This is a genomic window from Arthrobacter sp. TE12232, from assembly GCF_054062615.1.
In genome coordinates this window covers 2290088-2516116 of the sequence record NZ_JBSSFK010000001.1, presented here as the reverse complement: position 1 = coordinate 2516116, position 226029 = coordinate 2290088, and the positions used below count along the sequence as shown (strand labels likewise).

Genomic DNA, 226029 nt, shown 5'->3' with positions numbered 1-226029 from the left:
CAGCCGGTAGGCCCGGGAGTCTCCGATGTGGGCGAAATGAAGCTTGCCCTCAGCGAGCAACAGGGCGGTGACTGTGGTGCCCATCCCGGCGAGCTTCGGATTGATATGGACCAGTTCGGACAGCAGGGAGTTTGCGGTCTGGATTTCGTCGGCCAGGACAGTGCCGGCGTCGCTGTCGTAGTCATCATGATCCAGGTGGATCATGTCCAGGACGGTCGCTGCCGAGGCGACATCGCCGCCGGCGTGGCCGCCCATGCCGTCGGCGACGACGGCGAGGTGCCGGCCCGCGTAGGCAGAGTCGTCGTTCTTGGCGCGCACACGGCCGACGTCCGAACGCGCGGCGTAGCGCATGATGAGTGGCCGCTTCGGGGCAGTTGCCTTGCCTTCGGCCCTGTCTGCGGGAAGATCCGGGGCAGCCATGGCTACGGCCTCAATTCAATGACCGTCTTGCCGATTCTCACGGGGACGCCCAGCTCCACCGGGAGGGCCCGGGTCAGCTGCTGGTCTGCCAGATACGTGCCATTCGTGGAGCCGAGGTCCTCGATGAACCAGCGGCTGCCCTGCGGGAACAGGCGGGCGTGGCGGCCCGAGGCATAGTCATCCTCCAGGACAAGGGTGGCTTCCTGCGCCCGGCCCAAGAGGATGGGGCTCGCCGCCAGCGGGAGCGTGGTGCCCTTGAGCGGACCCTCTGTCACCACGAGCTGGCGTGCCTGCTGCTTGACGGGTGCGGGCGGGGGCTCGGCCAGGGATGGGTTCTTGCGCACCTGCCGTGCCGTGGGGGCTCCGGCCGCTGCCTTGCGGCCGATCATCAGATCCCGGCGCATGGCCGAGACGATGCCGAAGATCAGCACCCACAGGAGGATAAGAAACCCGAAACGCAGGGCCGTAATGGTCAGTTCGCTCATGCGCGTCCGCCTGTTGTGGCGGGCAGTAGGCGGAAAATGATTTTGGTCCGTCCCATCGTGATTGTGGCGCCGTCAGTAAGTTCCGAACTGCCCACGATCTTTTGGCCGTTGACATAGCTGCCGTTCGTGGAGCCGAGATCGATCGCCTGGGCCGAACCCGGCCCCGTCCGGATTTCCAGGTGGCGGCGCGAAACACCGGTGTCGTCAATGAGGATGTCTGCGTCCGAGGACCGTCCGAGGACGATCGACGGCGCGTTGAGAGAATAGCGCTGCCCGTCGATGTCAAGCACGGGTTGAAGCTGCGCGGGCTGGCGGGTTGGAGCGGCCGGCACATTGCCGTGAACTCCCGGATGGGCCGGGACGGAAGGTGCAGTGGCCTTTTCGGTCCGCGAGGTGATGTCGAAATTTCCGGCGCGCTGCTCCTCATCGCGGCGGAAACTGATCCGGACCGGTCCCTGGAGGGTATAGCCCTGGCTGCGGACGTGGTTGATGACGACGTCGCACAGTTCTTCCGCAAGCGGGGTGCCCCATTCCTGGGCGCGCTGGAAATCGTCGGGGCTGAGGAGAACATCAAAAACGTTGGGGGCCAGCGTGCGTCCCGCGGCAATGGTGATGGCCTTGTTGTCCACTTCGCCACGGAGCCGGCTTGCGATTTCGACAGGCTCAACCTGGGCGCGAGAGCCGGTGGAGAAGACGCCGCGGACGGCCTTTTCGATGCCGCGCTCGACTTTGTCCAGCAATCCCATGGTCCTTCTCCTTTCCTGATGGCTGCCGGGCAGCGTTCGTTCCGGAACTCGGTTTCCAACTTTTGCGAGCCCGCTGTCCGCGGACACTCCTACATCAGATACTACTGGGCGTGTCTGGGAATGGCCTCAATGGACGCCCCCGGTGCGACGCCGAAAACAGCCCCGGCCACGCCCTGAAGTGCGGGGACATCCCCGGTGCGGCCGTCCCGGCGGTACCCGCCGCGGGCCAGGCAGCAGGGCGCCCGGACCTCGGAATACACCCGGAACGGCCACCCATCCGGCCCGATTGGTGTTTTCCCGCAATTGTCCGTTATGCTTGATCTCGCTGCTTTTACGAGGTTGGCGGTCCGGGAAACCGGCCCTATCCGAGTGGAAGAAGTTGCGCGCGAGTGGCGGAACGGCAGACGCGCTGGCTTCAGGTGCCAGTGTCCGAAAGGGCGTGGGGGTTCAAATCCCCCCTCGCGCACGCAATCGTAAGAACCCCGGTCTTCGGACCGGGGTTCTTTCGTTTAACCCACGCGGCCGGAATCACCGATCCACGAAGCTGGACGGGCCAATGGCGTCGGGGCTTCCCCACCTTCAGAGGCTTGGGGCCGCGTGTTGCGCCGAACCGCCGGCGTTTGGCGGTCCCCTGGCGTTGAAGGTGGGGAAACTCTAACCCGCTACGCGGTCCGCAGCGCCCCGAGTCCGGCCAGGAGTGCCTCGAGTCCCAGGCTGAAAGCGACGTCGGCCGGTTTTTCATGGCTGTCCTCGGCCAGGCGCTGGACGGCGGAGGTGAAATTCGGCGTCGAGGACGCCATGCTGCCGGAATCGAAGATGTCCGCCGGCGCCGTGGCGTCGTAGGCCGAGCCAAAGATGAAGGACTCGAGCGCCACGATGGCCGGAATGATGCGCTCTTGCGGGAAGCCCGCGCGGCTGAAGCCGGCGCTGACGGCCTCATACATGGCAAGCGTCCTGGGCGCATCGGCGACGGGCAGTACGGCGATGACAGGGATCAGGGGCGTGTGCTTGGAGAACACGTCGCGGTAGCTCCAGGCCCAGTCCCGCACGGCCTGCTCCCAGGGCCCGGACTCGAACGCGGCGACGTCCACGAACGAGGTCAGGTGGTCCTGGACCAGGACCAGGACGTCCCGCTTGGAGGAGACATGGTTGTACAGCGCAGACGGCGCAACGTTGAGGGTTCTCGCCAGAGCCGCCATGGTGAAGCCGTCGTAGCCGCTCTTGCCGATCAGCTGCAGGGCTGCCAACGTGATGCCCGCCTGGTCCAGCACGGCCGCGGCCGGCCGGCCCACGCGGCGGCGCGGATTGGTAGCGGAGCTGTGCGGATCCGCGGGGGCGCTGGTTGCTGCCGTCATTCCGGGCCTTTCTGCTCAGCTTGGCTGGCGGTTTCGGATGTTCCCATTCTGCTCCCACTTTACGGGCGAAATTTTCTTTAGCCGGGGGGTCTTCCCCAATCCGGCAGAAAGTCCTATCATCATAAATGAACGTCATTCATTTAGTGGTCCGCATCACCTAAGCGGCCACGGGGAGGAATCATCATGCTGGAACTTGACCGCGACGTCGTCATCGTCGGAGCAGGCCCGTCCGGGCTGACCGCCGCACGCCAACTGAAGAAGGCCGGACTGAGCGTCGCAGTGCTCGAGGCGCGGGACCGCGTCGGCGGCCGGACCTGGACCGACACCATCGACGGCGCCATGCTCGAAATCGGCGGCCAGTGGGTTTCGCCGGATCAGACGGCGCTTCTGGCGCTGATCGAAGATCTTGGACTGCAGACGTACTCCCGCTACCGCGACGGCAAGTCCGTCTACATCGGCGCGGACGGCAAGCGCACCCTCTACACCGGTGAGACCTTCCCGGTCAGCGAAACCACGGCCGCCGAAATGGACAAGCTCACGGCCCTGCTGGACTCCCTGGCCGCGGAAATCGGTCCCGAGGAGCCGTGGGCACACCCCAAGGCCCGCGAGCTGGACACCATTTCCTTCCACCACTGGCTGCGGGAGAATTCCTCAGATGAGGAAGCCTGCAACAACATCGGCCTGTTCATCGCCGGCGGCATGCTGACCAAGCCCGCCCACGCCTTCTCCGCCCTGCAGGCCGTCCTGATGGCAGCCTCCGCCGGGTCCTTCACCAATCTCACGGATGAGGACTTCATCCTGGACAAGCGGGTTGTCGGCGGGATGCAGCAGGTTTCGCTGCTGCAGGCGGCGGAACTGGGGGACGACGTCGTCCTGGACAGCCCGGTCCGCACCATCAACTGGGCCGAAGACGCGAGCGGCGCACACCGTGTCACGGCCGTTTCCGAACGGGCCATCGTGAACGCCCGCTTCGTCATCATGGCCGTGCCGCCGAACCTCTACTCCCGGGTGTCCTTCAACCCGCCGCTGCCCCGCCGCCAGCACCAGATGCACCAGCACCAGTCGCTGGGCCTGGTCATCAAGGTTCACGCCGTCTACAGCACGCCGTTCTGGCGTGAAGACGGCCTCTCCGGCACCGCGTTCGGCGCCGGCGCCCTGGTGCAGGAGGTCTACGACAACACGAACCACGAGGACCCCCGCGGCACGCTGGTGGGCTTCGTCTCGGACGAGAAAGCCGACGCCATGTTCGAGCTCAGCGCAGAGGACCGCCGCCGTGCCATCCTCGAATCGATCGCGTCCTTCCTCGGCGAGAAGGCCCTGGATCCCGAGGTCTACTACGAGTCCGACTGGGGCTCGGAGGAATGGACCCGCGGTGCCTACGCCGCGAGCTACGACCTCGGCGGCCTGCACCGTTACGGCAAGGACCAGCTCAAGCCGGTCGGTCCGATCTACTGGTCCTCCTCCGACCTCGCGGCCGAGGGCTACCAGCATGTCGACGGCGCCGTGCGGATGGGGCAGATCACGGCGGCACGGATCGTCGCCGCCGCGGACCGCGCGTCCGTCACCTCTTAAAAATCGCCCAACAGTCCTGTTCAGTTCAGTAAGGAGAGCGGCCGGATGCGTTACGTAGTGGGGTACTCAGCCAATGCCAGAGGCCACGATGCGGTCAATCTGGCCGTTTCCCTGGCTCTCGGGCGCGGAGCGAGCCTGGAACTTGTGCTGGTTGTTCCCGAAGTTCAGCAGTTCGGGGCCGCCCACGCACCCAGGGTCGGATTCGAGCACCTGCTCAATGAGCAGGCGCAGGAGTGGCTGGACCAGGCGCTGGCACTGGTTCCGGCCGGTGTCCCGGCCCGGGCCCACGTCCGCAGCGGCGATTCCGACGCCCACGCGCTCATCGCGGCCGCCGAGGAGTTCGGGGCGGACCTGCTCATCATCGGTGCCACCAGCAGCGGGATCTTCAAGCGGTTCTCGATCGGGTCGGTGGCCAGCGCCCTCCTCCACGCATCCACCGTTCCGGTGGCCCTGGCACCGCATGGCTACCACCGGCAGGAGGCCCTGACCCGGATCAGCTGCGGGCTCGGCACCCGGGCGGGCGCCGAGAAGCTGCTCGATTTCGCCCTCGGCATGGCCACGAACCGGGACGTCCCGCTGCGCGTGGTGTCTCTTCTGGCGCTCGACGGCGGCGATGCTGCCGGTGCCGCCAGCGCCGCCGAAGCGGCCCGGGAGTACGCGACGAAGCACCTTGCCGCCGCCCTGCCCGGTGGCGAGCAGGACGTCCGGGAGGAACCGAAGACGGAAGTCGTCGTCGCGCAGGGCCGCAGCATCGAGGAAGCGGTGGACCGACTGGACTGGGAAGACGGCGAGGTCCTGTTGATCGGATCGAGCAGGCTTGCCACGAGCCGGTCCATCTTCCTCGGCAGCACGGCCAACCGCATTCTGCGCGCCCTGCCGGTGCCGATGATTGTGGTCCCGAGTGACTATGAACTCAAGCAGATGAACCATTCAGCGTCGAATGACGTCCCCCGAGAGGCACAAAAATGAGCGCCGACCACGCGATGTCCAATACGTCGCAAACCGGACAGCACCCCGGACAGAACCCCGAAGACCAGCACGGACTCAGCGAGAAGGGCCTGAAAGCAGGCTCGGTGGGCCTGATTGGCGCCGTTGTGATCGGCGTTTCCTGCATCGCCCCGGCGTATACCTTGACGGCGGCCCTGGGCCCCACCGTCGCCGAGGTCGGCGTGCACCTGCCGGCGATCTTCCTGGTGGGCTTCGTCCCGATGCTGCTCGTGGCGTTCGGCTACCGCGAGCTGAACAACGCCATGCCCGACGCCGGCACCTCCTTCACGTGGGCCTCGCGGGCCTTTGGCCCGTGGCTTGGCTGGATGGGCGGCTGGGGGCTCGTTGCGGCGACCATCATCGTGCTCTCGAATCTGGCCGCCGTCGCGGTGGACTTCTTCTACCTGATGCTGGGGCAGATCTTCGGCAATCCGGACCTCGCCGATCTCACCAAGAACCTGCCGCTGAATATCGCCACCACGCTGGTGTTCATTACGCTCGCGTGCTGGATCTCGTACCGCGGCATGGAAACCACCAAGACGGTCCAGTACGTGCTCGTGGGATTCCAGCTACTGGTGCTCGGCTGGTTCGCCGTGGCTGCGTTCAGCCACGTCGCCAACGGAACCGCTTTTGACGCCACGGCCATCGCGCCGGACTGGTTCAACCCCTTCGCGGTCGAATCCTTTTCCGCCTTTGCCGCCGGCGTTTCGCTGTCCATCTTCATTTACTGGGGCTGGGACGTCACGCTGACCATGAATGAGGAGACCAAGAACCCGGAAAAGACCCCGGGCCGCGCCGCTACCGTCACCGTGCTGGTCATCGTGATCATCTACATGACCGTTGCCCTGGCCACGCTGTCGTACGCCGGAATCGGTACGGAAGGCCTGGGCGCCGGCAACCCGGAGAACCAGGGCAGCATCTTCGCCGTCCTCGCGGGACCCGTGATGGGCCCCTTCGCCATCCTGATGTCCCTGGCCATCCTCAGCAGCTCGGCCGCGTCACTGCAGTCCACCTTCGTCTCGCCCGCGCGGACCCTGCTGTCGATGGGCCACTACAAGGCCCTTCCGAAGAAGTTCAGCAGGATCAGCCCCACGCACAAGTCGCCGAGCTATGCCACGATCGCCTCGGCCGTGGCGGCCGCCGCGTTTTACGTCATTACCCGCACGACGTCGGAGAACGCGCTGTGGGACACCATCACGGCCCTGGGCATGATGATCTGCTTCTACTACGGCATCACCGCGCTGGCCTGTGTCTGGTTCTTCCGCGCCGAGGCGTTCAGCGGAGCGCATGCGTTCTTCTTCAAGTTCCTCGCGCCCCTCCTGGGCGGCGTCATCCTGCTGGTCATGTTCTTTAAGACCGCCTACGACTCCATGGATCCGGCATACGGTTCAGGCTCCTCGATCGGCGGTCTGGGACTGGTCTTCATCCTTGGCATGGGCGTCATCCTGCTGGGCGTGGTGCTCATGCTGGTCATGGCCAAGGTGCGGCCCGAGTTCTTCAAGGGCGAGGTCCTGTCCCGGGGAAATTGAGTCCGCGGCCTGTTCCGGTCAGAGAGGTCCCCATCCGGCAGCCCTTGGAAAGTAAGCACACTTACCAATAAGCTGTCCGGAGGGGGACCTTCCTCCGTGGAACGAGAACGAGGTGAGAGCATGTCGGATGCCGCCAGCATCAGTAAAGTCACGGACATCATCAACGATTCGCACATCGGAATGTTCACCACCATCAGCGAAGAAGGCGCGCTCGTCAGCCGGCCGCTGGCCGTCCAGGAGGTCAAGGACGACGGCGACATGTGGTTCTTCACGTCGGCGACCACCTCGCAGGTGGCCCACATCCGGGCGAACCCGGCCGTGAACGTTTCCTTCGGCAAGCGCACCGAATGGGTCTCCGTTGCCGGGACCGCCGAAGTCGTGACCGACCTGCAGCTGATCCATGACATGTGGAACCAGGTGGTGGAGGCCTGGTTCCCGGACGGACCGGACACCCCGGAGGTGGTTCTGCTGCACGTCGACTCGGACTCCGCCGAGTACTGGACCAGCCCGGGCGGCACAGCGGCCACCGCGCTGCAGTGGATCAAGTCCAAGGTCACCAACGGCCGCATGAGCGTCGGCGAGAGCGCAACCGTAGAGCTGTAGCGTGCCGGACCGGGCCGGCGGGGAATCCGGGCTGCTGCCGGCCGATTCCTAGTCGATGATTTTCAGGCCGGTGCCCCAGTTGAAGTCGGGATACGCGGGGTTGGCCTGCAGCGCCATGATCAGCAGCTGGAAGCCTTCGAGCTCGCGGGCGTGGCGCAGTCCGCCGACCTGGAGCGGACGCAGCCCTGCGGCCTCGGCGAAGGCTGCGACCTCGTTGCGGGCCTGTTCCGAGTCCGAGGCGATGAAGACATCCAGCGGCATGCCGCCGGTGGTCCCGGCGCCGAGCGTGCCGGCGAAGGTGGTGTTGAACGCTTTCACCACCCGTGCGCCTGGTAGCAGCGCGGCAATTTCTTCGGCCGCTGACGTCCCCGGGCCGACCACCAGGGAATCAAAAGTTTCGGTGTCGATCGGATTGCTGATCTCCACGACCGTCTTGCCGCTGAGCGTGTCGCCGAAATGCGTGGCAACTTCCTTCGCGGGGCCGAAGTAGAGCGCCAGGACGACGATGTCGCCCTCGGGAACCTCGCTCAGGCCGCCGGAGGTGGTGGTGCCGCCAAGTTCAGCAGCGAGCTTGGCGGCATTCTCCGGCGTCCGGTCCAGAACCTGGACGGAGCGGCCGGCGGCGACGGCCCGGGTTCCGATCGCCCGTGCCATATTTCCGCTGCCGATGATCGTGATGTCAGTCATGGTGGTTCCTTCCGAGGTTGGGCGGGAACTGCGGAATCAGCAATTCCGGAGGTCAGCTGTGGGCGCGGTCCGGTCCGTGGAGCCCCGCGGGGTTGACGCCGGCCGCGCGTTCAGCGGCAGCCAGGGCACGTTCCAGCTGGTCCACTGCCGGAGCGTACGCCGTGTCAGCCGAGCCGCGGTCCGTGCGGCCGCCGGGACGGCCGGCGGCCTTGATGGCCCGGATCAGGGCGGCCGTTTCCGGCTGCCGGGGATCGCTCATCGCCGGGTAGTCAATCGAGTACCCGGGATCGAGCTCGTAGCGTTGCCACCGGGCGAGGGCGTTCTTGTGCCGCTCAGCAGCGGCCTCATTCATGAGCCGAGTCTTCCGGCCTGCCCGGCGCGATTCCTGCCGGCGGAGCAGCCGGGGAGCGGCCGCAAAAGCCGCCAGGGCCGTCACGGCGGCCAGCATGCCGAGCGCCAGGCCTGCCCAGGGCCACGTGAAGCAGGCGATCAGGACGGCGGGAACCACAACGGCGAGTCCGGCGAAAACGTCCCAAAATGCGCCGTCTGCGCCCTCTGAGCGTCCCTCGCCGGCTGCCAGGTGCTTGCGGGCCAGGTACATCGAGACGGATGCCGCCCCGGCAACCACGAGCGCAAGGGCCAGGAACTGCCCGGCCGCGAGGGCACCGGATTGTGAGAGCGACGTCATTGCACACCTCCGGCGGAACCGTCCCGGACGGGCGCTATTCCGCTAGTTCCATTGGAATCCCTCGCGGCGGGGCCGTCAATGGCCGTTCGACCCTGCCGGACAGCCGGCAGGACCCCCGCCGGCGAGCCGGGGACGGCCGCCGCTGAGGCAGTCACGGAGGCCGCGCCACGGTTCCTTCAGGGGTACTCCCGGCGTACCCTAGGGGCCATGCGACTGAAAATGTGCAGTATCCACGTCAAGGACCCGGCCTCGGCCCATGAGTTCTACACCGGCATCCTGGGCTTTGAAACGCTGATGGCCATGCCGGAGCACAACCTCTTCATCGTTAAGGATCCGGACGGGGCCGGCGGCGCCGGACTGCTGCTGGAGCCCAGTGACAACCCGATCGGGGCCGCCTACATGAACGGCCTGCACGACGCCGGAATTCCGGCGATCGTCTTTGGCGTGCCCGACGTGCGCGCCGAATATGCCCGGCTGGCGGCCAAGGGCGTGATGTTCCAGGCGGAGCCGTCCGAGGGCCCCGGCGGGACCACCGCAGTGTTGGATGACGGCTGCGGCAACTACGTGCAGCTGCACCAGGACTAGCCACCCCAGGACCGGCCGCATTAGGTTCGGCGGGAGGGCCCAGGATCAGCCCCACTCAAGTCATATCAGCGGCTCACTTTGTCCTTGTCCGGGTGCTCGTCGCCGATATGGCCGGGCGCGGTGGCGGCCAGGACCCGCTCCACGAAGGAGGCATACTCCTCCATGTAGTGGCGCAGCAGCTTGGCCGTGGCCTCGTCTTTGACCTCGCCGTCCTCGCCGTAGACCTCCGGAGCGAGGCCTGCATCACGGCCGTGCCGATGCCGCCGGGGGAGGCGCCGATGATCCCGGTCGGCTTGCGGGAGAAGGAGTTGGTGCCCGAGGGCCGGGATCCCCAGTCGATGGCGTTCTTGAGCGCCCCGGGAATGGACCGGTTGTATTCGGGCGAGACAAACAGGATGCCGTCGGACGCGGCGATTGCCATGGCCTGTTTGCTTCCCGATGCTCCGCTGGTGGCTGGTGGCTGGTGGCTGGTGGATGGGAAGCGAACATGGGGATCGGACCGGCGGTCCCGACTCACCCCGCGAGCATAGTCCTGCGTCCGCGCGATGAAGATAGAAACCGGGATGAGCCCTCCGCCGCTATTCGGCCTTGGCGCGGGCCTTTTTGGCGTCCTTCTTGGCGGCCTCGTCCTTGACCCGCTGGGCCTCGGCGCGGACGGCGGCGTGGGTGGAGCGTTCGGCGACCAGCCACGCGGGGGGAGCCTGCAGCAGCGCGGTGATTTCCGCCGTCGTCAGCGCTTCCTCAACGCCGCCGCGGGCCAGGCCGCTGATGGAGACGTTGAGCTTTTGCGCGACCACCGGGCGGGGGTGCGGGCCGTTGCGGCGCAGTTCCGCGAGCCACTCCGGCGGGTTGGCCTGGAGCTCGGCGAAATCGGCGCGGGTGATGACCGAATCCTGGAACTCCTGGGGTGTTGCGGGCAGGTAGATGCCAAGCTTCTTGGCAACGGTGGCCGGCTTCATGGACTGGGAGTTTGCAGAGGTCATGCTTCAAGGGTATCCGGCCAGAGGCTGACCGGGCACCGGCACTGAGGCCTGCACGAGCCCGGGCGGTACTGTGAACATGTGTCCGCAGCCGATGAAACACCCCAGACCCCCGACGAAACCGCCGTCCCGGCCGAAGCAGCAGCGCGGGAGCTGCGCTTCGCGTACGTCGCCGGCGTCACGCCCGGAAAATGGATCCGGCGCTGGGAGGAACGGATGCCCGATGTTCCGTTGCACTCCTTTATGTCCGACGACGGCGCCCAGCTCGCCGTGCTCCGCGACGGTTCCGCGGACCTGAGCTTCGTCCGGTTGCCGGTGGAACGCGACGGCCTCAGTGTGATCCCGCTGTACGAGGAACAGCCGGTGGTGGTGGCACCCAAGGGACACGAGATCTCGGTGTTCGAGGAAGTGGACCTGGCGGACCTCTCCAAGGAGACCTTCCTTGACGTGCAGGAACTTGGCGGCGCCGCGATGGCCCTGCAGGTGGTGGCGACCGGTGCCGGGCTGGTGATCCTGCCGATGTCCGTGGCCCGGCACTTCAATGTTAAAGACACCGTGGCCCGGAAACTCACCGGTGCGCCCGTCACGGAGATCGCCCTGGCGTGGCCCAGCGACTCCACGGATGAGGTGATCGAGGAATTCATCGGGATTGTCCGCGGGCGAACCGCGGCGAGCTCCCGCCAGCCCTCGGCGCAGCAGGAAAAGCCCAAGCGGGAGCCCAAGCCGGACCGGCGCGGCCCCGCGGTCAAGAAACCCAAGGTGGCCCAGCGGTACGCGCCGAACCCGGACAAGGGCCGCGGCAAGGGATCCCGGAAAAAGGGCAAACGCTAGGGCGTAGCCGAGTGAGGGCCGGCACGCATAGGCTCGGTCCGTGGACATCGTCGAATTCCTGACCGCACGGATAAGAGAAGACGAAGCTGCCGCCCTGAAGCTGCTCGGCGACCCCACCCTGGCCGTTTCCGGCGAGTGGTACGAACGCCGCCTGCTTCGCGAGTGCGAGGCCAAACGCCGGCTGATCGACATCATTGAATCCGCCCGGCAGTCCGTCCTGGCGGCGCTGGTCAGCCAGGAACTGGCCGACGCCGGATGGGTGCCGGACGTGATCGAATGGACCACCCTGTCCTTGAACACCCTGGCCCTGCCGTACGCCGACCACCCCGAATTCCAGGCCCGCTGGCGGACCCCCGGGTAGGGATGCGGAATCCGTGCCGGACGCCGGCGCATGTGACGCCGGAAACACGCGGGAAATCTTCCCGGCCTACGCTGGTCACACCGCAGCATCCGCGGTCCGCCAGCCGGCCGGTTCTTGAAGGGATTCCGTCATGCACTTATTGCCCCGTGAGCAGGAAAAACTCATGATCGTGGTCGCGGCGGACCTCGCCCGGCGCCGCCAGGCACGCGGCCTGAAGCTGAACTTCCCCGAGGCCGTCGCCGTCATTAGCTATGAACTGATCGAGGGCGCCCGGGACGGCCGGACCGTGGCAGAGCTCATGAGTTACGGAACCACCCTCCTGGGTCGCGACGACGTCATGGAGGGCGTGCCGGAAATGATCCACGACGTCCAGATCGAGGCCACCTTCCCGGACGGCACCAAGCTCGTCACCGTCCACGATCCCATCCGCTAGGAGAGCCCTGATGATTCCCGGAGAATACGTTCTCGGCACCGCGCCGCTGACGATCAATGCCGGCCGCGAGGCGGTTGACGTCGCCGTGACCAACACCGGTGACCGGCCCGTCCAGGTGGGCTCGCACTACCACTTTGCCGAAGCGAACGCCGCGCTGCAGTTCGACCGGCAGGCCGCCTACGGCCGCCGCCTGGACATTCCGGCCGGCACCGCCGCACGGTTCGAACCGGGGGACAGCAGGACCGTCCGGCTGATCGAACTCGCGGGCCGCCGTGAGGTGTACGGCCTCAGCAACGCCGTCAATGGCAGACTCCGCGAGACAGGACTCCACGTTTCCGAGGGGACAGGTGACGCACAGTGAGTTTCGAATTGTCCCGCAGGCAGTACGCGGACCTCTACGGCCCGACGACTGGCGACTCCATCCGCCTGGCCGACACCGATCTGTTCCTTGAGATCGAGAATGACCTCACCGTCTACGGCGAGGAAGTGGTGTTCGGCGGCGGCAAGGTGATCCGCGACGGCATGGGCCAGAACGGCCAACTGACCCGGGACGGGGACGACAGTACTGGTTTCGGCAGTGTTGGTTCCAGCGGCGGAGTTCCGGACACCGTGATCACGAACGTCGTGGTGCTGGACTACACCGGCATCTACAAGGCCGACGTCGCGCTCCGGGACGGCCACATCTTCCGGATCGGCAAGGCAGGCAACCCGCAGATCACTGACGGCGTGGACATCGTGATCGGTGCCAGCACCGAGATCATTGCCGGCGAACGGAAGATCCTGACCGCCGGCGGCGTGGACTCCCACATCCACTTCATCTCCCCGGACCAGGTCCCCGCCGCCCTGTGCAGCGGGGTGACCACGATGGTGGGCGGCGGCACCGGCCCCGCCGAAGGCACCAAGGCCACCACGGTCACGCCCGGGAAATGGCACATCCAGCGGATGCTGCAGGCCGCCGAAGGGCTGCCGATCAACATCGGCCTGTTCGGCAAGGGGCACGCGTCCGCCGTCGAACCCCTGGCCGAACAAATCCGCGCCGGCGCGATCGGGCTGAAAGTCCATGAGGACTGGGGCTCCACCACCTCCTCGATCGACACCTCGCTGCAGGTCGCGGACCAGTACGACGTCCAGGTGGCCATCCACACCGACACCCTGAACGAGTGCGGCTTCGTGGAGGACACCATCCGGGCCATCGACGGCCGCGTGATCCACACCTTCCACACCGAGGGCGCCGGCGGTGGCCACGCCCCGGACATCATCAAGATCGCCGGGCTGCCCAACGTGCTGCCGGCCTCCACGAACCCCACGCTGCCGTACACGCGCAACACGATCGAAGAGCACCTGGACATGCTCATGGTGTGCCACCACCTGAACCCGGACATCCCGGAGGACGTGGCGTTCGCGGACTCCCGCATCCGCGCCGAAACCATCGCCGCCGAGGACGTCCTGCAGGACCTGGGTATCTTCGCGATCACGTCCTCGGACTCCCAGGCCATGGGCCGGGTGGGTGAGGTCATCATCCGCACCTGGCAAGTGGCGGACAAGATGAAGAAGCAGCGCGGCGTGTTGAAGGATCCTGACGGTGGCGTGCACGGTGCGGCGTCCGGTCTGGGCGCGGAGAGCGACAACTTCCGGTTGAAGCGGTACGTGGCGAAATACACCATCAACCCGGCCATCGCGCAGGGCATGGCCGATTCCATCGGCTCCGTGGAGGTCGGCAAGTTCGCGGACCTCGTGCTGTGGGATCCTGCGTTCTTCGGAGTCAAACCGGAGCTGGTTCTCAAGGGCGGCCAGATCGCCTACGCCCTCATGGGGGACGCCAACGCCTCCATCCCCACCCCGCAGCCGCGCACCATGCGGCCGATGTTTGCCGCCAACGGCAAGGCACTCCAGCAGTCCTCCATCACCTTCCTGTCCCAGGCAGCCATAGAGGCCGGGGTCCCGGAAGAACTCGGACTGGAGAAGGTCATCCGGCCGGTGTCCGGCATCCGCAGCCTGACCAAGGCGGACCTGAAGTACAACGGCGCCACCCCGGAGATCGAGGTGGACCCGGAAACGTACAAGGTGACGGTCGACGGCGAGGACGTCACGTGCGAACCGTCGGACGTCCTGCCCATGGCGCAGCGCTACTTCCTTTTCTAGGCTTCCAGAGGAGACGAACATGATCATCGAAAAGATCCTCGGCAACACACACGACCTTCCTCCCGGGCCGGACCCGTACGCCGGGCTGCACCAGGAAAAGGTCATCCTGCCCAGCGCCCAACTGGTCAAGCGCATCCAACGCGTCACCACCGACCACGGCAAAGAGTTGGGCCTGCGCCTCCCCTCCGGTTCCGGGGACCTGCGCGACGGCGACATCCTGCACGTGGCCGAGACCAACATGATCGTTGTCTCGGTGCTGCCCACCGACGTCCTGGTGATCGCCCCGCGCTCCATCCACGAGATGGGCGTGGTGGCGCACTCCCTGGGCAACCGGCACCTGCAGGCCCAGTTCTTCGATGCGTCCTCGGACTATGGGGCAGAGGTAATGGTGTGCCAGTACGACCACACCGTGGAGGACTATCTCAAACACGTCGGAGCGCCCTACGACCGACAGGAACGCGTGATGCCCGTCCCCTTCCGCCATGCCGAACATTCGCACTAGTTCCGCAGTTAAGCGGGTGGCGATTGGGTGCGCCACCCCGTATTGGGGGCCGTGCCCGTCCCCAGCCGCTCCCAACTCTCGCAAGCTCGAGTCGGGGCCCTCGCGGCAGTGGGCCCATCGCGGTGCCCGCCACGCCGCGGCCCCCTTCCCAGCTTCGCGCCTTCGGAGGCTGCCATGACGCGGTACCGGTTGGCATTGCAGCAGCTGACGGATTCTGCGTTGCCTACCGGGGCGTTTGCTCACTCTTTGGGGTTTGAGACGTATGTGGAGCGCGGGCTGGTGCACGATGAGGAGTCGTTTGGGGTGTGGCTGGCTGCGTTTGTGGGGCAGCAGCTGACCTATTCGGACGCATTGGCCATTCGGTTCCTCTATGAGGGCGTTGCTCTGGCTGAACTGGACGCGTTGTTGACCGCCCAGCTGTTGCCGCGGCAGATGCGCGAGGCCAGCACCAAGATGGGAACCCGGCTACTCGAGATTGGCGCGGAGGTCTTTCCTTCCCCTGAACTGGCGGAATACCGGGCGTGGGTGACTTCGGGCCGGGGCGCCGGCCACCAGCCGCTGGCGTTCGCGGTGATTGCCCGTTCCCTGGGAGTCCCGCTGCCCGAGGCCCTCGCCGCCTACCTGTTCGCCACGGTCACGTCGCTGACGCAAAACGCCGTCCGGGCGATCCCCCTGGGGCAGAACGCCGGCCAGCGGCTCCTGCGGAAGGCGGCCGACGACGTCGCTGCCGCGGCCGAGCGGGCCGTCCACCTCACGCCTGACGACTTCGGGGCCGTCAGCCCCGGATTGGAAATTTCGCAGATGCGGCACGAACGCCAGCGCGCCCGAATGTTCATGAGCTGAGCTGACCGAGCAGTACAAGTTGGTCCAATACAGGAAATATGTCTGGAGAAGAATATGTCTGAGCCCATCAAAATCGGCATCGGCGGCCCGGTGGGTGCCGGCAAGACCCAGCTCGTGGAGCGCCTCACCCGTCACATGAGCGGGGAAATCTCCATGGCGGCCATCACCAACGACATCTACACAATCGAGGACGCCAAGATCCTTGCCGCCAACGGGATCCTCCCGCTGGACCGGATCATCGGCGTCGAAACCGGCGGCTGCCCGCACACCGCCATCCGCGAGGACACCTCCATGAACACGGCGGCCATCGAGGAACTGAAGAAACGGCACCCGGACCTGCAGGTGATCTTTGTCGAATCCGGCGGCGACAACCTCTCCGCCACCTTCAGCCCGGAACTCGTGGACTTCTCGATCTACATCATCGACGTCGCCCAGGGCGAGAAGATCCCGCGCAAGGCCGGCCAGGGCATGATCAAGTCCGATCTCTTCATCATCAACAAGACCGACCTCGCACCCCACGTGGGCGCGGACCTCTCCGTCATGGAACGGGACTCCAAGGAATTCCGGGGCGAGAAACCGTTCTGCTTCACGAACCTCAAGACCGACGAAGGGCTGGAGCGCGTCATCGACTGGGTGCGGCGGGACGTCCTGATGCTCGACCTGGCGCCATGAGCGTTCTCGGGGTCAGTCCTGGCGACCTAACAGCTGAGGCGGCGAGGCCGGATTTTGGGGCCGCGGCGTGGCGGGCACCGCGGGGGGCCCACCGCCGCGAGGGCCCCGACTCGAGCTTGCGAGAGTTGGGAGCGGCTGGGGACGGGCACGGCCCCAAATCCGGTGAAGCCGCCGGAGCCGGCCAGAGCGCCCAAGAAAACATGGGAGAGCTCGAACTCGTCGTCACCAACCGTGCAGGACGTTCTGTGGCCACGCATCAGTACCATCGGGGGGCCTTGAGGGTTTTGCGGCCGCATTACTTGGATGGGTCCGGGCAGGTTTGTTATGTGCTCGTCAATCCCGGCGGGGCGTATTTGGGGGCTGACCTGTACGTGATTGACGTGGAGGTGGCGGACGGGGCGAAGCTGCTGCTCGCCACGCAGTCGGCCACCAAGATCTACCGGACTCCGGGGTCCTTTGCGGAGCAGCGGATGCGGCTGCGCCTGGGCGAGGGGGCGCGGCTGGAGTTCGCCCCGGACCAGGTGATTGCCTACCGGGAGGCCAGCTACCGGCAGAACACGCACGTGACGGTACGGCCGTCGTCGAGCCTCATCATGGCCGAAATCGTCACTCCCGGGTGGTCGCCGGACGGGGCCTCGTTCCGGTACGAGGAGCTGCGGCTGCGGACGGAGATCCGGGTTGAATCCGGGGATTCTGGTGGGGGCGAGAGCCGTGTGATGGTCCTGGACAACGTGCTCATCCGGCCGACCCTGAAGGATGTCACCGGTATGGCGTTCATGGAGGGCTTCAGCCATCTGGGATCGCTGATCGTGGTGGATCCGCGGGTGGACCAGGCCCTTGCCGACGAGCTGTACGAGATCACTGCGGGTTACGGGGCCCACACCGGCATTTCGCTCACGGCCACGGTGCTGGGAACGGCCGGGCTGGTGCTGAGGTCGCTCTCCAACAGCACGGAGGAACTGCGGCGCGTGACGGGAGCCGCCACTTCCTTGTTGCGGAAACGCTGGTACGGGCAGGATCCCCTGGACCTGAGGAAGTACTGATGGCCACGACCGCGCAGATGACGGCGTTGCATCGGCTTTACCGGGACCGGGCGAGCCTGCCGGTGAGGACCCGGCTGCTGGTGACCTTCGGTGCGGTGGCCGCACTTCACGCAGCCGCCGTCGTGCTCCTGGTGGCAGGAGCCGCCGGAGGCGGTCAGCCGCTGGGGATCGGGCTGGTCCTGACGGCCTACCTGGCCGGGGTGAAGCACAGCTACGACTGGGACCACCTCGCGGCGATCGATAACTCCACCCGGAAGTTCGCGGCCGAACACCGCGATCCGGTCAGCGTGGGCTTTGCGTTCAGCCTGGGCCACAGCTCCGTGGTGGTCCTCGCCGGGGTGCTCGTGGTGGCCGGTGCATCCCTGGTGGGGAGCTTCATGGCCGAGGGGAGCCCCGGGAACCTGCTGCTGGGGCTGATCGGCAGCGGGGTGTCGGGGCTGTTCCTGCTGGCGATGGGTGCCTTCAACGGCTCGGCGTTCCTCCGGACGCTCAAGGTTTACCGCGGCGCCCGGAATGGTGCACCGATCTCGCCTGAGGACCTGGCTGCGAAGGGCTTCGTGGCACGGCTGCTCGCCCGTCCGCTGGCCCGGGTCCGGCATCCCCGGAACATCTACGTGATCGGCTTCCTCTTCGGGCTGGGGTTCGATACCGCCACCACGATCGGGCTGCTGGTCATGGCGACGGCGGCCTCGCTGGCCGGCGTGTCCCCTTTCGCCCTACTGGCGCTCCCGCTGGCGTTTGCGGCAGCCATGACGCTGTGCGACACCGTCAACGGCGTGGCCATGATGCGGATGTACCGCTCGGCCCTGACGGACCCGCGCCGCAAACTCGGCTTCAATGCCGTCATCACGGGCATTTCAGCGGTGTCAGCCCTCTTCATCGCGGTGATCACCCTGGGCGGGGCCGTTCATGAGGCCTTCGGACTCGGGGACCCGCTGACCAGCTGGCTCGGGTCGGTGGACCTGGGCGACGCCGGGCTGCTGCTGGTGGCGCTGTTGATGTCCGTCTGGGCCGTAGCGTCGTTGCGCCGGCGGGCTCCCGGTGAGTGAGGCGCGGGGCTGACTGCAACCGCCGTGCCCCTCGGCCGGCAGCCCGCCGGTGCTCAGACGGCCTGGACGTGCAGGAGCAGGGCATGCTCCGGATTCAGGACCGGCAGGGGCAGGCCGACGTGCTGGAGGAAGGCGCCGGAGGCAACGGCCCCGTCTTCCAGCCATGCGGGCGGGCTGATCTGCGTGAAGGTGTGCGCGTAGTCGCCGTCAAGGGGGGTGGGCAGTTCGGCCCGGACACGATAGGTCCGCTTCGGATCAAGGCCCGGCAGTGAGGCCTGCCCGGGGACCTCTGCCGGGGCGGACGCCAGCGACACGGCCGCGAACAGGGCCTCGCCGGCGTCGTGCGCGACCACACCGTGGACGCTCAGGGTGGGCTCGCCGGTGTCCGCGTTCACGCGCTTGCCGGAGTGGATCAGTGCCCGGTGGCGCTTGTAGAGCGCAATCGCGCGGCGCAGCGTGGCCCGCTCGTCATCCGTGGCCGCGCGGATGTCCCACTCCATGCCGAAGTGGCCAAAGAGGGCCGTGATGGCGCGGAACGAGATGTCGTGGGTGCGTGCCGTGGTGTGCGAGGTGGTGGGGCCGATATGCGCTCCGACTAGTTCCGGCGGGAGGACCGCCTGGGTCCACCGCTGGATAGTCTGGCGCTCCAGGGCGTCGTTGCAGTCCGATGCCCACACGCGGTCGGTGCGCTGCAGGATGCCGAGGTCCACGCGTGCCCCGCCGGAGGAGCAGCTCTCGATCTCCACGTCCGGATGTGCTGCCTTGAGCGCGTCGAAGAGGCGGTAGGCAGCCAGCGTCTGCTCATGGACGGACGGGCGTCCGCCGCTCCCGTGCTCGGTGAGGTCGCGGTTCTGGTCCCATTTGAGGTAGGCGATGTCGTTCTCGCGCAGGAGGGCGTCGAGGCGGCCGTAGATGTACTGCCAGGCCTCCGGATTGGCGAGGTCCAGGACATGCTGGTGGCGCCAGGGCTGCGGGAGGCGGCCGCCGTCCTTGTGGGAAAGCGCCGACGGGCCCACGATCCAGTCCGGGTGTTCGCGGGCGACGTCGGAGTCCAGGTTGACCATCTCTGGCTCCACCCAGAGTCCAAACTCCATGCCGTGGGCGGTCACGGCGTCGATCAGCGGGGTCAGGCCCTTGGGCCACAGACCCTCGTCGACGTACCAGTCGCCCAGTCCTGCGTGGTCGTCGCGGCGGCCGCGGAACCAGCCGTCGTCGAGGACGAAGCGTTCCACGCCGAGCCCGGCGGCGGAGTCGGCGAGTTCCAGCAGGGGTTCGAGGCGGTGGTCGAAGTACACCGCCTCCCAGGTGTTGAGGACCACGGGGCGGAGCCGCCCGGACGTGGTGTCCACGTGTTGGGCCCGGGCGCGGAACCAGTCGTAGAAGGCCTCGGTGATGCCGTCCAGGCCGTGGCCGGAGTAGGCGGCGAAGAGCGACGGCGTCCGGTAGCTGGCGCCGGGGTGAAGCAGCACTTCGCCGGAGCCGAGCAGTTCCGCGGCGCCGAGCATCCGCCGGCCGTCGGCGAGGCTGTCGAGGTACTGCTCGTGGTTGCCGCTCCAGCCGAAGTGTGTGGCCCAGACCTGGCCTCGCCGGTTGGAGAAGCCGGCGGTGCCGGCGGCGACCAGGAGTGAGGAATCGTGGCCGGTGCGGCCGTGCCGGCCGGTGCGGACCCAGGTGCCCTGCTGGACGGCGTGCCGCTGCGGGTGGTTTTCCCGGCACCAGCGCCCGGTGAGGTCAAGCAGTTCCGTGGCATTCCGCGGTACCGGCAGTACTGCGGCGAGTTCCTCGAGCTGGTAGGCGGCCGTGCCGCTGTTGCTCAGGGTGTGCGCCAGCTCCAGGAGGCCGCCGGGGTGCAGGGTGAGCTCGGTGCTGACCTCCAGTCCGGCGTCGGAATCCCGCTGAATGATGAGGACGCCGCGGCCGCCGTCGCGCACGTCGGTTGAAACCACCCGCAGGGCCGGCGAGAAGTCCCGGCCGGGGACCCCGTCGGCGCTCCGGTACCCGCGGAGGCCGGGCCGACCGGCCCAGCCGGAGGAGGCCTGCGGCAGCAGTCCGGCGGTGACGGTGATGTCGAGGGCGGAGTGGGGGACGGGCCCGCGGAGGATCGCCAGATCGGGGAGGTGCTCCCCGAGGTCGGCACCCCAGTGGACGATCTCGGCCTCGCCGGAGTCGAAGGCCAGCAGGAGGCTGGTGCCGGCAGAACGCAGGTGCACGGGGTGCATGGGATTCGCTTTCAGTAGTGCGGAAGTCAGGTGCTGGTGCGCGGGATCCCGGACAGGGACCCCGCGCACCGGGCGCCGCCGTGGCGGGCGGCTGTGGCTTCAGAGGCTCACTTGTTGAACGGCTTACTTGTTGAACGGCTTACTTGTTGAACTGCCTACTTGTTGAACAGCGAGTTGACCTGGTCGTTGGCCTGCGAGAGGGAACTGGCTGGCTGCTTCCCGGAGACCACGGCGTCCATGGCCGGCTTCATGATGCCGTCCACCTTGGCCGCCTTGTCGGCGATCGGGAACAGGAAGGTGGTGCTCTCCTTGACCTGCTGGGTGAAGGGCGTCACGTCCACGCCCTTGGCCTTGAAGGCGGCTTCTGCCTTGTCCGAGGAGGACTTGATCGCGGGGAACACCACGGCCTTGGAGGCTACGACGTCCTGGCAGGCGGCGGAGCCCAGGTACTCGGCGAACTTCACGGCGGCAGCGGGCTTCTTCGTGCCGGCCCACACGGAGTCGGCCAGGCCGTTGAACATGGAGGACCGCTTGCCGTCGGGGCCGGTGGGGGTCGGGGCGATTCCGACGTCGACGCCCTTGTAGCCGGTGTACTGGCCGATCATCCACGACCCGTGGGCGTTGATGACAGACTTCCCGGCGGCGAAGGTGTCCGCCATGCTCGCACCGACGGTGGTTTCCAGTTTGGGCATGTAGCCCTTCTCCGCCAGCCCGGCGAACCAGGCGATGGATTCCTGGAACTTGGGGTCGTCGTAGTTGAAGTGGGTGCCCCACGGGTTCTTGTCCGTGTGGGTCCACCCGGTGGTGCCGGTAAGGTAGCTCCACTCGGTCTGGCCCTGGCCGGAGCCGGAGCTGTTCAGGCCGAGGCCGTAGACCTCAACCTTCGTCTTGTCGAAGCCGGGCTCGTCTCCGCGCTTGCCGTTCTTGTCCACGGTCAGGTGCGCGATCGCCTTTTCATAGGTGCCCCCGTCCTGCGGGTTCCAGGTCAGGGTTTTCATCTGTTCATCGCTGATTCCGGCGCCGGCGGCGAGCTTTTTGTTGTAGAAAAGCGAGATCGTGTCCCAGTCCTTGGGCAGGCCGTAGCGCTTGCCGTCCTCGCCGACCCAGAGATCGGCGAGACCCTTGTTGTACTGGGTGAGGTCGACGTGATCGTTCGCGACGGCGTCGTCCAGGGCCAGCAGCTGGCCGGTCTTGGCGAATTCGGGGTACTTGGCCAGGTGGTCGGTGAAGACGTCCGGGGCGGTGCCGGCGACAAAGCCGTTGGTCAGGGTGCTCCAGTAGTCGTCCCAGCCGCGCTGGGTGATCTTGACGGTGATGTCCGGGTTGGCCGTGTGGAAGTCATCGGCGCACTGCTGGTAGGCCGGGAGCTGGTTGGAGTCCCAGAGCCAGTAGCTGATCTCGCCCTTGGCTTGATCGCCGGAGGCACCTGAGGCCTCTCCGCCGCTTCCGCAGGCGGAGAGGGCGAGGACAGCGGCGGCCGCGGCGGCGAGGGCGCCGACTGCTTTCTTGTTCATGGGGGTCCTTTCGGGACGGTATTTTCGGGAAGGCGCTTTAGGGACGGGCTTTTGGGATGCGGGTGCGGGTGGAACGTCCAGCACAGGTTGGGGCGGGTTACTTGATTCCGGAGAATCCGATGGAGTTGACGATCTTCTTGCCGAAGGCGATGAAGAGCAGCAGGACAGGCAGGGCAGAGATGAGGGTCGCGGCCATGAGACCGGACCAGTCCGGCGCACCCTGCGGTGACTGGGATTTGAAGACGCCCAGGCCGACCGTGAGAACGCGGACGTTTTCCTGGTTTCCGACCAGCAGCGGCCAGAAGTACTCGTTCCACTGCCCGATGAAGGTCAGCAGCGCCAGGGTGGCGATCGGGGCGGCGGCGTTGGGCAGCACAATCTGGAAGAAGATGCGCAGGTGCTTGGCGCCGTCGAGCATGGCGGCCTCCTCCACTTCACGGGACATGTTCAGGAAGAACTGCCGCAGGAAGAAGATCGCGAACGGGGTCATGAAGAGGTAGGGCAGCACCATGCCGAGCATCGTGTTCAGCAGGCCGAGGTTCTTGATCAGCAGGAAGTTGGGCAGTGCGGTGAAGATCGGCGGGACCATCATGGTGGCCAGGAAGAGGCTGAACACGGCGTTCCGGCCCCGCCAGCGCAGGCGGGAGAAGGCGTAGGCGGCCATGGCGCTGAAGAAGACGGCGCCGGCGGTGGTGATCCCGGCGAAGAGGACGGTGTTGCGCAGGTAGATCCAGAAGTCGATCTTGGCTCCGGAGCCTCCCTCCGCCATGGCTTCCTGGGCGGTCTGGAGGCCGAAGACCCGCTTGTACGCGCCGAGGTTGAAGTCGGCCGGCAGCAGGTTGGACGCGTTGCTGGCCAGTGCGCTGTTGGAGGACAGCGACGTGCGCAGGACCCAGTAGAAGGGCAGTACCGAGACGGCGACGGCAAGGACCACAAGGGTCCAGGCTCCGGCGCGGCGCCAGTTGAAGCGGCGGCGGCGCCGGGCGGGGATGGCTGACGTGGCAGTAGTCATGCTGGGACTCCTTAGTCCAGGTCCGACTCGTTGCCCTTGAGGAACTTCATCTGGATGAAGGCGACCAGGGCGAGGATGACGAAGAGGATGACAGCGAGGGCCGAGCCGTAACCGAAGTCAGACTCCGTGAACGCCCGCTGGTAGATGTAGTACTGCAGGACGCGGCTGGCGTTGATCGGGCCGCCCTGGGTGGTGACGGCGACGGTGTCGAACACCTGGAACGAGCCGATGACGGTGACGACCAGGACCAGCACGACGACGGGCCGGAGCAGCGGCATGGTGATTTTCCAGAAGGTCTGGAAGGGCGAAGCGCCGTCCAGGTTGGCGACCTCATACAGGTGCTGGGGGATGGCCTGGAGACCGGCAAAGATCAGCAGGGCCGTGTAGCCCATGTGCCGCCAGGTGTTGATCAGGGCTTGGGTGGGGATGGCCCATTCCTCGCTGCCGAAGAAGGCGATGCGGGGCAGGCCGATGGCGTCGATGACGTTGTTCACGATGCCGATCTGGTAGTCCAGCAGCCAGAACCACAGGAGGGCGGCGATGACGTTCGCCATCAGGTAGGGCAGCAGCAGGCTGCCGCGGATAAAGGTCGACTTGGCGACCCGGTGCATCAGGAGGGCCAGGCCCAGGGCCAGGACGGTCTGCAGGACGATGTTGATCAGGACGTACTGGGTGGTGACGCCCAGCGCGTTCCAGAACAGCGGGTCCTTGGCGATTGCGGCGTAGTTGGCGCCGCCGATCCACTTCGGCGTTCCGAGGATGTTGTATTCGGTGAAGCTCAGGTAGAGGCCCCGGATGCTCGGCACAAGGTAGAACACCACGAAGCCGAGCATGGCCGGGGCGATGAAGAGAAGGGCGACCCTCAGGTCGCTCCGGGGTCGACGCCGGCGGCGGGGGGCGGCATCGCCTGTTCCCGTGCCGGTCGCCTTGCGGGCCGGGGCGGCTCCGCGGGCAGTTGTGGTGGTCATTTGAGGTTCCTCCGCTGTGAGGTGGATTACAACTGAGGCTTGAATCTACACGAGTAACTTTTGAATGCGCAACAGTTTCTTTCATGTTTCCGGGGTGAAACTTTCCGCTCATCATCAGGTATTGACTCGAGTAGAAACTGATGTGAAACTTGCGTGCATGACGTTCTCACTAGGCATCGTCGGCGCCGGGCAGTTCGCAGGTGCCTTCGCCAAACTCTTCGACGCCCACCCCGCAATTTCAGAAGTCCACGTCACCGACGTCCTGCCGGAACGGGCCGCGGCCCTCCGGGAGCGGCTCGGCCTCGCGGGCACTTATCCCAGTTTCGAGGCCATGCTCGACAGCGGCCTGGACGCCGTGGCGATCTTCACCCAGCGCTGGACGCACGGGCCGCTGGTCCTGCAGGCGCTCCGCGCCGGCAAGCACGTCTATTCGGCCGTGCCGATGGCTGTCAGCGAGGACGAGATCGCCCGGATCATCGAAGCCGTCCGCGAGACGGGCCTAACCTACATGATGGGAGAGACAAGCTACTACAACCCCGCCACGGTGTACGCCCGCAAGCGCCGGGCCGAGGGCGCGTTCGGCGGCATTTTCTATGCCGAGGGCGACTACGTGCACGACATGGATCTGGGCTTCTATGAGGCCTACCAGTACAGCGGCGGGGAGGACTGGAAGCGCACCGCCAGCTACCCGCCCATGTTGTACCCCACCCACTCCACCGGCGGGGTGCTGGGCGCGATCGGCGGCCACGCCGTCAGCGTCAGCTGCATTGGCGTCCCCGACGAGCGCGGCGACGGCGTCTTCGACAAAGACGTCAGCATGTTCGGCAACGATTTCTCCAACGCGACCGCACTGTTCGAACTCTCCACCGGCGGGTCCATGCGCATCAACGAGATGCGCCGCGTCGGCTACCCCTCCCACCTGCGCGAAAGCCGCTTCCGCTACTTCGGCACCGACGCCAGCTTCGAGCAGCTGGCCCTAGTCAGCGTGTGGCAGGACAAGGAATCCGTGACCGACGTCAGTGCGGAACTGGCCACACACGCCACGCTCGACGCCGACGATCCGGCGCTGGCCGGCGTCGCACCCGCCCTGCGGGACGCCTTCACCTCCGGAATGGCCGCCGTGCACGACGCCGGCCGGCTGCCCGCCGAATTCCGCGGGCTGCACAACGGGCACGAGGGCAGCCACCACTTCCTGGTGGACGACTTCGCCACCGCCGTCGATACCGGGACGCTCCCGCCTGTCAACGCCTGGGAGGCAGCCCGCTACACCCTCCCGGGGATAGTGGCGCACGAGTCCGCCCTCCGCGGCGGGGAGCGGCTGCCCGTGCCGGACCACGGCGACGCCCCGGCCCGGCTGCCCACGCACGGACCTGTTGGAGAGGCGTCTGACGGGGAAGGCATTGCCGGGGAAGCCCGGCGGTAGCATGGTCACTGTGCCACACTCGCCAGCTTCCGCCAGGCCCACGATCACCCGCAAAGACGTGGCCAGGCTGGCCGGCGTCAGCACCGCCGTCGTAAGCTATGTGGTTAACGGCGGACCCAAGCGGGTCTCCCCGGTGACTGCCGCCAAGGTGCGCGAGGCCATCAGCGCCCTCGGATACCGGCCGAACGCCGCGGCGCGGGCACTCAAATTGGGCTCCAGCGAGATGCTCGGCATGGTGGTCCCGGATACGACCAACCCCTTCTTCGCCACTCTGGCCCGCGCCGTGGAGGAAGCCGCGGCGGCGCGCGGCTACGCCCTGCTGCTGGCCAACTCGGGCGGATCGGCGGCCAACGAGCGCCGCCAGGTCAGGAACCTCGCCAGCCGCCGCGTGGACGGGGTCTTCCTCTCCAGCGTGCTGTTCGAACCAGACCTGACCGAACTCGAGCATTCCGAGATCCCCGCCGTGCTGCTCAACCACAGCAGCGAGGTGCCGGGCTTCAACTCGGTGGGAGTGGAGCTGCTTGAAGGCTCCCGGCGTGCCGTCGAGCACCTGGTGGGCCACGGCCACCGCAACATCGCGCTGGTCATGGGTATGAACTCCGGCAACGATCTGGATGCCCGCGAGGTCGGGTGGCAGCAGGGCCTCGCGGAAGCCGGACTCCCGGAAGGGCCCATTCTGCGCTGCGACTTCGACCGGCAGGGCGGCTACCGGGCCGGGCAGCGGCTGCTCGCCTCCCCGGACCGGCCCACCGCCGTTTTTGTCAGCTCCGACCTCCAAGCGGTCGGGCTGCTGCGCGCCGTGTCCGAGGCCGGCCTGCGGGTCCCAGAGGACCTGGCGGTCTTCTCCTTCGACGGCTCGGCCGAGGCGGAGTACAGCTGGCCGCCGCTGAGCACGGTCGTGCAGCCAGTCCAGGCCATGGCCGAGGCCGCCGTCGAAGCGCTCATCGACTTCGACGGCGTGTCTCCAACCCGGAACAGGATCTTCCCCGTGGACCTGGTCCTCCGGGCCTCCTGCGGCTGCGTGCCCGTGCCCGCGGCGGCCGCTCCGGGTCTGCCTGCCAGGCCTGCCAGCTAAGGTTCCCGCCCGCACGTCCTCCCGTTCTCCGTACCGTTCCCCGTTCCACATGCCGGGCGCGTTGATGAGCCGCGCCCTGCCGAACCCCAGAGGTCCACATGAATGTCCCCCCATCTGCTGTTGTTTCTGCTGTGCCGGAAGCGGCCGCGTCCCTGCCGCTATCCTCCGACCCGTTCCGGCCCGAGTGGCACTACTCCGCCGGCAAGAACTGGCTCAACGATCCCAACGGGCTGATCCACCTGAACGGCACGTACCACCTCTTCTACCAGCACAACCCCTCCGGAGACGCCTGGGGGAACATGTCCTGGGGTCACGCGACATCGGCGGATCTCCTGCACTGGGAAGAACAGCCGGTCGCCATTTCCTGCGACGGGAACGAGGCGATATTCTCGGGCTCCGTGGTGCTCGACCCGGACAACACCAGCGGCTTCGGCACCCCCGGGAAGCCGCCGCTGGTGGCGGTCTACACCAGCGCATACACCGACGCTTCGCCGCTGCGCGGGCGGCAGGCCCAGTCTTTGGCCTACAGCCTGGACCGGGGGCAGACCTGGACCAAGTACGTCGGCAACCCCGTCCTGGACCGCACTTCCGCCAACTTCCGCGACCCCAAGGTGTTCCGCTACGACGGCCCCGCGGGAAGCTACTGGGTGATGGCCGCGGTGGAGGCCACGGACTGTGTGGTGGTCCTCTACCGGTCGGCGAACCTGAAGGACTGGGAATACTTGAGCAGCTTTGGCCCCGCGAACGCCACCTGCGGCGACTGGGAATGCCCCGATCTCTTTCCCCTCGCGGTGGACGGCGACCCGGCCGACACCAAATGGGTCCTGGTGGTCAACCTCAATCCGGGCGGCATTGCCGGCGGCTCGGGCGCCCAGTACTTTGTGGGCACGTTCGACGGCGTGCACTTCCGTTCGGAGACCACGGTCACCGAGGGCCTCCAGCCGGACGGAAGCCGGATGCCGGACTATGCCTGGCTCGACCGGGGACGGGACTACTACGCGGCCGTTTCGTTCAATGACGCCCCCGGCGGCCGCCGGATCATGATCGGCTGGATGAACAACTGGGACTACGCGGGCAAGACACCAACCAAGGGCTGGCGCGGCGCCATGTCCCTGGCGCGGGAAGTCACCCTGACACGGCTGCCCTCCGGCGGTGTCGTCCTGCGGCAGGCGGCAGTCGATCCCTTCGACGGACTGGACGGCGCCCCGGACGTCCACCGGATCTCCCTGGGTTCCCGGGAACTGCACCCCGGAACCGTGGACCTACTAGCGCCGGATTCGGACGCCGCCGTCGGGGACGCTGTATCGACCGCCGCTTCAGCCGCCGCGCGCATCGACGTCGAGATTGAGCCCGGAACCGCCGCCAGAGTGGGTCTCCTGCTCCGGACGGGCGGCGCCGAGCGGACCGTACTGGCCTACGACACCGCCACGTCCAGGCTGTCCCTGGACCGTCGGGAGTCCGGCGCCGTGGAATTCCACGAGGACTTCGCGTCGGTAGAAGACGCTCACGTGCCTCTCGACGCCGGGCGGCTGCGCCTTCAGGTGCACCTGGACGCCTGCTCGGTGGAGGTCTTCGCCCAAGACGGCCTGGCCGTCCTCACGGACCTCGTCTTCCCGGCGGAATCCAGCACCGGAATGGCGCTGTTCGCGGAGGGCCACGGGGCGAGGGTACGGACGCTGGACATCCGGCGCCGCTAGGCTCGCGTGCCGTTGAACTCTCCGGGGACCGCCGCGGAGATTCCCCACCTTCAACGGCGCGACGCCGCCAAGTGCCGGCGGTTCGGCGCAACACGCCGGCCGGATCCCGCAAACATGGGGAAACCCCGACGCCGTTTGCCCGACACTAAGGCCACAGCCGCCACCGGCATTTTCTGGTAGCCGATTTTCCTCCTGCTCCGGGGTCCGCCGCGATTACGGAAAGGTCAACCGGAGGGAATCCCGCGGGCGTAACCTGTGCGAATCTGCAAGACCGTATTTAATGGAGGTGCGGCACAATGATGGACAAGCAGCCCTTGGAAAATCGGCCCTGGCACAAGGCTCCGGCGGTGGGGGTCGGCGTAGAAGACCGGCAAAGCGCGGTGGCCCGGGAAACTGAGCGCATCATGCGGGAGGCCAAAGGTGACCGGCTGGCGGCCACAAAATCATCCTCGACAAGCTCCTGGAAATGGGCCTGATCACCGAATCCGAACTGCCGGTACCGGCCGGGATCTGTGACGAAGGATTCGCTGCCACATCCGGGAAGAAGGACGCATCTGCCGCGTACCACGAGGTCCGGAAAACCTACGACGAAATGCTCCTGAAGCCCGGCGCCAGCCCCGTAGCGCTGGCGTTCGCGTCGGCGTCGGCCGGCTCCTACGTGGCCACGGACGGCACCGACAGCGGCGGCGGAACCACCGTGGTCTACAAGAAGTCCGGGGGCAACTGGCAGGAGACACTCGCGGGGGCCGGAGCCGCGATCGGCGGCATCCTCGGCGGGCCGGCCGGGGCCGGACTGGGTACGGTCATCGGCGGCGTTGCCGGCAAGATCGTGGACGAGTGCCTGTCCTGACCGCGGGCGTGAGGCTAACCGGCGCCACCGACTGAATGCCCTGACCGGGTCCATGACGCGGAGATTTTCCGACGACACCCAAAGTTTCCACCGATGCCGGAATCCAGGTGTCGGTAGGAATATTGCGCGTCGCAGGGCCGACTGAGCGTCGCCGGGCTGTCCTGACCGGCCGCTCAGTCCCCGTGGACGGCGGCCTGGCGCTCCTCGGAACGGTCCAGGTAGGCCAGCAACAGGTCCCCGGCACGGTCCAGGTCGCCGGCTTCCAGGGCCGCGCAAATTTCCTCGTTGTCCGGTAGGTAACCCCGGTAGAAGTGCGCATCCAGAGTGGCCTTGTGGAAGAAGAGCCGCATCTCGGCCAGGACCTGGGCCATGATCGTGTCCAGCCGGCGGCTCTCTGCCAGGGCCACGATCGCGCCGTGGAAGTGCTGGTTGGCGTTGCCCAAGGCCTCTTCGTCGCCGGCAGCGGCCGCGGCTTTGCCCTCCTCGACGGCCGCGCGGATCGCTGCCACGCGCTCGGGGCTGCCCCCGCCGCGGATTGCGCTCACCTCGACGGCGCGGCGCACCGTGTAGACGTCGTGGATGTCCCCGGCCTCCAGGCTGGCCACGAAGACGCCCCGGTTCGGGTGGCGGACCACCAAGCGCTCGGCCGCCAGTTCAGCGAAAGCCTCGCGGACGGTGTTACGGGAGACGCCCAGATCCTCCGCGATGGTCGATTCCGTGAGCCGGGCTCCCGGCAGAAGCAGCCCCTCCGCCAGTTGCAGGCGGAGTTCAGCCGCTACGCGGTCCGCCACGGACGGCACCGCCACGCGCAGCCGTGCCGCCGCACCCAGGGCAGCCCCTGCCGCGGCCTCGCGCTTCTTATCCGCCGCGGCGCCGGCGCCCGCCCCGCTTCGAGGCGTGGCGGGAAGGACTCGGGATCCTGCTTCGGAGCTGGTCATACTCCAGAATTTACACGATCGTCACATCGTTGGATTGAAGAATCGTTGAACAATCCGAACTTTTGGTGCATCCTAGATAGGGGCCCAATCATGAGATGAGGATCACAATGGGAACGATCGACCTGAACAGCGACGTCGGCGAGTCGTACGGGCGGTGGACGCTGGGGGACGATATGGCGATGTTTCGCTCCGTCTCCAGCGCCAACGTGGCGTGCGGATTCCACGCCGGCGACCCCAGCGTGATCCGCCTGACCTGCCGCGAGGCCGTTGCTGCAGGCGTCATGATCGGAGCGCACGTCGGCTACCGCGACCTCGCAGGTTTCGGCCGCCGATTCCTGGACATCGATCCCGGCGAACTGGCGGACGACGTCGTCTACCAGATCGGCGCGCTGCAGGCCCTGGCAGCGGCAGAAGGCGGCAAGGTGGCCTACGTGAAGCCGCACGGCGGCCTCTACAACGCGATCGTGGCGCACACCGCGCAGGCGCGCGCCGTCGTCGAGGCCGTGAAATCGGTGGACCCGAACCTGCCGATCTTGGGCCTCCCGGGCTCGGAGGTGCTGCGCCTGGCCGAGGCCGCCGGTCTCCGGGCCGTCACTGAAGCCTTCGCCGACCGGGCTTACAACCCGGACGGCACGCTCGTCTCCCGCACGCTCCCCGGTGCGGTCCTGCACGACCACACGGAGGTCACGGAGCATGTCCTCCGGATGGCCACCGATTCCGCCGTCCGCACGATTGACGGCTCCATCCTGAAGATCCGTGCGGAGAGCATCTGCGTGCACGGAGACTCCCCGGGAGCCGTCACCATGGCCGCGGCCGTCCGCGAGGCGCTCAACGCCGCCGGAATCACCACCGCCGCATTCGTCTAGGACAGCTCCCGGAAGGCAAGGCACCCGTCCGGGACGACGCTCACAGCATCGCAGCACCTCAGCATCACACCGGATCCACCCGGTTCCCCCCGACCCCACACCACGCAACAGGCAGCACCCCGCACACCTGGAGGAAAAATCATGACCACACCGCAGCAGGCCACCCCGGCCGCCAGCAAGAGGAAGCTGCCGCCCGGCGCCATCAAGGCCTACATCGCGAGCCTCACCGGCACGTCGCTGGAATACTACGACTTCGCGATCTACTCGGTGGCGTCGGCACTGATCTTCCCGAAGATCTTCTTTCCCGTGGGCGATGAGCTGGTCGGCCTGCTGCTGTCCTTCTCCACGTTCGCGGTCGGCTACCTCGCCCGCCCCATCGGCGGCGTGATCTTCGGCCGGCTCGGCGACAAGATCGGCCGCAAGCATGTCCTGGTGGTCACCCTCATGCTGATCGGCGTCGCCACCGTACTCATCGGCGTGCTGCCCGGCTACGCGGCCATCGGCGTCGCTGCCCCGGCGATCCTGGTCCTGTTGCGCCTGGCGCAGGGTATCGGCGTCGGCGGCGAATGGGGCGGGGCCGTCCTGCTCTCCAGCGAATTCGGCAATGCCAGGAAGCGCGGCTTCTGGTCCTCGGCCGCCCAGATCGGGCCGCCCGCCGGCAACCTGATGGCCAACGGCGTCCTGGCCCTCCTCGCGGCAACCCTCAGCACCGAGGCCTTCCTCTCCTGGGGCTGGCGCGTGGCCTTCCTCGCCTCCGCCCTCCTAGTGGTCTTCGGCCTCCTGATCCGGCTCAAGCTCGAGGAAACTCCCGTCTTCAAGGCCATCCAGGCCCACGGCGAGGCACCCAAGGCCCCCATCAAGGAGGTCTTCACCAAAGAACCCCGCGCCCTCGTGGCCGCCGCCCTGTCCCGGATCTGCCCCGACGTGCTCTACTCCCTGTTCACGGTGTTCGTGGCCCTCTACGCCACCAAACAGCTGGGCATGACCACCGGCAACGTCCTCGGCGCCATCCTGATCGGCTCCGCCTTCCAGCTGTTCCTGATCCCCGCCGCCGGTGCCCTCACGGACCGCTTCAACCGCCGCCTCGTCTACGGCATCGCGACGGTCGCAACCGCCCTGTACATCCCGCTGTTCTTCCTCATGATCCAGGGCAAGTCCGTGCTCATGCTGACCATCGGCGTCGTGATCGGGCTGGCGCTTCACGCCTTCATGTACGGCCCGCAGGCCGCCTTCATCACCGAGCAGTTCCCGGCCCGCCTGCGCTACGCCGGCAGCTCGCTGGCCTACACCCTTGCCGGTGTGATCGGCGGCGCCGTGGCGCCCCTGATCTTCACCGCACTCTTCGCCGCGACCGGCAACTGGTACCTGATCGCCGGCTACCTGGCCGTTGCCGCCGTTGTAACCGTGATCGGCCTGGCCATCGGCCGGAACCCGCAGACCCAGGAGGAAGAGCGGCTCCTGCAGGTAGCCCACGCCTGAGCGGCGCGGATCCTTTCAGGAAAACGGTGGCGATGATGGAGACAGCAATGGAAACCCTGGCAGTTCAGAACGACGCAGTTCAGCAGGGCACGGTTCACAAGGTCCGCTCCGTGCGGGCGGTGGGCACCCGTGCCGTCCTGGCCGAGCTCTCCGGCACCCAGGACGTCCTTGCCCTGCAGGCACTCCTCCTCGAGACGCCGCTGCCGGGCCAGCAGGACATCCTGGCCGCCGCCGAGACCGTCCTGGTCAAAGCCGATTCCCCGGCCTCGGCCCGGCGGATCGCCGCCCGGCTGCTGCAGCTCGACCTCACCGCCACCGCGCAGCGCGGCGGCGAGCTGGTGGTCATCGACACCGTGTACGACGGCGAGGACCTCGCCGAAGTCGGCCGGCTCACCGGTCTGGGAGCCGAGGGCGTGATCGCCGCCCATTCCGGCCAGGTCTGGACCGTCGCTTTCGCCGGCTTCGCACCCGGCTTCGGCTACATGGTGGGGGAGAACGGGCAGCTGGAAGTGCCCCGCCGCAGCTCGCCCCGCACCGCTGTCCCTGCGGGCTCCGTGGCGCTGGCCGGCAACTATTCGGCTGTGTACCCGCGCCGCTCCCCGGGCGGCTGGCAGCTGATCGGCCGCACCAACGCCCGGATGTGGGACCTGGACCGGGAGCAGCCCGCCCTGGCCGCCCCCGGCCACCGGGTGCAGTTCCGCCCCGTCCGGGATGCAGTCGCGCTTGCAGCAGAGCCGGACGCTGAGCCAGTCGCGGAGCCAGCCGCCGAGTCCGCCGCCGAGTCCGCCGCCGGGCCGGCCCCGGAGCCCGCCATGGAAATTTCCGGATCCGTGCCGGAACCCGCCGTTATGCAGGGCATCACCGCCGGACTCCGGATCGTGTCGCCGGGCCTGCAGAGCCTCGTCCAGGACCTCGGCCGGCACGGCCACTCGGGCCTCGGCGTCTCCGCCGCCGGAGCGCTGGACCGGGCCTCGCTGCGCCGGGCCAACCGCCTCGTCGGGAACGCGCCGTCGGCCGCCGCCATCGAGACCGTCGCCGGCGGCCTCAAAGTCCAGGCCGCCGGGGACCAGGTCCTCGCCGTCACCGGGGCGCCAGCGGAACTGAGCATCGAGTCGGCGCCGGACAGCGCCGGGGAGACCTGGCACCGCACCGCGCCGATGGCCACCCCCTTCGCGCTGCTCGACGGCGAAACGCTCAGCCTCGGTGCCCCGCAGAGCGGATTCCGCAGCTACCTCGCTGTCCGCGGCGGAGTGGGCGTCTCCCCGGTGCTGGGCAGCCGCTCCACGGACACCATGTCCGGAATCGGCCCCGCACCCCTGACCGCGGGGCAGCTCCTTGCCGCCGGCGGCGAGGCCGAGTCCGGCGTCGTCGGGCACCCCGAGCTGCAGCCGGACTACCCGGGCACCGGGGTGACCGTCCTCGACGTCGTCCCCGGCCCGCGCGCCGACTGGTTCGGCCAGGCCGCTCTGGACTCTTTCACCGGCCAGGAGTGGGAGGTGAAGCCGCAGTCCAACCGCGTCGGCATGCGGCTGGACGGGACGCCGCTGCAGCGCACCCGTCAAGGCGAGCTGCCCAGCGAAGGCACCGTGGCGGGCGCCCTCCAGATCCCGCCGGAGGGGCTGCCCGTTCTGTTCCTCGCCGACCACCCGATCACTGGCGGCTACCCGGTGATCGCCGTGGTGGTCGACTCCCAGTTGGACCTCGCCGCGCAGGTCCCCATCGGCGGGAAGATCCGCTTCCGCTGGGCCGAATCCAGCACCCTCGAACACAACACCACCGAAAAAGAAGTGAGTAACTGATGCGCAAGGTCCTGATCGCCAACCGTGGAGAAATCGCGGTCCGCATAGCCCGGGCCTGCGATGACGCGCAGCTGGCGTCCGTCGCCGTGTACGCCGACATCGACGCCGATGCCCTGCACGTCTCCGCCGCGGATGAGGCCTTCAGCCTGAACGGCAACTCGCCCGCGGACACCTACCTGAACATCCCCAAGCTCCTCGCCGTGGCCGCCGAGTCCGGAGCGGACGCCGTCCACCCCGGCTACGGCTTCCTCTCCGAGAACGCCGACTTCGCCCAGGCCGTCCTGGACGGCGGGCTGACCTGGATCGGCCCCAGCCCGGAGGCGATCCGGCTGCTCGGCAACAAGATCACGGCCCGCGACGCCGCGGTCCGGGCCGGCGCGCCGCTGGTCGCCGGCAGCGACGGTCCCGTGGACACGGCCGCCGAGGCCCGCGCCTTCGCCGAACAGCACGGCCTGCCGATCGCCATCAAGGCCGCCTTCGGCGGCGGCGGACGCGGCATGAAGGTGGTCCGGGTCCTCGACGAGGTCGAGGAAGCCTTCGACTCCGCCGTCCGTGAGGCGATCGCCGCGTTCGGCCGCGGAGAGTGCTTCGTCGAGCGCTACTTGGACCGCCCCCGCCACGTCGAGGCGCAGGTCCTGGCGGACGCGCACGGCAACGTGGTCGTTGTCGGAACCCGCGACTGCTCCCTCCAGCGCCGGCACCAGAAGCTCCTCGAGGAGGCTCCCGCACCGTTCCTCAGCGCGGAGCAGACCACGCTGATCTACGACGCCGCCAAGGCCGTCTGCCGGGAGGCTGGCTACTCCGGCGCCGGCACGGTGGAATTCCTGGTCGCGGCCGACGGAACGGTGGCGTTCCTCGAGGTCAACACGCGCCTTCAGGTGGAGCACCCCATCACCGAGGAAACCACCGGAATCGACCTCGTCCAGGAACAGTTCCGGATCGCCGCGGGGGAGCCGCTGCGCCTGACCGAGGACCCGGCACCGCGCGGCCACGCCTTCGAATTCCGGCTCAACGCCGAGGACGTGGGCCGCGGCTTCCTGCCCTCGCCCGGCACCATCGGCGAGTTCGCCGGCCCCACCGGCCCGGGCATCCGGCTGGACACCGGGGTCCGCTCCGGCTCCTTCGTGGCGCCGCAGTTCGACTCCCTGCTCGCAAAGCTGATCGTCACGGGAGCGGACCGCCAGCAGGCTCTGCGCCGCGCCCGCCGCGCCCTCGCCGAGATGCGCATCACCGGCGTCGCCACCGTGCTGCCCTTTCACCGGGCCGTGCTCGCGTCCCCGGACTTCACCTCCGAGGACGAGCTGGGCATCCACACCCGCTGGATCGAAACCGACTTCGCGGACAGTGTCTCCATCTCGGCCGATCCCGATTACAACACCACCGCGCCCGACGGCGAACGCCGCACCATCACCGTCGAGGTGGACGGCCGCCGTCTGGCCGTCGGGCTTCCGGCCGACCTCTTGGACGGCTGGGCACGCTCCGGAGGCCCGGCACCTGCCGGTTTGGCGGTAGTGTCCGACGGCGGTACGGCCGCCGCTGCCGACCCGGGGGAACTGCGTGCCGACATGGCCGGCACCGTGGTGAAGTGGCTGGTCGAACCGGGCGGCGAGGTTGCGACCGGGGACCCGGTGGTTGTCCTTGAAGCCATGAAGATGGAAACCCAGGTTTCCGCGCACCGGGACGGGACCGTCACCGACGTCCGCACCGAAGCCGGTGGAGTGGTCACGGCCGGAGCGGTCCTGGCGCTGATCGGCTAGTTCGTTTCTTGGAGTACAGGGGCCGTTTCCGCCCAGCGGAAACGGCCCCTTGCCCTGCGTGCCGCGGGCGGGCACGCTGGCTGGATGACCAAACTGCAGCCTGCTGCCAACATGTCCGGCCTTGACGTCTCGGCGGGGATCGAGGCGCAGCCGGACGGCGTGATCGCCCTGGATCCGGAGTTGTCGGCCCTTTGGGAGCTAGCGGCGCCGTTCCTGACGGTGCGCGACAACGACGCCCATACGCTCTACGCGGTGGGGCTGGCCCGCGCGCTGCTGGATGGGCACCCGGAAGCGGATGCCGCCGTCGTCCTTCCCGCGATCATGCTGCACGATATCGGCTGGTCGCAGGTGCCGCCGGCGGAAGTCCTCCAGGCGATCGCGCCCGGAGGCGGGAGACCGGACCTGGTGCTGCTGCACGAAAAGGAGGGTGCCCGGCTCGCCGCCGGGATCCTCGCCGCGGCCGGGTACGATGCCGGTAAAGTGCCGGCCATCCTGGACATCATCGACGGCCACGACTCCCGGCGCGAGGCGCTCTCGATCGAGGACGCGATCGTCAAGGACGCGGACAAGACCTGGCGGCTCAGCCCGCACGGCATCGACACCGTGATGGACTGGTTCGGACTCGACCGCGGCCAGGCCATGCGCCTGTGCAGCCAGCGCGTCCACGGACACCTGTTCACGGCAGAGGCGCAGGGCATGGCCCGGGCGTTGTCGGCGCTGGAATCGGTGACGCTGTGGCCGCAGCGTCAGGCGCTGCTAACGGCGCAGCGCGGGCCGGAGGAGGCGAAGATCATCGAGGGTAATCCCGGTGAGGGTCTCCCGGGTTGACCGGAACGGGCCGTCGGGGACAGGCGCAAGATGTGGGATGACCAGGACTGTCATGCCGGCGGCCACGGCGCTGGCCGCCCCGGTGTCCGTGTCCTCGATGGCGAGGCAGTCTCGGGGGCGGATTCCCAAGGATGCCGCGGCCGTGAGGTATGCCTCGGGGTGCGGTTTGCCGTGGGTGACGTCATCACCGGCCACGACCTTGAGGAAGGCGTCGGGACCGGCGCTTTGGGCGATGTATCCGGCGACCGGCCGGAACGCCTGGGTGACCAGTGCGCAGGGGATCCGGGCCTGAGCGAGGCGTGCGAGGAGCTCCTGCGCTCCGGGCCGCCAGGGGATCCGGTCGCGGATGGTGTCCAGGACCTGGTGGACGAGCCGGTCGATGAGCTCCGGTCCAGCCAGGGGGACTCCGCGGTTGCGCATCTCGGCCGCGGACACCGGCAGGGGTTTGCCCACGAAGAAGGCGGCATCGGCGTCGCTCCAGGGCACGTGGTATTCGGCGGCGAGATCGGCGCGGGCCTGGATCCAGAACGGCTCCGTGTCCACGAGCGTGCCGTCCATGTCCCAGAGCACCGCTGCGGGGTATCCGGTTCTGTTGTCCTGGATCTCAGGCACTGCTGTCCTTCCGTGGGTGGGTCGCGGTGGGGCTGGCTGGTGGCCCTGTCGGCGCCGGCGCGGTGGTCTAGGGACCGGTGCGCCGGCGCCGACCGGGCGGCGCGGCTAAACGCCTAGCCCGAGCGCCCGCCTGCCGATGGGGTTGAGGTCGTTCTCGGGGAACCGGTTATCCCAGTCGGTTTCGTAGTGCTCCTCGGGAAAGTCCCGCGGTGAGCGTCCGGCTTTGAAGTCCTCTGCCACGACGGCGGCGTACCGGGTGTTCTTCTCGCACTGGGGGGCTGCCGGGATGTACATGACGTTGCCCCATCCTTGTTGGTCCTGCACGGGGGCGACGGCGTGGATCACGTCGCAATGCCACCACACCGAGTCGCCGGCCTGTACGTCGGGGATGGACGAGAGCGCGCGCATCAGCAGAGGGTGCCACTGCTCGCTGATCGGCAGGACGCGCCGTGGGCTGACGCCGCACAACTCGTCCTCCGGCACATCATCCAGCAGCGGACGAAGCAGGATGTAGGCCATCGCTTCGGGGATAGGGACCGTCTGCAGCACGCCCTGATCGTTGTTCATGTCGGACAACGCCGTCCAGCCCTGGAAGGTGCGGAAGGCCGAGCACATCGTGGATCCGCCCTCGTACTCGTCGACTTCGGTGCGGTAGGCGGCATCCCAGGGGTCGTACTTCTCCGGTTCGCCGTCGAACACGAGCCGGAACACCCGCTGGTAGGCCGGCAGGAGCCACCGTTCCAGGGCGCCGGAGTCGGTATGCGGGCCCAGGCCGCTCGAATCGGCGCCCGGCGGGCGGCGGCGGATCCGGTCCGGGTACATCGAGTCCTGGTCAGGGTCGAACCAGGACCGCCCCTCCGATTCGAAAGTCCAGCGGCGGTTCAGGAATGACTGCACGGCCGCCATCCGCGGGTCCTGCCGCGCCTCCATCTGGGGGCGGGACCAATAGATCGGGTAGATCTCCGGGCGGGAGGCGGACAGGGTGCCGAAGAAGTCGTCGCCCGGGCCGCGGTACTTGGCATCGAAGTCATTGCTCTCCACGTAGTCCACGAGCTGCCGGTCCCATCCCAGCGCGGTCTCGCGCGGGAAGTGACCGCGCACGACGGCGCAGCCGCGCCGCTTCAGCGCGGCCAGCTGGGCCTCGCTGACCTGACCGGATTCGATGTCCCTAAAGCTGATAACCGGCCAGACCTCCTCGCCGCGGGCCCGGATGGCCTCGATTTCCTCGACCTGTACCCGGATGCGGTCCTCGAGCCGGCGGAAGACTCCTTCGACATCGCCGATCCGGTCGCGCAGTTCGCGTTTGAGGGCGCGGATCTGGCCCGGGACATCAGCGGGGACCTGAGGGGCTTGGTGGACTGTGTCCTGTTCGCTCATTTTCATCGTTCCTTCTGTCGTCATTCCTAGACTGCGGTTTCTTGCATCGGGCACTTCGATGTAAGGGGGAAGCCTGCCGTCCGAGGGCACTGTCCGTGACACATCCCTGGGAGCTCGTGACCCCGGACTTCGCGAAGGCCTAGCTCGCGGCGGCGGTCACCGGCGCCGGGGAGATCGGCCGGGATCTGAGGGGTGGCGGGCGTCGGTTCCACAGCAATTCCTCCTATAGTAAAGAATCCTAACTAATTCCTTTTTCCAGTGTAGGGCACTCCGTTACGATGGGGAAGACCCCTATCGGAGGACCCCTGCCTTGACCCGTTCCCCGCACTCCCTGGCCCCGGCTGCATCGACGCCGCAGGCATTGGCCACGGTCACTGACCGGCGATTCTTCGAACATCTCCGCCGCAACGGGCCCAGCTCCCGGGCGGCCATCGCAGCGGCCGCCGGATTGTCTAAGCCCACCGCCTCCGAGGCGGCCACCCGGCTGACGGAAGCCGGGCTGATAAGTGAGACGGGCCAGTCGGCCGGGCCGCGCGGCCGCACCGCGGCGATCTACGACATCGCCCCCGGCTACGGACATGCTCTCGCCGTCGCGGTGGCCACCGGCCGCGCCCAGCTCCGCGCCACTGATCTGCGCGGCAGCGTCGTGGGTGATTACCAGGTCTCGTCGGGAACGCCGCAGACCCGGGATCAGCTCGAGTCCGCCCTCTCCGGCCTGTTCGCCGAGTACCGGCGCGATGTTTCCACACCGTGCCTGGCCGCCGGCATCTCCCAGGCCAACCCCGTCGAGGCCGCCGGACAGGCCGTGCTGAGCCTGCCGAACGCGCCCTTCCCCGAAGGGCAGTGGAACCTGAGCGAACGTTTTCTCGGCGACTGCCGGGGGCCGGTCCGGGTTGACAACGACGTCAACTGGGCGGCCCTGGCGGAGCGCGAGTCCGGAGCGATGCGCGGCGTCGAGGACTTCCTGATGGTCTATGTCGGTGCCGGCATCGGTGCGTCCCTCGTCATGGGCGGCGACGTGCGCCGCGGCTCACACGGCATCGCGGGAGAGATCGCCTATCTGCGGCAGAATGGACGGACGCTGATGGAGCGTCTGCTCGATCTCGGGATCACCACGGCCGGCGGGCTTTCCCTGGACATGGACCGTTACCGCGGCCTCTTTACGGAACAGCCTGACTCCCCGGCGGCCGACGACTTCCTCGAACTGCTGGGCGAAGCCATCGGCAACACGGCCACCCTAAGCGACCCCGCGGCCGTCGTGCTGAGCGGGCCGCTGGTGGACTGCCCGGCGTTTGTGGACCGTTTGCGCGTCATCCTGGTGCCGCACCTGCTGGATCCCTCAACACTGGTGACCGTCAGCGATCTCGGCACAGAAGGGCCCCTGGCCGGGGCCTCGTTGCATGCCCGTGACGCGGCCGTGGAAGGAATCTGGGCCGAATACCGCCGGTGATCCGCCGGTCCGAATCGCGGCACGGTGCCCCGTCCCGGATGGCTGACAGATGAACGGATACCGGCGTTGAGTTCACGCGAAATAGACTATTGGTCGATGACCAGCTGGATCTGCCTCGCTTCAGGAAAAGTAGGAGGAAACAGCTGCTCGGGCGTTCGGTGTTCACTGTCGCGCTCCGAGTACGCTTCCTTCATCTTCTCGAAGAGCCGTTGGGCCTCCGCTCGCAGGCCCGGGATATCGATGCCCGGGATGACGCCGTCGCTCATGATCAGGCGCCCTGCGACGACGGAATGGGTGGCCTGCCGGGCTGTTCCGTTGAGCAGGAGGGTTCGAACCGGGTCGTCCAGGACTCCGTCCCTGATGTCGTCAAGGGAGAACGCAACGAGGTCGGCCTGGGCTCCCGCTTCCAGTTTCCCCAGGTCCGGGCGGTCCAGGGCGCGGGCGCCGCCAAGGGTTGCCGCTTCAAAGTAGTGCTCCGCCGGAGCTGCGTCGGGCCTGTGGTCAAGAAGCTTGGCCAGGTGCACGCCCGTGTCCATGCCCCGGATGAGGTCCGGTGGGAAGGAGTCCGTTCCGAGACACAGGTTGACGCCGGCCTCCCGGAAGGCGGCGAACGAGTCGAGGGCCATGCCGTATCTGAAGGACGTGAGCGGACAATGGATGATGGAGATGTTGGCCTCCGCCAGAGTCTGAAGATCACCCAGGTCGGTGCCATCCACGAGCGGGTTGCGGTCCACGAAGATCCCGTGCGGGATGAGAAGGCGCTCAGCCAGCAGCCCTGTCTGCTTCAGGAGCTGGAGGGGGGTCAGCCCGTGCCAGCGCTGCAGCAGCTCCCGCTCCAGGGCCCCCTGAAGGCAGTGCAACCGCACAAGCGCGTGCCGTTCGCGAGCGATTTCAGCCGTTGCGCGCAGAAGTTCCGCGGTAAGCGTTTCAATCCTGCACGGCAACAGAACACCGTTGATCAGGGGGTCCGCCAGGTCCTCCGCGTAGTCCAGGAACCGGACGGCATCGGCAAGCCCGGCACGCCCCTGCTCCTCATCGAATGCGACGTCGCGCTCCTCATCAGCACGGAGAACATTGACACCGGAACGGTAGGCAGGGCCAAGGTATCCCCGCAGCCCGATCTGGCGGGAGGCATCGGCCATACCGGCAAGCTCTTCGAAGCTTTCCGCCCAGGCGGAATGGATCTCGGATGCTATGGGCATATACGTCGTAACGCCGTGCAGGGCCAGCTGCACCAAAGCATATTTCCGGATGGTCTGGCGTTCCTGCGCTGTAAAGACGTCCGCGCGGCGGTTGTGGAAGTAATCTTCGGACCATTGCAGGCCGTTGGCCCGGTCCGTGGAAGCCCACGAATCGATCAGCAGGTGATCGATGTCGGTGAGGGCATCGAGATCGATCAGGCCCGGTGTGATGAGGGACCGGCCAAGTTCGAATGACTGGTCCGTCGGACCCTCGTAGTTCGGTCCGACATAGACGATGCGAGTGTCCTCAAAGACGACGTCGCCGTCGCGGATGAGTACGTGCTGACCGGATTCATGCCCGAGCACGAATTCCGCGCTGAATTTGGTGCGCAAACCAACCTCCGATTCGATGATGGGGGCGGCCACTCAGCGGACCGCACAAATCAAACCATACTCATTTTGGTATACCACCGCCAAGGGCCATCGAGGTTTTCGGGAGACCGCCCTTCCTCAGAACCTCTAAAAACTAGTCTTTGAAAGTGATTTACATCTCGCCGGCCCTGACCTATTCTATTTTGGTATACAAACCGGTTTGTGAGCTTGACACGACACGTTCCCCTGACCCAGCGACCGCCTAGTACGGGTGGCAGGTCTTTCCCCAAAGGACAGTTACTCCCATGGCCTCAGAAGCCCAGCTCATCAACCAATCCGCCCCGGTCTCGGATCAACAGATCACGCGCCGACACTGGTGGACGGTGGTAACCGTGTCACTGCTTGTTTCGGTGGCGGCCGTCCTGATTGGCACGTACAAGTTCCAGCTGGGGCCCGCGCCAGTGGTCCTCTTCCCCATCATCTGGGCCGTGGTCCTCGGCGGGATCCTCGGCACGCAGCGAATCCGTCGTGTCTCCGGGGCAAGCCGGGCCGTTGCAACGCTGCTCCTGGAGATTGGGATCATTCTCTTCCTTGCCCGGCTCGGCACGCAGATCGGACCCTCGCTCGCCAAAGTCACTGAGACTGGTCCAGCCATCCTTCTTCAGGAAGTAGGGCACATCTTCGGCACCGTCATACTGGCGCTGCCGATTGCCGTGGCCATGGGGTTGGGCCGGGTGGCGGTCGGAGCCACGTGGTCAATCGACCGCGAATCCTTCCTCGCCTTCGCCATACAGCGCTTCGGAGTCCGTTCCGGAGAGTACCGGGGCGTCTTCTCCGTGTGGTTGCTCGGCAGCCTCTTTGGTGCTGTGTTCATCTCCCTGCTCGCTGGATTCCTCGGCGGACTGAACATCTTCGATCCCCGCGCACTGGCCCTGGGGCTGGGACTCGGCTCGGCGTCGATGATGCTCGGGGGCGTCGGGGCGCTGTCTCTGCTCTATCCGGATCAGGCCGGCGAAATCATGGCGCTGGCCGCGTTGTCCAACCTCGTCACGAACATCGTTGGCTTCTATGCGGGGGTCTTCCTGTCCCTGCCGCTGTGCCGGCGGCTCTACACCTTCTGGAGCCGGCTCTTCGGAAAGGACGACGACGGCAGGTCCACCCGCGGGGCACGCAGCAAGCCGGAGCTGCCTGGCGCAACGCAGCCTGCCGCCCCGGTCGCAGTGGAGGTGGATCCCACGCTCAAGGTGACGCCGCGGATCACCATTCTCGCCTTTGCCATCGCCGGTGCCTCGGCCCTGGTCATGAACGTCGTCGGGACAAAGAACTTCGCCTGGAATGACGCGGCGGGCGTGATCGTCCTGCTGCTGCTGACGGGCCTGTCATTCCGTCTGGCCCGGTTGCTGCCGTCGGTGCCGTCAAGCGTGTGGGTGCTGACCATCACAACGGTGCTTTCGGCGCCGTCCCTGCCCACTTCGGGGCTCATCGCCGGGCTGACCCAACATCTGGACGTGATTCTCATCGGGCTGCCTGCGCTGACGCTGATCGGGCTCACCGTCGGGCGGGACATCAAAGCGCTGAAGTCCCTGAGCTGGAAGATCATCGTGGTCGCCCTCGTGACGTACAGTGCATCCTTCATTGCGGCGGCCGCCTTGGGACAGATGGCTCTCGGGCGGTAACGGATCCGGCGCGGAACCTCCGGAAAACAGGAAACAGTGTGGCGTGGAAGGGGCGACGGCGGAAACCGCCGTCGCCCCTGGCGCGCCTTCCGCAGGGGCTCGATGGTATTCCAAAAGGCCTTTTCGGGCGCAGGCAGTGCCACGAGAATCCGTATCCCGGCGCACGAACCTTAATCCCAAGGTATTCTTGGTATACCAAATACTTGTCAGGAGACGACTGTGGAAGAAACCCCCCAAGCGCCCTGGGAGCGGCCCCGGACGCCTGCGGCTTCAAAGATCGCATGGACCCTCATTGCCTTGAGCCTCGTTTCCATCAACCTTCGGCCGGCGATTACGACCGTCGCCGGATCCATGGGCCAGCTGGAACAGGGGCTCGGGATAGCTCCCCAGACGATTCCGCTCCTGGCGGCGCTTCCGGTGCTTGCTTTTGGGATTTCCGCCCCGTGCGGGCCATGGCTCGCACGGCGCGTGGGTGCAGGGAGGGCTGTCGCTCTTGCGATGCTGATGCTGGCCGTTGCACTGGCGGCCCGCGTGCTGCTGCCGGCCCTTATGCTCCCCGGAACCTTCCTTGCGGGGATGGCCATCATGACGGCGAGCGTGCTGTTGCCCCAGATCGTCAAGGCCAATCAGGGAACCGGCTGGTGGACGGGGCTGTGCAGCATGGGCTTCGGTCTCGGAGCGGCACTGGGAGCAGGGCTGGTCCAGCCGCTGCAGCACGTATTGGGCGGAAGCCTGCCGGGGGCTCTGGCCCTGTGGGCTGTTCCTGCTGTGCTGGGGGCAGTACTGATCCTCCGGCACGGCGGCATGCGGACAGGACCCGTGGCGCCGGGGTCCTGTCCGCCTGCCCGTGCCGTCGAGCCCGGCAGCTCGACTGCTGACCCGGAGGCGCGGCCCCGTGCCGCCCGCGCATTGCGGCAGCAGGCAACTGCCTGGGCGGTGACCGCATTCTTTGGTCTCCAGGCGCTGCTGTATTTCGCGGTTACTTCGTGGCTGACGGTCTTCCTCGTGTCGAAGGGCCTCACGGCTGGCGATGCTGCGGCGCTCCTTGCCTGGTTCAGCGTGGCCGGCCTTCCGGCCAGCCTGCTGGCACCCGTGCTGGCCAGCCGGCCGGCGGTTCTCAAGATCATGGCGCCCGGCTTGGGGGTGCTCGTGGCGGCCGCGTTGCTCGGGGTGCTGGCGGGCCCGGCCGAGCTGCAGTTCCTGCTGGTGGGTGTCCTGGGGGTTGTCCAGAGCGCGGGATTCGGGCTTGCCATTGCGCTCGTGGTGCTCCGATCGACAGGGCCCCAAACCGCCGGGAAACTCTCGGCGATGAGCCAGGGCCTGGGTTTCGCCCTCGCCTCGCTGGGGCCTTTGGGGGTGGCCCTGCTTCACGATGTGACCGGCGGCTGGGGGGCTGCGTTCTGGGCCTTGGCAGGAGTTGCCATGCTGCTGGCGCTGGCGGGATACTTCGCGGTGAACGGACGCATCGCGTCCGTCGAGGAGGGAACTGTGCCCGCCGGAGAGGTGCGGCCGGCCGGCGTCGGAAGCTGACCAAGATGTACGGCCGGCAATAGGAAAAGTGGCAGGTCCCTCAAACGAGGGGCCCTGCCACTTCTTGTTGCGGGGCTAAGGAACCAACTGCAGCTGGTCCGCCACGACGCGGCCACGGTGGATCACGGTGCGGTCGGTGCCCCTGTCCATGACGGCGGAGGCCACCGTTTCGCCGTCGACCAGCAGCAGCTCGGCGGGATCGCCGGCCTCGAGGCCCGGCCGGTGCGCGGTGCCTTTCAGCCGGGTGGCGGCCGGATTCAGAACGCTGGCGCCGCCTACGGTGGCGATCGCCAGGCAGTGTTCGATCAGCTCGTCCCGGCGGAATCCGTGCGTGAACGCGAGCTGCCAGGTGCGGTCCAGCATGTCGGTATTGCCGTAGGGGGACCAGTAGTCGCGCTGGCCGTCCTCGCCGAGACCGACGCGGACGCCGGCCTCGGCCAGCAGCGGGAGCGGGAGCTGGCCGGATACCGCCGGGGCCACCGAGGCCATCGAAACGTCCAGCTCCGCGAACTCCTCGATGAGCCGGTGCGTGGTGGCGTCGGAGACGCTGCCCAGCTGGTAGGCGTGGGACATGGTGACCTTGCCCTGCATCCCCAGGGCGCGGGTGCGCTCAAGGACCAGGTCCGTGCTGAAGACGCCGAGTTCGCCCGGTTCGTGGAGGTGGATGTCGATAGGGACCTGGTACTTCTCGGCCAGGCCGAAAACGATGTCCAGATGCCGGGCGGGGTCCCGGTCCAGGCTGCACGGATCAATGCCGCCCATGACATTGGCCCCCGCCCTGAGGGCCTCCTCCATGAGGGGTACGGTGCCGTCCTCGAGCAGGAGGCCTGCCTGCGGGAAGGCGATGATGTCGACGTCGGCCTGGTCCTTGAACTGTTCCTTGGCCGCCAGGACGGCTTCGAACCGTTCCAGCCGGCAGTCCACGTCGACTTGGGCGTAGGAGCGGACCCGGGTGGTGCCGCGCGCGATCATTCGGCCGAGTGTGTTGTTGACACGGTCCTGAAGAGGGACCTCGGCGAGGCGCCAGTTCTCCCGGTCGTTCATCATCATGGTCCAGACGCCGGGACCGCCGGTGTGTTCGCGGAACGGCAGTCCGATGCGGGTCGAGTCCAGATGCACGTGGACATCCGAGAAGGACGGGAGCAGCAACCGGCCGCGGCCCTCCACGACCGTGACAGCCTCGCCCAGGGTGCCGGTCGAGTCCGACGGCGTTCGAGCCGGGTTATGCGGTTCAATGCCGGCGATCTTGCCGTCCTTGAGCAGGACGTCGCTCAGCGCCTGTCCCCAGGGACGGACGGCGCGGATCAGGGTAGTCAATGTAATGCTCCTTTGTGTTGGGACTATTGGACACCGGCGGGGGAGGCTGCTGCCAGACCCTCGTGGTGGCAGGCCGGGGCGGCGAGGCCGGCCGGCGAGGGAATGTCGCTGATACAGAGCTGCTGCCGGCTTTCGGGCAGCGTGCCGAACAGCGGGCAGCGCGTGCGAAAGACACAACCGCTGGGTGGGTTGGCCGGTGACGGGAGATCTCCACGGAGCCGGATCTTCACCTGTCGCCGAGCTGCGCGAGGATCGGGCAGCGGCACCGCGGACAGGAGCGCCTGCGTGTAGGGGTGCCGGGGAAGGCGGAACAGTTCCTCGCGGGGACCCTGTTCGACAACCTTGCCGAGATACATGACGGCCACTTGGTGGGAGATGTGCCGGACGACGGAGAGATCGTGGGCGATGAAGATATAGGCGACGCCGGTGTCGCGCTGGATCTCCTGGAGCAGGTTTACTACCTGCGCCTGGACGGAGACGTCCAGGGCGGACACCGGTTCATCACACACGATTACCGAGGGGTTCAACGAAATGGCCCGGGCGATGCCCACCCGCTGGCGCTGGCCGCCGGAGAACTCATGCGGAAAGCGGTTGTAGTGTTCGGGCTTGAGGCCCACCTGTTCCATGAGTTCTTTGACGCGGTTCTTCAGTCCTGCGGGCGGATTGATCTTCTGCGCCACCATCGGCGCGGCGATCGCGGTGCCGACCGTCTGCCTCGGGTTGAGTGACGCGAACGGGTCCTGGAAGATCATCTGGACCTTGCGTCGGAAGTTGTACAGATCCGCACCGCGCAGCTGGCTGATGTCCACGCCGTCGACGACGATCCGCCCGCCGGTGGGATCCAGCAGGCGGGCGACCATGCGGCCCGTCGTGGACTTACCGCATCCGGACTCACCTACAAGTCCGAGCGTCTGGCCTCGGTCGAGACTGAACGAGACGCCGTCGACGGCCTTGACGGTTTTGGCTGTGCGGCCGCCGCTGGGGGAGAAGAGCCCGCCCTTGACGGGGAAATGCTTTTGAAGGTTCTCCACCTGGAGAATTGGCTGCCTGTCCATGGCGGGTCCTAACGCGAAGTCCGGATAGTGATGAGCTGGCGGCTGCTCAGATGGCAGCGCTTGCCGTGGCCGACCTCCACCAGGAGCTCGGGCCTCTGCTCCCGGCAGACGTCGGCCCCGGCCAGGGCGGCGTAGTCGCACCGGGAGCTGAAGATGCAGCCTGACGGCAGGTCAAGCAGCGACGGCGGCTGGCCGGGGATCGGGTTGAGGAGGCCGGAGGTGCCGGTGAGCGTCGGCATGGAATTGAGAAGGCCCAGGGTGTACGGATGCCGGGTGTCGTAGAAGATCTCGTCCACCGGTCCGGACTCGACGCATTGGCCGCCGTACATGACAAGCACGGAATCGCAGACCTCGGCCACGACGCCCAGATCGTGGGTGATGAGGATCAGCGCAGAGTTGGTTTCCGCCTGGAGTTCGGCCATGAGGTCCAGGATCTGCGCCTGGACCGTCACGTCCAGGGCCGTGGTGGGCTCGTCCGCGATGAGCAGTTCCGGTTCGCAGATGAGGGCCATGGCGATCATGGCCCGCTGCCGCATGCCGCCGGAGAAATGGTGCGGGTACTCGTCGTAGCGCTGCTCGGGGCTGGGAATCCCCACCCGGCCGAGCATGTTGATGGCCGCAGCCCGGGCCTGCTTTTTGCTCGCCTGGTGATGGACGAGGTAGGCCTCCTCAATTTGGTGCCCGACGGTATAGAACGGGTGCAGTGCCGACAGCGGGTCCTGGAAGATCATGCCGATGTTCCGGCCACGCAGCTGGCGCATCCCTGACTCGGACATCGTGATGAGGTCCTTACCTTGGAACAGGGCCTGGCCGGAGACCCGGGCCGAGGTGCCTTTGAGCAGGCCCATCAGTGCCTGGCTCGTCACTGATTTTCCGGATCCGGATTCGCCTACGATGCCAAGCGTCTGCCCGCGCTCAAGGGTGAAGTCCATGCCGTTGACGGCCGAGACCAGGCCGTCGTCGGTGGGAAATGCGACTGACAGGTTCTGGACGTCCAGGAAGGCGCGAGCCCCGCCGTCGTCCGCTGCAGGGTTTGGCGCGGGGGACGGGAAAGCGGCGGGCGCGCCGGGATAGGTCTGGGTCATTGGAGCCTCACTCGGGGATCGATGGCGGCATAGGCGAGGTCGACGGCGACATTGGCGACGATCACGAAGAAAGCGGCCAGCATGGTGATGGCCATGGTGACGGGCAGGTCGCCGGAGATGGCGGCCCGGACGGCGGTGAATCCGAGCCCCGGCACGGAGAAGATCTGTTCTGTGAGGACGGCGCCGCCGAGCAGCAGGCCGATGTCCATGCCGAGCATGGTCACGATCGGGGTGATGCCGGCCCGGACACCGTGCTTGAACGTCACGGTCCGCGGGGCCAGTCCCTTGGCCCGCGCCGTGCGGATGAAGTCCTCGCCGAACGTTTCAATCATGTTGGTGCGGGTGACCCGGATGTAGGAGGCGCTGAACAGCACGGCGAGGGCAATCCATGGCAGCAGATAGTTGAGTACCCAGGCCCACGGCCCCTGGGCGCCGAACGGGCTGTTGATCTCGTTGGTGGTGAACGGCAGGAGATGCAGCTGATTGACGAACACCAGCAGCAGGAACAGGCCCGTGACGGGGATCGGCAGCGAGACGCCCACGGACGCGGCGCCGACGATGAACTTGTCTGTAGCGCTGCCTTTCCTGAGGGCTGCGAGCAGGCCAAGGCCCACGCCGGAAACCGTCCAAAGGACCAGGGCGCCGACTGCCATCGAGAGCGTGTAGGGCAGCGACCGGCTGATGATGTCCGAGACGTTCTCATTCGTCTGGAACGATTTGCCGAGGCAGGGCCATTGGCAGACGGACTCGGCGCCGGGGGCCCCAATCATGCGCGGCGACACCAGCCCGCGCATGTAGTCGGCGTACTGAAGGAAGAACGGCTGGTCCATGCCCAGGGCGACGCGCGCCTCGGCGACACGTTCCGGCGTGCATTCCTGGCCGCACGCGGCCGAGGCCGGATCGGATGGGCCCAGCTGGAAGAGAGTGAAGGTGATGAAGCTGACGGCTATGAGTAGCAGGACCAAGGAGCCTGTCCGGCGAAGTATGAATCTGATCATTGTGGTTGCGGGCCGCCCGCCTGAATCCGGGCGGCCCGCGTCTCCTTCTGTGAGGACCGGTTAGTGCTCGACGCCGACAATCGACAGGTCGATGCCGCCGAAGAAGTAGCCCACTTGGGCGTTGCGGATGTTGGAGCCGACGACGCTGTTCGTGTGGCTGCGGACGAGCGGAATGATCGGGTAGGTCTTCAGTGCCTTTCCGAATTCCTCGGACCACTTCTTGCCCAGCTCCTCCGAGGTCCCCGCGGTGTCCCGCAGCTCAAACATGGCCTTGGACACCTCCGGGTCGAAGTAGCGGGACGTGTTGGAGAATCCGTAACTGGTGCCATCGTTGTTCGGGCCGAGGATGGGGTCCGCCGAGGTCCGGATCGAAGACGGATCGGCGCCACCGCACCAGCCTGACCGTCCGATGTCCGGCAGTTGCTCACTGGCCATGACGGAGTAATAGTTCGGGGCCGGGATCGGCACCAGTTGGACGTCGATGCCCAGGGCCTTGAGGTTCTCCTGGACCACGGTGCCTGTGTTCTTGTAAGCGTCCCGGTTGTTGGCGTAGCCAAAGGTGAGAGTCTTGGGGTAGGTCTTGCCTTCGAGGAGCTTCTTGGCCTCGTCCAGCTTGGGCTTTCCGCTGGGATCGATCTCCAACTCCTGGGCCACGTACCCGCGCATCTTGTCGTTCAGCGGCGTCTGGGTGAGCTCGCCGAAACGGCGGCCCCCGTACTGGACCAGGATCGACTGGCGGTCCAGGGCAAGCGCAATTGCCTTGCGGACATCCGGGTCCGTGATCTTCTGCGTGTTCAGGCTCAGCACGTCGTTGCAGCCCAGCAGCCCTGAGGCGACCCGGTCCTTGACTTGGGCGTCGGCCAGCTTGGCCGAATCCGAGGTCTGGAGGGCGCCGTTCGAGTCCAGGGTGATGGCGTTGGTGTCGGCGTTGGCCAGCAACTGCTGGCTGATGGTGGCCTGCGACGTGGACAGGGAGAAGTTGAAGGTGTCCGGGAGTGCCGTGCGGTTGGGGTCCGTCGCGGGATCCCAGTGCGGGTTGCGGACGAGTTTGAGCGACTTGCCGCGGTTGTACGATTCCACCATGTAGGGGCCGGATGAGACCGGATGGTTCGTGTAGTCCAACTTGGTGTCCTTGTCCTGGGGCACAGGAGCGGTGTTGGACCGTGAGGCCAGCGCAGGAAATTCAGCGAACGGCTTCTTCAGGTGGAAGACGACAGTGCGCTGGTCCGGGGTCTCGACTGCCTCGAGTACGGCGGAAGGATCCTTGTAGGGTCCCTTGTAGCCGCCGGCGTCGAGCGCGGAATTGAGCTCCTGGGGCGCCTGGGTGTAGACATCCTGGGCGAAGGTGCGTTCGATGCCGTACTTGACGTCGGCTGATGTGATCGGGCGGCCATCCTCGAACTTGACACCGTCCCGGAGCGTGAATGTCCAGGTGAGGCCGTCGGCAGAAACCTTCCCGGTATCCGTGGCGAGGTCCGGGACGATGGTGGGCGGCTGGCCTGCCGTCTCTTTGGCCATGGTGAGTGTCCGGTAATACAGCTGTCCGACATTGGCCGTCTGGACGTAGTTGCTGTTTCCAGGGTCAAGTGTCTGGAAGTCGGAGGACATCAGGATGTTGATGTTGCCTCCCTTGGTGGTGAAGCCGGGCTTGACCACCGACGCGGCCGAATCCGTCGCTGAACCGCTGGCTTTGCTGGCGGCCGACTGGCCCTGGGCCGCGGAACAACCGGTGGCGGCCACGGAGATCAGCACGGCAAGTGCCAGCACTCTGGATGGATATTTCATGGTTCTCCTCATACGGGTGGGTGATGGTGATGGGTGCTAGTGGCGGGAGGCCTTGGGGTCCAAGGCGTCGCGAACGGCGTCGCCGAGCAGGTTGAACGCCAGTACGGTGACGATGAGCATGGCGCCGGGGACGGCCAGGAACCATGGATCGCTGAGGTACCAGTTGCCGGACTGGGCGGCGTTGAGCATCTGGCCCCACGACGGAGTCGGGTCTTTGACGCCGACGCCGAGGAAGGACAGCGCGGCTTCCGCGGAGATGTTGGTGGGGATGAGCATGGTCGCGTATACCAGCACGACGCCCATCACGTTGGGGATAATCTGCCGAAACAGCACGCTGAGGTGGGAGGCGCCGAACGAGCGGGCCGCCTCAACAAATTCACGCTCCCGGAGGCTGAGGACCTGGCCCCGGACGATCCGGGCAAGATACGCCCAGCCGAAGAATCCTAGGATGATGACCAGCGAGGCCATGGGCAGGAAGCTGCCCTGGCCCAGAGGCGTGCCGCGCAGCCTGGACTGAAGGATGGGCGTCAGCGACAGCACCAACAGGAGGTGCGGGAAGGCGAGGAAGAGATCCATGACGCGGCTGATGATCGCGTCCGTCTTGCCACCGAAGTAGCCGGCCGCCGCCCCGAGCACGGTGCCAAGGACGACGGAGACGGCGGTTGAAAGGAGGGCGATGGTGAGGGAGACCTGACCGCCAAAGGCAAGCCGGGCGAACAGATCCCGCCCGAGCCCGGGCTCGACCCCCAGCCAGTGCTGCTCAGAGGGATACATGTAGCCGGGGAGAGGCAGGCCCGGGGTTTCGAAGTCATCAAGGACGTCCGGGCTGGTGTTGGAGGTGAAGGGATCATTTCCGGACCACGCACTGAGGACAGGCGCGAGGACGGCAAAGAGCACGATTGCGACCACGACACAGAGGCTCAGCAGGGCGATCTTGCTCCTGCGGATCCTGAGCCAGGCAGTGGCCAGCAGCGACCGTGCCTGGGCGGGACCCGTGCTGGCGGTCGTTTGGTCGACGGGGGACATGGGGCGGCTGACGCCGCTGCTGCCATCGTCGCTGGCGCCGGGCAAAGGACTCGCAGCAGTTGGTGTGGCACCGGACTGAAGCTGGGTCATCGGGAACGCTCGATTCAGGGTCCAAGGAGCAAGCTCCAACATTTTGTATACCAAACAAAGATTAGGGCACGATTTGTGCGATGTAAATCACAACTTAGCATCATCTGGAATACCAGAGAGAGGTGTGGCTTGGACGGTGTCGTGACTTGGCCGGCCCGCCGATCGCGGTGGAAACGCACTTGGGGGTTAGTTGCGCGGGAGCCTTTGCATGTGGCCGGAACCGGCAGTTGAGCGCGTGTATGCTCAGTTGGAACGCTGAGCGGCACCGTCCGCCAGGGCCACGGGGTGAGTGACGAACGGCGGTGTGAGTGTGGTTGAACCGAAAGGTGATGCGCTGAACGGGCGGGATGACGAAGTCCGGGCCGAACACGTGTATCAACTGGTCCTTGAAGGGATCGTGACCGGCAAATACGAGCAGGGCATGCGGTTGCGCGAACGGGAACTGTCGGAACTGCACAACGTGTCCAGGATTCCCGTACGGGAGGCCATCCAACGTCTGGAGCAGGACGGCTTCGTTGAAACTTTCCCCCGCAGGGGTGCGGCGGTGCGTCGGCTAACGCTCACGGACGTCAACGAACTCTTCGATGTCCGGCTTTGCCTCGAGACGTTCGCCGCGCGGACCGCGGCGGTCCGGGTTGCTGAGGGTCAAAGCGGCGCAAGGCTGCAGGAACTCGTGGACGAAACGCGGTTGGCCATCGACGAAGGTCCTGAGGTGAAGGTTGCGAGTCTCAGCGCGGAATTTCACGCCGAGATAGTGCGGCTCTCCGGCAACCGTTTGCTTGTCGAATCGGTTAAGCCGCTTTTTGGCCGCATGCGCTGGATCTTCGGCCTGGCCCACAACCGCAGCAATGAGCTCCAGCGCGACGAGCATGTCGAGCTCTGCAATGCCATCCTCAAGGGCCGCCCCGATCTCGCCTATTCGCTGGCATATTCGCACATTGAGCTGGGCCGTGAACCGGTTCTTGCCGGGCTCGCCCACACGCTCGCACCTTAGCCGGCTGATTTATTGGCCCTCCGGGTCTCCGGTTGTCGCCAAGCGTCCAAAAACGCCCGCCCGGGTTAATCCCGGGCGGGCGTTGCTGTCGCCTGCAGATGAATCCCGCCGCCAGGAGGCCTGTCTCGATGTCCTTCCCGGCGTGGCGGAGCAGGGCGTGCAGGACCAGATCATGGGGTCCCGGCCCCTGCCCCGGATTGGATAGCGGCGAGCAGGGCCGTTCCGTCGGGGCTGCCGAAGCCGGTGCAGGGGTCCCAGCCTGGCGCGGCCTTATAGGAGCCGTTGTCGCCGACGACAATGTCGTGGAAGCCCGTGTTGGAGGATGCCATGTGGCCGTAAATGATGGCCTGCATAAGACCAAACCGGCGGTTGCTCGCCTGCGCCAAACGCGCGACCAGGGCTGCCCAGAGCGGTGCCACGGCGCTGGTGCCTCCAATGACCATGTTTGTGCCGTTGACCCTTACCTTGTATCCGGTCTGCGGGTCCGCGACCCCACTGACATCCGGCACGCCACGGCCCAGAAATTTCTTGACGGGCTTGCCAGGCTTATGATGCTTGGCGTGGGCGACCTGTCCGTTCTGCCAGGTAGGAACAGGGAAAGCGTCGCTGAAGCCGCCGCCGGTTGCCGAGTTTGGTCCGTCATTCCAGACCGTTTCACGGACAATGTTTCCGGTAACCGGATCGGCCTCGAGCCGGGTGCCGCCGCAAGCGAGAACATACGGGCTTGAAGCGGGGAAATCGGCATGGTCCTTTCCGTCACTGGCTCCGTCGGCGCTGCCGTTGTCGCCGGCCGCGGCGGTGACGGTGACGCCGAGGGCTGAGGCATCGGCGAAGGCCTGGTCGAACGCCGTGCGCGCCTGCGCGGTCCAGCCGTCCTCGCTCTGGCCCCAGCTGATGCTGATCGCCGCAGGCGTCGGGTTCGCGTGCGAGGCGGTGATGATCGCATCGAGGAAGCCGGCGTCGTTGTTCGGAGCGAAATAGACCAAGATGTCCGCTTTCGGTGCGAGGGCGCCGACGACCTCGACGTCGAGCATCACTTCGCCGTCCGCCCCGTTCGGATCCATCCCTGGCTGGTTGGCCGCACCGTCGACCCCGACAGCCGTGACGTTTGGCGGCGTGATCCCAAGGCCGTTGAAGTAGACGTTCAGGTCCGACGTCGAGTAGCCCCCGCCGAGTTCGATGATGGCAATGGTCTCCCCGGCGCCATCGGTGCCGGCCGGGAACTTGTAGATCTTTCCCAGCTCCGGCGGGGTGTAGCTGGTGCCCGCCGTGGCCAGGGGGATCGCGCGGAACTGGGCCCGGGCCTGCGGCCGGTCGTCAAGGCCGAGGACAGCGGTGACGATGCCATCCAGCGCCGCTGGGATTCTTAGTCCTCCGGTGCGGTGGCGGTGGATGACCTCGGCGCCATGGGGTCCGGCGCTCGTCACTTCATTCAGGCTGGTGCCGAAGATATCGCTGAGCGTCTCAACAGTTCCTGCCAGGCGCAGCCGGCGCGAGGCCGGATCAGCTTCCAGGACTTCCGCCCCGAGCCTCGTGAAAGTGTCCGTGGCGAGTTGCATGTCATCCTGGCCGGCGCCGTGGGTTGCTGCCAGATTTTCGACCGACATGGGTTCCTTGACCGTCTCCGGCATCGGGGCCTTCCGGCGCAGGATCACCGTGACCTCGATCCTGCGGGCCGGATCAACTGGTCCGTGTTCGGCCCGGACTTCGGGTACCCCGTGGCGCTCCGAACCGGGCAGCGGGACGCTGTCCTCAGCGAAAGATGGACGGGTAGCTGGCTTGTCGCTCATGGTGTTCTCCAATCACGTGGACATTCATTCGTAAGGGAGTAGGCAGAATGTTCCTGGACCCGGAGGATCCGAGGTCTTGATCGGCCATAGATACGATCATTCCTACGGCTGTCAGTCACTGGTGGGACAGCCTTCAGCTTTGTCGGGATATTCACTTAGTGGTGTAGCCGGTACGGCCTCAGACTTCAAGACCTCTCTGCTTGGCCGGCCGCTACTTGGGGCGGGCAGCCAGGGCGGACGCCAGCGCCGTGGCGGAAGCGGTGCTGCTGTCGATCCGCCAGTCTGTTTCTTTGTTGAAATCGAACCAGACCACCGCGGTGACGTCGGACTGGGACGCCAGATAGCTGATCAGTGCCGTGTTCCAGTCGGCTTTGGACCCGCCTTGTTCTGCCGACGACGTTTCTGCCACGAGCACTTGTTTCCCCGGCGCGAGGCGACGTAGTTCGGACAGGCCCGGGCCGAAGAGCTCCGAGGGCGAGATCCAGCTGCTCCAGGCCGCCGACGTGCCCCAGTTGTATCCGTCGAGCGCCACCGCGTCCACGTACACGGGACCCGGATAGAGGCCGTCGAGCGCTGTCGACCCCCAGTACGGGACGTTGGGGTTCCACACCCAGGTGATGTTGGAGGCGCCCGTGGCGGAGACGACGTCGTGAACGTGCCGCCACGCGGCAACGTAATCACCGGGGCCGTTGCCGTTGATTTCCTCCGACCAGGGGTACCAGTTGCCGTTCATCTCGTGCCCGAAGCGCAGCATCACCGGGTGCCCCCAGGACGCCAAGGCCACGCCCCACTGCCGCAGGTAGGGATCGAAGTTTCCGGCCGTTATGCGGTCCAAGGGCATAGGCCGGCTGTTCGGTTCCGCCGCCCCAGGCCCATGGCTCCCAGGTCAGGAGGGTCACGGCGCCGCGGCTGCGGACGGCATCCAACTCCGCGATGGGCGGAGCCTGATTGAAGTCCTTATAGGACAAAATGACGGACGGTGCCTCGCCGGCGAGGGACGCGGCCTGGTCCAGTTCTGCCGAGGCCAGCGGCCCGCCCGGGGTGCCGACGCCGAAACGCAGCGGCGCGCTGCTGCTGGCCGGCGGCGATGGTTGTGTTACCGGCGTGGCGACGATGGTGAAGGCCGCGGAAGCCTTGACGGTGCCGGATACGGCCTGAATATCAAGGACCGGCTGGGACGTTGGCGGGATCACGACGTCGGCCGTGAAGTATCCCGAGGCACTGACCTTGAAGGCGACGGAATTGACGCCTGCGCTGAGTGTTCCGGCGTTCTTCTTGGGGAAACCGGTGCCGGTGACGGTGACGATGGTTCCGGGTGGCCCCTTGGTCGGGCTGAGGCTAAGGGACGCGGATGCGTCCTGCGCGGGTACCTCCACGAGTGTCAGGCTAAGGCCAGCAGGGCAAGGATGCAGGCCAGGGTTCTTAGTGGCTTCATCGGGACTCCTTGACCGGGCCCCGGTAGTGCGGGGCGTCGTGGCGGGACGAGGCTTGCCTACCGGAAGCCGTAACGTCCAGTGTCCGTCAGGAACGTACCGCACCGGGAGCCATCAGGGGCAGCAGATCCCAAGGATTGGCCAAGGATTCCTCTATCGGAGACCCGCCGGATCGAGGACAGTCTTTGGACGAGTTACGAACGCCCGTCCGGGTACCCCGGGCGGGCGTTGCCTCTCCTGCGTATGGAGACCGCCTATAGAAGGCTTGCTCCGATGTCTCGTCCGATCCTGCGGAGCAGGGTGGCGGACAGTTTGGGGTCCTTGGCAGAGTCCTGATTGGTGTAATCGGCCAGCGCGTAGACCCGTGTCACGGCCATTTCGGGCCACCGCGCCTTCGGGAGCAGGGAGCGGCCGGCGACCGCGATGATCGGACGGGCGCCCGACCGCCGGGCGACGGCGGCGGGCAGTTTCCCGGCGAGGGTTTGTTGGTCGATGCTGCCTTCGCCGGTGATGACGACGTCGCAGCTGTCCTTGCGGGTGTTGAAGTCCAGCAGGTCCAGGAAGTAGTCGGCGCCTGAGACCTGCTTGGCACCGAGCAGCAGGCACGCGTAGCCGAGCCCTCCAGCGCTGCCGGCGCCGTCGTGCCCGACCAGGACGGCCGCATCCGCGAACCCGGCTTCGGCCAGCTTGGCCACGAAGTGCTCCAGACCCTGCTCGAGGATCGCGATGTCCTGTGGTGACGCGCCCTTTTGGGGTCCGAAGACGGCCGGTGCCCCCTGGGTGCCGAGCAGAGGGTTGTGCACGTCGCTGGCGACGATGAGTTCGGTGTCGGCCAGTTCGGGGAGCGCGGTCCGGTGGACGGTGTGGATCTGTGCCAGCGCCCGGCCGTTGCCGTAGAGCTGTCCGCCGTCGGCGTCGCGGAAGCTGTAGCCCAGGGCGGTGAGCATGCCCATGCCGCCGTCGGTGCTGGCGCTGCCGCCCAGGGCCAGGACGATCCTGGCCGGCTTCAGGCTGAGGGCGAACAGAACCGCCTCACCGAAACCGCGGCTGGAGGCACCCAGAGGATCCAGTGTTCCGTCCGGCAGGAGTCCCAGGCCGCAGGTGTTGGCCACCTCGACAACGGCGGTGAAGCCGTCGAACGCGATGCTGGACCGAATGGGCTGGCCGGTGGGCCCCGCGACGGTGTAGCTGCGCCGGGTGAAGCCGGAGGCGACGGCGGCGTCCACGCTGCCGTCACCCCCGTCCGCCAGGGGAAGCAGTCCACAGTGGACGGACCCGGATCCGGATCCTGCGGACCGAAGGCCCGCTGCCAGGGCATCGGCCACCTCGGCGGCGGTGAGGCTGCCTTTGAATTTGTCCGGGGCGATGAGCGCCCGCACGGTTGTCGGAGCGGTTGGTGTGAGCATGTCAGATGCTTTTCGAGTAGGCGGGGCTGCGGCCGTTCCCGTAGGGCAGGTCGACGTCGTCGCCCGGTTCCGCGTGCGGGTCGGTTAGGTCTGCAGCGATGTCCGTGAACTCATCGGGTGTCGGGTCCTCGCTGGGCATTGGCTCAACGGTGTCCCCGTTGAAGACCCGGCGCACCCGGTCCGCGTCCAGCGTCCGGTCCCACCAGGCGATGAACAAGGTGGCGACGGCGTTGCCGGTGAAGTTCACCAGGGCCCGGCATTCTGACATGAACTTGTCGATGCCGAAGATGAGCATGATGCCGGCGGCCGGGATGGTTCCAAGGGTGGCGAGGGTGGCGGTCAGGGCGATGAACCCGCCCCCGGCGACCCCGGCTGCCCCCTTGGACGTGAGCAGCATGACCGCGATGAGGCCCAGTTGCTGGCCGATGGTCAGGTTCGTGTTGGTGGCCTGTGCGATGTACACGGCGGCCAGCGAAAGGTAGATGGCGGCGCCGTCGAGGTTGAAGCTGTACCCGGTGGGGACCACGAGCCCGACCGTTTCCTTCTTGACCCCGGCGTGCTCGAGTTTGCGCATCAGGCCCGGCAGCGCCGGTTCGGCGGTGGAGGTGCCGAGGATGAGCAGGTATTCCTCTTTGAGATGGCGGATCATCTTGAAGATGTTCAGCTTCAGGAAGGCCATAACGGATCCGAGGACCACGACGACGAAGAGGATGGAGGTGGCGTAGAACAGGACGATCAGCCCGCCCATGCTGGAGAGGGAGGAGACGCCGTACTTGCCGACGGCGAAGGCCATCGCGCCGAATGCGCCCAAGGGAGCGGCCTTCATGATGAAGCCCAGGATCTTGAACATGACGCCGGTGAGGCGCTGGACCCCGTCCAGGACAGGGGCGCCGACTTTGCCCATGGCGTTCAGGGCGATGCCGAAGATCACGGCGATGAAGATGATCTGGAGGATGTCGCCCTCCACGAAGGGCGCGACGATGCTGGTAGGGATGATGTGGGTCAGGAACTGCCACCATTCCTGGTGGGCGCCGGCGTCGATCAGCTTGGCCGCGGAGTCCGTCGTCTTGATCGCGCTGGCGTTGGCGTTGACGCCGTCGCCGAGGCGGAAGACGTTGATGGCGACCAGGCCGAAGAGCAGGGCGAAGATGGTGCCAATCTGGAAGTACGTCAGGGCCTTCAGGCCGGTCATGCCGACCTTTTTCAGGTCCGCGACGCTGGCGATGCCGCCGACGATGGTCAGGAACACGATCGGGCCGATCAGCATTCTCATAGCGTTGACGAACGTGGTGCCGATCGGTTCCAGGGCGATGCCCGCGGCCGGGGCGAGCCAGCCGACCAGGATGCCGAGGACGATGCCGGTCAGTACCCAGAAGTACAGCTGCCTGTACCAGCGTGTCTTGGGGGCCGCTTTTTTGGATGCCGCGGCTCTGCCCGCGGTGGTGATGTGTCCCATGATTCCTACCTCATTGTGGAATGTGAGTGGCGTGGTGCTTGAAGAATGAAAAAAGTAGGTCGGGGCGGGCGGCGGCAGTGCGCGGCGCCGCCCGCCCCGGGTCAGGCAAGGCTAGACGGCAGCCAGGGTGTGGGTGAGGGTCTTGATGATGGCGTCGGTGACGTCATCGGTGTTCGCGTCGCCGCCGACGTCGCGCGTCAGGTAACCGGCGGCGGTGGCCTGCTCGATGGCGGCCTCGACCTGGCGGGCTTCCTCGTGCAGGCCGAAGTGGTCCAGCATCAGGGCGGCGCTGGCGATCGCGCCGATCGGGTTGCTGATGCCCTTGCCGGCGATGTCCGGGGCGGAGCCGTGGACGGGTTCGAACATGGACGGGAAGCGGCGTTCCGGGTTCAGGTTGGCGCTGGCTGCCAGGCCGAGGCTTCCGGCCAGGGCCGAGCCGAGGTCCGAGAGGATGTCCGCGTTCAGGTTCGAGGCGACGACGACGGACAGGTCTTCCGGGTGCAGGATGAACTTGGCGCTCATGGCGTCGACCAGGACGCTTTCGGTGGCCACGTCCGGGTAGTCCAGGGCCACGCGCTGGAAGGTTTCGTCCCAGAGGACCATGCCGTACTGCTGGGCGTTGGACTTGGTGACGGAGGAGACTTTTTTCACGGTGCGTGTGCGGGCGAGGTCGAAGGCGAAGCGCATGATCCGCTCGCAGCCCTTTTCGGTGAACAGAGCGGTCTGGAGGGCGACCTCGTTGCCGGGGCCGCGGCCGCTGAGGTTCCGTCCGCCGAGCCCGGCGTATTCGCCTTCGCTGTTTTCGCGGACCACAATCCAGTCGAGTTCGGTGTGGTCGGCCTTGCGCAACGGGGACTGGATGCCGGGGAGGAACTTTACCGGGCGGATGTTGGCCCACTGGTCGAAGTTCTGTGTGATGTTCAGGCGCAGGCCCCAGAGGCTGATGTGGTCCGGGACGTTTTCCCAGCCGACGGCGCCGAAGTAGATAGCGTCGAAGTTCTTCAGGGCCTCAAGGCCCTTCGGGTCCATCATCTGGCCGGTCTTTTCGTAGTAGCCGCAGCCCCACGGGAATTCCGTCCATTCGAAGGCGAACTTCCCGCCGGAATTCTGGGCCAGGGCGTCCAGGACACGGCGGCCGGCGGAGACAACTTCCTTGCCGACGCCATCGGCAGGGATGGAAGCGATGCTGAATATCTGGGTGGCGCTCACGGGCCTACCTCCTTGTTGAGTGTGTTAGCAGCGTCACACTGCCTGTCCTCTTCAAGTAGACGGTCAGGCGACACCCGCCGTCCAAGACCAAGATCCGATCCGGTAGATAGGCGCAGCCTATTGGTCTGTTCCATCGACTGCCGAGAGGTCGCCCTTTTGGACGCGCAAAAGGGCGTTATCGGAGCAATCGACGGGCGGGTTACTTGGTGTGGAGGGCTGCGACGTCCAGGAATGCCCTGGCGGCGGGCGTCAGGCCTTCTTTACGGCTCAGAATGGCCACGTCAAGATGGGACACGGGTTCAATCAGGAGGGTCCGCAACCCTGACTTGTGCGCCAGCGGGGCCCACGATGAGGGCATCACGGCGTGGCCCACGCCTGCCAGGACCAGCGGCAGGATCGAGGTCCGGTGGGCAACCTCGACGACGATTTCGGCGTCGACCCCGCGCGCCAGCGCATCGTCGACGAGCCAGCGCATGAGGGAACCGCGCTGGCTGGCGATCAGCCGGTGTCCGCCCAGGTCATCACGCTGGATGGCCGTCCCCGGGGCGAAAGTGTCGGCCTCCGGATTGACGATGAGAATCAGCGGCTGGCGTTCCAGTTCCAGGACTTGGACGCCCGGGACCCGGATGGGCGTGGGCGAGCCGGCAAGGCCGATCTCCGTACTGCCGCTGCGGACGGATTCGATGACTTCTTCCGGCGTAAACGCGGCACTGACGTTGAGCCGGACCGACGGATACGCGCGGGTGAACCCGGCGATCATGGACGTCAGCGGCTCGATGCCGGGCGACGGCATGGTGATAATGTCCAGCCGTCCGCTCCGCACGCCCCGCAGCGCCTGGACCGCGGACTGCGCCGCATCAAGGTCCCGCATCACCAGACGTGCCGGCCCGACGAGTTCCTTGCCCGCCTCACTCAGAACTGCCCGGCGGCCGATCCGGTGGAAAAGCGGCACGCCCAGTTCCTTCTCTAAGGCGGCGATGGTCTGGGAAAGAGACGGCTGGGCGATGAGCAGATGCTCTGCGGCGCGGTTGAATCCGTCGTGGTCAACGACGGCCAAGAAATACTTCAGCTTTCGTGTGTCCACACCAGCTCCTTCACTCGGCCAGAGGTTTTGAGCAGGTTACACCCGAACCCTCATGGGGCCCTACGGCCCTGTAAGGCGGGACAAGGCCACAACGGCGTAGCGGTCAGTGTCGCCGTGTCCACTTTGGCCGCTGCTGGCGCAAACGGTGTACGGCCTGTACGTGCTGTCTGTGTGCAGGAGGCGCACTGTCGCGCGGATGGCGGGCTGAGCCTTTTCAACGGTGTCCCTAAAGGCGCGGTAATCGTCCGGATGGATGACGTGGGGGAGGTAGCCGAATCTCGGTGACTGGATGCCGAACCGCTGCCAAGAGCCGGACGTCATGAAGGTCTGCCAGCAGGCGGTGTCGACGGCCATCAGCACCCGCTCCTCGGCGAGTTCGAAGACGGCGCGTAGCAGGCTGCTGGACTGGAAGTCCCCGAAACCAGGCGTGATCGGGGACGGGGTGGCCTCCTGAACCTCACGTGTGATGGCACGCAGCCACTTGCCCTGCCGTTGTTCGTCAGGGATGACCCGACCGGACACCTCGAGGTTCTTGATCCCGGGCAAAGCAGACGAGAATCTGGTGATGATCTTGTACGGCACCAGGTAGCGTTGTGCGTTCATCGAAGTGATGGCCGCGTCGATGGTCACCTTCATCCGGGTTCTGTCCTCAGGGGAGATCAGTTCGCTGACCCATTGGTTCATGTCCCCGGTGGGGCTCTCCCCGGAACGATCGATCTCGTAGATGGCGAAGAGGTCATCATTCCAGGACGTTTCAATGTGCCCGGTGGAGGAGATCGTCCACTCCAGGGCGCCGATCGGCGGGCGCGGTGGCGGGTTGTCTCCCGCCGCAGTGTAGACGGCCAGAACTGCAAGAACCGTGTTCGTCATCGGAGAGCTAATCGGCACTGCGAGAACACGGTAATTGATGCCCCGATGATGGACTGGGTCGTGGATTTGCCGTCCGGTCTCAGCGACGGCTTTGATCCGGTCCATCAGCAGTTCGCGGCCCAGCGGATCGAGGTTCTTGCGGACACTGGACCCTGAGTAGTTCACCGCACCGATGCTCAGGAGACCGGGCTGCTCCTTGTTGAGATAGTCCACCAGGACCCATCGGCCTCGCGTGTCGCCTAACGTGTTCATGACTCCTGCGCCCGTCGCTCATATAGGGTCGTTGCCGCCGCCCATTATGACGCAACCAATTGGCATGACCAGGGGGCCATCTTCCACCATTTGGGGCTTATGTCATATTTTTTGTCAAAACCGTGCCGCCAAGGGTCAAGGATCACGACTTGTGGATTTGAGTTTGCCTGAACCGATTGGCATCATATGTCTACCAAGCCCATCTGGCGGATGCCCGGCAGGCTGTACAAAGCGTCATCTGATCACCATCTTCAGGAGTACAGTCCTTTGCCCGACCCTTTTGCGCATTCCGGCCACACCGCATGGCAGCCCTCATCGCAGGTTTCCGAACCGGCTCCCGGCTTCTTCTTTGTCGAAGGCCCGGCATCCAACTGGATCATCGTCCGGGACGAGTCCGGTTTCATCCTCGTTGACAGCGGCTACCCCGGCGACACGGACTTCGTCCTGAAATCCATCGATTACGCCGGGCTGAAGCCGGCCAAGGCCCGCGCCATCCTCATCACGCATGGTCACGTCGACCACACCGGGTCGGCGGCCCTGTTTTCCCGAACGTTCGGGACCCCGATCCTGTGCAGTCCCGAAGAGCTGGCACACGTCCAGGGACACGAAAAGCACCAGGTCGGCCTGGGACAGGTTGTCCTCCGCGCCTGGCGTCCGCGCGTCCTGCGCTGGATGAGTCACGCGATCCGCGCCGGCGCGCTGAACGCCGATCCAGCCACCGAGGCCCGGGCCTGGACGGCGGAGCAGCTCCGGGAACTCCCGGGCAGCCCTGAGGCGATTCTGGTTGCCGGCCACACGCCGGGCAACGCCTCCATCTATTTCCGCGGCGCCGGGGTGATCGCCACCGGCGACTCCTTGATCACTGGGCACCCCCTGACGCGGCAAAGAGGCCCGCAGATGCTCCATCCGATGTTCCATACCGAGCCGGGCACCGTGCTGTCCGCGACCCATGTCCTCGACGGCGTAGAAGCGTCGGTCATTCTTCCGGGCCACGGTCCCGCGTTAGCCATGCCCCTCTCCCACGCCTTGGCATCCCTCCGCGCCTGACGCCTCAGTCCGGGCTCGTCCCCGCTGTCGGCCGCGTTCGGCATCGGCTTCACTGCACCACGGCAATCGCGAAGCCACCCCAGGCGCGCTTCTTCGTGGTCTCACGACCGAGCACATGCTGTTCGAAGATCGCCAACCCGCAGGATCGGAGAAGTTCGGACAGGCGCTCCCGCGACGGCGGTGTGCTGTCCACACCGAACTTCAACGGCTCGCCCACTGCTTTGGCCGCCGCCCTCCCGTACCGCCAGTACAGCATGGTTGATTCGAGAGTCTCGGTCGTGAAGTAGTCGAAGGCGAGCAGGCTGCCCCGGGCGCAGCCCGCGACCTTGCTCAGCGTGTCCTCGATCGCTGCCTGCTCGAGGTACATTGTCACGCCTTCCCAGAGGAACAGCACCGGGCGCCCGGGGTCGAACCCAGCGTCGGCAAGTTTGGCGAGCCAGTCATCCTTCTCGAAGTCAGCAGGTACGAACGTGACCTTGCGTGCGTCGATCCCTGCCTTGTCCAGCATGGCGCGTTTGACCGCCTGTGTCTTCGGGGCATCGACCTCGAAGGAGCTGACGGGCGTGTCCTGCGGGAGTCGGTACGGACGCGTGTCGAAACCGGCGCCGAGGATGACCAGCTGGTCGATCGCGGGAAGGAAGCGGTCCACGGCGCTGTCGAAGAACGTGACCCTGGCCGACGCCTCGGCCTGGGGAGGGACATTGCCCTCGAAGGGGTAACGGAAGGTCTTCGGGACGTATCCGGTGACGCGGTGCGCCAAGACCGTCGGCCAGAATGCCAGCCGCATGCCCAGCCAGGGCACGCCGGGCAGGACGGGCAACAGCCGGTTCGCGGCCTGGTCTTCGCGCACGCCGAAATTGTGCATCGCCCACCTGGCCGAGAGCGGGGCTTGCGCACTGGTCGACACACCGGACGGTTTCGCGGCCCGGAGCTTGACCACCCAGATCGCATAGCCGAGTAGCGAGACCGGTAGCAGCACAATACTGAGCGCATAGAAGGCGATGGCGGCACCTGTCTGGCGCATTTCCCGTTCCTTTCGACTCATGGTGCTACCGGAGATCATGGAGACTGCGTAGTCGCTTCTGAGCAGGTCCCGGCGCTGGGCGGATTCATTCCCTCATACTGCTCCCACTCCACTGCGGGCGCCATGCCCGTCCGGCTCCTTTCCAGGGCGCGACCACGCCCGGAGACGCGTTCACGGGGCGGCGAAGATTTCCTTGGCCACCGTGATGGCGGACATCGCCTTGGGCCAGCCGGCGTAGAAGGCCAGATGGATGATGGCCTCTTTGAGTTCGGTCTCGGTCAGGCCGTTGGACTTGGCCCGGACGAGGTGTCCGCGGAGCTGTTCGGTGCTGCCGCTGGTGATGAGGCTGGCGACCGTGACGAGGCTGCGGTCCCGCGGGGAGAGTTCGATTCGTTCCCAGATATCGCCGAAGAGCACACGGTCTGTGAGGTCAACGAGTTTGGGGGCGAAGTCGCCGATGAGTTGCTGGGCCCGGGTCTGGTTTGAATCGCTCATAATGGAGTCCTTTCGGGAGATGTGAAGAGCAGGTTGGTAGCCGCCGAGCGGAGATGAAGCTGGCGGGCTTGTCCGCTCTGAAGGAGCAGGGTCAGTCGATCCTGCGGCCTCCCAGCCAGCTCACCATGGCGGGGTCGCGGTGGTCGAAGAAGAGGCTGGCGCCGGTGTCCAGGGTGGCGATCTGGCTCATCTGCTCCTCCGTGAGTTCGAAGTTGAACACGTCGAGGTTTTCGGCCATCCGATCGGGACGGACGGATTTGGGGATGACGACGACCTCGCGCTGGATGAGCCAGCGGAGCACGACCCGGGCGACGGACTTGCCGTGTGCCTCGGCGATGGCGCTGAGGACCGGATTGGTGAAGAGGTTGTTCTTGCCTTCTGCGAAGGGGCCCCAGGATTCGATCTGGACGCCGCGTTCGCGCATCAGCGCCTGATCGGCGGCGCGCTGGTGGAAGGGGTGGGTCTCGATCTGGTTGACGGCCGGGACGATCTCGTTGTGGTCGATGAGATCAACCAGCCGGTCCGGGTGGAAGTTGGACACGCCGATAGCACGGGCCAGGCCTTCCTTGTTGATGTCCTGCATGGCCCGCCACTCGCTGTAGTAGTCCCCGAGCGGCTGGTGGATCAGGTACAGGTCGAGGTAGTCCAGGCCGAGCCGGCGGAGTGAGTTTCCGAAGGCCCGCTTCGTGTCCTCTTGAACGTTGCCGGTCGGGGCGTGCTGGATCCAGAGCTTGGTGGTGACGAAGAGTTCCTCGCGCGCGATTCCGCTTGCCTTGATCGCTGCGCCCACGGCTTCCTCGTTGCCGTAGGAGGCCGCCGTGTCCAGGTGGCGGTAACCGGCCGCGAGGGCGGCTTCGACGGCGGCCTGGGTTTCGCCGTCGGGGATCTGGAAGACTCCGAAGCCCAGGATCGGCATCTGGACGCCGTTGTTGAGGGTCACGGTTTTCATGGGGTTTCCTTTGTTTGGGTGTGGGCTGTTTCGTAGTCCTGGTCGGTGACGGGTTCAAGCCAGGTGGCGCTCTGCCTGTCGTGATGCTCGACCATGGCCAGGTGGCACATCATGTTGTCCCTGGTGGCGCCGTGCCAGTGTTCCTCGCCGGGCGGGGTGTGGACCGTGTCCCCGGGGCGCATGGCGATGACTGTGCCGTCGCGGGTGCCGACGAGCCCGGTCCCGTCGGTGCAGTGCAGGGTCTGGCCGAGGGGGTGGGAGTGCCAGTTTGTGCGGGCGCCCGGGGTAAACCGGACCATTGCAGCCACGAGTCTGGAGGGGGCCTCGCCGTTGTGCAGCGCGTTGACGAAGACGTCTCCGGTAAACCTCGACGTCGGGCCCTTGGCCGCGGGGGTGGGAGGTGTGAGCTTCATCCGGGATTCCTGTATTCCTGTGGTCATGTGTCGTTTGCTTGGGGATCTTCGCTGCCGCATTTGCTGTAGTTGCTCTGCCCGGCGAGAACGGCGCCGAAGACGGCGAGGCAGAAACGGAACTGATTCAAGGGAACCAGCCCTCGCGTGCACGCGGGAGTGTCTGTTGTGCGGTGTACTGTCAGTTCCTGTTAGAGCCACAAAGGGCCTCGTAACGTAGTAGCCATGGACAACAGCAAGGACGTCCGCGAGTTCCTGACGAGCCGGCGGTCACGCATCACGCCGGCCCAGGCCGGGATACCCGCCTACGGCGGGGCCAGAAGGGTGCCCGGGCTCAAACGCGAGGAAGTCGCGATGCTTGCCGGCGTCAGCACGGAGTACTACGCCCGCCTCGAACGGGGAAACCTTCGAGGCGTGTCCGACTCCGTCCTCGAATCCCTCGCACGCACCCTCCAGCTCGACGAGGCTGAGCGAACCCACCTGCTGGACCTGGCCAGGGCCTCCGCGCCATCGGAGGCCCCGGCCGCGCGCCGGCTGCGGACAGAAGTGCGCCCGAGTGTGGAACGGATCCTGGCTGGGATGACGGGGACGCCGGCCTACGTCCGCAACGCCAGGATGGATATCGTGGCCGCGAACAGCCTGTGCTTCACCCTGTACACGGACATCCTTAGCCCTGCGACGCTGCCGCTGAACCTCGCACGGTTCATGTTCCTCGACCCGCGGTCGCAGGACTTCTTCGTTGAATGGGCCACCCTTGCGGATGATCTTGCCGCCGCCCTCCGCACCGAATCCGGACGCAACCCACACGACAGAGCCTTGAGTAACCTCATCGGGGACCTCGCCACTGGAAGCACGGAATTCTCGACACGATGGGCACGGCACAACGTCCGCTTCCACCGCTCAGCCCGCAAGACCCTTCACAACCCGCTCGTTGGAGACATCGAACTCACCGGCGACGCACTCGAGCTCCCCGGCGAGGGCCTGACCCTCATCGCCTACACCGCCGAACCCGGAAGCCATGCCCAGGAGCAGCTCGACTTCCTCACCCGCTGGAGTGCAACCGGAAAACGCCCGATCGAACCGGCCCCAGCCAATCCGCACACCGCAATGACCAGGCCGTCCGAAGGGGACTCGCGGGACTGAGCAGGGTCGCCACGTATCGCGCGGACAAGGCCCAGTTGCTGGTCCTGGAGTCCTGACCGGCAATGCCCGGGCACTCAGGAGGGCCGATGTCTTGCCGCGGCAGGCCCGTCCCTTCGAGCGCGAAGGACGAGCAGCATGGCCAGTCCTGCCAGAGTGACGGCGCCGAATCCGATGATGGCGGACGAGATGCCGAAGGCTTCCGCGCCCAGCCCCAGCAGGGCCGAACCGAACGGGGTGGTGCCGGCCAGCAGCAGCACGAACAGGCTCATGACCCGGCCGCGGAGCCGGTCCGGCGTGAGTCCTTGGAGACGGGTGTTGACAGTGGTCGTGAACACCGTGCCGCTGAGGCCGGCCAGGGCCATGAGCCCCAGACTCACCGGGTAGGACTGTGAGATGCCCAGGAGGATCAAAATCACTGCAAGGACAGCGCCCGAGACGATCATCCGGCGATCGTTGCTGCCGCCTACAACGACCAAGCCGATGCCGGCTACCAGGGAACCGGCACCGAACGCCGACATGAGCGCGCCGAAGCCGACGGACGCCACGTTCAGCACGTCGCGGGCCAGCAACGGCGCTGCCACCGGCCAGTTGTAGCCGAATGTCCCCACCACGGCCAAAGCCCCAAGGACAAAGAGGACGGCGGGGGTGTGGAGGACATACTGCAGGCCCTCGCGCAGGGCGCCGTGACGGGCCGGTTTGCTCCGGGAGAGGCGAAGCTCGCCGGTGCGCAGGACCAGCAACGCGGTCAGTGCCGCGGCAAAGCTGGCCGCATTCATGAAAAAGACCGCCGCGGCCGAAAGCTGGGCCACCGCCAGCCCGCCAAGGGCGAAGCCGATCATCCGGCTGGAATTGAACTGCACACTGTTCATGGCCACGGCATCCGGCACCAGCGTGAGGCCCACCATCTCGGGGACAAACGCCTGCTGTGCGGGATTGTTGAACGCGTTGGAGACTCCAAGGATGAACGCCAGGAGGGCCAGTTGCCAGATTTGCGGGGACCCGGTCAGGGCGAGAAAGCCAAGGACAAGCGCCTGCACCGTGGCGAGGGCCTGGGCTGCCAGCATTATTGTGCGCTTCGGGAAGCGATCGGCCAGGACTCCCGCCGGCAGCACGAACAGCAGCAGCGGCAGGAACTGCAACGTGGTCACCAGACCCAGCACTGCCGGTGACCCGCTGATGTCCAGCACAAGCCAGGCCATCGCCACCATCTGCATCCAAGTGCCCGTGCCGGAGATGAGCTGCCCCGTCCAAAAGAGCGCAAAGTTCCGCACCCGCAGCGCCCGCAATAGGTCAACCGCACGCCGCGGAGGCGGAGCCCCGGGCGCCATTCCGGGCACCGGCGGGCCCGTGCTGTCAGGGCCCGCGCTGTCCGGACTCAGGCTCTCAGGCGGCATCGCCGATCTGCCTCTCCATGGGTTCCCCGCGGCATGAGCTCTTCGCGCCGGTTCCTCCCGACGAAGGCTCCGGAATGGGTCTAGTCGGCGAGGATGTGGTACAGCGCGCGGCGGGTTTCGTCGATTTTCTCCATCGCGGCATTGCGCTGTTCCTCGGTGGCCGAGAAGCGGAACTGGTGGATGACGCCCATGAGCTTTCCTACGCTCTGGTGAAATGCCGGTCCGGATCCCTGGGAATCGGTGCTCCACGCATTGTCCAGCTCCTCGGCGTGGTCGGCTACATAGGCCTTGCCCGCATCGGTGAGAGTGAATTCCGTGCGCCGGCCTTCACTGACGGGCGCGATGAGTTCTTCATCAACGAGCTGCTGCAGCGTCGGGTAGACGGAGCCCGGGCTTGGACGCCAGGCCCCGGACGTCCTCTCCGCGATTGTCTTGATCAGGCCGTAGCCGTTGGATGGTGATTCGGCCAGGAGGGAGAGAATCGCCGAACGAACATCGCCCTTGTTGGCCCGACGTGAACCGCCGGGGCCAAAGCCGGGTCCAAAGCCCGGCCCGGGACCGGGTCCGAATCCTGGCCCAAACCCGCGGCCCGGCCCGAAACCGCCGTGTCCGTGGGGTCCGCGGCGGCTTCTGCCGCGCCCGAAGCGTCCCTGGGCGGGTCCGCCGTCCGTGAATTTGTCGTCGTGAATGCCTTTCATACCGGCATCGTCCTTCCGTTTGAGGTGCGTTCCTCAGATGATCGCCGATCCTTCGGCGATAGTTAACGATATATCGGAGACTGTCGCCGGTCAACGGCCAATTTAGCTGGATGATCGTCTGCTCAGCCCTTCCGCGGGCTCTCCTGTGTCCCCGACTTGTCGCCGGGGACCTGCCAGGTGGTGCCGAGGACGGCGGTCAAGGCCATGGCGACCAGCGCCGCCTTGAGTCCGGTGCCGCCGGCCGTCAGCGGCGGGATGGGGCGGTAGACGATCATCGGGGTCCTCCTTGGAGCGGTGTTCCTGTAACCACTTTCCTGCCACGGAATTGTCGGGGGCTGAGGGGAACCTTTGCCCTGGCTGTGCAGCGGCCTGTCAGTCGTCGCCGGCGAAAAGGCTCACAGTCTGTTCACAGCGGCGCGACAGACGGTCGACAGTCCCGGGTTTGAGGATGGGGACACAGCTTGACCGGGACTCCGGGGGCGGACGCAGCATCGGGGGTGCGTCCGCCCCAAGCCCACGAATGCCAGCCGGCGTCCCCTGGCGGCCCCGGCCGGCAGTGGACGTTCACAGAAGACATGAGCACACGTTCGCCCGCAGGTCAGGCGGGAGGTCGACACAGGCAATAACGACGAGATCAGGATGACCCATGAGCGAGCACGACCATCTCACGCACAGCGACAACGCACGAGCCGGTGCAGACCCGGCACGGCCGGAGGCGCCCCGGGCAGGAGCAGTCGCGGCAACCGGCCGGAAACCCGGGAGGCGGGTTGGCACCGGCGTGTTCGTTGCCTGCCTGGTGGCCGCGGGTGCCTTGGGCGGGGGTGTGGCTGCAGCGGCGACGTCGATCTGGAACACCGCAGCCCCGGCCGCCGGCACCACCCAATCGACCCAATACACGCCGGTGATTGTCAACAATCCCGAGAGCGTCAACGCCGTGACAGCGGCCGCGCAGAAGGCCTCGCCCAGTGTGGTGACTATCAGCGCCAGCTCCGGCACTTCCGGCGGTACCGGATCGGGCATCATTCTGGACACGTCCGGCAATATTCTGACCAATACCCACGTGGTCACCCTGGACGGACAGGCCGCGAACGCGGCCATCGAGGTTCGGACGAACGACGGCAAGGTCTACCCCGGGACCATTGTCGGAACGGATCCGCTCTCGGACCTGGCCATCGTCCACATCACTGCCCCGGGGCTGGTGGCGGCATCCCTGGGCGACTCCGGCAAGGTCAAGGTCGGTGACACCGCCATTGCTATCGGAGCACCCCTGGGGCTGAGCGGAACGGTGACGGACGGCGTCGTTTCGGCAGCAAACCGCACCATCGAGACCGCTTCCTCGGCCGCGCCCGGCTCGCAGAGCGGGTCCTCCGGTGCCGCGCAGGATTCCATCAGCATCAACGTCATCCAAACGGATGCGGCCATCAACCCGGGAAACTCCGGCGGCGCCTTGGTGAACACCAGCGGCGAGATCATCGGAGTCAACGTGGCCATCGCCTCGGCCGGATCCACGTCCTCCTTCTCAGCCCAGTCGGGGAACATCGGCGTCGGCTTCTCCATCCCGGTCAACAACGCGAAACGCGTCGCCCAGGAGATCATCGGCACGGGCACGGCCACGCACGGCCAGCTCGGCCTCTCGGTGCAGGACAAGGCCGCGGGAACCTCGTCGGGATTCACGACCGGGGCAGAGGTGGCTGCCGTGACCCCGGGCTCCGCGGCGGACAAGGCCGGCTTGAAAGCCGGCGACGTGATCACCGAGCTGGGCGGCCGGACTGTGACTGATGCTTCCGAGCTCACGGCGGCAGCGCGGGAACAGGCCGCCGGGGCCACCGTCAAGGCCACTTTCGACCGCGACGGCGGGCAGCACAGCACTGACGTCACCCTCGGCGCGGCCACCGGGGGCTGACGCCGCGGCCCGCCGGGCCCACATCGGAGTCCCGGCGTTAGGGTGGGGCATGATCGATAAGCGAAAGACTTGGCACGAAACCCATAAGGAATCCTTGACGCGGGGCCAACGGGCTGCGGATGTCATGCGGAACGGGATGGGCAGCTGGCCGTTCGTCGGCGGTTTCATCGGCTTCATGATCGTGTGGGCGGCAGTCAACAGCTGGGCGCTGGCGAACAACGCCTGGGATCCGTATCCGTATATTCTGTTGAATCTCTTTCTTTCGATGCTGGCGGGGCTGCAGGGAGCGATTCTTCTGATCGCGGCCAAGCGGCAGGACGCGATTGCCGCAGCGATGGCCCAGCACGACCGCGACACCAACGTGAAGTCCAAGGAGGAGATCGACCTGCTGATGGCCATCAACAGTCAACAGCTGGAGATCCTTCGCGAGCTGCGGGCCCTTGCGGGCGCCGGAAACGTCAGGATTGATGCCGGCGCCGGCGCTTAGGGTTTCTCGACCGTCAGAGTTTGGCCGGAGCTTCCGGCAGCGAGAGGCGCGCGGCCAGGCCTGAGAGCAGGATGGTGATTCCTTCATCCAGTTCAGCCATCCCGTCGTAGTCGGCGAGGACCGGGGCGAGGGCGCGGAGGTGAGGGAAGTCCTTCGGTGGCAGGCGGTGTAGGCCCAGGCGGAGAAGCGCTTCGTTTTCGTCGGGGTCAACGATGAATTCCTGCAGTTCGTTGAGGATGTGCCCGTAAAGGAATCCGTAGTAGGCGCGGTAGACGTGCAGTGCATCGGCGGGCGCGAATCCGGCGTCGATCAGCAGGGACAGGATCTGCTCCAGCGGCCGCAGTGTCCCAAGTGGCCTGAGGCCCAAGGGCGTTGATAGGGGCCGGGTCACGAGGAGGGGCACAACATTGGGGTGCCGGAGCGCCAGGAGCCGCAGGTCGTGGGCGATGCGGCGGAGCTGCGCCTGCCAGTCGGGATCATCGGGAAAGATGGCCAGTTCATTCAGGACGAGTTCTGAGACTCCGTCCAGCAGTGCTGCGCGGTTTTCGGCGTAGCGGTACAGGCCCATGGGATCCCGTCCCAGTTCCTGGCCGAGCCTGCGCATGGTGAGGGCGTCGAGTCCTTCAGCGTCCACCAGGGCCAGCGCCGCGGACAGAACAATCTCACGACTGAGCCGCTTCTTCTTGCCGGTTGCCGCTGGGGGCGCCGGGTTCGCTTCGGGCGACATGGTGGTCCGTTCGGGTCGGGGACAAGTCACACTGCCAGGAAAATAGACAGGTTGCTTAATATGTAGTCTACGCATACAGTCTACATTGTAGAAAAGTTGCTTGGCTGACCTCCGCGGCACGTGGATTTCCGGCCCGATAACCTTCTATCCCCGGATCTGCGGCTACGCAGCAGCCCGGGATCATGCTTCGACGCCGCGTGCACGGCCTTGAAGTCCAGCTGCTGTAGCCACACGGCGGCACAGACTGCACCGCGAGGAATCGAGCCACATATGGCAACTTCTCACTATGACCAATTCCTGCAGGAAGCCACCACCCGTGACCCTGCATCCGATCGCGCCCTGGGCCGGGACCCGCTCTACGGGCTGTACACCAGCTGGTGCTTCCTGAGCCAGGCCGCGCCCCGCTCCGAAGACGCATTCTGGGCGGCCATGAAGAAGAAACAGGTCCACCCCAAGGGCACCGGCCTCCGCATGAAAGGCCCGGCCGCGGCGGACTACATCCTGGCCAGCTACCCGGTCCTGGTCTGAGCCGGATGTCAATCACATCCAGCACTTACCTGCCCCGGGACGCCCATCAGCCCCGGGGCCGCCGGCCCTGGTGCGCGAGCTGCGACACCGACCGGCACCTGACCGCGGACTCCGTCACCATGATGAATCCGCGGCAGGAGACCCTTGCCGCCGCCATCAGCTGCACCCAGTGCGGCAACTCGCATGTGGTGGCTACGACTGCGGCCTTCCTCGCAGCCATCCCGGGATGGGACGGGGACAGTGGCGGCTCCGTACGCCGCGACGACGCCTACCGCCACTGCCAGGAGCCGATGTCCGCGGTGGAGCTGGCCAGCGCCCTGCCCAAAATGCCATCCGCGACCTCTGGCGTGGCTTAGGCTTTACGGCATGGGACTAATAATCACACTACTTATCATTTGGCTCCTTCTTTCGATCCTTGGCTTCGCCGTGAAGGGCCTGCTTTGGCTGGCCATCATCGGCTTGGTGCTGCTCGTGGCCACGGCTGTTTGGGGCTGGGTGAAGCGGAAGGCCAAGGCCTGAGGCTCAACTGATCTCCTTCGGCGGCGGCCGGTCCAACACACACGGGACCGGCCGCCGCTTTCGTGTATGCCCTGACCTTGCGGGGCGCTGTCGGCGTCGCTGTTGCCCATGGCCGGAAGCCAGCGGCCGCCGGTGCGCACGGAGCGGGCCAGCATGGAATCCCACGTGTTGATGGCGTACTCGTCGTCGGCGGTCCACGGACCGGTCCACACTTCGACTGCGTCGGCCTCGTCGTATCCGAACTTCCAGCGGCAGGCGAGCCAGGCTACGGCTGGTGCTTCGTGTGGGCTTCCGGTGTCCAGGTAGCTGGGGTGATTCTGCCGCCATAGATGGGGAGCTCGATGGGAGGGTCATCGGTCCGGAACTGCGACCACATCCGGTTCAATCCTGCAGTACCTTCTGAACGGACCCGCCCCGGGTGCCCCATGTCCAGCGCTGCGGAGAGCACGCAGGGGGAGTCGTCCGGAGCTTCGGACAGGACGGCGCCCTCGGGGTCCACGATGATGCTGCGTCCCTGGCCGGTGGGCCCGGCGCAGTTGACGCTGATCATGAACACCTGGTTGACGATTGCGTTGGCGCGGGCGAGGATCAGCTCCTGGGCCCGGTCCGGGGTGGTGGTCTTGACGACATTGATGATGACGTCGGCTCCCATCCAGGCCAGCTGGCGGGTGACCTCGGGGAACCAGGCGTCGTAGCAGATGGACAGGCCGGCCCTGCCGAATCCGGGTAGATCGACCGTCACAAAAGTGTCTCCGGGGTCGTAGGGTTCGAACGGGCGCCAGGGGAAGATCTTCCGGTAGCTTGCCGCCAGGGCACCCTCGGGGGAGAGCACCAGGGACGTGTTGAACAGCTGTCCATGCGGCCCGCGTTCGCAGATGCTCCCGGGGACCAGCCAGAGCTTGAGGTCTCCGGCGAGTTGCCTCAACTCATTAACGAGCGGCCCGTCGAGCGGCTGCGCGGCCTCCTGGAGCGCTTCGGTTCGTTGCCTGTCCGGGACTCCGTCGCTGAAGAGGTGGAGTTCGGGGAAAACCATCAGCTGCGTTTCGGGGTATTCCGCCAGAACGCGCGCGGCTTCATCGGCGAAGCCGCGGAAGGGCCCGCCAATCGGGCGCCCCGGGGCCTGGACGGCTGCAACAGCAAGGTTCGACATCGGCGGTTACCTTTGAACGGACGGCTATGGGGGACGGCCGACGGCGGGATCGGCTCGCATCGCCCGATCCGCTTCCGGCCGCCCGCCGGTCTGTGGGGCAAGAGACCCGACGATGCCTGCCGTTGAGCCCAATAGTGCCCTCCGACAGCTCTTGACATTCGCACGATATGGCGACCACGATTCTGTCATCCCTACCAGGGGAACGACACGATTCGAGTTTACTCTTGCCCGCGATCTGCACGTGATTCTCTTCATACCCTTAGGGCGGCCCCGCAGGTTCCGGCCGCAGCCTTCGATCCCGCACCGATGCTGACGGCATCGCACCATCCAGGAGACATGTCATGAGTACAGCCACAGGTCAGGCGGCGGGCGGAGGACTCGAGGTCCGGTCGATTGACTATGTTCCGCTCAACGAGAGGCATGGAAAGGTCTCGCACATTGGGCCGCTCTGGTTCATGAGCAACGCCCAGATCGCCACGCTCGCGGTGGGTCTGATCAGCATCACGACCGGAGGGAACCTGATCTGGTCATTGATCGCCATCGCCATCGGCGTGCTGGTGGGCACCTTGTTCATGGCGGCGCACTCCTCTCAGGGTCCGCAGCTCGGGTTGCCCCAGATGATCCAGTCCCGTCCACAGTTCGGGTACGTGGGGGCCCTGCTGGTGTGGCTCTTCGCCTACCTGCAGTACGCGGGATTCAATGTCTTCAACACCGTCCTGGCCGGCGAGGCCGTGACCGGGTCCCTTCACATCGGAAACGCAACCCTCTGGTTCTGGGTCATCACGATTATCGCCGCCGCCGTCGCACTGTTCGGCTATGACCTGATCCACGGCTTCGAACGCTATCTGACCTACCTGACCATCATCATGCTGGCGCTGCTGACGGTGGCTGTCCTCACCCACCTTGACCTGCCCGGCGGCGCGTTCAATCTGGCCGATTTCCATCTCGTCCCCTTCCTGGGACAACTGGGCGTGGCGGCCGGCTACCAAATTTCCTGGGCCATTTACGTCTCGGACTATTCCCGCTACCTGCCCCCGGAATCCGGGCGCGGGACGTTCCAGTGGACGTTCTGGGGGAGTGCCCTGGGCGGTATCTGGGTCATGTTCCTGGGATCATTCATTGCCGCGGCAGCCGGCACGGAGTTCGATACCATCACCTCGATCCAGGACACTGCCAACAAGTTGTTCCCGGGGTTCGGGGCGATCGCATTGTTCATCGCTTCCCTTGGGCTCCTGTCGGTCACGGCATTGAACATGTATGGCGGGTCCCTGACCCTGATCTCGTCCATCGACAGCCTGCGCCGCATCCGGCCCACCGTCAAAATCCGCGTCGTCACGATCGTGATCACCGCGGCCATCTCACTCGTCTTCGCCAACTTCGCATCCGCGGACTTCCTCGCCAACTTCAACGACTTCCTGCTGCTGGTGCTGTACTTCTTCATCCCGTGGACAGCGGTGAACCTTACGGACTACTTCGTCGTCCGCAAGGGCCACTATGCCATCGCGGAGATCTTCCATCCTCACGGCATTTACGGACGCTGGGGCTGGCCCGGAATCACGTCTTACCTCGTGGGCTTCTTGGTCATGATTCCCTTCTTCTCCGCCGGAAAACTCTTCGTCGGACCCGCGGCCGAGGCAATGGGTGGCGCTGACATCTCCCTGTTCATTGGCCTGCCGGTCTCGGCCGTCCTCTACTGGGCACTCACCCGCCGCATCGACACTGCTGCGGAATGGCGCCTGGCAAAGACCCAGGCAACCGAACTTGAGGAAGCCGCGAAGATGCACGTCGAGCCCTAATCCGGCGTCGAGCCCCAGTCCGGCGCAGGAACAGACGGGTGGGTGCGGCGGCCCACCCGGCGGCCATCAGCCGACGTGGATGCCCGGGCGGAGGGCCGGGTCGTGTTCGACCTCGCGGAGGATCTCACGCACCAGCGGGGCCGTGTCGCCCTGGCCCAGGAACAGGTACCGCATCAGGTGACTGATCGGGTTCCCTTCCGACCACTCGAAATAGCATTGGGGCTTGGTGGCGGTCGAGTCGCGCATGGCCAGAAGGACCGCTGCGATCGCGTTCGGCACCGCCGGCGACTTCACCCGCAATACCCGGTAGCCGCCCACTTCGATACCTTCGACCCGGAGCGTGTGGCTGAACGCCGACGGGTCGGAGATCTCCACCTCCAGGAAGATGACGTCCGCCGGACCCGGGACCGGGTTCAGGCCGCGCTGCTCGTACTCCTTGTCGGCGTACTCGGCCTTGTCGCCTGCCTGGCGCTTGTTGGCAATGACGTTCAGCTGGCCGTCGAAGGCGATCGAGTCGGTGATGAACTGCCGGGCTGCCTCGTCGAACTCGATGGTTTCCAGGCGCAGTTCGGTGGTGCGCTTCACCCGCGAGATCAGCGAGACGATGATGATGCCGGCGATGAAGAATGCCGAAATCGCAATGCCGTCGGGCTTTTCGATGACGTTGGCGACCAGTGCGTACAGCAGGACCAGGGTCAGCGCGCCGAATCCCAGGGTCCCGGCACGGCTGTGCCGGCGGACCGCTGAGACTGTCACGGCGACCGCACCGGAGACCATCATGGCCAGGATGCCGGTGGCGTAGGCGCCGGCCTGGGCGTTGACGTCGGCGTTGAAGGCGATGGTGATGCCGACGCTCAGCACGGTGTAGACGATCACGACCGGGCGGACGGCCCGGCCCCATTCCGGTGCCATGCCGTACGCGGGGAGGTAGCGGGGCACGATGTTGATGAGCCCGGCCATGGCGGAAGCGCCGGCGAACCAGAGAATCAGGGCGCTGGAAATATCGTAGACGGTGCCGAATCCGGCGCCGAACAGGTCGTGGGCGAGGAACGCCAAGGCGCGGCCGTTGGCCTGTCCGCCGTCCTGGAATTCCTTGGCCGGGATCATGACCGTGGTGAGGAAGCTGGTGGACATCAGATAGACGCTCATGATGGCCGCCGCCGTGGTGAGGAGTTTGCGGGTGTTCTTGACCCTGGAGGCCATGACGTCCTCCGGGGTGTTCCCGGTGGCTTTGATCAGCGGCATCATGGACACGCCGGTCTCGAAGCCGGAGAGCCCCAAAACCAGCAACGGGAAGGCGATGACTGCCGGACCAATGAGGCTCATCGGCCCGCCGCCGGCACTGGAGAGCAGCCGGTCCTGCCAGCCGGCGATCAGGGAGGGGTCCGAGAAGACGTGCGCGAACCCGGCGGCGACGACGGCGGCGTTCAGGAGGAGGTAGACAGCCACTAGCGGGATGGCGACGCCGACGGCCTCATTGAAGCCAAGAAGGAATACCCCGCCCAGGATCAGCAGCAGGATCACCGTGATGACGACGGCACTGCCCTTCAGGCCTTGCGGGATCATCGGATTCTCCAGCAGGTGCACTGTGGCGTCGGCGCCCGACAGGGTGATGGTGATGATCCACGAGGTCGCGACGAACCCGAGCAACAGCAGGACGAAGAACTTGCCGCGCCAGAACGGCAGTAGCTTCTCCAGCATGGCAACGGACCCCTGCCCGTGCGGGCTCTCCTGCGCGACGCGGCGGTACATGGGCAGCATGCCCAGCAGGGTCAGTGCCACGATCAGCAGGGTCGCCAGCGGGGACAGGGCGCCGGCGGCCAGGGCCGCGATGCCTGGTAGGTAGGACAGGGTGGAGAAGTAGTCGACGCCGGTCAGGCACATGACCTTCCACCAGGCGTTGGGCTTGTGATCTTCCTCTGCTTCGGGGCCGGCCGGTGCGACCTGGTTGGCGAGCAGCCAGCGGACCAGGGGTTTGCGGTCCGGGGCTGCGGCCTGCTTAAGGTCAACCTGGGCCGGTACGGCGTGGTCAGAAGTGGTCGTCATGGGGTCTTTCCGTCGGTGGCCGGGCGTCTGCAGGGCCGGAACAAAGCACAGGGACCGGCCAATTCTAGTGGCCGTCCCTCCGGCCGGCTGCCAGCTGGAGGAGGTACCGGAAACGCCACCCGGCTGCCGGCCGGATGGCGTTTCCTGGAGTGATGTTTTCCTGGCGGCCACGGACCGGTCCGCTGCGGGCAGTTACTCCCCGGAGTTGCTGCCGCGGTTGTTGCCGCCGTCGTCGTGGCCGGAGTTGTTGCCGTCCTCTGTCTTGGTGATGGAGGCGACGGCGCCGGTTTGTTCGTTGAGCAGGACTTTGTCGGTGCGCTGCCTGTCGAAGTTGAACATGGCGTTCACCGAGCCGGCTGTCGCGTCCGCGGAGGCGTCGCCGATTTGGCCGGTGTGCCAGTTGTCTTCGATGAAGCGAAGGATCGAGGCCTGGTCCGTCTGGGTGTGGTCCACATAGTTCTTCTTCGCATACGGTGAAATGACCACGAGCGGCTGGCGGGGGCCGGGGCCGCAGCGGTCAGCGTAACCGCTGGCCATCGGGATCCCGCTGGCCGCAGCGGTCTGGCACCAGGCGGCGTCGTCGGCGGAGTTTGAGGAGTTCTTCACCTTGGCGACGGCGTGGTCGTACCAGCCGTCCGAGTCGTCGTAGGCGAGTACGACGGCCGTGTTCTCCCAGTTCTTGGAGTTCTGGATCTGGTTCACGGTGTTGGTGATGAAGTTCTGCTCGTCGACCGGGTCAGAATAGGCGGCGTGGCCGTCCTGGTACATTCCCGCCTTCAGGAAGGACACGGCGGGCATGTTGTCGGTGTTGACCACCTTGTTGAAAGCGGTGAGGTCGTACTGGTGGTTCGCCTGGCCGTTGTGGCCGATTTCCGCGTCCGACGCCGGCGCCAGGTGGTGCGGGTTGGCGGTCGAGGCGTAGTACTGGAACGGCTGGTGGTGCGGGGAGTAGTCAACGACGCTGGCTCCGGCGGCGTTCGTGTGGCTGGACAGGCACGACGCCGGCGTGGTCCCTGTAGCGGCAGTGGTCGGTGTGAAGCCGCCCTGGAACCAGCCCCAGGATGTGCCCTTGGCGCTGAGAAGGTCCCCGATGTTCCTGCCGGTCATGCCGGCCAGGTTGTTGGTTTTGGCGTGGCTATTGTTCGAGCAGTCGTCGTAGACCGGGTCCGGATCGTTGATGACAGTCCCGACGCCGTTCGCGTCAGGCTGGCGGACAGTGCTGCTTCCGGCTGCCGGTGTGGCCACGGGTTGCCCGGCGGCGGTGTATTCCGTGGCCCCGTGGGTCTGGCCCGAGACCAGGTTCAGCGCGCCCGGAGTGGATGGCCCGAAGACGGTGCTGAAGTGGTTGTCGCTCATGGCGTAGTTCTGGGCGTAGTTCCAAATGCCGGTGACGGTGTTGCCGTCGTAGTAGTCCATGGTCAGCCCGGGGCGGCCGTACTGGTTGGTGCCGCAGGAGTCCCGGCTGGTGAACTGGACAAACTGGTCCATCGCGCCGCCGTTGTACGCCTTCTGCTCGGCAGTGTACCCATGGTCCTGGTCGCAGGTGACGGCCTGCATCGGCGAGAGCCGGGCCGGCTGCACCGCGTTGGGATTGTTCGGTGCCAGGAGGCCCGCTGTAGCCAAAGTGTTGATGTCCTTGGGCGTGTTCTTCGCGGCGGTGAAGGAAGCTGCTGCGGTGCCCGTGCCTTGCTGGGCTTCACCCGGGGTGTTGGCGGCTTGGGGGTAGGTGGCGAAGTAGTGGTCGAACGAGACGTTCTCCTGGAAGATCACCACCACGTGCTTGATCGGCGTCGCGGTGCCGCTGTGATTTTCGCCGGCAGAAGCCGGCCCTGCGCCGAAGCCGATCGCTCCGGCTGTCAGCGCCGTGGCCGCCAGGGCTGCAGCGCCCGTGGCGGCGGCGACGCGCTTTCGGGTAAAACGTTGTGCTGGATGAGGCATGGGTTATCCAATCGTTCCGGTTCAGGGGTACCGGCCGTCAAAGGCCGGCTTCGCATTCATCGCCGACGGTAGGGGCTCGTCATGAATCCGCGGTAAACGGCACGAGGCCAAAGAAAGCCTGCTTAGTGTCGGTCGCCACGGATGGGCCGGGATCCGCGGTGTCGCGGTCCGGCCGCCGCCGGATTGCCCTATTTGGCGGGGGTAACGGCGGCTTCGCAGGTGAGGATTTTGGCGCCGTCGCCTTCGTCGCCGTTATCGGTTGCCACCTTCATCGTGAGGTGATTCCCATTGGGCGTTGCCCTCGTGCTGGTCAGTGTTGCCTGCCGCCTGGGCGGCCGCGGTGGCGCAGATCGTCGATGCGGGCGGGGTGGGTGAACGGCAGGTTGCGCCGCGGCCCGGGCGCCGGTGTCGAATCTCGGACATGATGCGGCCCGAAGCCACGCGAGGGTGGCGGCGGGATGTGAGCGGGCGGAGCAGTTGCGCAGGGCTTAGGCGGATCCACCGTCCGCTGGGCGAGGCCCCCGCTCGATCGTGACAGTGCCGGCATCGCCGTCGACCCGGATCCGCTGGCCGCTGGTCAGCCTCTGGGTGGCCACGCCGGTGCCGAGCACGGCCGGGATGCCGTACTCCCGGGCGACGATCGAACTGTGGCTCAACGGGCCGCCGACGTCGGTGACCACGGCGGAGGCCATCGCGAACAGCGAGGTCCACGCGGGAGTGGTGATGCGGGCGACCAGGACGTCGCCGGGAACCATCGTCGCGAAATCCTCGGGTCCTCGCAGGACGCGGGCGGGAGCACTGACCCGGCCCGAGCTGGCGCCGGTGCCTTTGATGACGTCGCCCGGCTGCTGTTGTGAGGCTGCCGGCATCATGGACCCGAAGGCCCGCTCCATCCACCGGCTCTCGGGCAGCAGTTGCGGGGCGGAGGCCTTGGCCTGGCCCCGCCAGAGCATCCTGCGCTCCTCGATGGCGGCCGCCCGGACGGGCCGGTCTGCCCCGGTAATGGCCACGGCCGCCGGTGCGCCCGGCGCGGCGAGGCCGAACTCGACGGCGCTTCGCAGCTCCCGGTGGCGGAGCCAGAAGACGTCGCCGGGCTCGGCGATGACGGTGGAGCCAACCAGCCGTTGGCCGAGTTCGAGCAGCATCCGCCGCAGCAGCGGCCAGGCCAGTCCGACGTCGGCCAGGGCGTCCTCGCGGATCGGGGCGGCATTCTGCGCCCACCGGAGCAGCCGGAGGAACGCGGCCCGGCGCCGCGGCCCAAGCCGGGCGGCCGTTTGGCCGGTTTCCTCTTCCCGGCGGGCGGCCAACAACCGCTGGCGCTCATGCGGGTCCGTGCCCTGTCCCCGCAGGTAGAACTTCACCGTCTCCAGCAGCGGCGAGGGATCATCTGCGGGCACCGGGCAGACGAAGTCCAGATTGTAGACTGCATGGCCGTACCGGCCGAGGTGGTCCTGGAAGCGGGGACGCCATTGCCCCCAGAGTGCCTGGTCCATGGCGGCCGGCGGCACCCCGGTGCGCTGCGACTCGACCAGGGCCGGCGTCGGTGCGTTGAGGATCGCCGGGGCGAGGCCCGGAACACCCCGGACCCAGGCTGCGAGGTCGTACAGCGACTTCTCGGCCCGGATGGGTTCGCTGTCGTAGCCGAGGAGGAACGTCTGGGCCGGGGCGTCTCCGTTGCGCCGAACTAACTTGTCGTAGTAGGCCCGGAAGGAGATTTCGCTTGTCGCGGCGACCGGAATGATTGACTGCACCGCCGTGTAGTAGACGGTGCCGGCGTCCAGCAACGTCTGCACACCCTCCAACAATTCCTCCCCGGAGAGCCCCCCGAGGGGCTTCGCCGACCAGTCCTTGATCACCCGTTCGTAGCGGGGATGCGAATACTCCCGCCAGCCGGCCACTCCCATGTGCGCCGTGCCGCGGATCAGCGCGCGCATCGCAGCCAGCGACATGGCCGTCACGCGCAACATTGCCGAGGTGCGGTAGTAGTAATAGGCGTAGCCATTAATAGTGGGCAGTCCGACGTCGTCCTCCCCAATGACGTTCTTGCCGATGGCGCCGGCCATCAAGGCCCTCAGCGACCGGGACACCGAGCCGTCAATGAGATCGGCGAACAGCGGTGAGAGCGGGTCAGGCAGCTGTTCCACGATGCTCGCCCGGAAGTAGAGCCCCTTCGGATAGGGCACCGGCCACGTGTCCGGAGCATCAGCTGCCGGTTCCGGCAGTGCGGTGATCGGGCGGGATTGCAGGAGGAAGAACTCGCCACCGGCCCGTGCCCACTCGATGTCCTGCGGGGCCCCGAAATGATCCGCGATCCGGGTTCCGTAGCCGGCCAGCTCGGCCGCGGCCTGGTCGTCGAGTACGGGCTGACGACGGCGGCCCGCCGGCACAGGCTGCTCCCGGGTGCCGTGGTCCGCGACGACGGTCATGACTTCCTTGTCGGCGGTCCGGCGCGAGAGCACACGGCCAGAGCCCGCTTCGACGACGACGTCATCGGTGGTGACCGTGCCGCTGACCACGGATTCGCCCAGGCCCCACGCGGCGCTGATCAAGATCTGGTCGCGGCGCCCGTTGGCCGGATTGGCGGTGAACATCACCCCGGCGGCGTCGGCCTCGACCATCCGCTGGACCACGACGGCGAGGCGCACCGCGTCCGGTCCGATGCCTTCGCGGGCCCGGTAGGCCATGGCGCGCGCCGTCCACAGGGAGGCCCAACAATCGGTCACGGCCGCGGCCAGGGCTTCCGCCCCGACGACGTTGAGGTAGGTTTCCTGTTGCCCCGCGAAGCTGGCGGAGGGGAGGTCCTCGGCCGTGGCGGAGGAGCGCACCGCCACGGCTGCATCCCCGTCGCCGATCAGCCGGTAGGCGGCACCGAGCTCAGTTGCGATAGCGGCCGGCATGGTTCCGCCGGCGAACAGGGCGCGGATCCGGTTCGAGGCATCCTCGTAATCCTGTGGCGATGCCAGCGGTGACAGCGAGTCGAGCTCACGGATGCCGGCCTGAAGGCGATTGGCTTCCACAAAATCCGCGTAGGCTGCGGTGTTCAGCACGAACCCCGGGGGAACCGGCAGCCCGGCCTGAACGAGGCCGCCCAAGCCGACGCCTTTGCCGCCGGCCATGGCGACGTCGCCTTGTCCCACATCGCCGAGGTTGTTGATGTAGGTCATGACCGAGCACCTTTCTGCCGGGAGCCGGGGCGCCATCATTGAGCGTGACTCTCAACATACTGGCACTGCCGCAGGCCGGGGGCCATAGCTGCAGCCGTTGCCAAAGCCCCATGCTGCGCGGCCGGGGACCGCCTCACGCGGGCCGTTCGCATGGTCAGCGACCGGCGTCGCGCCCGTCGGTCCATACGTCAGCCCCGAATCCGGCGAGCCCGGGAGTTCCTGCATAGCCGAGGTAGGGCAGCGCGAACAGGTCTTCGATGCTTTTCAGGAGCGAGTAGTGGTTATACGGTGTGGAGCTCGTCGTCCCGGGACGGACGAAGGGCGAGAGCACCAGCGCGCCGATGCGTCCGCCGCCCTTGCCGTTGCCGGGCCCGGCCGCAAACGTGCCATCCTTCGCGGCCGACGGCGGCAGGCCGGGCGCGGCAACGTTGGGGCCGGAGGGCTCGTTACAGCAGGCGCTGGTGTCGCCGTCGGCCTCATCGTTGACGATGATGATGGCACCGCTTTCCTGAAAGGCGGGAGATGCCGAGATCAGGGACACCCAGGTGCGCAGCCAGGCATCCTCCGCCGCGGGACCGGCAGGCTGGCCGTCGCAGTTCTGGTTATGTCCGTCATTGCACAGGCTGGGGGAGATGAACGACAGGTTGGGGGTGGTTGAGACGGCCGTCAGATCCTGGGGCAGCCGGGCCAGGGACCCGACATTCGCGGCGCACGCCGCGGTTCCTGCCACTGACGCGAAATACAGGAACGGGTTGTGACGGGCCGTGTAGGCATCCCCGGCCGTGGCTTCCTGCGTCAGGTCCGTGGATCCGGGACCCAGGGAGGGCTTCCCGCAGACGGCTTCTTCCCGCCCCGGGACGTTGCCCATGTCCTCCATGTAGCCCTTCCAGGTCAGGTTCCGTGCCGCGAGCTGGCCCGCCAGGGTGGGCACCGACGCCGGAAAGATGCAGCCGGCGTCGGACTTGACCTGCCCGAAGCGTTCCGCGGACGGGTGCACCATGTCCGTGTAGGCCGTGCAGTCCATCTGGATGTCGGGGCTCGGAGCGACACCGCCCAGCATGGCCAGGTAATTTCCCAGGCTGTAGTGCGCGGTCCCGTAGTACTGGTCCAGCAAAACGCCCTGGCCGCGAAGCGTTTGGGCCAGATACGGAAGGCGCGAATTCGGCCCGAACGACTGCGCGTAGGAAGCGTTCTCAAGCACAATCACAAACACGTGGCGGACAGGCGAAAGACGGCCGGCCGGCCCGTCCGGTTGGCTGACGCCGGCCCCAAGGATCACAAGCAGGACCACGGCGATGCAAAGGAACGCTCGTCTTCGGTTCATCAGACCCGGATTCCCTTCCCGGCGAACACATACTCCCGCGCCGGATCCGGCGTGCCTCCGGTGCCCGTTCCTGCGGACGGTATGTCACGCCGGTCCATAAACAGAATAGACACCGGCCCCACTCCCCGGACAGGCCCGGGCGCGCTGAGCCGGCGTGTTTACGACGTTGAGGATGTTCGGAGGCAGCTCCCGTAGCATGACGCGGATGGTATTCATACGGCTGTACCGCGAAGGAAAACTTGAACGCGACGACGTCAGCGCCCACGAGATCGAGGCCCTGGCGCACCAGGACGACGTGGTGCTGTGGATCGATTTCACGGACCCGACGGCGGATGACCTTCTGGGTGTCGAGACGGTGTACGGGTTTCACCGCCTCGCCGTTGAGGATGCCGTCCATGATTTCCAGCGGCCCAAGCTGGATCGCTACGCCAACCACCTGTTCCTCTCGGCCTATCAGGCGGGGCTGCGGCCCGGCAGCGGGGAAGTGGACATTGCCGAGGTCTCGGCATTCGTGACCCGGAACGCCCTCGCGACCGTGCACGGGCCAGGGTTTGATACGGACAAACTGATGGCGCACTGGGATGCCGAGACGGACCTGGCCGCACACGGGGTGCCTTTCCTGTTCTGGGGCCTCCTGGACATGATCGTCGACGGGCACTTCGACGCCGTGCAGGAACTGGACGGCTACATCGACGCCCTTGAAGAATCGCTCTTCGATGACCACTCACCCGACCACGACCTGCAGCGAAAGACCTTCGAGCTGCGCAAGAACCTGGTCCGGCTCCGCCGGGTGGTCCTGCCCATGCGCGAAGTCCTCAACACCCTCCTCCGGCGGGACGACCTCGTCGGCTGCAGCCCCGCCATGCAGCCGTTCCTGCAGGACGTCTACGACCACGTACTGCGGGCCACGGAATGGACGGAGTCGCTCCGTGACTTGGTCACGACCATTCTGGAGACCCACATCAGTATTCAGGGGAACCAGATGAACCTGGTCATGAAAAAGGTCACCAGTTGGGCTGCGATCATCGCCGTACCCACCGCGGTCACGGGGTTCTTCGGGCAGAACGTGCCGTTTTTCGGCTTCCAGAGCGATTACGGTCTCTGGTTGTCCACCGCATTGATGGTCGCCGGATCAGTGTTCCTGTATCTGGGGTTCAAGAGGCGGGACTGGATCTAGATCAGCCAGTGTTATGCCTGGCGCGCAGCGTTGCCGGCGGGGGTGTTCGCGTTGCGGGTGCGGTGGGCCCTGTATTCGCGCCAGGTGAGCCAGACGATGAAGATATCGAAGGCTGTCAGGAGGGCTAGCCCCCAGGAGAAGGCAACCAGGAGTTCATAACTTTGGTAGAGGATGAAGGCCATCAGGAAGGCAATCATCCACGGGTAAGCCCACATTTTATCCTTGAGCACCGCCCAGACCAGGACCACCTTCACCGCTCCGTGCAACAGCAGGTAGATGGCGCCGAAGAGGGTCGCCGAGACGGTCATGGTCCCGGCCCAGTGCACCAAGGTGGTGGCAACCAGATCATGCGGATCTTCGGAGAGTTCGTGCTGTGTCAGTAACCGGACCCAGGCGCCGATCTGCGCGGGGGAGACCAGCAGCAGAAGAATTCCTCCCACGAGTTCCAAGAGTCCGTCAAGGCCTTTGAGAATCAGGCTGACCCTGAAGGTCTTGTCCAGCAACGTCCTGTCGGTACTGCCTTTAGCCAACGTCACCTCAAACCCCCGGCACGCACTTCCGGCACGGCTACGAGCTGGCGCTGGATGCCAGCACGCCCAGGCCGAGCGCGGCGATGATGCCGCTGCTGCCGCGTTCGAGCCAACTGCTCACCCGGGGGCGCTGCAGCCAGGCCATGGCCTTCGCCGCCGCGATGGATACGGCCGCCAGATAGAGGAACCCGATGGCGCTTTCGATGGCACCCAACACCATGGCGGTGTCCAGCGTGTTGCCGCCGTGCGGAATGAACTGCGGCACGACGGCGAGGTAGAACAGGCCCACCTTCGGGTTGAGCAGCGTGGAGAGGCCGCCGGCGCCGAACCCTGCCCGCCGGCTGTAGCTTCGGCGGGGAGTGCGGCCGGCCGTCGCGGAGGACTTTGTGCGGCGGGCCCGGATCAGCGAAGAAATTCCCAAGTACAGCAGGTACAGCCCGCCCGCGATCTTCAGCCAGCGGAACACTTCCGCGGATTCCTCCAGGACGGCGGCGAGCCCCACGCCCACCAGCGCGGCCCAGACCATGGATGCCACGGCCGAGCCGAGCGCGGCGGCAAGGCCGGCCCCGGCACTCTGCAGCGAGATCCGCAGCACCAGGAACGTATCCGGGCCGGGGGTGACGGAGAGCAGGAGGCACAGCCCGCCAAAGGCCAGCAGGGTCACGAGGGTCATGAGCACCATTGTCCGGGTGCCGGCCGTCCGGGCGCAACGGCGGCAACGCCCGGCCCGGATGAGAGGCCCGGGAAGGCAGTATGCGTTCCGGCGTTCCGAATATGTGTGGGGCGGGTGACGCTCACTGCGTCATATTCGGCGCCTGCGACGCCGGTCCCGGGTAGGTGACTGCGTCGGCGGCGTCCAGGACCTCCAGTGCCGTGAGGTGTGCGGCGGCGGCCACGTCCCTTATGGACTTGCCGTGTGTGACTGCCGCGGCGACGGCGGACTGCAGGTTGGCCGCGTTCTCCTCGCTGGTTCTGGACGTCTCAAGCCGGGCGGCAGCCGCTTCCACAGCCAGGATTTCACTATCGATCACCGGTTGTCCTCCAGTCCCGTCTCTGCCTCATTGCAGTTGAGCCGGGAAGCGATTCGTGCCCGATGACGGGCCGCACCCGGCGGTCAGGAAAGGATATCGAACGTTGGACCAGTCTGTCTCGCGTCTGTGTCGAAACCGCGGAGCGGCCGCTCGTCTCGGCACGCCGGTATCTACAGGATCGCGTCGTCCGTTGAGGTTTCGCCGTGAGGGAGGCTCAACCGGGCGGTGCGAAGGAGGGTTCCGAGCAAGGAGCGGGCGTCGCCCAGCAAGGTGTTCACTTCGGGGCAGGCAAGCTCATAAAACAGCCGCCCGTCCCGCCGGGTCGGGAGAATCAGGTGCTGGCGGCGCAGCACACCGAGATGCTGGGACAGATTGGAGGGTTCGAGGCCGGTGTTGTGGCGCAGCGTGCTGACGGCCACTGGGCCGTCAGCAAGCATTTCCAGGAGCTGGACCCGTGCAGGGTGCCCCATCGCCTTGAAGAGGTCGGCCTTCACATCGGACAGGACAAGGCTTGCAGGCAATCCGTCCGCCATGGGGGCCTTCTCCTTCGCATCCAATACTCACGGCCCAAGGCCCGTGCCGGACCTGGTCCGAGGAAATTAGCACACGCGAGACAGAAAAGTCTGTCTCCCACTCGTTCTGGCGGGCCCGCTCGCACATACATCGTAGCGTCGGAGTACCGTCGTGTCGCCGCCGGCGGCAGGTGTGTGGGCGCCCCTTGCGCAGACGGCGGGGGTAGTTCAGACTTTCATGAATTCATCAATCCGATCCGGCCCTCTGCTAGCGGCCGGCGTCCTACAGGTGGATTCAGGCTGCCTCCGGTGACAACGGCGTCACCGGAGCAGAATGATCCCAACTTTCAGGAGGGTTCAATGGCAGGAATGTTCGAACTGTTTACCGGCTCCGATGCTTCCTATCGATTTCGTTTGACTGCCCCGGACGGGACGGTGATGGCGCTCTCCAGATCATTCCCCGACAAGCCGTCCGCAGTGGCAGGAATCGCCGCCGTACGTGAGTACGCCGGAATGGGGCTGGTTTGTGAAATCCCGGCACCGGGAGACGACGGCGTAAAGGAACCCGCGGCGGTCCAGGTTCCTTCGGGGGCAGCTGCACAGAACCGAGTCCGGCAGGAGGGCCCGGCCGCTGATGGAGCATCCGGGGCCCGTGCCCGGCTGCCACGCATCCGTATCCCTTCCGCCGCACATTTTCTTGGCGGGCGGGCCGTTGCCCGGAATCACCAGATGATGATGCGGTGGCGCCGAGCCCCGGGAGCGGGAGCCACCCCGGCCGGGCTGAGCCCTTGCTGAACCCCGGATTCTCCCGTGCCGTCCACGGGAGGGACGTCCGGGTATTTACCCGGCCTTGTACCGCATGAGGCCGGGGGTCGACTCTTTGGACGATGGAAGCCCGACTTACGACACACAAGTCCGCTCCGCGGGTCCGGTGTAAAATTTCTTCCACAATGACCGCCAACGAAGCTGCCAGTCCCACGTTGTTGCCCGCCGCGGCGATGGCCGGTCGCGATGATCCAGTGGACCGCATTCTCTCCACCGCCTACGAACTGTTCTCCCGCCGCGGCATCCGCGACGTCGGGGTTAACGAGCTGATCGACAGCTCAGGCGTCTCCAAAGCAACGTTCTACCGGCACTTTCCATCCAAGGACGCTCTGGTGCTTGCCTTCCTGGAGCTGCGCGACCAGGTGTGGACCGTGGACCTCATCGTGGCCGAGGCCAGGCGCCGCGGCACCACTGCCGAGGAACGGCTACTGGCCGTCTTTGACGTATTCGGGGACTGGTTCAAGCGGGAAGACTTCGAGGCGTGCACGTTTATCAACGTCCTGTTGGAGATGGGACCGGGGCACCCCTTGGGGATGGCAAGCATCGGATACCTCAGCAGGATCAGGGACCACATCCAGGCTCTGGCCGAGGAAGCCGGGCTGAACCGCCCCGAGGAATTTGCCCGTTCCTGGCACATCCTGATGAAGGGCGCCATCATCTCGGCGACCGAAGGCGACATTCTGGCTTCCAAGCGGGCGCAGCAAATGGCCCGCTGGCTGATCGAACACCACCGGAGCCTGTAACCGGCGATCCGCTCGTTGCCAAGCCTCGCACTACGAGCGCCCTCCATGTGTGGTCGTGTTTCAGGAGCAGTGGCAGCAGGGCCTCGGGGGAGGCAGCGACGGCGGCCGCTTGTGATGCTTCCCCGGCCTCCCCATACCCCCAGAGTGCGAATATCGTGGGGATGCCGTGTTTGGCTGCCCCCGCGACGTCGTAGCTTCGGTCTCCGACCATTGCGGGACGGGAGATGTCCACGCCTTCGCGTTGGAGCCGGAGCAGCAATTCGGCGATGACCTCAGCCTTGCTCGCTCTTCCATCGGAGTCTGACGCCCCGCATACGTTGATGAAGTGGCGCTCAATCCCAAACCGTCGTGCAAGTCGTACTGCTTGGTCTTCCACCTTGGAAGTGGCTACGGCCATAGGAATACCGGCCGTGTGCAGGTGCTCAAGCAAGTCTTTGATCCCGTCGTATGGACTGGACTGTTCAGCGCCATGAGCGGCATACGCTTTGCGGTAATGTTGGAGGGCCTTTTGGGCGGTTTCTTCGTCCAACTGTGAGACTGTTCTGAAGGACTCGATCATCGGCGGGCCGACGAACCGGCGCAGAGTGTCCATCGCCGGGATTGGCGCACCTACAGCTGCCAGGGCCTGGGCAGCACTTGCTGTCACGCCGGGAGCTGAATCCAGGAGCGTGCCGTCCATGTCGAACAAGATGCAGCTAACGCCAGTGAGAGAGGGACGGGCCTGGTGCAGAGGTGTCATTTTTTCGCGGGCTTTCGGTCTTGATATTGGTTCCGTTCCGGTAGTGCCCGGGGGATTGTTGCGGTGAAGGGTAGGCGTGGATCGAGTGAGTCTTGATCAGATTGATCAGAGGATTCTTGCGGAGCTCACTAAGAACGCCCGCATGAGCCATGCGGAGCTGGCGACCAAGGTCCTCCTGTCGAGGAATGCCGTTCGCCAGCGGATCGAACGGATGGAGCGGCAGGGGTATATCCAGGGGTACACGATTGTTGCCGGGCCGCCGGGCCAGGGTCCGGTGTCCGCCTTCCTGATGGTTTACAGGAAGGACCGGGTGCGGGGGTCGGACGTCATCACCGTCCTGCGGTCGATTCCGGAGGTGGTTCTGTGTGATGTCGTGAGCGGTGACTTTGACCTGTTGGTCCGGGTCGAGGCCCGGTCGCTGGAAAGGGTTCAGGAGATCTGGGAGCAGATCGCGGCAATTCCCGGCGTGACGGACACGGTGACGGCCATGACGCTTTCGAGTTTCATCAGGCGCGGGACCGGAGGGGTCCGCGCCAGCGAGTGAAGTGATCAGACGCCGGACATGTCCGCAGTTCTGACAGGCAGCACGGCGGATTCAAGCAGTAACTGAGCTGCGTCCCGGTCCATGAGGTTCCTGCTGGTGACGATGTCCAGGATGGCGGACCCGTCCTGGAGGGCTTCCTTGGCCACCGCTGCAGCGGCGGCATACCCGATGGCCGGTATCAAAGCTGTTGCGAGGCCTACTGAGGCGGCCGCCTGGCGGGCGAGGCGTCCGGTGTTCGCTTCAATGCCTTCCATGCAGTACCGACGGAGAACGCGTGATCCTTGTTCGAGCCACGAAATGCTCTGAAGAAGGACATGGGCAATGACAGGTTCGAAGGCATTGAGCTGGAGCTGGCCGTTGTCTGCAGCCATCGTCACGGTGGTGTCAGCTCCGGCCACTGCGAAGGCAATCTGGTTCATGGTCTCCGGGATGACAGGGTTGACCTTTCCCGGCATGATTGATGACCCGGCCTGGCGCGGAGGCAGGATAATTTCGCCGAAGCCGTTCTGTGGACCGCTCGACAGCAGCCGGAGGTCGCTGCTGATTTTGGAGAGCTTGATGGCCGTGCGTTTCAGCATGCCTGACATGTGCATGAAAACGCCGACGTCGGACGTGGCTTCGATGAGATCAGCAGCGGGAAAGACCGGGACGCCGGACACTTCGGACAGTGCCCGAAGGACGAGTTGTTGATATCCAGGTTCGGCGGTGATGCCCGTCCCGATGGCGGTGGCACCGAGGCTGCACTCGAGCATCAGCGCTGTGGATTCCATTAGCCTGCAGCGGTCTTCTTCCAGCGTCGCGGCGAAGGCATTGAACTCCTGCCCAAGGGTCATCGGGACGGCGTCCTGGAGCTGTGTTCTGCCCATCTTCACGACGTCGGCGAATTCGGCGCCCTTGTTGCGGGCGGATTCGGCAAGTTTCCCCAACTCCCGGTTGAGTTCTGCAGTAGCGAAACTCAGTGCCAGCTTGATCGCCGTGGGATAGGTGTCATTTGTGGATTGGCACCGGTTGACGTGGTCAATGGGGTGCAGGTGCTGGTATTCACCGCGGCGGTGGCCCAGTTTTTCCAGCGCAAGGTTCGCGATCACCTCGTTGGCATTCATGTTCGTGCTGGTGCCTGCACCGCCCTGGATGACGTCCACGCAGAATTGTTCGTGGTGATGTCCCTCCTGGATTTCCTGGCATGCTTCGCGGATCGCTGTCGCTTCACGCGGGTTGAGGATGCCGAGTTCGCAGTTGGCCTGCGCCGCAGCGTTCTTGATCATCGCCAGGGCACGCACCAGATGGGGGTGGCGGGAGACGGGAATGCCGCTGATGGTGAAGTTCTCCAAGGCGCGGGCAGTGTGTGCCCCCCAATAGGCTGTGGCCGGCACGGGAACGTTCCCGAGCGAATCCGTCTCGATGCGGGTGGTCATGGGTTTCGATCCTCTGCGTGAAAGTGTGGGTGGTGGCGTAGTTGGGTGCTGCTTACTCGGAGGAAGTGGAGGGGCGCAAGGGCCGGCCGCGCCCCTCCGCTTCGATCATTTCTTGATGCAGATGACCTTTGGCTGGGTCATCTCCTCATACGCGAAATGGACGCCCTCCCTGCCCATGCTCCCGTACTTCGCGCCGCCGAACGGCATGCCGTCGAACCGGTAGTCCGAGGAATCGTTGATCATGACGCCGCCCGCTTCGAGGCGGTGGGCTGCCTCCATGGCCCTGGCCAGGGAGTCGGTGAATATGCCGGCGTGGAGACTGAAATCGATGGCGTTGGCGACGCCGATGGCCTCTTCGAAGGTGTTGAATTTTCGAAGCATGACCACCGGCCCGAAAACTTCCTCCGTCCACAACCGGCTGTCTTCCGGGACGGCTTCCAGAACGGTCGGGTGAAGCACATTGCCGTCCGTGACATTGCCTGCGAGAAGGACAGCGCCGGCGTCGAGGGCCTCGTCAAGCTTGGACTGCAACCCGTGCACGGCAGCGGGGCTGATCATCGGCCCGACATCCGTCAGTTCATCCAGTGGATCTCCGGTAACCAACTGTGCCGTTGCCTCCAGGAAGCGCTGGCGGAACGCGCTGTACACCGGGGCGGCTACCAGGATCCGCTGCACTCCCACACAGTTCTGCCCGGCGGCCCAAAACGCTCCGGAGACGCAGGATTCCACTGCGTTCTCGATGTGGGCGTCGTCCAGGACGATCACGGGAGCGTTTCCGCCAAGGTCCATGGAAAGCTTCTTCAGGCCCGCGGTGCGGGCGATACTCTCACCCGTGGAGAACCCCCCGGTGAAGGACACCATTCTTACGTCCCGGGACCTGATGATTGTTTCGGCCACTTCCCGGTCGCCATGAACAATCGTGAGGGCTTCCGTCGGGAGCCCGGAGTTCACGAGGGCGTCCGTGAGCATCTGGGCCGATAGTGGCGTCAGGGCCGAGGGTTTGAGGATCACGGCGTTTCCTCCCGCGATTGCGGGCCCGACTTTGTGCGCCACCAGGTTGAGGGGGTCGTTGAACGGAGTGATCGCGGCAATGATGCCCAAGGGCTCGCGCGAGTACCACCCGGTGCGGTCCTCCGAGCCCTCGTACGAGTCAAAAGGGATGACTTCGCCTGCGTTCCGGCGTGCTTCGGCAGCGGAGAGGCGGAGCGTGTTGACTGCGCGCAGGACTTCCTTCCGGGCCTGACGGATTGTTTTACCGGCTTCGGACACAATGGTTTGCGCGAACTCCTCGTTGCGCCTCTCAATCTCCGTTGCGGCGCCGTCCAGTATCTTCCCGCGTGCGTTGCGGGACAGTGCCCGTGCTTTCCGGGCGCCGATGCGAGCCGTTTCGATCACGGCTTTGCCGGCAGAGGATTCGGTCAGCGAAACCGCGCCGACCACTCTGCCGTCAAAGGGGCTCGTCACATCGCGGAACTGCGGCAGCGCGGTTTCCGTCGAACACAGTGTGGATTCAGGCATTTGCAACTACTCCCGTCCTGGCTGCGTGCATGGCGATGATGTCAGAGAGCAGAGCGTAGGCGGTCTCCACACGGCCGGCCCCCGGTCCTGAGACCGTCACCGCGCCCAGAAGGTCGGTGTCGAACGACACGGCATTGGTCGCGCCGGAAACCCCAGCCAGCCCATGGTCGAGGGGGAGTGCTACGGGGGATACGCCTGCCGTCACTGACCCGTCCGGGTTCCGCCGCGCTGCACCGACGAGCTTCCACCGGCGTCCCTCGCTGGCTGCCTTCCGGATATTCTCCGGCGTCACGGCCGAAATCCCCTGTCGCTGGACGTCTTTGAGTTCTATGCCTGCATCGAGCAGCTCATTGGCAAGGATGAGGACCTTGAGCTGAACGTCGTACCCCTCGATGTCTGCTGCGGGGTTTGCCTCGGCGTAGCCGAGGTCCTGTGCCTCACCGATGGCAGCGTCGAGGTCCAGTCCGGCCTCCATCCGTCCGAGCACATAGTTGCTGGTGCCGTTGAGGATGCCTTCGAAGCCGTTCAGCTTCAGCCCCTCGAACATCTTCTTGGCGAGGCGGATGACGGGGGTGCCGCTCATGACGGCACCCTCGAACTCGAAGTGCACGCCGTTCTGTTCGGCCAGGGCGGTCAGCTCGGCGCCGCGGAGGGCAACGGGGCCCTTGTTCGTCGTGCAGACGCTCTTGCCGGATTCGAGTGCCCACCGCACGTGCGAAACTGCTGGCTCACCGTCGTCGGGATTCGTGAACGTGGCCTCGCAGATGATGTCAGCGGTGCAGCTGCGGATAACTGATTCGTTATTGGTGTCCGTGGATCCGCCGTACTTGGCGAAGGTTTCGCTGCCGCCGTCCAATTTGAGGGCGATGGAGAGGTCGATGCCCTCGGGCTGGACCAGGGAGCCCAGGCGCAGGTCGGTGATGGCCACGACCCGCAGGCCGAAGCCCAGATCGGTGTGAAGTGTCTCGCCGCGTGTTGCGATCAGTTCGGCCAGCGTCCTGTTAACGCCGCCAAAGCCGATCAGCGCAATGTCGTAGGTGGTCATGGTGCTCCTTCAATCAGTTACATCGGTCCTCCAATGCTGTCTGCATTCCATGTCCGTCAGTGCATGTGATTGTGACCGAAAAACAGGGCGAATTGACCATCTGACTGCCGATTCGGCATCTACACCTCGAGGTAATCTGCGTGCAACATAGGCATGTTTAAATGTTTTTAATGACCAAAAAGTGGTTTTCGTGTTACTTTCATCACTATCGGTGCTGCGCAGCTCGAGGCGGCCTGTCCCGCACGCCGGGGCGTCGGGCGCACCCTTCGCATCAGACCTGTCCACTCATCCGGGAGAAACCATGGAACCCTCATCGTCCGTCCAGCTAGAACCACAGCCCACGATTCCACCGTCGACCGACTCCGGGCTCCGGCGGTCCATGGGGGCGCGGCATCTGGTCATGATCGCCATGGGCGGGGTGATCGGCTCCGGGCTGTTCCTGAGCTCGGGCTACACCATTTCCCAGGCCGGGCCCCTCGGGGCTGTCATCGCCTATCTCATCGGCGCCTTTGTTGTGTACCTGGTGATGGCGTGCCTCGGCGAACTGGCCATCGCTTATCCTGTCTCAGGCGCCTTCCATATCTACGCGGCGAGGTCGATCGGGCCGGCCACCGGTTTCACCACCGCCTGGCTCTACTGGCTGTGCTGGGCAGTGGCCATCGGATCGGAGTTCACGGCCTCCGGTCTCCTCATGCAGCGGTGGTTCCCGGGTGTTGACGTCTGGGTCTGGTGCGTCATCTTCGCCGCGGTCCTCTTCGGCTTCAACGCAGTTTCGTCGAAGTTCTTTGGCGAGTCCGAGTTCTGGTTCGCCATCGTGAAGGTGGGCGCCATCCTGGTCCTCATCGTTTTCGGCGGCGCGGCGCTGCTCGGCTTCCACCCGCTCAGCGAGGGGGCAAACCACCCTTTCCTGTTTGAGAACTTCAACACCTCCGGCGGTCTCTTCCCCAATGGTTTCGCCGGTGTCCTGGTCACTGCGCTGGCAGTTTTCTACGCCTTCTCCGGCTCTGAACTCATCGGCGTGGCAGCGGGCGAAACGGCCGATCCCGCCACCAGCATCCCCAAAGCGATGCGCAGCACAGTGATCCGTCTGCTGATCTTCTTCGTCGGGGCAATCGCTGTCATCGCCGCCACCATCCCTTTCGCGGAGGTGGGACTGGATGAGAGCCCGTTCGTGACGGTCTTCTCATCCATCGGCATTCCCTTTGCCGCCGACATCATGAACTTCGTCATCATCACTGCACTCCTTTCGGCCGGAAACAGCGGGCTCTTCTCCTGCGCGCGGATGCTCTACTCCCTTGCCGACGAGGGGCACGCCCCCCGGGCGCTGAAGAAGCTGACGCGGCGGGGGATCCCCATGACCGCGCTATCGGTGAGCATGCTCGGCGGCCTGGCGTCACTGATCAGCAGCGTCGTGGCGCCCGAAACGGTATATCTGGCTCTCGTCTCTGTGGCGGGTTTCGCCGTCGTCGGGGTCTGGATGTCCATCACCGCCTCGCACTTTTTCCACAGGAGGTCCTTCGTCAAGAACGGCGGCGATGTGGCTGCCCTTCCGTACAAGGCCCCGCTGTTCCCGCTGGTGCCGATCCTGGCCTTCTCGCTTTGCCTCATTTCCCTCGTCGGCATCGCCTTTGACCCGAACCAGGTAGCAGCCCTCTATTTCGGTGTTGCATTTGTTGGCGCCTGCTACGCCTTCTTCTACTTCAAATACGGACGCAAGACGCGCACCGACCAGCTGTCCTGACGCCATCATCAACCAACGCCTACTCAGCTTCGCGGCCGGGGACTCTCGTCCCCGGCCGTGAAGCTGTTCAACGGATAAACCATGACTTCACAAGACCTGATGCACCACATGCGCAGTTCGGGCCAGGACGCCGGCAGCTGGCTGGAGATTGACGCCGCCGCTTTCGAGTCAAACGTCCGGAACCTCCTGACCATGATCGATGACACTGCGCTCCTGTGTGCAGTGGTCAAGTCCAATGCCTACGGGCACGGAGCTGGGCTATTGCTGCCGTCCCTTGTTCGTCTGGGCGTTCCCTTCGTGGGAGTGGGAAGCAACGAAGAGGCTGCCATCGCACGCCGCTGCGGTTTTACGGGACGGATCCTGCGTGTCCGGGCCGCGGCGCCGCAAGAGATCAAGGCCGGTCTGCGGCACGACATCGAAGAACTCGTTGCCGACCCGCAGAGCGCGTGGGAGATGCATAAGATCGCTGCCGAAGCCGGGAAGCTGGTCCGCATCCACCTCGATATCAACTCTTCCGGCATCAGCAGGCACAGCCTCGATGTCTCGTCCGCACTTGGGCGCGCCTCTGCGGTCGCGATCGTGAGCCACCCTGGACTTCAACTGGCCGGGATCATGACCCATTTCCCCAAGGACGACAACGGCCATATTGAAACAGCTCTTGAGCGATTTAAAAGCCAAGCGTTAACGCTGCTCCGCCTGACCGGGACTCCGCGGGAGGGCGTGCTGCTCCACTGCGCCAATTCCTACGCCGCCCTGCACGTACGCGGCTCGTGGCTGGACATGGTCCGTGCCGGGGCAGTCCTCTACGGCGATTCGGATCCGAGAGCAGGGCACTTCCAACGGTGCCTGGCCTTCAAGGCCCGGATCGCGTCCATCAACAGCTACGCAGCCGGAACTAAGGTCGGCTACGGGCTAACCCGTACCCTGAACCGGGATTCCAAACTGGCGACAGTTACAGCAGGATACGGAGACGGCTACCGGCGGGCACTGGCCCGCCAAGGCGGCGTGCTCGTCCGCGGACGCCGCGCCGCCATTGTCGACGTCGTTTCGATGAATTCCATGGTTGTCGACGTCACCGACGTGGCGGACGTTTCCCCTGGAGACGAAGTCGTGCTGTTCGGGCGGCAGGGAAGCGCAGAAATCGCTCCCGCTGAACTGGAAGCAGCGAACTCAGCGATACTCGCGGACCTCTACACCGTGTGGGCACAAGGAAACCGCGTCCTGGTCAACGACGAACACATGTGAGAATAGGCGTAGTTATCGGGCGGAAGGGGCATGGAGCATGGATTCTTCCTCGGAAGCGTCGTCCATGGCCCAAGGGCTTCGAATAGTTCGGCTGGTCGCAGACCGGGAGAAGTGGGGCAGGCGGCTTCTCGGCGTTTCCCAGCTCGCATCCGAGCTGGACATGGAACAAAGCCGTGTCTCCCGGCTGACGCAGGAATTGTGCGAGCTGGGACTGCTGGAACGTGTCGAACGCGGACCTTTCCGAACCGGCCCGCGCTTTTTCGGCCTTGCCGCAGCGCTGAATGCCGGCTGGGTCCGCGAATCAAGAACCGAACTTGAGGCCTTGGTGGCTTCTTTCGGCCTGAGAGCGAGAGTTTCCGTCCGCGAGGGCTTCCGAGTCATTCTCCTGCGTGCCTCCAGCAATGACGCGGTCCCCGGAAGCTTCGTGAAACCCGGCATGGTGACGCCCGTATGGTGTACCGGGTCCGGCCGGGCGCTGCTGTGGGACGAGCAGCAGCCAGCCGTTCAAACCCTCCTCCAGGACGTCAACTTCATCGGAGTGGGCGGTCCGGGAGCGGCACATTCGCCCCAGGAAGTCGCCGAACTGATGGAACGGGACAGGGCCCGGGGCTTCATTGTCGCGGAGGAAGAATTCGAGCACGGAGTCTACGAACTCGCTGTCCCGGTCCGCACTGCTGAGGGATCCATTCTTGCCGCGCTCAGCGTCCTGGGCAGCCGGGCTGAGATCGCATCCGGCATCGATGACATTGTCAAGGCCCTCACGGCCGCGGCCGAACGGCTGGGATCCTGCGAGGGCCGCATCCGGGGCGCCGCGGGCCGGAAGGACCGTGCCGGCTAAAGGTGGTTCTCCGGTACCGCATGGCCCAGCGCCGACTCGAGCCACTTTCCCCAAGACCTGAGAGCTGTGGCGCAGAACTCCCGCTCTGGCTCCAAGCGTGCCTTTGGGCCCACGACCTGAAGCGCTGCCACCACGTCGCCTTTGAAATCGTGAATCGGAACGGCCAGGGAGTACAGCCCTGGCTCGGCTTCCTCATCGACAATGGAATACCCCCGGTGCCGCGCACCGCGCAGTCGTGTCAGGAAGTCCTCGACGTCAAGGGGAGTATTGGGGCCATAGCGCACAAAGGGAACGCCGGAGAATATGGTTTGGACCTCGGCGTCCGACGCTTCCCACAGCAGTGCCTGGCCGGCATCACTGCAAAAGGCCGGGTAGGGCCGGCCAAGCCAGGAACCGACCATGTTGCTACTTTCCGGAACACGCTCACCGATGGTGACCGTACTGTCGCCGCGCAGAATGCCAAGGAAGCATCCCTCATCAGTTTCACCCGCCAGGCCTTCCAGGGCGGTCACACCATCGGTCTGCAGCCGTTGGTCTGTCAATAGCTGTGCGTCTGTCAGCAGCGACCAATCCAGGGTGTAGGACCGGTGTTCTCCGCGTGCCAGAAATCCCTCCTGCTCGGCGGTCCGCAGGCTGCGCGAAACCTGGCTGCGGTCCTTACCCAGGTCGGCTGCTATGTCAGCGACCGTTCCGCCGGGCAGGCCTCCTGCGCTGCGGGCGCCCACCGCTAGGACAGCCATGATTCCCCGGCCCATGCTGGACGTCTTAGACATGGAACCGATTCTAGTCACTGGACGAACGTGTCCTAGTGGATGGCGAAGACTCGGGCCGGAAAACCGCTGCCTTGCAGCGGCTTCGGCCAGCTCGCAACGAGGGCTGCGCCCGCTTCCGGAAGTCCCTCCAGATTTGCCATCAGCTCGATCTGCCACCGGTTCTGCGCCAGGACATACGTCTCCAGGCTGAAATCCTGGCGGGACGTCGCACTCCCCGGGTCCGTGTCCGTCTGTTCATGCCCGACGGCAGTCACCGAGCGCTCCTCGATCAGGAAAGAGAGGACTTCCTGCGACCACCCCGGCGTGTGGCTGACACCCTCCTCATCCCTGTTTGCCATGGCGCCAGTGTCGGGCCAACGGTGACTCCACCCTGTCCGCAATGCCACAAAGGACCCGGGCGCGATGGCACCATTGCGGCGCTCCCACGCCTGAACGTCCTCGATCGTGGGGGTGGCGTCGGCATTGGCGGTGACCCGAGCGGTGATGTCCAGGACGACCAGCGGAAGGACCATCTCCTCGACAGGGATCTGGTCCAGGGTTCGTCCCCCGCGGATGAAATGCGAGGGAGGGTCAACGTGTGTTCCCCATTGGCCGATGATCGAATAACGGTGAGCGGTGAACCCGTCGCCCCTGTCGAGATCGAAAACGGTCTCCCGGGTTTCATCGGGGAATGCCGGGAAATGCGGCTGGCCGGGGTGAAAGGCGTGCGTGAGGTCGGTAAAGAACCTGCCTGCGAGCAGCGACTGCAAGCCGTCCCAAAGTCCGGTCGTTGCTGCTTCAATCATGATGCGGCCTCGCACTCAAGGACTGCCGGAAGGGCAGTGCTGGAGACGCTGATGGGTCCTGCCAGTTCGATGACCGGTACTTCCCAGGGGTGGATCTCCACGATGTGCTCCAGGAACCGTTCCACGGCAGCGTCATCGAGCGCGGCATCGAAATACGTCGTGCAGACAAAGGTAGGCGAAATTGTCCGCTGGCCCACTTGCCCCAAAGTAGGGTTGGCGCCTTCCGTGCAGGTGAATCCCTCGAAACCCAGGCCGGATTCGAAGACATGCCGGTAGTTGCCAAAGTCCCCTAAGTCGGGGGAATCCGACAAAGCCTGTAGCAGGGCCGCGATGCCCGCTTCATCCGTGAAGGCTTCCACGTCGCCAGTCGCGAGCCGCGAGAAGGTTTCCGGCGCTATGGGCCAATGCACGCGCAGCTTGCGGACTGATTTCATTTCAATTTTCACGGGAAGCCTCTTCCTGAGCGGGTCGCAAAACGTGTTTGACAGCCATGGTGGCATAGAGTGATGGTCATTACAAGCATTAAAAAATGCTTATTACGCACATCATTCGGACGGAGGTCGCTGCCTTGTGCTACGTTTCATTGCCGGACCATGAGGTGCACGCCCGGCCGGCAGGCAAGAACGACCCGAACCGCTTGGAGCCCTAACGATGCCCACTGATAGCAAGCTTTCACGCATGCTCGACGCCGGAGCGAACCTGACGGTGGACGGTGCACTCGCCACCGAGCTTGAAGCGCATGGCTGCGACCTGGGAGACCCCTTGTGGTCGGCGAAAGTCCTTCTGGAGCAACCCCAGCTCATCAAACGCGTACACCGCGATTACTTCCGCGCCGGAGCCGCCGTCGCCATCACAGCGAGCTATCAGGCCACACCCCTGGGTTTTGCACGGCGCGGCATTGGCGAGGAAGAGGCCCTGGAACGGGTGGCATTGAGTGTGCGCCTGGCCGACGAGGCGCGCCGCGAGTATCTGGCCGAAAACCCGGATTCGGGCCCCCTGCTGATTGCAGGATCGGTCGGGCCCTACGGCGCGTACCTCGCGGACGGATCCGAATACCGGGGTGACTACGTTCTCGGCCGAAACGAGTTCCTGGAGTTCCACCGGCCTCGGATCGCGGCACTGGTGGAGGCGGGAGTGGACCTCCTTGCCTGTGAGACGCTGCCTTCATTGGATGAGGCCGAGGCCCTGTTGACACTCATAGGGGAGTTCGACGTCGAATCCTGGCTCTCCTTCACGCTGCGGGACGGAGGGCACATCAGCGACGGTACGCCGCTGGCTCACGTGGCTCTGCTGTGCAGAGAGCAGCCGCTCGTGGCGGCAATCGGCGTGAACTGTGTGCCGCTGGAGCTGGTCTCGCCTTCTTTGGAGGCACTGGGCAAAGCCACCGATACGCCCCTCATCGCCTATCCAAATTCGGGCGAAAGCTACGACGCAGTCACCAAGACATGGCGGCCGGCCGCGACGGCGCACCCCCTAGCGGGACCCGCTAGTAAACAGCCCTCAAGCCTTGCGGAAGGAACCCCCATCTGGCGTGAACTTGGCGCCCGGCTCGTTGGCGGGTGCTGTCGAACTACCCCGGCGGACATTGCCGCCGTGGCCAGGCTGTCCGTAAATCCCTAAAGGGGCCGGTAATGGCTGCCCCGCGTCATCCCTTGGCAGCCCAGGGGTCGGCGATGCCGATGTATTGGGTGGTGGTGTATTCGGCGATGCCTTCGGTGCCGCCCTCGCGGCCCAGGCCGGATTGTTTGACGCCGCCGAAGGGAGCGGCGGCGTTGGAGATGACGCCGGCGTTGAAGCCGACCATGCCGAATTCGATCTGTTCCGCGACGCGCAGGAGCCGGTTGAAGTCCCGGCTGTAGAGGTAGGAGGCCAGCCCGTATTCGGTGGCGTTGGCCAGCCGGATGGCGTCCTCTTCCGTGCCGAAGGTGGTCACGGGCGCCACGGGCCCGAAGATTTCCTGGCCCAGGATCGCGGCGTCGTTTGGGACGTTGGCGAGCACGGTGGGCCGGTAGAAGTAGCCGGGACCGTCCACGGGGGAGCCGCCGGTGAGCGCGGTTGCCCCGGCGTCGACGGCGGCGGTCACCAGGGCGTGGACGTCGTCGCGGGCGCCGGCGTCGATCAGCGGGCCCACCGTGGTGTCCGGGTCGGTGCCGCGGCCGGTGGTCAGGGCGCCCATGGCGGCGGCGAACTTGCGGGTGAACTCGGCGGCTACGGATTCCTGGACGAGGAAGCGGTTGGCGGCGGTGCAGGCCTCGCCCATGTTCCGCATCTTCGCGGCCATCGCGCCCTCGACCGCGGCGTCGAGGTCGGCGTCCTCGAAGACGATGAACGGGGCGTTGCCGCCGAGCTCCATCGAGGTGCGCAGCACATTTTGGGCGGCGTCGGCCATGAGGCGCTTGCCCACCGGGGTGGAACCGGTGAAGGAGACCTTCCGGAGCCGGGAATCGGCGAGCAGCGGCCCGGAGATCCCGGCGGCGCTGGAGGAGGCCACAACGTTCAGGACCCCGGCGGGCAGGCCGGCGTCGAGCATGGTCTTCGCGAAGAGCTGGGCGGTCAACGGAGTGAGCTTGGCCGGTTTAAGGACCATGGTGCAGCCGGCGGCGACGGCGGGCGCGACCTTGCGGGTGGCCATCGCGAGGGGGAAGTTCCAGGGCGTGATGAGCAGGCACGGCCCCACGGGCTTTTTCTGCACCAGGATCTTGTTCCTGCCTTCGGGGGTGGTGAGGTAGCGGCCGTAGTCGCGGACCGTCTCCTCGGAGAACCAGCGCAGGAACTCGGCGCCGTAGGCCACCTCGCCGCGGGCCTCGGCCAGCGGCTTGCCCATTTCCAGGGTCATGAGCAGGGCGAAGTCCTCGGCGCGCTCGGTCACCAGGTCAAAGGCGCGGCGCAGGATTTCGGCGCGTTCACGGGGTGCCGTCCGGGCCCAGGCGGCCTGGGCCTTGTCGGCGGCGTCGAGCGCGGCGAGGGCGTCCTCGCTCGTCGCGGAGGCGAGCGTGGCGAGGACCTCGCCGGTGGCGGGGTCGTGGACGTCGAACGTGCCGCCGTCGGACGCGTCACGCCACTGGCCGTTAATCAGCAGGCCGGTAGGCACGGAAGCGAGCAGAAACGCCTCGCGCTCGGGTGAGATGGCAGGGGTGATCGCGGAAACAGTCATGAGGAGGTCCTAAAGGGAGTCAGTAGCTGGTCGGGGTTTCGGCAGGGCCAATCACCGGGTCCGGCGGGATGTATTGGGCCGCAAGGGCTTCGGAGGCGCGGGCCAGCAGGGCGACGTCGGCGCCCACCAGCACGAAGGCGGCACCGGCGGCCAGGTAGGCGCGGGCCGTGGGCGGGTTGAAGGCGTTTACGCCGGCGGGTTTTCCGGCCGCTGTGGCGGCGGCAATGCAGTGTTCGACGGCGGCGCGCACTCGGGGGTGTTCCTGCTGGCCGAGCAGTCCCAGGGAGGCGGCGAGGTCGGAGGGGCCCAGGAAGATCGCGTCCACCCCGTCCACCGCCAGGATCTCCTCCACGGCCGCGACCGCGGCTTCGGATTCGATCTGCACGGTGACGCTGATGGTGTCGGAGGCGCGGGCGAGGTAGTCGGGGATCCGGTTCCAGCGCGCGGCCCTGGCTAGGGCGGACCCGACGCCGCGGACCCCGTGGGGCGGGTAGCGGGTGGCGGCCACGGCGGCTTCGGCGTCGGCGGCCGAGTTCACCATGGGGATCAGCAGGTTCTGCACGCCCAGGTCCAGGTACTGCTTGATGACCACGGTGTCGTTCACGGGCGGCCGGACCAGGACCTGGACCGGGTAGCCGTGCGCGGCCTGCAGCTGGGCGAGGATGGATTCGAGTCCGTTGGGGCTGTGCTCGGCGTCGATCAGGAGCCAGTCCAGCCCGGAGCCGGCGCAGAGTTCCGCGATCAGGGGGCTGCCGGAACAGACCCACATTCCGGCCAGGGGGCGGCCGGCAGCGCCGGTTTGGTTGCGCAGGGCGTCCCGGAAGGTTTCATCTGGTTTTACTCGAAGCGGCATGTTACGACTCCCAGGGGTCCGTAGTCGGCGTGGACGGTATCTCCCTTGTACACCCAGAGGGGCCGGGTGAAGGAGCCGGCGAGGATGATGTCGCCGGCTTTCATGCCGTCTCCGTGGGCGGCGATTTTGTTGGCCAGCCAGTGCACCCCGTTGGCGGGGTGGTCCAGGACGCCGGCGGCGACGCCGGTTTCCTCGACGGTCTGGTTCTTGTAGAGGATGGCGGAAACCCAGCGGAGGTCGACGGCGTCGGGCTTTACCGGGCGGCCGCCGACTACCATGGCACCCATGGCGGCGTTGTCGGCGATGGTGTCCACTATGGTCCGGCCCTCCATTTCGATCCGGGAGTCCAGGATCTCCAGGGCCGGGACCACGTAGTCGGTGGCGTTCAGGACGTCGAATATGGTGCAACCGGGGCCGGCGAGGTCCTTCTTCAGCACGAACGCCAGTTCCACTTCCACACGGGGGTGGGTGTAGCGGTCCCAGCCCACGGAGCAGCCGGTTTCCAGGACCATGTCATCGAAGATGGCGCCGTAGTCCGGCTCGGTGATGCCGGTCGCGGCCTGCATGGCTTTGGACGTGAGCCCGATTTTGCGGCCCACGAGCCTGCGCCCGGCGGCCTCGTTGCGGCGCCGCCACAGCTGCTGGACGGCGTAGGAGTCCTCCACCGTCATGCCCGGGTAGCGGGCGGTCAGGCGGGGGACAGGGGTCCGGCTGCGGCCGGCTTCCAGCAGTTCGTCTGCGATGGCCTCGATGGTCGCGGAGTCAAGCATTCGGGTGCTCCTCAGGTGGTCGGGCGGTGTGGGGGACGGCCGGCGGCCGGTCCCGCGCCTGTCGGAGGCGGGACCGGCGGCCCGGTTCGGGGTTTACAGCCGCGTTTAGAGCTGGGCGCCGAGCTTGAACCCGGTCTTCTCCCCGGCGTGGCCGTCCTCGTCCTTGCGGGTGTAGGAGAACCCGTCGGCCCCCACGGTCACGGCCATCTCGCTCTTTTCCTCGCGGACAATGACGGGCTGGGGGTTGCCGTCGAGGTCCAGGACCAGGGAGGCCTCGGTGTACCAGGACGGGACCACGGGGTTGCCCCACCAGTCGCGGCGCTGGTTGTCGTGCACGTCCCAGGTGATGGTGGGGTTGTCCGGGTCGCCGGTGTAGTAGTCCTGGGTGTAGATCTCCACGCGGTGGCCGTCCGGGTCCAGGATGTAGAGGTAGAAGGCGTTGGAGACGCCGTGCCGGCCGGGGCCGCGCTCGATCCTGTCGGAGATCCGCAGGGCGCCCATCTTGTCGCAGATCTGGATGATGTTGTGCTTCTCGTGGGTGGCGAACGCGACGTGGTGCATGCGCGGGCCGTTGCCGCCGGTCAGGGCGGTGTCGTGCACGGTCTGCTTGCGGTGCATCCAGGCCGCGTAGGTGACGCCGTCGGAGTCCTGGATGTCTTCGGAGACGCGGAAGCCGAGGTCCTCGAGGTACTTGCGGCCGCGCGGGACGTCGGGGGTGACCTGGTTGAAGTGGTCCAGGCGCACGAGCTCCCCGGCGGAGTAGAGGTCATAGCGCTGGGTGAGGCGCTCCACGTGCTCCACCTCGTAAAAGAACTCGTAGGGGAAGCCCAGCGGGTCCTCGACGCGTACGGAGTCGCCGATGCCCTTGGTGAAGCCGTCCTTGCGGCGTTCGGTGCGGCAGCCCAGTTCCTTGTAGTAGGCCTCGGCGGCGTCCACCTCGGCGGGGGACTTCACCCGGTAGGCGAAGGCCGCGACGGCGGCGATGGGTCCCTTGCGGAGCACCAGGTTGTGGTGGATGAACTCCTCAAGCGAACGCAGGTAGATGGCGTTCTCGTCTTCCTCGGTGACGTGCAGGCCAAGGAGGTCCACGTAGAAGGCGCGGGATTTGGCGAGGTCGGTGACGACGATTTCCATGTAGGCGCAGCGGACGATGTCCGGAGCCGGGACCGTGGGGGTGGGGACGAAGTTGGTCATGGTGTTCTCTCTTCTTTGAAAGGGGTCTGCTTGGCGCTGGCGTGAAAGTTTAGGCGCCGAATTTCGGGGTATGAACAGGGCCCAGGGTGATGTGGACGGCCTGCTGGTCAGTGTAGAAGTCGATGGAGCGGTAGCCGCCCTCGTGGCCCAGACCCGAGGCCTTGACGCCGCCGAAAGGAGTGCGGAGGTCGCGGACGTTGTGGCTGTTGAGCCAGACCATGCCGGCCTCGACGTTCTGGGAGAAGTTGTGCGCGCGGGTCAGGTTCTGGGTCCAGATGTAGGCCGCGAGCCCGTACCTGGTGTTGTTCGCCAGGGCCAGGGCTTCGTCGTCGGTGTCGAACGGGGTGATGGCGACGACGGGGCCGAAGATCTCCTCCTGGAAGATCCGCGCGTCCGGGGCGACGTCGGCGAACACCGTGGGGGCGATGTAGTTGCCCTCCGGGAGGTGGTCCGGGCGGCCGCCGCCGGCCAGCAGCCGGCCTTCGGACTTGCCGATCTCGACGTAGGAGGCCACCTTGGCGTAGTGCTCCGGGTGGACCAGGGCGCCGACCTCGGTCTTGGGGTCGTGCGGGTCACCGACCACGATGTTCTTGGCCCGGGCGGCGTACTTCTCGCAGAATTCCTCGTACACGGCGCGCTCCACCAGGATGCGGGAGCCGGCGGTGCAGCGTTCCCCGTTGAGCGAGAAGACGCCGAACAGGGCCGAGTCGATCGCGGCGTCGAGGTCGGCGTCGGCGAACACGATGCACGGGGACTTGCCGCCGAGCTCCATGGACAGGCCCTTGAGGTTGGCCGCGGCGTTGCGGAAGATCGTCTGGCCCGTGGTGGTCTCGCCGGTGAAGGAGATCAGCGGCACGTCCGGGTGCTTCACGAGCGCGTCGCCGGCTTCCTCGCCCAGGCCATTGACCAGGTTGAACACGCCGTCCGGGAGCCCGGCGTCCTTGAAGATCGTCGCCCACAGCGAGGCGGACAGGGGTGTGAATTCGGCCGGCTTGAGCACCACGGTGTTGCCGGTGGCCAGCGCCGGGGCGAGCTTCCAGGACTCGAGCATGAAGGGCGTGTTCCACGGCGTGATGAGGCCCGCGACGCCGATCGGCTTGCGGTTGACGTAGTTGATCTGGGCGCCGGGGACCTTCATGGCGTCGTCGAACTGGGCCACGATCAGGTCCGCGAAGAAGCGGAAGTTCTCGGCCGCGCGGAGCGCCTGGCCCTTGGCCTGGGTGATCGGCAGGCCGGTGTCGAAGGTCTCGAGCTCGGCGAGGCGTGCCTCCTGGGCTTCGACGGCGTCGGCGATCCGGTTCAGGACGCGGGCCCGCTCCCGCGGCTTCATCTTCGGCCAGGGGCCGTTGGTGAACGCTTCGCGGGCGGCGGCGACGGCGAGGTCGATGTCCTCCTTCTGCCCGGCGGCGGCGGTGGCGTAGTTGGTGTTGGACACCGGGTCCAGGACATCGAAAGTCGCCCCGCCCACGGAATCAACGAATTCGCCGTTGATGTAGTGCTGGATGTGGGTGGGAAGGTCCTGCGGAACGTAATGGGTCCGGGTTTCTGCGGCAGGGAACGTCATTGTTGTCTTCCTAACTAACTGAGAGTGCAACGCGGGGTCATCTACGGCCCATGTTGGGCCGCTTAATGGGCGCTGAGTGACCCCGCGTTGCTTTGGGCAAGGTACGCGTCCAGGGTGGCGCTGCGGTGGAGGCGGGCGGCCTTCTCGATCTCATCCGGGCTGGCGCCGGACTCGATGAGCTGCAGCAGAGCTTCGTGCTCGTCGACGGAGTCGTGGGCCCGTCCCGGGACGAAGCGGAAGGTTGAGGACCGCAGGGACGCGAGCCGGTTCCAGCCCCGGTGAACGAGGTCCAGGATGTGTGGGTTGGGGCAGTGCTCGAACAGGACGCTGTGGAAGTCCTGGTTCAGCCGGGTGAACCGGACGGGGTCGAAGTGCTCGAGACACTCCCGCATTTCGGCGTTCACCGCCCGGGCGCGGGCCACGTCCCCCGCCCCGATCAGCGGAGCCGATAGGGCCGTGGCGGCGCCCTCGACGATGCTGAGGGTTTGCATCGTGTAGAGGTACTCGGTGGGGTCGATCCCGGAGACGGTGGCGCCGACGTTCCGTTCGAAGGTCACCAGGCCCTCGGCTTCGAGCCGGCGGATGGCTTCGCGGACCGGGACCACGCTGATGCCCAGGTCCTCGGCGATCTTCGCGAGCACCAGCCGGTAGCCGGGGGAGTAGGTGCCCTCCACGATCCGGGCCTTGACGGTCGCGTAGGCCTGCTCGGACTTGCTCCCGGGTATCCCGTTTGAGGACACGGTGGCTGCCCCCGCGCCTGCTGCGCTGGCCGTCTCAGTCATTGGGTTTGCCTGCTTCCCATTCCTGGTACCGGGCGCGCCATGCGGCGTTGAGCGGGTAGAGGCCGTCCACGCTGTGGCCCTGCTGCACCATCTCGAAAATGAAGACTTCCTCGCGTTCCTGGGCGATGGAATCGTCCGCGAGCTCTTCGGCCAGGGCTGGCGGGATCACCAGGATGCCGTCGGCATCGGCCACGATGATGTCCCCGGGCTGCACGGTGGTGCCGCCGCAAGCGATGGTGATGTCCGTGTCCCACGGGATGTGCCGGCGGCCCAGGACGGCCGGGTGCGGGTTGGCATAGTAGGTGGGCATGTCCATGGCGGCCACGGCGGAGAAGTCACGTACGCCGCCGTCGGTGATGACGGCCGCGGCGCCGCGGACCTGGGCGCGCAGGGCCAGGATGTCGCCGATGGTGCCGGTGCCCTTTTCGCCGCGGGCCTCCATGACCAGGATTTCGCCCTCGTTGACCGAATCGATGGCCTTCTTCTGGGCGTTGAAGCCGCCGCCGTGGGCCTTGAAGAGGTCCTCGCGGTTGGGGACGTAGCGCAGCGTGCGGGCCAGGCCGACGATCCGCCGGTCCGGCCGCGTCGAGGTCAGGCCGTCGATACTGACGTTGTTCAGGCCGCGCTTGCGCAACTGCGAGGACAAGGTGGCCGTGGACACGCTTTCCAGCTTCGCCTTCAGCTCCGGGGACAGGATGGCCGCCGGGGCCGGCAGGCCGGCCGCTTCACGCGAACCGTAGGCTTCCTCCCGCTGGAGATCATCAGTCCTGGGCCGGGCGCCGAAGTCCGCGAACGGCGTCGTGCCTTCCGCCACCCGGGTGACCAGCCGGCCGGTGGTCAAGTCAGCGCTGCTGACTTCCACCTCGACGACGTCGCCCGGCTTCGCCACCGACGCCCCGGCGGGGGTGCCGGTGAGGATGATGTCCCCCTCTTCGAGGGTGAGGAGCTGGGAGAGGTCGGCGACGAGCCGGGCGAAGGGGAAAAGCAGCTCCGCGGTGGTGTCGTCCTGCACGAGGTCGCCGTTGTGCCAGGTGCGGACCCGCAGCTTGGCCGGGTCGACTGTGTCGGCGGCAATCAGGGCCGGACCTACGGGGGTGAAGCCGTCGCCGCCCTTGGACCGGAGGTTGGAGCCCTTGTCCGCGTAGCGGAGGTCATAGACGCCGAGGTCGTTGCTGGCCGTGACCCACTCGACGTGGCTCCAGGCATTCTCGATGCCCACGCGGCGGGCGGGCTTGCCGATGATCAAGGCGATCTCGCCCTCATAGCCGAGGAGCTCGCAGCCGGCCGGGCGTTCCACGGTTGACGGGGCTCCTGCCGAACCGACAGCCAGGGAGGAGGACGGCTTCAGGAAGTAGGACGGCTGCTCTGGGGTGCGGCCGCGCTGGGCTGCCCGGCTGGGGTAGTTGACATGCACCGCGATGACCTTGCGGGCCGCGGCCAGGATGTGGTCGGTGACCTGTTCCAAGATTTACTCCTCATCGAGTACGAAATCGTATACGATAACTATCACCCGGCAGCCCGGGGCGCGTCAACCCCCTGTTTTCCGGGAGTTTTCAAGACACTTGTAACCCATGTCATATCTGCCGTACAGTTTTTGATCAAAGGTGCATTTCGATTATCGAACACGAAGTTCTGATATCGAACACAATAAGCAGCGATTGACCGCCACACAACGAAGTGAGGAAAGCCCGTGCATTTCCACCACCACGGTTACGTATCCGGTGACCCGCGAGTCCAGCCGGCCGCCGGCGTCGGCATCGACCGGCCCACGCAACTTCCAGACGAGGTCGACGTGCTCATCGTCGGCACCGGACCCGCGGGCATCGTCGCAGCCGCCCAGCTGTCCCAGTTCCCCGGCGTCACGACCCGGATCGTGGAGCGCCGCGGCGGAAGGCTCGCCATCGGCCAGGCCGACGGCATCCAGGCCCGGAGCGTCGAGACCTTCCAGGCCTTCGGCTTCGCGGAGCGGATCATCGCCGAGGCCTACCGCATCACCGAGATGGCCTTCTGGAAGCCGGACCCCCGGAACCCCGCGAACATTGTCCGCAGCGCCCGCACCCTCGATGACCCGGGCGGAATCAGCGAGTTTCCGCATCTCATTGTGAATCAGGCCCGCGTCCTGGATTACTTCGGCGAGTTCATGGCGAATTCGCCCACCCGCATGACGCCGGACTACGGCTACGAGTTCGTCGGCCTTGAGGTCGCCGGTGAAGGGGAGTACCCCGTCACCGTGACCCTCGTCCACACCGCCGGACCCGACGAGGGCCGGACGCGCACCGTCCGGGCGAAGTATGTTGTCGGAGCCGACGGCGCGCGGAGCAAGGTGCGGGACTCGATCGGCTGCACGCTTGCCGGCGACCAGGCCAACCACGCGTGGGGCGTCATGGACGTGCTCGCCTCCACCGACTTCCCAGACATCCGCCTCAAATGCGCCATCCAGTCCCATGACGGTGGCAGCATCCTGCTCATCCCGCGCGAGGGCGGGCACCTCTTCCGCATGTACGTGGATCTCGGCGAGGTCGCCGAGGATGACAACGGGGCCGTCCGCAAGACCACCATCGAGCAGATCATTGCCAAGGCCAACGCGATCATCCACCCGTACACGCTCGACGTGCGCAACGTGGCCTGGCACAGTGTGTACGAGGTCGGCCACCGCCTCACCGACCGGTTCGACGACGTCCTCCCGGAGGAGCTCGGCACCCGCACGCCGCGCGTGTTCATCACCGGCGACGCCTGCCACACGCACAGCGCCAAGGCCGGCCAGGGCATGAACGTCTCCATGCAGGACGGCTTCAACATCGGCTGGAAGCTCGGCCACGTGCTTGAGGGCCGCAGCCCGGTCAGCCTGCTCTCCACCTACTCAGCCGAGCGCCAGGTTGTCGCGAAGGACCTCATTGACTTCGACAAGGTGTGGTCGACGCTCATGGCCAAGAAGCCCGAGGAGTTTGAGAACCCCTCCGAACTCGAGGACTTCTACGTGCGCACGGCCGAGTTCCCCGCCGGCTTCATGACCGAGTACTCGCCGTCGATGATCGTCGCCGAGGCGGCGCACCAGAACCTGGCGACCGGCTTTCCTGTGGGCAAGCGTTTCAAGTCCGCCCCGGTTGTGCGCGTCTGCGACACCAATCCGGTCCAGCTCGGTCACCAGGCCACGGCGGACGGCCGCTGGCGCATCTACGTCTTCGCCGACGGGGCAGCGGCCGGCTCCCCGTCGCCCACCACGGACTTGGCCGCGTGGCTGGCCAACGCGCCGGAATCGCCGCTTGCCGCCACGCCGGAGGGCGCCGACGCCGACGCCTGGTTCGACGTCAAGGTCATCTACCAGCAGGACCACACGGGAATCGACATTGGCGCGGTGCCGGCGGTGTTCAAGCCTGAGGTCGGGCCGTTCAAGCTCCCGTACCTTGAGAAGGTCTACGGCACCGATCCGGCGTCGGACATCTTCGAGCTGCGCGGCGTCGACCGCGGCGGCGTCATCGTGGTGGTGCGCCCGGACCAGTACGTGGCCAACGTCCTGCCGCTGACGGCGACGGCGGAGCTCGCCGCGTTCTTCGCGCCCGTCCTGCGCTCCCGCACGCGCATCGGCTGATCCGTGGCCCCGACAAAGTAATCAACACCGTTTGAACGGCAGGCTGCAGTCTCAACGCAGCCTGCCGTTCCTGTATCCCCGTGGACTTTTCGCCCGCCTGACCGCCAGGCCAATGACGTCTGCCCCGCGACGTCAGCGCATTAGCACTTGACCTCAGTCCGGAGGTCAACAATCGCGGCCTGGACGTTTGCGGCATCGTCGCGGAGGGAATTGGTCGCCTGGGTCAAAGTTGCGTCGTCAGGCACAGCTTTGACGGCGTCGTTGAACTTGGCTTCGGCCGCCTTGACGGCGTCCGCCCGTTGTTGGGCGAGGTCCGCGGTGGCCTTGACGAGGTCATCATAGGTCTTCGTGACTTGCTCCTGGGCCGTGCGGACCTGCTCCAGCGTGGCATCAGGCTTCAGTGTGTCCTTGAAATTTGTCAGCGCGGCGGCATGGGCATCGGCCGCAGCGCAGACCTGTGACGTGCTCGGCGGCGGGCTTGAGGCGGACGCGGGCGCGCTGGAAGTGCCCGCGGGTGTGCTGGCGGGGCTGCATCCGGTGAGCAGTGCGACGGCGGTCCCGAGTGCGATGGATCCGAAGAGAATTGGGTGGGGTTTCGACATTGGAAGATCCTCTCCCCGCTGGGTGTCGCCTCCGCGCATCGGAGGCCATATTTCATCCTGTGCCCCGACGCGGGCATGGACCTCATCCGCCGGGGGTGAAATGGATGGGCGCCCAACCAAAGCCCGGGCAGGGCACAATGGCTCTTTTGGGACCGGTCGGCCGCGGGTAAGAATGGTGGTGCCACGGCGGAAGGGGTCGTCCGCGACTGGTGTTGAAGCCGGGGCAGGCGGTCCAGGGCGGCACGCAAGTGCTGTCCTGGGCCGCCGCGGCGCGGCCGTTGAAGGGGATCTTGGGCGCTGACAGATTGGGTGGCGCCGCGGTGCCCGTGCGGACGTATGCTGTTTTCATCGGTTCAGCAACGAACTGCGTGCTTCGATCTCGAGCGTGGACCATGACCCAAGGAACTGCACCAGACAGCAGGCGGGATCCGCATGCCGCGTTCTGGGACATGCATTTCAACGATCCGGATATCGGTGCCTTCCTCGGCGAAGTCGTCACGGGGCTCGTCCACGACATCGGCGGTCCCGGCCGTGGGATCAGCTGGGCAATCACACTTCTCCGGTCCGGGGAAACCAGCACGCTCATCGCGGGCAGTGCACTGTCGCGGGCGGCGGACGAAGCGCAGCGCTCGTTCGACGACGGCCCGGCCCGCGAGGCGGTTCGTAGCGGAGAATTTGTGGTCATGGGGGACACCTCCTTGGAGCGCCGCTGGCCCGGGTATGCCAGCACCGCAGCTGCCGAGGGCGTCCGGTCGCTCGTATCCGTTCCGCTGGTCCCCGCGGAGAGTTTCCGTGCAGCGGTGAACCTCTATGCCCCGTGGCCGCATGTTTTCACGAGTGCGGACATCACTGCAGCGGTGCGGCTGGCCCGCCAGGTGTCCCGGGCCCTGAATCTGGTCCAGCAGATGATGCTCAGGTACGCGGGGAGTGCCGAGCTATCCTCGGCGCAGCTCTCCCGGGTGCTGGCCGGCCTGGCTTTAAGGACGCTGGTGCGGGACTACGGGTTTAGTGAAGAGGGAGCCCTGGACTATCTTCGGAGCGTCGCGGGTGGCCCTGTGCGCGAACCCGCCGGCAGCACGGTCCATGTCCTGGGTGCCGATTCCGGCCAGGACCCGGAAGTGCCCCAGACCAGCCCACCGCTGGCCCCAGTGCCCCGCGCTGTGGACGCTCCGCCTGTCCGTCGACGGCGGCGGAGGGTGGAGAGCCCGGCCTAGGCGCAGGGCGAACCCGCAGATGCTCAGGCGGCAATGCCGGGTTCATTGCCGTGGGACTGGTCCGGGCGGAGGACCTTCAGGGCGCCGGCCCAGGCGATGACCTGATTAAACAGGATCTGCAGAGTCTTCTCCGCGGCCGCGGTAGGGATCAGGGTGCGGTAGTTCTCGAACTCTGTGGCAAAGGGTAGTGCCACCTGCGCCCGGACGTCTGCCATCTGCAGCTCGCCGGCAACTCCCCGCAGGTGTTCGACGGCGCGGATGCCGCCGCTGCTTCCGTAGCTGACGAACCCGGCTGCCTTGTTGTTCCACTCCCTGTACAAGTAATCCAAGGCGTTTTTCAGTGCCCCGGGGATTGAATGGTTGTACTCGCCGGTGACGAAGATGTAACCGTCGAATCCGTCGACAGCCTCGGACCAGGCCTTGGTGTGCGGGTGGCTGTACCGGCCGAAGGAGGGCGGCAGTGGCTCGTCGAGGATCGGGAGGCGGAAATTGGCGACGTCGAGGACCTCAAAGGTGGCATCGCCGCGTTCCGCTGCCCGTGAAGCTACCCAGTCGCAGACGGACTGTCCGAGGCGTCCGGGCCGGGTACTCCCGAGCACGATAGCGATGCGAATCATGGCGGACTCCTTTCCGGCGGATTTTTTCTTGCCACTATCAGAACAACAATCCGGACGGCGCGATGCTTCCGCAGCCGCGGCGGCCCGACGCGCAGGGCAGCATTTTGCAGGCTGGCGGTTTCTTGCCCCGTCGGCTGAGTCCGGGCAGTGCTGCCGGCACCTGGCGCGGGTCTTTAGTCCCTGCCCGGACCCGGTCCGCGGGCGTCTACTGGAGGTACCAGCCGTTTTGGGCAACCAACCACAACTCTCCGGAGGGTCTGTCATGTCTGATTTGCACAAGTGGTCACCGTTCCACCGCTGGCCGGACACATCCCGCACCAGCCCCTTTGACGCGTTCCGCAGGTCACCGTCGGATCTGATGGACTTCATGGACCGGTTCTTCCAGGAAGAAAACCGGCCGATGCCGATCCGCGTCGAGGAGTTCCTTGACGGCAACACCCTTGTTATCCGGGCCGAAGCGCCGGGCTGGATCCGGACAAGGACATCGACGTCTCGGTGGTTGACGGAGCCCTCCAGATCCGCGCCGAGCGCAAGGAAGAAAAGGAAGAGAAGGGCAAGGACAGCTACCGGTCCGAGTTCCGGTACGGCTCTTTCCTCCGCACCCTGCCGCTGCCCGCGGACGTGAAAGAGGAAGACATCAAAGCCACCTACAAAGACGGAGTCCTCGAAGTCCGCACGCCTGTACCGGAGCGCGCCCTGGCCGAGTCCAAAGCGACCAAACTCCCCATCACCCGGGAATAACCCCCGCCAGCCAGCTCCCGGGCGGCTGGCCGGGAGCTGCTAGCAAGACAAGCACTTAGCGGCCCAGAAGTTCCGCGACGTAGCGGAGCTGGCTGACCCAGTGGTGTTCCTGGCCGCCCTCGTGATTGTTGAAGCGGTACACCTCAATGGCCTTCGCCGGGACAGCCCGCGGGGCTGCCGCACCCGCTGCCTCACCCAAACGCGCGCCCGGCCCTGCCGGCGCGCCCGTGCCATAGGCGTTGTACGCTGCAAAGACTGTCGACGGCGGGCAGACGTCGTCCATCAGCGCCGCCGAGAACAGCGCCGGCGCCGTGGCACGCCGGCCCAGGTGCACGCCGTCGAAATAGTTCAGGACCGCAAGCGCGGGCTCGTAACGGTCCCGGTGACGGGCCAGGAAGCCGGCGACTTCCGGGTAGGGCCCGCGCGGGGCGATGTCGACAGCGCGCGGAAAGTCCTGCAGGAACGGCACATCGGCCATGGTGCACAGCACGCCGTCAAGGCGCCCGGCCGCCAACCCGGCGGCCGCGATGGCCAAGCCTCCGCCCTGGCTCAGGCCGGCCAGCAGCACCTTCGAGGCATCCACCTCGGGATGGTTCTGCACGGCTTCGATGGCCCGGAAGGCGTCGACGAAGACGCGGCGGTAGTAGTAGTCCTCCCGGGAGGAGAGGCCGCGCGTCATCAGCCCGGCGTAGGCAACGTCTCCGGCCGACGGGTGCGGATCCGCGCTCTCGCCCAGGCTGCCGCCGTAGCCCTGGCCTCTGGTGTCCATGATGAAGTGCGCATACCCGGCCTGCGCCCACTTTGTGTCCTGCTGGACCAGCCCGCGGCCGCCCGAATAGCCGACGTACTGCACCACCACAGGCAACGCCCTCCCGGCGTCGCGGTTTGCCGGCAGGTGCAGCCAGCCCTTGATCCGGGCCCCGCCGAAGCCCGTGAAGGAGACGTCAAAACTGTCAATGACGCTCAGGTGGTTCTCTGCCGGGGCATAGACGGCGTCCAGCGGGAATTGGCGGGCCTCGGCAATGGTCCGGTCCCAGAAGTCGTCGAAGTCTTCGGGTTCGACGGCGGATGAGGTGTAGTTGCGCAGCTGATCCAACGGCATGTCGAAGAGGGGCATGAGGTCTCCAGATGTGAGGCGTACGGTCCGAAGGTGATCCTACGTCCGATCACCAGTTTCCCCCACACGATGGATATGTGAGCACTACACATTATGGTTGTAGGACGTTCTATATCGAATGTGGGATGCACTGATGTTCCGGTTCGTTGAGCGCTGACAAGTCTCCCTACCAATGAGAGGTTAGATGTGAAGTCACGCACGAAAGCCCGCGTTCCCCGGCCAGGGGCATGTGCCGTCGCCGGCATCCTTGGATTGTGCCTGGTCGCCGGATCCGGTGTGTCGGCAAGCGCCGCTCCAATCCCGCCAACGACGCCGACCGACGGTCCTGGCGCGTTCTCCGAATCGAATCTCGCCGCAGATCGCACTTCCAGCAATTTCTTCTACCGGATCCCTGCGCTGACCTACCTCGGCGGCGGGGTAGTTCTGGCGGCATGGGACGCCCGGCCCGGGAGCTCGGCCGATGCGCCAAACCCAAACTCAATCGTGCAGCGGCGCAGTACCGACGGCGGGCAGACGTGGGGCCCGCTTCAAGTAATTGCCGCCGGTCATATCGGTGACGCGACAGGCCTGAAGTTTGGCTACAGCGATCCGTCGTACGTTTACGACTCTGAAGCCGGAAAAGTCTTCGCGTTCTTCGTCTACTCTAAGGACCAGGGTTTCGGTGCCAGCGTCTTTGGCAATGACGACGCCGACCGCTCGGTGATCTCGTCGGCGGTTGTGGAGTCGGACGATGGCGGGCAGACCTGGAGCTCCCCTCGACTCATCACCAACGTGACCAAGCCCGGGACGAGCCGGACGAACCCCCAGCCGGGCGACGTCCGTGCCAACTTCGCTGCCTCGGGCGAGGGGATCCAACTGAAATACGGAATCCACAAGGGACGCCTCATCCAGCAGTACTCCGGACAGGTCCAGCAGGCCAATGGCACGCAGGCATTCCAGGCCTACAGTGTCTTCTCCGACGACCACGGCGCCACGTGGCAGAAGGGCACCCCGGTGGGCGCCGCGATGGACGAGAACAAGACGGTTGAGCTTTCGGACGGCCGGGTCATGCTCAACTCCCGTGACAGTGCCAACGGAGGGTATCGAAAAGTTGCCGTCTCCGACGACGGCGGCGCCACTTACGGTCCCGTCAGCCAGGACACCGAACTGCCGGACCCGGCCAACAACGGCTCGATCGCCCGGATGTTCCCCGATGCCCCGGCGGGATCTGCCGACGCCAGGAAGCTGATCTTCACAAACGCCAATTCCAAGACAGCGCGGGAAAACGTCTCCGCCAGGGTCTCCTGCGACGACGGGGCGACATGGCCCGGCGTGCGCACCCTCCGCTCCGGATTCTCGGCCTACTCCACCGTCACCCGTCTGGAGGGCGGACAGTTCGGCGTGCTTTACGAGGCCAACTACACCGACAACATTCCCTTCGCGAAGTTCAACGATGAGTGGCTCAACTACGTCTGCGCTCCTCCCGGCGTCGCCGCACAGACCGTGACCCCCGGCGCAACCAAGGCTGTCGCCGTCACGGTGACAAACCAGGAGAGCGCCGTGCTCTCCGGAGCGTCCGCCACCATTCTCACCCCCGCGGGCTGGTCTGCAACCACCGTGCCGGTTCCCGACGTCGCTCCCGGCACCTTTGCCACGGTCAGCGTGAACCTGACCGCCCCGGCCGGGGCTGCGGGTGCGCAGAATCTCACCGCAGCGTTCACCGCGGCCGACGGTAGGGTTGCCCAGTCTGCGTTCGTTGCGACGGCGCCCCAGGCCCAGCAGATCGGGCTGGGCATCACCGGCACGGCCCCGGACCGCGATGTCATCAACTCGCCCTACGCCGCCGGCGACGTGCTGTCCTATTCGTTCACTGTCAAGAACACCGGCACCGTGACCTCGAATGCCGTCCCCGCCGCCGGCAGTTTCGAGGCAGGCTATCTCCCGCCGACCGCGCCGAACTGCCGGTACAACAACCTCCCGGCCGGCTCCAGCTACAGCTGCACCACGGCCAGGCACACCGTGACGGCCGAGGACATCTCACGCGGCTACTTCACACCCCAGGCGACGTTCACGGTGACAGCATCCGCCACGCCGACCCTGACGCAGACGGTGGTGTTCAACGGCTCCGCAGTCCCGCTGCGCGACGGATTGCCCGCGGCCGACATTACCGGGCAGCGCAGCGACGCCGGCAGGGATCTGACACTGCAGCCCTACACTGCCGGGGAGCAGGTGCCCTACACGTTTGCGGTCGTAAACAGCGGTCCGCTGACCACCACGGTTACGCCGACTGCCGGAAACTTCTCACCGCTGGTCCCTGAAGGCGCCGGCAACTGCCGGTGGCGCAACCTGGCGCCGGCCGGAAAATACAGCTGCACCACGCCGCGGCACACCGTGACCCAGGCCGAAGTGGACCAGGGCTTCTTCGTGCCCCGCACGTCGTGGACGCTTACGGCAGCCGGACAGAGCCCGCGGGTACTCGACGTCGACGGCGGCGAGGTGGACCTGATTGCCAGGAACGCCCTGCTCGAAGGCACTGCCACGGCCTCCTGGGAGGATTCGAACGACGACGGCTACGCCACTCCCGGAGAGAAAGTCACCTTCACCTATACCCTCGGCAATGCCGGAAACGTCGGGCTGACCGCGTTGGAGGCGCCGGAGATGGGCATGTCCGAACCGGTATTCGCCTCCGGCTCCACCGTCACCAGGAGCCAGGACTACATCCTGACGGCCGCAGACGTCGCTGCCGGCGAACTGTCCGCCGCGACCTTCACCGCAACTGCCAGGAACGGGGCAAAGAGTGTCGAACTCAAGGTCACGCGGGGGGCACTCGCCCTGCTCGCACAGCCTGCGCGGCCCGAGGCCACGCCGGGCCTCCGAACCCAGGATCTCGACGGTCTGGCTGCCCCGACGGACCTGGGCACCGACGCAAAGTACCGGACCGGGCAGAAAATGACCCTCCGGAACCTTGAGCACGGTCAGTGGTACTACGTCTACCTCAACAAGAGCCTCTACAGGCTTGGCTGGATGTTCCCGGGGAAGGACAACACCGTTGACATCATTCTGCCGGACGAGCTGAAGAACGGCCGCGACGACGTGGTGGTGCTCGATTCGCTCGGCCGGCAAGTCACCTTCGACAGGCTCCAGATCACGCCGAAGGGCCAAAAGCTCTAAGGGTCAAGGGCTCTGGGTCTGGCAGCCCCAAAGGGTGCCAGGGTGGCGGGCTCCGGAATTCGGGTCGGAACCCGCCACCAACGTGCCGCGCAGTGGCCTCCGCAGGCACTCGCGGGAAAATTCTTTCCACTCGCGGCAACAAAAGGACATTGGACGTCCCATCTCCTGTACGCTGGAGGTAGGAGTGGCCGGTCCCGGCTGCGGCCAGAAGGAGAGTGTCGTGAGCATCGAATCCCGAGTAGTGTCGCCGGCCCGTTTCAGCGCTCAAATCAGGTCCCATGCGCTGCAGACACGCATTATGGACCTCATCCTAGAACAAGGGCTGGACGTTGGGGATGCACTGCCCACCGAAAGCGAGCTCTCCGCGGTTCTGGGCGTCGGGCGCAACACTGTGCGGGAGTCGCTGAAGGTCCTTCAGGCGCTGGGCGTGATCGAGATCCGCCACGGCTTTGGCATGTTCGTGGCACCGAACAACTTCACCGCACTCACCGATGGCCTGGCCTTCCGCGGGCGGCTGTCGCTGCGCCACAGGGGCGAGGAAGCGATGGAGCTCATCGACGTGCGGCAGGCGCTCGAATCGGGCCTCATTGGCTCCGCGATCGACCTCATGACCGACGAGCACCTCGGCCAGCTCCGCGGCACCCTGGAGCAGATGGAAGCAGCCGCGGCTGCCGGGGAAGCGCTGGCCGAACTGGACGCGGAATTCCACCGCGGCCTCTATGCGCCCCTGAACAACGAGCTCCTGATCAACCTCATGGACGTGTTCTGGAAGGTGTACCGCCAGATCCACCAGGCCCTGGGAACCGGCCCGGTCAACCTCCCGGAGCAGGCCCGTATGCACCGGGAAATTTACGAGGCCGTCGCCGAGAAGAACAAGACCCTGGCCTCCGAGCGCCTGCAGCGCCACTTCGACGGCATCCGCCAAAAACTCAAGGACGTCGCTGCCCGTTAGCCGGACCGCCGGCCAGCTCGTGCAGGCGGGCCGCGACGCATTAGGAACCACAGAAAGCGCCACTCATGATGGATATCTTTGTAGTGCCCGACGCCGAGGGAACCGGGGCCGTTGCTGCCGGCATCCTGGCCGCCGTGATCCGCAGCCGTCCCGACGCCGTTCTCGGCGTGGCCACCGGCGGCTCGCCGCTGCCGGTGTATGAGGCGCTTGCCGGCCATGGGCTGGACATGTCCGGTATCCGCGGCTTCGCGCTGGACGAGTACGTCGGGCTGCCGGCGGGCCATCCGGAGAGCTACGCCGAGGTGGTTCGCCGCGAAGTGACCGAACGGCTGAACCTTGTCCCCGCCAACGTCTTCGTTCCCGACGGCGGCGCCGAGAACCCCGACGTCGCTGCGCGTGACTATGACCGTGCGATCGCCAAGGCCGGCGGAATAGACGTCCAGATCCTGGGGATCGGACACAACGGGCACCTGGCCTTCAACGAACCGGGTTCGGCCCTGGATTCCCGGACCCGGGTGGAACTGCTGACCGAGCGCACGCGCCAGGCGAATGCCCGCTATTTTGACATCCCTGACGACGTCCCGGAGCGGTGCATCACTCAGGGCCTGGGAACCATCCTTGAAGCCCGGCAGCTACTGCTGGTGGTCAACGGGGCGGACAAGGCCGACATCCTCCGCGAGGCACTTGCCGGTCCCGTTTCGCCCGAGTGCCCGGCCTCGGTACTGCAGTTGCACCCGCATGTCACGGTGGTGGCGGACGAGGCCGCGGCCGCCCGGCTTACGGACGTCCCGGCAGGATCCCTCCGCGGGCCCGGAATAGTCAAGGTGCGTGCCGGGGCAGCCGTCGCCTAAGACCGAATGCCACCCTGCGCGGCGGCATCCGCACCCGGTCAGGCGGACGCGTCCAGAATCCGGCCGCCGCGCAGGACCCTCACCAGTTCGAAATCCGCGTCGACGGCGAGGATATCGGCGCGCATTCCTGTCCGGAGGGCGCCGATCTCGTTTTCCAGGCCCAGGACGCTGGCAGGGACCAGGGTCGCCGCGAGAACGGCCTCCGCAGGATCCACCCCTGCCGCGATGGTGGCACGGACAACCTCCAGCAGGGTCGCCGTGCCCCCGGCGAGGGCGCCGTTGCTTCTCAGGGTGGCTACGCCGTCGTGCACCACCACCGCGGAGGGTCCCAGTTCGTAGTCGCCGTCGGGCAGTCCTGTGGCCGCCATGGAGTCCGTCACCAGCGCGATATTCGCGGCCCCAACCACCTCGAACACCATCCGGACCGTCTCCGGGTCGAGGTGGACGCCGTCGCCGATCAGTTCGACCACGACGGTGCCGGCGGCCGCCAGCCGCAGGCTCGCGCCGGCCGGCCCGGGGCTCCGGTGATGCAGCGGCGGCATGCCGTTAAACAGGTGCGTCACCGTGGGCCGGGCCTGCGGACCGAACCGCCCGCCCGCTGCGGCCCTGCCAACGAGGTCGGCGGCTTCCGTCAGCGAGGCGGCCGCCAGCCGGGCGTCGGCGTCGGTGTGGCCCAGCGAGGGGGTGACGCCGTGGTCCGCGAGCATCCGGAGCAGTTCACTGGCGCCGGGCAGTTCGGGGGCGTAAGTCATGGTCCGCAGGGTTCCGCCCGCGGCCTGAAGCATGTGCCCGAGGATTTCAGGATCGGGGTCCCGGAGCCAGAGCGGATTCTGGGCGCCGCAGCGGGCGGTGGAGAGGAACGGGCCCTCGGAATGGACGCCTGCGATGAGTCCCTCGGCGGCCAGGACCTTGAGGATGCCGAGCGACCGCAGCAGCTCCTCGCCGGAGGCGGTGACGAGGCTTGCGAGCAGGCTGGTGGTCCCGCTGCGGTGCAGGAAGTCCACGGCCTCCCGGCAGGCCTGGCTGTCCCCGGTGGGGAATCCGCCGCCTGCCGCCCCGTGGCAGTGGATGTCCACGAGCCCGGGAAGCAGTGACGTGCCGGGCGGCAGCGGGAGCTCCGCCGCGCCCGGGAATTGCGCGGCGTCAAAGCCGCTGCCGGGTCCGGCGTAGGCGATCCGGCCGCCGGACACTGCCACCACGGCGTCCGCGGTAGCGGCACCGTTGCTGAGGAGCGCGCCACGGAGGAGGTAGGCGGGAGCAGTGGCGGGGTCGCGGGATTCCGGCATCGGGACAGTCCTCAGGAGTGCAGTGCGGTGGCGAACCAGCCGCTGATGGTGGCCGGGTGGGTGATGGCGGTGCCGACGACGACCGCGTAGGCGCCGGCGTCGAGCGCCTGGCGGGCCTGGTCCGGGGTGTGGATGCGGCCTTCGGCGATGAGCGGCCTCCCAAGGCCGGCGGCGGCGATCTGCTCCAGCAGTTCGAGGTCGGGGCCGTGGGTTTTCGGGCGTTGACCGTCGTAACCGGCCAGCGTGGTGCCGATCAGGTCCGCGCCGGCGTCGACGGCGGCTGCGGCGTCATCGTAGGAGGCGCAGTCCGCCATGACGAGGGCGTGGGAGTCTGCGCGGAACCCGGCAACTGTGGCGGCCAGGCTCAGCCCGTCGGGGCGGTGCCGGCGGGTGCCGTCGATCGCCACTACGTGGGCGCCGGCGTTGGCCACGGCGAGGGCATGCCGCAGCGTCGGGGTGATGAAGACGCCGTCGTGGCCGTCCTTCCAAAGCCCGATGACCGGGACCTCGACGGCGGCGCGGGTGTGCTGGACGTCGGCCAGCCCCTGGACCCGGACGGCCGCGGCACCGCCGATGACGGCCGATGCCGCCATCTGCGCAGTGGTGCGGGGATCCCGCATCGGCTCGCCGGGGTAGGCCTGGCAGGAAACGATGAGCTGGGAGCGGAGGGATTCGAGGCCCGTGGGGGTCAGGATCATGGTGCCTGGTTTCTGTGTTTCTCGGCGGTCCGGTGTGAGCGGATGGGAACGGTCAGTTGAAGACTAGCTGTGCGGCACCGACGATGGCTGCGGAGTTTTCCAGCGTGGCCCGGAGTACCGGCACGCGGACCAGCGGGTCCAGCAGTTCCCGGCGCAGGGCGGCTTTCATGGGATTCCACCAGAGGTCGCCGGCGTCGGCCAGTCCGCCGGAGATCACCAGGACTTCGGGGTCCAGGACGTTGGCCAGGCCCCCGGCCGCCTGGCCGGCGGCCTCGGCGGCGGTGCGGACAGCGTGGCGGGCCGCAGGGTCGCCGTCGTGCGCCAGCGCGAACACCGCCCGGGTGTCCGGGACGGCGGGGGATCCGCCCAGGCGCAGGAACGCCGCATGGATGGCCGGACCGGAGGCCGCGGCCTCCACGTGACCTTCACCGCCGCAGGAACAGGGCAGTGCGCCGCCGTCGGCATACGCGTAAGGGGAGGCGATGTGCCCGACGTGACCGCCGACGTACCGGTGGCCGAGGACCGGCCGGCCGCCGAGCACCAGGCTGGCGCCAACGCCGGTTCCGAAGGCGATCAGCAGCGAGCTCGCCGTCCCGGCCGCCGCCCCTCGCCAGGCCTCGCCGAGCGCGTGGGCATGGACGTCGTTGACCGCACGGACCGCGCCCGGGGGGATCCCCAGCCGCCGTGCCAGGCCTTCCGTGAGAGGGGTCCCGGCCCAGCCGTGGATGGCGTCCGTTGCCGAGACCACCACACCCCGACCGGCGTCGATCACGCCTGCCGAACCGACCCCCCACTCCGGTGATGGAGAATCCATCCGCCGCCGCCCGCAACCTGAGCCCGGCCACCAGAGCCGCGGTGGCGTCCAGGACGGCCTCGCCGCCGGCGCGGCTGAGCGTCGGAGTGGTCTCCGAGAACAGCAGTTCGCCGTCCGCGGAGACCACCCCGGCCGCCGTCTTGGTGCCGCCCAGGTCAATCCCGATAGCGTGCGCCATGTTCCTCCTCAGTCCTGTGTCCGTGCGGGCGTGGCGGCCGGTGCCTAGACCAGGCCGTTGCGTTCGAGGATGACCTTGATGGCGGTGGTCTCGTCCTCGTTCAGGGACGGCATGGGCGTGCTCATGGTGTTGGACTCGATGATGCCCATGAGTTGGAGGGCGGTCTTGAAGGCGCCGAGCCCGGCCGCGCCGCCGGAGACCCTGCCGTTGGGGGTGTAAACGATCTCGAAGAGGTCGGCGAGGCGGTCCTGCTCGGCGGTGGCCTTGGCCCAGTCGCCGGCGGCCGCGGCATCCATGAGGTTCCGGTAGCCGCGGGGGTCCACGTTGCCCAGGCCCGGGACGACGCCCTGGGCTCCGCCGAGGAGGGCGCCGTCCACTACGACCTCGTGGCCGGTGAAGATGTCGAAGTTGGGGATGTCGCGGGCTGCCAGCAGGAGTTGGCGGAAGCCGACGTCGTCACCGGAGGAGTCCTTGACGCCGGCGATCACGCCGTCCCGGCCAAGCCGCACCAGCAGGTCCGTGGGGAGCTTGAAGTGGGTGCGGACCGGGACATCGTAGGCGAAGATCGGCGTGCTGACGGCGTCATGGATGGTACGGAAGTGGGTTTCCGTCTCCTCCGCGTTGCCGATCGCGTAGTACATCGAGGTCACGACGATCGCGTCGGCGCCGAGGTCGATCACCTTCCGGGCCTCCTCGATGACGCGGTTGGTCGTCTGCTCGTTGGCGCCGACGATCAGCGGCACGCTCGCTGCGCCAGCAGCATTCTCAGCCGCGATGGTGCTGACGACGAGTTCGCGCTCGGCGTTGCTCAGGTAGGGGACTTCGCCGGAGGAGCCCAGGACAAAGAGGCCGGACACGCCGCCGTCGATCAGGTGCCGCGTGAGGTTTTTCAGCGAATCGGTGTCGATGCTGCCGTCGGCGTGGCGGGGGGTGACGACCGGGGGAATAACGCCCTGGAATTGGGTAGACACAGGTAACTCCAATGATGGTTGTTGAAACGGGGGAAAGGGGAAGGAATCAGGGGTGCAGCAGGCTGGGCGCGGCGCCGAGCAGTTTCTTGGTGTAGTCGTTACTCGGGTTGTCGAAGACCTGTCCGGCGGGGCCCTCTTCCACGATTTCGCCGAAGTACATGACGCAGATCCGGTCCGAGACATAGCGGACGGTCTGGATGTCGTGGGAGATGAAGACCATGCCGAGGTTCAGTTGGGTCTTCAGATCTGAGAGCAGGTTCAGCACCTGTGCCCGCACGGAGACGTCCAGCGCCGAGGTCGGCTCGTCCGCCACGATGATGTCCGGATCCAGGGCCAGGGCCCGGGCGATGGCCACGCGCTGGCGCTGGCCGCCGGAGACCTGCGAGGGCGTGACCTCGGCGGCGGAATACGGCAGTCCGACGAGGGCCAGGAGGTCCTTGACCTTTGCGGCCCGGGTGGCCGCGGTGCCGATCCCGTGGATCTGGAGGGGGTCGGTGAGGATGTCCTGGATGGTCATCCGGGGGTTCAGTGCCGTCGACGGGTCCTGGAAGACCACCGACACGGCGCGGCCGAATTCCCTGCGCAGGGCGGCGTTGCGCTTGATGGCGGGCTTGCCGTGGAACAGCACCTCACCGGAGGTGGGCGCCTGCAGCCCCACCAGTACGGACGCCAGGGTGGACTTGCCGCAACCGGATTCACCCACGATCCCCACGGTCTCGCCGCGGCTGATGGTGAAGTCCACCCCGTTGACGGCCTTGACGATGTTGGGGCGGAACAGGCCGCCGGTGCGGGCCCGGTGGTGGACTTTGACGTTCTTGAGTTCAATCACGGGCTTGCCGGTTGATGTGCTCACTTGGGGTCCTCCTTGAGGTGGCTGGCCCAGTAGTGGTCGCTGTCTTCGTGAACGGGCGTCAGGACGAGCCGCTGGTCCGGGTCGGCGTCGGGCCGCAGTGAGCGGGCGGCGAACCGGTCGCCGGCGGCGAAGTCCCGGGGCGAGGGCACGGTACCGGGGATCTGGTGCAGCCGCTCGGCGTCGGCCTCGATGGAGAGTACGGCGCCGAGAAGTCCGCGGGTGTATTCGTGCTGGCGGTTTTGCAGCAGCGCGGATGCCTGCGCGGATTCCACAACCTGCCCGGCATACATCACGGTGATGCGGTGCGCGAGCGAGGCCACCAGCGCGAGGTCGTGGCTGACGAACACCATGGCGAAGCCCAGCTGCTCGCGCAGCTCGTTGAGCAGTTCCACGACCTGCTGCTGCACGGTCACGTCCAGCGCGGTGGTGGGCTCGTCCGCGACGACGATCCGCGGCGAGCGGGACAGGGCCATGGCGATCAGGACGCGCTGGCGCTGGCCGCCGGAGAGCTCGTGCGGGTAGCTGGCGAGCGTGCGGACGGGATCGAGCTTGACCAGTTCCAGGAGTTCGGCGGGGGTCTTGCGGCCGCCGCGGCGAGTGAGCTGCTGCAGCTGGTCCTTGATCTTCATCGAGGGGTTGAGCGAGCTCAGCGCGTCCTGGTAGACCATGGCGATCTGCTGGCCGCGCAGGCCCTCGTAGGCCTTGTCACTGCTGTTGCCGGTGGCTGGATCCAGCAGCTCCTTGCCGTCGAAGGTGATGGAGCCGGAGATCCTGGCCGTCTTGGGCAGCAGGCCCATGATGGCCAGCGAGGTGATGGACTTGCCGCAGCCGGATTCGCCGACCAGGCCCATGGTTTCGCCCTCTCGGACGCTGAAGGAGACGTTGTCCACGATCGCGGTGTCGCCGAAGCGGCCCGGGAAGCGGATGGACAGGTTCTTGACCTCCAGGACGGTGCGGGCCGCGTCTGGGACCTGGGGGAGGCGGTCCGTGCGGGCGGCCTCGACGGCCGTCAGCAGCTTCAGTTCCCTGTCCAGTGTGCCGTCCAGTACGCCGTCCAGTGCGCGGTCCCGCAGGCCGCCCGGCAGGGCGTGGTCCACGTTTTGTCCCTGCGGAAAACCGGCCTCCGGGACCGCGTCGCCGGCGGCGTCGCGGACGCCGTCGAGCTCATGCTGCTCCGCCACGGAGCCTTGGGCCACGGACGTGCCGATCTCGGCGTCGACGGCGGCGACGGGGGAGGAGAAGCCGTCGTCATCCTTCACGACGGGAGCCTTGCGGAGCTTCGGGTTGACCATGGCATCGGTGAGCCCTTCGGCCAGGATGTTGAGGGCGAGGACCGTGAGCAGGATGGTCAGGCCGGCGAAGGTGGTGGCCCACCAGCCACCGGAGAGGACGAGGTTGCGGCCGTAGGAGATCACGTTGCCCCACGACGGTGCGGGGTCCTGGACGCCGGCGCCAAGGAAGGACAGCGAGGCCTCCAGGATGATCGCGTCCGCGACCATCACCGTGGCGAACACCAAGACCGGGGCCGCGGTGTTGCGGACGATGTGCTTGAGCAGGATGTACGAGCGGCCGGCGCCGATCACCCGGGCGGCCCGGACATAGTCTTCGCCGTACTGGGAGAGCACGTTGGCGCGCACCACCCGGGCGAGCTGGGGCGTGTAGATCACGGCGATGGCCACGATGATGGTGGGCACGGTGTTGCCGAAGACGGCCAGCAGCACGGCGGCCAGGGCGATGCCGGGGAAGGCCATGAGGATGTCCATGAGGCGCATGATGCCCTCGTTGACGCCCTTGCTGGAGGTCGCGGCGAGGGAGCCGAGCAGGGCGCCGGCGAGGACGGCCAGCGAGACCGCGCCCAGGCCGATCATCAGGGAGGACTGGGCACCGTAGAGCAGGCGCGAGAAGATGTCGCGGCCCAGCCGGTCGGTGCCGAACAGGTTTTCCCCGCCGGGCGGGGTCGCCGGAATGAAGGATTCCAGCGGATCGTGCGGGGCGATGACAGGCGCGAAGACGGCGGCAAGAGTGATGACCACCAGGAAGACGAGGGCGAGCCGGGAGCTCCACGGGAGGGCCTTGAAGCGGACTCCCGGGGCGCTGAGGCGTTCAGCGAGTTTGCTGCGCATGGGTCAGACCGTCCTGATTCGAGGGTTGATGAGCAGGTACAGAAGGTCGACGGCGATGTTCACCAGCACGAAGGTGACGGAGATGGTCAGGACGACGCCCTGCACCAGGTTGACGTCGAGGTTGGTGATGCCGTTGAGGATCAGCTGGCCCATGCCGGGCAGGGCAAAGATCATTTCGATGACGACGGCGCCGCCCAGGAGATAGCCGACCCGCAGCCCCAGCACAGTCACCGGGGTGACCAGGGCATTGCGGAGCACGTTCCGCGAAACGACCTCCCAGTAAGGGACGCCGTTGCCGACGGCGGTGCGGACGTAGTCGCGGTCCAGTTCCTCGACCATCGAGGTGCGGACCACGCGGATCAGCGAGGCCGCGACCGGAATGCCGAGGGCCAGGGCCGGGAGCGTCATTGAGTTCAGCCACCCGCCGAAGCCCGATTCCGGCGCCGCGATGCCGCCGGAGGGAAAGGCGGGGTCGGTGCCGAGCGCGAACCACTGGATCAGCAGGATGCCGAGCCAGAACGACGGCGTTGCGACGGCGGCGATCGAGAAGACCCGGACCATCTGGTCCGGCCACTTGTCCCGGTACAGTGCGCCGGCGATCCCGAGCGGCAGGGACACCACGACGGCGATCAGCACGCCGAGGAAGGTCAGCTGAAGGGTCAGCGGGAAGGCCGCCGCGATCATGGCCGCCACTGATTTCGCCGGCGGCGTGGTGACGCCGAGGTCGAACTGGAGCAGCTTGCCCAGGAACCGGAAATACTGCAGGACCAGGGGATCATTGAGCCCGTTGCTCTGGCGGTACTGTTCCTTGGCTTCCTCGCTGGCTCCGTCGCCGAGGGCGCTGCTCGCCTGGTCACCGGGGGCGGCCTGCAGGACAAGGAACACCAGCAGGGTAATGCCCAGGATCATCAGGGGCAGCGCCGCAAGCCTGCGGCCCAGCAGGCGCAATATTGTGACCAATGTTGTCTCCGGAATTCGTGGAAGGTTGTCCCGGCCTCAGCTGGCACGGGTGGCAAGACATGCCGGTCCGGACGGGTGGGGGACCCGTCCGGACCGGCGGTGGGGGAGGAATCAGGCGGTGCGGCCGACGCCGACGAAGCCGACACCCGTGGTGGGCAGCGGCTTGAAGCCGCTGAGCTTCTTGGCATCCCAGGCGCTGGGAAGCTGTCGGTGGAAGACCGGGTAGAGCGGGAGCTCTTCGGACACCAGATCCACAATATCGCCGGTCAATTTCTTCGCATCTGCCGGGGCTGACTGGCCGGCCTTCGCCATGAGGTCAACGAGCGTGGCGCGTTCCGGCGTGGCCGCCCAGTAGGCCCGGCCCTTCATCCAGGTGTCGCCGGCGTAGAACCAGCTCAGCAGCAGATCGGCGTCGTTTCCGAAGACCGACGGATCGCCCGGGGCCGCGACGACGGAGAAATCGGCCTTGCCAACCCGGTCCGTGTACAACGCGCCGGACTGGAGGTTCTTCAGCGTGACCTTGACGCCGGGGATCTTGTTCCAGGATTCGAGCATCAGCGGGGCCACATCCTTCACCCATGCCGTATCGGTGGTCAGGAGCTCGAATTCCAAGTTGGTGACGCCGGCCTGCTTCAGCAGGTCCGCGGCCTTCTGGGGGTCGTAGCCGTAGACGTTCTTGGCCTTGACGTAGTCGGGGTGCCCTTCCTGGAAGTAGGAGCTGGAGGCTTTGGCGTTGCCGAAGAGGGCCTTCTTGATGATGGAGTCCTTGTCCAGGCCGAAGTGCAGGGCCTGGCGGACCAGCTTATTGTCGAACGGGGCCTTGGCGCAGTTGAACATCAGGAACAGCATGCCGAAGGACTGGACGGATTCCACCGTGGCCTTGGACTTCAGCCCCTCGATGTCCAGGTACGGGACGTCCTCGATCGCCTGTACACGGCCGGACTGCATCGCCGTGACACGGGCGGCGGCGTCGGAGAGCAGCAGCCAGGTCATGCCCTTGGCGAGGGCGGGCATCGGACCGTTGTAGTCGGGGTTCGCCTCGAACACGATCTTGTCGTCCTTGACGGCAGAGATCAGTTTGTACGGGCCGGAGCCGACGGGCTTGGCGTCGAACGCCTTGAGCTGGTCGGAGCCCAGCGGGAAGTTGGCGAGTGCCTTGGGCACGATCTTGACGACTGAAATGCGCGAGGGGAAGGCCGGGAAGGCGTACTTCAGCGAGAACTCGACAGTCTTGGCGTCAATGGCCTTGACGTCCTTGATGAACGGGATGAACTGCGAGAACAGCGACTTGTTGGCCGGGTCCATGACGCGGGTGAAGGAGAAGACGACGTCCTCGGCGGTGACCGGGGTGCCGTTGTGGAACTTGGCGGCGTCGCGCAGGGTCGCCTGGTAGGTGGTGGGGTTGACCATTTTGGGGTCGGCGGCGGCGAGGGCGTTGTACGGCTCGCGGGTGGCGGGGTGGAGTTCCACCAGGCCCTCGTAGACGTGCAGGTTGGCCGCCAATGGAGTTGCCCCGGAGCTGGACAGCGGGTCAAAGCCGGTGGACAGGGCGTAGGAGATGCCTGCCTCGATAATGAGGTCCTTGTTGATCGGAGCGGTGTTGGCTGCCGCTCCCGCCGTCGTGCTGGCGGCCCCGCCGCATGCAGACAGGGAAGTGGTGAAAGCCGCGGCCACGCCCAGCGCGCCCGACAGCTTGAGGAAGCTCCGGCGGCTGGCGTCATTGACCAGCGGCAAGTTCTTGATTGTCTTGCTCATAAGTTGCCTCACCATTCGAGTATATTTATCGGATGTAGGACGTCCGATGCTTGTAGGGAAAACTGTAAGGGCCATCACACCGGCCCGTCAAGCGGTGACGGACGCGACTGCGGGAAGGCCCGTGAGAGGGCCTCCGGCCGGCCGTGACGTCGCCTTGCGGTGAGTTCCGGAGCCAGACCCGGTCCGCGTTCCAACCAAAGGAGAGAATCATGTCACTGATCGTCGGCGCCTATCCCGCCCAGCCGGAGGGCTTCACACAGAGGCAGTTTTTCGAAGCGATAGCGCAGATCCCGGCTATCCGCGGCCTTGAGGTTCCCTACCGGGCAACCGGCGGCGATCCCTGGCCGGCCGGAGCTCCCGCCGGGTGGTCGGCCGTGGTCACGGCGATTCCGGGAACCATGCAAAGGGTGGGCCTGGACCGGCACTTCGGCCTCGCATCGGTGGACCCGGACGGGCGGCGGGCGGCCATCGACTTCACGGCGGGCGTCAGGGAGTACGTCACCGGGCTGCGGGATCAAGGACATCAAGTGGAGGCGGTGGCGCTGCACTCCGCGCCGCCGTGGCGGGGCGCGGCGCCGGCCTTCGCGGAGTCCCTGGCGGAGATCCTGGACTGGGACTGGTCCGGCACGTCCCTCGTGGTGGAACACTGCGACGCTCCCCGGCAGGGGCGGGATCCCGAAAAGGGGTTCCTCTCCATCCAGGCGGAGGTCGACGTCGTCCGTTCGCTCAAAGACCGGGGGTACGGGATTGGCATGCTCGTGAACTGGGCGCGGTCCGTGATCGAGACCCGGCAGAGCCGCACGGCCTCGGAGCACATCGCCTATGCCCGCGACGCGGGGGTTCTCAGCGGCTTGATGTTCTCCGGTTGCTCCGGCGAAGCGACGGAATTCGGCTATCCATGGGTTGATGCCCACCTCCCCGCCGTCGAGGTCGACGGAGCGCCGGTGAGTTCCCTGCTCAACGCCCGGGAAATCGCCCGGTGCCTGCGTTCCGCCGGCGAACTGCCGATCACGGGCTTCAAGGTCGGGCTCCCGGAGAACGCCGTGTCGGCCGAGGAGCGCGCGTCGCTGCTGCGCCAGATGTGCGCGCTGATGACGGACACCGTCGCGGCCGGCCGCTCCTGACCTGCCCCCGCAGGCTCCTGGCCTGCCCCCGCAGGCGAGGGGGGCAGGCCAGGAGGCCACCGGGCGGCCGCAAACCGGAGGCCGGCGCGGCGCGGAATTTAACGCAGCACGACTGTTCGGTTGCCCTGGAGGAAGACGCGTCCCTCGCAGTGCCAGCGGACGGCATTGGAGAGGGCCTTGCACTCGGTATCGCGGCCGGCAGCCACGAGTTCATCGGGCCCGTAGGTGTGATCCACCTCCACGACCTGCTGGGCGATGATCGGTCCTTCGTCCAGCTCCGCGTTGACGTAGTGGGCGGTGGCGCCGACTGTCTTCACACCCCGGGCGTGCGCCTGATGGTAGGGCTTCGCGCCCTTGAAGCTGGGAAGGAAGGAGTGATGGATGTTGATGGCGCGGCCATCCAGCCGGCGCGTGAGGTTGTCGCTGAGGACCTGCATGTAACGGGCCAGCACCACGAGCTCGACGTCCAGGCCGTCCACCAGTTTCAAGAGTTCGTCCTCGGCCACCGCCTTGGTCTCGGCCGTGACGGGAATGTGGGAAAAAGGGATCCCGTGCCATTCCACGATGCCCCGGTGGTCCGGATGGTTCGAGGCGACGCCGACGATGTCGATGGGCAGCTCGCCGATGCGGGCCCGGAACAGCAGATCGTTGAGGCAGTGCTCGAATTTCGAGACCATGATCAGGACCCGCCGCTTGGTGCCCTGCCGGCGCAGCTCCCAGTGCATGCCGAATTTTTCGGCTACCGGCACGAAAGCGTCGCTCAGCGACTCCAGGGTGGCCGGATCCCCGGCCGAGGCAAAGTGGATCCGCATGAAGAAGTGGTCGTCCGGCTGCGAATCGAATTGCTTACTTTCCAGGATGTCGCAGCCCTGTTCCAGCAGGAATCCCGACACGGCGTGGACGATGCCGCGCGTTTCCGGGCAATCGAGTGTCAGAACGTATTCAGGCGTGCTGCTATTTGATGTATCCACGGTTCAGCACTCCACGACGTTCACGGCGAGGCCTCCGCGGGAGGTCTCCTTGTACTTGGTCTTCATGTCCGCTCCTGTTTCACGCATGGTCTTGATCGCCTTGTCCAGCGAGACTTTGTGGCTGCCGTCGCCGTGGAGGCACAGGCGGGCGGCGTTGATGGCTTTGACACTGGCGATGGCGTTGCGTTCGATGCAGGGGATCTGCACCAGCCCGCCGACGGGATCGCAGGTCAGGCCGAGATTGTGTTCGATCCCGACTTCGGCGGCGTTTTCCACCTGTTCCGGGGTACCGCCCAGCACTTCACACAATCCCGCCGCCGCCATGGAACACGCCGATCCCACTTCACCCTGGCAGCCGACCTCTGCCCCGGAGATCGAGGCATTGATCTTGAACAGGATCCCGACGGCGGCCGCCGCCAGGAGGAAGCGGATGACGCCGTCGTCGTCGGCTCCTGGGACGAACTTGACGTAATAGTGCAGCACGGCGGGCACGATTCCGGCGGCGCCGTTGGTGGGGGCCGTGACGATCCTGCCGCCCGCGGCGTTCTCTTCGTTGACCGCCAGGGCGAACAGGTTCACCCATTCCATGGCGAGCAGCGGGTCGGCGGGCACTTGGGCCAGGGATGGGGTCCGGGCGTCTGTCTCGGCGCTAACGGCGGTAGCCGCCAGCGTCCGGAACAGGGACGGGGCACGCCGTTTGACGTTCAGCCCGCCGGGCAGGATTCCCTCGGCAGCGCAGCCGTTGTCCACGCATTGGCGCATGACCGCCCACAGCGCCAGGAGCTTCTCGCGGAGCTCGGCCTCACTGCGCCAGACGAGTTCGTTGGCGAGCATGACGTCGGAGATGGACATGTGCTCGCGCCGGCAGATCTCCAGCAGCTCGTCGGCCGTGCTGAAGGGGTAGGGCAGCACGGTGTCGTCGGCCACCACCTGGTCGGCACCCTGGGCGGTGCCGTCAACGACGAAACCGCCGCCGATTGAGTAGTAGCTGCGTTCCTTCAGCACCGCCCCGGAGTGGTCCAGCGCCCGGAAGGTCATGCCGTTGGGGTGGGCCGGCAGCGACTTGCGGCGGTGCAGGACCACGTCCTCGTCCCAGTTGAAGTCCACCCGGTGGTCCCCGCCGATCCGCAGCTCCGCATCCAAGGCCGCGGCCGCCACCTGGTCATCGGCAGTGCCGGTGTCCACGGTCTCCGGGTCCTGGCCCTGCAGGCCCAGGACCACGGCCTTGTCCGAACCGTGCCCCCGGCCTGTGGCACCGAGCGAACCGAACAGTTCGGCCTGCACCCGCGTCGTCGAGCTCAGGTGCCCGTCGCTTTTCAGTCCGTCGGCAAAACGCTTGGCTGCCCGCATCGGGCCGACCGTGTGGGAGGAGGACGGCCCGATGCCAACAGAAAACAGGTCCAGGACGCTGAGCGCCATCAGGGGACCTCAGGAGTCGCAAATTCGCGCATGGCGTCCAGGAGCCAGCGGCCCAGGAACTCCGCAAAGGATGCCCGCGGGAAGATCCGGTAGGTCTCCTCCCCGGTCTTCCACAGAATGGCGGGGATGCCGCCGATTTCCGTGGATAGGGCCGTCCCGGCCTTCAGGACGCGTGGGTGCAGGTCCAGGGCGCAGCCCTTTTCCAGCACGGCCCGGGCCCGCGGACCGGAGAGCTCGAGCGTGGTGCGGTTGGCGGAGAGATCCACCACCTGGCCTTCGCCGTCGCCCAGTGCTTCGGTGAGCGTCCGGGGGAGCTCGCCGCCCAGGCTTTCGTGGGATTCGGCGGGCGCCACGAGCAGGAATTCTGCCGGACCCAGCCACAGTACCGCGGTGTCGCCGCTGCTGCGGACCTCCCCGGAAGCGGCCGGCAGGCCGCCGGTGAGGGCGCCTAGCCGCTGCCCGGCGTCGCCGGCCGGATTGATCCGGAGCCCCGCCATGGTCAGGAACGGCACCTCGCGCAGCTCCACGACACCTGTAACCGATCCCGCTTCAAAGGCTGCGGCCAGGAGCGCTGCCGGACTCTTCCGGAGGGTCTGGATCTTCTTGGAATTTTCGAGTGCTGCTGTGTCAGCCATCTTTGCGGGTCCCTTCAGAGTCAAAAAGTACGGTTTCTGCGACGACAACGTCCACGAGTTCGTCTCCGGCGGCAGCCACCAGGGTTTCGCCGATGCGGTTGCGGCCGTTCTTGATCAGGGCCAGGGCAAACGACCGGCCCAGCGCGGCGCTGTGGTAGCTCGAGGTCACGAACCCCTCCATGGGGACGGGGCCGTAGGCAGGGTTGACGGTGATGCCCTGTTCCACGAGCTGGGTGCCTTCGGGGAGCCGGATGGTGCCGTCCACGGGAAGGACGCTGACCAGGTGTTTCCGGTCGGTGCGGGCGGCGTCCGTGCGGGTGTAGGAGCGCTTGCCGATGAAGTCCTTGACCTTGGAGACCACCCATTCCATGCCGGCGTCCTGCGGGGTCACGGTCCCGTCGGTGTCCTGGCCGACGATCGGGTAGCCCTTCTCGGCACGCAGCACGTGCATGGTTTCGGTGCCGTACGGGGTGATGTTGAACTCCGCGCCGGCCGCTGCCACGGCTTCCCAGGTGCTCAGCCCGTACCAGGACGGGACGTTGATTTCGTAGGCCAGTTCACCGGAGAACGAGATCCGGCAGATCCGGGCCCGGACGCCGGAGGCGAGGGTGGTTTCCTTGAAGGTCATGAACGGGAAGGCCTCGGCGTCCAGGCCGCCGTCGGCCGCCAGTTCCGGTGCCAGCTTCGCCACGACGGCGCGGGATTTCGGACCGACGACGGCGATGGTGGACCACTGCTCCGTAACCGAGGTGCAGTGCACGTCCAGTTCCGGCCATTCGGTCTGCAGCCATTCCTCCAGCCAGTCCAGCACCTTGGCGGCGCCGCCGGTGGTGGTGGTCATGAAGAAGCGGTCCTCGTCCAGGCGCAAGGTGACGCCGTCGTCGAAGATCATCCCGTCCGGGGTGCACATGACGCCGTAGCGGGCCGAGCCCGGGGCGAGCTTCTTGAACGCGTTGGTGTAGATGCGGTTCAGGAACTCGCCCGCGTCCTTGCCGCGGATCTCGATCTTGCCCAGCGTGGTGGCGTCCATGAAACCCGCGGACTCCCGGACGGCCGCGCATTCGCGCAGGACCGCGGTGTCCATGTCCTCGCCATCCTGCGGGTAGTACCACGGCCGCTTCCACTGCCCGACGTCCTCGAAGAGCGCTCCCTGGGCGACATGCCAGGGGTGGATGGAGGTCAGGCGGGCGGGGTCGAAGAGTTCGCCGCGCTGGCGGCCGGCCAAGGCTGCGAACGCCACGGGGGTGAACGGGGCCCGGTACGCGGTGGTGCCGATTTCCCCAATGCCCGCCGTTTCCCCGCCGCCGTGCTTCAGCGCAGCGGCGATGACGCCGATCGCGTTCACGCCGGAGGTCTTGCCTTGGTCGTTGGCGGTGCTGATCGAGGTGTAGCGCTTCACGTGTTCCACCGAGCGCATGCCGGCCCCGGTGGAGCGCAGGACGTCGGCTACCGACTGGTCGCGCTGGAAGTCGACGAAGTGGTGGTGCCAGTCCTCCGGGCCGCCCTTCTGCCCGGGAACCAGCCAGAGCTGGCGGGTCGGGGCGGACGCGCGCGGCGCCGCAGGGGCGACGGGCTCGACGGCGGAGCTAAAGCCGGCGGCGATGCCGGCCGCGGCCCCGGCGGAGATGCCCTCGGCCACGCAGTCCTCGAGCTCGAAGCTGCCGCGGCCGGAGCCGGCCACCTGCTGGTTGGGAACCACACTGTTGGGGACGAACGCCGCGAGGTCCTCGTCCCAGCGGAGTTTGCCCTGGCGCTGGGAGTGCAGGTGCACCACCGGTGACCAGCCGCCGGAGACGGCCAGCAGATCGCATGCAAGCTGTTCGACGCCCGAGGTGAGCTCACCGGCGTCGTTGATGCTCCGGACGGTGACGCCGAGGAGGCGCTCCTGCCCGGTGGTGTTGGCGACGGCGCTGCCGATCAGCACCCGTGTTCCGGCCGCGGCGGCTGCCGCGGCGGTTTCGCTCAGCTGCGGACGGGCGTCGACGACGGCCTCGACCTTGATGCCGGCGGCGCGGAGGTCCGCGGCCAGGGCGTAGGCGCTGTCGTTGGTGGTGCTGATGACCACCCGGGACCCGGCGGCGACGGCGTAGCGGTTGAGGTAGGTGCGGACCGCGGAGGCGAGCATGATGCCGGGGCGGTCGTTGTTCTCAAAGACCAGGGGCCGTTCGTGGGCGCCTGGAGCCAGGACGACCTGCTTGGCACGGATGTGCCAAATCCGCTGGCGGGACACGCCGGGCGCGGCCGGGGTCAGGAGGTGGTCCGTCCGGTTCTGGGCCGCGATGACGTAGTTGGAGTCGTAGGAGCCGAACGCCGTGGTGCGGTTCAGCACGGTGCACTCGGCCGCGGAGATCAGTTCGGCTTCAACATTGGCCACCCATTCCAGCGCGGGCTGGCCTTCGATGGTGTCCGTGAGGGCCGGATCGGTGGAACCGGACAGCAACGCTCCGCCGAGTTCGGGCTGGTCGTCGATCAGGATGACCCGGGCGCCGGAGCGGACGGCTTCGCGTGCCGCGGCGAGGCCCGCCGGGCCTCCGCCGACCACGAGTACGTCGGTGTGGACGTACTTCTTGTCGTATTCGGCGTGGTCCTCGGCCGGGTCGAGCTTGCCGAGGCCGCTAAGCAGTTCGGCGCTGAGTCCGTCCACGAGGGACACCGTGGTGGCGGGGAGCATGGATTCGGCGACGTGGCCCGGGAACCGGGCGGCGATCTTGACCAGGGCGTTGGATTCCTCGACGCCGGCGGACATGATGCCGCGGGGCCGTCCCTCGTACAGGGAGTCACCAGCACGGTGCCGGCCGTTGGCCAGCAGGGCGGAGGCGAGGGTGTCGCCGGGGTGGCCGGTGTACGCGCGGCCGTCCAGGGTGAAGCGCCAGGTGACGCTGCGGTCGATGCGTCCGCCGGTGCCAAGACGCGCGGGCTGCGGCTGAGCGGTCATTTGAGTGTTCCTTCCGGGGAAGCGGGGATGACGGTGGGGGCTGTGGTTCCGGCGGTTGCGTTTTCCTTGGCTGCGTTTTCCCTGTCGGGACGTGGCTGGCCCATCGGGTACACGGCCTGGATGTCGTAGGTGACGGTGTCACGGAGCGTGTTGAACCACTGACGGCAGCCGGTGCTGTGCTGCCAGCGCTCGGCGAAAGCGCCCTTCGTGTTGTCGCGGTAGAACAGGTACTCGGCCCATTCGCGGTCGGTGAGCTCTGCCGGGTTTTCGGGGTAGGGCACGTGGGCCTGGCCGCCGTAGTGGAATTCGGTCTCATCCCGGGGGCCGCAGTTGGGGCAGGAAATCAGGAGCATGTCCGTACCTCTTTCTAGTGGGCCACGGCGGCGGCGCCGTGTTCATCGATCAGGGCGCCGGTTTCGAAGCGCTCGAGGGCAAAGGGCTTGTTGAGTTGGTGCGGTGTTCCGGTGGCGATGGTGTGTGCGAAGGTCAGCCCGGCGGCCGGTGTGCCCTTGAACCCGCCGGTTCCCCAGCCGCAGTTGACGAACATGTTTTCCACCGGGGTGGTGCCCACGATCGGGGAGGCGTCCATGGTGGTGTCGACGATCCCGCCCCAGGTCCGGAGCACGTGGGCCCGGGCGAAGATCGGAAAGAGTTCGACGGCGGCGGCCATCTGGTGTTCGATCACGTGGAATGAGCCGCGCTGGCCGTAGCCGTTGTAGGAGTCCACGCCGGCCCCCATGACGAGCTCGCCCTTGTGTGCCTGGGAGACGTAGACGTGCACGTGGTTCGACATGACCACCGTCGGGTGGACGGGCTCATGGAGTTCGGAGACGAGCGCCTGGAGCGGATGGGATTGGATAGGGAGCCGGAATCCGGCCATTTCCGCCAGCACTGAGCTGTGCCCTGCGGCGCAGAGACCGACCTTTTCGGTGTGGATGGTGCCGCGGTTGGTCTTGACGCCCACCACCTTGTTGCCGTCCTTGAGGAAGCCCGTGACCTCGCAGTTCTGGATGATGTCGACGCCGAGCTCGTCGCATTTGCGGGCGAACGCCCACGCGACGTGGTCGTGCTTCGCGATCCCGGCGCGCGGCTGGTATGTGGCACCCATGACCGGGTAGCGGATGTTGTCGTTGATGTTCAGGATGGGGCAGAGTTCCTTGACCTGCTGCGGGTCCAGCCACTCGGCGTCGACGCCGTTGAGCTTGTTGGCCCCGACCCGGCGGATGCTTTCGCGGACGTCGCCCAGGGTGTGGGCCAGGTTCATGACCCCGCGCTGGCTGAACAGGAAGTCGTACTCGAGTTCTTCCGGCAGGATCTCCCACAGCTTCAGGGCGTGCTCGTAGATCGCCGCGCTCTCGTCCCAGAGGTAGTTGGAGCGGATGATGGTGGTGTTCCGGGCCATGTTGCCGCCGGCGAGCCAGCCTTTTTCCAGGATGGCGATGTTGGTCATCCCGTGGTTCTTGGCCAGGTAGTACGCCGTGGCCAGCCCGTGGCCGCCGCCGCCCACAATCACGGCGTCGTAGGAGGGCTTGGGTTCCGGATTGCGCCAGAGGAAGTCCGGGTGCTCCGGAAGGTGTTCGGTGGTCATTGTGCTGCTCCAATCAGTTCTGCTTCAAGCCCGGTTGCCGCTGCGCTGGTGCCAAGGTGCGGGTAGAGGGGGAATTTTGCGGCCAGGGCGCTGACGCGCCCGCGCAGTTCGGCGACGGTTTCGTCGCTGAGTTCGTTCTCCGGGGCCTGTGCGGTCAGGGCGGAGGCGATGATGTCCGCCACTTCGGTGAACTCCTCGGCACCGAAGCCGCGGGTGGCCAGGGCGGGTGTGCCGATCCGCAGCCCGGAGGAGACCATCGGCGGGCGGGGGTCGAACGGGACGGCGTTTCGGTTGACGGTGATGCCGATCCGGTGCAGCCGGTCCTCGGCCTGCTGTCCGTCCAGTTCCGAGTGCCGCAGGTCCACCAGGACCAGGTGCACATCGGTGCCGCCGTTGACCACCGAGATCCCGGCGGCCGCGACGTCGTCCTTCAGGAGCCGGGAGGCGAGAATCCTGGCCCCTTCGAGCGTGCGGTTCTGGCGTTCCTTGAACCCGGCGGACGCCGCGATCTTGAAGGCCACGGCCTTGGCCGCGATCACGTGTTCCAGCGGGCCGCCCTGCTGGCCGGGGAACACGGCGCTGTTGATCTTGCGCGCATACTCCTCCTTGCTCAGGATGACCCCGCCGCGCGGGCCGCCGAGGGTCTTGTGCGTGGTGGTGGTGACGACGTCGGCGTAGGGGACGGGGTTCGGGTGCAGCCCAGCGGCCACGAGGCCGGCGAAGTGTGCCATGTCGACCATCAGGTAGGCGCCCACGAGGTCGGCGATGCGCCGGAACTCCGCGAAATCCAGTTGCCGTGAGTAGGCGGACCACCCGGCAACGATCATCTTGGGCCGGTGCTCGAGTGCCAGGGCCTCGACCTCGGCCATGTCGACCAGGTGGTTGTGCTCGCTCACGTGATACGGGACCACGTTGTAGAGCTTGCCGGAGAAGTTGATGCGCATGCCGTGGGTGAGGTGGCCGCCGTGGGCCAGGGCGAGTCCCATGATGGTGTCGCCCGGTTCCAGGAGGGCGAACATGGCGGCCGCATTGGCCTGCGCGCCGGAATGGGGCTGCACGTTGGCCGCCTCCGCGCCGAACAGGGCCTTCACCCGGTCGATGGCGAGCTGTTCGATCACATCGACGTGTTCGCAGCCGCCGTAGTAGCGCTTGCCCGGGTAGCCCTCGGCGTACTTGTTGGTCAGGACCGAGCCCTGTGCCTCCATGACCGAGGCGGGGGCGAAGTTCTCGGATGCAATCATCTCCAGGGTGGACTGCTGGCGTTCCAGCTCCCTTGCCACCGCCTGTTCGACCTCGGGATCGACTGCGGAAAGTCGCTCGTTCAATTGCTCAACCACGGATGCTCCTTTGAAATACCATTGTTGCTGTGACTGATATATCAGTGTGGGGTCAATGGTATGATCGGGATCACAACAGAGTCAATAGCTGAAGCCAAGTGGAACCGGGCTTCCGCTTAGAATCCAGGAACGGAGCCGCGCCGTGAATGCACTTCCTGCCCTGCCGCCCGCAGAGGACGAGGCCATATCCCAGGCGGAGGCCGCCTACCGGCAGCTGCGCGACAAGCTGATCATGCTCGAGATCCGGCCGGGTGAGCCCATCAATGACGGCCAGCTCGCGATCGAGCTCGGGTTCGGCCGCACGCCGGTGCGCGAGGCGATCAAGCGGCTGGAGGTGGACCACCTGGTGGTTTCCTATCCGCGCCGGGGAACATTTGCCACCAGTGTGGATTTCACAGAGCTGGCCGACGTCTCGGAGATCCGGGAATTGCTGGAACCGCTGGCGGCACGCCGTGCGGCCGCCCGGGCCAGTGTTGCCATGCGCCGGGAACTGCTGCATGTCGCCGATGTCATCGCGGAGCTGGACCCGAGTCCGGGGGAGTCCCGGGACCTCATGCGCTACGACCTCACCGTGCACCGGCTGATTTACCGCGCCGCCGGCAATCCCCACCTCGAAGACACGCTGATCCGCTACGACAACCTGGCGACCCGCATCTGGTGCCTGGTCCTGGACAAGGTGCCCTCAGTCAGCGGCCACATCACCGAGCACGTGGAGCTGCTCCAGGCGGTGGCTGCCGGGGAGGCGGACAAGGCGGCCGAGCTCGCCCTGCACCACGTCACGAGTTTCGAAGAGACCATCCGCAAGGTGCTCTAGGGAGTCCGTCCCGGCTGGCGCGGTGCCGGCCCCGCTGCGGCCGCCGCCGCAGCTATGTGGATGCCAAGCAACCTGCCGGAAGTGCGCAGGTCGTCGCCGCCCAAGAGCGCCTGGATTTTGCTCAGCCGCTTGTGCATCGTCTGGCGTTCAATGTTCAAGGAAGCGGCCGACGCCGTCGTATTGCACCCGGAATCGAGCCAGCACAGCAGGGTGGCCATTAAGGCAGTGCCATGCTTTCGGTCCCACTCCAGCACTTCCCCCAGCGCCGACTCCACATAAGAGTCCATGAATGCCGGGTCCGGGACCGCGGCCAGGATGCGGCGGCCCAGGAGGTCCATGGCATCAGCAACCTCGCCCGCCGCAGGCATCCCAAGCCGCATGGCTTCCTGCGCCTCGACGTAGGAGTCGTGCGCGCGGAAGTCCTCGCTCACGTTTGGCCCGAAGGCGCCGCAGGTGTCCGAGCCGGCCGCGGCGTCCCGCGCGGCCCGGATCAGCGCTTCACGCGCCGCTCTTGCGCCTGTCCGCGGCAGGGCGAGCAGCACCGCGCGTTCGCCGTCCCACAAGTGGGACTTCACGTGCACTCCACGCATGTGCAGTGCACGTTCCACGGCGGAGAAATTGGCGTCCCTGCTCTCTGTGCGGAAGACAGCCATGACCGCTGCCTGACCGGGCTGGAGCCCTGCCTGCAGCCACAGGTGCCGGATGGTCGCGGCGTCGCCGCCCTCGATCACGGATTCCAGCAGCCGCGCGTCGGCCACTTGGGCCGGGGTGGGACGGAATGCCTGTGCGAGGGCCAGCGCCAGAATGCCAGACAGGCGGTCGGCCGCGAGCTCCAGGAGCAGCGGATCATCCGACCGGGAGCGGAGCGTTAACTGTGCCGCAAGCTGTCCGCCTACCACGATCCCGGCCATGGCCCGGGAGCCCGCGTCGTCGACGGCATTGCCTGCGTGGCCAAGGAGGACTCCGTCGGGGGCCACGAGGGAAACCTCCGCTTCCAGTGCGGTGGCCAGCAGTTCGAGAATGGTCGGAAGGTGGGGACCCCGGTCGGTGATCTGGCGCGCGATCTGCCGGGAGACGTCGTCGACCACCAGGTGGGCGGCCGCCTGCTCATTGACCACCAGCCGGTTGACGGCCTCGGCGATGTCCACGAAGGGTGCCACCGAGCGCAGTTCGATCAGAGGCAGGCCGCTCCGGTCCGCCGCGGATATCAGTTGCTCCGGCAAAGCGGCGGGCTGACCGGCGGTCTGCAACGCCAGGGCCGCGACGTGCCGTGCTGAAAGGCTGCGGATGTAGTCCTCCTGCTCCTTAGGGCCCAGCGCCAGCAGCGTCTCCCCGCCAGAGAGCAGCAGTTCCCCTCCGCGCAGGAGCGGGGCAATCTCGAGCACCTCGCTGGAATGCACCCACCGGACAGCCCTCTCCAGCGTCCCGGGCACGTTGCTGCGGAGCAGCGGGTCGGCGGCAAGCATGGGCGCGGAAGCGAGTACTTCTGCAAGCGTAATCATTTGGGCCCTTTTACTACGCGATGTCTTGGGGTGACATTTAGTCGTCTGTTACGCGCTAAGTGTAAGCATAATGTCTCTATTTTGTGGCGTAGGTCACCCATAAGCTGAATGAACTCCCGTTCTGCATTTCAACGTAGTGAATTGAGACACAGCATGAACCAAGCTCAACAAGGCTCGCACGAGGCGGCGACCGTCGAGGTTGAAGACGTCTTGCAGCCCATCCCGGAATCCGCACGGACCACCAAACTTTCCGGACAGTTCTGGATCTGGGCCGGGGCCAATGTCGCTCCCATCAACTGGATCCTCGGAGCCCTTGGCATCCAGCTCGGCCTTGGCCTGGGCGACACTCTTCTGGTGCTGATCGTCGGCAATCTCATCGGCATGGCCGGCTTCGGGTTCTTTGTTATCCTCGGCCAGCGGACCGGGGCCACCGGCATGCTGCTCGCCCGCGGCGCGTTTGGCCGCCGCGGGGCCTACCTGCCAGCCGCAATCCAGGCCACCATCGCCATCGGCTGGTCAGCAGTCAACACCTGGGTCATCCTGGACCTGATCCTTGCACTCTTCGGCATGATCGGCTGGGTCGACCCCCACGAACGCAACATCATGGTGCGCATCATCGTCGCCGCAGTCATCATGACCGTCCAGGTGGCCATCTGCTACCGCGGATACCGTGCCATCTCCAAGTTCGAGCGGATCACCATGCCGCCCACCGTCCTGGTCCTGGTCGGCATGTCGATCGTGGCTTGGACGCAGCTCGACATCAACTGGAGCTACGCCGGGCCGGCCGGAGCCGTGTTGGAGGGCCTGCCGCGTATCGCGGCAATGTCCTCGATCATGACCGTCATTGGCATCGGCTGGGGGATCGGGTGGTTTACCTACGCCCCGGACTACTCCCGTTTCGTCAGTCGCAAGGTCAAGCCTGCCAAGTTGTTCATGGTCAGCGTGCTTGGCCAGTTCCTGCCCGTCGTCTGGCTCGGCATCCTCGGCGCCAGCCTCGCCACCAAGAACGGACAGGCCGATCCCGGTGAGCTGATTGTCTCCAACTTCGGCAGCCTGGCCATCCCGGTCATCCTCTTGGTTATCCATGGACCAATTGCCACCAACATCATCAACCTGTACACCTTCGGCGTCGCCTTCCAGGCGCTGGACGTCAAGATTTCCCGGCGCAAGCTGTCGATCATTGTGGGGGTGCTGTCCATGTTCGCGGTCATCGGCTTCATGTTCGCGGAGGACTTCGCAATGATCCTTGACTCCTGGCTCGGTGCCATTGTGGCCTGGGTGGCCACTTGGGGTGGCATCATGGCGGTCCACTACTTCATCTTCGAGCGCCACCACAAGGACTTCTCCTACCTGTGCACGGATTCGAAGACGACCGCGCTGAAGGCAGTGAACCCGTCGGCATTCATCGCGTTCTTCGCCGGCATCCTGATGACCTGGATGTTCATGTACGGCGGAGTCCCGGCCCTGCAGGGTCCCATCGCGACGGCCATGGGCGGCGTCGACTTCTCCTGGCTCGCCGGAACCGTCACCTCATCCGTCCTCTATTTCGCCCTCGGCTACCCGCGCTTCCGCAAGCGCATCCGGGCCGGTGTGCCACTGGGCATCCGACTCGACCTGAAGGAAGAAGCAGTGCTGGCCGAGCACGGCGACGCTTGCGAAGACAAGCACCCGGTCCAGGAGCCGGCCCGGGTCGCCTGAAAACCGGAAACGCCAACCCTAAAGTCCATCCACACGTAAAGGAATAACCAGTGACAATCTCCACCACCGCCCCTGCATCAAACATTTCCGAGCTGGAGCGTCTGAAAGTTCTGCACAACGGGCAGAAGGAGAAGCTGACCTTCTCCAATGCTGAATTTGAGCGCCGGCTCGGCGGATTGCGCCGGATCATGGCAGAGAAGGACCTGGACGCCGTCGTCCTGACCAGCTACCACTCCATCAAGTACTACTCCGATTTCCTCTTCACGTACTTCGGCCGCTCCTACGCCATGGTGGTCACCAAGGACGACACCGTGACCGTCACGGCCAACATCGACGCCGGCATGCCGTGGCGCCGCAGCTACGGCGACAACGTGGTCTACACCGACTGGCGCCGGGACAACTACATCTTCGCCATCCAGGAGGCCCTGCGCACCCGCGGCATCAACCCCCGCCGGCTCGGCGTCGAAGACGATTCGCTCCCGCTGGACAACCGCAACAAGATCCAGGCGGCCTTCGCCGGGGCCACCCTGGTGGACGTGGCGCAGGCCGCCATGCGCCAGCGGATGATCAAGTCGGCCGAGGAAATCGAGGTCATCAAGCACGGTGCCCGGATCGGGGACCTGGGCGGCGAAGCCATCCGCAACGCCATCACCGCCGGCATCACCGAGTACGAGGTCGCCCTGATCGGCACCGAGGCCATGGTCCACGAAATCGCCCGGACCTTCCCGGATTCGGAAATCCGTGACACCTGGGTATGGTTCCAGTCCGGCATCAACACCGACGGCGCCCACAACTGGGCCACCACCCGCAAGATCCAGGAACACGACATCCTGTCCCTGAACTGCTTCCCGATGACCTCCGGCTACTACACCGCACTGGAACGCACCTTGTTCTACGGCGAACCCGACGCCCGCTCCCTCGAGCTCTGGAACATCAACGTGGAAGTCCACAAGCGCGGCCTGGAGCTCATCAAGCCCGGAGCTGTCTGCAAGGACATCGCCGCCGAGCTGAACGAGATCTACGTCGGCCACGGCCTGCTGGCCAACCGGACGTTCGGCTACGGCCACTCCTTCGGCGTCCTGAGCCACTACTACGGCCGGGAAGCCGGACTGGAACTCCGCGAGGACATCGACACTGTGCTGGAGCCCGGCATGGTGGTCTCCATGGAGCCCATGATCACCGTCCTGGACGGCCAGCCCGGCGCCGGCGGCTACCGCGAGCACGACATCCTGGTGGTCGGCCAGGACGGAGCCGAGAACATCACGAAGTTCCCCTTCGGCCCCGAATACAACATCATCGGCGCCTAACCGCCCACACCCCCCAAAAAAGGGGGCCGACAACAGAAGCGGCGCCACATCCACCGTGGCGCCGCTTCCCGGCACACCATGAACGAGGAGCACCACCAACATGGACACGTCAGTATTTCTCGAAGACCTGGACGCCTTCGCATACCGGGGAGCGCTGGCCTCCGGGGACGCGGTCGTCCTCATTCCTGTCGGGTCCCTGGAGCAGCACGGGCCGCACCTGCCGCTGGGAACTGACACCCTTCTGTCGTCACACTTCGCGGAGGGGGTCGCCAGGCGCCTGGATGCACTCGTTGCCCAGCCCATCGCGTACGGGTACAAGTCGCAGCAGAAATCCGGGGGCGGCAACCACCTCTCCGGTACCACCAGCCTGGATGGTGCCACGCTCATCGGGGTGGCGCGCAACCTGGTCAAGTCCTTCCTCAACCAGGGCGTCAGGCACGTGGTCTTCGTCAACGGCCACTTCGAAAACTACCAGTTCCTGTATGAGGGGATCGACCTGGCCCTGGAAGATCTGGGGCTAAAGCCCGGGGCAGAGCAGAGCGTGCTGCTGCTCTCCTACTGGGACTTTGTCAGCCAGGACACGCTGACGGAGGTCTACCCGGACGGATTCCCGGGGTGGGACATCGAACACGGGGGGGTCCTGGAAACTTCGCTCATGCTCCACCTCGAATCGGCCCGGGTTGCCATGGACCGCTTGGTGGACGGCCCGGCCGCTGTCCTGCCGCGCTTCGACAGGCTCCCTGTGGTGCCGGAGCGCACGCCGGCCACCGGCTGCCTTTCCTCAGCCGCCGGATCCAGCGCCGCCAAGGGCGAACTGCTGTACGAGCAGGTGGTCGAAGACCTGGCCGCCGACCTCGCCCGCGAGTTGGTCCGCGAACCCGTCGGGGCGGCCGTTTCAGGGTAGCGGGACATCGGCCGCCCGGCCGAGCGCGATCCTATGCAGCATCATGAATGCACCGCAGTGCGACACGTCGCCGCGGTGCATTGGTGTGTCGGGACGGACTTGGGGAACTTTAGCCGTTCTTCTTCCAGCGCTTCGGCCACTTCAGGTTCAGCAGGAGCAATCCCAGTAGGAGCGAGTCGACTGTCATGATTGCCGCCATGAGGTAGGCCCATCCGGCCATCATGGCGTGGCCTCCGGCCGCCGCCCCGCAGTGTGCATGTGTAACCGGATGCCCATGACGATCTCCTGACGTGGATCCCCCCAGTCACTCGATAGTCCACCCAGTCTGCCACCGCGTCGCCCAGGAGGGAACGGCGTTGCCGCAGGGCTCAAGCTTTTCCCAAGCTGGTACCTGACCTGCGCTTTCAGTGCAACTACGTCTCACTGGGCGCAACTGTGATTTGCACTCGGGCAGGGTGCTCAGAGGGGTGGTCAATAAGTCTGTCTTGAATTAATTCACGCGCTCGAAACAAAAACCCATTGACTGTGTCATAGGTCACGCCTAATCTGATGCAACAGCGTTGCACTGATTGCAACTCCAAAACCCTTTGGTGGACACATGAGTAACGAATCTTCCTCCCCCGCCACTCTTGCGGGAGCGACCAGCCCGGAGTCGAATAACGGGCATGGCAGTACTTCCTCCGGACACAACGCGTTGAGCGGCGGAACCGCCCCGGGCGGTCAAGCCGCATCCGGCAACGGTGACGGAGTTAGCCGGGACACCCGACGGCGCGTGGTCGCCGCCAGCTTCATCGGCAACTTCGTCGAATGGTTTGACTACGCCGTCTACGGCTACCTGGCCGCAACCATCGCGGCGGTCTTCTTCCCCGAATCCAGTCCCCAGACCGCGCTCTTGCTGACGTTCGCCCTGTTCGCGATCTCGTTCCTGGTCCGGCCGCTCGGCGGCTTCGTTTGGGGCCATATCGGCGACCGCGTGGGGCGCAAGACAGCGCTTTCGCTGTCAATCCTGATCATGTCTGGAGCGACGTTCTGCATCGCCCTCATCCCGGGGTTCAACTCCATCGGGATCTGGGCCCCGATCCTGCTCCTGGTGGTGCGCGTCGTCCAGGGCTTCTCCGCCTCGGGCGAATACGCCGGCGCATCCGCCTTCCTGGTGGAGTACGCCCCGGCCAACAAGCGCGGCCTGTACGCCGCGGTGGTCCCGGCCAGCACGGCCGCAGGCCTGCTGCTTGGCTCCCTGCTCGCGGGCCTGCTGACCGTCCTGCTCAGCGCCGAGGCCATGCAGAGCTGGGGGTGGCGCCTGCCGTTCCTGCTCGCAGCCCCGATGGGCCTGATCGGACGCTACATCCGCACCAAGCTCGAAGACACCCCGGTGTTCCGCGAACTGGCGGAAGAGGACCACGCCATCAAGGCGCCGGTCTCCAGCCTGTTCCGGAAGCACTGGCGGCTGCTGCTCAAGGCGGTCGGAGCCGTGCTGCTCAACGCCGTCGGCTTCTACGTGATCCTCAGCTACATGCCCACGTACCTGTCCTCGGAACTTGGCCTCGGCGCAGCCGAATCCTTCCTGGCCACCACCATCGCGCTGGTGACCTACATCGGGTTCATCTTCCTGACCGGAATGCTCTCGGACCGCTACGGCCGGAAGAAAGTCCTCATTTCAGCATCCCTGAGCTTCATGGTGCTGACCGTTCCGGCCTTCGCCCTGCTGGGCACGGGGAACTTCCTGGTGATCGTCCTGGTCCAGATCCTGCTGGGCGGCATGCTCACGCTCAATGACGGCACACTCCCGAGCTTCCTGGCGGAAATGTTCCCCACCCGCGTCCGCTACAGCGGCTTCGCCGTCAGCTTCAATCTCTCCAACGCCCTCTTCGGCGGCACCGCACCCTTCATGGCGACCCTCCTGATCGCCGCGACGGCCAACGCCCTGGCTCCGGCCTGGTACCTGGCCGGCGCCGCGGCAGTCTCCCTGATTGCCGTCGTGCTCTCCCGTGAAACCAGCAAGGAACCGCTGCGCCACGAGTAGCCCCGGCCGGCCTCTAAATTTCCCCTCTAAAGAACAGCACTGCAGAAAGGCACCACCATAATGAGCATCACCACGTCCGACAACGCTTCGTCCATCGCCGAGCTGGAGCGTCTGAAAGTTCTGCACAACGGGCAGAAGGAGAAGCTGACCTTCTCCAATGCTGAATTTGAGCGCCGGCTCGGCGGATTGCGCCGGATCATGGCAGAGAAGGACCTGGACGCCGTCGTCCTGACCAGCTACCACTCCATCAAGTACTACTCCGATTTCCTCTTCACGTACTTCGGCCGCTCCTACGCCATGGTGGTCACCAAGGACGACACCGTGACCGTCACGGCCAACATCGACGCCGGCATGCCGTGGCGCCGCAGCTACGGCGACAACGTGGTCTACACCGACTGGCGCCGGGACAACTACATCTTCGCCATCCAGGAGGCCCTGCGCACCCGCGGCATCAACCCCCGCCGGCTCGGCGTCGAAGACGATTCGCTCCCGCTGGACAACCGCAACAAGATCCAGGCGGCCTTCGCCGGGGCCACCCTGGTGGACGTGGCGCAGGCCGCCATGCGCCAGCGGATGATCAAGTCGGCCGAGGAAATCGAGGTCATCAAGCACGGTGCCCGGATCGGGGACCTGGGCGGCGAAGCCATCCGCAACGCCATCACCGCCGGCATCACCGAGTACGAGGTCGCCCTGATCGGCACCGAGGCCATGGTCCACGAAATCGCCCGGACCTTCCCGGATTCGGAAATCCGTGACACCTGGGTATGGTTCCAGTCCGGCATCAACACCGACGGCGCCCACAACTGGGCCACCACCCGCAAGATCCAGGAACACGACATCCTGTCCCTGAACTGCTTCCCGATGACCTCCGGCTACTACACCGCACTGGAACGCACCTTGTTCTACGGCGAACCCGACGCCCGCTCCCTCGAGCTCTGGAACATCAACGTGGAAGTCCACAAGCGCGGCCTGGAGCTCATCAAGCCCGGAGCTGTCTGCAAGGACATCGCCGCCGAGCTGAACGAGATCTACGTCGGCCACGGCCTGCTGGCCAACCGGACGTTCGGCTACGGCCACTCCTTCGGCGTCCTGAGCCACTACTACGGCCGGGAAGCCGGACTGGAACTCCGCGAGGACATCGACACCGTGCTGGAGCCCGGCATGGTGGTCTCCATGGAGCCCATGATCACCGTCCTGGACGGCCAGCCCGGCGCCGGCGGCTACCGCGAGCACGACATCCTGGTGGTCGGCCAGGACGGAGCCGAGAACATCACGAAGTTCCCCTTCGGCCCCGAATACAACATCATCGGCGCCTAACCGCCCACACCCCCTGAAAGGGACCGACAGCAAAAGCGGCGCCACATCCACCGTGGCGCCGCTTCCCGGCCCTCATACGGAATGATGGTAGACACCATGACCCCAGCAGAATCTCCCGAAACCACCGGCAACGGCGACACCAAGGGCACCTCCGTCATAGTCAACGCCATCGCCGTGCTGCGAACATTCACCGCCGACGAGCCACTGCTCGGCGTCACCGAGATCGCCAACCGGGTCGGCCTGCACAAGAGCACCGTTTCCCGGATCCTGGCCACCTTCGAACAAGAACACCTGGTGGAACGGGACCCGGAGAGCCGCCGCTTCCGGCTGGGGCTGGGACTGATCGCCGTCGCCGGACCGCTGCTGGCCGAGCTGGAAGAACGGCGCGTGGCCTACCCGGTCCTGCGCGAACTCACCGAACAGACCGGCGAAACCAGCGCCCTCATGGTGTGGAACGGCGCCGAATCGATGTGCGTGGAACAGATCGCCAGCCACCACCAGATCAAACACACCACCCCGCTGGGTGCCCGGTACACGGACGCCATGAGCGCCTCCGTTCAAGTCTTCCTGTCCGCCGAGCAGTCAGAACGTGTCCGGACGCTGCTGCGCAGCGGAGCGATCAGCTATCCGGGACTCGACGACGCCGGCCTGGACGGCTACCAGATCAAGCTCAAGGATGTGACGGGCCGCGGGTGGGCCATCAACTACGGCGAATCATCGATCGACGAAGTGGGCGTCGCGGCCCCCGTCTACGACCACCGCGGTGACATCGTGGCGGCCGTCCTGATCTCGGCACCCCGGTTCCGCGTTTCACGGGAAAGGCTGCAGAGCCTGGGGGAAGCATGCGCCGCCGCGGCCCACAAGGTCACCACACGCCTGGGCGGACGCGCGCCCCAGAGCAAGAACTAACGCGCCCGCACAACCGCACCCGCTTCCGCACCAGCCTCAACTGAGCCGGGCCAGCCTGGCCGCCAGATGCAGCGCAGCCAGCCGGCCCGTGGTGCGGGGGTCGCCGCCGCATAGATCGAAGATCCGCCGCAGCCGCTGGTGCATGGACTGCCGCTCGACGTGCAGCTCCCGGGCTGCGTGGGCCGTGTTGCACCCGGAATCCATCCACACCGCCAGTGTGTCGAGAAGTCGCGAATGGCGTTGCGCATCATGATCCAGGAGCGCGCCCAGTTGCTGGCGCACGAAGGTGCGCCGCTGATCGGGATCCAGAGACTGGACGGAAAGACGTTCCACTGCGAATGCCTCCGCGTCGACCACCGGATGGGGCCCGCCGCCGGGACCGGATTCTTCCCGCGAGGCGGCCAATTCCAGGGTGAGCTTGGCTTCGGACAGCGACCAGGGAGCGTCCGAGATTCCGGTCGCCAGTGGTCCCACCGCGGCCTGCATTCCATCTATGGCCGGAAGCTCCAGCAGGGCGGCCAGGAGCCTCTGCCGGCTCTCTTCCGGGGCATCCCCTGCCAAGCCGACTATTGCGAGAAGCTCGGCGTTGTCGACATAGCTCGCATGGAACCGTGCCGCCCGGGCCAGAAGCTGCTCCACCGACGAACGCAACTGTTGCGAGAGATCCGAGCGGACCACCACAGCCGCGAGCGGCGCGGAGGCCGGAATTCCTGCTGCCGAGGCCAGCTGTTGAAGCCTCCACGGCTGGCTGCCGGAATCCACCGCCCGGATCAAGGCAGCTCCCGCAACCTCCCGCAGCCCGGGGGACATCCGCTGCAGCATGGCCAGGGCCAGGATATCCACGGAACGTTTGCCGGCAGTCCGCGCGAGGTTCTCATCCTCGTCCGCCGGGACCCGGAGCATCAGCTGAGCCGCAAGGATTCCGCGCACGGGCACATCGATCCGGATCAGACGAGCATGTTCCTGCGGCGCGGGGATAGAGCCGCCGACTGTGTCGCCGACAACGGTGTTCTCTGGCGCTGCACTGGCCAGGGTCACACCTGTAAGGGAAGCGAGGGCCACCTCGGCGTGCGTGATTCCGGCGAGTACGGCCAGAATCCGGTCCAGGCTGCCGCCATGTGCCAGCTCAACGGCCATCGCGTGACTGGCTTCGTCTGCCCGCCGCAATTGGGACACCGACTCGCTGACCAGGGACGAGTTGATGGCCTGCATAACACTGACAAACGGCACCACCTTGCGGAGCTCGATCAGAGGAAGCCCGGCTGCCTCGGCGGCTGACACCATCAAGGACGGGAGCGAAGGAAGAGCGACGCCGGTTTCGATGGCCAAGGCCGCCACTCCCCGCTCTGCCAGCTGGTGGATGTAAGCGACCCGCCGGTCCTCAGAGGCGAGAGCGAGGGCCTCGCCTCCCGTCAGCAGGAGCTCACCGCCGTCGAGCAGGGGAGCGATGTCCAGAATCTCGCTCGAGTGCACCCACCGGAGCTGGGTCCGGGCAGCTCTGCTGCTGGCCGCCCGGACGACGGGATCGGCGGCCGCCAGCGTCGGGTGGTGCAGGACATCTTGAAGACGTATTGACATGACACTCCGTCGCGTAAAGCAACCATTAACTAGACACATCATATATAGGCGGATGTGGCATGTGCCACATAATCTTGAAGCACCCCAATCGCTCACGGAGGCTCCAATGCGTGAAAAATCCCCCTTGGTTTCGGCCGGCACCGCACCAGCGGCCAGCGAAGACCACGAAGCGTGGCTTCACCCCATCCCCGAATCAGAGCGCACCCGCAAGGTGTCCGGCCAGTTCTGGATCTGGGCCGGCGCCAACCTCGCCCCGATCAACTGGGTGCTCGGTGCGCTCGGCATCCAGCTCGGGCTGGGGTTCGCGGACACCGTCACCGTTCTTGTCCTTGGAAACCTGATCGGCATGCTGCTCTTCGGGTGCTTTGTCCTTCTGGGCCAAAAGACGGGAGCGACCGGCATGGTGCTGGCCCGCGCAGCCTTCGGGCGGCGCGGAAACTACCTGCCGGCGGCCATCCAGGCCCTTCTGGTGATCGGCTGGTGCGCAGTCAACACCTGGATCATCCTGGACCTGGTCATGGCGCTGTTCGGAACCTTGGGCTGGGTTGACCCGGAGGCCCACAACTATGCGTGGAAGATCGGCATCGCCACCTTCATCATGGCGGCCCAGGTGGCCATTGCCTGGTTCGGCTACAAGGCGATCGCCGCGTTCGAGAAATGGACCGTCCCGCCGACCATCATCATCCTGACCGTGATGTCGGCAGTGGCATGGTTCGGCATGCAGATCAACTGGACCTACGCCGGCCCGGCAGGTCACATCCTGGAAGGCTCCGAACGCATCGCCGCGATGAGCGCCGTCATGACGGCTATCGGCATCGGCTGGGGCATCACCTGGTTCACCTACGCCGCAGATTACTCCCGCTTCGTCAGCACCTCGGTGCCCAAGCGCAAGGTCTACTTGGCCTCGGTGCTGGGCCAGTTCATCCCCGTCGTCTGGCTGGGCATCCTGGGGGCCAGCCTGGCCACCAACACCGGCGAAATCGACCCCGGAAAACTCATCGTGCTGAACTTCGGCGCGCTGGCCCTGCCCGTGCTGCTAATGGTGCTGCACGGCCCCATCGCGACCAACATCCTGAACATCTACACCTTCTCCGTGGCCACTCAGGCACTGGACATCTCCATCAGCAGGCGCAAGTTGAACCTGTTCGTCGGCGTCTTCTCACTTGCCGCCGTAATCTTCTTCATCTTCCAGGAAGATTTTGCCTCCGTACTGGATGCCTGGCTGATCGGGCTGGTCGCCTGGGTGGCCGCCTGGGGCGGAGTCATGCTGGTCCACTACTTCTGGATCGAAAAGCGCTGGCCCGGCAACCCTGACAGGCTCTTCGACGCGATCGGCACCAAACGCCTGCCGGGCGTGAATCCGGCCGGCATCGCCTCCCTGCTCATCGGCATCTACGCCACGTGGCTGTTCATGTATGGGCTGGTGCCGGCAATGCAGGGACCCATCGCCGTCGCCCTGGGCGGATGGGACCTGTCCTGGCTCGCCGGGGGACTGGCCAGCGCCGCGTCCTACGCCATCCTCGGCCCGCGGTTCCACCGCAAGTTCCTCGACGTTCCCGCCGTCAGCGAATTGACCGTAGAGGTTGTCATGCCCCAGGCGACCGACCTTCCGGTCCCGGACACCACCCGCGCGGCCCTCTAGCGCGGCAGGCAGGCGGAGGGAACGCCAGCGCGACCCGGAGCCGAAACTTATGGAACTTGTCGCAGTCAGGAAGCACAGGTCCCCGGCACGGCCCCTCATCACGAGGTGGCCGTGCCGGGGACCTCTCTGCGCTTACGCGGGCTTGGCCATCGCGTAGGCCGCGGTGGCGTAGGCGAGTGCGGCGGACATGTCCTTGAGCAGATCCGGGTTGGTGTTCGCGATGGTGTCGCAGGCCTCGTGGTAGCAGGGATCCAGATGCTTGCCGGCCTCGCCGCCGTAGGCCTGGACCTGGGCCTGGGTTTTCTTCTTCTCATCGCCGGTGAACAGCCCGCCGCCCGGAATGCCGGCCGTCAGGAAGGCGTCGTAGTCGGAACCGCCATCGAAGGGCGTGGTTTCGGCGGGGAGCGAGTTCTCCTTGAAGAAGCGGAAGAGGATGTCCTCGATCGCCTTGGACCCGGCCGGCCCGGCGTGGCCGAAATCGGTACCGTCGCCGTCGTGCACGGACCGCACACCGTTGGGCGAGGCCACCATGTCCACATTCAGGTATGCCGGGGTCTGGCTGCGCTCCTGCGTGCTCAGCGAATCGACGTAGTGCTGGGACCCGTAGAGGCCGTCCTCCTCCCCACCCCAGAACGCAAACCGGACCCTATTGGCCGGCGTAATCCCGGACTCCTTCATCCACCGGGCGGTCTCAAGGACCGCTGCCACCCCGCTGCCGTTATCGTCAATTCCCGGGCCGTCCTTCACGGAATCCAGATGCGCGCCCACCACCACGGTGCGCTCGGCGCTGCCCTCCGTGTCGGCCAGGATGTTGAACGACTCCACCTTCGGCTTGCCCCGTCCCTCCCCTTTGAAGCTGAAGGTCTGCCGGACTGGTGAGTACCCGGCAGCCCGCAACTGCTTCTCGATGTAGCGGGCCGATTCCTCATACCCGGAGGTGCCCGAGGCGCGGTTGCCGCCATTGGCATCAGCAACCTGCTGCAGGGCCTTCAGGTGGTCCACCATGCCCCGGGACTTGAACGCGGCCAGCACCGTACGCGCGTCCACAGGACTCACCGGATCCAGCGGCGGAACAGCAGGCCGGGAAGGCGCAGCACTGGCGGATTTGGCGGGCTTGCTGCTCGCGCTGCCGGTCGGGGTGCCGGCCGCGGTCTCGGAGGTGCAGGCCGACGTCGAGAGCAGAATCACCGCGAGGACTGAGGGGAGGACGTGTTTGCGCAAAGTGATCATGCCGAGGAGCCCCATCATTAGTCGGTACAAGTTCGCTTGCTTTCCGGCCGAAAAGGTCAAGACGCTCGCCACTGACGCTCCAGTAAGTCGCGGCCGCCATCGCCCGGCAGATACTCCTATCCGATCGAACCATTGTGGGCCTTTCTGGGGTAAGTGCAACAGCGCCCTAGTTTGAAAGGGCTGTGCTGTGCAGCCGCTGGTTGCTCGGCCAAGCGGCCCCGGCCCTGCTTGCGTGCTTAACCAGGGCCGGGCGCCGCAGACATGATCTGCGGCGCCCGGCCCTGTGGCGCTCCCAGCCAGCTGGGCGGCCGCTACGCCAGCATTGCCTCGACGTCCGCCACTTCCGGGTAGGCCGTTTGCGTCCCTTTCCTGGTCGCTGCCAGGGCGGCGGCAACCGAGGCGAAGGCGGCAGCGGCCGGGAGGGATTCCCCGGCAGCCAGGCGTGCCGCGACGGCCCCCGTGAAGGCGTCGCCGGCGCCGGTGGTGTCCGTGGCGTTGACCCTGGTGGGTTCAATCCGGGTGACGTGGCCCCCGGCGCCGGCACCCGAGTCCAGGACCACGGAGCCGTCAGCGCCCAAGGTGACCACAACGCGCTGCAGTCCGCGATCGGCAAACCTGCTCCGGACCGGCGCCCACGCCGCCGTGTCCGCGCCGGCGTCGGGCACGGCGGTGCCGCCCAGGAACAGCGACGCCTCGTGCGCATTCACGAGCAGAACGTCGCAGAGGCCGGCGAGACTCGCGGGGATCTCGGCGTAAGGCGACAGGTTGAGCAGGACTGTTGCGCCGGCGTCGTGCCCCAACCGGGCCGCCGCTTCAACGGTGTCGAGGCCAACCTCGAGGCACAGGCACACCACCGATGCGCGCTCGAACACGTCGGCTGAGCCGGCAACATCCTCCGGTGCCAGCGTGCCGTTGGCACCGGCCGAGATGATGATGTTGTTCTCGCCGCTCGCGTCCACGGAGATGACGGCGACGCCGGTGGCCGCCTCGGGGGAGCGGCGGACGCGGGAGACATCCACGCCCGCCCCGGCGGTGGAGGCCAGGAGCATGGTGCCGTTGGCGTCGTCGCCGACCGCGCCGATCAGGACGACCCGGCCGCCGAGCTTGCTCGCGGCGACGGCCTGGTTGGCGCTTTTGCCTCCCGGGTTCACCGCAAAACCGTTCCCGTGCACCGTTTCGCCGGGAAGCGGTAGCCGCTCGCAGTAGATGGTCAGGTCCGCGTTCAGCGAGCCGACGACGACGATCGGGGCAGGGGTCGCGATGGTCACTTCGCCTCAGCTTCCACGGGCTTGGGAATCAGCAGTGAAGCAGCAAATGCCGCCACGGTGATGATAAGGCCCACCGCGATCGCGGTCAGGTAGGAAGCCTGGGCGTCGCCCAACGCGGAAGAGGCCACGAGCGCCGCCGGGAGGACCAGGAAGCTCAGGCCCGCACCCAGGTTGAACGCGCCGGCGTTCATGCCGGGGAGGAAGCCGGGGTTGCCTTCGGGGGAGAGGACAACGCCCAGGCCGTTGAGCATGATGTTGACTGTGCCCGCGTACATGATGCCCAGCAACGCTGTTCCGGCAATCATCATGGGCAGGCTGCTGAGGCCGAAGAAGGCAATGATGGCCAGGGCCACGACGCTGCCGGCCATGCCGATCCGCAGAACCTTGGTGTAGCCAAGAACCGGGGCCAGCCGGCCGGTGATCGGGCCGACGATCCAGCCCAGCAGGGCATAGGGGGTGAGGATGATCAGCGACATCTCGGTGGGGCCCACGCCGAAGCCGGGGGCAGTGGCCTGCACGTAGGCGGGAACGATCCCGTTGATGACCGCGAAGACGCCGGTCATCGTCAGGGTGGTGGTCAACAAGGGCGCCCAGGTGGAGCGCCGGCGCAGGTGCGCGGTTTCCACCATCGGCTGCGGGGTGCGCTTTTCCACGATCCAGAAACCGCAGAAGGCGATCGCGGCCACGGCGACCAGGGCGATGGCCAGGGTGAGTGTGCCGGCAGAAAATGCGCTGACCAGTTTCGAGGCTTCGTTGAGGGCGGTCAGCAGGGCGCCGACCGCGATCACGATGAAGAACACGCCGGGCCAGTCCATTTTGGTGCCGACTGCCGGCTTGCTTTCGCCGGCCAGGACAGCGACGAGAGCCGCGGCCAGGACTGCCAGGGCGACCATGAGCCAGAATATGCTGCGGAACCCGAAGTGTTCGGCGAAGTAGCCGCCCACAAACGAGTCCACGCCGGCAACCCCGCCGTTGACGGCGGTGATGAGGCCCATCAGGGCGCCGTACTTGCGCGGGTCGCTGACGGCCGAGCGCAGCATGATCAGGCACAGCGGCACGGTGGGGCCGCTGACCCCCTGGACGATGCGGCCGACGAAGAGCCACGTGATGTCCGGGGCCATGGCTGCGATCAGGGAGCCGACGGCCATCATCACCATCATGCCCAGCAGGATTTTCTTGCGTCCCACAATGTCGCTCAGGCGTGGCAGGAAGAGGGAGAACAGTGCTGCGGCGGTGAAGAACCAGGTCTGGGACAGGCCGATCACGGCCTGGTCCGTGTGCAGTTCGGTGCCCATCGTGACCAGGGCGGGGCTGAGCATGGAGGCGTTGAGCTGGAAGGCAACGCAGGCGGTCAGCAGTGCGGCCGTGAGCGCAGTGACGCTTCGCCGCGTGGTCTTGGGTTCGTAGGTCAGGGTGCTCATGAGTTGGCTGCTCCTGCGTCGACGCTGACGGCGGCGGACGGGTCGACGTCGCCGATGCGCACCAGGGCGTCCGTGACGAGGTTCCAGAATTTCCCGTGGTCGAGTTCCACGGCCACGGAGGTGTGGCAGTCCGCCGGCGCCGGGGCCCGGAAATCGGCCACGGTCATGCCGAGCGTCAGCTGGCCCTGCAGTTCGATGTTCACCGGCACTTTGCGGGTGGTCATGACGGTGGGATCGATGACGTAGGCCACCGCGCAGGGGTCGTGGACGGGAGGGTAGTCAAAGCCCTGGGCGTCCTTGTACGTCTTGGTGAAGAACTCCATCAGTTCCAGCACGAACTGGGCGGGCCGGGTGCCCACGGCAGCGATCTTTTCCACGACCTCGGGGGTCGCCAGGGCCTGGTGCGTGAGGTCCAGGCCCACCATGACCACCGGCCAGGGCTCGTTGAAGACGATGTGTGCGGCCTCGGGGTCGATGATGATGTTGAATTCGGACACGGCACTCCAGTTGCCCACGTGGTAGCCGCCGCCCATGAGGACGACTTCCTTCACGCGTTCCACGATGCGCGGTTCCTTGCGGGCCGCCATGGCGATGTTGGTCAGTCCGGCCGTGGGCACCAGGGTCACGGTGCCGGGCTCGTGCGCCATGACGGTGTCGATGATGAGGTCGACGGCGTGGCGGGGGTCCAGTTCGATGCTCGATTCTGGCTGGGCGGGGCCGTCCATGCCGCTCTCGCCGTGGATGTCCGGGGCGGTTTCGATGCTGCGGACCAGCGGCCGATCGCAGCCGGCGGCGAAGGGGACACCGGTGATGCCGGCAATCGTGCCGACCGAGAGGGCGTTGCGGGTGACCCGCTCGAGGGTCTGGTTGCCGACGACCGTTGTGACGGCCAGGAGCTCAATGTCCGGGTTGCCGTGAGCCAGCAGCATGGCCACGGCGTCGTCATGTCCCGGGTCGCAGTCCAGGATGATCTTCCGACGTTCCGGTTTCAAGGTGATGGGATCCACGTATATCTCCACGTCGTTGGGGGTCCGCCGGGGCGGTGCACTAAAGCGTTCAGTGAGAGTTTGGCACTCTGCCGGGAGATACGTCAAGCGCTTAACGTTCATTACGTCAAGCGCTTGATGTATTGCGGCGCATACATCCCGCCGCGCCCGGATACGATCGAGGTATGGAATCCGGCGATCGCGTGCAAGAACTTCGGGGGCGCACCCCGCGCGTCACTGCGGCCATGGTGGCCGCGCGGGCCGGGGTCTCCACCGCAACGGTCTCCCTCGTGGCCAACGGAAAAACGCGGGGGAGGGTGTCGGAGGACAACATTTCGCGGGTCCAGGAAGCCATTGCCGAACTCGGCTACGTGGTCGACAGCATCGGCAGTTCCCTGGCCAAGGGCATCAGTTCGATCGTCATTCTCGTGGCCCCGGACATCTCCAACCCGTTCTTCGCCAAGGTCATTGCCGGCGTCCGCGGCTCTCTCGGCGCCGACTACCAGCTGCTGCTCTCCGTCACGGACGCCGGGGAGTTTCCGCGCGTCGACGACGTCCGCCGGCTGCTGGCCCTGCGGCCGGCCGGGCTGCTGGTGGACGCGCCCAGCGCGGCGTTCCTGGACGAGCTGTCCGTCGCGGGACCGCTGGTCCTGCTGGACGCCCCGGGCCTGGAGTCCTTCGCCCCCTCGGTGAACCTCGACGTCGGCCATGGAGCCCGCCTGCTGGCCCGTCACCTGGCGGACGCCGGACACGAACGGGCGGCGTACGTGGACAGCGTGACCGGCACCGCGACCTTCGAGATCCGCCGGGCGGCGTTCCTGGCCGAGTCCGCCGCACTGGGCATCACCGTGGCACCGGACCATGTCATCGGCACCACCATTGACGTGGGCGCGGCCGCGTCAGCGTTCGCCGCGGCGTGGCCGGCCTGGCAGCGGGATGGCGTGACCGCCGTCGTCTGCGCCACCGACACCCATGCCTACGGGGTGCTGCAGGAAGCCCGGGTGGCCGGTGTCCGCATTCCGCAGGAACTGGCCGTGGCAGGCTTCGACGACCTGCCGTACTCGGCCACGTCCAGCCCGGGTCTGACCAGCGTCCACCTGCCCGGCGACGCCCTGGGGGCCAAGGCCGGCGAACAGCTCCGCCGGCTCATGGAGGGCAACGGCCTGGAAGAGCCCCAGCTGATCCTCCAAAGTTCACTGATCGTGCGCGGTTCCACTGAGCCGGCCGGCACCTAGGGCGCCGATCCGACGAGTTGCCGCAACCACCAACGTCCCTCCCGAGGAGTTGTCACCATGACCAACGCACCCTCTCTGACCATCCAGAATGCCCGGATCTTTGACGGACATTCGCCCGAGCTGGCGCGAGGATCCATCGTGTTCCGGGACGGGCTTATTCAGGAGATCGGCGACGTCATCCCCGAAGGTGAGGTGATTGACGCCGGCGGCAGGGTGGTGGTGCCCGGTCTCATCGATGCACATTTTCACGCGTACGCCGTGGGACTGGGCGGCCTTGAGGTTGAGCGCTCGCTCCTGAGCTACGCAGCCTTGGTGGGGGCGCGCCGGTTGGGCGCCGCAGTGCGGCGGGGATTCACTACCGTGCGCGATGTGGCTGGCGGGGACAGGGGGCTGGCCCGCGCCATCCATAGCGGCCTGGTCACGGCGCCGAGGTACTACTACACGGGCCCTGCACTCAGCCAGACCGGCGGCCATGGCGATCCTCGGTCCGCGGACCTGGACGTCTGCTTCGATCACGGTCACATGTGTGCCGTAGTGGACGGAGTGGACAATCTGCGCAAGGCAGTCCGTGAACGGTTCCGCACGGGAAGCCACGCCATCAAGATCATGGCCTCCGGAGGGGTCGTGTCCCTGACGGATCCCATCCGGCTGCCGCAGTATTCAGCGGAAGAAGTCCGGGCGGTGGTGGACGAGGCCACCCGGCGCAAGAGCTACGTGGCGGCCCATGCGTATTCGCCCGAGGCAATCAGGCATGCAGTGGAAAACGGGGTACGTTCCATAGAACACGGGAATCTCCTGGACCGGGACACCGCGCAGCTGATGGCCGAGCGCGGGAGCTTCCTGGTGCCGACGCTTGCCGCCTACGATGCCATGAGCAGAAGGGGAGCAGATCTGGGTCTGAACCCCGTATCCCAGGCCAAGAACGCCGAGGTACTTGAGGCCGGGAAGGTCGCTGTGGAACTGGCCCTGCAGGCCGGAGTCAAAGTCGGCTTCGGATCCGACCTGATGGGGGACCTCGAGGACGATCAGCTCGTCGGCATTCGGCTTCAGATTGAGGCGGCAGGCGTCCTGGAGACGCTGAGGTCACTGACCTCAGTAAACGCGGAACTCCTTCAGGATCCAAGCATCGGGGGCATCAGCTCCGGGATGGCAGGCGATGCCGTGATCCTGGATGGCGACCCCTTTGCGGACCCGGAAGTTCTCTGGGACCAGAACAGGCCGAGGACTGTCATCCACGATGGTCGCATCATCCGGTGACCCCCGTTTCCCGCTGCGGAACGGACGCGGGCGGGGCTACGCGGTGGTGTCCGGAATGATGAGGACCGGCCACTCCCGGCGGCTGACCAGGGCCGCGGCAACCGATCCTTCGAGGAGCCTGTCTATCCACGCCAAGGCACCAGGTCGCTCGGCGCCCACGACCAGCAAGGATGCGCCGACGTTGTCCGCCAGACGGCCAAGGGCCTTGGCGACGTCTCCGTTGAGGACGCGGAAGGACCACGACTCCCCGGGCTGTCCGAGGACCGCTTCAAGGTTCCGCAGCAGCTGCCCGGACGGAAAATCGGTCTCTTCTTTCACCACCGGGTCGAGTGAATGCGCCGTCCGGATGCCGTCCGGCTCCCATTCCGTCAGGAAACTGGAGGGGTCTACAAAGGCGCAGACAAGGTGCTGTCCCAGCCCGCTCGCGAGATCAGCGGCCGTGCGGACCAGATGCTCTGGAAACATCCACTCGACGCAGAGCACGATCGGACCGTCCGGCCAGGCCTCATCCGGCACGGGAATGCACACCCTCGGGGGCCAGTGTGCGGGATAGCGCCGGGACGGGCATGGCCTAGTTCCCAGTGAGCTCCGCATGCAGCTTCCGGACCCGGGCCTTGATATCGTCCCGGACCAGGCGCATGCGGTCCATGCCCTCGATACCGCGCTCGGCGGGTTCGTCCGTTTCCCAGACCTCGAAACGGGTGCCGTCGCGGGGTTCCAGTTTGGCTTCGGTGCCCAGGACGATCACGGCATCCACGGCGTCCAGGACCGCGTCGGTGACCGGTTTGGGGTGTTCACCCGTGATGTCGATCCCAAGTTCGGCCAGGGACTCCGCGGCCTGGGCGTTCAATGACGCACCCGGCTTGGTGCCTGCGGAATGGACGGTGATCCCGTCGCCGGCGAGCTGCTTCATGAGCCCGGCAGCGAGCTGGGACTTGCCGCCGTTCTTGCTGCAGACGAACAGGATGCTGGGCTTTTTCGCGGTCTGGGTCATGTGTCTAATTCTTCCTTGTCTGAGCCTGGGTTGTTGAGCAGTGCTGCTGTCAGTGTCTTGACCCGGTCATGGATCTCATCACCGATGATCCGCACGGCCGCGACGGGCAGGCCGGCCGGGTCTGCCAGCCGCGCACTAATCCGTTGCAGGACCTCGGTATTGTCCTGCAGCTGAACGAGGTCAGTTCTCGCCGGAGCGGCCGTGGGCCAGCCCGGTGGGGAACCCGACCAGCACAGGCTCAGGGGCTCCGCAGCATCCGCCGGAGGTTTCAGCCACGAACCCCGCAGTGGCAGCCGGGACGTCGCAGCTGGTGCCGATGTCCGAGGAGCAGACGCCGGTCTCGGGGAGTTCGAGCTGGACGGCGTCGGCCGCTTCCCGGTCCCCGGCCAAGGCCGCGGCGACGGAGCGGACCTGCTCGTAGCCGGTGGCGAGCAGGAAGGTCGGGGCGCGGCCGTAGGACTTCATGCCGACGATGTAGAAGTCCTGCTCGGGGTGGGCGAGCATCTTGGCTCCGTGCGGTTCCACGGTGCCGCACGAGTGGAATTCGGGGTCGATCAGCGGGCCGAGGTCACGCGGGGCCTCGACGCCCGGGTCCAGTTCCAGCCGGAGTTCCCGGAGGATGCCCAGGTCGGGGCGGAAACCGGTGGCCGGAACGACGACGTCGGCCTCCAGGGTGCGGCCGTCCGTGGAGGTCAAGGTGACGGTGCCGTCGGACACTGCAAGGGAGGCGATCCCGAAGCCGGTGTGAAGTTCCACGGCACCGGACTCGACGAGGCTGCGGAGCCGGCTGCCGAGTTGGCCGCGGGCGGCCAGCCCATCGGCGTCGCCACCGCCGTAGACCTTGGCCGCGGAGGCGCCGCGGATCGCCCAGACGATCTTCGTCCCGGGCACCTGGGCTGCGAGCTCGGCGAGGTTGAGGAGGGTGTTGGCTGCCGAGTGCCCAGCTCCGACGACGACGGCCCGGCGCCGGGCGAACGTCTCACGGTCGCGTCCCAAGACGTCCGGCAGGGGTGAGGAGACGTGGTTGGCCACGGCAGCTTCTCCCACGGCGGGCAGGCCCGAGGTTCCGAGCGGGTTCCGGGTGGACCACGTGCCGGAGGCGTCCATGACAGCTGCGGCCTGGTAGTCGCGGACTTCGCCGTCGGCGTGTTCGACCCGGACCACGAAGGGGGCGGTGTCGCGGTTCCGGCTGTGGGTCTTGTCCATGTCCTGCCGGGTCACTGCCACGACGCGGGCGCCGGTGTGCAGTCGGGACGCGATCGCCGGGAGCGCGGCGAGCGGGGTGAGGTACTGGTCGATGAAGTCCCCGCCGGTGGGCAGCGCCGTCGGCTCAGGTGCTTCCCAGCCGGTACGGGCGAGCAGGCGGACGGCGGCGGCGTCGGTGTTGTACTGCCACGGAGAGAAGAGCCGGATGTGGCGCCACTGCTCGATGGCGGCGCCCGCCGTCGGGCCGGCCTCGAAGATGAGCGGCTGCAGGCCGCGCTCGAGCAGGTGCGCTGCCGCGGCGAGACCGATGGGCCCGGCTCCGATGACAGCTACGGGAAGCGTAGTGGTTACAACCATGGTGTCCTCTTCATCCGGTGGGGTTGCGGTCCGGCACCCAACTAGCTCTCACTTAAGGCCGTTTTGAGGGCTCAAAACGGCCCCTGCTGCGAGCTAGTTGGGCAGGCCGGGATGCGGGGTGCTGCGTGGTGCAGTTCAAGAGTGGGTGGGGTCCTCCACCAGGGCGGTGGCGATGCTGTCCGCGTCCTCGAGCGCGGCGAGATAGCGTTCCGCGTCGAGGGCGGCGGCGCAACCGGTGCCGGCGGCGGTGATGGCCTGGCGGTAGCGGTGGTCGACGGCGTCCCCGCAGGCGAAGACTCCGGTCAGGTTGGTGACTGTGGTCGGGGAGTCGACCTTGATGTAGCCCTCAGCATCGAGGTCCACCTGGCCGGCCAGCAGTTCGGTGCGGGGCACGTGGCCGATCGCGACGAAGATCCCCGTGGCCGCCTGCTCACGTGTCTTCCCGGTGACGGTATCGGTCAGGGTGACGCCGGTGACCTTTCCGTTGCCGTGGATCCCGGTGACGGCGGAGTTCCAGGCGAAACGGATTTTGGGGTTGTCCTTGGCACGCTGGGCCATGATCCTGGAGGCCCGCAGCTCGTTTTTGCGCACGACGACGGTCACGGTCTTGCCGAAGCGGGTCAGGAACGTCGCTTCCTCCATCGCCGAGTCGCCGCCGCCGACCACGATGATGTCCTGGTCACGGAAGAAGAAGCCATCACAGGTAGCGCACCAGGAGACGCCGTGGCCGCTGAACTTCTTCTCCTCCGGCAGGCCGAGCTCCTTGTAGGCGGACCCGGTGGCGAGGATGACCGCGGGCGCTTCATGGGCCTGCCCCGCAGCGGTGACCACGCGCTTGAGGTGACCGGTGAGCCGGACCTCGGTCACGTCGTCGAACACGACCTGTGCGCCGAATTTCTCGGCCTGCTGCTGGAGCCCGTCCATGAGCTCCGGACCCTGGATGCCGGCCGGGAAGCCGGGGAAGTTCTCCACCTCGGTGGTGTTCATGAGGGCACCGCCGGCGGTGACGGCTCCGGCGATGACCAGCGGCTTGAGGCCGGCGCGGGCGGCGTAGATGGCAGCGGTGTAGCCGGCAGGGCCGGATCCGATGATGATCAGCTGTTCTGTACTAACGATGTCGGCGGTGACGACGTCGGCGCTCATGGCGGTCCTCCTTGGGGGCCGTTTACTTGGCGGGGGCGAGGGAGGCGATCAGGTCCTCGATGCGCCCCTTGATCTCGTCGCGGATCGGCCGGACGGCGGCGACGCCCTGGCCGGCCGGGTCTTCGAGCTCCCAGTCCTCGTAGCGCTTGCCGGGGAAGATCGGGCAGGTGTCGCCGCAGCCCATGGTGATCACGACGTCGGATTCCTTCACGGCCTCGGTGGTGAGGACCTTCGGGATTTCGGCGGACATGTCGATGCCAAGTTCCGCCATGGCCTCGACGGCTGCGGGGTTGACCTTGTCCGCCGGGGCGGAACCGGCGGAGCGGACCTCAATCCGGCCCTGGCCGAGGGCGGTGAGGAACGCTGCGGCCATTTGGGAGCGGCCGGCGTTGTGGACGCAGACGAACAGGACGGAGGGCTTCTTGGCGGTTTCGGTGCTCACGGGGTTTCTCCTGGAATCAGTTGGGTGACGGGTGCGTCGCGGTCCGGTTGAGGTCCTGTGCCCGACACGTGCAGCGCTCGGCAGAACATTGATGATGATCGATGCAGAAAGTATCGAACGATAGATTGATGATTGTCAATATTTGCAAAATCGCCTTCACCGCCCCCGTCGGGCATCCCGGCCGGCGTCGGATGAACCGGCGGGACATGCCCCTTGTCCGCAGCGGGAAGGAGTGGGCGGTCGGGGTCGGGTAATCAGGCGGCGAGCACGCGCGGCGCGAGGTCATTGATCCGGTGGGCGATGTCATTGAAGGCGTTTTCGAAGGCTTCCTCGGTGCCCAGGCGCAGCGGATCCGGCACTGACCAGTGCACGCCGCCCAGTCCGGGCAGCTCCTCATGGGCATTGTCGCAGACGGTCACGACGAAGTCCCCGTCCCCTGCCATCTGCTCCAGGTTGCGCGGAGGAAGGTCGGCGAGGTCCACGCCGTGACGCCGGGCGACTTCGATGGCACCTGGGGCGATGCGGTCCGCGGGATGCGTTCCTGCCGACGCGGACGGGATTTCGCTGACCTGCTGCCACAGTGCGGCGGCCAACTGGGACCGTGCACTGTTTTTCGTGCAGACGAACAGGACGCGGCGGGCCCCGTGTTCCGCGCCGGGCACCAGGCCCTCCAAGGCGCCGGCGGCAAGCCGGATGTAGCTGCGGCGCCTGTCGGCCTCGGAGCGGTGGCGGGTTGCCAGTCCTGCATCTTCCAGGGCGCGCAGGTGGTGGGACAGCAGATTCGACGGCATCCCCAGCTCTGCCTGCAGTTCCGTGGGGGAGAAGTCGCCCAGGGTCAGCAGGTCAACGATGCGCAGCCGCGCGGGATCGGCGAGGGCCGCATGTTTGGCTGCCCGCGCCCGAAGATCCTTGATTGCCTCAATAGTCATTGATTCAATTTTGACTGAGTTAATTCTTTGGGTCAAGCTGTTGCCATGACTTCCCACCAACCGCCGCTGTGGCGTCGTGCCGTCGCTGAACTGCTCGGCACCAGCTTGCTCGTGATGATCGTCGTCGGTTCCGGAATCGCCGCCCAGCAACTCTCCCCCGGCGACGTTGGCCTGCAGTTGCTCCAGAACAGCACGGCCACGGTGCTGGGCCTGACGGTGCTGATTCTGGTGCTCGGACCCGTGAGCGGCGCGCATTTCAATCCTGTGGTCTCCCTCGCCGACTGGATTCTGGGTCGACGCAGCGGCGCCGGGCTGACCCTTCCCGAGCTTGTCACCTATGCGGTTGCCCAGACCGTGGGTGCGGTCATGGGCAGCGTGCTCGCGAACGCCATGTTCGAGGTGGGCACGTCCATCTCTGCCAAGGAGCGCGCAACCCCAGGTCATCTGCTGGGCGAGGTTATCGCTACCGCGGGTCTGATCCTGCTGATCTTCGCCCTCGCAGCCACCTCGCGCGGCGTGCTCGCCGCGCCGGCGGTGGGCGCCTATATTGGGGCCGCGTACTGGTTCACGTCCTCGACGTCGTTCGCGAACCCGGCGGTCACAGTCGGCCGCATCTTCAGCGACACCTTCGCCGGCATCGCACCGGCCTCCGTTCCCGGCTTCGTCGTGGCGCAGCTGGTCGGCACGGCAGTCGGCCTTGGCCTCCTCCTGATCCTGTTCCCCTCCGCGGCCCGCACCGCGGACGACGCCGTTCTCCCGCGCAGTTCCGAAACGGCCAGATCCTAGCCGTCGCCGCCCCTGGCGGGCCGACCCCTCTGCGTCTCCACCCCAACGCGGCATGCGCCCCAGCCACTCCCGCCCGGGGGCTCCCCTAACATTGATGATTGTCAATATCAAGGCATAATGGGTACATGAACTCCCTGCCTCTACTCGAGCCGGCCACAGATGAATCCTGCTGCGCCCCGGCAGGAGTGCCTGCCTTGGGTGCCGAGGAGGCGAAGCAGAAAGCCCTGGTCTTCAAGGCCCTGGCCGATCCGAACCGGCTGCGGCTGCTCTCCATCGTCAAGGCTGCCGGAGCCGGGGAAGCCTGCGTCTGCGATCTCACCGAGCCACTGGACCTGGGGCAGCCCACCGTGTCCCACCACCTCAAGATCCTGGTCGACGCCGGCCTGCTGCACCGCGAGAAGCGCGGCACCTGGGCCTACTACTCCCTGGTTCCCGGCGCCATGGAGCAGACGGCCGGCATCCTGGCCTCCCTGTGAGTCGCAATTCGGAGCCCGACCTCACGATCCGTCCGATGCAGGAATCAGACTGGCCCGCGGCCCAACGGATCTACGGCGAGGGAATCGCGACCGGGCAGGCAACGTTCGAGTCCGCGGCGCCGGACTGGCCCAGTTTCGATGATTCGCGGCTCACCGACCACCGCCTCGTGGCGCAGGCGGTCGACGGCAGCGTCCTCGGCTGGGCGGCGGTCTCCGCCGTTTCCACCCGTCCTGTGTACTCCGGCGTCGTGGAACACTCCATTTACGTGTCCGAGGCCGCCCGCGGCCAACGGATAGGATCAGTCCTCCTCCGGTCCCTGATCGCCTCGACGGAAGAGCGCGGCATCTGGACCATCCAGGCGAGCATCTTTCCTGAGAACGAACCGAGCTTGAAGCTGCACCTCGCACATGGTTTCAGGGTTGTGGGGCGACGGGAAAAGATTGCCCGGATGGCCCGCGGCCCTGCCGCGGGCCAGTGGCGGGACACGGTCCTGATCGAACGGCGCACACAGGCCCTTTAGTTCTTGCCCTGGGGGCACGACGGGGGCAAAGGTAGTCCCCAAGAGCTGACATTGCGGCCGCGACCCAGGAGGACACCATGAATGCCAGGACTCCCACCACCGAGGACCGGCTGCGTGCCATGTTGGAGAACATCAAGGCAGCAACCGCCAACACGCGCCAGGCGATGGACGCCCCCGGCGATGAGGACTGGGTGCAGGACGGCGAGTCGGATGCTGAGTACCTGCGGGCGATCCAGCGTGACACGATTGCCAGGCTGGACGCCACCGCCCAGGACATCGAAGCCCTGCTGGCCGAGCGCCTGGGCGGTTAGCCGGGAAGGCAACGGCCCCGCCGCACACGGTGCGGCGGGGCCGTTGCGGCGGGTCAGGCAGGCTGGGTGCTGAGAGCGGTCAACGCCGACAATCTGTCTTCACCCACAGGCTCTTCGGGCAGCATGGGAATGAGGGCGACCCGGTCTGCCAACGTGTGCACCTTCGCGATCTGTTCGATCTCGCTCGCGGCGCGGGCCCGCAGGAACGGCGACTGCGGGTGTGCGGCTGCGATCGAGTTGTTGATGACCCAGGCCCACGGATGGATGCCCGCCCTTTCCAGATCATCCTGCAGAACCTCGGCTTCGAGCACAGGTGTCGTCTCAGCCAGGGTGACGAGGACAACCTTGGTCTGTGCCGGATCCTGAAGCCGCATGAGCGGTGTCACGAACCCCATCGTGTCGCCGACCTGGCGGGAGATCTCGCGGTGGTACGACCCCGTGGCGTCCAGGAGCAGCAGTGTGTGGCCGGTCGGCGCCGTGTCGATCACCACGAAGTGGCGGCGGGATTCCTGGACCACCCTGGAGAACTGCCGGAACACGGCCACCTCGTCCGTGCACGGGGACATGAGGTCCTCGGCCAGCGCCGTGCGGCCTTCGTCGTCCAGGCTCCGGCCCTTGGTCTCCATCACGTGGCTTCGATATTCCTGGATGGCCGCATCCGGATCAATGCGGGAGACTTTCAGGCCCGGGGTGGATCCCTGCAACGTTTCGGTCAGATGGGCAGCCGGATCTGTCGTGGTCAGGTGGACCGGGTGTCCCCGTTTCGCGAGGGCGACGGCGATGGCGGCAGCGACGGTGGTCTTCCCGACCCCGCCCTTCCCCATGCACATCACGAGACCGTGGCCGTCGAGCTCCACTTCGTTCACCAGGGCAGCCAGCGGGGCATCTTCGACCTCGGCGTCCGCCGCCGCGCCGGGAGGCATGCCGGCCCCGGCGGCCGCGAACAAGGTCTCGAGGGCCGGAATGCCGACCATGTTGCCCGGCTTCAGATCCAGAACGTCCCGCGGAAGGGCGGCAACCGAGCCGGGCATGGCGGCGACGGCGGCAGCTTCCCGGGCGCGCAGGGCCTGCGCGAGTTCCTCCTCGCCGGCAGCGGGCGGCAGGACGCCGTTGAGGACGACGTAACCCCCGCCGATGCCGATCTCGCCCAGTTCCCGATAGGTTCGTTCGATCTCCGTCAGGGATGACGTCTGCGCGCGGCTGACCAGGACAAGGCGTGTCCGGGCCGGGTCGGTGAGAGCCTGCACGGCCTTGGCGTACACCTGCTTGTGCTTCTCGAGCCCTGAGAGGGGGCCTAGGCACGACGGATCTCCCTTTCCCGTCTCGAGGAAGTCGGTCCATGAACCGGGCAGTTGCAGCAGCCGGATCGTGTGGCCCGTCGGGGCGGTGTCGAAGACGATGTGGTCATACTCCGCGTAGGCCAGGTCGTCGGCGAGCAGGTTGGTGAACTCGTCGAACGAGGCGATCTCCGTGGTGCACGAGCCCGACAGGCCTTCAGCAATGCTGGCCAGTTCGGTCTCCGGCAGGAGGCCGCGCACGGGTGCGATGATCCGCTCACGGTAGGCTTCGGCGGCCTGCTCCGGGTCGATTTCCAGTGCGGAGAGGCCCGGCACCTCCTGGATGGGCGTGACGGTATTTCCGATGGTCACACCAAAGACCTGACCCACATTCGACGCGGGGTCGGTGCTGACCAGAAGCACGTGCCTTCCCGCTCTTGCCAGGGTCAGGGCGGTCGCGCAGGCCACTGAGGTCTTGCCGACGCCGCCCTTTCCCGTGAAAAACACAAACCGAGGCAGGTTCTCAAGGAACTTCACGCCGGAACTTAGCAGCAGCTCGTGGAGCCGCCGCAGCAGCCGCCGGACTTCTTTTCGGTGAGGCCTAACTCCGGGCGCGGGGTCGGCTCTTCTGCCGCTTCGCCGAGTCCGGCGAACGTCAGCAACTGCGCCCTGCTCGGGTAGGCGCCGGTGGCGACGGTGACGCCGTCTACGACAGTGAGCGGCAGGCCCTTGGATCCGACGGTGTGCATGTAGCCGCGGACCGTCTCATCCGTAGCGAAGGCCGTCGGGTCGCTGGCCAGATTGTGCCGCGCGATGTCGGCGCCGAGGCCCTGAAGGTGGCGCACGTTTGCGGTCACGTCCACCAGGGACTGGTCGACGTCGGGGCCGCAGACGCCGGTGTCGCAGCAGAGAGCGGATTCATAGATTCGGATGGCAGGCATGCAGTTCTCCTTGGCTCTTGCGGTGGTTCGATCCAGTGCCGAAACCCTGTGCCGTCCTCATTGAGGCAGCTGTCCCAAGGGGATGCGGCTTGCGAACGAGTGCGTCACATTCATCAGTATATTGATATTCATCGATGCATGCTAGCCGGGCGGCGCGGACCGCCTAGCGAACTCCCCGGCATGCAGACTCCGTCGCTCCGTTCTAGACTCGGATCCACGCTCATCCCCGACGAGGAGGTCACGATGGCCGGCGGCAGCCGCGAACCCGGCAGGACGGTGACCTCGAAGGTCCTCTCCATCCTGGAAGCCTTCGAAAAGTCCCGGGGAGCCCTCAGCCTGACGGACATCGCCGAAAAATCCGGGCTCCCGCTGAGTACGGCGCACCGGCTGGTCAACGAGCTCACTGACTGGGGCTTCCTCTCGCGGGAGCCCAACGGCCGCTACCAGCTCGGCATCCGCCTCTGGGAGCTCGCCCAGAACACCGGCCGCCAGCTCCGCGACGCGGCCCGGCCGTACGTTCAGGACCTCTTCTCGCTCACCGGCGAAACCGCGCACCTGGCGGTCCGGGCCGGCCACGAGGTGCTCTACATCGACCGCGTCTACGGCTCCAAGCGGGTGCCGCGGGCCTCCCGCGTCGGCGGCCGCCTGCCCATGCACGCGACCGCCGTCGGCAAAGTCATCCTGGCCTTCGAGGAGGACTGGGTCCGCGACGCCTACCTGAACCGGCAGCTCGAGCGGCACACCGCGCACACCCACGTTGACCCGCAGAAGCTGGCGGCCGAACTCGCCCAGATCCGGGAGCAGGGCTACGCCACCACCCTCGAGGAGGTCCGGCTGGGTTCCTGCTCGATCGCCGTCCCGGTCTTCCATACCGGCAGGATCGGCGCCGCGATCGGGCTGGTGCTGCCCACCAACCAGGCCGCCACGATGACCCGCCACCTGCCGGTCCTGAGGGGCATCGCGGCGCAGATCGAGCGCGCCACCGCCCGGATCCCGCTGGAAACGCTGCTGGGCAGCAATGTTGCGGGAACGGACTAGGCCAGGATCCCTGGCAGCAACAGGCCCTGCATCAACTGGCTTCCGCTCAGTGGAAGTGAGCCCTGCCATTCCGGCGTGATCGGGGCCACACTGGTGAATAAGAACCCGCGGCATGCAGTGGCGCTGCCGGCGGGACCTAAAACCAAGGAGCCCAGATGTCATCGTCGACTGAAACGGCCGGCCGCTGTCCCTTCGGGCACGGCGCCGAAGCCCCCGCCGGGCACCACGGCTACGAGCCGTTCCAGATGAAGAATCCCTTCCCCGCCTACGCCGAACTCCGGGCCGAGCAGCCCGTCATGTTCGACGAGCGGATCGGCCTCTATGTCGTCTCCCGCTATGACGACATCAAAGCCGTCTTTGAGGACTGGGAGACCTTCTCCAGTGAAAACGCCCAGGCGCCCGTCCGTGAACGCGGCGCCGCGGCCAAGAAGATCATGGACGACGGCGGCTTCACCGCCTACTCGGGCCTCTCCGCCCGCCGCCCGCCGGAGCACACCCGCATCCGCGCCGTGGTCCAGAAGGCCTTCACCCCCCGCCGCTACAAGGCCCTGGAGCCCTTCATCCGGCAGAACGTCGTCGAGCTGCTCGAAACGATGCTCGCGCGGCCGGAACACCGCGGCGACATGGTCAAGGACCTCGCCTACGACGTCCCCACCATCACCATCCTGACCCTGATCGGCGCCGACGTCTCCCAGGTGGACACCTTCAAGCGCTGGAGCGATTCCCGTGCCGCCATGACCTGGGGCGACCTCAGCGACGAGGAACAGATCCCGCACGCCCACAACCTCGTGGAGTACTGGCAGGAATGCCTTCGCCTGGTCCGGGTGGCCCACGAGTCAGGCGGCGATAACCTCACCGCGGACCTGGTCAAGGCGCAACAGGAAGGCGCCGAAATCTCCGACCACGAGATCGCCTCGGTCCTCTACAGCCTGCTCTTCGCCGGCCACGAGACCACTACCACCCTGATCTCCAACGCCCTCCGCGAACTCCTGGCCCGCCCCGAGCAGTGGCAGCAGCTTGTGGAGGACCCCAAGAAGATCCCCGCCGCCATCGACGAGGTCCTGCGCTACGCGGGCTCGATCGTCGGCTGGCGCCGCAAGGCCCTCAAAGACACCGAAGTCGGCGGCGTCGCGATCAAGGAAGGCGCCCAGCTGCTGCTCCTGATGGGCTCGGCCAACCGGGACGACACGAAGTTTGACGCCGGCGAGGACTTTGACATCGCCCGGCCCAACGCCCGCGAGCACCTCTCCTTCGGGTTCGGCATCCACTACTGCCTGGGCAACATGCTCGCCAAGCTCCAGGCCAAAATCGCCCTCGAGGAAGTGGCCCGGCTCGCCCCGGAGCTGCAGCTGGAGAACCCGGAAGCCATCGCCTTCCGCGAGAACCTCTCCTTCCGCGTCCCCGAGACCGTCCCCGTCAGCTGGAAGGCCTGAGAAATATGCACAGCAACGAATACATCCAGTTCTTCGACGGCGGCATTGAACCGAAGCTCGAAAACCTCGGCGGCAAGGGCGCCTCGCTGGTCACCATGACCTCCGCCGGCATGCCCGTCCCGCCCGGCTTCGTGGTCACCACCGCCCAGTTCGACGCCTTCATGGAGGAAGCCGGCATCACCCGGGACATCCACGAGCTCCTCGCCGGCCTGGACCCCGAGGACATGGCCCAGGTGGACAAGGTCGCCGCCGCCATCCGCGAGGACATCCGCTCCCGCCAGGTGCCGCAGGCCCTGCGCGAACTCACCGTCACCGCGTACGAGTCCCTGATGGCCCGCTTCGAGGCGCCGGTCCCGGTGGCCGTCCGCTCCAGCGCCACCGCGGAGGACCTCCCGGACGCCTCCTTCGCCGGCCAGCAGGACACCTACCTCTGGCTCGACGGCGTCAAGGCGGTCACCGAGCACATCCGCCAGTGCTGGGCCTCGTTGTTCACCTCCCGCGCCATCATTTACCGGCTTAAGAACAACATTCCCAACGAGGGCCTCTCGATGGCCGTCGTGGTGCAGAAGATGGTCAACGCGCGCGTCTCCGGCGTCGCGATCACCATGGACCCCACCAACGGCGACCGCTCCAAGATCACCATCGACTCCTCCTACGGGGTCGGGGAGATGGTGGTTTCGGGCCAGGTCACGCCGGATAACATCATGCTGGACAAAGTCACCCTGGCCGTCGTCTCCGAGCACCTCGGCGACAAACACGCCGAACTCATCCCGGATGCCGCGGCCGGCCGTCTGGTGGAGCGTGAGGTCGACGCCGAACGCCGCGGCCGCCGCAGCCTCACCGATGCCGAGCTCACCGCCGTCGCCCAGATGGCCAAGCGTGCGGAGAAGCACTACAAGTGCCCGCAGGACATCGAATGGGCCCTCGACGCTGATCTGCCGGACGGCGAAAACCTGCTCCTGCTGCAGTCCCGCCCGGAAACCGTGCACTCTTCCAAGCCAGTTGTCCCGTCCTCGGCCGTTGCCGGCGGCTACTTCAGCGGACTCAGCCCCGCCCCCGCCGCACCCGCACCCGCCGCCTCACCCGCTGCCACGACGCCGCCGGCCGGCAACGCGCCGTCGGCTTCAGGATTCAGCCTCGGCAGCATCACCGCTTCGCTGCTCAAGCCCTCCTTCTAGACGTTTTGACCCGCTAGTCCGCTCCGTCACCCAGGCTCAATGCTGAGCCCGTATTGAAAGGACCGCCATGTCCCTGAAGTCCTTCCCCAAGCCCTCCGAGCTTCCGGTTCCCGCCGGCGCCGAGGGCTGGGAAAAGATCTACCCGTACTATCTGGTCTTCCAGGACAAGCTCAAGGAGCAGGAGGACGCCAAGTTCTGGTTCTGCGACAGCCAGCACTGGCCTACCGTGTTCAAGCCCTTCGAGACGATCGGCGGCGAGTTCGCGGTTAAGTGCCTGGGTCAGTACAACGCCCGGCACTTGATGATCCCCAACGCCAACGGCATCGAGTTCCGCATCCACCTGGGCTACCTCTACATGTCGCCCATCCCGGTCCCGGCGGACCAGATCGCCGCCCGAGTGCCCCTGTTCGAGCAGCGCGTGGGCCACTACTTCCAGAACTGGGAGCAGCTCCTCAAGCAGTGGCACGTCAAGGTCAAGGGCACCATCGATGAGATGGAAACCATCTCCTTCCCGAGGCTCCCGGACATGGTCCCCATGGAGGACATCCTCTCCGGCAAGGGCAAGGACGGCTCCGAGAAGCTGCTGGAAAGCTACGACCGGCTGATCCAACTGGCCTACCAGAATTGGCAGTACCACTTCGAGTTCCTCAACCTCGGCTACATCGCCTACCTGGACTTCTTCAACTTCTGCAAGCAGGTGTTCCCCAACATCCCGGACCAGTCCATCGCCACCATGGTGCAGGGCGTGGACATGGAGCTCTTCCGCCCGGATGACGAGCTCAAGCAGCTCGCCAAGCTCGCCGTCGAACTCGGGCTGCAGTCCCACTTTGGTAACACCGACGACGTCGACGCCACCCTGGGAGCCGTCGCCGCCGCCCCCGGCGGGGACCGCTGGATGGCCCAGTACGAGGGCGCGAAGGACCCGTGGTTCAACTTCACCGTGGGCAACGGCTTCTACGGCCACGACAAGTACTGGAACGAACACCAGGAAATCCCGCTCGGCTACATCGCGGACTACATCCGCCGGGTGGACGACGGCCAGGAAATCATGCGCCCGGTCGAGGCGCTGATTACCGAACGCGACCGCATCATCGAGGAATACCGGGACCTCCTGGAAGGCGAAAACCAGGCCCTCTTCGACGCCAAGCGCGGGCTCGCCGCCACCGCCTACCCGTACGTGGAGAACCACAACTTCTACATCGAGCACTGGACCATGGGCGTCTTCTGGCGCAAGATCCGTGAACTCAGCCGCATGATGCAGGCCGAGGGTTTCTGGACCGAACCGGACGACCTCCTCTATCTGGGCCGCAACGAGGTCCGTGACGCCCTGTTCGACCTCGTCACCGGCTGGGGCGTCGGCGCCAAGCCGATCGGCCCCGACTACTGGCCGGAGGAGATCGAGCGACGCCGCGGAATCGTGGACGCGCTCAAGACCGCCCGGCCGGCCCCGGCGCTGAACACCCCGCCGGAATCCATCACCGAACCCTTCACCCGGATGCTCTGGGGCATCACCACCGAGCAGGTCCAGCAGTGGCTGGGCGCCGGAGAAGCGGTCGAAGGCGGCGGCCTGCGCGGCATGGCGGCCTCGCCCGGCGTCGTGGAAGGCCTGGCCCGCGTTGTCACCGACGCGGACCAGCTCTCCGAGGTGCAGCAGGGAGAAATCCTCGTCGCCACCGTCACCGCGCCGTCCTGGGGCCCGATCTTCGGCAAGATCAAGGCCACCGTCACGGACATCGGCGGCATGATGAGCCACGCGGCCATCGTCTGCCGCGAATACGGCCTCCCGGCCGTGACCGGGACCGGATCGGCGTCCACCACCATCAAGACCGGCCAGCGGCTGCGGGTGGACGGGACCAAGGGCACAGTCCAGATCCTCGACGCGCTGATTCCCGATACCGGGGAACCGGAGCTCCAGGTCGCCGGGCCCGGGGCCCACAGCCACAGCCATGTCTGACCAGCGGATGAATGACTCGAACATGCCTGCTGCGGAATATGACGGTGCGGGCCGGCCTGCCCGCACCGTCCTGATCACCGGCGCCGCCGGCGGCTTGGGCCGGGCGTTCGCGCTCGGCTTCGGCCGCCGCGGCTACCGCGTGGCGGTGGCGGACGTGAACCTCGACGGCGCGGAGGAAACGGCCAAGCTGGTCCTGGACACCGGGGCCGAGGCGGCGGCCTTCCACGCCGACGTCACCAGCCTCGACTCCACAGAGGCCCTCGCGAAAAGCTGCGCGGACTTCGGCAACGGGAGCATCGACGTCGTGCTGAACAACGCCGCCGTGTATGCGGGGGTGACCCGCAGCCCGTTCGAGGACATCGATCCGGCCGAGTGGGACCTGGTAATGAACGTGAACCTCAAGGGGCCCTGGCTCGTGACCCGGGCGGCCAGCCCGTACCTGCCCGAGGGCGGCCGCGTCATCAACCTCTCCAGCGCCACGATCTTCAGCGGCTCGGAACAGTGGCTCCACTACGTCGCCTCCAAGGGCGGCGTGGTGGCCCTGACCCGGGTGATGGCCAAGGAACTGGGCCGCCGGGGGATCACGGTCAACGCGATCGCCCCCGGCTTCACCCTCACCGAGGCCAGCTATGGGCTAATGGAGAACGCCGAGAACTACGGGGTGGACCGGGGCGCCATCAAGCGGGCCAGCCAGCCGGAGGACATCGTTGGCGCGGCGCTCTTCCTGGCCGGGCCGGACAGCTCCTACTACACGGGCCAGACCATGGTGGTCGACGGCGGCCGCCAGTTCATCTGACTCTGCCCTTTTTTGCCAACTTCCCGACTTCAACCCCAAGTTCGTCCCCAAGGAGGACCAATGCCAACGGTTCATTTCACCGACGCCGAGGGCGCCGTCCGCGACGTCCAGGGCAACGCCGGCGACTCCGTCATGGAGACCGCGGTGCGCAACGGCGTCCCCGGCATCGTCGCCGAATGCGGCGGCTCGCTGTCCTGCGCCACCTGCCACGTCTTCGTCCGCGAGGACTGCCTCTCACAGCTCCCGGCGATGGAGGACATGGAGGACGAGATGCTCTACGGCACCGCCGTGGACCGCGAGGACAACTCGCGGCTGTCCTGCCAGCTTCGCCTCACCGATGAGTTCGAACTGTTCGTCACCACCCCGGAAACCCAGGTATAGCCGTGGGCACCAACGCGGTTGAGCAGGCCGCCCCCGCGGCGGCAGCTGAGGACGCAACGCCGTCGGGCACCCCGGCCCGCACCGGGTTGCTCATCATCGGGGCGAGCCAGTCCGGCGTCCAGCTCGCGGTATCGCTGCGGGCTCTCGGCTTCGACGAGCACATCACCCTGCTCGGCGACGAGGACCACCGCCCCTACCAGCGCCCGGCCCTGTCCAAGGAGTTCCTGCAGGGCACGGTGGAGAGCGAATCGCTGATCTTCCGGTCCAACGAATACTGGGCCGAACACAATGTGGACCTAATCAAGGGCGAATACATCGTCAAGATCGATAAGGAAGCGGACGGCTCCGGCGTTGCCCATTCCTCCTCGGGCGGGCAGTTCCCCTTCAAACGCCTGGCCCTTACCGTGGGCGCCCGGGCCCGGAAGCTGGAAATCGAGGGCGGGGACCTCGACGGCGTGCTGTACCTGCGCAACGCCGACGACGCCCTGGCCCTCAAGGCCCGGGTAGGGGACGCTCACGATGTCGTGGTGATCGGTGGCGGTTTCATCGGCCTCGAAGCCGCGTCCAGCCTGCAGAAGATGGGCAAGAACGTCACCGTGCTCGAATTCGGCCCGCGACTGGTGGGCCGCGCCGTCGGCGAGGAAACCGCCGAGTACTTCCTGCAGGCACACCGCGCCCGCGGCCTGGACATTCGGCTCGCCACGAGCGCCAAACGCTTCACCGCGAACGACGCGCCAGCGGACGGTCACCGGACGGTGGCCGGCGTCGAACTCCAGAACGGCACCGTGCTGCCCGCACAGATCGTGCTGATCGGGATCGGCGTCATCCCCAACACCCAGCTGGCCGAACAGCTCGGCCTGGCCGTGGACAACGGGATCGTCGTGGACCGCTTCGCGCTGGCCTCGGACGGCACCACGGTGGCGATCGGCGACTGCGCCAACATGCCCAATCCGGTGCCCGGCTCGGCGCCAGGGGAGCGGATCCGGCTGGAAAGCGTCAACAACGCGATCGAACACGCCAAGGTGGCGGCTTACTCGCTCACCGGCCGGCGCGAGGAATACGCCGGCATCCCGTGGTTCTGGTCCAATCAGGCCGACCTCAAACTCCAGATCGCCGGCCTCTGCAATGGCTACGACCAGACCGTGCTGCGGCGCGACGCGGAGCGCGGGAAATTCAGCGTCCTCTACTACCGTCAGGGCCGGATCATCGCCGCGGACTGCGTCAATGCGCCGCTGGACTTCATGGCCGTCAAGAACGCCTTGGCCAAGGGCCAGAACATCCCCGCCGAGGCTGCTGCCGATCCGGCCACACCCCTCAAGACGATCACGACGGACAGCTAGCCCTGCGGCTGGCCGCCCCCGAAGGAGCATTATGACCACCCCCAAGACCCCGGTTGCCGACGCCGGCCGCGCAGCCGGGACTGCCGCCGCTGCCGCCGCCCACCGGGCCGACGCCAATCCCGCGGCTGTTGATTCCGCGACTGCGGATTTTGCCGCCGCCTACCCGGTCCGGCCCGTCCCTGCGCCGGGACCGGTGGACACCGCCCCGATCGCCACGACGCCGGCCGCGCTGGAGGAACTCGACCCGCTGTGGCGTGCCGTGGTGCACGAGACCCGCACCCGCGGCAACGACATCCACCTACCGATCTCCCTCGCCTTCGCCGAGCGGCTCTGCCGGGCCTACCCCGATGCCGACGCCGAGCTCGTACGCGTGGCCACGCTGCTGCACGACACCGGCTGGGCCCACGTGGACGAATCGCGGATCATCTCCGAAGGCTTCGCCGGCGACTGGCGCAAGGCCGCGATCCGCTATGAACACGAAAAACAGGGCTGCGACGTCGCCCGCCGCGTGCTCCCGGGCCTGGGCTACTCCGCCGAGTTCGTGGAGCGGGTCTGCGACATCATCGACGGCCACGACACCCGCCCCGCGGCCCACTCGCTGGAGGACGCGCTGATGCGCGACGCGGACAGGCTGTGGCGCTTCGACCACGCCGGGATCGCCCTGGCATCCTCCTGGTTCGGGATGGACCCGGCCACCTACACGGACAGGCTGGCCACAGAAATCGTGCCCGAACTCATTACCCAGGCGGCGCACGACATGGCCGTCGCGGACCTGGCCCGCTCCACCGCCCTGCTCAAGACGGCGGTGATCCGATGACTGCGGCTACCCATGACGCTCCCGCACTGGCCGCACGCGCTGCACTGACCCTGCCGCACACCCACGTGGACAGCATCTTCATCGACGGGGCCTGGACGCCGGCCCGGGGCACCGGCCGCAACCCGGTCACCGACCCGGCCACCGGCGAAGTATGGGGCTCCGTCCCGGACGGCACTCCGGAGGACGTGGACGCCGCCGTCGGCTCCGCCCAACGCGCCTTCCAGGGCGAGTGGCCGCGGCTCGCGCCCTCCGAGCGGGCGGCCTATCTGGTGCGCATCGCCGAGGAAGTGGAGAAACGCGCCGACGAGCTCTCGCTCACCAACACCCGGGAGAACGGCTCGCCCGTCTCCGAATCCTCCGGCGCGGCAGCGAACGCCGCGGGCATCTTCCGGTACTTCGCGACCCTCGCCGGCTATCTCGAGCGTGATGATGTGCGCGCCTTCCCGCGCGGCGGTGGCGAATCCGTGGTCCGGCGCGATCCCATCGGTGTGTGCGCGCTGATCGCGCCCTGGAACTTCCCCATCAACCTCGTGGTCATCAAGCTGGCCCCCGCACTGCTGGCCGGTTGCACCGTGGTGATCAAACCGGCGTCGCCCACCCCGTTGTCCCTCCGGGTGATCATCGACGCCGTGGCCGCCGCCGGAGTTCCGGCCGGCGTGGTCAACCTCGTCACCGGTTCCGGCCGGCTGGGCGACGCACTGGTCAAACACCCTGGCGTGGACAAGGTGGCCTTCACGGGCTCCACGCCGGTGGGCCGGAAGATCGCCGCCGCCTGCGGGGAGCTGCTGCGTCCCGTCACCCTGGAACTCGGGGGGAAGTCGAGCGCGATCGTGATGCCGGACGCGGATCTGGACGCCATGTCCAAGGTCCTGATCCGCTCCTCCATGCGCAACACCGGGCAGACCTGCTATATCTCCACCCGGATCCTTGCCCCGGCCAGCCGATACGAGGAAGTGGTGGACATGGTCACCGCCACGATCGCCGCCGGCAAGCAGGGGGATCCGCTGGATCCCGGGACCGTCTTCGGGCCGTGCGCCACGGAATCGCAGTACCGGACCGTGCTGGAGTACGTGGAGTCGGGGCTGGCCGAAGGCGCCCGGGCCACCACCGGAGGCCGGGCGGCCACCCTGGGCGGCGGCCTCGAAGGCGGGTATTTCGTGGAGCCCACCGTGTTTGCCGACGTCACGCCGGACATGCGGATCTCCCGCGAGGAGATCTTCGGCCCGGTGATCTGCATCCTGCAGTACGACGATGCCGACGGCAGTGTCGATGAGGCGGTTGAGCTGGCCAACAACACCGAGTTCGGCTTGGGCGGCCTGGTGTTCGGGACGGATCCGGAGGCTGCGCTGGCCGTCGCGGACCGGATGGACACAGGATCGGTGGGCATCAACTTCTTCGCCTCCAACCATGCCGCACCCTTCGGCGGACGGCACGACTCCGGCCTCGGCACCGAATACGGCGTCGAGGGCTTGAACGCCTATCTGAGCTATAAGTCGATCCACCGGAAGGCCTGACGCCCGCGCCCACGGGAGGCTTCCCGGGCCACGGGAGCCTCAATCCACGGGACATGCCCTCCCCTGACGCCCGGCGATGGACATAAGCCCACTGTGTCCATTGCTCAGGCCTAGCGCGGGGCATGTCCCAAGTTGGCCGCGGGACATGTCCGTTCCGGGTGCGCGGCGAGGAACCTGTTCATTGCTTGGCAAAGCAGGAAGTCTGGGTAGCGCCGGAGGACATGTCCCCTTTAGGCAGGCGCAGGGCGGCCCCGGCCATGCACCGTTGCGGTCCGCCACGCGCACCGGGCCGCATAGCCTTGGCGCACGAGGGCCGGGCCTAGAATGGTCACGATGATGTCAGGACATATAGCCGCTGCTAATGGGAAGAACGTGCTGAGCGTCAGCGCGGGCATCATCACATCGGTCTGGTTGCCCGGCTCCATTGTTGACGTCCACGACGCCAGAGACGCCATGCGGGCCGTCGAGCAGATCAGCGGGGGAATCCCGATGCCGATGCTCTCTGAAATGACCGACGTGGAGATCAGCGCGGCGGCCAGGTACGAGTTCGCGCAGACTGCGGGTGTTGTGGCGATTGCGGTGCTCGGATCCAGCACTGTGGACCGAGTAGTCGCGGCGGCAATGAGCCGGCACACCCGGTATCCCCACGAGTTCTTCACGTCCCGGGACGACGCCATGGCCTGGCTGAGCAACTTCGCCGCCAGCGTCAGCCGGCCCGACGGATACACGGACGGCATTTCGGCCCTGACGTGACAGCCGCGGCCGGGTCGCGGTTAGCGTTCGTCAGTGTCCGGGCCGCTAAGCCTTGTCCGCACCTACACCTTGTCTACAGCGGCGGCGGCCTCGGCTTCCTTGACCTGCCGGTTGGTCGAGGCCCAGCTGGCCAGGAGCCGCAATGCATCCTCTGACGGCGAGCCTGGCTCGGCCGTGTAGATCAGCAGGGACAGCCCGGCGTCGGCCGAGACATCCATCGCCTCATACATCAGATGGAGGTCCCCGACCACCGGGTGGTGCAGGTTCTTGACCCCGGTGTAGTGCTCGCGCACATTGTGCGCTGCCCACAGGGTGCGGAATTCCTCGCTCCTGGTCGAGAGCTCGCCGACGAGGTCGGTCAGCCCGCGGTCATAGGGGTCCCGGCCGGCCTCGGTCCGCAGGATAGCGACGGTGTCATTCGCCGCACGCTCCCAGTCCGGGTAGAAGCTGTGGGAACGGGAGTCCAGGAAGATGAACCGGGCATGGTTGGCCGGGCGGGCGGCGCCCGCATACATCTCCGAATACAGGGCGTAGCCCAGCGGATTGGCCGCGAGGATGTCCATGCGCCCGTTCCGCACAAAGGCGGGCGCGCTGGTGATGGCGTTCAGCGACAGCTGAACGCTCCGGCGCACGGACTCGGCAGGCCGGGGACGACGTCGGGCCCGACTCCCCGGGGCCGCCGCCCGGGCCAGATCGAAGAGGTGGGAACGTTCGGCGTCGTCGAGCTGCAGAGCCCTGGCCACGGCTTCCAGCACACCCTCCGACACCCCGGACAGGTTTCCCCGCTCCAAACGGGTGTAATACTCGACGCTGACGCCGGCCAGCATGGCGACTTCCCCGCGGCGCAGCCCAGGCACCCGGCGTTTGGCCCCGTAGACCGGCAGCCCCGACTGCTCGGGCGTGATCTTCGCCCGGCGCGAGGCAAGGAACTCGCGGACCGCGTCTCGATTATCCATGCCATCAACGTTAGGCGCTACGGGCCTCTAAGGGAGACCCTGCCAGTACCCCTATCAGCAGGGACTCCCTTGGGGGCGCGATCCGCGGTTTGATGGATGGTGTTCCGTTGAACAACCCCCAAACGACGGAACCACCCCCCCAAAGACCAACAAGCAGGAGATTCATTGCTCACCGTCAACGCTTACGCATCACCCTCCGCGACCGAGCCGCTCGTCCCCACCACGATTGAGCGCCGCGATGTGGGCCCGCATGATGTCCTGATCGAGATCAAGTTCGCCGGGATCTGCCACTCGGACATCCACACCGTCCGCGGCGACTGGGGACCCCAGTCCTACCCGCTGGTCCCGGGCCACGAAATCGCCGGAATTGTCGCCGAGATCGGTTCCGCCGTCACCAAGCACGCTGTCGGAGACCGGGTCGGCGTCGGCTGCATGGTCAATTCCTGCGGCGAGTGCGTCAACTGCCAGGCCGGCGAGGAGCAGTACTGCCTCTCCGGCAACACCGGCACCTACGGCGCCGTCGACCGTGACGGCACCATCACCCAGGGCGGCTACTCCACCCACGTGGTGGTGACCGAGGACTTCGTGGTCACCATCCCCGAGGGCATCGAGCTCGACGTCGCCGCGCCGCTTCTGTGCGCCGGGATCACCACCTACTCGCCGCTGCACCACTGGGGCGCCGGCCCCGGCAAGAAGGTCGCGGTCGTCGGCCTGGGCGGGCTTGGCCACATGGCCGTCAAGATCGCCCACGCCATGGGCGCCGAGGTCACGGTCCTCTCCCAGTCGCTGAAGAAGCAGGAAGACGGGTTGCGCCTGGGCGCCGACCACTACTACGCCACGAGCGACGAGAACACCTTCACCGAGCTCGCCGGCAGCTTCGACCTGATCATCAACACGGTCAGCGCCTCGATCGACATCAGCTCCTACCTGCAGCTTCTGGCCCTCGACGGCGCCCTGGTCAACGTCGGCGCCCCCGCTGAGCCGCTCCCGGTGAACGCATTCGCCCTCATCGGCGGCCGCCGTTCCTTCGCCGGCTCGATGATCGGCGGCATCCGTGAAACCCAGGAGATGCTCAACTTCTGCGCCGAGCACGGCCTGGGTGCCGAGATCGAGGTGATCCCGGCCGGCAAGATCAACGACGCCTACGAGCGCGTCCTCGCCTCGGACGTCCGCTACCGCTTCGTGATCGATACCGCCACCCTGAACTAGAGGAAGTGCCAGTGGAAATCCAAGCCAAGAAGCCGAGCGTCAAGGGTCCGGGGCACATGTTCACCGGCGACGTCTGGTTTGACGTCATCGCGGCCCCGCAGCCCGAGCCGTCCCGCATGCGCGTCAACGCGGTTCACTTTTCCCCTTGCGCCCGCACGGCCTGGCACTCGCACGCCGTCGGGCAGACCCTGCACGTCACCGAAGGCATCGGCCTGGTCCAGGCCCGCGGCGGCGAAGTGACCGTGATACGGCCCGGCGACACCATCTACACCCCGCCAGGCGAATGGCACTGGCACGGCGCCGCACCGGATCATTTCATGACGCACCTTGCCATGTGGGAAGGCGTCGGTCCCGACAGCGACCAGCCGGAGTCCGAATGGGGCGACCTCGTCACCGACGAGGAATACAACAGCGCCACGTAGCACCCAGTTCCAAACACCGGCGCTGCCATTGCGGGGTCCCTCCACCCACCCGAGGGGCCCCGCAACCGCACGCCCAATCATCGGTGGTTTTGAGCCGGTGGTTTTGAGTAAATGGTCTTGTCGCGGACGACGTGACGCGGATGGTCCCGGCCGGGATCCAGCTACGATCCCGGGGTGGCCGGGACCATCCAGAAACCTGCCACTTCGCCGGCGCCGGGCCCGGTCGTGCGCCGATAGGCCTGGGCGTAGACCGGCCCCGCGGCAAGGTCCACCTGTGCCTGCGTCGCCTTTCCGCAGTCGAGAGCCAGCTCGAGCTTCCCGCCGTCCCGGAGGCCGTCCTGGGTAATCGAAATGTTGCCGGTGGGCGCGCCGACGCAGGCGGCCGTCACCGTGTACGTCCCCTTCGGTAAAGCCTTGACCGACTTGCGCACCCCGGCGCCGCCGAGCCCGCCAGCGCCTTCCAGGACGATCCCGTCCGGCCGGGCGCCGAGCACGGCCCCGAGGTCGTGAAGGTTGCGGGTCTCCGCCATGGCGAGTTCCGGACCCACAGGAGACGGCGGCGGAGGCGCCGCGCGGCGCGTCCTGGTGGGCGCCGCCGTCGTATCTCCCACGTCGTCCGAGTACTCACACGCCGCCAGAGCCGTTGCCGCGCCGGCCACAGCCAACAGCAGCGCCACGCCCCGCATCCAATGTCTTCCCCCGCCGCGCAGCTTGCCCAGCGACCTGCTCAGTGACATGCCCCGAGCCTACTGGACCTGGGACCCGCAACGCCGCGGGCGGGTCCCGGGGTGGCCGCGGCGGGACCGCAGTGCTGATCTACTGCCCCGGCGGCCGGTACGACGGCGTCTTGCTGGCTGCTGCGTCAAGATCCTCCAGCGTCATGAGCGGCTTGAGGGTCAGGCTCACGGCACCGGTGGAATTGATCATGAGCGACAGGGCGGCGGCGCTGGCCTGATCGGGGATGTCGAAGACCCCGAGGACGTCGGTGTCCCCGAAGGCGTAGTAGAAGCATTCGAGGGTGCCGCCCACCGACTTGAGGGCTTCGACCACCGCATCACGCCGCTTCGTGCCGCCTTCACGCATGAGGCCCTTGATGCCGTCGCCCACGTAGTTTGCTTCGAACAGATATTTGCTCATGGTTTTCCCTATCCTGTGATGCCCAGGATCTTGGCCTCCGCAGGTGTGCCCGCTACCCGACGATGGATGGTCCGAGGCTGGCCCCAGAGCGGGGCTTTGCCCACATGCTAGGCCTTCCGCCCCCACCCATACAACGGTTCGTTGACGGGCGGCAGCGACGCCTCGGGCAATCCGGCCCTACCGCCGTGCGGGGGACAGGAACATAATCGCCGTATCAACCCTGTACGGAGCATGGAGGTGGTCGACGTGTCTGTTTACACGCTCGGAATTTGGCTGGTGCATCCCGGCCGCGAGAACGATTTTGTGCAGGCCTGGCGGGATCTGGCCCGGAAAACCAAGGAAGATTTTCCCAACGCCAAAGCCGTGCTCATGCACGACCGTGACGTCAAGAACCGGTTCATCAGCACCGGTCCCTGGGATTCCCTGGAACAGATAGAGCAGTGGCGGGATTCTGCCCTGTTCAAGCAGAGCGTCGAGGCAATGAAGGACATGCTCGAGCACTTCGAGTCCCGCACCCTGGACGAGGCGGCCAGCATCGGCTGGGATGCCACCGACATGTAACCTCTCCCGCACGGAAGCCGGCACGCACGGAGGCCGGCCGGCGGCGCCGGGTGGCCGCGCAGCGACGCCCGTTCCGGCGGACTATTCGGACTGCAGCGCCTCAAACACGGCGGGCAGCAGGACATCGTTCCTGCCCCAGAAGGGGTCGAAAATTTCCACGTACCAGGCATCCGCCAGGACGAGGGCCAGGGTCTCGTTGGTCTCGGCCGCCCAGTCCCTGAGCTGGTCTTCGCCCACCGGTTCCTCGCTGCTACCGAGCACGGTCACGACGGCGTCGTCCTGCACGGTCACGGGGATGGAAGCGGTGCTGGCCTCCCCGGGGGCATGGACGACCGTCACCAGTTCGGTCCGGGTGGACAACGCCAGCAAAGCCGACGCCGTCTCCGGGGTGCAGAACGCCGTCACGTAGGCCCGCTGCGCGAGTCCTTCGACCTCCACACCCGGCTGTGATTCCTTGGTGAAGAGCCCGTTCCGGTTGAGGCGGGCGAGCTCGCCGGCGATGGCCGTGGTCTCGTCGTCGAACCCGGGCGAGAAGACCCCCGGCTGGTACTGGCTGTTGCCCTCGAGCCAGCGGGCGGTCAGTTCGCCGGCGGCCGCGATGCTGGTGGCCTGCCGCCAGACTTCACGATCAGCGAGGAGCCGGCCGAAGCTGTCCCGTTCGGTCGTAAACCTGTCCTCTGCCATTCAGGCCTCCCCTGTCGCGAATTGGGCTGTGAATTGGGGCGCGGGCTGCTCTGCGGGATGAGTTTCGGGCTGTATCGCGGGCTGTCCCGGCGGGGCGTGGTGCTGCAGCAGGAGCGACAGCCGTTCGCAGCTGACCCGGAGAGCCTCGAGTTCGCGTCGGCCGTAGTCCTCGATAATCCCGTTGATCCGCTCGGCGAGGTGCTCGTCGTCGACCTCGAACGCGTGATTGAGCGTGACCACCGTGAGCCCGTCCGCCTGCCGGATCTCCCAGTCGCCGCCGAGCTGCTGGAGCGGTGCTTCCAGATTCAGTTGCTGGAACTCCGCGCGGTGGCGGGCGGCATCAAAGACGCGCCAGCAGTGGCTTGAACTGAGCGAGCCGTTGGACACCACCGACGTTCGGAGCTCGTGCGTGGTCTCGTCGCCGCTGACGCGCTCCGAATAGACCGTCAGTCCGTCGAGGTACGGCCAGTGCGAGGCGTCCCGCAGCATGCTGAAGACCAGGTCCGCCGGGGCGTTGATGCTGAGCCGGTGCGTGGTCCGGTGCGCAATGCGCGGCGTGCTCACTGACAAGTTCACCCCTCCTGTGTCGCGTTGTCTTTCTGCCGGTCTTCTATGCAGGCTAGGCCAGTTGAGCCCCGCCGTGAACAATTCCGTCCCGCCGCGTCACGAAGTGCAACGTGCGGTAACACTGGGCCCTTCCAGGCCCCGCCAGCGGACTCCGGATGAACGGCTGTTACCGCCTGTATCCCTTGGTTTCACCCGGTTTCACGGCGCTTTGACCGGCTTTCGTAGGCCCCGGATAGTTGCTGGCACCAGCACCACCGACAACTACTCTCAAGGGGAAAACATGTCCAGTCTTGCATTCAAATCGGGTGTCACTGTCGCCCTAGCGGCCAGCACCCTCCTGGGTCTTGCGGCCTGCTCCGATCCCGGTGCCGCAGCTGCCAGCGGCACCACGGCGGCGCCGTCGTCCTCCTCCGGTGTCAAGCAGTTCAACCTCTCGCCGCAGCAGGACCGCATCAAGGTCACAGTGGACGCCGCGGCAGCCAAGCTTGTCCCGGACACCATCAAGAAGGACGGGAAGCTGACCGTGGCCGTGAGCCCGTTCGCGGCGCCGCTGGCCGTCTACGCGACCGACAACAAGACGCCGGTGGGCAACGAGGTGGACATCGCCGTCGCACTGGCCGAGTCCCTGGGGCTGGAGGCGGACATCGTTCCGACCGCGTGGGCCGACTGGCCGCTCGGCGTCGAATCCGGGAAGTATGAGGCCGTGCTCTCCAACGTCACCGTCACGGAGGAGCGCAAGCTCAAGTTCGACTTCGCCAGCTATCGCGAGGACAAACTGGGCTTCTACGCCAAGGCGGACAGTGGCATCACCAAGGTCGAGTCGGCACCGGATGTCGCGGGCAAACGCGTGATCGTCGGCTCCGGCACCAACCAGGAAGCGATCCTCCTGCGCTGGGATGAGGAGAACAAGAAGAACGGCCTCAAGCCCGTGGACTTCCAGTATTACGACGACGACTCCGCCTCCCAGCTGGCCATCCAGTCCGGCCGTGCGGACCTCACCTTTGGTCCCAACGCCACGTCAGCCTACAAGGCCGCCACGGACGCCAAGACCAAGCTGGTGGGCCTGGTGGCCGGCGGCTGGCCGCTGAAGGCCAACATCGCCGTCACCACCAAGAAGGACAACGGCCTTGCCGCTGCGGCCCAGGCCGGACTGAACCACCTCATCCAGGACGGCAGCTACGCCAAGATCCTGGACCGTTGGGGGCTTTCCGACGAGGCCGTAGCGAAGTCGGAGCTGAACCCGCCGGGCCTGCCGAAGAAGTAGCCAGTCAATCGATTGCTCCGTAACCGCCCTTCTGGGGTCTGAAAACGGCGGCTACGGAGCAATCGATGGTGACAAGTAATCCCCGCCGGGAACGTCTCCGGCGGGGATTACTTGTGTCTGCCTGATGGTTGGGGCGCGGGCCCTTAGGCCGTGACCGGGCTGGCCTCGACGGCGGCGTCCGTGCGGACCGGCGTGGCCAGGCCCAGGTTTTCCCGCAGCGTGCCGCCAGCGTACTGCGTGGGGTACACCCCGCGCTCCTGCAGTTCCGGGACGAGGTGGTTGACGATGTCATCGAGTCCGGTGGGAATGAGCCACGGAGAGATGTTGAAGCCGTCGACGGCGCCGGTCCGGGCGTACTCGGCCAGCCGGTCCGCCACCTCGGTGTAGGAGCCGGTGAAGGTCGAGTCGCCCCGGCTGGTTTTGGCCGACACGAACTGGCGGATGGACAGGCCCTTCTCCTTGGCCTCGGCCCGCCACTGGTCCGCGAGCTGGCGGGCCTTGGCGCCGTGGAAGCCGCTGCCGCGGGTTTCCGAGGTTTCCTCCACCACGGGGTCGATCTCCGGCAGCGGCCCGTCGGGGTCGTAGCCCTGCAGCTCCCGTCCCCAGAACTGCTCGAGGTAGGCGATGGCCTGCTGCGGGCCGATCTGCAGGCTGCGGACCCAGGCTTTCTTCTCGAGGGCTTCCTGCGGCGTGGCGGCGAGAATGAACTCGCTGGCGGGCATGATCTTTACGTCAATGGCGCCCCGGCCGGCCCGGAGTGTGCGCTCCACGATGTCGCGACGGAAGTCCAAGGCGTCCTCGAGCTGCGGGTGCGCGGAGAAGATGACGTCCGCCTGGCGGGCGGCGAAGTCCCGGCCCTCCGGGGAATCCCCGGCCTGGAACAGCACCGGCCGGTATTGGGCGCTGCGCGGCAGCCGCGGGGTGACGTCCACGGAGTAGTGCCGGCCGGTGTGGCGCACGCGCCGGACGGCGCCCTCCGCTGACCAGCGGGCCGAGGAAGCCGAGGCCGCGATGGCGGCGTCGTCCCACGCGTCCCAGATCCGTTTGGCGGTTTCGACGAAGGCCTCGGCGTGCGTGTACCGGTCCGCGTGGTCCAGATAGCCGCCGCGCCGGAAGTTGGCGCCGGTCCAGGCATTGTCCGTGGTCACGATGTTCCAGGCCGCGCGGCCGCCCGAGAGCAGGTCCAGTGTGGAGAGCCGGTGTGCCAGGTCTGCGGGGTCGTTGTACGTGGTGTTCTGGGTTGCGACCAGGCCGATGTTTGTGGTCACGGCGGCGAGGGCGGCCAGGGCCGTCTGCGCGTCGGGCCGGCCGGCGACGTCGAGTGCGTGCGGGCGGCCGAGGTGCTCGCGCAGCCGCAGGCCCTCGCCGAGGAAGAACGCAGCGAACAGGCCGCGCTCGGCGGTCTGGGCGATGCGACGAAACGATTCGAAGTCCGTCTGGGACCCGGATTCGGCTGTTTTCCAGACGGTTCCGGAGTTGACGCCCTGGAAGAAGACACCCAGCTGGATCTGCCCGGACGGGGTGAATTCGGTGGCGGTGCTGTGGCTCATGGTGGGCTCCTTAATTTTCGGCGACGGCGGCGGTCGGTGAGGTGCTGCCCGCGGCGCCCGCCGGGGTGCTGGCGGCGGCGTATCGGCTGGCGGGCCGCGCCAGCCCGAGCTGCTCGCGGAAGGTGGCGTCCGGGGTAGTGGGTGCCAGGAGTCCGCGGCGGCGCAGCTCCGGCAGGACCAGGCGCGAGAGTTCCTCAAGGTCTGTGTCCAGCACGGCGGGGTGCAGGCGGACGCCGTCGGCCCACGCCAGCACCTCAGTGAGCAGCTCGGTCAGCTCGGCGGCCGTTCCGACGAACCGCGCCCGCGGGCTCTCCCACGCGGTGTGGCCGTTCAGTGCGGCAAGCCTGTCCGCGGCGGCCTGGCCACGGGAGTCCAGCACGACGTCGAGTTCGGCGATCAGCGCAGGCTCACTCCCGCCGGCGGCGAGGTGCGCCCGCGTCTCCGCGAGCTCGGCGGCCAGGAGCTCGGGCGCCGGGGCCGAGACGAGGAGCGCATCGGCCGCCCCGGCCGCGACGGCCTCCGGGGTGAGGAGCCCGGCTGGGGCCAGCACGGGCAGCTGGCCCTGAAGCGGCCGCGGAATGATCGACGGACCCTTCACGGAATAGTTGCCGTTGTCGACGTCGATGTAGTGCAGCTTGTCGACGTCGAGGTAGCGCCCGGTGGAGACGTCACGGATCACGGCGTCGTCCTCCCAGGAGTCCCAGAGCCGGCGGCTGACCTCGATCGAATCGGCGGCCTCCCGGGAGAGACCCGCCCCGCGCACCGTGTCCCGTCCGACGGCGGCGGCATCGGCCGCGCTCGGCGACGCCGCCACGAGCCAGCCGGCCCGTCCGCCGGAGACGTAGTCCAGGCTGGCCAGCTGGGTGGCGATGTGGAACGGCTCGGTGTAGACAGTGTCCACTTCCGGGATGAGCGCGAGGGACCGCGTCACGGGACCGGCGAACGCGGCACGCTGCAGGGCGTTGAGCCGGGCGGTATTATCCGGGCCGGGCTGCCCTGGCAGGGCGGAGTCGGGCAGGCCGGGGTCGGAAAGCGTCGCGGCGTGGAACCCGGCAGACTCGGCGGCGAGCACGGCGCCGCGGAGGTGGTCCGGGGACAGTACGGCGCCGGGCACCGTGCGGGAAGCCCGCCACGCGGCCGGGTGGCTGCCGGCGCCGTCGAGCTCCAGCAGCAGGAGGCCGCGGCCCCGCGGCTGGTCATTGGGGGGAAGGGTGCTCATGATGCGTCCTGACGTTCATAGGGGATCTGTTCGCCGGCTTCAACCGCCACCGGAAGGCGGTTCTCGGCCGGGGGCAGCGGGCACGTGGCGAGGTCGGTGTAGGCGCACGGCAGGTTCACGGCCCGGTTGAAGTCCAGAGAAACTGTCCCGTCGGGGCCCGGCGCCGGCACGGTGAGCGAGCGGTTGGCAGCGTAGGTGGACTTGCCCGACGTCGCGTCCGTGAACAGCACGGACAGTGTGCCGGGGGCGTGGCCGTTGAAGGCGGTGAGGCTCAGGTCCTCACCATGCAGCCGGAAGCGGATCTCGCCCGGTGCCTCGTAGACGTGGTGGATGCCCTCGACCGCCGCGCCCACTGTAGTGGGGCGAGGTTCGGCGAACGGGACGAATATTCCTTGAACGGAATATTCTGCGTCGGGTGCGTAGGCCGGTGTGCCGCGGTAGCCCGTGAGCAGCGGATTGAGGGGATGACGGGGCCGCACGACATATCGGCCGCCGCGCTTGGCGAGCTCGATCACGGTGTGTCCGGCTCCTGCGTCCTCCACGCGCAGGTTGAGCCCTTCGCGCTCGGAGATCGGGCCGAGGAACACGGTGGCGCCAGTCCCTTCCGGGTCCAGTTCCTGCCCGTCGCGGAGGACGCGTTCGCCTGCCCCCAAGACCAGGCGGACGACGTCGTCCTCGACGCTCCACGTGCCGGGCGCGCCAGGCGGGCGGGCGAGGCGTCGAGCCAGTGCAGATGGGTGACGGCGAGGAAGCCGTGGGGATCGGCGCGGTGGCGTTCGTGCGCGGCGTGCCAGTCAGCCCATGCGGCTTCGAAGCCTCGGTCCGGCGTGTTTCCGGCGTCCGTGGTGCCGGTCCCCGGGGAGCGGTGGCTTGTATCAGTGGGTGTAGACATGCGAGCTCCTGTGGGTGTTGTGGTCGGCTGCGACGCGGGCCGCGGCATCGGGTTCGGCACCTGTTGTGCCGGCGGGGCCGGACTCGGGACGCCCCGCGTAGGGGTCCCCGGAGCCCCAGAGTGTGGTGGGCGCGGCGGCACGCACGACCGGAATGACCTCGAGCGCGAACCGCTCCAGAATCTCCAGCTGCTGGTCGAAGGGCAGCGTGGTGGGCAGGGAGATGGACTGGAGGTCATGGCCGTAGAGCGAGTGGTAGCTGAGGATCTTGTCGATCACCTGCTCCGGGCTGCCCACCAGGGCCGGTCCCTCGGCTACGGCGTGGTCGATGTCGCGGTACGGGGAGTTGTTCCCGGGAACGTTCCGGCCGGTCGTAAGGGCCTCGTAGACCGGGCCGAACTGCCGCTTGGCCTCCTGCGTGGTGTCCGCGATGAACACCCCGCCCGCGCCGGAGCCGGAGCCCAGGTACTGGTGGCGGGGATCGTGGCCGTGGCGTTCGTATTCCTCGCGATAGTGGTCGATCAGCACCTTGTAGTTTTCGCGCGGCTGGATCGCGTTGGCCGTGAACAGCGGGTCGCCCCACTGCGCCGCCAGGGCCGCAGAGGTCAGGCTGGTGGCCGAACCGTGCCACACCCGCGGCGCGCCGGCGAACGGACGGGGCGTCGTCGTGGTGGGCTCGGTCAGGGCTGGCCGGAAGCGGCCGGACCATGTGACATTCTCCTCGGTCCACAGCCGGTGCAACAGGCCATACTTCTCGGCGAGGAGCTCCCACTGATCCGCGAGGTCCAGGCCGAATAAGGGATACTGCAGCACTTCATTGCCCTTGCCGATCACGAGTTCCAGCCGGCCGCGGCTGAGCTGATCGATCGTGGCATAGTCCTCGGCGACCCGTACCGGATCCAGTACGGAGAGCACGGTCACGCCGCTTTGCAGCCGGATCCTGGAAGTGACTGCGGCGATGGCGGCGAGCACCGTGGTGGGGGAGGAGGAGATGAACTCGCCCGCATGTCGTTCGCCGACCGAGAAGCTGTCGTAGCCGAGTTCCTCGGCCCGGCGCGCCGTTTCCACCACCTGGTTGAGCCGGTCCGCGGTGGAGACGATCTCCCCGGTGACGGGGTTTTTCAGGTGCGGGATGATGTCGAGGACCTGGAACCTCACTGTGTTTTCCCTGTCTCTGTTTTCCCTGCGGGGCCCGTCCCGAAGTTTGCCTCGGTGAAGGTCCTGGACTCGGGAAGGGCTTCCTCGGAGAGTCCCCAGCGGTCCAGGACCTTGGCGTAGGAGCCGTCCTTGATCGCGGAGTTCAGTGCGTCCGTGATGGCCGGGGCCAGGCCGTTGCCCTTGAGCGTGGTGGCCGCGACCAGCGTCTCGGACGGCCAGCCGGCGTTGACCTTGCCCACCACCTTGAGGTCGTCGCGGGTGTTTTCCCGGTAGGTGACGGACGGATAGGGCGCCAGGTTCAGATCCGTGCGTCCGGAGGACAGGGCCAGGATGGTGTCGGCATCGGAGGAGTAGTACTGCAGCACCGCCGGGGCCTTGCCCTTGGCCTCCAGCTCCTTGTTCCAGGCGATCAGGATCTTCTCCTGGTTGGTGCCGGAGCCCACGGAGATCTTGAGGCCGGAGATGTCATCGGAACCCTTGATGTTGTAGGTGGAGCTCTTCTTGGCCTCGAAGCCCATGTACGCGGCGCGGTAGCTGGAGAAGTCGAAGAGCTTCACGCGGGCGGCGTTGATGCCCACATTGGAGAACACGGCCTCGAAGTCGCCGGACTGCGTCTTCAGGGGCCAGTTCTCCCAGGAAGTGACCTGCACATCCAGCTCCAGGCCCAGCTTGTCGGCGACCAGTTGGGCCAGGTCCACCTCCACCCCGATCGGGGTCTTGTCGTCGGTGGCGTGGAAGGACAGCGGGATCGCGCCCGCCGTCGTGGCGACGGTGAGCTTGCCGTCCTTGCCGATCAGCGCGGGGACCTCCGCGGCCGCGGCCGCGTCCTTCCCGACCCGGATACGCTGCTGGTCCGGCGAGGTGTTGTAGACGACGCCGTTGCGCGCCGCCGTCGTCGCGGGCTGCCCGCCTGACGCGGCGGAAGCGCCGGGATCGGAGCAGGAGGTCAGGGCCAGCGTGCCGGACAGGGCTCCGAGGAGGACGACGGCGGGAAGCGCCGCGGGCTTTCGACGGCGGACGGTGCGGAGGGCGGGACGGATTGCCATGGGTTTCCTTAGATGTTGAAAGCGGGCTCGATCACCTTGGAGAAGAAACTCCGGGTGCGGTCTTCCTGCGGGTTGGTGAAAATCTGTTCGGGTGTGCCTTGCTCCACGATCTGGCCCTGGTCCATGAACACGACCGTGTCGGCAACGTCGCGGGCGAAGCCCATCTCATGCGTGACGATGATCAGCGTGGTGCCGGAGTTGGCGAGCTCGCGAATGACGTCCAGCACCTCGTTGACCAGTTCCGGGTCCAGCGCCGAGGTGGGCTCGTCGAAGAGCAGGATCTTCGGGTCCAGGGCCAGCGCCCGGGCGATCGCTACGCGCTGCTGCTGGCCGCCGGACAGCTGGCGGGGGTAGGCGCCGGCGCGGTCCTTCAACCCCACCCGGTCCAGCAGTTCCAGCCCCCGTTCGCGGGCCTCGGCTTTGGAGAGCCGGGGTTTGCCGGCACGGGGTGCGACGACGGGCGCCTCGGTGACGTTCTCCAGTGCGGTCAGGTGCGGGAACAGGTTGAAGTTCTGGAACACCATGCCGATTTCGGTGCGCTGCCTGAGGATCTCCTTCTCGCGGAGCTCGTGCAGCTTGCGGCCCCGGACCTCGTAGCCCACCAGGGTGCCGTCGATGGCGATGAACCCGGCGTCGACCTTTTCCAGGTGGTTGATGGTGCGCAGGAGGGTGGACTTGCCGGACCCGGAGGGGCCGACGATTACGGCGACTCCGCCGGGCTCGACCGTCAGCGAGATGCCCTTGAGGACTTCCGTGGCGCCGAAGGACTTGCGGACCTTCGTGATCTCAACGAGGCCCCGAGTGGATTCCCGGGCTGCGGTGGTTTCCAAGGCTCCGGCGGCCGGAAGGACCGAGGTGCTCATCGGGTGCCTCTTTCCTGGGTAGTTTCCCTTGTTGCGGGTGCATGGGTGGCGAGGAACTTGCGGGCCTTCTGCAGCGGGGTCAGGGGCAGTGTGCGGACCGCGCCCTTGGAGTAGTGGCGCTCGATGTAGTACTGGAAGACGCTCAGGACCGAGGTGATGACGATGTACCAGAGCGTGGCCACGAGCAGCAGCGGCAGGACCTGCTGGGTCCGGTTGTAGATGACCTGGACCGTGTAGAAGAGCTCGGAGTAGGCCAGGACGTAGACGATCGAGGTGCCCTTGACCAGGCCGATGACCTCGTTGAATGCGGTGGGCAGGATGGCGCGCATGGCCTGGGGCAGGACGATCCTGGTGGAGCGCCGCCAGGCTGGAATGCCCAGCGCGGCGGCCGCCTCCAACTGGCCCTGGTCCACGGAGAGGATGCCGCCGCGGATGATCTCGGCCGAATAGGCGGCCTGGTTTAGGGTGAGGCCGAGGACGGCCGCGGCGAACTGGCTGATCAGGGTGGTGGTCTGCGCCTCGAAGAAGCGCACGTCCGAGAAGGGGAGCCCTAAGCTGATTTTCTCGTAGAGGTAGCCCAGGTTGTACCAGAGCAGCATCTGCACCAGCAGCGGCGTCGAGCGGAAAATCCAGGAGAACGTCCAGGACACGGAGACCAGCAACGGGGACGCGGAGAGCCGCATCAGAGCCAGGATGAAGCCCAGGATGAAGCCGAGCGCGCCCGAGATCGCGGTCAGCTTGAGGGTCTCCAGCAGGCCGTTCACGATCGACTGCGCGGTGAACCATTGCGCCACCACGCCCCACTCCCAGCGGGGATTCGTGGCCAGGGACCAGGCGATGCCGGCGACGCCGAAGGCGACGACGGCCGTACCGACCCAGCGCCACGGGTGCCGGGCCGCGACCAGCCGGTAGTCGGCGTAATCGGTGGCGGCCTTGCGGGCCGTTGACCCAGTGCCGGGCTGATCGGCGGGTGTCGGGGCGGCGGGTTCCGGGACGTCGTGTTCCAGGACGGCGGGTCCGGAGGATCCGGCGGGTGTGGTGTCGGGTGTGGTTCCGGCACCGGGGGACGCCGGCTCCGGGGCGGACTGCGCCACCGGGGTTGCTGTTGAACTCATGCGCCACCTCGCTTCTTCCAGTTGGTGTGGGGGTTCGGTTGGCTGCCAATCTAGGGCCGCGCGAAAACGGCGGGCAAGGCGCCAAGTTGCATGCGTTCACGCGGGTTCGCACGGCGTCACACGACGAATTATTGCCTCGATTTGCGCCGCGTTACGCGGGGTGAACGGCCGTGACCGGCGCCTCGACCGGCCCCGTTTCGGGTGCCTAGCATGAGGGCTCCGAACCAGACCCAGGAGGCCCTCATGCCAGCGAATTCCCCGTCCGTGGTCCTCATCGGCGGCGGCCCTCGCACGGCCGGGTTGCTGGAACGCCTGGCCGCCAACCGGCAGGAACTCTTCGCCGGCCCGCTTCACGTCCATGTTGTGGAACCCCACACGCCGGGGTCCGGCCGGATCTGGCGCTACGAGCAGGACGCCGGGCTGATGCTCAATTCCACCGCGGCAGACGTCACGATGTTCACGGACGCCTCGGTCCAGTGCGAGGGACCTGCCGTCGATGGTCCGGGACTGGCCGAATGGGCCGCCGGGGTCCTGGACGGCTCGATCGCGGACGTGCCGGAGCTCCCGGAGAGACTCCGGGCCCAGCTCGGTTCCCTCACCGGCGCCACCTTCCCCACCCGGCAGCTGCAGAGCGTCTACCTCGAATGGTTCTTCCGCCGCGCCGTTGCTGCCCTCGGACCGGAGACCACCGTGACGGTGCACCGGGACACGGCGTCCGCCGTCGAACCCTCACAGGGGGGCCCGGAACGGGTCGACCCGGGACAGTTAGACCCGGAGCAGGGCGACCCTGGCGTGGACGGGTACGGCGTCCGGCTGGCCGGCGGCGCGGCGCTGCACGCCGACGTCGTGGTGGCCTCCCTGGGGCACACCGATTCGCTCCCGGACCGCGAGTCTGCCGCCTGGGCCGGCTTTGCCGCCCGGCACGGCGCGTTCCACGCGGCGCCCAGCTACACCACCGACGTCGATTACTCACCGATCGCCCCCGGGCAGGACGTCATTGTCTCCGGCATGGGCCTGGCGTTCGTGGACCTGCTGGTGCTGCTCATGGAGGGCCGCGGCGGCCGCTTCGAGGAACTGCCCGACGGCGGCCTGCGCTACCTGCCCTCCGGTGCCGAGCCGCGGTTGTGGGCCGGATCCCGCCGCGGCGTGCCCTACCACTCCAAAATCACCTCCACCCTGCGCGGTGACGCTGCGGGAGAGCCCAAGTTCTTTACCGCCGGGGCCGTCGAGGCGCTGCTGGAGGCATCCGGCGAGCTGGACTTCCGCGCCCAGCTCTGGCCTTTGATCGCCAAGGACGCCGGCTATGCGTACTACCGCGAGCTATTCACCGGTTACCCCGAGCGGGTCCGGACCGGCTGGGAGGAATTCGCCGAGCGCTTCTCCGCCGCGGACTGGTACAGCCGGGAGCGCCACCGGCTCGTTGTCGAATCCGTCCCCGACGCGGAGCTCAACCTGGACCTTGAGCGGCTGGACCGTCCCTTCGAGGGCCGCGTTTTTGCTGGTCTTGCGGAAGTCCAGGCAGCGGTGGCCGCCCACATCGGCCGCGATCTTGAGCTGCGGACCGGGCCGGACCATTCGGAGACGTTGGCCCTGTTCATCTCCCTGCTCAAGTCCTATATGGACCTTGGCCGGCTGGTTCCGTCCGAGCGGTTGAACGCGCGGTCGCAGCGCGAGGTCCAGGGCTGGTGGCACGGCTTCTTCAGCTTCGTCGATTCCGGGCCACCGCCGCGCAGGCTCCGGGAGATGCTGGCGATCCACCGGGCCGGACTGCTGCAGTTCCTGGGCCCTGGGCTGGAAATCGAGGCCGCAGAGTACTCGGGCCGGTTCGTTGCCACCTCAGCGCAGTCCAGGATCACGGTGTCGGCGGCGGCCCTGATCGAGGCCCGGCTTCCGGAGCCGTCGGTGGTCCGCTCCGCAAATCCGCTGCTGCGCCAGCTGCACACCTCCGGGCTCGGCACCGAACAGCAGCTCCTGACCGCGGACGGCACCCACGCGACGGGCCGTCTGCTGGTGTCCGCCCACAACGAGCTCATCAGCCCGGTCGGGGAGCGGCGCGAGAGGCTGTTCGGCGTCGGGCCCGGCACCTCCGGCTGGGGCGCGGGGGCCTTCGCGCGGCCCAAGAGCAACGCCGCGCCGTTCCGTGAAAACGACGCCCTGGCCCGGCGCATCCTGAACCTGCTGGCCGGTCATACGGGCAACCACGGCAGCAACCGCCACGCGGTGCCGCAGGCCGCCGCGCGCGGAAAGGACCGGCCATGACTCCGTCACCACCGGACCACTCACCCTTGCGCGCCGTGCCTGCGGACAACGCGGATACCCCGCCGACCCCGCCGGAGGAGACTCCGCCGTCGAACAAGTCAGCGCTGACAGTCCTGAACCTGCCCATGAGCGACCCCCGGGTCCGGCCCCTCCTGGACGAACTCGCGCTCGAATACGACACCCGTTACGGCAACCTCTTTGGCAAGGGAGCCGCCGCGGAGGAACTGAACCGTTACCCGGCCGAGGAATTCGCTGCGCCCGGCGGGGCCCTTCTCATTGTGCGCGAGAACGGCGAATCCGTGGCCGGCGGCGCCTTCCGCCGGCACGGCACGAACACGGCAGAATTCAAGCGGATCTGGACGCATTCGGCACATCGGCGCCGCGGACTTGCCCGCTTCGTCCTCGCCGAGCTGGAGGCGTTGGCCGCCCGCCGCGGCTACCGCAGCGTCTACCTGACCACCGGCCCCCGCCAGCCCGAGGCGAAACACCTCTACCTGAACACCGGCTACGAGGCTCAGTTCGACCTCTCCGCCGATCCCGAAACCATCGGGCCGCTCGCATTCACCAAGGACCTCCCCAACTGAAACCCCAAGGTGAACCCCAACGTGGAGTCACTCAGCGCCCGTCCAAGGCCTCGGGATGGACACTAAGTGACTCCGCGTTGCTTGCTCGTGGCGCAGCCTGCCATGGGCCGGGGAGCGTTGCTTCGGGCTAGAGTTCCACATGGGGTCTACCCCTAGGACGAAGCATTCAGGAGCCGCCACGAAACGGCGGAGAAGCAGCCGGGAGTCATCAGTGCGGCATGGATCCAAGCCCACCATCCGAGACGTCGCAGAGACGGCCGGGGTCTCCGTCACCACAGTCTCCTACGTGCTGTCCGGCCGGTCCGGCGGCACCACCCGGATCAGCGAGGCCACCCAGGACCGGGTGCATGCCGCGGTCCGCGAACTTGGCTACGTGGCCAACCGGAGCGCCCGCGGCATGCGGCGGGGCCGGACGGAGCTGGTGGCCGTGGCCGTCGCGGACCTCGAGGACCCCCGGGACCGCGCCCTCGCCACGCTGCTGGCCGCCATCCTGCCGGAGCACGGCTACCAGACGGTCGTCCTGCTGGGCGGGGGCTGGCGGCAGTTCATGCTCGCCGGCGGCGCCGACGGCGTGATCCGCACGGGCGCCTCCGAGACCGCCGAAGACTCCGCAGCCATGGCGGAACTCGCCGCCCGCGGCGTGGCCCAGGTGCTCATCACCGACGACGCCGGCGCCGGCACCCTAGACGCCAACCCGGACGGCATCCCGGATGTTCAGGCGGGATACGACGTCGTGCCCGCGGGAACCGAGAGCCCGGAGGCCCTGGCCGAGCGCGCCGTCACTGCGCTGCTCGGCCGGCTGCGGAGCTAGCAGTACAGCCAGCCCCGACTTCAGGCGTTCAGCGCGGCGGCTTCCGGCGCGGTGGTCTCCTGTGCTGCGGCGTCCCGGACGGGGCGCCGGGCCAGCCACGCGGCCACGATGGCGCCGGAGATGTTGTGCCACAGGGAGAAGACAGCGGACGGCAGCGCGGCCAGGGGGCTAAAGTGCGCCGTGGCGAGGGTGGCGGCGAGGCCGGAGTTCTGCATCCCGACCTCAAAGGCGAGGGCCCTGCGCGCCCGGTCGTCGAGGCGCCCCACCTTGCCGGCCAGGTACCCCAGGCCGAGCCCGAAGCCGTTGTGCAGAACCACAGCTAGGAACACGATGCCTCCCGCGGCGACGATCTTGCTGGCGCTTCCGGCCACCACGATCGCCACGATCAGCGAAACCACGACGGCGGACGCCCACGGCAGTGCCGGCAGAACCTTGGCCACGACCTTCTTGAGGAAGAGGCGGGCCAGCAGCCCTGCGACAACGGGCAGGAGGACGGTCTTGAGGATGTCCTGGACCATGCCGCCGGCGTCGATGCTCAGGTACGAGCCGGCCAGGAACAAGACCAGCAGCGGCGTGACGATCGGGGCAATCAGGGTGGATACGGACGCGACGGCCACGGACAGGGCCACATCGCCCTTGGCGAGGAACGCCATCACATTGGAGGCGGTGCCCGACGGCGCGCAGCCCACCAGGATCAGGCCCACAGCCAGCTCCGGTTCGAGGTGCAGGGCGACGGCGATCAGCCAGCCGGCGCCCGGCATGATGACATAGTGGGCCACGATTCCCAGGGCCACCGCCCAGGGACGCTTGGCCACTGAGGCGAAATCGGGCGGGGTCAGGGTCAGGCCCATGCAGAACATGATGATGCCCAGCAGGAACGGCACACTGGGCGCCAGGGGTTTGAAGGCTCCGGGGAGCAGGAAGCCGGCAACGCCGGCCACCACGACGAGGATGGGGAAGATCGTCACCGCGATGCGCGCGATCTTTGCCTCGGCCGCGAGGGCGGGATTGAGGGGGACGGCGGCGGCGGTGCCCGCGTCCCGGGAGGAATTCTGAGTTTTAGTTGCCTCAAGCATCCAAGCATGGTGCCACCGCCGTCCGCGGACTGGCGACTTCGTGACCACCTGGTGGACAAATATGTCAGATTTATAGCCATTCCGCCCCCGGCGGGGCTACTTGGGTAGGGTTTCATGAGTGGGTGAGCCCAGGACGGCGAACTCCCCACTCCCTCCGGCGCGGCGCGGCGCCCCACAATCATTGAAATCCGAAGGCTGACTGTGCCTTCTTGACCACGAACGGAGCCAGCAATGGCCGTCAAAACTGCCGCAGATGCCCCGGCCTTCACGCCCGAGCAACTGCAATCCGTCCGGGGCGCCTTGAGGTCCCCTCGCCGGCTCAAAACCGAAGTGCTCGGCGGCCTTGTGGTGGCCCTGGCCCTCATCCCGGAGGCGATCGCCTTCTCGATCATCGCCGGAGTGGACCCGCGGATCGGACTCTTCGCCTCCTTCACCATGGCCGTCACCATCTCCTTCGTCGGCGGGCGCCCCGCGATGATCTCGGCGGCCACCGGCGCCGTCGCCCTGGTGATCGCCCCGCTCGTGAAGTCCCACGGGCTGGACTACCTTGTCGCGGCGGTGATCCTGGCCGGCCTTTTCCAGATCATCCTGGGCCTGTCCGGGGTGGCAAGGCTGATGCGCTTCATCCCGCGCTCCGTGATGGTGGGCTTCGTCAACGCCCTGGCGATCCTGATCTTCCTCTCCCAGGTGCCCGAGCTGATCGGCGTCCCGTGGCTGGTCTATCCGCTCACCGCGGCAGGCCTGCTGATCGTCTTCGGCCTGCCCGGGCTGACCAAAGCCGTTCCGGCGCCTCTGGTGGCCATCATTGTCCTGACACTCATCACCGTCCTGGCCGCCGTCGCCGTTCCCACCGTGGGGGACAAGGGTGCGCTTCCGGACTCGCTGCCCTCCCTGTCCCTTCCCGGTGTGCCGGTCACGTTCGAAACGCTGCAGGTGATTTTCCCCTTCGCGCTGGCCATGGCCTTCGTGGGGCTGCTCGAATCCCTCATGACGGCGAAGCTCGTGGACGACATCACCGACACCCGCTCGCCCAAAACCCGCGAGGCCTGGGGCCAGGGCGTGGCCAACATTGTCACCGGCTTCTTTGGCGGCATGGGCGGCTGCGCGATGATCGGCCAGACCATGATCAACGTCAAGGCCTCCGGCGCCCGCACCCGGATCTCCACCTTCCTGGCCGGCGTCTTCCTGCTCATCCTCGTGGTGGCTCTCGGCGGCATCGTGTCGCTGATCCCGATGGCCGCGCTCGTGGCCGTCATGATCTTCGTTTCCGTTGCCACTTTCGACTGGCACAGCATCAGGCCCTCCACGCTCAAGGCGCTGCCCAAGAGCGAAACGCTCGTCATGGTCGCCACTGTCGCCGTCACCGTGGCCACGCACAACCTGGCGATCGGCGTCGGCGTCGGCGTCCTGGTCGCCATGGTCCTGTTTGCCCGGCGGGTGGCGCACTTCGTCACCGTGGAGCGGTCCCTGGCGGAGGGCGATGGCGGCCAACTCGCCACCTACAAGGTGGACGGCGAACTGTTCTTCGCCTCCTCGAACGACCTCTACACCCAGTTCGAGTACGCCCTGGACCCTGACCGCGTGGTTATCGACATGCGCGACTCCCATCTCTGGGATGCCTCCACGATCGCCGCACTGGATGCCATTACCGAGAAGTACCGCCAGCACGGCAAGAGCGTCGAAGTGGTGGGCCTCAACGACGCCAGCCTGGCGATGCGCGAGCGGCTCGCCGGAAAGCTCGGCGCCGGGCACTAGCAGGCCGGCAGTGGCGGCTTGCTGGCGTCGGAGTTTCCCCGCCTTCGGAAGTTCCTGCCGGCGTGTTGCGCCGAACCGCCGGCGATTGGCGGCGTCGTGCCTCTAAGGGTGGGGAGATTCGGCGGCGGGTCAGCTTGGGCGCGCCGGTCCGGTGGTGTTGCGGACCACCAGATGCGGTGTCCTGACCAGGTGAGCCGGGGCGTCGGCTCCTGCCAGCCGCTCGACTGCCCTGTCCACGGCGGCAGTGGCGAGGAGGGGCGCGTCCTGGCTGACAGAAGTCAGTTGCACGTAGCTGAGCCGGGCAAACTGGCTGTCGTCATAGCCGACCACTGATACGTCCGCCGGCACGCGCAGCCCTGCGGTCCGGAGGCCCTCGATCACCCCGAGGGCCGACCTGTCATTGAAGGCGATCACGGCGGACGGGGGGTTGCCCCGGAGCGATGCACAGGCCCTGAGTCCGTCTTCCTCGGTGAGGCCGCCCGGAACCACGAAAGGCTCCAGCCCCCGGCGGAGCATTTCGGTGCGAAAGGCATCCCGGCGCTGGTCGGCCGAGACTGCCGCCTCGCCGTCGACATGGACAATTCTTCGATGACCCAAGGCGGCGAGGTGTTCAACGGCCAGCCGGATGCCGGCGTGGTTGTCGCTGCTGACGGAGTCCACTTGGTCTCCGACGTCGTCGCGCAGGAGGCTCACCACCGGTGCCCGGCGTGCAAACCCGGCGAGCTCCTGGCTGCCCAGCGTCGGGGAGATGAGGATCAGCGCCTCGCATCCCATATCCAGGAGAGCCTCCGCCGCACGCGTTTCCGGCCGGCCGCTGGCGACGGCGCTCAAGGCGATTTCGTAGCCCCGTTCCGCGGCGCCGGCATAGGCGGCGTCGACGATCTCGGCGTGGAACGGCTCTGACGTGAAGAAGCTCAACCCGAGAAGCCTGGTCCGCGCGCTGCGCAACAGCCGGGCCCGGCTGTCCGGCCGGTAGCCGAGTTCCCGGGCCGCTTCGAGCACCTTCTTCCGGGTGGACTCGGCCGCGCCCGGGGCGCCGCGCATCACGATGGACACCAGGGCACGTGAGACGCCGGCGGCCTCGGCGACGTCCATGAGCGTGGGGCGGCGCTGCTGTTCGGTCATTCTTGCTCCTTGCTTTCAACCAGTCTATAGAACGTTCTAGACATTCACCGGCAGCAGGTACATCATGGTTCTACTAGAACGATCTACAACCCAGGCTAGGAGTTTTCATGAGCTATCTGCAGCACCCGGTCAGCGACGACCGGCCCGTCCGCGTCGGACTCATCGGCGCCGGCTGGATTGGCAAGTTCCACGCAGAGTCCGTGGCGCACCGGATTCCGGGTGCCCGTCTGGAGGCCATTGCCGATCCCGCCCTCCCCGCGGTCGAAGCCCTCGCTGGCCGGCTGGGAGTGCGCAAAATCAGCACGGACCCGGCAGACGTGATGAATGATCCGGACATTGACGCGGTCCTCATCGCGGCGCCGGCCCGGTTCCATTCGGACCTGATTGCTGCTGCGGCCCGGGCCGGGAAGGACGTGTTCTGCGAGAAGCCGGGTGGCCGGATTATTGAGGAGTTGGACGGTGCCCTTGATGCAGCCGATGCTGCCGGCGTCATTGTTCAGTTCGGCTTCAACCGGCGCTATGCAAACGACTTCGCCGCGGCACGGAATCTGATCGACGACGGCGCCGTGGGAGTCCCCCAGCTGCTCCGGTCGCTGACGCGGGATCCGGGCACCGTGGCAGGCCTTGCCGCCCCCGAGCGGATTGCGCCGGGAACCATCTTCCTGGAAACCCTGATCCACGATTTCGACACCCTGAACTGGCTGAACCCGGGCGCCGTGCCGGTCCGGGTCCACGCGGTCGCCGACGCGCTGGTCGCCCCTGAGCGGAAAGCAGGCGGACTGCTGGACACGGCGGTGGTGACGGTGACGTACAGCAACGGTGCCATCGCGGTGGCCGAGGCCAATTTCAACGCCCTGTACGGCTACGACGTGCGCGGCGAAGTCTTTGGCTCGGCGGGCATGGTTACTGCCGGCGGGCCCCAGGCGTCCAGCGCGACGAGCTACACCGCGGCCGGCATCGCCTCCTCCACCGTGCGGCTGAACGTGGATCTTTTCCATGATGCCTACACTGCGGAGCTGGCCCACTTCGTCGACGCCGTCAAGGCGCGCCGCGGGAACCAGGCGGCCCCCGGAACCCCGGGCCCCGGCGGCACCGACGCCCGCAACGCCCTGGCCGTGGCACTCGCGGCGATCCGCTCGAACGAGACCGGGCTTCCCGTGGAGGTTTCCTCGATCGCCGAACTGCGGGCCGCCGAGCCCGCGCTCCACGCCGTAGGGCAGGGAGAATGAGCTTCCGCCTGGCCGTTTGCGCCGAGATGGTCTATGGCGAGCTGGACCTCATCGAGAGGGTGCGGCGGATCCACGGTCAAGGCTTCGAGGTGGAACTCTGGGATACGCGCGGGCGGGACATTTCCGCCCTCGCCGCGACTGGTGCACGCTTCTCCTCGATGAGCGGCTACTTCGGCGGCAGCCTGATCGACCCCGAAAGCGCCGACGAGGTGGTGGCTTCGGCCGAAAAGCTGATTCCCACCGCGCTGGAACTCGGAGTCGAGCGGATGGTGGTCCACCCGGCCGAGCTCGGGGAAGGCGGCCGCGCCGTCCGGCCAACGTACCGGTCCACGGGCCAAATGTGGCTGACCGGCCTCCGGACCCTCGAACGCCTGGCAGTCCTGGGCGAGAAGCACGGTGTGACGTTTGCGCTCGAGAACCTCAACACCATCCTGGACCACCCCGGCATCCCGCTGGCCCGGGCCAAGGACACCCTCACCCTGGTCTCGGCGGTCGACCATCCCCACGTGAAGATGATGCTGGATCTGTACCATGCCCAGATCGGGGAAGGGAACCTGATCGAACTCGTCAGGGCTGCGCTGCCGTGGACGGGGGAGATCCAGGTGGCCGACGTCCCGGGCCGGTTCGAACCCGGCACCGGGGAAATCAACTACCGCGCTGTTGCGGCGGCGCTGAGGGAAGCCGGCTACTCCGGCGTCATCGGCCTTGAAGCCGGCGCCGTCGGCGGGCAAGGACTGGCTGCAGGCGATGCCGCCCTGGCCGCGTTCCGGGCGGCGTTCGAGGGCTGAGCGCGGCCTGAGCGCGGCCTGATTGCGTGCACCGGGCCGCCCCTGGGTAATGCCGCTGTGTAACGCCGCCGCACCCACCCTGCGCGAGGCCGCCACTACCCCTGCGCGAGGCCGCCACTACCCCTGCGTGAGCCGGTAGCGTTCGATCTGCTTGAGCCGCCGCAGCAGGCTGTCGCGCCGGGGGTGGGGGACGGCGTCGGCCGGCTCGGCGGTGAGCTCGATGTGTTCGGTGCCGTACTGCCACAGCAGCAGGTCATCGAGCAGCCGGTCCGGGCCGGGGGAGTAGCGGTGGTCCAGGGCCTGGCGGACCTCGGTGATCCGGTTGGCGCTGAGAAGACCGGCGAGCTGCATGGTCTGGTTGAGCCCGTGGGCTGCCATGAGTTCCGCAGCCCAGCCCCAGTCGTCGTCGACCTTCCGGTCCACGTGCGGCAGCAGAGTCCGCCAGACGTCGCGGATCCGGTTGGGCGTCAGCGGTGCGGCACCCTCGCCCTCCACATCCCAGTAACTGCGGACCTCCTCATAGCGCTCGTGCAGGTCCGAAAAGGCGCTTTCCACGGTCTCCAGCATGGCTGCCGTGGCGGTGAACTGGCGGTCGAAGTGCGGGGTCCAGGCCCGGGGGTCCTCGGCCTTGAAGCGAATGTCGTGCTCGATCTCGCTCCAGGCGTGGGCGAACACCGTGCGGATCTGGCATTCGAAGAAGTAGCTGCCGTTCGGCGGGACATCCGGGTTGAAGACCTGCTGGTAGTCCTTGACCGCCTCGTTTTGGATGGTCCGCAGGATCAGGTGCCGGCTGGAGTAGCCGTAGGTGCCGGACTCGATCGAACCGATGTCCTTTTCGCGGTCTCCGCGGCAGTCGAAGAGCTGGCGCTGGCGCTTAATGAGGTTGGCCGCCACCGCGTTTTCCGCCGGCAGCTTGGTGATCACGCGGATGCCCACCATGTCGTTCAGGGTCCGGAAGGGGTCCGGGAACTTCAGCACCAGCGGCCCGCCCGGCTCCAGCGGTTTTTCCGTGCGGGAAATCTTCTCGCGGAAGGATTCGACGGTCTTAGTGCGGCCGGTGACGAACAGCGGCATGACCTCGGTGTCCTTGAACATGGTCCGCAGAGTGAGCAGGACCTCCCGGGTAACCAGTTTCAGCGCAGGCCGGACCCGCTCGTACAATTCCACGTTTTCCTGCACGGAATCGCGCAGGCTCGGGTCCAAACGCTCCCAGTTGCTCGCCATGCGTCCAGCTTACGGCGCACCCCCGACGCCGGGCGGCAGGCACTCCCGCGGCCGGGTCGCAGCCACCCCCGACGCCGGCGCCTCCGCGCGGCATGCAGGAGCCCGACCTGCGCGGGGCCGCGCGGCGTCCACTGTAGGCTCAGCACATGGCTGATGTGCGGCGGCGGACTTGGATCGCGGCCGCAGCGACGGTGACGCTGGGGGCAGTCTCCGCCGCCTGTTCACCGGGCCCCAAGGAGGACGCTGTGAAGAGGCAGAAGTATCACTATGGCGAGGACCCCAGCCAGTGGGGCGAGCTTTTCCTCCCGGACGTGGCCGCGCCCAAGGGCGTGGTGGTGGTGATCCATGGCGGCTACTGGCGTTCGCAGTATGGTGCGGAACTCGGCGAACCCCTGGCCAAGGACCTCGCCACGCACGGCATGGCCGCCTGGAACCTGGAGTACCGGCGGGCCGGCAACGGCGGAGGCTGGCCCAACACCTTTGCCGACGTCCTGGCCGGAATCGACAAGCTCGGCGAGCTCGCGGACGAGCACGGGCTCGGCCTGGACCGGGTGGTGGCCCTGGGACACTCGGCCGGCGGCCACCTTGCAGTCTGGGCGGCGGGACGCAGCCGGCTCTCCGGACTCGGCGCCCCGGACGCGGACCGTCAGCTGGCGCGCAGGGCCGACGACGGCGGCGCGGTGCACCTGACCGGCGTCGTGAGCCAGTCAGGGGTGCTGAACCTGGCGGCCGCCGAGCGGCTCAACCTCAGCAACGGCGCGGTCAGCAATTTCCTCGGCGGCTCGTCGGAGAAATACCCCAAACGGCATAAATACGCGGACCCCATGAGTGCGGTGCCGTTGAGCGTGCCGATCTATGCCGTCCACGGCACTGAAGACGACACTGTGCCGTTCAGCCAGTCCGAGACCTACGCCGGAGCGGCCAAGGCAGCCGGTGCGCCGGTGCAGCTGCTCAAGGTGCCAGGCGACCACTTCGCGCTCATTGATCCCAAGGCGCCCGCCTACCGGAAGTGCCGCGAACTGGTGCAGCAGATGCTGGCCTGACATCCGGGCTGCGAGGCCGGGTGGTGGATTTGTGCGGGCGGCGGCTCAGGCCGGCCGCCGCCCCCAGGGGGCCGAAAGCGCATAGACTGGAGCCCAGGTGCGCCGGGAAGTCTGGTCGGCATAGTTTCGTCGACCCCACTTTGAGGACCCCATGAGCGACCTGCCCTCTTCTCCCACACCTCCTCGCCTCACCGTCTTCGCCCGCGGCAGCTACGCCGAAGCGCTGCGCATCGGCGAAATCCTCCGCAAGGAAACCGTCGGCGGCGCGCTTCTGGTCGCCGCGGCAGTGGCGGCCCTGATCTGGGCCAACTCGCCGGCGTCGGAAAGCTACTTCGCGCTGCGCGATTTCACTATCGGCTACGAGCCCTGGCACCTGGACCTGAGCCTGGGAGCCTGGGCCGCCGACGGGCTGCTGGCGGTATTCTTCTTCCTGGTCGGGCTCGAACTCAAACGGGAGTTCGTCGCGGGAGACCTGCGGCAGCTGAGCAAATCCGTGGTGCCGGTGGCTGCGGCCGTGGGCGGCGTGGCCGTTCCCGCGCTCATCTACGCGGCCGTCAACGTTGCGGACGCCGAGACCCTGCGGGGCTGGGCGATCCCCACCGCCACGGACATCGCGTTCGCGGTCGCCGTGCTGGCGCTCATCGGTTCGCACCTTCCCAGCGCGTTGCGCATCTTCCTGCTGACCCTGGCCGTCGTGGACGATCTTCTCGCCATCACCATCATCGCGGTCTTCTACACGAGCGAACTCCACCCGCTCCCGCTTCTGTTGGCTCTGCTCCCGCTCGGCCTCTACACATTCCTGGTGCAGAAATACCGGCGGTTCTTCGGCACCCACGGGCTGGCCGCCTGGGTGATCCTGCTGCCGCTCGGCGCCGCAACGTGGGCGCTGGTCCATGCGTCCGGCATCCACGCCACCGTGGCCGGTGTCCTGCTCGGCTTTGCCGTTCCTGTGATTCGCTCCCGGGCCAGCGGCGGTCCCGAGGCCGGCCCCGGCCTCGCGGAGATCTTCGAACACCGGTTCCGCCCGATCTCGGCCGGCGTCGCTGTCCCGGTCTTCGCATTCTTTTCCGCCGGTGTGGCCATCGGCGGCCTGCAGGGCCTCGGCGCCGCCCTGACCGATCCCGTTGCGGTCGGCATTATCCTGGCCCTCGTGCTCGGAAAACCTGCCGGCATCCTGGGCACGACGTGGCTCATCACCAAAGCCACCCGCGCCAGGCTGGACGGCTCCTTCAAATGGATCGACGTCTTCGGCCTGTCGATCCTGGCCGGTATCGGTTTCACGGTGTCGCTGCTGGTGGCCGAGCTGAGCTTCGGGCAAGGCACTGTCCACGACGACCACGCAAAGGTCGGAATCCTCGCGGCCTCGCTGCTCGCCGCGCTGCTCGCCAGCGCGGTACTCCGGATCCGCAACACGCACTACCGCCGCGCGGAAGAGGAAGAAAGGATCGACTCGGACCACGACGGCATCCCCGACGTCTATCAGCAGGGCCATCCGGCAGGCTAGCGCTGCAGGCTAGCCGGGGGAGTAGATTTGGCGGTGGGGCCGAAGGCGACGCCCGGAGCACGTATGATACCCCAAGGGGTATCATTATTGAGCTGGATTAAGCGCGCCGGGCCACCGGCGCCCTCGAAAGGAACAGGCATGAAGAGCATTTCCGTCAAGGACCTGGCCGCCCTGGGCGAAGCCACTGAAATCGTCGATGTCCGCGAGGACGACGAATTCGCGGCGGTCCGCGTCCCCGGGGCCAGGAGCATCCCGCTCTCGCGGTTTGTGCAGTCCCTCGACGAGGTTCCGGCCAGCGGCACCATCTACGTCATGTGCGCCGCCGGGGGCCGCAGCGCCCAGGCCACCACGTACCTGGAAGACCAGGGGTACGACGCCGTCAACGTCACCGGCGGAATCATGCAGTGGCAGGATGAGGGACACCCCGTCAACCGGGGCTGACAGCCCGGGAGGGGCCATGGAAGTCATTGTCATCGAGACCCCGCAGCTCGGGGACCGCAGCTACCTGGTCCACGACGGCTCGGTGGCGTTGGCGATCGACCCGCAGCGTGACACCGACCGCATCGAAGCGGCCGCCCGCGACGCCGGGGTCACCATCACCCATGTGGCCGAGACCCACCTGCACAACGACTACATCACCGGCGGCCTCATTCTGGCCCGCGCGCACGGCGCCGACTACCTGGTGAACGCCGCCGATCCCGTGGCGTTCGAGCGCACGCCCGTCACCGACGGCCAGACGGTCCGGGTGGGCGCGCTCACCGTCAAGGCGGTCGCCACCCCGGGCCACACGCACACCCATATGTCGTACATCGTGGACGACGGCGTGAAGCAGGCCGTCTTCTCGGGCGGGAGCCTGCTCTACGGCTCGGTCGGGCGCACGGACCTCGTTGCCGCGGCGGACACCGTCGGCCTGACCCACGATCAGTACGCCTCGGTCCGGCGCCTCGTCGCGGAGTCCGGGCACGACGCCGCGCTGTTCCCGACCCACGGGTTCGGCTCGTTCTGCTCCTCCGGGCCGGCCTCCGGTGCCCGGTCTTCCACGATCGGCGAGCAGCTCGCCGCCAACCATGCCCTGACGGACCCCGACGAGGACCACTTCGTCCGCCAGCTCATCGCCAACCTCACGGACCACCCCTCCTACTACGCCCACATGAGCCCGGCCAACGTCCGCGGACCGGGCCCCGCCGATCTGGCAGTCCCCGAATCGCTCGACGCCGCCGAGCTCGCCCGGCGACTGGACGGCGGCGAGTGGGTGGTGGATCTGCGGCATCGTGTGGCCTTCGCCAGCAGCCACCTCAAGGGCAGCGTCAGCTTCGAATACGGCACGGGTTCCAGTTTCACCACCTACCTGGGCTGGGTGTTGCCGTGGGGTGAACCGCTGACCCTCGTGGGCTCGCAGGAGGGTATCGAGAAGGCCATCCGCGACCTCTCCCGGATCGGCATCGAATCCCCGGACGCCGCCGTCGGAACCGACCCGCATGCCCTTGCGCCGCAGGCCGCACTCGCGTCGTACCCCCGCGTGGACTGGGGCGGTGTGCTGACCGGCCGGGCCGCCGGGGACACCGTCCTGGACGTGCGCCGTGCCGATGAATTCGCGGCGTCCCGGGTGGTGGGCGCGGTCAACATCCCGCTACATGAACTGCTGCTGCGCCTTGAGGACGTCCCTGCCGGGAAGCTCTGGGTGCACTGCACGTCCGGGTATCGCGCAGGGGTCGCCGCGAGCCTCCTCCAGCGCGCCGGCCGGGACGTGGTCCACATCGACGCCAGGTTCGCCGACGCCGGTCCCGCCGGGATCGCCGTGGACACCGCCGCGGCCTGAGCCTGAGCGGCCGGGGCGGCCCGGCGTGCCGGGCTGCGCAGCCGCGCCCCGGACACGCGGGGCGGCCCGCGGGCAGGTGGGGCAACACACGGCACCGGACCCGAATCTCTGGCAGAGTATGACCATGCTCACAGTTATTGGCGAGGGGCTGGTTGATGTTGTCCAGCGTTCCTCCGGCGTCCAGGCCCATGTCGGCGGCAGCCCCCTCAATGTGGCGGTGGGGCTGGCGAGGCTGGACCATCCGGTCCAGTTCATTGGCCGCTACGGCCGGGATGCCTACGGCGAAGCCCTGGCGGCGCACCTGAAGTCGAGTTCCGTGCTGCTGCCGCTGGCACCCGACGAGCTTCCCACCAGCGTGGCCGCCGCATTGATTGACGACGCCGGCGCCGCCACCTACACCTTCGACCTCGCCTGGGAGCTCCCCGGCGTCGCGGCGCGCCTCCCGTTCCTCCTGCAGGGAACCACGCTCCTGCACACCGGCTCCATCGCCACGATGCTGGCGCCCGGCGCGGCCGAGGTGCTTGCCGCCGTCGAGCGTGCCCACCCGTCCGCCACGATCAGCTTTGACCCCAATTGCCGCCCCAGCATCATCCCGGACGTGGACTATGCCCGCGGGCAGGTCGAAAAGTTTGTGGCCCTCGCGGACGTGGTGAAGGCCTCCGATGAGGACCTTGAATGGCTCTACCCCGGAACGGACCCGTTGGACTCGGCCCGCCGCTGGCTGGCGCTGGGCGGCTCGGAGGGGCCGGCCATGGTGGTGGTGACCCGTGGCGGCAAAGGCCCCTGGGGTATCAACGCCGCCGGTGTTGCGCAGTTCGACGCTCCCAGGGTGGAGGTCGCGGATACTGTCGGGGCGGGAGATTCGTTCATGGCCGCGCTGCTGTCCGGCGTGGTGGACCTGGGCCTGGACGGGGCGCAAAACCGCAAGGCCCTGCGCGAGCTCTCCGCCGAAAGCCTCCGCAACATCCTCGCCCATGCGTCCAGGGCGGCCGCCGTGACCGTGTCCCGCGCCGGCGCCAACCCGCCCACGCGCGCCGAGCTGGCCCGGATGGAGCTTGGTGGCGTGGGGACCGGCAACGCATAGCAGGCAGTACCCGAACAGCAGGCAGTACCGAACAGCAACCAGTTCAGGAAAGGCAGCCATGACAGCCCACGATCCTTACGCGCCGCTGCCCGACGTCCCCGCTTTCGACGTCAGCAGCGCATCCTTCCACGACGGCGACACGCTTCCTCCCGCGCAGCGAAGCGGCGTCATGGGCGCCGGCGGCAAGGACGAGTCCCCGCAGCTGAGCTGGAGCGGCGCCCCCGCCGGCACCAAGAGCTACGCGGTGACGGTCTTCGACCCGGACGCCCCCACGGCCAGCGGTTTTTGGCACTGGGCCGTGCTCAACATCCCGGCCGATGTCACGTCACTGCCCGCGGGTGCCGGTTCCCGCGACGGCGCGGCCCTTCCGCCCGGCGCGCTCCAGCTGAAGAACGACGCCGGATTCGCCGGCTACGTCGGCGCCGCCCCGCCCAAGGGACACGGTCCGCACCGCTACCTGATCGTGGTCCATGCCGTGGACGTCGAAAAGCTCGACGTCGGCGGGCACGGCAGCCCGGCCAGCCTCGGCTTTGCCCTATTCAGCCACACCCTGGGCCGGGCCAGGCTGACCGGGCACTACGAACAGCGCTAGAGGGCCGCGCCGCCGTCGAATTCGCCGGAGACGCTCGAGTTCGCCGGAACGTTCCGGCGAACTCGACACTTTCCGGCGACCCCGGCGCACGGGCCCGCGCAGTTCCACGTCCGGCAGGCGGGATCGGGGCCGCCGCGGCCAACGTAGACTTGCTGCATGCGGCTCGTAGCAAGCGACATCGACGGAACGATCCTCGGCCATGACGGAAAAATCAGCGACCGGACCGTCCGCGCGTTCCACGCCTGCCGCGACGCAGGGGTGGAACTCGTCTTCGTCACGGGCCGCCCGCCGCGCTGGCTCCACCCCCTGCAGGACCAGCTGGGGCATGCCGGCACCGTCATCTGCTCCAACGGCGCCGTGGTCTGGGACCTTGAGGCGGACCGCATGCTCTCAGCCCGTGCGCTGGAGCTGGACGCAGTGTTCGAGGCCCGCCGCATCATCCGGCGCCTGCGCCCGACGGCACTGTTCGCCGCCGAAACCCTGACCGGCTTCCACCTGGAACCGGGCTTCCTCAACTCCGGCACAAGCCCGCTGCTGGCCGAATTCACGCCCGCCCCGCTGCACAGCACCCTCACGGCCGACGACTCCGTGGTGAAGTTCATGGCCATCGTTCGCGAGGGCACCGCCGACGACTTCCTGGCCGAGGTGACCCCCGCCGTCGCCCATTTGGCCGCCGCGACGCACTCGGCGCCGAACATGGCCCTGCTCGAACTGTCCCTGCCCGGCGTCAACAAGGCCGTGACCCTCGCCGAATACGCCGCCTCACTGGGCATCGGCCCCGCAGACGTGGTGGCGTTCGGGGACATGCCCAACGACATCGAGATGCTCCGCTGGGCCGGGGACGGTTACGCCATGGCCAGCGGCCACCCCGAGGCAATCCGCGCCGCCGGCCAGCAAGCGCCGCACTTCGACGACGACGGCGTCGCCCAGATCCTCGAGGCCAAGCTCGCGGAACTCGGCCTCCGGCTTCCCTGAGTTCCACTCCCGAACAGCACCCCCGCGGTGACGTCCCGGTCACCGGATTCCCAGCGGGCGGTCAACTGGCGTTCACCTTGGCCTCCTAGGCTGAAGGCTCGCGACAGATCGTTTGACCGATAGTGGGGAAATCATGGCCAAGTACCGCGTCAACAAAACGGACGACCAACCTCTGCATCCGGCGGAGCCGGACCGGCACTGGCGGCAGTTGCGCCAGGGCGACCGCGTCAGCGTCCGGCTGGCCCCGGGTTTCGAGACCGGCGGCCTGGTGGACGCCGTGACGGCCGACCACAGCGTCGTCTGGGTGGACCTCGACGGCGGCCGCGGCCGGACGCTCCTGCACTGCGGCGACGGCGTCGAAATCCGGCCGCACGACTCCTGACGCCAGCTTCCTCTAACGCCGGGTCGCCCATGCCGCGTTCCGCTCAGCCCGCTCCGGATCGGGGTCCCGCGCGGCCGGATCGGGGCTCGGGTACGCTTCAGGAGTGACGAACCCGCACCCCTACTTTGCCCCCGGCGGGAACCCCGGCGGCACCCGCGGCGGCGGCCCGGAGCACGCCGTGCCGGGGGGCCAGGGCACGGCCCGGGCACCCCTCGCGATGGCCCACCGCGGCTTCTCCCTGGACGGGCTGGAGAACTCGATGGCCGCGTTCCGCGCCGCCGTCGACCTCGGATTCCGGCACCTGGAGACCGACGTCCACACCACCGCCGACGGCGTGCTGGTGCTCTTCCACGACAAGACCCTGGACCGGGTCACCCAGGAACGCGGCCGTATCGCCGACTTGCCCGCCGCGGCCGTGGCCCGGGCCAGGATCGGCGGAACTGAACCGATCCCGCTGTTTGAGGAACTCATCGCGGCCTTTCCCGACGTCCGGCTCAACATCGACGTCAAGGACTGGAATTCCGTCGACGCCCTGGCCTCGGCAATCGAACGCCACGCACTGCACGACCGCGTGCTGATTGCCAGCTTCTCGGACCGGCGGCGCCGCGCCGTGCTTCGGCAGCTGAGCCGGCCGGCCGCGGGCTCTGCGGGCACGGTGTCCAACGCCGTGTTCGTCCTGCTGGGCCCGGTACTGCCGGCGACGCTGATGGGCTTCGTGGCGCGTCGGGCCCTGCAGGGTGTCCAGGCGCTCCAGGTACCGGTCCGCTACGGCGCGGTGACCGTGGTGACGCCCGGATTTGTCCGGCGGGCGCACCGGCACGGGCTGCAGGTGCACGTCTGGACCGTCAACGAACCGGCGGAAATGCACCGTTTGCTCGATCTTGGCGTCGACGGGATCGTCACGGACCGCGCCGACCTGCTCAAGACGGTCCTCACGGAGCGCGGGACCTGGGCCTAAACACCGCGTCCTGTCAGCGTGCCGGGCCCTCCGGACTGGCAGGATAGTGCCATGCGTATCCTCATCGCCCCGGACAAGTTCAAGGGCTCTCTGACCGCCGCCGAAGCCGCCTCCGCCATCGCTGAAGGCGCCCTGCGCGTCTATCCCGACGCCGAAGCCATCCAGTTTCCGGTGGCCGACGGCGGCGAAGGGACCCTGGAGGCGGCCGTCGCGGCAGGCTACGAGGAAAGGCTCAACGCCGTCGTGGGCCCGATCCTGGCTCCGATCGGTGCCGCGTGGGCTATCCGCAAGGACGCCTTCGGCGGGGCCACAGCGGTGATTGAAACGGCGCAGGCATCCGGCCTGGCGCACATGGAACCGACGCCGGCCAACGCCCTGCGGGCCCACAGCTACGGCTGCGGCCAGCTAATCGCCGCCGCCCTGGACGCAGGGGCCACGGAAATCGTGCTGGGCGTGGGCGGTTCGGCCATGAGCGACGGCGGCAGCGGCGCACTCCGGGCGCTCGGCCTCAAGCCGCTGGACGCCGCCGGCAACGTGGTACCCCTCGGCGGCGGGTCGCTTGCCGACGTCGTGACGGTGGATGTCAGCGGGCTGGATCCGCGGCTGTCCGCCGTGAAGTTCAGGATCGCCGTCGACGTGCGGAACCCGCTGTTCGGAAGCGACGGTGCCGCGCACGTGTTCGGCCCGCAAAAGGGCGCCGACGCGGATGCGGTGGAGCTGCTCGACGCTGGCCTGCGCAACTGGGCCTCGGTCCTGCGCGAGTCCACCGGCCGGGACGTCAACGTCCCCGGAGCCGGTGCGGCCGGCGGCTTCCCGGCGTCGTTCCTGGCCTTCAGCAACGCCGCCCTGGAGGGCGGATTCGAGCTCGTGGCCGGCCTCACCGGGCTGGCCGGAAAACTCGCGGTGGCCGATCTGGTCATCACCGGGGAAGGCTCCATGGACAGCCAGTCGCTGACCGGCAAAGCGCCCATCGCGCTGGCCGATGCCGCCCACGCCCGCGGCATACCGGTGATCGTGGTGGCCGGCCGGATTCTCGTCACCCCGGAGGACCTTGCCCGGCACGGCGTGGTGGCTGCGGCCCAGCTGCTGGATGTCGCCGCGAGCCCCGACGACGCTGTCGCCAACGCCGCAAAATACCTTGCCTGGGCCACCAGCCAGGTCCTCGAAGGGGCCTGACGGCGGCTCCGACAGCAGGGGCGACGAAAGCAGCAGCGGAGAAAGCGCCGAACGCCGGGTCCGCAACCCGCTGACCGATGGCCGCGGGGGTCAGGCGCCCGTCTCGTAGTGGGGTTCGGCTACCGGCTTGGACTCGGGGGATCCCTTCTCCCGCAGATAGACCGACGCGCCCACCAGTACGGCGACCGCCAGGAATTCGCTCTGCCAGTTCTGGAACGCCTCAAACCAGAATCGGCTCGTGGCGAGGTAGCCCAGCACCGTGACCGTCGGCTGGCCGTGGGCTTGCTGATCGTCGTTGTAATCGGCGCTGCCGCCGAGTGCGTGCAGAACAAACGACATCAGGAAGAGCAGCAGGAACATGATCGACAGGGAGTGTTCGTAAAGTTTCAGGACCCACCCGCCGCGCCGGACGGGCCAGGGCGTGGACGGCCTGAGCTTGGCCGGCCGGGGATCCTCGTCCTGCGGGGCGGCGCGGCCCATGGGCTTGGACTCCGAGGACCCTTTCTGGAACAGGAAGACTGTCAGCAGGACATACATGCCCATTTGCAGGAATTCCGACTCCCAGTTCTCAAACGTCGCCTCCACGAAGGCCCCCGTGCCCAGGTACTGCAGGACGCTCACCGCCGGCTGGCCGTGGGCCAGTTGGTCCTCGCTGTAACTGGCTGCCCCGCTGAGGACCATGCCGCCGAAGAAGGCGATGAATAGCGCAGCGTTGGCCAGCAGCAGCCCGCGTTCCTTGACCCACTTGCCCATGGTTCCTCCCGTGCCTGCGGCGCGCCGCGCCTGTGAAACGTCTGTCATTGTGGCTTCTCTTTCAGGCCCCTCCGGCGGAGTGCGGCAGGGACAAAGACCATCAGCAGCAGTAGGACAGCCAGCAGGCCGACGCCGGCCATGACGCCGGCCGCCCGGCCCAACGTGAGATCGAAAATGAGGGACGTGGTTCCCACGCTCAGCAGCATGACGCCGCCCAATGACACCTTCGCGATGGTGTCGGCGCTGGCCACGAGGGTAGCCTTCAGCCCTTGCCGGAAGAGCCGGCGGTGCAGGCTCACCGGTAACAGGATCGAGGCCGTGGTGAGAGCGGCCACGATGACGTTGGCGAGGTACAGCCCGGTTTGGTATCCATCCAGCGTCTCGAAACGAGCCTGGAACGGCAGCGTCAGGAGGAAGCCGGCGAGAACCTGGACCCCGGTCTGGAGTACCCGCAGTTCCTGCAGCAGTTCCACCCAATTGCGGTCCATCCGCTCAGCCCGAGATTCGTCCCTGCCGTCATCCTGCGGCGCCGCCGGGCCTGTCATGACTGTTCCTCCGCGCAAACTGAAATCCCTGGACTCCCCAGGAACGCTGAAATCCTTGTCAACGGGGCGCGGCGTGCGCCCCACCCTCAACCTAGGCTTGAGAGTTGCCAAAAACAAGTTGGTAGTAAGTTTGCTGACTACTTTGCGGTTAGGGTAGAAACTGCGTACTTCGCCGGGATAGTTTCCAAGCGGCCGGTCAGCGCCGGTCCGAGGAGCTTCCCTGGAAAACCGACACGTTGGGTAGGTGGACTATGAGTGACTCAAGCAGCGCCGCACAGAAACAGCAGGACCAGCCGAAGGACCCCCGCACCGGCTACTACTCCGGGTCCTTCCCGAAGCAGGTGCAAGAACAGCCAGGCCTCACGGCGCCCATGGAGCCGAAGCCGGACCACGGCGAGGAAAGCTACCGCGGCAGCGACGCGCTCAGTGGCAAGGCTGCCCTGATCACGGGCGGCGACTCCGGGATCGGCAAGGCAGTGGCGATCGCCTTCGCCCGGGAGGGCGCCGACGTCGCCATCTCGTACCTGCCGGAAGAGGAAGAAGACGCGCAGGACACCGCCGCGTGGATACGGAAGGCCGGCCGGAAGGCCGTGCTGCTCCCAGGCGACGGCCGCAGCGAGGACTTCGCGGCGAAGATCGTGAACGACACGCTGACCGAATTCGGCCGGCTGGACGTGCTGGTGCTGAACGCGGCCTACCAGAAGAACCGGGACAGCTTCGAGTCGCTGCCCACAGAGGAGTTCGACCGCGTGTTCAAGACCAATCTGTACTCGCTGATCTGGACGGCCCGCGCCGCCGTCCCGCACCTCAACGCCGGCGCCTCGATCATCACGACGGCCTCCATCCAGGCATTCAAGCCTTCGCCGGAACTCATCGACTACGCCATGACCAAGGCCGCTCAGGTGGCCTTCACCAAGGCGCTGGCGCAGGAACTCGGGCCGAAGGGGATCAGGGTCAACGCCGTGGCCCCGGGGCCCATCTGGACGCCGCTCATCCCTGCGACCGCATGGCCGGACAAGCTCCCGTCGTTCGGCCAGGACACACCCCTGCAGCGCGCAGGCCAGCCCGCGGAGCTCGCGCCTGCCTATGTGCTGCTCGCCTCGGACCACGGCTCCTACATTTCCGGCGCCGTCCTGCCCGTCACCGGTGGCAAGGGCCTCTGAGCTGTACCCCGACGGCGGGACGCATCCGGCCGGAGCGCCGGGCCTGAGCCAGTTCGGCGCAGAAGACCAAGACAAGTGCAAGACAAGTGCAAGAGAGTCCGGAGCAGGACGCTCCGGCGGAGCGGAGGAACACGTGAGTTCAGAAAACACCACTACCGAGCCCGGATCCGGTGCCAGGAGCGGCGACGCCGCGGTCCCCTCGGCTGACGCCGAAATGGATGCCTCCAACACCGAAAAGCCCGACGCCGGGCGGCCCTTCTCCTCGGAGTCCGGCCAGGATGCGGCCGGGCTGCCCGATGGTTCCGGCACGGACCTGCCGAAGGAGAAGTCGCCGGAGAAGGGCAGCGACGACGAGGAACCGTTCGACGCCGGCTAAACCGGCCGCCGCCACAACCAGCCGGGCCGGGGCCGGGCCACCACACGGTGGCCCGGCCCCGGCCTCTTGGCTTCGGCGGGGCGGGCGGTAACGGGGGATGCCGCTAGCGGCGCTTCTTCGGTGTGCGCTTCGCAGCGGCCTTCACCGCCGCCGTCGCAACGGACGCCGGATCCTCCGTTTCAGGCTCCGCCACCGTGCCGCGTGCCTTCGCGATCGCCTTCATGCCGTGGTAGATCACCAGCGCGGCGGCCGAGCCGAGCGCGATGCCGTTGAACGTCAGGTCGCCGACGGTCCACGTGTAGTTCGCGATGCCGATGATCAGCGCCACGGCGGCCGTGGTCAGGTTGATCGAGTTGGAGAAGTTCACCTTGTTCTGGACCCAGATCTTGACGCCCAGCACGCCGATCATGCCGTACAGCATTGTGGCCGCGCCGCCCAGGACGCCGGCGGGGACAGTGGCGATGAGTTCGCCAAACTTCGGTGAGAAGCTCAGCACCACCGCGAAGATGCCCGCCACCCAGTACGCCGCGGTGGAGTACACCTTGGTGGCAGCCATGACGCCGATGTTCTCGGCATAGGTGGTGGTTCCGGACCCGCCGCCAAACCCGGCCAGCATGGTGGCGGCGCCGTCGGCCAGCAGTGCCCGGCCGGACACGCCGTCGAGGTTCTGGCCCGTCATGGCGGACACGGACTTCACATGACCGATGTTCTCCGCCACCAGCACCAGCACGACAGGCACGAAGAGGCCCACGACGCCGAAGTGGAATTCCGGGGTCTGGAAGTGCGGCAGGCCAACCCACGTGGCGCCGTCCACCTTGGCGAAGTCGACTTCGCCCCGGATCATCGCGACGAGGTAGCCCACCACGACGCCCACCAGGATGCTCAGCCGGCCCAGGATGCCGCGGAACAGCACGCTGACCACAATGATGACGGCCAGCGTGATGAAGGCGGTGACGGGGGCTTTGTCGAAGTTGCTCTTCGCGGCTGGCGCCAGGTTCAGGCCGATCAGGGCGACGATCGCGCCGGTCACGATCGGCGGCATGAGCCGGTTGATCCAGCCGGCGCCGAACTTCTGCACCACGGCGCCGACGACGGCGAGGGCCGCACCGGCCAGCACGACGCCGCCCAGCGCCCCGGGGATGCCGAACTGCTGCTGCGAGGCCAGGATCGGTGCGATGAACGCGAAGCTTGACCCGAGGTAGCTCGGAACGCGTCCCTGGGTGATGACCAGGAACAACAGGGTGCCGATGCCGGAGAAGAACAAGGTGGTGGCCGGCGGCATGCCCGTGAGGATCGGGACCAGGAAGGTGGCGCCGAACATGGCCACTACGTGCTGCATGCCGATCCCGATGGTCAGCGGCCAGGTGAGCCGCTCATCCGGCCTGACGACCTCGCCGGGGCGGACGGACTTGCCGGTGCCGTGGAGCTTCCATTTGGTGCCGAGCATGCTCATTGCCGGGAGCCTTTCAGAGAATGTGGGGCCGGAGCGGAAGGAATCTTCCAGGCAACTTTACCGCGCAGGCCGGGCGCGTCCGGCGCCGTCCGGCGCCGTCCGGCGCCGCGACAGGTCCGGGCGCGGATATGTGGAGCGGCCGTCGGCGACCGTTGCGTTTTCCGGGAAGTCCGGCCATACTCCGGGGAAGACCGGGGAAGACCGGAGTCGGCGAGCTTTACCGGCAGGTAGCCGCGCAGCACGCGACATCCGTCAGCATTGGCCACGTCCAGGACGTCGGCCGGTTCAACATCATCGGGCAGACCGTCAACCTGTTCGGAACCATACGCTGCACTATCGACGCCGACATGGGTGTAGTCCAGCAGGGGATGCGCCGGCTGGCCATGCACCAACGGAGGCCTTCGGCAGCACGGCCGATGTTGAGTTCCTGCAATCTGTTCCGGGAGTCATCAACCAGAGGGAGTGGATTGTCGGCCGGGAGAGGATCGTCGAGGTGCCCGTGACGCTTGGCTATGACGATGTGTCGGAGTTCGTCAACGCCTACGGCGGCGCGTACCTCAGCTACGGGGTCCAAGACACACGGATCGACGGCGACCAGCTAAGGCCGGTGGAGGGTGGCCGCGGGCTGTTCCCGAACCACAGCCCCGGGTTTTATGCGGACGACGATTGCCTGGTTGATGCAGTCCGGGTGCACGCGGGCCTCGCCGTCGGCCATCTCGCCGGAGAGATCACGCTCGTTAAGAGGGCGTGTCAGGCTCCTGTCTGCCTTGATAGGCCTTGCAACGGGGCTGCGCACCCTGCATTGCTGTGCCGGACATCACAGGGCGCAGCGGGAAGCAAGCGCTGCTAGTTGAAGTTGCAACTATGGACAGCAGGAGACGCCAGCGGCCTGACGGTGCGCCGGCCCAGCGAAAGGGACGCGAATGACGATCGCCCATGAAGAAGCAGTAATCGACGCCGCAGCGGTGGACGCCATCTTTGCCGAGGCCCGCACGGCGAACGCCTTCACCGGCGACGTTACCGACGATCAGGCCCGTGCCATCTACGAACTGACGAAGTTCGGCCCCACCGCCTTCAATTCACAGCCGCTGCGCGTCACGTACGTGCGCTCGGATGAAGCCCGGGCCACGCTTGTGGACGCACTTTCCGCTGGAAACCGCGCCAAGACGGCATCGGCGCCCCTCGTCGCAATTCTGAGCTACGACACCGCCTGGCAGGACCAGTGGGACAACTTCCTCCCCGGCTACAACGCCCCCAAAGCCATGTACGACGCCGCGCCTGACCTTGCCGCGGCCACGGGCAACAACAACGCCCACCTGCAGGCCGGCTACTTCATCCTCGCGGTCCGCTCCCTGGGCCTCGCCGCCGGTCCCATGACGGGCGCGGATTTCGCCGCCATCGACGCCGCATTCTTCCCCGACGGCAGCCAGAAGAGTTTCCTGGTGGTCAACATCGGCCAGCCCGGTGCGGACGCCTGGGGTGCGGCCAAGCCGAAGTTCGCCTACGAGGACGTCGTCCGCACCGTATAAGGACTGTCTAAGCACCTCCGGCGCTGTTCTTCCGCGGAGGTGCCTCTGGCACTGTTCTTCCGCGGAGGTGCCTCTGGCACTGTTCTTCCGCGGAGGTGCCTCTGGCACTGTTCTTCCGCGGAGGTGCCTCCGGCACCATGGGGGACAGGCCGGAGGCACACGGGACGCAATTCTGCGGTTCAGCGCATGGCCTGCATCCGGGGCCACTTCCTATTTTAGTCCGCACCGCAGCCTCCGGCACGGGGCGTTCGCGACGTCGCCGACCCCGGTCAGGACCCGGGCGCCGCCCCGACCGCCGGGCGTGGCACACTTTTCCCATGCGGAACCTGATCGCGGTGGCCTTCGTGGAACCGGTTGTCGAGGGACTCGAGTTTCCCCGGGACGACTGGCCGCTGCACATCACCCTGGTGAAGTTCGACGTCGTCGAACCCCAGACAGCGGCCGGCGCACAAATCGAGACGCCACCCGGCTCCGGCGATCCGCTCGCCGCGAAGATCTCCGAGCTCATGGCGGACCCCGTGGCCGCGGCCCTGGGCTGCCGGGTGAGGGTAGGCGGGGAAGCGCGGTTCGGGCGGGCAGGGTCCATCCCGGTCAGCCTGATCGAACCCAACGAGCACCTGCAGGCCCTGCACAATGCCCTGGTCGGGATCGTGGAGCAGCTGCCCGGCAGGATCCCTACACCCGCCTATACCCTGGCAGGGTACCGCCCGCATGTTTCCCACCACGGCGACAAACGGCTTCGCGAGGGCGACGCCGTCGCGCTGGACCGGATAGCACTCGTGGACATGGCGCCCGGCGGCGGGCACTCCACCCGGCGGATCCTCACGCTGTGGACCGACGGCCCGGCATAAGCCCCGGGACGGCGGCAACAAGAATCCGCACGTCATATCGTGGCCACCACGAGGCTTTCCCGACGACGGGTGCCATACTTGGGTCAACTTCGGCGGTTATTCGACGGTGAAGTGACGCATTGCGGGCAAATTACAGCGGACCGGGGGGCCACTAGATGATGCTTGACACCGCCACGCTGCGGGTTGCCTTGGCGCTGGTCGACCTCACGCTGCTCATGCTCTTCTACTTCATTACCTTCCGGCGCACCCGCTCCGCCCACAGCGGCTGGTGGTGCATGGCCCTCCTGCTGTTCCTGGTCGGCAACGCCGCGTACCTGCTGGACGGGACGGTGTACCAGGCCTGGTCCAACCCCGCCGGCAACATCCTGCTGGTCGCCGGCGCGGCCAGCGTCTGGGCTGGCGCCCGCTCGCTGCGGGCACCCTCACCCCGGCCCTGGCAGCTCGCGGCCGGTCCCGGCGTCGTCGGCGTCGTGTCGGTGTTCGACCACCCGGCCACAAACATCTGGGCGGGTGGCCCGGTGTACCTGGCCTTGATGGCCGTGCTGATCGGCATGGGATCCCGGGAGCTGTTCCTGCTTGAGCGCGACTACTCGCGCGTGCACCGGCCCCTCGCCGTGGGCGCCGGCATCCTGGCCGTCTTCTACTTGGGCCGCCTCATCGCCTTTTTGAC

Annotated in this window: 210 protein-coding genes, 1 tRNA gene and 2 pseudogenes (2 of these 213 only partly in view); 102 read left to right on the top strand and 111 right to left on the bottom strand. The window is 66.9% G+C overall.

Going from position 1 to position 226029, the window contains the following annotated elements; translation table 11 throughout:
• The 3 genes in view from ACVWZ7_RS11190 to ACVWZ7_RS11180 are tightly spaced (at most 2 nt apart) and all read right to left on the bottom strand, a layout consistent with a single transcriptional unit that may run on beyond the window.
• On the bottom strand, nt 1-420 hold the start of the coding sequence (locus tag ACVWZ7_RS11190) for a PP2C family protein-serine/threonine phosphatase (RefSeq protein ID WP_456507883.1). 1335 nt of this gene lie to the left of the window's left edge; 420 of the gene's 1755 nt are visible here — the first part of the coding sequence; the start codon lies at nt 418-420; its stop codon lies beyond the left edge, outside the window.
• Nucleotides 421-422: 2 nt separating this feature from the next.
• Entirely contained in the window at nt 423-905 is a 483-nt protein-coding gene (locus ACVWZ7_RS11185; protein ID WP_116766351.1) for an FHA domain-containing protein FhaB/FipA, read from the bottom strand.
• The gene (locus ACVWZ7_RS11180) at nt 902-1651 is read right to left on the bottom strand and encodes an FhaA domain-containing protein (RefSeq protein ID WP_116766352.1); all 750 of its coding nucleotides are present in this window, start codon (nt 1649-1651) and stop codon (nt 902-904) included. The genes ACVWZ7_RS11185 and ACVWZ7_RS11180 overlap by 4 nt, the downstream gene beginning before the upstream one ends.
• Before the next feature lie 383 nt (nt 1652-2034).
• Here ACVWZ7_RS11180 and ACVWZ7_RS11175 point away from each other — a divergent pair.
• Nucleotides 2035-2117, top strand: a tRNA-Leu gene (locus ACVWZ7_RS11175).
• 196 nt (nt 2118-2313) lie between these two features.
• On the opposite strand, the gene ACVWZ7_RS11170 is transcribed toward ACVWZ7_RS11175, so the two are convergent.
• Nucleotides 2314-3006: a TetR/AcrR family transcriptional regulator gene (locus ACVWZ7_RS11170; protein ID WP_116766353.1), complete on the bottom strand. Its 693-nt coding sequence runs from the start codon at nt 3004-3006 to the stop codon at nt 2314-2316.
• Between the two features lie 183 nt (nt 3007-3189).
• Here ACVWZ7_RS11170 and ACVWZ7_RS11165 point away from each other — a divergent pair, with 183 nt between their 5' ends.
• The 4 genes from ACVWZ7_RS11165 to ACVWZ7_RS11150 all read left to right on the top strand — a co-directional run bounded on the left by ACVWZ7_RS11165 (nt 3190) and on the right by ACVWZ7_RS11150 (nt 7697).
• On the top strand, nt 3190-4578 hold the full coding sequence (locus ACVWZ7_RS11165) for a flavin monoamine oxidase family protein (protein WP_344365017.1): 1389 nt from the start codon (nt 3190-3192) through the stop codon (nt 4576-4578).
• Nucleotides 4579-4623: 45 nt separating this feature from the next.
• The gene (locus ACVWZ7_RS11160) at nt 4624-5547 is read left to right on the top strand and encodes a universal stress protein (protein WP_116766355.1); all 924 of its coding nucleotides are present in this window, start codon (nt 4624-4626) and stop codon (nt 5545-5547) included.
• A gap of 14 nt (nt 5548-5561) precedes the next feature.
• A complete protein-coding gene (locus ACVWZ7_RS11155) occupies nt 5562-7094 on the top strand; it encodes an APC family permease (RefSeq protein ID WP_456509099.1) in 1533 nt (510 codons plus the stop codon).
• Nucleotides 7095-7214: 120 nt separating this feature from the next.
• Nucleotides 7215-7697, top strand: coding sequence for a pyridoxamine 5'-phosphate oxidase family protein (locus ACVWZ7_RS11150; protein WP_456507882.1), 483 nt, complete (start codon nt 7215-7217; stop codon nt 7695-7697).
• A gap of 48 nt (nt 7698-7745) precedes the next feature.
• On the opposite strand, the gene ACVWZ7_RS11145 is transcribed toward ACVWZ7_RS11150, so the two are convergent.
• The gene (locus tag ACVWZ7_RS11145) at nt 7746-8384 is read right to left on the bottom strand and encodes an NADPH-dependent F420 reductase (RefSeq protein ID WP_456507881.1); all 639 of its coding nucleotides are present in this window, start codon (nt 8382-8384) and stop codon (nt 7746-7748) included.
• A 52-nt stretch (nt 8385-8436) separates the two neighbouring features.
• Complete coding sequence (locus tag ACVWZ7_RS11140) at nt 8437-9072, bottom strand: hypothetical protein (RefSeq protein WP_456507880.1); 636 nt, start codon at nt 9070-9072, stop codon at nt 8437-8439.
• A 207-nt stretch (nt 9073-9279) separates the two neighbouring features.
• Here ACVWZ7_RS11140 and ACVWZ7_RS11135 point away from each other — a divergent pair, with 207 nt between their 5' ends.
• Complete coding sequence (locus ACVWZ7_RS11135) at nt 9280-9657, top strand: VOC family protein (protein ID WP_091248617.1); 378 nt, start codon at nt 9280-9282, stop codon at nt 9655-9657.
• 65 nt (nt 9658-9722) lie between these two features.
• On the opposite strand, the pseudogene ACVWZ7_RS11130 reads toward ACVWZ7_RS11135, so the two are convergent.
• Nucleotides 9723-10117 (bottom strand): annotated as a pseudogene (locus ACVWZ7_RS11130) (NADPH-dependent FMN reductase); the annotation flags it as partial.
• Nucleotides 10118-10235: 118 nt separating this feature from the next.
• Complete coding sequence (locus ACVWZ7_RS11125; RefSeq protein ID WP_043479868.1) at nt 10236-10640, bottom strand: DUF5997 family protein; 405 nt, start codon at nt 10638-10640, stop codon at nt 10236-10238.
• Between the two features lie 78 nt (nt 10641-10718).
• Here ACVWZ7_RS11125 and ACVWZ7_RS11120 point away from each other — a divergent pair, with 78 nt between their 5' ends.
• From ACVWZ7_RS11120 to ACVWZ7_RS11075, 10 genes are all read left to right on the top strand, one after another.
• A complete protein-coding gene (locus ACVWZ7_RS11120) occupies nt 10719-11468 on the top strand; it encodes a LysR family substrate-binding domain-containing protein (protein WP_344365030.1) in 750 nt (249 codons plus the stop codon).
• Nucleotides 11469-11508: 40 nt separating this feature from the next.
• Complete coding sequence (locus ACVWZ7_RS11115) at nt 11509-11829, top strand: DUF6221 family protein (RefSeq protein WP_116766360.1); 321 nt, start codon at nt 11509-11511, stop codon at nt 11827-11829.
• A gap of 130 nt (nt 11830-11959) precedes the next feature.
• A complete protein-coding gene (locus ACVWZ7_RS11110; RefSeq protein ID WP_018775629.1) occupies nt 11960-12262 on the top strand; it encodes an urease subunit gamma in 303 nt (100 codons plus the stop codon).
• A gap of 10 nt (nt 12263-12272) precedes the next feature.
• A complete protein-coding gene (locus ACVWZ7_RS11105; RefSeq protein WP_344365034.1) occupies nt 12273-12623 on the top strand; it encodes an urease subunit beta in 351 nt (116 codons plus the stop codon).
• A complete protein-coding gene (gene ureC / locus ACVWZ7_RS11100) occupies nt 12620-14404 on the top strand; it encodes an urease subunit alpha (RefSeq protein WP_456507879.1) in 1785 nt (594 codons plus the stop codon). Before ACVWZ7_RS11105 ends, ureC begins: the two co-directional genes overlap by 4 nt.
• 19 nt (nt 14405-14423) lie before the next feature.
• Nucleotides 14424-14906, top strand: coding sequence for an urease accessory protein UreE (gene ureE, locus ACVWZ7_RS11095; RefSeq protein ID WP_344365040.1), 483 nt, complete (start codon nt 14424-14426; stop codon nt 14904-14906).
• 174 nt (nt 14907-15080) lie between these two features.
• Nucleotides 15081-15749: an urease accessory protein UreF gene (locus ACVWZ7_RS11090; protein WP_456507878.1), complete on the top strand. Its 669-nt coding sequence runs from the start codon at nt 15081-15083 to the stop codon at nt 15747-15749.
• A 54-nt stretch (nt 15750-15803) separates the two neighbouring features.
• Nucleotides 15804-16421, top strand: a complete 618-nt coding sequence (gene ureG, locus ACVWZ7_RS11085) for an urease accessory protein UreG (RefSeq protein ID WP_456507877.1) — start codon at nt 15804-15806, stop codon at nt 16419-16421.
• Between the two features lie 200 nt (nt 16422-16621).
• Complete coding sequence (locus tag ACVWZ7_RS11080) at nt 16622-17464, top strand: urease accessory protein UreD (RefSeq protein ID WP_456507876.1); 843 nt, start codon at nt 16622-16624, stop codon at nt 17462-17464.
• A 17-nt stretch (nt 17465-17481) separates the two neighbouring features.
• Nucleotides 17482-18513: a HoxN/HupN/NixA family nickel/cobalt transporter gene (locus ACVWZ7_RS11075; protein ID WP_344365316.1), complete on the top strand. Its 1032-nt coding sequence runs from the start codon at nt 17482-17484 to the stop codon at nt 18511-18513.
• A gap of 53 nt (nt 18514-18566) precedes the next feature.
• Here ACVWZ7_RS11075 and ACVWZ7_RS11070 read toward each other — a convergent pair whose 3' ends face one another.
• The 4 genes from ACVWZ7_RS11070 to ACVWZ7_RS11055 all read right to left on the bottom strand — a co-directional run bounded on the left by ACVWZ7_RS11070 (nt 18567) and on the right by ACVWZ7_RS11055 (nt 24226).
• Nucleotides 18567-20732, bottom strand: a complete 2166-nt coding sequence (locus tag ACVWZ7_RS11070) for an alpha-galactosidase (RefSeq protein WP_344365048.1) — start codon at nt 20730-20732, stop codon at nt 18567-18569.
• A gap of 155 nt (nt 20733-20887) precedes the next feature.
• The gene (locus ACVWZ7_RS11065; protein WP_116766370.1) at nt 20888-22246 is read right to left on the bottom strand and encodes an ABC transporter substrate-binding protein; all 1359 of its coding nucleotides are present in this window, start codon (nt 22244-22246) and stop codon (nt 20888-20890) included.
• Between the two features lie 97 nt (nt 22247-22343).
• Nucleotides 22344-23258 (bottom strand): carbohydrate ABC transporter permease, encoded by a 915-nt coding sequence (locus ACVWZ7_RS11060; RefSeq protein ID WP_456507875.1) that lies wholly within the window; start codon nt 23256-23258, stop codon nt 22344-22346.
• Between the two features lie 11 nt (nt 23259-23269).
• Nucleotides 23270-24226 (bottom strand): carbohydrate ABC transporter permease, encoded by a 957-nt coding sequence (locus tag ACVWZ7_RS11055; protein WP_456507874.1) that lies wholly within the window; start codon nt 24224-24226, stop codon nt 23270-23272.
• Nucleotides 24227-24383: 157 nt separating this feature from the next.
• On the opposite strand from ACVWZ7_RS11055, the gene ACVWZ7_RS11050 reads away from it, so the two are divergent.
• The 5 genes from ACVWZ7_RS11050 (at nt 24384) to ACVWZ7_RS11030 (ending at nt 29271) form a co-directional block, all read left to right on the top strand.
• On the top strand, nt 24384-25649 hold the full coding sequence (locus tag ACVWZ7_RS11050) for a Gfo/Idh/MocA family protein (protein WP_456507873.1): 1266 nt from the start codon (nt 24384-24386) through the stop codon (nt 25647-25649).
• Between the two features lies 1 nt (nt 25650).
• Nucleotides 25651-26724, top strand: a complete 1074-nt coding sequence (locus tag ACVWZ7_RS11045; RefSeq protein WP_456507872.1) for a LacI family DNA-binding transcriptional regulator — start codon at nt 25651-25653, stop codon at nt 26722-26724.
• A gap of 98 nt (nt 26725-26822) precedes the next feature.
• On the top strand, nt 26823-28421 hold the full coding sequence (locus ACVWZ7_RS11040; RefSeq protein WP_456507871.1) for a glycoside hydrolase family 32 protein: 1599 nt from the start codon (nt 26823-26825) through the stop codon (nt 28419-28421).
• A 296-nt stretch (nt 28422-28717) separates the two neighbouring features.
• The gene (locus ACVWZ7_RS11035) at nt 28718-28897 is read left to right on the top strand and encodes a hypothetical protein (protein ID WP_344365062.1); all 180 of its coding nucleotides are present in this window, start codon (nt 28718-28720) and stop codon (nt 28895-28897) included.
• Nucleotides 28888-29271, top strand: coding sequence for a hypothetical protein (locus ACVWZ7_RS11030; protein WP_456507870.1), 384 nt, complete (start codon nt 28888-28890; stop codon nt 29269-29271). The genes ACVWZ7_RS11035 and ACVWZ7_RS11030 overlap by 10 nt, the downstream gene beginning before the upstream one ends.
• 173 nt (nt 29272-29444) lie before the next feature.
• Here the strand turns inward: ACVWZ7_RS11030 and ACVWZ7_RS11025 are convergent, their stop codons facing one another.
• A complete protein-coding gene (locus ACVWZ7_RS11025; protein ID WP_344365067.1) occupies nt 29445-30209 on the bottom strand; it encodes a GntR family transcriptional regulator in 765 nt (254 codons plus the stop codon).
• A 107-nt stretch (nt 30210-30316) separates the two neighbouring features.
• Between ACVWZ7_RS11025 and ACVWZ7_RS11020 the strand changes: the two genes are divergently transcribed.
• The 5 genes from ACVWZ7_RS11020 (at nt 30317) to ACVWZ7_RS11000 (ending at nt 36938) form a co-directional block, all read left to right on the top strand.
• Nucleotides 30317-31075, top strand: a complete 759-nt coding sequence (locus tag ACVWZ7_RS11020; protein WP_116766375.1) for a LamB/YcsF family protein — start codon at nt 30317-30319, stop codon at nt 31073-31075.
• A gap of 141 nt (nt 31076-31216) precedes the next feature.
• Complete coding sequence (locus ACVWZ7_RS11015; protein ID WP_456507869.1) at nt 31217-32554, top strand: MFS transporter; 1338 nt, start codon at nt 31217-31219, stop codon at nt 32552-32554.
• A gap of 47 nt (nt 32555-32601) precedes the next feature.
• Nucleotides 32602-34353, top strand: coding sequence for a 5-oxoprolinase subunit B/C family protein (locus ACVWZ7_RS11010; RefSeq protein WP_456507868.1), 1752 nt, complete (start codon nt 32602-32604; stop codon nt 34351-34353).
• Complete coding sequence (locus ACVWZ7_RS11005; RefSeq protein ID WP_456507867.1) at nt 34353-36110, top strand: acetyl/propionyl/methylcrotonyl-CoA carboxylase subunit alpha; 1758 nt, start codon at nt 34353-34355, stop codon at nt 36108-36110. The genes ACVWZ7_RS11010 and ACVWZ7_RS11005 overlap by 1 nt, the downstream gene beginning before the upstream one ends.
• Nucleotides 36111-36194: 84 nt before the next feature.
• Nucleotides 36195-36938, top strand: a complete 744-nt coding sequence (locus tag ACVWZ7_RS11000; RefSeq protein WP_344365079.1) for an HD domain-containing protein — start codon at nt 36195-36197, stop codon at nt 36936-36938.
• On the opposite strand, the gene ACVWZ7_RS10995 is transcribed toward ACVWZ7_RS11000, so the two are convergent.
• On the bottom strand, nt 36867-37550 hold the full coding sequence (locus tag ACVWZ7_RS10995; RefSeq protein WP_456507866.1) for an HAD family hydrolase: 684 nt from the start codon (nt 37548-37550) through the stop codon (nt 36867-36869). The two genes, ACVWZ7_RS11000 and ACVWZ7_RS10995, sit on opposite strands and share 72 nt — an antisense overlap.
• A gap of 105 nt (nt 37551-37655) precedes the next feature.
• Entirely contained in the window at nt 37656-38927 is a 1272-nt protein-coding gene (locus tag ACVWZ7_RS10990; RefSeq protein WP_344365085.1) for a DUF1479 domain-containing protein, read from the bottom strand.
• 310 nt (nt 38928-39237) lie between these two features.
• Between ACVWZ7_RS10990 and ACVWZ7_RS10985 the strand changes: the two genes are divergently transcribed.
• Nucleotides 39238-40377 carry an ROK family protein gene (locus ACVWZ7_RS10985; RefSeq protein WP_456507865.1) on the top strand — a complete coding sequence of 380 codons (1140 nt, stop codon included), beginning with the start codon at nt 39238-39240 and terminating at the stop codon, nt 40375-40377.
• 86 nt (nt 40378-40463) lie between these two features.
• On the opposite strand, the gene ACVWZ7_RS10980 is transcribed toward ACVWZ7_RS10985, so the two are convergent.
• Nucleotides 40464-41984: a chlorohydrolase family protein gene (locus ACVWZ7_RS10980; RefSeq protein WP_456507864.1), complete on the bottom strand. Its 1521-nt coding sequence runs from the start codon at nt 41982-41984 to the stop codon at nt 40464-40466.
• Nucleotides 41985-42235: 251 nt separating this feature from the next.
• Here ACVWZ7_RS10980 and ACVWZ7_RS10975 point away from each other — a divergent pair, with 251 nt between their 5' ends.
• Together ACVWZ7_RS10975 and ACVWZ7_RS10970 are read left to right on the top strand one after the other, a co-directional pair.
• On the top strand, nt 42236-43606 hold the full coding sequence (locus ACVWZ7_RS10975) for a DUF3100 domain-containing protein (protein ID WP_456507863.1): 1371 nt from the start codon (nt 42236-42238) through the stop codon (nt 43604-43606).
• A 219-nt stretch (nt 43607-43825) separates the two neighbouring features.
• Complete coding sequence (locus ACVWZ7_RS10970; RefSeq protein WP_456507862.1) at nt 43826-45136, top strand: MFS transporter; 1311 nt, start codon at nt 43826-43828, stop codon at nt 45134-45136.
• A 75-nt stretch (nt 45137-45211) separates the two neighbouring features.
• Here the strand turns inward: ACVWZ7_RS10970 and ACVWZ7_RS10965 are convergent, their stop codons facing one another.
• Genes ACVWZ7_RS10965 through ACVWZ7_RS10940 form a run of 6 tightly spaced genes read right to left on the bottom strand, consistent with a single transcriptional unit; the run spans nt 45212 to nt 52492 of the window.
• Nucleotides 45212-46453, bottom strand: a complete 1242-nt coding sequence (locus tag ACVWZ7_RS10965; RefSeq protein WP_456507861.1) for an amidohydrolase family protein — start codon at nt 46451-46453, stop codon at nt 45212-45214.
• Nucleotides 46454-46476: 23 nt separating this feature from the next.
• Nucleotides 46477-47508: an ABC transporter ATP-binding protein gene (locus ACVWZ7_RS10960; RefSeq protein ID WP_456507860.1), complete on the bottom strand. Its 1032-nt coding sequence runs from the start codon at nt 47506-47508 to the stop codon at nt 46477-46479.
• 8 nt (nt 47509-47516) lie between these two features.
• Nucleotides 47517-48593, bottom strand: coding sequence for an ABC transporter ATP-binding protein (locus ACVWZ7_RS10955; protein WP_456507859.1), 1077 nt, complete (start codon nt 48591-48593; stop codon nt 47517-47519).
• On the bottom strand, nt 48590-49591 hold the full coding sequence (locus ACVWZ7_RS10950) for an ABC transporter permease (RefSeq protein ID WP_456507858.1): 1002 nt from the start codon (nt 49589-49591) through the stop codon (nt 48590-48592). The genes ACVWZ7_RS10955 and ACVWZ7_RS10950 overlap by 4 nt, the downstream gene beginning before the upstream one ends.
• 60 nt (nt 49592-49651) lie before the next feature.
• Nucleotides 49652-51376, bottom strand: a complete 1725-nt coding sequence (locus ACVWZ7_RS10945; protein WP_456507857.1) for an ABC transporter substrate-binding protein — start codon at nt 51374-51376, stop codon at nt 49652-49654.
• A 36-nt stretch (nt 51377-51412) separates the two neighbouring features.
• On the bottom strand, nt 51413-52492 hold the full coding sequence (locus ACVWZ7_RS10940) for an ABC transporter permease (RefSeq protein WP_456507856.1): 1080 nt from the start codon (nt 52490-52492) through the stop codon (nt 51413-51415).
• Between the two features lie 289 nt (nt 52493-52781).
• Here ACVWZ7_RS10940 and ACVWZ7_RS10935 point away from each other — a divergent pair, with 289 nt between their 5' ends.
• Nucleotides 52782-53486: a GntR family transcriptional regulator gene (locus ACVWZ7_RS10935; protein ID WP_456507855.1), complete on the top strand. Its 705-nt coding sequence runs from the start codon at nt 52782-52784 to the stop codon at nt 53484-53486.
• A 170-nt stretch (nt 53487-53656) separates the two neighbouring features.
• On the opposite strand, the gene ACVWZ7_RS10930 is transcribed toward ACVWZ7_RS10935, so the two are convergent.
• The 8 genes from ACVWZ7_RS10930 to ACVWZ7_RS10895 all read right to left on the bottom strand — a co-directional run bounded on the left by ACVWZ7_RS10930 (nt 53657) and on the right by ACVWZ7_RS10895 (nt 62986).
• Nucleotides 53657-55276: a S53 family peptidase gene (locus tag ACVWZ7_RS10930; RefSeq protein ID WP_456507854.1), complete on the bottom strand. Its 1620-nt coding sequence runs from the start codon at nt 55274-55276 to the stop codon at nt 53657-53659.
• A gap of 211 nt (nt 55277-55487) precedes the next feature.
• Nucleotides 55488-56009 (bottom strand): glycoside hydrolase family 26 protein, encoded by a 522-nt coding sequence (locus tag ACVWZ7_RS10925; protein WP_456507853.1) that lies wholly within the window; start codon nt 56007-56009, stop codon nt 55488-55490.
• Entirely contained in the window at nt 55954-56652 is a 699-nt protein-coding gene (locus ACVWZ7_RS10920; protein ID WP_456507852.1) for an IPT/TIG domain-containing protein, read from the bottom strand. The genes ACVWZ7_RS10925 and ACVWZ7_RS10920 overlap by 56 nt, the downstream gene beginning before the upstream one ends.
• 311 nt (nt 56653-56963) lie before the next feature.
• Complete coding sequence (locus ACVWZ7_RS10915) at nt 56964-58115, bottom strand: glycerate kinase (RefSeq protein ID WP_456507851.1); 1152 nt, start codon at nt 58113-58115, stop codon at nt 56964-56966.
• 1 nt (nt 58116) lies between these two features.
• Nucleotides 58117-59571 carry a C4-dicarboxylate transporter DctA gene (gene dctA, locus ACVWZ7_RS10910; RefSeq protein ID WP_456507850.1) on the bottom strand — a complete coding sequence of 485 codons (1455 nt, stop codon included), beginning with the start codon at nt 59569-59571 and terminating at the stop codon, nt 58117-58119.
• 111 nt (nt 59572-59682) lie between these two features.
• The gene (locus ACVWZ7_RS10905; RefSeq protein WP_456507849.1) at nt 59683-60780 is read right to left on the bottom strand and encodes a tartrate dehydrogenase; all 1098 of its coding nucleotides are present in this window, start codon (nt 60778-60780) and stop codon (nt 59683-59685) included.
• 199 nt (nt 60781-60979) lie between these two features.
• The gene (locus ACVWZ7_RS10900; RefSeq protein WP_116766395.1) at nt 60980-61864 is read right to left on the bottom strand and encodes a LysR family transcriptional regulator; all 885 of its coding nucleotides are present in this window, start codon (nt 61862-61864) and stop codon (nt 60980-60982) included.
• Between the two features lie 60 nt (nt 61865-61924).
• The gene (locus ACVWZ7_RS10895; protein WP_456507848.1) at nt 61925-62986 is read right to left on the bottom strand and encodes a hypothetical protein; all 1062 of its coding nucleotides are present in this window, start codon (nt 62984-62986) and stop codon (nt 61925-61927) included.
• A gap of 267 nt (nt 62987-63253) precedes the next feature.
• Here ACVWZ7_RS10895 and ACVWZ7_RS10890 point away from each other — a divergent pair, with 267 nt between their 5' ends.
• The gene (locus ACVWZ7_RS10890; RefSeq protein WP_237563360.1) at nt 63254-64033 is read left to right on the top strand and encodes an MBL fold metallo-hydrolase; all 780 of its coding nucleotides are present in this window, start codon (nt 63254-63256) and stop codon (nt 64031-64033) included.
• Nucleotides 64034-64082: 49 nt separating this feature from the next.
• On the opposite strand, the gene ACVWZ7_RS10885 is transcribed toward ACVWZ7_RS10890, so the two are convergent.
• The 4 genes from ACVWZ7_RS10885 to ACVWZ7_RS10870 form a co-directional block, all read right to left on the bottom strand.
• Nucleotides 64083-65057: a class I SAM-dependent methyltransferase gene (locus tag ACVWZ7_RS10885; RefSeq protein ID WP_456507847.1), complete on the bottom strand. Its 975-nt coding sequence runs from the start codon at nt 65055-65057 to the stop codon at nt 64083-64085.
• A gap of 171 nt (nt 65058-65228) precedes the next feature.
• Nucleotides 65229-65552, bottom strand: coding sequence for a carboxymuconolactone decarboxylase family protein (locus tag ACVWZ7_RS10880; RefSeq protein WP_456507846.1), 324 nt, complete (start codon nt 65550-65552; stop codon nt 65229-65231).
• A gap of 91 nt (nt 65553-65643) precedes the next feature.
• Nucleotides 65644-66501: an aldo/keto reductase gene (locus ACVWZ7_RS10875; protein ID WP_456507845.1), complete on the bottom strand. Its 858-nt coding sequence runs from the start codon at nt 66499-66501 to the stop codon at nt 65644-65646.
• The gene (locus tag ACVWZ7_RS10870) at nt 66498-66941 is read right to left on the bottom strand and encodes a (R)-mandelonitrile lyase (protein ID WP_456507844.1); all 444 of its coding nucleotides are present in this window, start codon (nt 66939-66941) and stop codon (nt 66498-66500) included. The genes ACVWZ7_RS10875 and ACVWZ7_RS10870 overlap by 4 nt, the downstream gene beginning before the upstream one ends.
• 195 nt (nt 66942-67136) lie before the next feature.
• Here ACVWZ7_RS10870 and ACVWZ7_RS10865 point away from each other — a divergent pair, with 195 nt between their 5' ends.
• Complete coding sequence (locus tag ACVWZ7_RS10865; protein WP_344365120.1) at nt 67137-68054, top strand: helix-turn-helix transcriptional regulator; 918 nt, start codon at nt 67137-67139, stop codon at nt 68052-68054.
• Between the two features lie 74 nt (nt 68055-68128).
• On the opposite strand, the gene ACVWZ7_RS10860 is transcribed toward ACVWZ7_RS10865, so the two are convergent.
• From ACVWZ7_RS10860 to ACVWZ7_RS10850, 3 genes are all read right to left on the bottom strand, one after another.
• The gene (locus ACVWZ7_RS10860; protein ID WP_344365122.1) at nt 68129-69325 is read right to left on the bottom strand and encodes an MFS transporter; all 1197 of its coding nucleotides are present in this window, start codon (nt 69323-69325) and stop codon (nt 68129-68131) included.
• Nucleotides 69326-69528: 203 nt separating this feature from the next.
• Nucleotides 69529-70146, bottom strand: a complete 618-nt coding sequence (locus ACVWZ7_RS10855) for a PadR family transcriptional regulator (protein ID WP_344365125.1) — start codon at nt 70144-70146, stop codon at nt 69529-69531.
• 122 nt (nt 70147-70268) lie between these two features.
• Nucleotides 70269-70421, bottom strand: coding sequence for a hypothetical protein (locus ACVWZ7_RS10850; protein WP_344365128.1), 153 nt, complete (start codon nt 70419-70421; stop codon nt 70269-70271).
• Nucleotides 70422-70792: 371 nt separating this feature from the next.
• Between ACVWZ7_RS10850 and ACVWZ7_RS10845 the strand changes: the two genes are divergently transcribed.
• Both ACVWZ7_RS10845 and ACVWZ7_RS10840 read left to right on the top strand, forming a co-directional pair.
• A complete protein-coding gene (locus ACVWZ7_RS10845; RefSeq protein WP_456507843.1) occupies nt 70793-72049 on the top strand; it encodes a S1C family serine protease in 1257 nt (418 codons plus the stop codon).
• A 49-nt stretch (nt 72050-72098) separates the two neighbouring features.
• Nucleotides 72099-72536, top strand: coding sequence for a DUF1003 domain-containing protein (locus ACVWZ7_RS10840; protein WP_456507842.1), 438 nt, complete (start codon nt 72099-72101; stop codon nt 72534-72536).
• Between the two features lie 13 nt (nt 72537-72549).
• On the opposite strand, the gene ACVWZ7_RS10835 is transcribed toward ACVWZ7_RS10840, so the two are convergent.
• Nucleotides 72550-73263 carry a TetR/AcrR family transcriptional regulator C-terminal domain-containing protein gene (locus tag ACVWZ7_RS10835; RefSeq protein ID WP_456507841.1) on the bottom strand — a complete coding sequence of 238 codons (714 nt, stop codon included), beginning with the start codon at nt 73261-73263 and terminating at the stop codon, nt 72550-72552.
• A gap of 270 nt (nt 73264-73533) precedes the next feature.
• Between ACVWZ7_RS10835 and ACVWZ7_RS10830 the strand changes: the two genes are divergently transcribed.
• From ACVWZ7_RS10830 to ACVWZ7_RS10820, 3 genes are read left to right on the top strand one after another with little or no spacing between them, the layout of a single operon-like run.
• Nucleotides 73534-73791 (top strand): hypothetical protein, encoded by a 258-nt coding sequence (locus ACVWZ7_RS10830; protein WP_091248726.1) that lies wholly within the window; start codon nt 73534-73536, stop codon nt 73789-73791.
• Between the two features lie 5 nt (nt 73792-73796).
• Nucleotides 73797-74147, top strand: a complete 351-nt coding sequence (locus ACVWZ7_RS10825) for a hypothetical protein (RefSeq protein ID WP_456507840.1) — start codon at nt 73797-73799, stop codon at nt 74145-74147.
• A 10-nt stretch (nt 74148-74157) separates the two neighbouring features.
• Complete coding sequence (locus ACVWZ7_RS10820) at nt 74158-74310, top strand: LPXTG cell wall anchor domain-containing protein (RefSeq protein ID WP_116766408.1); 153 nt, start codon at nt 74158-74160, stop codon at nt 74308-74310.
• Between the two features lie 265 nt (nt 74311-74575).
• Here the strand turns inward: ACVWZ7_RS10820 and ACVWZ7_RS10815 are convergent, their stop codons facing one another.
• On the bottom strand, nt 74576-75460 hold the full coding sequence (locus ACVWZ7_RS10815) for a carbon-nitrogen hydrolase family protein (RefSeq protein ID WP_344365140.1): 885 nt from the start codon (nt 75458-75460) through the stop codon (nt 74576-74578).
• A 341-nt stretch (nt 75461-75801) separates the two neighbouring features.
• Here ACVWZ7_RS10815 and ACVWZ7_RS10810 point away from each other — a divergent pair, with 341 nt between their 5' ends.
• The gene (locus tag ACVWZ7_RS10810) at nt 75802-77256 is read left to right on the top strand and encodes a purine-cytosine permease family protein (protein WP_344365143.1); all 1455 of its coding nucleotides are present in this window, start codon (nt 75802-75804) and stop codon (nt 77254-77256) included.
• A 66-nt stretch (nt 77257-77322) separates the two neighbouring features.
• Here the strand turns inward: ACVWZ7_RS10810 and ACVWZ7_RS10805 are convergent, their stop codons facing one another.
• The 4 genes from ACVWZ7_RS10805 to ACVWZ7_RS10790 form a co-directional block, all read right to left on the bottom strand.
• Complete coding sequence (locus ACVWZ7_RS10805; RefSeq protein ID WP_344365145.1) at nt 77323-79302, bottom strand: APC family permease; 1980 nt, start codon at nt 79300-79302, stop codon at nt 77323-77325.
• 192 nt (nt 79303-79494) lie between these two features.
• Nucleotides 79495-81240: a phospholipase C gene (locus ACVWZ7_RS10800; protein ID WP_456507839.1), complete on the bottom strand. Its 1746-nt coding sequence runs from the start codon at nt 81238-81240 to the stop codon at nt 79495-79497.
• Between the two features lie 488 nt (nt 81241-81728).
• Complete coding sequence (locus ACVWZ7_RS10795) at nt 81729-84404, bottom strand: PEP/pyruvate-binding domain-containing protein (protein WP_456507838.1); 2676 nt, start codon at nt 84402-84404, stop codon at nt 81729-81731.
• Nucleotides 84405-84558: 154 nt separating this feature from the next.
• Nucleotides 84559-85728, bottom strand: a complete 1170-nt coding sequence (locus ACVWZ7_RS10790; protein WP_344365154.1) for an alkaline phosphatase family protein — start codon at nt 85726-85728, stop codon at nt 84559-84561.
• Between the two features lie 205 nt (nt 85729-85933).
• Here ACVWZ7_RS10790 and ACVWZ7_RS10785 point away from each other — a divergent pair, with 205 nt between their 5' ends.
• Nucleotides 85934-86905 (top strand): magnesium transporter CorA family protein, encoded by a 972-nt coding sequence (locus tag ACVWZ7_RS10785; protein WP_456507837.1) that lies wholly within the window; start codon nt 85934-85936, stop codon nt 86903-86905.
• Nucleotides 86906-86916: 11 nt separating this feature from the next.
• Here the strand turns inward: ACVWZ7_RS10785 and ACVWZ7_RS10780 are convergent, their stop codons facing one another.
• The 4 genes from ACVWZ7_RS10780 to ACVWZ7_RS10765 all read right to left on the bottom strand — a co-directional run bounded on the left by ACVWZ7_RS10780 (nt 86917) and on the right by ACVWZ7_RS10765 (nt 88999).
• Nucleotides 86917-87435: a DUF2127 domain-containing protein gene (locus tag ACVWZ7_RS10780; protein ID WP_456507836.1), complete on the bottom strand. Its 519-nt coding sequence runs from the start codon at nt 87433-87435 to the stop codon at nt 86917-86919.
• A 37-nt stretch (nt 87436-87472) separates the two neighbouring features.
• The gene (locus ACVWZ7_RS10775; RefSeq protein ID WP_456507835.1) at nt 87473-88108 is read right to left on the bottom strand and encodes a LysE family translocator; all 636 of its coding nucleotides are present in this window, start codon (nt 88106-88108) and stop codon (nt 87473-87475) included.
• 121 nt (nt 88109-88229) lie between these two features.
• The gene (locus tag ACVWZ7_RS10770) at nt 88230-88466 is read right to left on the bottom strand and encodes a hypothetical protein (protein WP_456507834.1); all 237 of its coding nucleotides are present in this window, start codon (nt 88464-88466) and stop codon (nt 88230-88232) included.
• A 170-nt stretch (nt 88467-88636) separates the two neighbouring features.
• Entirely contained in the window at nt 88637-88999 is a 363-nt protein-coding gene (locus ACVWZ7_RS10765; RefSeq protein WP_456507833.1) for an ArsR/SmtB family transcription factor, read from the bottom strand.
• Nucleotides 89000-89338: 339 nt separating this feature from the next.
• On the opposite strand from ACVWZ7_RS10765, the gene ACVWZ7_RS10760 reads away from it, so the two are divergent.
• Together ACVWZ7_RS10760 and ACVWZ7_RS10755 are read left to right on the top strand one after the other, a co-directional pair.
• The gene (locus ACVWZ7_RS10760) at nt 89339-89773 is read left to right on the top strand and encodes a YegP family protein (protein WP_456507832.1); all 435 of its coding nucleotides are present in this window, start codon (nt 89339-89341) and stop codon (nt 89771-89773) included.
• Between the two features lie 155 nt (nt 89774-89928).
• The gene (locus tag ACVWZ7_RS10755; RefSeq protein WP_456507831.1) at nt 89929-90546 is read left to right on the top strand and encodes a TetR/AcrR family transcriptional regulator; all 618 of its coding nucleotides are present in this window, start codon (nt 89929-89931) and stop codon (nt 90544-90546) included.
• Here ACVWZ7_RS10755 and ACVWZ7_RS10750 read toward each other — a convergent pair.
• On the bottom strand, nt 90458-91285 hold the full coding sequence (locus tag ACVWZ7_RS10750) for an HAD hydrolase-like protein (protein ID WP_456507830.1): 828 nt from the start codon (nt 91283-91285) through the stop codon (nt 90458-90460). The genes ACVWZ7_RS10755 and ACVWZ7_RS10750 overlap by 89 nt on opposite strands.
• Before the next feature lie 76 nt (nt 91286-91361).
• On the opposite strand from ACVWZ7_RS10750, the gene ACVWZ7_RS10745 reads away from it, so the two are divergent.
• Nucleotides 91362-91829: an Lrp/AsnC family transcriptional regulator gene (locus ACVWZ7_RS10745; protein WP_091248751.1), complete on the top strand. Its 468-nt coding sequence runs from the start codon at nt 91362-91364 to the stop codon at nt 91827-91829.
• A gap of 5 nt (nt 91830-91834) precedes the next feature.
• On the opposite strand, the gene ACVWZ7_RS10740 is transcribed toward ACVWZ7_RS10745, so the two are convergent.
• The 3 genes from ACVWZ7_RS10740 to ACVWZ7_RS10730 form a co-directional block, all read right to left on the bottom strand.
• Nucleotides 91835-93244, bottom strand: a complete 1410-nt coding sequence (locus ACVWZ7_RS10740) for an aspartate ammonia-lyase (RefSeq protein WP_456507829.1) — start codon at nt 93242-93244, stop codon at nt 91835-91837.
• 105 nt (nt 93245-93349) lie between these two features.
• Nucleotides 93350-94762, bottom strand: a complete 1413-nt coding sequence (locus ACVWZ7_RS10735; protein WP_456507828.1) for an aldehyde dehydrogenase family protein — start codon at nt 94760-94762, stop codon at nt 93350-93352.
• Nucleotides 94755-95807, bottom strand: a complete 1053-nt coding sequence (locus ACVWZ7_RS10730; RefSeq protein WP_456507827.1) for a homoserine dehydrogenase — start codon at nt 95805-95807, stop codon at nt 94755-94757. The genes ACVWZ7_RS10735 and ACVWZ7_RS10730 overlap by 8 nt, the downstream gene beginning before the upstream one ends.
• A 301-nt stretch (nt 95808-96108) precedes the next feature.
• On the opposite strand from ACVWZ7_RS10730, the gene ACVWZ7_RS10725 reads away from it, so the two are divergent.
• From ACVWZ7_RS10725 to ACVWZ7_RS10715, 3 genes are all read left to right on the top strand, one after another.
• The gene (locus ACVWZ7_RS10725; RefSeq protein WP_344365182.1) at nt 96109-97548 is read left to right on the top strand and encodes an amino acid permease; all 1440 of its coding nucleotides are present in this window, start codon (nt 96109-96111) and stop codon (nt 97546-97548) included.
• An 81-nt stretch (nt 97549-97629) separates the two neighbouring features.
• A complete protein-coding gene (alr, locus tag ACVWZ7_RS10720; protein ID WP_456507826.1) occupies nt 97630-98793 on the top strand; it encodes an alanine racemase in 1164 nt (387 codons plus the stop codon).
• Nucleotides 98794-98830: 37 nt separating this feature from the next.
• Nucleotides 98831-99631, top strand: a complete 801-nt coding sequence (locus ACVWZ7_RS10715) for an IclR family transcriptional regulator (protein WP_456507825.1) — start codon at nt 98831-98833, stop codon at nt 99629-99631.
• Here ACVWZ7_RS10715 and ACVWZ7_RS10710 read toward each other — a convergent pair.
• Genes ACVWZ7_RS10710 through ACVWZ7_RS10700 form a run of 3 tightly spaced genes read right to left on the bottom strand, consistent with a single transcriptional unit; the run spans nt 99628 to nt 101635 of the window.
• Nucleotides 99628-100404, bottom strand: coding sequence for an IclR family transcriptional regulator (locus ACVWZ7_RS10710; protein WP_456507824.1), 777 nt, complete (start codon nt 100402-100404; stop codon nt 99628-99630). The two genes, ACVWZ7_RS10715 and ACVWZ7_RS10710, sit on opposite strands and share 4 nt — an antisense overlap.
• A 32-nt stretch (nt 100405-100436) precedes the next feature.
• Complete coding sequence (locus ACVWZ7_RS10705; protein WP_456507823.1) at nt 100437-101189, bottom strand: cyclase family protein; 753 nt, start codon at nt 101187-101189, stop codon at nt 100437-100439.
• Nucleotides 101186-101635 carry a hypothetical protein gene (locus tag ACVWZ7_RS10700; protein WP_116766431.1) on the bottom strand — a complete coding sequence of 150 codons (450 nt, stop codon included), beginning with the start codon at nt 101633-101635 and terminating at the stop codon, nt 101186-101188. Before ACVWZ7_RS10700 ends, ACVWZ7_RS10705 begins: the two co-directional genes overlap by 4 nt.
• A 205-nt stretch (nt 101636-101840) precedes the next feature.
• Between ACVWZ7_RS10700 and mmuM the strand changes: the two genes are divergently transcribed.
• Nucleotides 101841-102809 (top strand): homocysteine S-methyltransferase, encoded by a 969-nt coding sequence (mmuM, locus tag ACVWZ7_RS10695; protein ID WP_456507822.1) that lies wholly within the window; start codon nt 101841-101843, stop codon nt 102807-102809.
• 25 nt (nt 102810-102834) lie between these two features.
• On the opposite strand, the gene ACVWZ7_RS10690 is transcribed toward mmuM, so the two are convergent.
• The 7 genes from ACVWZ7_RS10690 to ACVWZ7_RS10660 all read right to left on the bottom strand — a co-directional run bounded on the left by ACVWZ7_RS10690 (nt 102835) and on the right by ACVWZ7_RS10660 (nt 110971).
• Nucleotides 102835-104343 (bottom strand): NAD-dependent succinate-semialdehyde dehydrogenase, encoded by a 1509-nt coding sequence (locus tag ACVWZ7_RS10690; RefSeq protein ID WP_456507821.1) that lies wholly within the window; start codon nt 104341-104343, stop codon nt 102835-102837.
• A gap of 19 nt (nt 104344-104362) precedes the next feature.
• On the bottom strand, nt 104363-105196 hold the full coding sequence (locus ACVWZ7_RS10685; RefSeq protein ID WP_456507820.1) for an HpcH/HpaI aldolase family protein: 834 nt from the start codon (nt 105194-105196) through the stop codon (nt 104363-104365).
• Nucleotides 105181-105966, bottom strand: a complete 786-nt coding sequence (gene hpaH / locus ACVWZ7_RS10680) for a 2-oxo-hept-4-ene-1,7-dioate hydratase (RefSeq protein ID WP_456507819.1) — start codon at nt 105964-105966, stop codon at nt 105181-105183. Before hpaH ends, ACVWZ7_RS10685 begins: the two co-directional genes overlap by 16 nt.
• A gap of 105 nt (nt 105967-106071) precedes the next feature.
• Nucleotides 106072-107160, bottom strand: a complete 1089-nt coding sequence (gene hpaD / locus ACVWZ7_RS10675) for a 3,4-dihydroxyphenylacetate 2,3-dioxygenase (RefSeq protein WP_116766435.1) — start codon at nt 107158-107160, stop codon at nt 106072-106074.
• A gap of 49 nt (nt 107161-107209) precedes the next feature.
• On the bottom strand, nt 107210-108724 hold the full coding sequence (gene hpaE, locus ACVWZ7_RS10670; protein WP_456507818.1) for a 5-carboxymethyl-2-hydroxymuconate semialdehyde dehydrogenase: 1515 nt from the start codon (nt 108722-108724) through the stop codon (nt 107210-107212).
• 62 nt (nt 108725-108786) lie between these two features.
• On the bottom strand, nt 108787-109506 hold the full coding sequence (locus ACVWZ7_RS10665; RefSeq protein WP_456507817.1) for a GntR family transcriptional regulator: 720 nt from the start codon (nt 109504-109506) through the stop codon (nt 108787-108789).
• A complete protein-coding gene (locus tag ACVWZ7_RS10660) occupies nt 109499-110971 on the bottom strand; it encodes a fumarylacetoacetate hydrolase family protein (RefSeq protein ID WP_456507816.1) in 1473 nt (490 codons plus the stop codon). Before ACVWZ7_RS10660 ends, ACVWZ7_RS10665 begins: the two co-directional genes overlap by 8 nt.
• Before the next feature lie 225 nt (nt 110972-111196).
• Between ACVWZ7_RS10660 and ACVWZ7_RS10655 the strand changes: the two genes are divergently transcribed.
• A complete protein-coding gene (locus ACVWZ7_RS10655; protein ID WP_456507815.1) occupies nt 111197-113095 on the top strand; it encodes an FAD-binding monooxygenase in 1899 nt (632 codons plus the stop codon).
• A 140-nt stretch (nt 113096-113235) separates the two neighbouring features.
• Here the strand turns inward: ACVWZ7_RS10655 and ACVWZ7_RS10650 are convergent, their stop codons facing one another.
• A complete protein-coding gene (locus tag ACVWZ7_RS10650) occupies nt 113236-113697 on the bottom strand; it encodes a hypothetical protein (protein WP_344365222.1) in 462 nt (153 codons plus the stop codon).
• Nucleotides 113698-114089: 392 nt separating this feature from the next.
• Between ACVWZ7_RS10650 and ACVWZ7_RS10645 the strand changes: the two genes are divergently transcribed.
• A complete protein-coding gene (locus tag ACVWZ7_RS10645; RefSeq protein WP_456507814.1) occupies nt 114090-114911 on the top strand; it encodes a GAF domain-containing protein in 822 nt (273 codons plus the stop codon).
• 23 nt (nt 114912-114934) lie between these two features.
• Here ACVWZ7_RS10645 and ACVWZ7_RS10640 read toward each other — a convergent pair whose 3' ends face one another.
• Nucleotides 114935-115528: an NADPH-dependent FMN reductase gene (locus tag ACVWZ7_RS10640; protein WP_456507813.1), complete on the bottom strand. Its 594-nt coding sequence runs from the start codon at nt 115526-115528 to the stop codon at nt 114935-114937.
• A gap of 495 nt (nt 115529-116023) precedes the next feature.
• Between ACVWZ7_RS10640 and ACVWZ7_RS10635 the strand changes: the two genes are divergently transcribed.
• The gene (locus tag ACVWZ7_RS10635) at nt 116024-116269 is read left to right on the top strand and encodes an Hsp20/alpha crystallin family protein (RefSeq protein ID WP_456507812.1); all 246 of its coding nucleotides are present in this window, start codon (nt 116024-116026) and stop codon (nt 116267-116269) included.
• Nucleotides 116270-116324: 55 nt separating this feature from the next.
• Here ACVWZ7_RS10635 and ACVWZ7_RS10630 read toward each other — a convergent pair whose 3' ends face one another.
• On the bottom strand, nt 116325-117386 hold the full coding sequence (locus ACVWZ7_RS10630) for an acetylxylan esterase (protein ID WP_456507811.1): 1062 nt from the start codon (nt 117384-117386) through the stop codon (nt 116325-116327).
• A gap of 276 nt (nt 117387-117662) precedes the next feature.
• Here ACVWZ7_RS10630 and ACVWZ7_RS10625 point away from each other — a divergent pair, with 276 nt between their 5' ends.
• From ACVWZ7_RS10625 to ACVWZ7_RS10615, 3 genes are all read left to right on the top strand, one after another.
• The gene (locus tag ACVWZ7_RS10625; protein ID WP_456507810.1) at nt 117663-120536 is read left to right on the top strand and encodes an exo-alpha-sialidase; all 2874 of its coding nucleotides are present in this window, start codon (nt 117663-117665) and stop codon (nt 120534-120536) included.
• Between the two features lie 298 nt (nt 120537-120834).
• Nucleotides 120835-121488 carry a FadR/GntR family transcriptional regulator gene (locus tag ACVWZ7_RS10620; protein ID WP_456507809.1) on the top strand — a complete coding sequence of 218 codons (654 nt, stop codon included), beginning with the start codon at nt 120835-120837 and terminating at the stop codon, nt 121486-121488.
• A 68-nt stretch (nt 121489-121556) separates the two neighbouring features.
• Nucleotides 121557-122339 (top strand): glucosamine-6-phosphate deaminase, encoded by a 783-nt coding sequence (locus ACVWZ7_RS10615; RefSeq protein ID WP_456509098.1) that lies wholly within the window; start codon nt 121557-121559, stop codon nt 122337-122339.
• 38 nt (nt 122340-122377) lie between these two features.
• On the opposite strand, the gene ACVWZ7_RS10610 is transcribed toward ACVWZ7_RS10615, so the two are convergent.
• From ACVWZ7_RS10610 to ACVWZ7_RS10575, 8 genes are all read right to left on the bottom strand, one after another.
• Nucleotides 122378-123625, bottom strand: a complete 1248-nt coding sequence (locus ACVWZ7_RS10610; protein WP_456507808.1) for an N-acetylglucosamine-6-phosphate deacetylase — start codon at nt 123623-123625, stop codon at nt 122378-122380.
• 11 nt (nt 123626-123636) lie between these two features.
• Nucleotides 123637-124323, bottom strand: coding sequence for an N-acetylmannosamine-6-phosphate 2-epimerase (locus tag ACVWZ7_RS10605; RefSeq protein ID WP_456507807.1), 687 nt, complete (start codon nt 124321-124323; stop codon nt 123637-123639).
• A 52-nt stretch (nt 124324-124375) separates the two neighbouring features.
• Nucleotides 124376-125137, bottom strand: a complete 762-nt coding sequence (locus ACVWZ7_RS10600) for an ROK family protein (RefSeq protein WP_456507806.1) — start codon at nt 125135-125137, stop codon at nt 124376-124378.
• A 222-nt stretch (nt 125138-125359) separates the two neighbouring features.
• Nucleotides 125360-126286, bottom strand: coding sequence for a dihydrodipicolinate synthase family protein (locus ACVWZ7_RS10595; protein WP_456507805.1), 927 nt, complete (start codon nt 126284-126286; stop codon nt 125360-125362).
• Between the two features lie 46 nt (nt 126287-126332).
• A complete protein-coding gene (locus tag ACVWZ7_RS10590) occupies nt 126333-127139 on the bottom strand; it encodes an ATP-binding cassette domain-containing protein (RefSeq protein ID WP_116766450.1) in 807 nt (268 codons plus the stop codon).
• Entirely contained in the window at nt 127136-129262 is a 2127-nt protein-coding gene (locus ACVWZ7_RS10585; protein ID WP_456507804.1) for a dipeptide/oligopeptide/nickel ABC transporter permease/ATP-binding protein, read from the bottom strand. Before ACVWZ7_RS10585 ends, ACVWZ7_RS10590 begins: the two co-directional genes overlap by 4 nt.
• 3 nt (nt 129263-129265) lie before the next feature.
• Complete coding sequence (locus tag ACVWZ7_RS10580) at nt 129266-130222, bottom strand: ABC transporter permease (protein ID WP_344365249.1); 957 nt, start codon at nt 130220-130222, stop codon at nt 129266-129268.
• 111 nt (nt 130223-130333) lie between these two features.
• Nucleotides 130334-131977 (bottom strand): ABC transporter substrate-binding protein, encoded by a 1644-nt coding sequence (locus ACVWZ7_RS10575; protein ID WP_456507803.1) that lies wholly within the window; start codon nt 131975-131977, stop codon nt 130334-130336.
• 209 nt (nt 131978-132186) lie between these two features.
• On the opposite strand from ACVWZ7_RS10575, the gene ACVWZ7_RS10570 reads away from it, so the two are divergent.
• Complete coding sequence (locus tag ACVWZ7_RS10570) at nt 132187-133101, top strand: DUF4862 family protein (protein WP_456507802.1); 915 nt, start codon at nt 132187-132189, stop codon at nt 133099-133101.
• A gap of 98 nt (nt 133102-133199) precedes the next feature.
• Here ACVWZ7_RS10570 and purU read toward each other — a convergent pair whose 3' ends face one another.
• The 7 genes from purU to glyA are packed head-to-tail and all read right to left on the bottom strand — an operon-like array spanning nt 133200 to nt 141986.
• Nucleotides 133200-134072: a formyltetrahydrofolate deformylase gene (gene purU, locus ACVWZ7_RS10565; protein ID WP_456507801.1), complete on the bottom strand. Its 873-nt coding sequence runs from the start codon at nt 134070-134072 to the stop codon at nt 133200-133202.
• 3 nt (nt 134073-134075) lie between these two features.
• On the bottom strand, nt 134076-135491 hold the full coding sequence (locus ACVWZ7_RS10560) for an L-serine ammonia-lyase (protein WP_344365261.1): 1416 nt from the start codon (nt 135489-135491) through the stop codon (nt 134076-134078).
• Nucleotides 135491-136126: a sarcosine oxidase subunit gamma gene (locus ACVWZ7_RS10555; protein WP_344365263.1), complete on the bottom strand. Its 636-nt coding sequence runs from the start codon at nt 136124-136126 to the stop codon at nt 135491-135493. The genes ACVWZ7_RS10560 and ACVWZ7_RS10555 overlap by 1 nt, the downstream gene beginning before the upstream one ends.
• Nucleotides 136119-139061, bottom strand: a complete 2943-nt coding sequence (locus ACVWZ7_RS10550; protein ID WP_456507800.1) for a sarcosine oxidase subunit alpha family protein — start codon at nt 139059-139061, stop codon at nt 136119-136121. Before ACVWZ7_RS10550 ends, ACVWZ7_RS10555 begins: the two co-directional genes overlap by 8 nt.
• Nucleotides 139058-139414 (bottom strand): sarcosine oxidase subunit delta, encoded by a 357-nt coding sequence (locus ACVWZ7_RS10545; RefSeq protein WP_344365269.1) that lies wholly within the window; start codon nt 139412-139414, stop codon nt 139058-139060. The genes ACVWZ7_RS10550 and ACVWZ7_RS10545 overlap by 4 nt, the downstream gene beginning before the upstream one ends.
• 14 nt (nt 139415-139428) lie before the next feature.
• On the bottom strand, nt 139429-140649 hold the full coding sequence (locus ACVWZ7_RS10540) for a sarcosine oxidase subunit beta family protein (protein WP_456507799.1): 1221 nt from the start codon (nt 140647-140649) through the stop codon (nt 139429-139431).
• Nucleotides 140646-141986, bottom strand: a complete 1341-nt coding sequence (gene glyA, locus ACVWZ7_RS10535) for a serine hydroxymethyltransferase (RefSeq protein WP_456507798.1) — start codon at nt 141984-141986, stop codon at nt 140646-140648. The genes ACVWZ7_RS10540 and glyA overlap by 4 nt, the downstream gene beginning before the upstream one ends.
• 142 nt (nt 141987-142128) lie before the next feature.
• On the opposite strand from glyA, the gene ACVWZ7_RS10530 reads away from it, so the two are divergent.
• The gene (locus tag ACVWZ7_RS10530; protein ID WP_456507797.1) at nt 142129-142800 is read left to right on the top strand and encodes a GntR family transcriptional regulator; all 672 of its coding nucleotides are present in this window, start codon (nt 142129-142131) and stop codon (nt 142798-142800) included.
• On the opposite strand, the gene ACVWZ7_RS10525 is transcribed toward ACVWZ7_RS10530, so the two are convergent.
• Nucleotides 142797-144302: a PucR family transcriptional regulator gene (locus tag ACVWZ7_RS10525; RefSeq protein WP_344365279.1), complete on the bottom strand. Its 1506-nt coding sequence runs from the start codon at nt 144300-144302 to the stop codon at nt 142797-142799. The genes ACVWZ7_RS10530 and ACVWZ7_RS10525 overlap by 4 nt on opposite strands.
• Nucleotides 144303-144455: 153 nt before the next feature.
• On the opposite strand from ACVWZ7_RS10525, the gene ACVWZ7_RS10520 reads away from it, so the two are divergent.
• The 6 genes from ACVWZ7_RS10520 to ACVWZ7_RS10495 all read left to right on the top strand — a co-directional run bounded on the left by ACVWZ7_RS10520 (nt 144456) and on the right by ACVWZ7_RS10495 (nt 152460).
• Nucleotides 144456-146000 carry a purine-cytosine permease family protein gene (locus ACVWZ7_RS10520; protein WP_456507796.1) on the top strand — a complete coding sequence of 515 codons (1545 nt, stop codon included), beginning with the start codon at nt 144456-144458 and terminating at the stop codon, nt 145998-146000.
• Nucleotides 146001-146050: 50 nt separating this feature from the next.
• On the top strand, nt 146051-147307 hold the full coding sequence (locus ACVWZ7_RS10515) for an aminopeptidase P family protein (protein ID WP_456507795.1): 1257 nt from the start codon (nt 146051-146053) through the stop codon (nt 147305-147307).
• Between the two features lie 100 nt (nt 147308-147407).
• Complete coding sequence (locus tag ACVWZ7_RS10510) at nt 147408-148211, top strand: creatininase (RefSeq protein WP_456507794.1); 804 nt, start codon at nt 147408-147410, stop codon at nt 148209-148211.
• Between the two features lie 598 nt (nt 148212-148809).
• Nucleotides 148810-150234, top strand: coding sequence for an MFS transporter (locus tag ACVWZ7_RS10505; RefSeq protein ID WP_202615747.1), 1425 nt, complete (start codon nt 148810-148812; stop codon nt 150232-150234).
• Nucleotides 150235-150294: 60 nt separating this feature from the next.
• Complete coding sequence (locus ACVWZ7_RS10500) at nt 150295-151551, top strand: aminopeptidase P family protein (protein ID WP_116765361.1); 1257 nt, start codon at nt 150295-150297, stop codon at nt 151549-151551.
• A gap of 96 nt (nt 151552-151647) precedes the next feature.
• Nucleotides 151648-152460: an IclR family transcriptional regulator gene (locus ACVWZ7_RS10495; RefSeq protein ID WP_456507793.1), complete on the top strand. Its 813-nt coding sequence runs from the start codon at nt 151648-151650 to the stop codon at nt 152458-152460.
• A gap of 36 nt (nt 152461-152496) precedes the next feature.
• Here the strand turns inward: ACVWZ7_RS10495 and ACVWZ7_RS10490 are convergent, their stop codons facing one another.
• The gene (locus tag ACVWZ7_RS10490) at nt 152497-154038 is read right to left on the bottom strand and encodes a PucR family transcriptional regulator (RefSeq protein ID WP_456507792.1); all 1542 of its coding nucleotides are present in this window, start codon (nt 154036-154038) and stop codon (nt 152497-152499) included.
• Nucleotides 154039-154144: 106 nt separating this feature from the next.
• Here ACVWZ7_RS10490 and ACVWZ7_RS10485 point away from each other — a divergent pair, with 106 nt between their 5' ends.
• On the top strand, nt 154145-155680 hold the full coding sequence (locus ACVWZ7_RS10485) for a purine-cytosine permease family protein (protein ID WP_456507791.1): 1536 nt from the start codon (nt 154145-154147) through the stop codon (nt 155678-155680).
• A 132-nt stretch (nt 155681-155812) separates the two neighbouring features.
• On the opposite strand, the gene ACVWZ7_RS10480 is transcribed toward ACVWZ7_RS10485, so the two are convergent.
• From ACVWZ7_RS10480 to uriH, 4 genes are all read right to left on the bottom strand, one after another.
• Nucleotides 155813-156910: a M20/M25/M40 family metallo-hydrolase gene (locus ACVWZ7_RS10480; RefSeq protein ID WP_456507790.1), complete on the bottom strand. Its 1098-nt coding sequence runs from the start codon at nt 156908-156910 to the stop codon at nt 155813-155815.
• 311 nt (nt 156911-157221) lie between these two features.
• Nucleotides 157222-158178, bottom strand: coding sequence for a ribokinase (locus tag ACVWZ7_RS10475; RefSeq protein ID WP_344361709.1), 957 nt, complete (start codon nt 158176-158178; stop codon nt 157222-157224).
• Nucleotides 158175-159599, bottom strand: coding sequence for a uridine transporter UriT (gene uriT, locus ACVWZ7_RS10470; RefSeq protein WP_456507789.1), 1425 nt, complete (start codon nt 159597-159599; stop codon nt 158175-158177). Before uriT ends, ACVWZ7_RS10475 begins: the two co-directional genes overlap by 4 nt.
• On the bottom strand, nt 159596-160618 hold the full coding sequence (uriH, locus tag ACVWZ7_RS10465; protein WP_456507788.1) for a uridine-preferring nucleoside hydrolase UriH: 1023 nt from the start codon (nt 160616-160618) through the stop codon (nt 159596-159598). Before uriH ends, uriT begins: the two co-directional genes overlap by 4 nt.
• Before the next feature lie 152 nt (nt 160619-160770).
• Between uriH and ACVWZ7_RS10460 the strand changes: the two genes are divergently transcribed.
• A complete protein-coding gene (locus ACVWZ7_RS10460; RefSeq protein ID WP_456507787.1) occupies nt 160771-161820 on the top strand; it encodes a LacI family DNA-binding transcriptional regulator in 1050 nt (349 codons plus the stop codon).
• 57 nt (nt 161821-161877) lie between these two features.
• Nucleotides 161878-163077 carry a metal-dependent hydrolase family protein gene (locus ACVWZ7_RS10455; RefSeq protein WP_344361698.1) on the top strand — a complete coding sequence of 400 codons (1200 nt, stop codon included), beginning with the start codon at nt 161878-161880 and terminating at the stop codon, nt 163075-163077.
• A gap of 36 nt (nt 163078-163113) precedes the next feature.
• On the opposite strand, the gene ACVWZ7_RS10450 is transcribed toward ACVWZ7_RS10455, so the two are convergent.
• The 6 genes from ACVWZ7_RS10450 to ACVWZ7_RS10425 all read right to left on the bottom strand — a co-directional run bounded on the left by ACVWZ7_RS10450 (nt 163114) and on the right by ACVWZ7_RS10425 (nt 168148).
• On the bottom strand, nt 163114-163593 hold the full coding sequence (locus ACVWZ7_RS10450; RefSeq protein ID WP_344361696.1) for a universal stress protein: 480 nt from the start codon (nt 163591-163593) through the stop codon (nt 163114-163116).
• A 55-nt stretch (nt 163594-163648) separates the two neighbouring features.
• Nucleotides 163649-164071, bottom strand: coding sequence for an arsenate-mycothiol transferase ArsC (locus tag ACVWZ7_RS10445; protein WP_344361693.1), 423 nt, complete (start codon nt 164069-164071; stop codon nt 163649-163651).
• A 180-nt stretch (nt 164072-164251) separates the two neighbouring features.
• Complete coding sequence (locus tag ACVWZ7_RS10440) at nt 164252-165634, bottom strand: FAD-dependent oxidoreductase (protein WP_456507786.1); 1383 nt, start codon at nt 165632-165634, stop codon at nt 164252-164254.
• Nucleotides 165635-165769: 135 nt separating this feature from the next.
• Complete coding sequence (gene trxB, locus ACVWZ7_RS10435) at nt 165770-166777, bottom strand: thioredoxin-disulfide reductase (RefSeq protein ID WP_456507785.1); 1008 nt, start codon at nt 166775-166777, stop codon at nt 165770-165772.
• Between the two features lie 22 nt (nt 166778-166799).
• Complete coding sequence (locus ACVWZ7_RS10430; protein WP_344361686.1) at nt 166800-167219, bottom strand: arsenate reductase ArsC; 420 nt, start codon at nt 167217-167219, stop codon at nt 166800-166802.
• Nucleotides 167220-167473: 254 nt separating this feature from the next.
• On the bottom strand, nt 167474-168148 hold the full coding sequence (locus tag ACVWZ7_RS10425) for an arsenate reductase/protein-tyrosine-phosphatase family protein (RefSeq protein ID WP_456507784.1): 675 nt from the start codon (nt 168146-168148) through the stop codon (nt 167474-167476).
• A 45-nt stretch (nt 168149-168193) separates the two neighbouring features.
• Between ACVWZ7_RS10425 and ACVWZ7_RS10420 the strand changes: the two genes are divergently transcribed.
• From ACVWZ7_RS10420 to ACVWZ7_RS10405, 4 genes are all read left to right on the top strand, one after another.
• Entirely contained in the window at nt 168194-168934 is a 741-nt protein-coding gene (locus ACVWZ7_RS10420) for an aquaporin (protein WP_456507783.1), read from the top strand.
• 125 nt (nt 168935-169059) lie between these two features.
• The gene (locus ACVWZ7_RS10415) at nt 169060-169410 is read left to right on the top strand and encodes an ArsR/SmtB family transcription factor (protein WP_456507782.1); all 351 of its coding nucleotides are present in this window, start codon (nt 169060-169062) and stop codon (nt 169408-169410) included.
• Nucleotides 169411-169445: 35 nt separating this feature from the next.
• On the top strand, nt 169446-169931 hold the full coding sequence (locus ACVWZ7_RS10410) for an N-acetyltransferase family protein (RefSeq protein WP_456507781.1): 486 nt from the start codon (nt 169446-169448) through the stop codon (nt 169929-169931).
• Nucleotides 169932-170008: 77 nt separating this feature from the next.
• Nucleotides 170009-170242, top strand: a complete 234-nt coding sequence (locus ACVWZ7_RS10405; RefSeq protein WP_116765379.1) for a hypothetical protein — start codon at nt 170009-170011, stop codon at nt 170240-170242.
• Nucleotides 170243-170295: 53 nt separating this feature from the next.
• On the opposite strand, the gene arsA is transcribed toward ACVWZ7_RS10405, so the two are convergent.
• On the bottom strand, nt 170296-172056 hold the full coding sequence (gene arsA, locus ACVWZ7_RS10400; RefSeq protein ID WP_456507780.1) for an arsenical pump-driving ATPase: 1761 nt from the start codon (nt 172054-172056) through the stop codon (nt 170296-170298).
• Between the two features lie 8 nt (nt 172057-172064).
• Entirely contained in the window at nt 172065-172460 is a 396-nt protein-coding gene (gene arsD / locus ACVWZ7_RS10395; RefSeq protein ID WP_344361668.1) for an arsenite efflux transporter metallochaperone ArsD, read from the bottom strand.
• Nucleotides 172461-172703: 243 nt separating this feature from the next.
• On the opposite strand from arsD, the gene ACVWZ7_RS10390 reads away from it, so the two are divergent.
• From ACVWZ7_RS10390 to ACVWZ7_RS10345, 10 genes are all read left to right on the top strand, one after another.
• Nucleotides 172704-173498 carry an IclR family transcriptional regulator gene (locus tag ACVWZ7_RS10390; RefSeq protein WP_456509097.1) on the top strand — a complete coding sequence of 265 codons (795 nt, stop codon included), beginning with the start codon at nt 172704-172706 and terminating at the stop codon, nt 173496-173498.
• A gap of 155 nt (nt 173499-173653) precedes the next feature.
• Nucleotides 173654-174931, top strand: coding sequence for a cytochrome P450 (locus tag ACVWZ7_RS10385; protein ID WP_456507779.1), 1278 nt, complete (start codon nt 173654-173656; stop codon nt 174929-174931).
• Between the two features lie 5 nt (nt 174932-174936).
• Nucleotides 174937-176109: a PEP/pyruvate-binding domain-containing protein gene (locus ACVWZ7_RS10380; protein ID WP_456507778.1), complete on the top strand. Its 1173-nt coding sequence runs from the start codon at nt 174937-174939 to the stop codon at nt 176107-176109.
• Between the two features lie 67 nt (nt 176110-176176).
• Nucleotides 176177-178063: a PEP-utilizing enzyme gene (locus ACVWZ7_RS10375; protein WP_116765385.1), complete on the top strand. Its 1887-nt coding sequence runs from the start codon at nt 176177-176179 to the stop codon at nt 178061-178063.
• A complete protein-coding gene (locus ACVWZ7_RS10370; RefSeq protein WP_456507777.1) occupies nt 178056-178859 on the top strand; it encodes an SDR family NAD(P)-dependent oxidoreductase in 804 nt (267 codons plus the stop codon). Before ACVWZ7_RS10375 ends, ACVWZ7_RS10370 begins: the two co-directional genes overlap by 8 nt.
• 60 nt (nt 178860-178919) lie before the next feature.
• Entirely contained in the window at nt 178920-179240 is a 321-nt protein-coding gene (locus ACVWZ7_RS10365) for a 2Fe-2S iron-sulfur cluster-binding protein (RefSeq protein WP_116765386.1), read from the top strand.
• Between the two features lie 2 nt (nt 179241-179242).
• Entirely contained in the window at nt 179243-180580 is a 1338-nt protein-coding gene (locus tag ACVWZ7_RS10360; RefSeq protein ID WP_456507776.1) for an NAD(P)/FAD-dependent oxidoreductase, read from the top strand.
• Nucleotides 180581-180611: 31 nt separating this feature from the next.
• Nucleotides 180612-181397 carry an HD domain-containing protein gene (locus ACVWZ7_RS10355; protein ID WP_116765388.1) on the top strand — a complete coding sequence of 262 codons (786 nt, stop codon included), beginning with the start codon at nt 180612-180614 and terminating at the stop codon, nt 181395-181397.
• Nucleotides 181394-182911 carry an aldehyde dehydrogenase family protein gene (locus ACVWZ7_RS10350; RefSeq protein WP_456507775.1) on the top strand — a complete coding sequence of 506 codons (1518 nt, stop codon included), beginning with the start codon at nt 181394-181396 and terminating at the stop codon, nt 182909-182911. Before ACVWZ7_RS10355 ends, ACVWZ7_RS10350 begins: the two co-directional genes overlap by 4 nt.
• 333 nt (nt 182912-183244) lie before the next feature.
• Entirely contained in the window at nt 183245-183664 is a 420-nt protein-coding gene (locus tag ACVWZ7_RS10345) for a DUF7793 family protein (RefSeq protein WP_202615748.1), read from the top strand.
• Between the two features lie 62 nt (nt 183665-183726).
• Here the strand turns inward: ACVWZ7_RS10345 and ACVWZ7_RS10340 are convergent, their stop codons facing one another.
• Complete coding sequence (locus ACVWZ7_RS10340) at nt 183727-184620, bottom strand: helix-turn-helix transcriptional regulator (protein WP_456507774.1); 894 nt, start codon at nt 184618-184620, stop codon at nt 183727-183729.
• Between the two features lie 165 nt (nt 184621-184785).
• Here ACVWZ7_RS10340 and ACVWZ7_RS10335 point away from each other — a divergent pair, with 165 nt between their 5' ends.
• Nucleotides 184786-185829: an NAD(P)-dependent alcohol dehydrogenase gene (locus ACVWZ7_RS10335; protein ID WP_116765391.1), complete on the top strand. Its 1044-nt coding sequence runs from the start codon at nt 184786-184788 to the stop codon at nt 185827-185829.
• Between the two features lie 11 nt (nt 185830-185840).
• Nucleotides 185841-186251, top strand: coding sequence for a (R)-mandelonitrile lyase (locus ACVWZ7_RS10330; RefSeq protein WP_456507773.1), 411 nt, complete (start codon nt 185841-185843; stop codon nt 186249-186251).
• 161 nt (nt 186252-186412) lie between these two features.
• On the opposite strand, the gene ACVWZ7_RS10325 is transcribed toward ACVWZ7_RS10330, so the two are convergent.
• Together ACVWZ7_RS10325 and ACVWZ7_RS10320 are read right to left on the bottom strand one after the other, a co-directional pair.
• Nucleotides 186413-186988 carry a hypothetical protein gene (locus ACVWZ7_RS10325; RefSeq protein ID WP_456507772.1) on the bottom strand — a complete coding sequence of 192 codons (576 nt, stop codon included), beginning with the start codon at nt 186986-186988 and terminating at the stop codon, nt 186413-186415.
• A 79-nt stretch (nt 186989-187067) separates the two neighbouring features.
• A complete protein-coding gene (locus tag ACVWZ7_RS10320; protein WP_091255222.1) occupies nt 187068-187388 on the bottom strand; it encodes a GYD domain-containing protein in 321 nt (106 codons plus the stop codon).
• A gap of 246 nt (nt 187389-187634) precedes the next feature.
• On the opposite strand from ACVWZ7_RS10320, the gene ACVWZ7_RS10315 reads away from it, so the two are divergent.
• A complete protein-coding gene (locus ACVWZ7_RS10315) occupies nt 187635-187949 on the top strand; it encodes an antibiotic biosynthesis monooxygenase (protein ID WP_237563260.1) in 315 nt (104 codons plus the stop codon).
• An 81-nt stretch (nt 187950-188030) separates the two neighbouring features.
• Here the strand turns inward: ACVWZ7_RS10315 and ACVWZ7_RS10310 are convergent, their stop codons facing one another.
• Nucleotides 188031-188633 carry a DUF6919 domain-containing protein gene (locus ACVWZ7_RS10310; RefSeq protein WP_344361637.1) on the bottom strand — a complete coding sequence of 201 codons (603 nt, stop codon included), beginning with the start codon at nt 188631-188633 and terminating at the stop codon, nt 188031-188033.
• Nucleotides 188634-189197, bottom strand: coding sequence for an SRPBCC family protein (locus tag ACVWZ7_RS10305; RefSeq protein WP_456507771.1), 564 nt, complete (start codon nt 189195-189197; stop codon nt 188634-188636). It abuts the gene before it with no gap.
• A gap of 283 nt (nt 189198-189480) precedes the next feature.
• Between ACVWZ7_RS10305 and ACVWZ7_RS10300 the strand changes: the two genes are divergently transcribed.
• Nucleotides 189481-190464 (top strand): ABC transporter substrate-binding protein, encoded by a 984-nt coding sequence (locus ACVWZ7_RS10300; protein WP_116765398.1) that lies wholly within the window; start codon nt 189481-189483, stop codon nt 190462-190464.
• A 143-nt stretch (nt 190465-190607) separates the two neighbouring features.
• Here ACVWZ7_RS10300 and ACVWZ7_RS10295 read toward each other — a convergent pair whose 3' ends face one another.
• The 7 genes and pseudogenes from ACVWZ7_RS10295 to ACVWZ7_RS10265 all read right to left on the bottom strand — a co-directional run bounded on the left by ACVWZ7_RS10295 (nt 190608) and on the right by ACVWZ7_RS10265 (nt 198305).
• Nucleotides 190608-192014 (bottom strand): NtaA/DmoA family FMN-dependent monooxygenase, encoded by a 1407-nt coding sequence (locus ACVWZ7_RS10295; RefSeq protein ID WP_456507770.1) that lies wholly within the window; start codon nt 192012-192014, stop codon nt 190608-190610.
• 10 nt (nt 192015-192024) lie between these two features.
• A complete protein-coding gene (locus tag ACVWZ7_RS10290; RefSeq protein WP_456507769.1) occupies nt 192025-193233 on the bottom strand; it encodes an LLM class flavin-dependent oxidoreductase in 1209 nt (402 codons plus the stop codon).
• Nucleotides 193230-194125, bottom strand: a pseudogene (locus tag ACVWZ7_RS10285) (DUF1684 domain-containing protein). Before ACVWZ7_RS10285 ends, ACVWZ7_RS10290 begins: the two are co-directional and overlap by 4 nt.
• Nucleotides 194109-195281, bottom strand: a complete 1173-nt coding sequence (locus ACVWZ7_RS10280; RefSeq protein WP_456507768.1) for an LLM class flavin-dependent oxidoreductase — start codon at nt 195279-195281, stop codon at nt 194109-194111. Before ACVWZ7_RS10280 ends, ACVWZ7_RS10285 begins: the two are co-directional and overlap by 17 nt.
• Nucleotides 195278-196327, bottom strand: a complete 1050-nt coding sequence (locus tag ACVWZ7_RS10275) for an ABC transporter substrate-binding protein (RefSeq protein WP_456507767.1) — start codon at nt 196325-196327, stop codon at nt 195278-195280. Before ACVWZ7_RS10275 ends, ACVWZ7_RS10280 begins: the two co-directional genes overlap by 4 nt.
• Nucleotides 196328-196335: 8 nt before the next feature.
• Nucleotides 196336-197190, bottom strand: coding sequence for an amino acid ABC transporter ATP-binding protein (locus ACVWZ7_RS10270; protein ID WP_456507766.1), 855 nt, complete (start codon nt 197188-197190; stop codon nt 196336-196338).
• Nucleotides 197187-198305, bottom strand: a complete 1119-nt coding sequence (locus ACVWZ7_RS10265) for an ABC transporter permease subunit (RefSeq protein WP_456507765.1) — start codon at nt 198303-198305, stop codon at nt 197187-197189. Before ACVWZ7_RS10265 ends, ACVWZ7_RS10270 begins: the two co-directional genes overlap by 4 nt.
• A gap of 243 nt (nt 198306-198548) precedes the next feature.
• Here ACVWZ7_RS10265 and ACVWZ7_RS10260 point away from each other — a divergent pair, with 243 nt between their 5' ends.
• The 3 genes from ACVWZ7_RS10260 to ACVWZ7_RS10250 all read left to right on the top strand — a co-directional run bounded on the left by ACVWZ7_RS10260 (nt 198549) and on the right by ACVWZ7_RS10250 (nt 201959).
• Nucleotides 198549-200564 carry an FAD/NAD(P)-binding protein gene (locus ACVWZ7_RS10260; protein ID WP_456507764.1) on the top strand — a complete coding sequence of 672 codons (2016 nt, stop codon included), beginning with the start codon at nt 198549-198551 and terminating at the stop codon, nt 200562-200564.
• Between the two features lie 125 nt (nt 200565-200689).
• Nucleotides 200690-201148, top strand: a complete 459-nt coding sequence (locus ACVWZ7_RS10255) for a GNAT family N-acetyltransferase (protein ID WP_456509096.1) — start codon at nt 200690-200692, stop codon at nt 201146-201148.
• A gap of 211 nt (nt 201149-201359) precedes the next feature.
• Nucleotides 201360-201959 carry a LacI family DNA-binding transcriptional regulator gene (locus ACVWZ7_RS10250; RefSeq protein WP_456507763.1) on the top strand — a complete coding sequence of 200 codons (600 nt, stop codon included), beginning with the start codon at nt 201360-201362 and terminating at the stop codon, nt 201957-201959.
• Nucleotides 201960-201979: 20 nt separating this feature from the next.
• Here the strand turns inward: ACVWZ7_RS10250 and ACVWZ7_RS10245 are convergent, their stop codons facing one another.
• On the bottom strand, nt 201980-203035 hold the full coding sequence (locus ACVWZ7_RS10245) for a bile acid:sodium symporter family protein (RefSeq protein ID WP_456507762.1): 1056 nt from the start codon (nt 203033-203035) through the stop codon (nt 201980-201982).
• 231 nt (nt 203036-203266) lie between these two features.
• Between ACVWZ7_RS10245 and ACVWZ7_RS10240 the strand changes: the two genes are divergently transcribed.
• Nucleotides 203267-204790 carry a SulP family inorganic anion transporter gene (locus ACVWZ7_RS10240; RefSeq protein ID WP_456507761.1) on the top strand — a complete coding sequence of 508 codons (1524 nt, stop codon included), beginning with the start codon at nt 203267-203269 and terminating at the stop codon, nt 204788-204790.
• A 129-nt stretch (nt 204791-204919) separates the two neighbouring features.
• On the opposite strand, the gene ACVWZ7_RS10235 is transcribed toward ACVWZ7_RS10240, so the two are convergent.
• On the bottom strand, nt 204920-205915 hold the full coding sequence (locus tag ACVWZ7_RS10235) for a LacI family DNA-binding transcriptional regulator (RefSeq protein WP_456507760.1): 996 nt from the start codon (nt 205913-205915) through the stop codon (nt 204920-204922).
• Between the two features lie 107 nt (nt 205916-206022).
• Between ACVWZ7_RS10235 and ACVWZ7_RS10230 the strand changes: the two genes are divergently transcribed.
• On the top strand, nt 206023-207144 hold the full coding sequence (locus ACVWZ7_RS10230) for a Gfo/Idh/MocA family oxidoreductase (protein ID WP_456507759.1): 1122 nt from the start codon (nt 206023-206025) through the stop codon (nt 207142-207144).
• Nucleotides 207141-207932, top strand: a complete 792-nt coding sequence (locus ACVWZ7_RS10225) for a TIM barrel protein (protein WP_456507758.1) — start codon at nt 207141-207143, stop codon at nt 207930-207932. The genes ACVWZ7_RS10230 and ACVWZ7_RS10225 overlap by 4 nt, the downstream gene beginning before the upstream one ends.
• 117 nt (nt 207933-208049) lie before the next feature.
• Here ACVWZ7_RS10225 and ACVWZ7_RS10220 read toward each other — a convergent pair whose 3' ends face one another.
• Nucleotides 208050-209156, bottom strand: a complete 1107-nt coding sequence (locus ACVWZ7_RS10220; protein WP_116765412.1) for a GTP pyrophosphokinase — start codon at nt 209154-209156, stop codon at nt 208050-208052.
• A gap of 245 nt (nt 209157-209401) precedes the next feature.
• Between ACVWZ7_RS10220 and ACVWZ7_RS10215 the strand changes: the two genes are divergently transcribed.
• From ACVWZ7_RS10215 to ACVWZ7_RS10170, 10 genes are all read left to right on the top strand, one after another.
• Nucleotides 209402-210199, top strand: coding sequence for an alpha/beta hydrolase (locus ACVWZ7_RS10215; RefSeq protein ID WP_116765413.1), 798 nt, complete (start codon nt 209402-209404; stop codon nt 210197-210199).
• Between the two features lie 151 nt (nt 210200-210350).
• The gene (nhaA, locus tag ACVWZ7_RS10210; protein ID WP_456507757.1) at nt 210351-211703 is read left to right on the top strand and encodes a Na+/H+ antiporter NhaA; all 1353 of its coding nucleotides are present in this window, start codon (nt 210351-210353) and stop codon (nt 211701-211703) included.
• 138 nt (nt 211704-211841) lie between these two features.
• Nucleotides 211842-212144, top strand: a complete 303-nt coding sequence (locus tag ACVWZ7_RS10205) for a rhodanese-like domain-containing protein (RefSeq protein WP_091255568.1) — start codon at nt 211842-211844, stop codon at nt 212142-212144.
• 16 nt (nt 212145-212160) lie between these two features.
• A complete protein-coding gene (locus tag ACVWZ7_RS10200) occupies nt 212161-213522 on the top strand; it encodes an MBL fold metallo-hydrolase (protein WP_456507756.1) in 1362 nt (453 codons plus the stop codon).
• A 124-nt stretch (nt 213523-213646) separates the two neighbouring features.
• Nucleotides 213647-214606, top strand: coding sequence for a carbohydrate kinase family protein (locus tag ACVWZ7_RS10195; RefSeq protein WP_456507755.1), 960 nt, complete (start codon nt 213647-213649; stop codon nt 214604-214606).
• A gap of 58 nt (nt 214607-214664) precedes the next feature.
• Nucleotides 214665-215198: a YbhB/YbcL family Raf kinase inhibitor-like protein gene (locus ACVWZ7_RS10190; RefSeq protein WP_456507754.1), complete on the top strand. Its 534-nt coding sequence runs from the start codon at nt 214665-214667 to the stop codon at nt 215196-215198.
• A gap of 156 nt (nt 215199-215354) precedes the next feature.
• Nucleotides 215355-216173, top strand: a complete 819-nt coding sequence (locus ACVWZ7_RS10185) for an HAD family hydrolase (RefSeq protein ID WP_456507753.1) — start codon at nt 215355-215357, stop codon at nt 216171-216173.
• 133 nt (nt 216174-216306) lie between these two features.
• Entirely contained in the window at nt 216307-216555 is a 249-nt protein-coding gene (locus ACVWZ7_RS10180; protein ID WP_116765418.1) for a hypothetical protein, read from the top strand.
• A gap of 103 nt (nt 216556-216658) precedes the next feature.
• Nucleotides 216659-217513 carry a glycerophosphodiester phosphodiesterase gene (locus ACVWZ7_RS10175; RefSeq protein WP_456507752.1) on the top strand — a complete coding sequence of 285 codons (855 nt, stop codon included), beginning with the start codon at nt 216659-216661 and terminating at the stop codon, nt 217511-217513.
• A 51-nt stretch (nt 217514-217564) separates the two neighbouring features.
• Nucleotides 217565-218689 carry a glycerate kinase gene (locus tag ACVWZ7_RS10170; protein ID WP_456507751.1) on the top strand — a complete coding sequence of 375 codons (1125 nt, stop codon included), beginning with the start codon at nt 217565-217567 and terminating at the stop codon, nt 218687-218689.
• Nucleotides 218690-218779: 90 nt separating this feature from the next.
• Here ACVWZ7_RS10170 and ACVWZ7_RS10165 read toward each other — a convergent pair whose 3' ends face one another.
• Both ACVWZ7_RS10165 and ACVWZ7_RS10160 read right to left on the bottom strand, forming a co-directional pair.
• Nucleotides 218780-219490 (bottom strand): DUF6766 family protein, encoded by a 711-nt coding sequence (locus ACVWZ7_RS10165; protein ID WP_456507750.1) that lies wholly within the window; start codon nt 219488-219490, stop codon nt 218780-218782.
• Nucleotides 219487-219987, bottom strand: a complete 501-nt coding sequence (locus ACVWZ7_RS10160; protein WP_456507749.1) for a DUF6328 family protein — start codon at nt 219985-219987, stop codon at nt 219487-219489. The genes ACVWZ7_RS10165 and ACVWZ7_RS10160 overlap by 4 nt, the downstream gene beginning before the upstream one ends.
• Nucleotides 219988-220238: 251 nt before the next feature.
• Between ACVWZ7_RS10160 and ACVWZ7_RS10155 the strand changes: the two genes are divergently transcribed.
• Both ACVWZ7_RS10155 and ACVWZ7_RS10150 read left to right on the top strand, forming a co-directional pair.
• The gene (locus ACVWZ7_RS10155; protein ID WP_456507748.1) at nt 220239-221150 is read left to right on the top strand and encodes an SDR family oxidoreductase; all 912 of its coding nucleotides are present in this window, start codon (nt 220239-220241) and stop codon (nt 221148-221150) included.
• A 133-nt stretch (nt 221151-221283) separates the two neighbouring features.
• The gene (locus ACVWZ7_RS10150) at nt 221284-221526 is read left to right on the top strand and encodes a hypothetical protein (protein WP_175460614.1); all 243 of its coding nucleotides are present in this window, start codon (nt 221284-221286) and stop codon (nt 221524-221526) included.
• A 103-nt stretch (nt 221527-221629) separates the two neighbouring features.
• Here the strand turns inward: ACVWZ7_RS10150 and ACVWZ7_RS10145 are convergent, their stop codons facing one another.
• On the bottom strand, nt 221630-222979 hold the full coding sequence (locus ACVWZ7_RS10145; protein ID WP_456507747.1) for a uracil-xanthine permease family protein: 1350 nt from the start codon (nt 222977-222979) through the stop codon (nt 221630-221632).
• A gap of 923 nt (nt 222980-223902) precedes the next feature.
• On the opposite strand from ACVWZ7_RS10145, the gene ACVWZ7_RS10140 reads away from it, so the two are divergent.
• The 3 genes from ACVWZ7_RS10140 to ACVWZ7_RS10130 form a co-directional block, all read left to right on the top strand.
• On the top strand, nt 223903-224508 hold the full coding sequence (locus ACVWZ7_RS10140) for a malonic semialdehyde reductase (protein WP_456507746.1): 606 nt from the start codon (nt 223903-223905) through the stop codon (nt 224506-224508).
• 317 nt (nt 224509-224825) lie between these two features.
• The gene (locus ACVWZ7_RS10135; RefSeq protein ID WP_456507745.1) at nt 224826-225359 is read left to right on the top strand and encodes a 2'-5' RNA ligase family protein; all 534 of its coding nucleotides are present in this window, start codon (nt 224826-224828) and stop codon (nt 225357-225359) included.
• Nucleotides 225360-225514: 155 nt separating this feature from the next.
• Nucleotides 225515-226029 carry the 5' end (the start) of a GGDEF domain-containing protein gene (locus ACVWZ7_RS10130; protein ID WP_456507744.1) on the top strand. It continues 646 nt past the right edge of the window, so only the first 515 of its 1161 coding nucleotides appear in the window; it begins with the start codon at nt 225515-225517; its stop codon lies off the right edge, out of view.

Coding starts and splice junctions, on each gene's coding strand:
- ACVWZ7_RS11185 (WP_116766351.1), bottom strand. CDS start 905: ATGAGCGAACTGACCATTACGGCCCTGCGTTTCGGGTTTCTTATCCTC.
- ACVWZ7_RS11180 (WP_116766352.1), bottom strand. CDS start 1,651: ATGGGATTGCTGGACAAAGTCGAGCGCGGCATCGAAAAGGCCGTCCGC.
- ACVWZ7_RS11170 (WP_116766353.1), bottom strand. CDS start 3,006: ATGACGGCAGCAACCAGCGCCCCCGCGGATCCGCACAGCTCCGCTACC.
- ACVWZ7_RS11165 (WP_344365017.1), top strand. CDS start 3,190: ATGCTGGAACTTGACCGCGACGTCGTCATCGTCGGAGCAGGCCCGTCC.
- ACVWZ7_RS11160 (WP_116766355.1), top strand. CDS start 4,624: ATGCGTTACGTAGTGGGGTACTCAGCCAATGCCAGAGGCCACGATGCG.
- ACVWZ7_RS11155 (WP_456509099.1), top strand. CDS start 5,562: ATGTCCAATACGTCGCAAACCGGACAGCACCCCGGACAGAACCCCGAA.
- ACVWZ7_RS11150 (WP_456507882.1), top strand. CDS start 7,215: ATGTCGGATGCCGCCAGCATCAGTAAAGTCACGGACATCATCAACGAT.
- ACVWZ7_RS11145 (WP_456507881.1), bottom strand. CDS start 8,384: ATGACTGACATCACGATCATCGGCAGCGGAAATATGGCACGGGCGATC.
- ACVWZ7_RS11140 (WP_456507880.1), bottom strand. CDS start 9,072: ATGACGTCGCTCTCACAATCCGGTGCCCTCGCGGCCGGGCAGTTCCTG.
- ACVWZ7_RS11135 (WP_091248617.1), top strand. CDS start 9,280: ATGCGACTGAAAATGTGCAGTATCCACGTCAAGGACCCGGCCTCGGCC.
- ACVWZ7_RS11125 (WP_043479868.1), bottom strand. CDS start 10,640: ATGACCTCTGCAAACTCCCAGTCCATGAAGCCGGCCACCGTTGCCAAG.
- ACVWZ7_RS11110 (WP_018775629.1), top strand. CDS start 11,960: ATGCACTTATTGCCCCGTGAGCAGGAAAAACTCATGATCGTGGTCGCG.
- ACVWZ7_RS11105 (WP_344365034.1), top strand. CDS start 12,273: ATGATTCCCGGAGAATACGTTCTCGGCACCGCGCCGCTGACGATCAAT.
- ureE (WP_344365040.1), top strand. CDS start 14,424: ATGATCATCGAAAAGATCCTCGGCAACACACACGACCTTCCTCCCGGG.
- ACVWZ7_RS11090 (WP_456507878.1), top strand. CDS start 15,081: ATGACGCGGTACCGGTTGGCATTGCAGCAGCTGACGGATTCTGCGTTG.
- ureG (WP_456507877.1), top strand. CDS start 15,804: ATGTCTGAGCCCATCAAAATCGGCATCGGCGGCCCGGTGGGTGCCGGC.
- ACVWZ7_RS11080 (WP_456507876.1), top strand. CDS start 16,622: ATGGGAGAGCTCGAACTCGTCGTCACCAACCGTGCAGGACGTTCTGTG.
- ACVWZ7_RS11075 (WP_344365316.1), top strand. CDS start 17,482: ATGACGGCGTTGCATCGGCTTTACCGGGACCGGGCGAGCCTGCCGGTG.
- ACVWZ7_RS11070 (WP_344365048.1), bottom strand. CDS start 20,732: ATGCACCCCGTGCACCTGCGTTCTGCCGGCACCAGCCTCCTGCTGGCC.
- ACVWZ7_RS11065 (WP_116766370.1), bottom strand. CDS start 22,246: ATGAACAAGAAAGCAGTCGGCGCCCTCGCCGCCGCGGCCGCCGCTGTC.
- ACVWZ7_RS11060 (WP_456507875.1), bottom strand. CDS start 23,258: ATGACTACTGCCACGTCAGCCATCCCCGCCCGGCGCCGCCGCCGCTTC.
- ACVWZ7_RS11055 (WP_456507874.1), bottom strand. CDS start 24,226: ATGACCACCACAACTGCCCGCGGAGCCGCCCCGGCCCGCAAGGCGACC.
- ACVWZ7_RS11050 (WP_456507873.1), top strand. CDS start 24,384: ATGACGTTCTCACTAGGCATCGTCGGCGCCGGGCAGTTCGCAGGTGCC.
- ACVWZ7_RS11045 (WP_456507872.1), top strand. CDS start 25,651: ATGGTCACTGTGCCACACTCGCCAGCTTCCGCCAGGCCCACGATCACC.
- ACVWZ7_RS11040 (WP_456507871.1), top strand. CDS start 26,823: ATGAATGTCCCCCCATCTGCTGTTGTTTCTGCTGTGCCGGAAGCGGCC.
- ACVWZ7_RS11035 (WP_344365062.1), top strand. CDS start 28,718: ATGATGGACAAGCAGCCCTTGGAAAATCGGCCCTGGCACAAGGCTCCG.
- ACVWZ7_RS11030 (WP_456507870.1), top strand. CDS start 28,888: ATGGGCCTGATCACCGAATCCGAACTGCCGGTACCGGCCGGGATCTGT.
- ACVWZ7_RS11025 (WP_344365067.1), bottom strand. CDS start 30,209: ATGACCAGCTCCGAAGCAGGATCCCGAGTCCTTCCCGCCACGCCTCGA.
- ACVWZ7_RS11020 (WP_116766375.1), top strand. CDS start 30,317: ATGGGAACGATCGACCTGAACAGCGACGTCGGCGAGTCGTACGGGCGG.
- ACVWZ7_RS11015 (WP_456507869.1), top strand. CDS start 31,217: ATGACCACACCGCAGCAGGCCACCCCGGCCGCCAGCAAGAGGAAGCTG.
- ACVWZ7_RS11010 (WP_456507868.1), top strand. CDS start 32,602: ATGGAAACCCTGGCAGTTCAGAACGACGCAGTTCAGCAGGGCACGGTT.
- ACVWZ7_RS11005 (WP_456507867.1), top strand. CDS start 34,353: ATGCGCAAGGTCCTGATCGCCAACCGTGGAGAAATCGCGGTCCGCATA.
- ACVWZ7_RS11000 (WP_344365079.1), top strand. CDS start 36,195: ATGACCAAACTGCAGCCTGCTGCCAACATGTCCGGCCTTGACGTCTCG.
- ACVWZ7_RS10990 (WP_344365085.1), bottom strand. CDS start 38,927: ATGAGCGAACAGGACACAGTCCACCAAGCCCCTCAGGTCCCCGCTGAT.
- ACVWZ7_RS10975 (WP_456507863.1), top strand. CDS start 42,236: ATGGCCTCAGAAGCCCAGCTCATCAACCAATCCGCCCCGGTCTCGGAT.
- ACVWZ7_RS10960 (WP_456507860.1), bottom strand. CDS start 47,508: ATGGACAGGCAGCCAATTCTCCAGGTGGAGAACCTTCAAAAGCATTTC.
- ACVWZ7_RS10955 (WP_456507859.1), bottom strand. CDS start 48,593: ATGACCCAGACCTATCCCGGCGCGCCCGCCGCTTTCCCGTCCCCCGCG.
- ACVWZ7_RS10950 (WP_456507858.1), bottom strand. CDS start 49,591: ATGATCAGATTCATACTTCGCCGGACAGGCTCCTTGGTCCTGCTACTC.
- ACVWZ7_RS10945 (WP_456507857.1), bottom strand. CDS start 51,376: ATGAAATATCCATCCAGAGTGCTGGCACTTGCCGTGCTGATCTCCGTG.
- ACVWZ7_RS10940 (WP_456507856.1), bottom strand. CDS start 52,492: ATGACCCAGCTTCAGTCCGGTGCCACACCAACTGCTGCGAGTCCTTTG.
- ACVWZ7_RS10930 (WP_456507854.1), bottom strand. CDS start 55,276: ATGAGCGACAAGCCAGCTACCCGTCCATCTTTCGCTGAGGACAGCGTC.
- ACVWZ7_RS10925 (WP_456507853.1), bottom strand. CDS start 56,009: ATGAACGGCAACTGGTACCCCTGGTCGGAGGAAATCAACGGCAACGGC.
- ACVWZ7_RS10915 (WP_456507851.1), bottom strand. CDS start 58,115: ATGCTCACACCAACCGCTCCGACAACCGTGCGGGCGCTCATCGCCCCG.
- dctA (WP_456507850.1), bottom strand. CDS start 59,571: ATGGGACACATCACCACCGCGGGCAGAGCCGCGGCATCCAAAAAAGCG.
- ACVWZ7_RS10895 (WP_456507848.1), bottom strand. CDS start 62,986: ATGAACACGTTAGGCGACACGCGAGGCCGATGGGTCCTGGTGGACTAT.
- ACVWZ7_RS10885 (WP_456507847.1), bottom strand. CDS start 65,057: ATGCGCCAGACAGGTGCCGCCATCGCCTTCTATGCGCTCAGTATTGTG.
- ACVWZ7_RS10880 (WP_456507846.1), bottom strand. CDS start 65,552: ATGAGCGATTCAAACCAGACCCGGGCCCAGCAACTCATCGGCGACTTC.
- ACVWZ7_RS10875 (WP_456507845.1), bottom strand. CDS start 66,501: ATGAAAACCGTGACCCTCAACAACGGCGTCCAGATGCCGATCCTGGGC.
- ACVWZ7_RS10870 (WP_456507844.1), bottom strand. CDS start 66,941: ATGACCACAGGAATACAGGAATCCCGGATGAAGCTCACACCTCCCACC.
- ACVWZ7_RS10865 (WP_344365120.1), top strand. CDS start 67,137: ATGGACAACAGCAAGGACGTCCGCGAGTTCCTGACGAGCCGGCGGTCA.
- ACVWZ7_RS10855 (WP_344365125.1), bottom strand. CDS start 70,146: ATGAAAGGCATTCACGACGACAAATTCACGGACGGCGGACCCGCCCAG.
- ACVWZ7_RS10850 (WP_344365128.1), bottom strand. CDS start 70,421: ATGATCGTCTACCGCCCCATCCCGCCGCTGACGGCCGGCGGCACCGGA.
- ACVWZ7_RS10845 (WP_456507843.1), top strand. CDS start 70,793: ATGAGCGAGCACGACCATCTCACGCACAGCGACAACGCACGAGCCGGT.
- ACVWZ7_RS10840 (WP_456507842.1), top strand. CDS start 72,099: ATGATCGATAAGCGAAAGACTTGGCACGAAACCCATAAGGAATCCTTG.
- ACVWZ7_RS10835 (WP_456507841.1), bottom strand. CDS start 73,263: ATGTCGCCCGAAGCGAACCCGGCGCCCCCAGCGGCAACCGGCAAGAAG.
- ACVWZ7_RS10830 (WP_091248726.1), top strand. CDS start 73,534: ATGGCAACTTCTCACTATGACCAATTCCTGCAGGAAGCCACCACCCGT.
- ACVWZ7_RS10825 (WP_456507840.1), top strand. CDS start 73,797: ATGTCAATCACATCCAGCACTTACCTGCCCCGGGACGCCCATCAGCCC.
- ACVWZ7_RS10820 (WP_116766408.1), top strand. CDS start 74,158: ATGGGACTAATAATCACACTACTTATCATTTGGCTCCTTCTTTCGATC.
- ACVWZ7_RS10815 (WP_344365140.1), bottom strand. CDS start 75,460: ATGTCGAACCTTGCTGTTGCAGCCGTCCAGGCCCCGGGGCGCCCGATT.
- ACVWZ7_RS10810 (WP_344365143.1), top strand. CDS start 75,802: ATGAGTACAGCCACAGGTCAGGCGGCGGGCGGAGGACTCGAGGTCCGG.
- ACVWZ7_RS10805 (WP_344365145.1), bottom strand. CDS start 79,302: ATGACGACCACTTCTGACCACGCCGTACCGGCCCAGGTTGACCTTAAG.
- ACVWZ7_RS10800 (WP_456507839.1), bottom strand. CDS start 81,240: ATGCCTCATCCAGCACAACGTTTTACCCGAAAGCGCGTCGCCGCCGCC.
- ACVWZ7_RS10795 (WP_456507838.1), bottom strand. CDS start 84,404: ATGACCTACATCAACAACCTCGGCGATGTGGGACAAGGCGACGTCGCC.
- ACVWZ7_RS10790 (WP_344365154.1), bottom strand. CDS start 85,728: ATGAACCGAAGACGAGCGTTCCTTTGCATCGCCGTGGTCCTGCTTGTG.
- ACVWZ7_RS10785 (WP_456507837.1), top strand. CDS start 85,934: ATGGTATTCATACGGCTGTACCGCGAAGGAAAACTTGAACGCGACGAC.
- ACVWZ7_RS10775 (WP_456507835.1), bottom strand. CDS start 88,108: ATGACCCTCGTGACCCTGCTGGCCTTTGGCGGGCTGTGCCTCCTGCTC.
- ACVWZ7_RS10765 (WP_456507833.1), bottom strand. CDS start 88,999: ATGGCGGACGGATTGCCTGCAAGCCTTGTCCTGTCCGATGTGAAGGCC.
- ACVWZ7_RS10760 (WP_456507832.1), top strand. CDS start 89,339: ATGGCAGGAATGTTCGAACTGTTTACCGGCTCCGATGCTTCCTATCGA.
- ACVWZ7_RS10755 (WP_456507831.1), top strand. CDS start 89,929: ATGACCGCCAACGAAGCTGCCAGTCCCACGTTGTTGCCCGCCGCGGCG.
- ACVWZ7_RS10750 (WP_456507830.1), bottom strand. CDS start 91,285: ATGACACCTCTGCACCAGGCCCGTCCCTCTCTCACTGGCGTTAGCTGC.
- ACVWZ7_RS10740 (WP_456507829.1), bottom strand. CDS start 93,244: ATGACCACCCGCATCGAGACGGATTCGCTCGGGAACGTTCCCGTGCCG.
- ACVWZ7_RS10735 (WP_456507828.1), bottom strand. CDS start 94,762: ATGCCTGAATCCACACTGTGTTCGACGGAAACCGCGCTGCCGCAGTTC.
- ACVWZ7_RS10730 (WP_456507827.1), bottom strand. CDS start 95,807: ATGACCACCTACGACATTGCGCTGATCGGCTTTGGCGGCGTTAACAGG.
- ACVWZ7_RS10725 (WP_344365182.1), top strand. CDS start 96,109: ATGGAACCCTCATCGTCCGTCCAGCTAGAACCACAGCCCACGATTCCA.
- alr (WP_456507826.1), top strand. CDS start 97,630: ATGACTTCACAAGACCTGATGCACCACATGCGCAGTTCGGGCCAGGAC.
- ACVWZ7_RS10715 (WP_456507825.1), top strand. CDS start 98,831: ATGGATTCTTCCTCGGAAGCGTCGTCCATGGCCCAAGGGCTTCGAATA.
- ACVWZ7_RS10710 (WP_456507824.1), bottom strand. CDS start 100,404: ATGTCTAAGACGTCCAGCATGGGCCGGGGAATCATGGCTGTCCTAGCG.
- ACVWZ7_RS10705 (WP_456507823.1), bottom strand. CDS start 101,189: ATGATTGAAGCAGCAACGACCGGACTTTGGGACGGCTTGCAGTCGCTG.
- mmuM (WP_456507822.1), top strand. CDS start 101,841: ATGCCCACTGATAGCAAGCTTTCACGCATGCTCGACGCCGGAGCGAAC.
- ACVWZ7_RS10690 (WP_456507821.1), bottom strand. CDS start 104,343: ATGACTGTTTCCGCGATCACCCCTGCCATCTCACCCGAGCGCGAGGCG.
- ACVWZ7_RS10685 (WP_456507820.1), bottom strand. CDS start 105,196: ATGCCGCTTCGAGTAAAACCAGATGAAACCTTCCGGGACGCCCTGCGC.
- hpaH (WP_456507819.1), bottom strand. CDS start 105,966: ATGCTTGACTCCGCGACCATCGAGGCCATCGCAGACGAACTGCTGGAA.
- hpaD (WP_116766435.1), bottom strand. CDS start 107,160: ATGACCAACTTCGTCCCCACCCCCACGGTCCCGGCTCCGGACATCGTC.
- hpaE (WP_456507818.1), bottom strand. CDS start 108,724: ATGACGTTCCCTGCCGCAGAAACCCGGACCCATTACGTTCCGCAGGAC.
- ACVWZ7_RS10665 (WP_456507817.1), bottom strand. CDS start 109,506: ATGACTGAGACGGCCAGCGCAGCAGGCGCGGGGGCAGCCACCGTGTCC.
- ACVWZ7_RS10650 (WP_344365222.1), bottom strand. CDS start 113,697: ATGTCGAAACCCCACCCAATTCTCTTCGGATCCATCGCACTCGGGACC.
- ACVWZ7_RS10645 (WP_456507814.1), top strand. CDS start 114,090: ATGACCCAAGGAACTGCACCAGACAGCAGGCGGGATCCGCATGCCGCG.
- ACVWZ7_RS10640 (WP_456507813.1), bottom strand. CDS start 115,528: ATGATTCGCATCGCTATCGTGCTCGGGAGTACCCGGCCCGGACGCCTC.
- ACVWZ7_RS10630 (WP_456507811.1), bottom strand. CDS start 117,386: ATGCCCCTCTTCGACATGCCGTTGGATCAGCTGCGCAACTACACCTCA.
- ACVWZ7_RS10620 (WP_456507809.1), top strand. CDS start 120,835: ATGGACCTCATCCTAGAACAAGGGCTGGACGTTGGGGATGCACTGCCC.
- ACVWZ7_RS10615 (WP_456509098.1), top strand. CDS start 121,557: ATGGATATCTTTGTAGTGCCCGACGCCGAGGGAACCGGGGCCGTTGCT.
- ACVWZ7_RS10610 (WP_456507808.1), bottom strand. CDS start 123,625: ATGCCGGAATCCCGCGACCCCGCCACTGCTCCCGCCTACCTCCTCCGT.
- ACVWZ7_RS10605 (WP_456507807.1), bottom strand. CDS start 124,323: ATGATCCTGACCCCCACGGGCCTCGAATCCCTCCGCTCCCAGCTCATC.
- ACVWZ7_RS10600 (WP_456507806.1), bottom strand. CDS start 125,137: ATGGATTCTCCATCACCGGAGTGGGGGGTCGGTTCGGCAGGCGTGATC.
- ACVWZ7_RS10585 (WP_456507804.1), bottom strand. CDS start 129,262: ATGCGCAGCAAACTCGCTGAACGCCTCAGCGCCCCGGGAGTCCGCTTC.
- ACVWZ7_RS10575 (WP_456507803.1), bottom strand. CDS start 131,977: ATGAGCAAGACAATCAAGAACTTGCCGCTGGTCAATGACGCCAGCCGC.
- ACVWZ7_RS10570 (WP_456507802.1), top strand. CDS start 132,187: ATGTCACTGATCGTCGGCGCCTATCCCGCCCAGCCGGAGGGCTTCACA.
- ACVWZ7_RS10560 (WP_344365261.1), bottom strand. CDS start 135,491: ATGGCGCTCAGCGTCCTGGACCTGTTTTCTGTTGGCATCGGGCCGTCC.
- ACVWZ7_RS10555 (WP_344365263.1), bottom strand. CDS start 136,126: ATGGCTGACACAGCAGCACTCGAAAATTCCAAGAAGATCCAGACCCTC.
- ACVWZ7_RS10550 (WP_456507800.1), bottom strand. CDS start 139,061: ATGACCGCTCAGCCGCAGCCCGCGCGTCTTGGCACCGGCGGACGCATC.
- ACVWZ7_RS10545 (WP_344365269.1), bottom strand. CDS start 139,414: ATGCTCCTGATTTCCTGCCCCAACTGCGGCCCCCGGGATGAGACCGAA.
- ACVWZ7_RS10540 (WP_456507799.1), bottom strand. CDS start 140,649: ATGACCACCGAACACCTTCCGGAGCACCCGGACTTCCTCTGGCGCAAT.
- ACVWZ7_RS10525 (WP_344365279.1), bottom strand. CDS start 144,302: ATGATTACGCTTGCAGAAGTACTCGCTTCCGCGCCCATGCTTGCCGCC.
- ACVWZ7_RS10520 (WP_456507796.1), top strand. CDS start 144,456: ATGAACCAAGCTCAACAAGGCTCGCACGAGGCGGCGACCGTCGAGGTT.
- ACVWZ7_RS10510 (WP_456507794.1), top strand. CDS start 147,408: ATGGACACGTCAGTATTTCTCGAAGACCTGGACGCCTTCGCATACCGG.
- ACVWZ7_RS10505 (WP_202615747.1), top strand. CDS start 148,810: ATGAGTAACGAATCTTCCTCCCCCGCCACTCTTGCGGGAGCGACCAGC.
- ACVWZ7_RS10500 (WP_116765361.1), top strand. CDS start 150,295: ATGAGCATCACCACGTCCGACAACGCTTCGTCCATCGCCGAGCTGGAG.
- ACVWZ7_RS10495 (WP_456507793.1), top strand. CDS start 151,648: ATGACCCCAGCAGAATCTCCCGAAACCACCGGCAACGGCGACACCAAG.
- ACVWZ7_RS10490 (WP_456507792.1), bottom strand. CDS start 154,038: ATGTCAATACGTCTTCAAGATGTCCTGCACCACCCGACGCTGGCGGCC.
- ACVWZ7_RS10485 (WP_456507791.1), top strand. CDS start 154,145: ATGCGTGAAAAATCCCCCTTGGTTTCGGCCGGCACCGCACCAGCGGCC.
- ACVWZ7_RS10480 (WP_456507790.1), bottom strand. CDS start 156,910: ATGATCACTTTGCGCAAACACGTCCTCCCCTCAGTCCTCGCGGTGATT.
- uriT (WP_456507789.1), bottom strand. CDS start 159,599: ATGAGCACCCTGACCTACGAACCCAAGACCACGCGGCGAAGCGTCACT.
- ACVWZ7_RS10460 (WP_456507787.1), top strand. CDS start 160,771: ATGGAATCCGGCGATCGCGTGCAAGAACTTCGGGGGCGCACCCCGCGC.
- ACVWZ7_RS10455 (WP_344361698.1), top strand. CDS start 161,878: ATGACCAACGCACCCTCTCTGACCATCCAGAATGCCCGGATCTTTGAC.
- ACVWZ7_RS10445 (WP_344361693.1), bottom strand. CDS start 164,071: ATGACCCAGACCGCGAAAAAGCCCAGCATCCTGTTCGTCTGCAGCAAG.
- ACVWZ7_RS10440 (WP_456507786.1), bottom strand. CDS start 165,634: ATGGTTGTAACCACTACGCTTCCCGTAGCTGTCATCGGAGCCGGGCCC.
- trxB (WP_456507785.1), bottom strand. CDS start 166,777: ATGAGCGCCGACGTCGTCACCGCCGACATCGTTAGTACAGAACAGCTG.
- ACVWZ7_RS10425 (WP_456507784.1), bottom strand. CDS start 168,148: ATGACTATTGAGGCAATCAAGGATCTTCGGGCGCGGGCAGCCAAACAT.
- ACVWZ7_RS10420 (WP_456507783.1), top strand. CDS start 168,194: ATGACTTCCCACCAACCGCCGCTGTGGCGTCGTGCCGTCGCTGAACTG.
- ACVWZ7_RS10415 (WP_456507782.1), top strand. CDS start 169,060: ATGAACTCCCTGCCTCTACTCGAGCCGGCCACAGATGAATCCTGCTGC.
- ACVWZ7_RS10410 (WP_456507781.1), top strand. CDS start 169,446: ATGCAGGAATCAGACTGGCCCGCGGCCCAACGGATCTACGGCGAGGGA.
- ACVWZ7_RS10405 (WP_116765379.1), top strand. CDS start 170,009: ATGAATGCCAGGACTCCCACCACCGAGGACCGGCTGCGTGCCATGTTG.
- arsD (WP_344361668.1), bottom strand. CDS start 172,460: ATGCCTGCCATCCGAATCTATGAATCCGCTCTCTGCTGCGACACCGGC.
- ACVWZ7_RS10390 (WP_456509097.1), top strand. CDS start 172,704: ATGGCCGGCGGCAGCCGCGAACCCGGCAGGACGGTGACCTCGAAGGTC.
- ACVWZ7_RS10385 (WP_456507779.1), top strand. CDS start 173,654: ATGTCATCGTCGACTGAAACGGCCGGCCGCTGTCCCTTCGGGCACGGC.
- ACVWZ7_RS10380 (WP_456507778.1), top strand. CDS start 174,937: ATGCACAGCAACGAATACATCCAGTTCTTCGACGGCGGCATTGAACCG.
- ACVWZ7_RS10375 (WP_116765385.1), top strand. CDS start 176,177: ATGTCCCTGAAGTCCTTCCCCAAGCCCTCCGAGCTTCCGGTTCCCGCC.
- ACVWZ7_RS10370 (WP_456507777.1), top strand. CDS start 178,056: ATGTCTGACCAGCGGATGAATGACTCGAACATGCCTGCTGCGGAATAT.
- ACVWZ7_RS10365 (WP_116765386.1), top strand. CDS start 178,920: ATGCCAACGGTTCATTTCACCGACGCCGAGGGCGCCGTCCGCGACGTC.
- ACVWZ7_RS10355 (WP_116765388.1), top strand. CDS start 180,612: ATGACCACCCCCAAGACCCCGGTTGCCGACGCCGGCCGCGCAGCCGGG.
- ACVWZ7_RS10350 (WP_456507775.1), top strand. CDS start 181,394: ATGACTGCGGCTACCCATGACGCTCCCGCACTGGCCGCACGCGCTGCA.
- ACVWZ7_RS10345 (WP_202615748.1), top strand. CDS start 183,245: ATGATGTCAGGACATATAGCCGCTGCTAATGGGAAGAACGTGCTGAGC.
- ACVWZ7_RS10340 (WP_456507774.1), bottom strand. CDS start 184,620: ATGGATAATCGAGACGCGGTCCGCGAGTTCCTTGCCTCGCGCCGGGCG.
- ACVWZ7_RS10325 (WP_456507772.1), bottom strand. CDS start 186,988: ATGTCACTGAGCAGGTCGCTGGGCAAGCTGCGCGGCGGGGGAAGACAT.
- ACVWZ7_RS10320 (WP_091255222.1), bottom strand. CDS start 187,388: ATGAGCAAATATCTGTTCGAAGCAAACTACGTGGGCGACGGCATCAAG.
- ACVWZ7_RS10310 (WP_344361637.1), bottom strand. CDS start 188,633: ATGGCAGAGGACAGGTTTACGACCGAACGGGACAGCTTCGGCCGGCTC.
- ACVWZ7_RS10300 (WP_116765398.1), top strand. CDS start 189,481: ATGTCCAGTCTTGCATTCAAATCGGGTGTCACTGTCGCCCTAGCGGCC.
- ACVWZ7_RS10295 (WP_456507770.1), bottom strand. CDS start 192,014: ATGAGCCACAGCACCGCCACCGAATTCACCCCGTCCGGGCAGATCCAG.
- ACVWZ7_RS10290 (WP_456507769.1), bottom strand. CDS start 193,233: ATGAGCACCCTTCCCCCCAATGACCAGCCGCGGGGCCGCGGCCTCCTG.
- ACVWZ7_RS10275 (WP_456507767.1), bottom strand. CDS start 196,327: ATGGCAATCCGTCCCGCCCTCCGCACCGTCCGCCGTCGAAAGCCCGCG.
- ACVWZ7_RS10270 (WP_456507766.1), bottom strand. CDS start 197,190: ATGAGCACCTCGGTCCTTCCGGCCGCCGGAGCCTTGGAAACCACCGCA.
- ACVWZ7_RS10265 (WP_456507765.1), bottom strand. CDS start 198,305: ATGAGTTCAACAGCAACCCCGGTGGCGCAGTCCGCCCCGGAGCCGGCG.
- ACVWZ7_RS10260 (WP_456507764.1), top strand. CDS start 198,549: ATGCCAGCGAATTCCCCGTCCGTGGTCCTCATCGGCGGCGGCCCTCGC.
- ACVWZ7_RS10255 (WP_456509096.1), top strand. CDS start 200,690: ATGAGCGACCCCCGGGTCCGGCCCCTCCTGGACGAACTCGCGCTCGAA.
- ACVWZ7_RS10245 (WP_456507762.1), bottom strand. CDS start 203,035: ATGCTTGAGGCAACTAAAACTCAGAATTCCTCCCGGGACGCGGGCACC.
- ACVWZ7_RS10240 (WP_456507761.1), top strand. CDS start 203,267: ATGGCCGTCAAAACTGCCGCAGATGCCCCGGCCTTCACGCCCGAGCAA.
- ACVWZ7_RS10235 (WP_456507760.1), bottom strand. CDS start 205,915: ATGACCGAACAGCAGCGCCGCCCCACGCTCATGGACGTCGCCGAGGCC.
- ACVWZ7_RS10230 (WP_456507759.1), top strand. CDS start 206,023: ATGAGCTATCTGCAGCACCCGGTCAGCGACGACCGGCCCGTCCGCGTC.
- ACVWZ7_RS10225 (WP_456507758.1), top strand. CDS start 207,141: ATGAGCTTCCGCCTGGCCGTTTGCGCCGAGATGGTCTATGGCGAGCTG.
- ACVWZ7_RS10220 (WP_116765412.1), bottom strand. CDS start 209,156: ATGGCGAGCAACTGGGAGCGTTTGGACCCGAGCCTGCGCGATTCCGTG.
- nhaA (WP_456507757.1), top strand. CDS start 210,351: ATGAGCGACCTGCCCTCTTCTCCCACACCTCCTCGCCTCACCGTCTTC.
- ACVWZ7_RS10205 (WP_091255568.1), top strand. CDS start 211,842: ATGAAGAGCATTTCCGTCAAGGACCTGGCCGCCCTGGGCGAAGCCACT.
- ACVWZ7_RS10200 (WP_456507756.1), top strand. CDS start 212,161: ATGGAAGTCATTGTCATCGAGACCCCGCAGCTCGGGGACCGCAGCTAC.
- ACVWZ7_RS10195 (WP_456507755.1), top strand. CDS start 213,647: ATGCTCACAGTTATTGGCGAGGGGCTGGTTGATGTTGTCCAGCGTTCC.
- ACVWZ7_RS10190 (WP_456507754.1), top strand. CDS start 214,665: ATGACAGCCCACGATCCTTACGCGCCGCTGCCCGACGTCCCCGCTTTC.
- ACVWZ7_RS10185 (WP_456507753.1), top strand. CDS start 215,355: ATGCGGCTCGTAGCAAGCGACATCGACGGAACGATCCTCGGCCATGAC.
- ACVWZ7_RS10180 (WP_116765418.1), top strand. CDS start 216,307: ATGGCCAAGTACCGCGTCAACAAAACGGACGACCAACCTCTGCATCCG.
- ACVWZ7_RS10170 (WP_456507751.1), top strand. CDS start 217,565: ATGCGTATCCTCATCGCCCCGGACAAGTTCAAGGGCTCTCTGACCGCC.
- ACVWZ7_RS10165 (WP_456507750.1), bottom strand. CDS start 219,490: ATGACAGACGTTTCACAGGCGCGGCGCGCCGCAGGCACGGGAGGAACC.
- ACVWZ7_RS10160 (WP_456507749.1), bottom strand. CDS start 219,987: ATGACAGGCCCGGCGGCGCCGCAGGATGACGGCAGGGACGAATCTCGG.
- ACVWZ7_RS10155 (WP_456507748.1), top strand. CDS start 220,239: ATGAGTGACTCAAGCAGCGCCGCACAGAAACAGCAGGACCAGCCGAAG.
- ACVWZ7_RS10145 (WP_456507747.1), bottom strand. CDS start 222,979: ATGAGCATGCTCGGCACCAAATGGAAGCTCCACGGCACCGGCAAGTCC.
- ACVWZ7_RS10140 (WP_456507746.1), top strand. CDS start 223,903: ATGACGATCGCCCATGAAGAAGCAGTAATCGACGCCGCAGCGGTGGAC.
- ACVWZ7_RS10135 (WP_456507745.1), top strand. CDS start 224,826: ATGCGGAACCTGATCGCGGTGGCCTTCGTGGAACCGGTTGTCGAGGGA.